Here is a 225,566-nt window from a genome sequence, read left to right as displayed (position 1 = left end):
CGCCAGGATGACGATGGCGACACCGGCCTCGGAGCCGAGGCCCACGTTGAGCTGGCCGATGGCCTCGTTGACGTCGGCGCCCAGGCCCTCCGTGCCGACCATGCCCGCGATGGCGGCCATGGACAGGCCCAGCATGATGACCTGGTTGACACCGGCCATGATCGTGGGGAGGGCGAGGGGGAGCTGGATGCGCAGCAGGATGTTGCGCGGGGTGGTGCCGAACGCGTCGGCGGCCTCGACCAGTTCCTTGTCGACCTGGCGGATGCCCAGCTCCGTCATGCGCACGCCGGGGGCGAGCGCGAAGATCAGGGTGGCGACGATGCCGGCGGGGGCGCCCATCCCGAAGAAGAGGATGGCGGGGATGAGGTAGATCATCGCCGGCAGCGTCTGCATGAAGTCGAGCACCGGGCGGACGATGCCGCTGACCGTGTTCGACCGTGCCGCCCAGATGCCCACGGGCACGGAGACGACCAGCGCGATGACCGTCGAGACGAGCACCAGGGCCAGCGTCATCATCGCGTGGTCCCACAGCTCCAGCGAGACGATGAACGCGAAGCCGGCGAAGGTCAGCACACCGGCGACCACACCGCGCAGCCAGAACGCGATGACGGCGAAGATGCCCGCCAGCAGCAGCGGCTCGGGCGCCTGGAGCACGTCGGCTATGCCGTCGTAGGCGCCCTGGAAGACGGTCTTGAAGAAGTCGAACAGCCACGACATGTGGCCGAGCAGCCAGTCGACGGTGTCGTTGACCCACTCACCGAACGGAATCCTAGGCACCGCTGACCACCTTCTCGCTGTCCTGCGGTTCGTCCTCGGGGCTCATCGGCTCGCCCAGTACGGCCAGCAGCCGCTCCCGCGGCACGACGCCGACGAGCTTGCCGTCCGCGTCGGTCACGGCGACCGGCACCGCGCTGGTGGAGCAGGGCGTGAACAGGTCGATGATCGGGGTGTCCGCGGTGACCGTGGCGGGCGCGTCGGCCCGTACGTAGGCGCTGTCCGGGTCCGCCATGATCGCGCCGGCGGTGAGCACCCGGGAGCGGTCGACGTCCTGCGTGAACGCGGCGACGTAGTCGTTGGCCGGGGTGACCAGGATGTCCTCGGCGGTGCCGATCTGGACGATGCGGCCGTCGCGCATGACGGCGATCTGGTCGCCCAGGCGCATGGCCTCGTTCAGGTCGTGGGTGATGAAGACGATCGTCTTCTTCAGCCGCTTCTGGAGTTCCAGGAGCTGGTCCTGCATGTCGCGCCGGATCAGCGGGTCGAGCGCGCTGAACGACTCGTCCATCAGGAGCAGGTCGGCGTCGGTGGCGAGCGCGCGGGCCAGGCCCACCCGCTGCTGCATGCCGCCGGACAGCTCGTCGGGCCAGGACTTCTCCCAGCCCTTGAGGCCGGCGAGTTCCAACGCCTCGGTGGCGCGCTTCTCGCGTTCGGCGCGCGGCACGCCCTGGACCTCCAGGCCGTAGCCCGCGTTCTCCAGCACGCTGCGGTGCGGGAAGAGCGCGAAGTGCTGGAAGACCATGCTGATCTTCTTGGAGCGCACCTGGCGCATCTGGCGCGCGCTCAGCTCGGTGAGGTCCTGGCCGTCGAAGCGGACGTGACCGGCCGTCGGCTCCGACAGCCCGTTGAGCATGCGCAGCAACGTGGACTTGCCGGATCCGGAGAGACCCATGACGACGAAGATCTGGCCCGGTTCGACCTCGAAGGAGGCGTCGATCACGGCGGCGGTGGTGCCGTCGGCGCGCAGCTCCTCCCGGTCGGCTCCGTGGCGGAGTCGCTCCACCGCGTCAACGGGTCGTCTGCCGAACACCTTGTACAAATGCTCGGCCTGCAGCCTGGACACATACACCTCTCGGGTCGAACCAAGACGGCCCGCCACCCCCGCCGGCGCGCCGTGGAACGCGGTGGCTTCCGACCACTTGCCCGATCGAAATGTTGAATCCTCGACTGGGTTGGTTCCGGCAGCGCGCCTGCCCTTGTTCGTAAAAACCAAACATAAGAGTGACCCGGCTCACGTCCGTTGCGCCTCGGGCGGCGGCGTCTCGCGATGCGCAACCCGCCTCCGGGGACACCGTCAGCGCCGCACCGGGCCGCTGTCGGTGCCGTGCGGCATGATGCGGACCGTGACTCAGCGAACACGACGGCTCATGCTCCTCGACACGGCCTCCCTCTACTTCCGGGCCTACTTCGGCGTCCCGGACTCCGTGCGGGCCCCGGACGGCACGCCGGTCAACGCCGTGCGCGGGCTGCTCGACTTCATCGCCCGCCTCGTCCAGGACCACCGGCCGGACGACCTGGTCGCGTGCATGGACGCGGACTGGCGCCCGCACTGGCGCGTCGAGCTCATCCCCTCCTACAAGGCGCACCGCGTCGCCGAGGAGAGCGCGCAGGGCCCGGACGCCGAGGAGGTCCCCGACACCCTCTCCCCGCAGGTGCCGGTGATCGAGGCGGTCCTGGACGCGCTGGGCATCGCCCGGGTGGGCGTGCCGGCGTACGAGGCCGACGACGTGATCGGCACCTTCGCGGCCCGCGCCACGGGACCGGTCGACATCGTCACCGGCGACCGCGACCTCTACCAGCTGGTGGACGACGCGCGCGGCATCCGCGTCCTGTACCCCCTCAAGGGAGTCGGCACCCTCCAGGTCACCGACGAGGCGTGGCTGCGCGAGAAGTACGGCGTGGACGGCCCGGGCTACGTCGATCTGGCGCTGCTGCGCGGCGATCCGAGCGACGGCCTGCCCGGGGTGCCCGGCATCGGCGAGAAGACGGCGGCCAAGCTCCTGGACGCCTACGGCGACCTGGCCGGGATCATGACCGCCGTGGACGACCCGCGCTCCAAGCTGACCCCCTCCCAGCGCAGGCGCCTGGACGAGTCCCGGCCGTACGTGGCGGTCGCGCCGAAGGTCGTCCGGGTCGCCGCCGACGTCCCGCTGCCCGAGGTCGACGTGGCACTCCCCCGCGCGCCCCGCGACGCGGCGGCCCTCGAAGAGCTGGCCGAGCGGTGGAACCTGGGCGGCTCGCTCCACCGCCTCCTCACCACGCTCCAGGCCTGAAGTGCTAGCTTAGGTAAGCCTAAGTAGCTGAGGACCAGGGGAGGCCGCCGCCATGGCAGAACGTCCGGCACGCAAAGCGCCGAGGACCCACACGGGGCGGGTCGTGCGCACCGAGCGCCTGACCCCGCACATGCAGCGCGTGGTGCTCGGCGGCGAGGGCCTCGCCGAGTTCGCGGCGGGCGAGTGCACCGATCACTACGTCAAACTGCTCTTCGCCGCCGAGGGCGTCACCTATCCGGAGCCCTTCGACATACAGCGGATCCGCGAGGAGTTCCCCCGGGAGCAGTGGCCGGTCACCCGGACCTACACCGTGCGCTCCTGGGACCCCGGGGCGCGGGAGCTCGCCCTCGACTTCGTGATCCACGGCGACGAGGGCCTCGCGGGCCCCTGGGCGCGGGACGTCCGGCCCGGCGCCACGATCCGCATGCTCGGCCCCGGCGGCGGCTACGCCCCGGACGCGGGCGCCGACTGGCACCTGCTGGTCGGCGACGAGAGCGCCCTGCCCGCGATCGCCGCCGCGGCGGAGGCCCTCCCCGAAGGCGCCGTCGCCCGGATCTTCGTGGAGGTCGAGGGCCCCGAGGAGGAGCAGAAGATCGCCACGGACGCGGAGGTCGTCTGGCTGCACCGCGCCGGCCGCCCGGTGGGCCGGGCCCTGATCGAGGCCGTACGTTCCCTGGAGTGGCCCGCGGGCGACGTGCAGGCCTTCGTGCACGGCGAGGCGGGCTTCGTGAAGGAGCTGCGCCGCCTGCTGCGCGTCGAGCACGAGGTGCCGCGCGAGCGCCTGTCCATCTCCGGCTACTGGCGCCTCGGCCACAACGAGGACGGCTGGCAGGCCTCCAAGCGGGAGTGGAACGCGCAGGTGGAGGCGGAGCAGGAAGCCGCCGCGTAGGCGCCGCGCTCGCAGGCAGGAAGGCGGCAGGTGCGGAAGGAGGCGGCCCCCCTTGGCGCGGGTGGCCGCCTTCTTCCGTACGCGTCCCCGAGGCGCCCCGCCCGCGTCAGGCCACTTCGGCGTCGCCCGCGATCCGCGCGTGCAGATGCATGTCGTGCCAGCCGTCCGCGTGCAGCAGCGCGCTGCGCTTGGTGCCCTCCGCGGGGAAGCCGGCCTTCAGGGCGACCCGGCACGACGCCTGGTTGGCCGTCGCGTGGGTCAGTTCGAGGCGGTGCAGGCCCACCTCGTCGAACGCCCACCTCGTGAGGCGATCGACCGCGCGCGGCGCGATGCCCCGGCCGCGCGCCGACGGCATCGTCCAGTAGGCGACCTCGGCCTGTCCGTCGCCCAGGCGGATCTGCCGCAGGGCGACCCGGCCCATGACCTCGTCCGTTGCGGCGTCGGCGATCGCCCAGTACGCGTCGTCCTCACCGGCCCACGCCGCGCGCCAGTCAGCGATCCAGCCGAGCGCCTCGCTCGCGGAGTCGGCCACGCGGGCGTGCCACCGCTGGAGCAGGGGGTCCTGGAACGCCTCGTACACGGCGGGGGCGTCGGCATCCGTCCAGGGCCGAAGAACCAGCCCGCCGGGGACGGGGAGCGCGGGCTGCTCCCGGCGGGCGAGCGTGCCGGGCGCGACCACGTCGGAGATCTTGAAGGGCATGGCCCCATCGTGGCAGCGCGGCCCGCGCGACGGCACCGGTTTTCCGCCCCCGCACCGACGCACGCCCTGACCTGCGCCGGGCCCCGTACGCTGGCCCCCTGATGAGACGCAAGACCCGCATTCCGCCCGCCCCGCTCCCCCAGCGCGAGGGCGTCGACCCCGTGCGGGTCAGGCTGCCGGCCGACGGGGCGTGGCCGACCGTGCGCGACCACCTCGTGGAGCGGCTCGCGGCGGGGCCCGGGGTCATCGACGCGATGCTCCGGGACGGCCGGATCGTCGGCGCGGACGGCGTTCCGGTGGCGCCGGACGCGCCCTATGCGCCGGGCGCCTTCGTCTGGTTCCACCGGGACCTGCCCCCGGAGGTCCCGGTGCCGTTCGCCCTCGACGTCGTCCACCAGGACGAGCACATCGTGGTCGTGGACAAGCCGCACTTCCTCGCCACGATGCCGCGCGGCGGCCACGTCACCCAGACGGCGCTCGCCCGGCTGCGCACGGACCTGGGCATCCCGACGCTGAGCGCCGCGCACCGCCTGGACCGGCTGACCGCCGGGCTGCTGCTGTTCACCGTGCGGCCGGATGAACGCGGTGCCTACCAGACGCTGTTCCGCGACCGCCGCGTCCACAAGGAGTACGAGGCGATCGCACCGTACGACCCCGAGGTGTCGCTCCCGCGCACCGTGCGCAGCCACATCGTGAAGGAACGCGGCGTCCTCGCGGCGTACGAGGTCGAGGGCGCCGAACCGAACAGCGAGAGCCGCGTCGAACTCGTCGAGGTCCACGGCGGCCTCGGCCGCTACCGGCTGACCCCGCACACCGGCCGCACCCACCAACTGCGCGTCCACATGAACGCGTTGGGGCTGCCGATCCTCGGCGACCCGCTCTACCCGGTGGTGACCGGACCCACGGCGCCGGACGACTTCCGGCGGCCCCTGCAACTCCTGGCGCGCGTCCTGGAGTTCACGGATCCGGTCACCGGCCGCTCGCACCGCTTCGTCAGCGGGCGGACACCGGCGGCCTGGTCGGCGTACGACGACTGGGACCGCTAGGACCCGTCAGTAGCCGCGCCACCAGCTGAGGAAGCGCCGCCAGGCGCCCTGGGCCGGCACGGGCACGGGCGCAGGCGCGGTCACGGTCGTGGTCGCGGAAGGCGTCGCCGCGGGCCGTGGGGCCTGCGCGGCGGGCTGCTGCGCGGGCGGTGGCGGGGTGGAGACCTGCCAGTCCGTGCGCGGCCTCGGCAGTTGCGCCGAGGGCCGGGCCATGACGTCCTGCGGCGGGCGCGGCGCGAACCGCACCGGCAGCTCCACCAGGTGCCGCGACAGGATGGACGAGGTCCACCGCAGGTCCCGTTCGTCGATGTCCAGTTCGACGTCCGGCAGGCGCATCAGGAGCGCGTCGACCCCGGTGTCGGCGATGGCGCGCCCGATGTCCTGCCCGGGGCATTCGTGGGGCCCGCCGCTGAACGCGAGGTGCGAGCGGTTGCCCCGCATGTTCGCGGCCAGGTCGGGGCGGACGACGGGATCGACGTTGCCCGGCGCGATGCCCATGATCAACCCGTCGCCGGCCCGAATGTGCCGGCCGCCCAGCTCGGTGTCCTGCTTGGCGAAGTAGCCGACCATCGCGCTGAAGGGCGGCTCGTCCCACAGGGACTGCTCGACCGCCTCGGGGACCGTCATCTGGCCGCCGCTGAGCTGGGCGCGGAAGCGGGGGTCGGTCAGGACCATCCGCAGGACGTTCGCGATGAGGTTGGCGGTGGCCTCGTAGGCCGCGATGAGCACCAGGCGCAGGTGGGCGCCGACCTCGTCGTCGGTGAGCTGCGCCGGATGCGCGATGAGGCTGCTGGTGAAGTCCTCGTCTGGCTGGGCACGGCGCCGCGCCACCAGGCCCATCAGGACCTCCATGATGTACGCGTTGCTGGCGATGGCGGTCTCGGTGCCCTTGATCATGTCGCGGGCCGACTGCACGATCCGCTCGTTGTACTCCTCGGGCATGCCGAGGACGTGGCACATCACCATCATCGGCAGATGCTCGGCGAACCGGCTGACCAGGTCGGCCTCGCCGGCCTCGCAGAAGTCGTTGATCAGGTGGTTCGTGTAGCGGTTGATGTGGCGCCGGATGCCTCGGTGGTCGATGCCGGACATGGCGCCGGTGACCGCTCCGCGCAGCCGCTGGTGCTCGTCGCCCTCGGCGAAGCTGCACATGGGCTGCCAGGTGAAGACGGGCGCGAGCGGGTGGTCGGGCCCGGCGCTGCCGTCCTGTACGGCGCGCCACAGGCGCGAGTCCCGGGAGTAGTGCGAGGGCGTGCGGACCATGTGGAGGTTCTCGCTGTGCCCGAGCACGGCCCAGATCGGCACGTCGTTGTGGATCAGTACGGGCGCCACCGCGCCGTACTCGGCGCGCAGCTTCTCGTACAGGCCCGCGAGGTCGGTGTCCGCCTCGGGCCCGTACAGGCGGCGCAGGCCGCCGGGGCCGAGGCCGTGGGCGGGGCAGCCGGGGGGCGCGGCGCGGTGGTCGGTGCCGGGCCAGGAGGGGGAAGGGGTCGTCACGGTCGTCGCTCCGGGTTCGCGGAAGGGGTTCCGGGGGTGCAGAGGTCGGTGGGTGTCAGACGCGGGTCACCGTCAGGGAGTGCAGGTAGCGCATCAGGGTCATCAGGACGTCCCGGCTGGACTCCCTGCGCCGGGCGTCGCAGGGCATGATCGGCACCGCGGGCTCCAGGTCCAGGGCCCTGCGCAGGGTCTCGATCGGGTGCTGCGGGGCGTCCGGGAAGTCGTTGACGGCGACGACGAACGGCACCCCGCGCTCCTCCAGCCGGCCGATCACGTCGAAGCTGACTTCCAGGCGGCGGGTGTCGATGAGCACGACCGCGCCGAGCGCGCCTTCGAACAGGCCGTTCCACAGGAACCAGAAGCGCTCCTGGCCGGGGGTGCCGAAGAGGTACAGGACCAGTTCGTCGGAGATGCTGATGCGGCCGAAGTCCATGGCCACGGTGGTGGCCGTCTTGGACTCGGAGCCGTAGTCGTCGTCAACGCCGATGCCCGCCTGGGTCATGGTCTCCTCGGTCGTAAGCGGGCGGATCTCGCTGACCGAACCGACCATCGTCGTCTTGCCGACCCCGAACCCGCCGACGACCACGACCTTCACGGCGGCCGTGGCCGTGTGCGGCAGGACGTCCTCGCTGCGGGGGCCGGTGATCGTGTCAGAGCTTTTGAAGTCCATGCATCACCGCTTCGAGAAGGGAACGGTCGGGGATCGCGGAGCGGACGATGGGAGCGCGCGCCTGTACCAGACCGGTGGCGAGTAACTCCGTAAGGACGACGGTCACCACGCTGAACGGCAGCGCCAGATAGGCGGACAGCTCGGCGACGGAGATCGGCGTGGTGCACAGCCGCAGCACCGCGGAGTGCTCCGGCTGCGCCAGTGGGGACGCCTCGCCCTGGGCCACGATGAGGGTGACGAGGTCGAGCGGCGCCCGCTCGGAGCCCTCGCCCGTCAGGATGTACAGCCGCTCGGGGTTCTCGGGGTTGCGGCGTTCACGCTGCGCAGGGGCGTCCGGGTCGGGGGCGTCCCGGGCGGGGGCGTCCCGCGCGGCGGGGACGTCCCCGTGCGAAGGGCCGTGCGAAGGGCCGTGCCGAGGAGTCATACGGCCTGCCCGTCACGCCGTGGCGGGCTCGTCAGATGCGCCCCGATGCGTACGACGAGGTCGCGCATCCGGGTGGCGACGAGGCCCGCGTCGACGGTCTCGTCGGCGAGCACCGCGAGATAGGCGCCGGTGCCGGCGGCCATCAGGTAGAAGTAGCCGCCGTCGATCTCGATGATGACCATCTTCATGCCGCCGTCGCTGTGCGGGATCTCCGTGGCCACGGCGGCGGCCAGGCTCTGCAGTCCGGCGCAGGCGGCGGCGATGCGGTCGGCGGCGTCCGGGTCGCCGCCGTAGCGGGCGATGCGCAGGCCGTCGGCGGAGAGCACCACGATCTGCCGGGTCTGCGGCACCCCGTCGGCGAGCTCTTTCAGCATCCAGTCGAAATTGGCGCGCTGCTGGATCACTGCCAGTTCCCCTCGTCGGCGTTGCCGTGGTTGTTCCGGGCGGTTCCTCGCGGAGGGGTGTTCCCCTGTGGGGCCGACGGGTCGGGGCCGCCCTGGCCCTCGCCCTTGACGCCCTTCATGAACGCCTCGACCCACAGGCCCGGTTCGCTCCCTTCCTTCCTGGGCGGAGGCGGTGCGGTCGCCGCGGCGTGGGCTTCGGCGGCCCGCTGGGCCTCGGCCTCCATGGCGTAGCGCTCCTTGAGCGACATCGTCACGCGGCTGCGGCGCTGCGGCAGGCCGTTCTCGGTCCACTCGGTGACCTCGGGCACGTCGTCGTCCCGCACGGTCGCGGTCGCGGTGAGCGGGGAGCGCAGCGGCGGGCCGGCGGTGACGACGCGCGGCTTCTTGCGGCGGATGCTGCGCGCGGGCTCCTCGATGAGGTTCCCGACGCTGTCCACGCGGGGCACGGCGGAGGCGCCGATGCCGTGGGCGAGGCCGGGGGCGGGCCCGGTGGTCATCATGTCGCGCGGCACGATGAGCACCGCGCGGACGCCGCCGTACGCGGACTGCCGCAGGGAGATCTGCATGCTGTACATCTGCGAGAGGCGGCCGACGACCGCCATGCCAAGGCGGGGCGTCTCGCCGAGGTCGTTGAGGTCGATGCCGGCCTGGGCCTGCGCCAGCATGCGCTCGGCGCGGGTGCGGGCCTCCTCGCTGAGGCTGACGCCGCCGTCCTCGATCTCGACGGCGATACCGGTCTGCACCTCGACGGCGGTGACGTGGACCTTCGTGTGCGGCGGCGAGTAGCGGGTGGCGTTGTCGAGGAGTTCGGCGCAGGCGTGGATGAGCGGTTCGACACAGGTGCCCTTGATCGCGACGTCGGCGATCGAGTGCAGTTCCACGCGCGGGTAGTCGAGGATCCGGGACATCGCGCCGCGCAGCACGCTGAACAGCGGTACGGGCTTGGGCCACTGGCGGCCGGGGCGGCCGCCGCCGAGCACGGCGATGGAGTCGGCGAGGCGGCCGATCAGCGCGGTGCCGTGGTCGATGCGCAGCAGGTCGTCGAAGACCTCGGGGTTGCGGCCGTGGAACTCCTCCATCTCGCGCAGTTCGGCGGCCTGCTGGTGGACGATCGACTGGACGCGCCGGGCGATGTTCACGAAGGCGCGCTGGGCGGACTCGCGCAGCGCTCCCTCGTGGTCCAGGATCTCCAGGACCGAGCGGAGCAACTGGCGCTGGGCGTCGGGCAGGTCACGGTAGACCTCGTCCTTGTCGACGACGTTGCGCACCACGTCGACGGGGGCCTCGCCCTGCCTGAGCCGCCAGAGCGCCTCGGGCAGGATCTCCTGTCCGAGGCGGACCGTCTCGTCGTCGTGGGAGGCGATGCGCCCTTCGAGGTGGGCGATCCGCTGTGCGTACTGTGCGCGCTGCCCCTTGATGGTGCGGCCGCGCCGCACGGCTTCGATGCCGACCACGACGACCATGAGGGTCGCGACGGCGCCGCACCAGCCGACGGCGGGCCGGGCCGGCTCGGTCACCGTGGCGACGGCGGCTCCGGTCGCCGCGGCCATCAGCATGGCGGGCAGCAACAGCACGCGCGCGTAGGGGACTTCTCGGCCACCGGGAGGCGATTGAACACTCACCATGTATGCCCTCTGAACAGTCGTCTTGGGGAAAGGGGGGTGGGGAGGTACGGGAGAGCTGGTCGGACGGGAGCGCGAAAGCGATCAATCGCGAGATTGGGGAACAAGCATGCGAACTCGTCGCAACTCGTTCCAACTCGCCGCGCTCCGGGCGAGCTTAGTCCGCCGAAATCATCGCCGAGTCATATTCGGCAACCCTCTGCACAGCCCCTGCCGCCGGGCATACACTCGCCCCATTTACACGCGTGGCGATCATCCGAACACATGGAGTGACGCCTCTCGAACACGGAAAAGGCGGCGCGCCCACGAGCAGGACGCGCCGCCTATCCGATGCCGTGTCAGCCCACGGAGCTGTACGCCACCACGCCGCGCAGCAGCTGGTCGACCGCCTTGCGGGCGTTCTTGGCGACCGTGCTGCCGCCCTCCCGGGCAGCCGCCGCCGAGATCTGGCCCAGGACGTCGATGACCTGCTTGCACCAGCGCACGAAGTCACCGGCCGGCATCTCGGCCTCCCGGAGCACCTCGTCCAGGCCCTTGCCGCTCGCCCACATGTACGCCGCCCATGCGAAGCCCAGGTCCGGTTCGCGCTGGCCGACGCCCTCGGCCTGGCTGATCCTGAAGTCCTCCTCCAGGGCGTCGAGCCGGCCCCAGATCCGCACCATCTCGCCGAGCGCCGCCTTCGCGGCCCCGGACGGCAGCTTCGGCGCGAGCGCGTCGTCGCCGACCCGCGACTCGTAGACCAGCGCCGAGACGCACGCGGCCAGTTCGCCGGGGCCGAGCCCCTCCCAGACGCCCGCGCGCAGGCACTCGCTGGCCAGCAGGTCCAGCTCGCCGTAGAGCCGGGCGAGCCGCTTGCCGTGTTCGGTGACCTCGTCGCCCCGCAGGTAGTCCAGCTCGGTCAGGAGCGCCACGATGCGGTCGAAGGTGCGGGCGATGGTGTTCGTCCGCCCCTCGATGCGGCGCTCCAGCTGCGAGGTGTCGCGCTTGAGCCGGTGGTAGCGCTCGGCCCAGCGCGCGTGGTCCTCGCGCTCGTCGCAGCCGTGACAGGGGTGGGCGCGCAGCTCGGTGCGCAGCCGGGCGATCTCCTGGTCGTCGGCGGCCGCCGCGCGCCCCTTGCGGTGCCGGTCGGGCACGATGTGCCCCGCCTTGGTGCGCAGCGCGGACGCCAGGTCGCGGCGGGACTGCGGCGAGCGGGCGTTGAAGGACTTCGGGACGCGCATCCGCTCCAAGGCCTCGACCGGCACCGGGAAGTCCATCGACGCGAGCCGCTTGACCTGGCGCTCGGCGGTGAGCACCAGCGGCCGCGGCCCGTCGACGTGGTCGAATCCGCGGTGGCCGTTGGCCCGTCCGGCGGGCAGCCCGGGGTCGAGGACGAGGGCGAGCCCCGCGTACTTCCCCGTGGGCACGTGGATGACGTCCCCCGGCTTGAGCTTCTCCAGGGAGGCCGCGGCGGCGGCCCTGCGCTGGGCCGCGCCCTGCTTGGCCAGCTCGGTCTCGCGGTCCGTCAGCTGACGCCGCAGGCGCGCGTACTCGTCGAAGTCACCGAGGTGGCAGGTCATGGAGGCCTTGTAGCCCGCCAGGCCCTCCTCGTTCTTCTGCACCTGCCGGGAGATCCCGACGACCGACTTGTCGGCCTGGAACTGCGCGAAGGACGTCTCCAGGAGCTCGCGCGAGCGGTGCCGCCCGAACTGCTCCACGAGGTTCACCGCCATGTTGTACGACGGCTTGAAGCTGGAGCGCAGCGGATAGGTGCGGGTGCCCGCGAGGCCCGCCAGGTGCTCGGGGCTCATGGCGCGCTGCCACAGGACCACCGCGTGGCCCTCGACGTCGATGCCGCGCCGCCCGGCCCTGCCGGTCAGCTGGGTGTACTCGCCGGGGGTGATGTCGGCGTGCTGCTCGCCGTTCCACTTGACGAGCTTTTCCAGGACCACGCTGCGCGCGGGCATGTTGATGCCGAGCGCGAGGGTCTCGGTGGCGAACACGGCCTTGACCAGGCCCCGGACGAACAGCTCCTCGACGACTTCCTTGAAGGTGGGCAGCATGCCCGCGTGGTGCGCCGCGATGCCGCGCTCCAGCCCTTCCAGCCACTCGTAGTAGCCAAGGACGTGGAGGTCCTCGTCCGGGATGGAGGACGTACGCTCCTCCACGATCTCGCGGACCTTCGCCCGCGCCTCGTCGTCGTTCAGCCGGAGGCCGGCGTACAGGCACTGCTGCACGGCCGACTCGCAGCCCGCGCGGCTGAAGATGAACGTGATCGCGGGCAGCAGGCCCTCGGCGTCGAGCCGCTCGATGACCTCGGGCCGCCCCGGGGTCCAGATCCGCGACCGCTGCCGCCGCTCGCGCTCGCGGTCGGCCTCGCGGACCATCTTGCCCTTGCGGCGCTCGCGCGGGTTGTACGAACGGCTGGCCTCCATGCGCGCCATGCGCGTGAGGTCGGGGTTGACCGCCTTCTTGTGGCCCTCACCCTCCTCGAAGAGGTCGTACATCCGGCGCCCGGCGAGCACGTGCTGGAAGAGCGGTACGGGCCGGTGCTCGGAGACGATCACCTCGGTGTCGCCGCGCACGGTGTCGAGCCAGTCGCCGAACTCCTCGGCGTTCGACACGGTGGCCGACAGGGAGACGAGCGTGACCGACTCCTGGAGGTGGATGATCACTTCCTCCCAGACGGCGCCGCGGAAGCGGTCGGAGAGGTAGTGCACCTCGTCCATGACCACATAGCCGAGGTTCACCAGTGCCTGCGAGCCCGCGTACAGCATGTTCCGCAGGACCTCGGTGGTCATGACGACCACCGGGGCGTCGGAGTTGACGCTGTTGTCGCCGGTGAGGAGGCCGACCTTGTCGGCGCCGTAGCGCCTGGCGAGGTCGGCGTACTTCTGGTTGGAGAGCGCCTTGATGGGCGTGGTGTAGAAGCACTTCTTGCCCTGGAGGAGCGCGAGGTGCACGGCGAACTCGCCGACGATCGTCTTGCCCGAGCCCGTGGGGGCGGCCACGAGCACGCCCTTGCCCGCCTCCAGCGCCTGGCAGGCCTCGATCTGGAAGGGGTCGAGGCCGAATTCGTACATCTCGCGGAAGGACGCGAGTGCGGTGGCCTGCTCGACAGCGCGCTTGCGCGCCGCCGCGTACCGCTCGGCCGGTGAGAGGTCCTCTGTCATCGTGCTTTCGAGACTACCGGGGACCACTGACAACGGACGATCATTAATCGGGAGGCGCCAGGACGCGCACGGCTCCCGGCACGCACTCGGCCCTCAGCGGCAGCGCCCCCAGCGGCTCCCCGTCCGCGTACCCGGTGACCCCGGGCGCCGCCAGCTCCACCGCGGCGGCCCGGTGCACGGTGACCCGGGGATGGCCGAGGTGCGTGCCCCGGTAGACGCGCGGGAACACCCTGAGGAGCGTCGTACGGCTGCACGCCCCCACCACGGTGACGTCGAAGAGGCCGTCGCCCATGTCGGCCCCGGCGCAGATCCGCATGCCACCGCCGTACGACGGTCCGTTGCCGACGGCGACCAGCGTGGCCTCGACCTCGTGGACGTCACCGCCGTCCAGGGTGATCCGGTACGGGAGGGGTCTGAAGGCCGCCAGTTCGGCGGCCATCGCGAGGTCGTACTTGAAGCGCCCCGCGGGCCACCGCATCCGGTTGCCCCGGTCGTTGACCCGCGAGTCGAAGCCGGAGGCGAGCACGGTCGCGAACCAGGTCCCGCCGACCCGCCCCAGGTCGATGTCGCGGGTGCGCGCCCCTTTGAGCGCCTCGGCCACACTCTCCCCGGCCGCCGCGGCATCCCGCACCGGCAGCCCGAGGGCCCGCGCGAAGTCGTTGCCGGTGCCCACCGCGATCACCCCGAGCGGGGTCCGCGTCCCGGCGACCGCCTGGAGCGCGAGGCTCGCCGTGCCGTCGCCGCCGACGGCTATCAGCGCCCCGGTGCCGCCCGCGACCGCCTCGCGCGCCCGCCGCAGGGCGTCGGGGGCGTCCGCGCCGATGACGGTGCCCACGGAGAAGCCGCGGGCCCGCAACGCCGAAGCGGCCGGCTGCGCCGCCCTGGCGCCCCGGCCGCGTCCCGCGGTGGGATTGACGAAGAGGGTGATCTCGCTGGTCACGGCCGGACCCTACAAGGTCAGGTCACGTCGTCGTAACCGTTCACCCGGTGATCGGCCCGTGCCGTGGCCGCCTGCTCGGGGAGCGCCCTGGGCGGGGCGACGGGCTCGATGCCGCCGATGGCCTCGGGGGTGAGGTCGATCGCGGACGCCTCGTCGTCGTCGAGTTCGGCGTCGGGGTCCTTGCGACGGCGACGCCTGTCGTTCAGGAGGGAGATGCCCACGGCCATGAAGTACAGGACGACGATCGGTCCGGCGAGCGCGATCATGCCGACGGGGTCGGTGGTCGGGGTCGCCACCGCGCCGAAGATGAAGACGCCCATGACCACGCCGCGCCACCAGGTCGCCATGCGGCGGCCGGTCACCATGCCGGTCATGTTGAGCATCACCAGCAGCAGGGGAAGCTCGAACGAGATGCCGAAGACGAGGACCATCCTGACGGTGAAGTCGAGGATCGTGTCCATCGGGAGGAGGTTCTCGGCGCCGTCGGGCGTGATGCCGAGCAGGACGCGCATGCTGACCGGGAGGATCGTGTACGCCAGCCAGGCGCCTCCGAAGAAGAGCGGCACGGCAGCGGCGACGAACCAGTAGGTGTACTTCCGCTCGTGCTTGTGCAGGCCCGGGGCGACGAACGCCCACAGCTGGTAGAGCCAGACCGGGCTGGACACGATGATGCCGACCATGAGGCTGACCTTCACCGTGGTGGTGAAGGGCGACAGCAGGTCGTTGAACGTCACCTTCGCGCAGTGGCCGCCGGTCTGCTTCATGCCGGGCTCACAGCGCGGCACGGGATCAGCCAGGAACTCCATCAGCTCCTGGCTGTAGAACGCGGCCACGATCGATACGACCGTGATCGCGAGAAGCCCTTTGGCGAGCCGGTTGCGGAGCTCGCGCAAATGCTCCGCGAGGGGCATCCGCCCCTCGGGGTCCTTCTCCTTCTTGCGGGCAGACTTGAGCAACCCACGTCCTCATCTCGTGCGGCAGGCCGGCCGTCGCCGGCCCTGGATCAGCGCTTCGTCGTGTCGGTCGGCTCGGTGACCGGGCGCGAGCTGGTCACATCGCCGGGGGCCGCCTGGATGGTGCGCTGCTGGACGGCGGGGTCGCTCGGCGGGTCGGCCGGGACGGCGTCGTCCGCCTTGCTCTCGGACTTCATGGCCTTGGCCTCACTCTTGAGGATGCGGGCCGACTTGCCGAGGGAGCGCGCCATGTCGGGCAGCTTCTTCGCTCCGAACAGCAGGATGACGATGACGAGAATGAGGACGATCTCGGTGGGGCCGAGCCTACCCATAGCTTTTTACCTTCTTCACCGAGGCGACAGGAGTCTGGTTGCCAGGCAGACCGGACATACATCCGATCTCCGCTGTCAGCGATCGTAACCCCCCGGGGTAAACGCTCGGCAATCCCCGCGCGTCCTCCGGGTGCGGCCCCCGCCTCGATCCGGGCCGCGTTCGCAGCGTACCCGTCCCCCTCGGGCACTCGACAGGCCGCGGAGCTAAGGAGCCTCTCGCCCCGCACGGGCCACCTGGGCCGCGGCCTTCTCCAGATCCTCGGCCGCCCGGTTGATCCGCCGAGTGGTCTCGGACACCTGCAGGCCGAGGCGCTGAGCCTCCACGAAGACCTTGACCGCCATGACGCCGAGGACGGCGAGGCCCAAGAAGCCCGCCGCGATCGCGAGCATCGCCCAGAACATGCGCCGAGCCTAGACGGTGGAGTGCAGACGCAGCGTCCGCACCCCGCCGCCGGTGAGGAGTTCGACGATCCGCTCGCCCGCGGGCTTGCGCACCGCCGCCCCGCACTCGGGGCAGGTGAAGGAGTAGAAGGTGGTCCGGGGGCTCGCGCCCATCACCAGGCGCAGCGCGCCCGCGGACAGTTCGAAGCGGGCGCGGCAGTCGGTGCAGGCGGCGGTGAACAGGACGGGGGCGCGCCTCGGCTGCGCCGGCACTCCCGGCAGCCCGGAGATGGTCGGTGTGCTCAACGCCCTTGCTCCTGCCGTTCGTGGGCCTGGCCGTACGGCCCCGGGGCCGATCCGTCACCCGGCTCGCCGAATGACTCGTACGGCTGGTCACTGTCCTGGTCGTAGGCGGCGAGCGCCTCGCGGGCCGCCTGTCGCGCGCTGTCCGCCAGCTGGACGGGGGTGACGATCCGGCCGTCCCCGCCGAGTCGCAGCGCGAGGCGGCGCAGCGAGGCGGGTTCGGGGGTGCGCAGCGTGATCCGCAGACCGCCGTCGGGCAGTTCCTCCGCGCTGTCGTGGGGGTAGTACTCGGCGACCCAGCGGCCGCCGGGGCCGACCTCGACGACGACCTCCGGGTCCTCGGCGGCGGGCTGCACCAGGCCTTCGGAGAGGTCGCGCAGCTCGACCTCGGGCGGCGCGGACGGCTCGTCGAGGATCTTGATCTCGGCGACGCGGTCCAGGCGGAAGGTGCGGCGCGCCTCGGAGCGGCGGCACCACGCCTCCACGTAGGTGTGTCCGACGCTGACCAGGCGGATCGGGTCGATCTCGCGCTCGGTGAGCTCGTCGCGCGCGGGCGAGTAGTAGCGGATCCAGAGTCTGCGGCGCTCGGAGATGGCGCGGTCGACGTCGGCGAAGACGCCGCCCTCGGACTCGAAGGTGACCGAGAGCCGGGCGCTGGCGCCCGCCGCCTCGCCGGCCGCCGTCTCCAGCTTGGCGGTGGCGCGCAGCAGGGCGAGCCGGTCGCTCTCCCGCAGGCCGGGCAGGGTGGCCACCGCGCGGGCGGCCACGAGCAGGGCGGTCGCCTCGTCGGCGGCGAGCCGCAGCGGGGCCGCCACGTCGTCGGGGTTGTGCCACCAGATGCGGTCGCCGTCGGTGTCGATGTCGAGCAGGTCGCCGCCGCGGAAGCTGGTCCCGCACATCGGCAGCACGTCGAGGTCGGAGATCAGCTCGTCCGGGGTGATGCCGAAGGCGCGGGCGACGTCGCCGACGTGGGCGCCGGGACGCTCGCGCAGGTAGGTCACCAGCGACAGCATGCGTCGCGTCTGGTCGATGGCGTTCGAGGCCATTGGTCTTCGCTCCCCCTCAGCCCTTGGCCACGGCGCGCAGCCGGTCCACGACATCGGCCCGCAGTTCGGCGGGCTCCAGGACCACCACGTCGGGCCCGAACTCCACCAGCCAGGCGTCCAGCCCGTGGCCGTAGGGAATCTCCAACTCGTCCCAGCCGTCGCCCAGTTCCCGCGCCGAGCCGGCCTTGGCGCGCAGCGGGTAGCCGGCGCCCGTGCGCAGCCGGATCCGGGCCGTTCGGTCTGCGCTCTCCCCCGCCCAGCCCGCGACCGTCTCGCGGACCGTGACGACGTCCGGTACGTCGGCGGTGTACTTCCCGGCGCGGGCGCGGACCTTGCCGGTGATGCGGGAGAGGCGGAAGACGCGCTCGGCCCTGCGGTCGCGGTCCCAGCCGGCGAGGTACCAGTGGCCGCGCCAGCATTCGAGCGCCCATGGCTCGACGTGCCGCTGCTCGGGACGCGCGGCGGTGGCCTTGCGGTAGTCGAAGACGACGGGGCGGCGGTCGCGGCAGGCCAGCATCAAGGGCTCGAAGGCCGCTTCGTGCGCGGGGATGCGGGGCTCCAGGGCGCTGTGCGTGCCGTAGGGGTCGGCGTCCTCGGGCAGGCCCGCGGCGCGCAGCTTCTGCAGGGCGCCGCTGGCGGCTCCGGCCAGGCGCGCCTGCTGCCAGACCTTGGCGGCGAGGCCGAGGGCGGCGGCCTCCTCGGCGTCGATGGTGATGGGCGGCAGGCGGTTGCTGTCGCGGCGGGCGAGGTAGCCGACCTCGCCGTCGACGTTCTCCACGGTCTCGATGACCAGGCCCAGCTCGCGCAGGTCGTCCTTGTCACGTTCGAACATCCGGTTGAAGGAGTCGTCCGACCCCGCTTCCAGATAGGCCTCGATGGACTCCCGCAGCTCCCGCTTGCTGAGCGGCCGCCGGGTCCCGAGCAGGCACAGCGCAAGGTTCATGAGCCGCTCGGCCTTGGCAATGGCCATCGACGCCCTTTCTCGGCTGTTCAGATTGTGCTTCCGACCGATGACCGTACCGCCCCGGGGTGTCCGGGCAAAAGCCGAGGGTCCATGCCCGGTCAGGCATGGACCCCCGACGAAAGGATCAGGTCAAGGACGTGATCAGACGGCGACCAGGTCGCACACGAAGATCAGCGTCTCGCCCGGGGCGATGCGGCCGCCGCCGGCGCCGCGGTCGCCGTACGCGAGGTTCGCGGGGATGATCAGCTCGCGCCGGCCACCCACCTTCATGCCCTGCACGCCCTGGTCCCAGCCGGAGATGACCTGGCCGGCGCCCAGCTGGAACTCCAGCGGGTTGCCGCGGTTCCAGCTGGCGTCGAACTCCTCGCCCGTGCTGAAGGCGACGCCCACGTAGTGGACCTTGACGAAGTCGCCCGCCTTGGCGACCGCCCCTTCGCCCTCCCAGATGTCCCTGATCTGCAGCTCGGTCGGCGGCTCGCCACCGGGGAAGTCGACCTCGGGCTTCTCAATGCTCACGAAAGTGCTCCTGCTTGGTACGGAAAGTCAGCGCGGACAGTCTTACATCTTCGCGGGCTCAGGCCTTCGCGAGGATGTCCACGCAGAAGACGAGCGTGGAGTCCTTCTTGATGGAGCTGCCCTGCGGCGGCTTGTCGCCGTAGCCCAGCTTCGGCGGGATGACGATCAGGACGCGGCTGCCGACCTTCTTGCCGGTCAGACCCTGCGCCCAGCCCTTGACGACCTGCGCCAGCTGGAACTGCGCGAGCTCCTTCCTCTTGTACGAGGAGTCGAACTCCTTGCCGTCGGCCCAGAGCACGCCCTTGTACTGGCACAGGAGGCTGTCGGTCTCCTTGATCACGTCGCCGTCGCCCTCCAGGACGTAGGACGCGACGAGCTTGTCGGGCGCGTCGGTCTTGGGGACGTCGATGGCAGGGGCCTTGCCGTCGGTGTTCGTGCCGACCTTGGGCAGGTCCTTGTTCGACTGGGCGACCTCCTTGCCCTTCGCCGAGCTCTTGGCGTTGAAGCTGTTCACGAGGTCGACGACGAACACGAGCGTGTCCGAGCCCTTGATGCCCGCCTGCTTGTTGCCCTCCTCGCCGTACCCCATCTTCGGGGGGATGGCGAGCTCCACGCGGCTGCCGAGCTTCTTGCCGACGAGCGCCTGGTCCCAGCCCGGGATGACCTGTCCGACGCCGATCGGGAAGACCGTGGGGCTGCCGCGGTCGTAGGAGTTGTCGAAGACCTTGGCCGTCGCCCAGATCTGGCCGAGGTAGTCGGCCTGGAGGTGGTCCCCCTTGGCCACCTTCTCGCCCTTGCCCTCGATCAGGGTCTTGACCGCGAGGTCGGGGGACGCCTTGCCGGGACCCTTGGCGACGGTCGGCTTCTGACGGAACTTGTCGCCCTTCGTGATCTCGGGCAGCGGTCCGTCCACGATCTTCGCCGTCGGCGCGGCCGACGGGGAGTTGGTCGGGCTGTCGCTGGGCTTGGACTTGGCCTTGTCGGCCTTGTCGTCACCACAGCCTGCCAGCGTGAGCAGGCCGGCCGGGACGGCAAGGAGGAGTGAGCGTCGGCGCACGGTGGGGGCCTCGTATCGGTCGATCTTGTGGGTTGGCGTGCGCGCAACTCTACGGCGTGAGAAGGGCGCCGTACGAGGAACGTACGGCGCCCGTGTTGCGTTCCCACAACGCCACCGGCTTCACCCGGACCACATTGTCATCCGGTCACATTCCGGCGATGAGCTTCTCCACCCGGTCGTCCACCGACCTGAACGGGTCCTTGCACAACACGGTGCGCTGCGCCTGGTCGTTGAGCTTCAGGTGCACCCAGTCGACCGTGAAGTCACGGCGCTGTTCCTGGGCGCGTCGGATGAAGTCGCCGCGCAACCGCGCCCGGGTGGTCTGGGGCGGCACCGACTTGCCCTCGAAGATCTTCAAGTCGTTGCAGATGCGGGCGGCTTGGCCCTTCCTCTCCAGGAGGTAGTAGAGGCCGCGACGGCGGTGGATGTCGTGGTAGGCGAGGTCTATCTGGGCGACCCGCGGATGCGACATGGTCATGTTGTTCTTGGCGCGGTACCGCTCGATGAGCTTGTACTTCATGACCCAGTCGATCTCGGTGCCGATGCGGTCGAGGTCCTCCGCCTCGATGGCGTCCAGCGTGCGGCCCCACAGTTCGAGCACCTGCTCGACCGTGCCGGTGCGGATGCCGCGGCGGTCGACGAAGTCCACCGCCTTCTCGTAGTACTCGCGCTGCACTTCGAGGGCCGAGGCCTCGCGGCCGCTGGCCAGGCGCACCTTGCGGCGGCCGGTGATGTCGTGGCTCACCTCGCGGATGGCCCGGATGGGGTTCTCCAGGGTGAGGTCGCGCATGACCGTGCCCGCCTCGATCATGCGCAGCACCAGGTCGGTGGCGCCGACCTTGAGGAGCATGGTCGTCTCGGACATGTTCGAGTCGCCGACGATGACGTGGAGCCTGCGGTAGCGCTCGGCGTCCGCGTGCGGTTCGTCGCGGGTGTTGATGATCGGCCGGGAACGGGTCGTCGCCGACGAGACCCCTTCCCAGATGTGCTCGGCGCGCTGGCTCACGCAGTACACGGCGCCGCGCGGGGTCTGCAGCACCTTGCCGGCGCCGCACAGCAGCTGCCGGGTGACGAGGAAGGGGATGAGGATGTCCGCGAGCCGGGAGAACTCCCCGTGCCGGGCCACCAGATAGTTCTCGTGGCAGCCGTAGGAGTTTCCCGCCGAGTCGGTGTTGTTCTTGAAGAGATAGACGTCGCCCGCGATTCCCTCCTCGTGCAGGCGGCGTTCGGCGTCGACGAGCAGGCCTTCGAGAATGCGCTCGCCCGCTTTGTCGTGGGTGACCAGCTCGGTCACATTGTCACATTCGGGTGTGGCGTATTCCGGATGTGATCCCACGTCAAGGTAGAGGCGGGCGCCGTTCCGCAGGAATACGTTGCTGCTGCGGCCCCATGACACAACACGGCGGAAGAGGTAGCGCGCCACCTCGTCAGGCGACAGGCGGCGCTGTCCCCTGAACGTGCACGTGACGCCGTACTCGTTCTCCAGCCCGAAAATGCGGCGGTCCATGACTGAACATTACGCCTGATGCCCGGCACTGAAACCGGGTTCGGCCGTACCGTTTCGATCATTTTCCGATGAACTCGCAACGACCTCTGTTTCACGGGCCGGCGGGACCGGCACCAGTACCCGTGAGGTGGCCAGCAAAACCAGCAGGGCGGCCGCTCCCGCGAGAGAGGGAACGGCGAACCCCCACCCGGTCCCGCCCCACTCGACCACCGGACCGGCGCCGGCCGTGCCCAGCGAGGTCCCGACCGTGAACGTGGTCACCAGCCAGGAGAACGCCTCGGTGACGGTGCCGCGCGGGGCGTGCCGGTCCACGATGATGAACGCGCAGGCCAGCGACGGCGCGAGGAAGACACCCGCGACGGCGCAGAGCGCGGTCATGGCGAGCGCGCCGGGCACCAGCGTCAACGGCACGTAGCACAGGGCCAGCAGGGCCACGAGAACGCTCAGCCGCCGCTCCGGCACGCCGCTCCACCGCCGCGCCCCGTAGAGGGAACCGCCGACCAGGGCGCCGAGTCCGATCGCCGCCATCATCCAGCCGTACACCGTGTCACCGCCGTGCGCGTCCGCGTACGACACGCCGGCGACGGTGATGGAGCCGAGCGCCACGCCGACGAAGAGGAACGCCCCGAGGAGCGCGAGCAGCCCCGGCGAGCGCAGGGCGCCGAGCCAGTGCGCCTCCCGGGGGGCCGACCGCCACGCCCGGGACGGCGCGGAGGCCACCACGGACAGGGCGCCCAGCACGCCGACGGCGTTCACGACGAGCAGGGCCGCCTGTTCCGACCACAGGGCCACGCAACCGGTGACGAACAGCGGGCCGACCGTGAACATCACTTCCTGGGCGACCGCGTCCATGGCGTACGCCGCGTGGACCTGCTCCTCCTTGCCGAGCACATGGGGCCACAGGGCCCGCAGCCCGCCTTCCAGCGGCGGTGTGCACAGGCCCGCGACGCCCACCGCGAGGTGGGCAAGGAGCAGCCGGTCGGGGCCGGTGAAGGCGAAGGCCGCCATGGCGAGCGCGGAGAGCAGGGCGGCGGGCAGCTGGACGCGCGGCTGGCCGTACAGGTCGACCAGGCGGCCGAGCAGCGGCTGGCCGACCGCGTTGGCCACGCCGTACACCGCGGCGAGGGCGCCGGCCAGGCTGTAGGTGCCGCCCTCGGCCCGGATGAACAGCACGATGGCGATCGCCGCCGTGGCGTTGGGCAGCCGGCCCACCAGCGTCCCCGCGAGCAGCCGCGTCGCGTACCGCGTCCGGAGGATCTCCGCGTATCCCGCAGCCATGCACTACCGCCCCTCCCCCGCGCCGCCACGGCCGGGTTTTACGTATAACGTCGAGCGTCATACGTACCATGAGCGCTGTACGCGGGTCCACCGTGCGCGCGGGACGCGGGCACGACCAGGAGGTGACAGTGGCCGGGCCACAGCAGGAAGCCGGCGCCCCCCGGCCCCCCACCAGCCGCGATGTCGGGCGCGCCGCTGGTGTCTCCCAGGCGACGGTGTCCCTGGTGCTCGGCGACAAGTGGCGCGGCCGGGTCGCCGAGCCCACCGCCGAGCGCGTGCGGACCGCCGCCCGGCAGCTCGGCTACCGCCCGAACCTCGCCGCCCGCAATCTGCGGCTGGGCAGGACCCGGACGGCACTGCTCGTCGTCCCCGCCCTGACCAACGAGTTCTTCGCGCACGTCCACACCGGTGCCGCCCGCGTCGCCGCGCGGCACGGCTTCGGCGTCCTGCTCTACCCCTCCCCCGAGGGCCCCGGCCCGACCCGCGACCCCTTCGACTCGGCGCGCGCCTCCCTGGACGGCGTACTCGCCTCCTCCATGGCCTCCGACGCGCTCGCCACCATCCGCGGCGACGACCTGCCGCTGGTCATGCTCGACAGCGACCCCGCCCGCAGCCTCGGCGCCGCCACCGTCAACCTCGACCTGGCCGACGGCATGCGGCAGGTGACGGAGCATCTGCTGGCCCTCGGCCACCGCGACTTCCTGCACCTCGCGGCGGCGGTGGACTCCTGGACCTTCGACGTGCGCGCGGACGCCCTCGCGGCGGCGCTGCACGGCACGGGCGCGGCCGTACGCCGGGTCACCGCCCCGCTGACCGTCCAGGCGGCCCGCACGGCCGCGGAGGCCGCCCTGGCCGCTCCTGGCCCACGGCCCACGGCGGTCGTCTGCGACGACGACTTCCTCGCCGCCGGTGTCTGCAAGGCCGCGCGACGGCTCGGACTGCGCGTCCCCGAGGACCTCTCGGTGACCGGCTTCGACGATCTGACCCTCGCCACCGCGGTCGAGCCCGAACTGACGACGGTGCGCCTGCCCGCCGAGCGCTTCGGCGAGCGCGGCATGGACGCGCTGGTCGCCGTCGTCGAGGGCCGCGCCCCGCAGGCCGGCCCGCTCCCCGTCGAACTCGTCGTCCGCGACTCGACGGGCCCCGCCCGCTGACGCGCACGCGAACGCCCCGCGTCCCGGCCGCAGGGCCGGAGCGCGGGGCGCACACCGCGGCGGACTACTCGATGTCTCCGCCGGACCGCTGAACGGGCCCGGGGCCCTCGTCCGTGTCACTGGCGGCGTCCGTCGCGCCGCCCTCGTCGAGCAGCCGCGCCAGCTGCCGCCCGACGATCCGCTTGAACTTGCGCTGCTGCGGCCGCGTGCGGTCGAGCACCGCGACCTCAAGGCGCTCGGCCGGGATCTCCCGCTCGGTGCCGTTGGTGTCGCGCGAGAGCGCCCGCACGGCCAGCTTCAGGGCCTCCGCCAGCGTCATGCTGTCGTTGTGGTGCTGGTCGAGGTACTGGCTGATCTGCTCGGCGTTGCCGCCCACGGCCAGCGAACCGTGCTCGTCGACGATGGAGCCGTCGTGCGGAAGGCGGTAGATCTGGTCGCCCTCACGCGTCTCGCCCACCTCGGCGACGACCAGCTCCACCTCGTAGGGCTTCTCGGCCGCGCTGGAGAAGATCGTGCCCAGCGTCTGCGCGTAGACATTCGCCAGGCCGCGCGCCGTCACGTCGTCGCGGTCGTAGGTGTAGCCCCGCAGATCGGCGTAACGGACGCCGCCGATCCGCAAGTTCTCGTACTCGTTGTACTTGCCGGCGGCGGCGAAACCGATCCGGTCATAGATCTCACTGAACTTGTGCAGCGCCCGGGAGGGGTTCTCGCCGACGAACACGATGCCGTCGGCATACTGCAGGACGACCAGACTGCGACCGCGCGCGATGCCCTTGCGGGCGTATTCCGCCCGGTCGGCCATCTGCTGCTGGGGTGATACATAGAACGGCGTCGACACCGGATCCGTCCCTTTCTGTCAAAAAACTTCAGTCGGTAACGAATTCGGTCCGCTCAGAGCAGCGCGGCGCGCGGGCCCTCGGGCTGTTCCAGCCGCTTGTCCAGGACCGAGCGCGCGATCGCGGAGGTCTCCTCGTCCGTGAGGCGCCGGAAGCCCTCGTCGGAGATGACGGTGACGATGGGGTAGATGCGCCGGGCCACGTCCGGACCGCCCGTCGCCGAGTCGTCGTCGGCGGCGTCGTACAGCGCCTGGACCACGAGGGTCGTCGCCTGGTCCTCCGTGAGACCGTCGTGGTAGAGCTTCTTCAGGGCGCCGCGCGCGAAGACCGAGCCGGAACCGGTCGCCGCGTACCCGCGCTCCTCGGAGCGGCCGCCCGTGACGTCGTACGAGAAGATGCGCCCCTTCTCGCGGTCCACGTCATAGCCGGCGAAGAGCGGCACCACGGCCAGGCCCTGCATGGCCATGCCGAGATTGCCGCGGATCATCGTGGAGAGACGGTTCGCCTTGCCCTCCAGGGAGAGCGTGGCGCCCTCCACCTTCTCGAAGTGCTCCAGCTCCAGCTGGAAGAGCTTCACCATCTCGATGGCGAGGCCCGCCGTGCCGGCGACGCCCACCGCCGAGTACTCGTCGGCCGGGAAGACCTTCTCCATGTCCCGCGAGGCGATGACATTGCCCATCGTGGCCCGGCGGTCGCCGGCGAGCACCACGCCGCCGGGGAACGTCACGGCCAGGATGGTGGTGCCGTGCGGAGCTTCGATGACGCCCTGCGTGGGCGGCATCTGGCGATTGCCGGGCAGGATCTCGGGCTGGTGCTCGGACAGGAAATCCATGAAGGACGACGAACCAGGCGTCAGGAAGGCAGCCGGTAGACGCCCGGTGCCACGAGTATTGACTTCCACGAGGATCCCTCCAGGTAGGCGGCAGCCCGACGAACAGCGTCGGGATCATCTCCCAACTTGCCGATGGCCGAATTGCAGTTGAAGCGTGTTACGCCACGGACCTTACCCGGCACGCGGCGGTGATCCACATGGATTGCGCGAGCGATGCGGGGGCTGCCCGCGGCGCGTCCGCACGGCGCCGCGGGCGCGGGCCGGACCGGCTTACTGCCCGCCCTTTTGGACGAAGGACCTCACGAAATCCTCGGCGTTCTCTTCGAGTACGTCGTCGATCTCGTCCAGCACGGAGTCCACGTCGTCGCTCAGCTTCTCCTGGCGCTCCTTGAGGTCCTCGGACGCCTGCGCGTCCTGCGCCTGCTCCTCGGTCTCCTCGGTGGAACGCGTCGCCTTCTGCTGTCCGCCGCCGGTGTCCTTGGTCGCCATCTGCCTCACCCCGCTCGCTCGGTTGGACGTATCTTGATCAGACCCTACAAGCCGGGCCCGACATCGGCCCCGCGTTCGCGCGATGTACGGGGCCCACCTCTGTGATTCCCCCGCCGGTGACCTTTCAGCCGCCGGACAGGACCCGAACCAGTTCCTCTGCCGAGCGGCAGCGGTCCAGGAGCTCCTTGACGTGGTTCCTGGTGCCGCGCAGGGGCTCCAGGGTGGGCACTCGTTGCAGAGAGTCACGGCCCGGCAGGTCGAAGATGACCGAGTCCCAGGACGCCGCGGCCACGTCGTCCGCGTACTGCTCCAGGCAGCGTCCGCGGAAGTACGCGCGGGTGTCCTCCGGCGGCTTGGTCCTGGCCCGCTCCACGTCCGCCTCGTCCAGGAGCCGCTTCATCTTGCCGCGCGCCACCAGGCGGTTGTACAGACCCTTCTCGGCCCGTACGTCGGCGTACTGGAGGTCGACCAGGTGCAGTCGCGCCGCGTCCCAGTCCAGGCCGTCGCGGCGGCGGTAGCCCTCCATCAGCTCGCGCTTGGCGACCCAGTCCAGCTCTCCGGACAGGCTCATCGGGTCGCTCTCCAGGCGGCCGAGCACGTCCTCCCAGCGGGCCAGGACGTCCTTGGTCTGCTCGTCGGCGTCGGAGCCGTAGCGCTCCTCGACGTACTTGCGGGCCAGCTCGAAGTACTCCATCTGCAACTGCACCGCGGTCAGTGAGCGGCCGCTGCGGAGTGTGACCAGGTGCTGGAGCGTGGGGTCGTGGGAGACCTCGTGCAGGGTGCGCACCGGCTGGTCCACGGCCAGGTCGACGGCGATGAAGCCGTCCTCGATCATGGCGAGGACGAGCGAGGTGGTGCCCAGTTTGAGGTAGGTGGAGATCTCCGAGAGGTTCGCGTCGCCGATGATGACGTGCAGCCTGCGGTACTTCTCCGCGTCCGAGTGCGGCTCGTCCCGGGTGTTGATGATGGGCCGCTTCAGCGTCGTCTCCAGGCCCACCTCGACCTCGAAGTAGTCGGCGCGCTGGCTGAGCTGGAAGCCGTGCTCGTGGCCGTCCTGGCCGATGCCGACGCGTCCGGCGCCGGTGACGACCTGCCGGGAGACGAAGAAGGGCGTGAGGTGGCGCACGATGTCCGAGAAGGCGGTCTCCCGCTTCATCAGGTAGTTCTCGTGCGTGCCGTACGAGGCGCCCTTGTTGTCGGTGTTGTTCTTGTACAGGTGGATCGGCTGGGCCCCGGGGAGCTGGGCCGCGCGGTCGGCGGCCTCGGCCATGATGCGCTCGCCGGCCTTGTCCCACAGGACGGCGTCCAGGGGGTTGGTGATCTCCGGCGAGCTGTACTCGGGGTGCGCGTGGTCGACGTACAGCCGCGCGCCGTTGGTGAGGATGACGTTGGCGAGGCCGATGTCCTCGTCGGTCAGCTGGCTGGAGTCGGCGGCCTCGCGGGCGAGGTCGAAACCCCGCGCGTCCCGCAGCGGGTTCTCCTCCTCGAAGTCCCAGCGGGCGCGTCGCGCCCGGTGCATCGCCGCGGCATAGGCGTTGACGATCTGGGACGAGGTGAGCATGGCATTGGCGTTGGGGTGGCCGGGGACGGAGATGCCGTACTCCGTCTCGATGCCCATTACTCGCCGTACGGTCATGCGGCCCTCCTTGCCCGGCGGCGCTCCCGTCCGGGAACGGCGCTCAAGTACCGCTGGTGCTCCGGTGCGTGTGCGGTGCCCGTCCCCGCACTGCGCGACTCGGCGGTACCGCAGAGCCTAGAACGCCTTTGCGCTGGTGGGCAGATCATTGCCTTCGTTGAAAAGCAGACGGCCGCGGGCACCCGTGAAGGACACCCGCAGCCGCCCTGGGTTCTACAGGTACTGACCGGTGTTGGCCACCGTGTCGATGGAGCGTCCGGTGTCCGCGCCCTGCTTTCCGGTGACAAGGGTGCGGATGTACACGATCCGCTCGCCCTTCTTGCCGGAGATGCGGGCCCAGTCGTCGGGGTTGGTGGTGTTGGGCAGGTCCTCGTTCTCCTTGAACTCGTCGATGCAAGCCTGGAGGAGGTGCGAGACCCTGATGCCCTTCTGGCTCGCCTCCAAGAAGGCCTTGATGGCCATCTTCTTGGCGCGGCCCACGATGTTCTCGATCATGGCGCCGGAGTTGAAGTCCTTGAAGTACAGGACTTCCTTGTCGCCGTTGGCGTACGTCACCTCGAGGAAGCGGTTCTCCTCGGACTCCGCGTACATCTGCTCGACGACGGACTGGATCATGCCGTGCACGGTGGCGTGCCGGTCGGCACTGTGCTCGGCCAGATCGTCGGCGTGCAGCGGGAGCCGCTCGGTGAGGTACTTGGCGAAGATGTCCTTCGCGGCCTCGGCGTCCGGGCGCTCGATCTTGATCTTGACGTCGAGTCGTCCGGGCCGCAGGATCGCGGGGTCGATCATGTCCTCGCGGTTGGAGGCGCCGATGACGATGACGTTCTCCAGCCCTTCCACGCCGTCGATCTCGGCGAGCAGCTGGGGGACGATGGTGTTCTCCACGTCCGAGCTGACACCGGATCCGCGGGTGCGGAAGAGGGATTCCATCTCGTCGAAGAAGACGATGACGGGGGTACCCTCGCTCGCCTTCTCCCGGGCACGCTGGAAGACCAGGCGGATGTGGCGCTCGGTCTCGCCGACGTACTTGTTGAGGAGCTCGGGGCCCTTGATGTTGAGGAAGTAGCTCTTCCCCGCGGGCTGGCCGGTGACCTCGGCGACCTTCTTGGCAAGGGAGTTGGCGACGGCTTTGGCGATCAGTGTCTTGCCGCAACCGGGGGGCCCGTACAGCAGCACACCCTTGGGCGGCCGCAGTTCGTGCTCCTTGAAGAGGTCGGGGTAGAGGTACGGAAGCTCGACGGCGTCCCGGATCATCTCGATCTGGCCGCCGAGACCACCGATCTTCTCGTAGCTGATGTCGGGCACTTCTTCGAGGACGAGTTCCTCGACCTCGCTCTTCGGCACGACCTCGTAGACGTACCCGGAGCGGGGTTCGAGCAGCAGGGCGTCGCCCGGGCGGATGGTGACGTCGAGGAGGGGTTCGGCGAGCCGCACCACTCTCTCTTCGTCGGTGTGTCCGACCACCAGGGCACGGTCGCCGTCCTCGAGGATCTCCTTGAGGGTGACGATGTCGCCGACGCTCTCGTACTCCATGGCCTCGACCACGTTGAGCGCTTCGTTGAGCATTACTTCCTGGCCGCGCTTGAGCTCTTCGAGCTCCACGCTGGGGCTGACGTTCACCCGGAGCTTGCGGCCCCCGGTGAAGATGTCCGCCGTGCCGTCCTCGTTGGCCACGAGGAAGACCCCGAAGCCGGCCGGCGGCTGCGCGAGCCGGTCGACTTCCTCCTTGAGGGCCACGATCTGGTCGCGGGCCTCGCGGAGCGTGTTGGCGAGCCGCTCGTTCTGCGCGGACACGCCGGCCAGGTTGGTCTGCAGCTCGACGATCCGCTCTTCGAGAATCCTCGTATGACGCGGAGAGTCGGCGAGCTTGCGTCGCAGGACGGCGATTTCCTGCTCGAGATAGGCAACCTGACCGGCGGGGTCCTCAGACCCTCGTCCCGGCCGGATGCCGCGGTTGTTGTCGTCGTCGTGGGCTGCCACGGTCCTCACCTCCTCCAAGGGGAGCTGGACGCTTCCAGACCCTACCTGGGTGGGTGTCGATTGAAACCCCTAGATCACAAAGACAAAGGGGTGTGTCCGATCTTCACCCTTGCGCTTCCCCTCACACCAGGTGAATACCCACCCAACAACATCGGAAAGCGGGCGGTTGTATCGTCGAAGTGTTCAACACCCGTCAGAGCTGGCCCGACTTACCGATCGGTCGGGCAGTTCGACGAAACGACCGGCAGGAGAGATGACCGTGCGGCACGACGCCGAGACCGGCAGTGAGGGCCACGATCTGCTGGAGGTCTGGATCGACCAGGACCTCTGCACCGGGGACGGCATCTGCGCGCAGTACGCGCCCGAGGTCTTCGAGCTGGACATCGACGGACTGGCCTATGTGAAGAGCGGCGAGGACGAGTTGCTGCAAGCCCCCGGGGCCACCACACCCGTCCCCCTGCCGCTGCTCCAGGACGTCGCCGACTCCGCGAAGGAGTGTCCGGGCGACTGCATCCATGTACGTCGCGTTTCGGACAGGGTCGAGGTGTACGGCCCCGACGCCGACTGAGCCGCCGCGCCCCGCGTCTCAGACGCTGCGGGCCCCCGCGGGCGCCGTCCGCTCGAACGCGCCGTCCTGCCATCGCCACTTGGCCGCTTCCTCGCGGTCGGGGCAGCAGCGGGGAACGTCGAGCGAGGAGTAGCCGAGGAGGGTCGCGGTCACCGCGCCGTCCCGAACGGCGAAGTCGCTCGCGGTCAGCTGGTCCTTCGGGTCGAGGAGGGTGGCCACCACGCGCGCCTTGCCGGAGCGCCGGCCGGTGAGCACGTAGATCCCGTCGGGCGGGGTGCCGGAACCGGCGCGGCAGTGCACGACGGCCACCGTCTCGGCCCTGCCGTCCCTGTCGAGGTCGCCGGTGGCCTTCTTCTTCACGACGGGCCGCACGGTGCCGCAGTCGAGGGGGAAGGTGACCGAGGCGGGGTCGGGCGCGGCGGCCGGCGCGGGCGCGCCCGCGAGGGCTCCGCCCCGCGTCTGCGGCTTGGACTGCGCGGCGGTCGCCGGGTCGGGCTGGAGGAAGGCCGCGCCCGTGACGACGGCGGCCAGCGCGGCGGCGATGGCCAGCCAGTGGGCGGGGCGGGCGGTGGTGTGCGCCTGTGCCGGGACGGCGGGGTGCTGCACGAGGAAGTGTCTCCTGTGAGAGCGGTGCCGGTGGGGTGGCCAGCATCGTGCCATACGTCACAGTGAGGTGGAACACCGGGGGTCCATGGGTACCCGGGGCTCTTTTGGTACGCGGCTGGTGTCCCGTCAACGAAACGACGCCGCCGCCGAGTTCCCCGGTCGGTCGGGGAACTCGGCGGCGGCGCCGGCTTCTTGGCCGTAAGGCGGCCGCGCGGGTCAGCGCGGGGTGCCGCCGTCGGCGTTCGGGCCGGAGTAGTCGTCGCCGTAGGCGCCCTTGGCGGGGCGACGGCGGCGCATGGGGGGCTCCACGCCGTCCGCGAGGCGGCGGGCGGTGAGCAGGAAGCCGGTGTGCCCGATCATGCGGTGGTCGGGGCGGACGGCGAGGCCCTCGATGTGCCAGTTGCGGATCATCGATTCCCAGGCGGTCGGCTCGTTGAAGCCGCCGATCTCACGGATGGACTCCACGGTCCTGGCGAGCTGGGTGGTGGTCGCCACGTAGCAGCACAGGATGCCGCCGGGGACGAGCGCCTTGGAGACGGCCTCCAGGCACTCCCAGGGGGCGAGCATGTCGAGGATGACGCGGTCGACCTCGGTGTCGCTGAGGTTGTCCTGGAGGTCGCCGACGGTGAGCTGCCAGGCGGGGTGGGGGCCGCCGAAGTAGCGCTCCACGTTCTGCCGGGCGATGTCGGCGAAGTCCTCGCGGCGCTCGTAGGAGTGCAGCATCCCCTGGTCGCCGATGGCGCGCAGCAGGAAGCTGCTGAGCGAGCCGGAGCCCACACCCGCCTCGACGACGCGGGCGCCGGGGAAGATGTCGGCGAAGGCCAGGATCTGCCCCGCGTCCTTGGGGTAGACCACGGCGGCGCCGCGGGGCATGGACAGGACGTAGTCGGGGAGCAGGGGGCGCAGCGCCAGGTAGGCGACGTTCCCCGTGGTACGGACAACACTGCCCTCGGGAGCGCCGATCAGCTCGTCGTGGGGGAAGGAACCCTTGTGGGTGTGGAAATTCTTCCCGGCCTCGAGCGTGAACGTGTAGTGGCGTCCCTTGGGGTCGGTGAGCTGGACCTGGTCCCCGACCTTGAAGGGCCCGCGACGGCGGGCGGCACCGGTCGGTTCGGACATGCGAACAGACTACCGGCCGCGCGGGGGGCTTCGGACCATCTCCGCGGCCAGGCGGGCCGGGGGACGGTGCGCGCCCCCGGCCTCCGCCGGCAACCGCTTGAGGGGGGCGGGGCTCAGGACGGTCGGGCCATCGCCTTGACGAAGGCGCGCTCGACGTCGGCGGCGGAGAGCACTCCGTAGATCTCCCCGGACTCCTCGATGACCAGGTACTCCGTGGCGGGGGTGGCCCGCAGGGTGTCGAGCAGTTCCTCGCCGGCCAGCTCGGCGGAGATCCGCATGCCCTCGGTGATGTCCTGGGCGAGGCCGCTGACCGCGACCCAGGGGCGGCGGTGCTGGGGCACGGAGACGATGGCCGCCTCGCGGACGACCGCCATCGGGTCGCCGTCGGGGTCGACGATCACGAGGGCGCGGGCCCCCGCGTCGTTGGCCCGGCGCAGCGCCTCGGAGAGGGGGGTGTGGGACTCCACGGGGACGGCGCGGCGGGTCAGGGTGCGGGCGCGCAGTTCGGGCAGGTGTTCGCGCAACCGGGCCATGCGCAGGCTGTTCCCGGCGCCGGTCCAGATGATCGCGGCGAGGATGGCGGCGAGCAGGGCGTCGGTGACGGTGTTCATGCCGCCGATGTCCTGGGGTTCGCCGCCGAGGGCGCCGGACTGGTTGAGCAGGGGCAGCCCGATGAGCACGGAGACAGCGAGGACGCGGCCCACCCAGGCGGCGGCGACGGTGCCGCTCATGGGCCGCCCGGTGATCTTCCAGACGACGGCGCGCAGCATGCGGCCGCCGTCGAGGGGCAGGCCCGGCAGGAGGTTGAAGGCGGCGACGATGAGGTTGGAGACCATCAGTCCGGCGAGGAGCACGCCGGGGACGGTGCCCGGCTCGACGACGCGCATGCCGGCGTAGAAGACGGCGGCGAGCACGAGTGAGAGCAGGGGGCCGACGAAGGCGAGGACGAACTCCCGGCCCGGGGTCTCGGACTCCTTCTCGATCTCGGAGACCCCGCCGAAGAACTGGAGCTGGATGCGGCGCACCGGCAGCTTGAAGCGCAGGGCCGCGACGGTGTGGGCCAGCTCGTGCACCAGGACGGAGGCGTAGAAGGCGACGGCGAAGAAGAGGGAGACGAGGTAGCGGGCGCCGCCCAGCTCGGGCAGGACGCGGTCGAGCTGGCCGCCGAAGACCCAGGTGATGAGGGCGGCGACGAGGAACCAGCTGGGTGCGACATAGACGGGGACGCCGAAGGGCCTGCCCATGAGCAGCCCGCCGCCGGGGTTCTTGCGCTCCTTGCCGGGGCCGGGCCTCGGCGGCCCCTTCCTGGCGGGGCGCGGCCGGTCCTCGGGCGGTCCGGGCCGGGGGATTTCACGCAGGGCCTTGGTCAGGGAGGCGGGGATCTCCTCTTCCTGCTCCTGCCGCTTCGTGGGGGGCGGGGTGTCCGCGGCCCCGGGGCGGGGCGTTCCTCCGGGCCCGGCCGCCTCGTCCGGGGCGTCGGCCTCGTCGGCCGCGTCCGGCGCATCGGTCTCCCGCGTCTTCGGGCGCGTCGGCTCGGAGGGGGCGGCCGTGTCGCCCTGCCGCGGGCCCTGTGCGCCGTCGGACTGCGGCCTGCCGCTCTCGCCGCTCTCGTCCACGATGTCCCCTCGTTCGATGCGTCCCCCGCCCGGAATGGCGCGATCACCCACACGATCATGCAGGGCGAGAGGGTCTGCCGTCGATGGTATGCGGCTCTTGTCAGTGGCGGGTCGTAGGGTCTGTCCTCATGGAAACCAGCACCGAAGGTGTCGCGGCGGCCGTGCGCCCGGCATCCCTGTCGCCCTCACGCGCGGGCGATTTCATGCAGTGCCCCCTGCTCTACCGCTTCCGGGTGATCGACAAGCTGCCCGAGAAGCCGAGCGAGGCCGCCACCAGGGGCACGCTGGTCCACGCCGTTCTGGAAAGACTCTTCGACGCGCCCGCGAGTGAGCGCACGGCGCCGCGCGCCAAGTCGCTCATCCCCGGCCAGTGGGACCGGTTGCGCGAGGCCAGGCCCGAGCTGACCGAGCTGTTCGCCGACGATCCGCAGGGCGAGCGGATGGCGCGCTGGCTGTCGGACGCCGAGAGGCTCGTCGAGCGCTGGTTCACCCTGGAGGACCCGACCCGGCTGGAGCCCGCCGAGCGCGAGCTGTTCGTGCAGGCCGAGCTGGAGTCGGGTCTGAGGCTGCGCGGCATCATCGACCGCGTCGACGTCGCTCCCTCGGGAGAGGTCCGCATCGTCGACTACAAGACGGGCAAGGCCCCGCGTCCGCAGTACGCGGAGGGCGCGCTGTTCCAGATGAAGTTCTACGCCCTGGTGGTCTGGCGGCTGAAGGGCGTCGTCCCGCGCCGCCTCCAGCTGGTGTATCTGGGCAGCGGTGACGTCATCACGTACGACCCGGTCGTCGCGGACCTGGAGCGGGTCGAGCGGAAGCTGCTCGCGCTCTGGGAGGCGATCGAGCTGGCGACGGCGACCGGTGAGTGGCGCCCCCGGCCGACGAAACTGTGCGGTTGGTGTGATCATCAGGCGGTGTGTCCGGAGTTCGGCGGGACTCCCCCGCCGTACCCGCTTCCGGTGAGGGTGCCCGAGTCCGCCGAGGGCGAGCAGGGCAGAATGGGGCCGGGCTAGCTAAGGAGAGTTACGTGGCGATCCGCGTCCTACTGGTCGACGACCAGCCGCTGTTGCGCACCGGGTTCCGGATGATTCTGGAGGCCGAGCAGGACATCGCGGTCGTGGGCGAGGCCGGAGACGGCCTCCAGGCTCTTGACCAGGTGCGGGCGCTGCAGCCCGATGTGGTGCTGATGGACATCCGGATGCCGCGGATGGACGGCGTCGAGGCGACCCGGCAGATCACCGGGCCGGGCCGGGACGGTCCGGCGAAGGTCCTGGTGCTGACCACCTTCGACCTGGACGAGTACGTGGTGGAGGCGCTGCGCGCCGGTGCCAGCGGTTTCCTCCTCAAGGACGCCCCGGCGAACGAGCTGGTGCAGGCGATCCGCGTGGTCGCCGCGGGCGAGGCGATGCTCGCGCCGAGCATCACGCGCCGGCTGCTCGACAAGTACTCGGCGCATCTCCCCTCGGGCGACGAGCCGGTGCCGGACACCCTGCACACGCTCACCGACCGCGAGGTGGAGGTCCTGAAGCTGGTGGCGCGGGGCCTTTCGAACGCGGAGATCGCCGCGGACCTCTTCGTCAGCGAGACGACGGTGAAGACCCATGTCGGCCATGTGCTCACGAAGTTGGGCCTGCGCGACCGGGTGCAGGCCGCGGTGTACGCGTACGAGAGCGGGCTGGTGCGCCCCGGCGCGCAGTAGGCCGGGGCCCAAGGTGCGCCTCGGCGCGCGGTGGCCGGGGCCGAGGGTGTGAACGACGACGGTGGCCGTCCCCCGAGGGGGGCGGCCACCGTCGTCATGCGGTCTCTCGCGCTCAACCCTTGCTGATCTCCCAGAACCGGAAGACCGTCGAGGCGTCCAGGCAGGACTCCACGCCGTAGACGTTGTCGCGGACGACGGCATACTGCTTGGCCTGCCAGACCGGCAGGATCGGCAGCTGCTCGGCCACGATGTCCTGGAGTTCGGCGTACTGCTTGTCGGTCCTGCCGCGGTCGCTCTCGGTCGCCGTGCGGGGGATGATCTTCGTGGTGATGTCGCTGTTCTCGAAGTGGTTCCCGAGGACGTTGTCCTTGCCGAAGAAGGGCTGCGTGAAGTTGTCCGGGTCCGGGTAGTCCGGCACCCAGCCCTTCACGTAGACGCCGTACTTGCCCGCCGCGATGTCTTTCTCGTACTGCTCGAACTCGACGGACTTCACGTCGGCGTCGAACAGGCCCGAGTCGTTGAGCTGCTCGGCGATCGCCTTCATCTCCTGGTCCGTGGCCGGACCGTAGCGCGAGGGCGTCGACCAGAGCGTGAGCTTGACCTTGCCCTCGACGCCGGCGCCGCGCAGCGCGGAGGCGGCCTTCGCGCGCTGCGGACGGGCGCCGTAGGTGTCGAAGAAGGCGGTGTTGTGGCTGCCGATACCCGCCGGGACGATCGAGTACAGCGGCGTGGCCGAGTTCTGGTAGACCTGCTGGACCAGGGCGTCGCGGTCCAGCAGGTAGGCGATGGCCTTGCGCACGCCGAGCTTGCCGGCCACCGGGTCCTTCATGTTGAAGACCAGGTGCTGCACCTCGGCGCTGGTGCCCTCGACGATGTCGACGTCCTTGCCGGCCGCGGAGGTGTCCTGCTCGATGTCCGCGATGTCGGCGGCGGCGAGGCCTCGGTAGGCCAGGTCGATGTCGTTGTCCAGGAGCGCCTTCTTCAGGCCCTTCTGGTCGCCGTGGAAGAACTTGAGGGCCACGCCCTCGTTCTTGGCCTTGGCGGTGCCCTTGTAGGAGGAGTTGACGGAGAAGGTCGCCTGCTCCTTGCCGAACGAGTCGAGCGTGTACGGGCCGGAGCCGACCGCCTTGCCGTCCTCGCGCAGCTTGTCCATGGCGTACTCGCGGTGGTCCACGATCGAGCCCGCGCCCGAGGCGATCTTGCTGGGGAAGGTCGCGTCGGCGTACTTGAGCCGGAAGACGACGGTCTTGGCGTCGGGGGTGCGGACGCTGTCCAGCATCGGGAACATGATCGCCGGGCCGGCGGCGTCGTTGATCTTGCGCATGCGGTCGAAGGAGAACTTGACGTCCTTCGAGGTCAGGGCGTTGCCATTGCTGAACTTCAGCCCGTCACGCAGCTCGCACTTGAAGACCTTGGTCTCCGTGTCCGCGAAGCCGCAGCTCTTGGCCGCCTCCGGCTCGGGCTCGGTGGCGCCCTTGGGGAAGCTCAGGAGGGACTGGAAGACGTTGTTGAACAGCAGCCACGACCCGGGGTCGTAGCCGGATGCCGGGTCGGTGGCGAGGACGTCGTCCGACATCCCCATCACGACGGCGTCGCCCGTGTCCCCCGCCCCACCCGACTCCGTTCCGCAGCCGGTCAGCAGGGCGGCGGCGAGCCCACCCGTGAGGGGAAGGGCCAGCCACTGGTTACGAGATTTCACGTACGTGCCTTTGGTGTTGTGGTCGTGCGGTGGGGGTGGGAGCGGGTGGGGCTCAACCGCTCACGCCGCGGCCCAGCTCCCAGAGCTGGAGGTTGGAGGAGGCGTTGAGGGCCCACTGCGCGCCCGTGATGTCGTCGCGCGCGGCGATGTACTGCTTGCCCTGCCACAGCGGGAGCACCGGGACGTCCTCGGCGACGATGTCCTGGATCTTGCGGATGCTCTTGGACGCGGCCAGCCGGTCGGCCTCACGGCGCGAGGTGGGGATGAGCTGGTCGTTGATGTCGCGGTTGACGTAGGGCGAGCCGAGGAAGTTGTCCTTGTCGAGGAACGGCGCGAGGAAGTTGTCGGCGTCGGGGAAGTCGGGGAACCAGCCCATGCCGTACACGTCGTACTTGCCGTCGCGCTCGGCCGCGCGGAACGTGCTCCACGGCGTGCCCTTGATGGAGACGTCGAACACCCCGGAGTCGTTCAGCTGCTTACGCAGCACCTCGAACTCCTTCTTGGTGCCCGGGCCGTAGTGGTCCGTGGTGTAGTGCAGGGTGAGCTTGACCGGCGTGGAGATGTTCGCCTTGTTCAGCAGCGAACGGGCCTTGGCCGGGCTCGGGTTGTTGTACTTGTTGAAGAACGAGTTGGCGTGGCCCGTGATGGTGGAGGGCACCAGCGAGAACAGCGGTTCGGCCGTCGAGCCGTACACCGCCGAGGCCAGCGCGCCGCGGTCGACGACCTGGGCCATGGCCTGGCGCACGGCCTTGGTCTTGACCGTGGGGGCGTCGGTGTTGAACGCGAGGTAGCGGATCTCCAGGCCCTGCATCTCGACCAGGTCGATCTTCTTGTGCGAGGAGCCGTCGAGTTCCTTGACCTGCTCGGGCGACATGGTGCGCGTCATCAGGTCGATGTCGCCGTCCTCGAGCGCCTTGCCCATGGCCTCGGCGTCCGCGAAGGTGCGCAGCTCCACCTTGTCGCTCTGCGGCTTGAACGAGCCCTTGTACTTGGGGTTCTTGGTAAACACCGTCTTGACCAGACGGTTGTCCTCGACCTCCTGCTCGGCCGTGTACGGCCCCGAGCCGGAGACCTCGAAGCCCTCGCGCAGCTTGTTCTTGCCGTACTGGTCCTTGCTGACGATGCCCGCGGTGGGCGTGGCCAGCTTGTACGGGAACGTCGCATCCGGGGTCTTGAGATGGAAGACGACCTCGCGGTCGCCCTGGGTCTCGATCTCTTCGACGTTGGCGACCAGACCGTCCGAACCGCTGGGGTACTTGAGCTTGATGTCCCGGACGCGCTCGATGGAGAACTTCACGTCGGCGGCCGTCAGCGGCTTGCCGTCGGAGAACGTCAGGCCCTTGCGCAGGGTGCAGGCGTAGCGCTCGTTGCCCGTGTCGGTGAAGCCGCAGCTCTCGGCCGCCTCGGGCTGGGGTTCGCCGTCGCCGCGCGGCTGGGCCATCAGGGTCTGGATGGTCTGGCGCAGCAGGTTCCAGGACCCGGCGTCATAGGCGTACGCGGGGTCGAACGGTGCCAGGACCTCCTTGGAGATGGCGAACGCGTCCGTGGTGCCGACGGCGATCGCGTCGTCACCGTCGCCGCTGCCCGAGCCACCGCACGCGGCGAGCGCGGGGGCGAGCAGACCTATGACGGCCGGCAGCACCAAAGTCTTGCGGTTCATGCTCGACGTTCTCCAGAGCTCTTGGATCCCGTGAATCCCGCAACGCGGGGTGTGGGTTGGTGGGGCACGGGGGTGGGGCGATGTTCTCGCGACGACATTAGTCCGCACCGGTTGAGCGCCGGATGGGGGTGGGAGGCGAGTCTCAATCACGCAGCGAAACCGGGCGTGGACGCACCGATAACCCGACACCGGAAGGTTTCGTGCACGCCCCCACCAAACCCGGACCAAACGCCACGCCTTCCGGCACCCCCAAGGGGGGTTCTGCACATGCCGATCCCGCTGTCGACCCCCCTCCAAGTGGGAAACGTCACAGCCCCGAGCAGGCGTGAAACGGAACTGTCAGAGGGTCATGAGCCCTTGCAGGAAAGGAAGGTTGACGTGTTCGAGGGAGGAGACGACCGTGCGTCCCGCCACCGCGGGGATGGGCGCGACCGAGGGAACGGCCACCACGCGGCAGCCGGCGGCCTCCGCGGCGGCGACCCCCGTCGCGGTGTCCTCGACGACGGCGCACCGGGCGGGGTCCGCGCCGAGCCCCGCGGCCGCCAGGAGGTAGGGGTCGGGGTGGGGCTTGGTGCGCGCCACCTCGTCGCCCGCGACGGTCAGTTCGAAGTGGTGGGCGCCGATCGACTCCAGGACGCGGTCGATGATGCGCCGGTGCGAGGCGGAGACGAGCGCCGTCGGCACCTCGTGGGCGGCCAGTTCGGCCAGCAGCCGCGCGGCGCCCGGCATCAGCGGCAGGGAGCGGCTGATGCGCTCCTCGAAGCCGTCGTTGAGCAGCACGGTCAGCTCCGCGAGGGAGATGTCGGCGCCCGTGGAGTCGATGAGGAAGCCGGCGCTGCGCGTCATGGGGCCGCCGACGACGACGTCGCGCCAGGCCTCGTCGAGCGTGTGGCCCAGCCGCTTGAACACCTCGACCTCAGCGTCCCACCAGAAGCCCTCGGTGTCCACGAGGGTGCCGTCCATGTCGAGGAGGACGGCCTGGAGTGCGGAGCCTTCGGCCGTTCGAGTGCCGAGCGCAGGAACCGTACTGGTCATGCGACCACACCTTCCGTGGGGGACGACAAGGCCGGTCGCCTGCTGGGAGCAAGCAAGCGACCGGCCTCTGCTGGACCGACCAGTGTACGACCGGGCCGGATCAGCGCGCGTTGAAATACTTCGCCTCGGGGTGGTGGATGACGATCGCGTCCGTGGACTGCTCCGGGTGGAGCTGGAACTCCTCGGAGAGCTGGACGCCGATCCGCTCCGGCCGCAGGAGTTCGGCGATCTTCGCGCGGTCCTCCAGGTCGGGGCAGGCGCCGTAGCCCAGCGAGAAGCGGGCGCCCCGGTACTTCAGGGCGAACATGTCCTCCACGTCGCCGGGGTCCTCGCCGCCGAAGCCCAGCTCGGCGCGGACCCGGGCGTGCCAGTACTCGGCGAGGGCCTCGGCCAGCTGCACGGACAGGCCGTGCAGTTCGAGGTAGTCACGGTAGGAGTCGGCGGCGAACAGCTCGGCCGTCGCCTCGCCGATCTTCGAGCCGACGGTGACCACCTGCAGGCCGACGACGTCCCGCTCGCCCGACTCCTCCGGGCGGAAGAAGTCCGCGAGGCACAGGCGGCGGCCGCGGCGCTGGCGCGGGAAGGTGAAGCGGGTGCGCTCCGAGCCGTCGTCGTTCAGGATGATCAGGTCGTCGCCCTTGGACACGCACGGGAAGTAGCCGTGCACGACGGCCGCCTCCAGCAGGTTGCGGGTCTGCAGCTCGTCCAGCCAGCCGCGCAGCCGCGGGCGGCCCTCGGTCTCGACCAGTTCCTCGTACGAGGGTCCGTCGCCGGTGCGCGCCTGCTTCAGGCCCCACTGGCCCTTGAAGAGGGCGCCCTCGTCGAGCCAGGAGGCGTACTCCTTGAGCTGGATGCCCTTGATGACGCGGGTGCCCCAGAACGGCGGGGTGGGCACGGGGTTGTCGGTGGCGACGTCCGAGCGGGCGGGCCCCTCGTCCTGCGCCTCCAGGACGGCCGCGGTGGCCTTGGTGGGCACGCGGCGCTGCTTCAGCTCGGGCAGGGACGCGCCGGGCACGCCGCGCTTGACGGCGATGAGGGCGTCCATCAGGCGCAGGCCCTCGAAGGCGTCGCGGGCGTAGCGGACTTCGCCCTCGTAGATCTCGTGGAGGTCCTGCTCGACGTAGGCGCGGGTGAGGGCGGCGCCGCCGAGGATCACCGGGAAGTCGGCGGACATGCCGCGCTGGTTCAGCTCCTCCAGGTTCTCCTTCATGATCACGGTGGACTTGACCAGCAGGCCGGACATGCCGATGACGTCGGCCTTGTGCTCCGCGGCGGCGTCCAGGATCGCGCCGACGGGCTGCTTGATGCCGAGATTGACGACGTTGTAGCCGTTGTTGGACAGGATGATGTCGACGAGGTTCTTGCCGATGTCGTGCACGTCGCCGCGGACGGTGGCGAGCACGATGGTGCCCTTGCCCGCCTCGTCGCCCTCGACCTTCTCCATGTGCGGTTCGAGGTAGGCGACGGCGGTCTTCATGACCTCGGCGGACTGGAGCACGAACGGCAGCTGCATCTGGCCGGAGCCGAACAGCTCGCCGACGACCTTCATGCCCTCCAGGAGGGTGTTGTTGACGATATCGAGGGCGGGCGTGTCGGTCAGGGCCTCGTCGAGGTCGGCCTCCAGGCCGTTCTTCTCGCCGTCGATGATGCGGCGCTTGAGGCGCTCCTCCAGCGGCAGGGCGAGCAGCTCCTCGGCCTTGCCCGCCTTCATCGACTTCATGTTGACGCCCTCGAAGAGCTGCATGAGCTTCTGCAGGGGGTCGTACCCCTCGGCGCGGCGGTCGTAGATGAGGTCGAGGGCGGTGGTGACCTGCTCGTCGTCGAAGCGGGCGATGGGCAGGATCTTGGAGGCGTGGACGATCGCGGAGTCCAGCCCGGCCTTGACGCACTCGTCCAGGAAGACGGAGTTGAGCAGGACGCGGGCGGCCGGGTTGAGGCCGAAGGAGATGTTGGACAGGCCGAGTGTGGTCTGCACGTCCGGGTGGCGGCGCTTGAGTTCGCGGATGGCCTCGATGGTGTGCAGGCCGTCCTTGCGGGACTCCTCCTGACCGGTGCAGATGGTGAAGGTCAGGGTGTCGACGAGGATGTCCGACTCGTGGATGCCCCAGTTGCCGGTCAGGTCCTCGATCAGGCGTTCGGCGACGGCGACCTTGTGCTCGACGGTGCGGGCCTGGCCCTCCTCGTCGATGGTCAGCGCGATCAGGGCGGCGCCGTGCTCCTTGGCGAGGGCGGTGACCTTCGCGAAGCGGGACTCGGGGCCGTCGCCGTCCTCGTAGTTCACGGAGTTGATGACCGCGCGGCCGCCGAGCTTCTCCAGACCGGCCCGCAGGACGGGGAGTTCGGTGGAGTCCAGGACGATGGGCAGGGTGGAGGCGGTGGCGAAGCGGCCGGCCAGCTCCGCCATGTCCTTGACGCCGTCCCGGCCCACGTAGTCGACGCAGAGGTCGAGCATGTGCGCGCCCTCGCGGATCTGGTCGCGGGCCATCTCCACGCAGTCGTCCCAGCGGCCCTCCAGCATGGCCTCGCGGAACTTCTTCGAGCCGTTGGCGTTCGTGCGCTCGCCGATCGCCATGTAGGCGGTGTCCTGGCGGAACGGCACCGTCTGGTAGAGGGACGCGGCGCCCGGCTCCGGGTGCGGGTCGCGGGCCGGTGCCTGCACGCCGCGCACCCGCTCGACGACCTGGCGCAGGTGCTCGGGGGTGGTGCCGCAGCAGCCGCCGACCAGGGAGAGGCCGTATTCGCGTACGAAGGACTCCTGGGCGTCGGCCAGCTCGGGCGCCGTCAGGGGGTAATGGGCGCCGTTCTTGCCGAGGACGGGCAGGCCCGCGTTGGGCATGCAGGAGATCGGGACGCGCGAGTGGCGGGCGAGGTAGCGCAGGTGCTCGCTCATCTCGGCGGGGCCGGTCGCGCAGTTCAGGCCGATCATGTCGATGCCGAGCGGCTCCAGGGCCGTCAGGGCGGCGCCGATCTCGGAGCCGAGCAGCATGGTGCCGGTGGTCTCGACGGTGACCGAGCAGATCACCGGGAGGTTCGCGCCGGTGGCCTCCAGGGCGCGGCGGGCGCCGAGGATCGCGGCCTTGGTCTGCAGGAGGTCCTGGGTCGTCTCCACCAGGAGCGCGTCGGCGCCGCCGGCGATCATGCCCTCGGCGTTGATCTGGTAGGCGTCGCGCAGGGTGGCGTAGGGGGCGTGGCCGAGGGTGGGCAGCTTGGTGCCGGGGCCCATGGAGCCGAGCACCCAGCGCTGCTGTCCCGTACTGGCGGTGTACTCGTCGGCGACCTCGCGGGCGATGCGGGCGCCGGCCTCGGAGAGTTCGAAGTTCCGCTCGGGGATGTCGTACTCGCTCAGGGCGGCGAAGTTGGCGCCGAAGGTGTTGGTCTCGACGCAGTCGACGCCGACCGCGAAGTACTCCTCGTGCACGGAACGCACGATGTCGGGGCGGGTGATGTTCAGGACCTCGTTGCAGCCCTCGAGGTTCTGGAAGTCCTCGAGGGTGGGGTCCTGGGCCTGGAGCATCGTGCCCATCGCGCCGTCGGCCACGACCACACGGGTGGCGAGGGCCTCGCGGAGGGCTTCGGCCCGGACCTTGCTCTCGGCCGAGACGGGCGTGGACTGCGCGGACGGGGTTGGCGACGAGGCCATGTGAGAGCTCCCTGGAGTGCGACGGCTGTCGGCTTTGCGCCCCCTGTCGGAGGGCGCACCCGGTCAGGGTAGCCGGGACCAAGGTCCCTTTGGGAAGACGTCCACGGGGCGGACGGGGGTGGACAGGGCGCCGGGGTCTGGCTCGAACAGGTGCTTGACACGGGAGAGCGGAGCAACGCGTGCCGTCCGGGCATTGGCGAGAGGTCGACAACGACCGATAGTGTTCCGCATTGTCGAACGTCGATATGTGGTGTGAGGGACGGAGGTCGGGGCTGCGATGGCACGCAACATCCAGTCGCTCGAAAGGGCCGCGGCGATGCTGCGACTGCTCGCGGGCGGCGAGCGACGGCTCGGTCTCTCGGAGATCGCCTCCGCCCTCGACCTGGCCAAGGGCACGGCCCACGGCATCCTGCGCACCCTCCAGGCGGAGGGCTTCGTCGAGCAGGACTCCGCGTCGGGCCGCTACCAGCTGGGCGCCGAGCTCCTGCGCCTCGGCAACAGCTACCTGGACGTGCACGAGCTGCGGGCCCGCGCCCTGGTGTGGACCGACGACCTGGCCCGCTCCAGCGGGGAGAGCGTCCATCTCGGCGTCCTGCACCAGCAGGGCGTGCTGATCGTCCACCACGTCTTCCGGCCCGACGACAGCCGCCAGGTCCTGGAGGTCGGCGCCATGCAGCCGCTGCACTCCACGGCGCTGGGCAAGGTCCTGTCCGCCTACGACCCGGTCGCGCACAACGAGGCCGTCGAGGTCGAGCACGAGGCCTTCACCGCGCACACCGTGACCGACCCCGAGGGCTTCGAGGGCGTCTTGGACCTCACCCGCGCGCGCGGGTACGCGGCCGATGTCGAGGAGACCTGGGAGGGCATCGCCGCCGTCGCCGCCCCGATCCACGACCGGCGCCGGATGCCGGTCGGCGCGGTCGGTGTGACCGGCGCCGTGGAGCGCGTCTGCAAGGACGGCGAGCTGCGTCCGGACCTGATCGCCGCCGTCCGGGACTGCGCGCGCGCCGTCTCCCGGGATCTGGGCGCGGGCCGCTTCTAGGGACCCCGTCCCACCCCTGTCGAGCTGCGGTATCACCGATAACGCGAAACGATCAATAACGATCGTGTTTTCAATAACAGAACTCTTGACGGGTGAGTAACCCCGGGGCGAGACTCGCGTCCATCGGTCGGCATTGTCGAACACCTACCGGCATTCCGCGTTAGAGTGTGACAAGGCCAAGGGCCGGCAACGACCTCACCTGAGGTCGCGGACCACCGGAGGGACCCGGGGTTCGCCTTCCCCTGGACGAAGGACAAAGGAGTCGCGGGTGTCCAGCTCCGACATCTTCATCGGCGAGACCATCGGTACCGCCGTGCTCATCCTGCTGGGCGGCGGCGTGTGCGCCGCCGTCACGCTCAAGCACTCAAAGGCCAAGGACGCCGGCTGGCTCGCGATCACCTTCGGGTGGGGCTTCGCCGTTCTGACGGCCGCCTATCTCGCGGGTGGCGTCTCCAATGCCCACCTGAACCCGGCGGTCACGCTCGGCCTCGCGATAGAGGGCGGCACCAAGTGGGGCGACGTCCCGCTCTACCTGGCCTCGCAGCTGCTCGGCGCCATGATCGGTGCCGTCCTGGTGTGGGTCACGTACCTGGGCCAGTTCAAGGCCCACCTGACCGACCCCGAGATCCTCGCGGCGCAGCCCGCCGTGGAGGGCATGGTGGACCAGAAGGCCGCCCCCGCGGCCGGCCCGGTGCTCGGGATCTTCTCGACCGGCCCCGAGATCCGCAACTACGTCCAGAACGTGGTCACGGAGATCATCGCCACCGTCGTGCTGGTGCTCGCCATCCTCACGCAGGGCCTGAACGACGGCGGCAACGGCCTCGGCGTCCTCGGCGCGCTGATCACCGCGCTCGTCGTGGTCGGCATCGGCCTCTCGCTCGGCGGCCCCACGGGCTACGCCATCAACCCGGTCCGTGACCTCGGTCCCCGTATCGTCCACGCCCTGCTCCCGCTGCCGAACAAGGGCAGCTCGGACTGGTCGTACGCCTGGGTTCCGATCGTCGGTCCGCTGATCGGCGGCGCCATCGCCGGCGGTCTCTACAACATCGCCTTCAAGTAGGCGTTCAAGTGGACCCGCGACAGCGACCGATGACCGCCTAAGACGCCCGAGCCGTCAGCAGAGAACTCAGGAGCACACACCGTGACCGACGCACACACCGCAGGCCCCTTCATCGCGGCCATCGACCAGGGCACCACGTCCAGCCGCTGCATCGTCTTCGACAAGGACGGCCGGATCGTCTCGGTCGACCAGAAGGAGCACGAGCAGATCTTCCCCAAGCCGGGCTGGGTCGAGCACGACGCCACCGAGATCTGGACCAACGTCCAGGAGGTCGTCGCCGGAGCCGTGTCCAAGGCCGGCATCACCCGGGACGACATCAAGGCCATCGGCATCACCAACCAGCGCGAGACCACGCTGCTGTGGGACAAGAACACCGGCGAGCCGGTGCACAACGCCATCGTCTGGCAGGACACCCGCACCGACGCGCTCTGCCGGGAGCTCGGGCGCAACGTCGGCAAGGACCGCTTCCGCCGCGAGACCGGCCTGCCGCTGGCCTCCTACTTCGCGGGGCCCAAGGCCCGCTGGCTGCTTGACCACGTCGAGGGCCTGCGCGAGCGCGCCGAGGCGGGCGACATCCTCTTCGGCACCATGGACTCCTGGGTCATCTGGAACCTCACCGGCGGGGTGAACGGCGGCAAGCACGTCACCGACGTCACCAACGCCTCCCGCACCATGCTGATGAACCTCCACAAGATGGAGTGGGACGAGCGCATCTGCGAGTCCATCGGCGTCCCGAAGCAGATGCTGCCCGAGATCCGCTCCTCCGCCGAGGTCTACGGCGAGGTCACCGGCGGACAGCTCGGCGACCTGCTCGGCGGCATCCCCGTCGCCTCCGCGCTCGGTGACCAGCAGGCGGCCCTGTTCGGCCAGACCTGTTTCGCCGAGGGCGAGGCGAAGTCCACGTACGGCACCGGCACCTTCATGCTGATGAACACCGGTGACAAGGCCATCAACTCCTACTCCGGGCTGCTGACCACCGTCGGCTACCAGATCGGCGAGCAGAAGCCGGTCTACGCCCTGGAGGGCTCCATCGCGGTCACCGGTTCGCTGGTGCAGTGGATGCGCGACCAGATGGGCCTGATCAACTCCGCCGCCGAGATCGAGACGCTCGCGTCATCGGTCGAGGACAACGGCGGCGCCTACTTCGTGCCGGCCTTCTCCGGTCTGTTCGCCCCGTACTGGCGCTCCGACGCCCGCGGTGTGATCGCCGGACTGACCCGGTACGTCACCAAGGCGCACATCGCGCGCGCCGTCCTGGAGGCCACGGCCTGGCAGACCCGTGAGATCACCGACGCCATGACGAAGGACTCCGGCGTCGAGCTCGCGGCCCTGAAGGTCGACGGCGGCATGACCTCCAACAACCTGCTGATGCAGACCCTCTCGGACTTCCTGGACGCGCCCGTGGTGCGCCCGATGGTCGCCGAGACGACCTGCCTCGGTGCCGCCTACGCCGCCGGTCTCGCCGTCGGCTTCTGGTCCTCGACCGACGAGCTGCGCGCCAACTGGCGGCGGGCCGCCGAATGGACCCCGAACATGGACGCGGGCACCCGCGACCGTGAGTACAAGAGCTGGCTCAAGGCCGTGGAACGGTCGATGGGCTGGCTCGATGAGAGTGGCGAGGAGTAAGACAATGACCACCCTGCAGAGCGTCCCTGCCCTCGGGACGCATCCGGCTGCCGGCCTCAACCCGAGCCGCGCCGAGACCCGGGAGCAGCTTTCCAAGGCGACGTACGACCTCCTGGTGATCGGCGGCGGGATCCTGGGCATCTCCACCGCCTGGCATGCCGCGCAGTCGGGACTGCGGGTGGCCCTGGTGGACGCCGGTGACTTCGCCGGCGCCACCTCCTCCGCCTCCTCCAAGCTGCTCCACGGCGGTCTGCGCTACCTGCAGACCGGCGCGGTGAAGCTGGTGGCGGAGAACCACTTCGAGCGTCGCGCGGTCTCCCGCCAGGTGGCCCCCCACCTGGCGAACCCGCTCACCTTCTACCTGCCGGTGTACAAGGGCGGCCCGCACGGCGCCGCCAAACTGGGCGCGGGCGTCTTCGCGTACAGCGCGCTGTCCGCCTTCGGCGACGGCGTCGGCCACCTGCTGTCGCCGTCGAAGGCCGCGCAGGACGTGCCGGAGCTGCGCACGGACAACCTGAAGGCCGTCGCGGTCTACGGCGACGACCAGATGAACGACTCCCGCATGGCCCTGATGACGGTCCGCGCGGCCGTCGAGGCCGGCGCCGCCGTCCTCAACCACGCCGAGGTCACCGGGCTGCGCTTCACCAAGGGCCGGGTCACGGGCGCGGAGCTGAAGGACCGCATGAGCGGCGACGAGTTCGGCGTCAACGCGCGGCTCGTACTGAACGCCACCGGGCCGTGGGTCGACCACCTGCGCAAGATGGAGAACCCGGACGCGGCGCCCTCCATCCGCCTCTCCAAGGGCGCGCACCTGGTCCTCAAGCGCACCTCCCCCTGGAAGGCCGCGCTGGCGACGCCGATCGACAAGTACCGCATCACCTTCGCCCTCCCCTGGGAGGACATGCTGCTGCTCGGCACCACGGACGAGGAGTTCGAGGGCGACCCGGCGGACGTCGGGGTCACCGAGAAGGACACCGCCCAGATCCTGGACGAGGCCGCCTTCTCCATCCGCGACCAGCAGCTGTCGCGCGACCTGATCACGTACTCCTTCGCGGGTCTGCGGGTGCTGCCGGGCGGCCCCGGCGACACCTCGAAGGCCAAGCGCGAGACGGTCGTCACCGAGGGCCGCGGCGGCATGCTGTCGGTCGCGGGCGGCAAGTGGACCACGTTCCGCCACATCGGCCGTACGGTGATGAAGAAGCTGGAGTCGCTTCCCGGCCACCCGCTGGGCGACGACTACGAGCCCATCTCCGAGCTGCCGAAGAAGCTGCCGCTGCCCGGCATCGCCAACCCGCGCGCCGTCGCCCACCGCCTGCTGGTGGACGGCCCGGCCCCCGGGCCGCGCATGGCCGCCGACACCGCCCGGCACCTGGCGACGCACTACGGTTCGCTCTCCTTCGACATCGCCCGCCTGGCGAACGAGAACCCTGAGCTGGCCGAGCGCGTCCACCCGGACGCCCCGGAGATCTGGGCGCAGGTCGTCTACGCCCGGGACAACGAGTGGGCCGAGACGGCGGACGACGTGCTGCGCCGCCGCACCACGCTGACGATCCGGGGCCTGGCCACGGACGAGGTGCGGGGCAAGGTCGAGGACCTGCTGGGCAAGAAGGCCTGACGGCACATCGGCAACAGGTAAGGGGCGGCCTCTTGGGAGGCCGCCCCTTACGTGTGTCCGGACCGGCGCGCCCCGGTCAACCGCCGGCGAATCGTCACGTCCACGCAATGGAACCCCCTGGGAGGCGTCGGGGCAGGAGGCTACGATCCCGGGAACAGCCGCCGACCTGCCCTGGAGCGACCATGACCCTCCTGACGACCTGGCCGGAGGCCGGGCCCGAGACCGTCGTACGCCGCACTTCGGACCCGGCGCGGATCGCCGCCGCGCTCGCTCCGATAGGCGTGCGCTACGAACAGTGGCCGGTGCGCGAGGACGTGCCGGCCGACGCGGACAGCGACACCGTGTTCGCCGCGTACCGCACGGAGATCGACAAGCTCAACGCCGAAGAGGGCTTCCGGACGGTCGACGTCGTGGCGCTGCGTCCCCCGGCCGAGGGGAGCGACCCCGAGTGGCCGGCGAAGGCGGCCGCCGCCCGGCAGAAGTTCCTGGCCGAGCACACGCACGACGACGATGACGAGGTGCGCTTCTTCGTCGCGGGCGCCGGGATCTTCTACCTCCACGCGGGCGGCGAGGTGCACGCCGTCTACTGCGAGAAGGGCGACCTGCTCGGCGTGCCGCGCGGCACCACGCACTGGTTCGACATGGGCACCTCGCCCGCCTTCACCGCGATCCGCTTCTTCCACGAGGAGGACGGCTGGGTCGGCAACTTCACGGGCGACCCGATCGCCGGCCGCTTCCCCGACTTCGACACGATCCACGCGGAGTACGTCGGGGCAGGCGGGGCCGCCGCGACTGCCGGGAGCGCCGCGTGAGCGTCCGTTTCGACGTGGACGCCGTGGTGCTCGACATCGAGGGCACCACGAGCGCCACCGGTTTCGTGGTGGACGTCCTGTATCCGTACGCGCGTGAGCGCTTCGGGGCGCTGCTCGCCACGCGGGGCGAGGAGCCCGAGGTGGCGCGGGCCGTAGCCCAGGTGCGCGCCGAGATCGGCGAGCCCGACGCCGACGCGGGGCGCGTGGAGAAGGTCCTCGGCGAGTGGATCGACGAGGACCGCAAGGTCACGCCCCTCAAGACGCTCCAGGGCATCTTGTGGGCGGAGGGCTTCGCACGCGGCGAGCTGGTCTCGCACTTCTACCCCGACGTCATCCCGGTACTGCGCCGCTGGCACGCGCAAGGGCTGCGGCTGTACGTCTACTCGTCGGGCTCGGCGGCCGCGCAGCGGGCGTGGTTCGCGCATACGCCGGAGGGCGACCTGCTCGGGCTCGTCAGCGGGCTGTACGACACCGAGAACGCGGGGCCCAAGCAGCAGCCGGACTCCTACCGGGCCATCGCCGCGAGTACCGGCGACTCCCCCGGCCGCCTGCTCTTCCTCTCCGACCGGCCCGGCGAGCTGGACGCGGCGCGGGCCGCGGGCTGGCGGACGGCCGGGGTGCGGCGGGCCGGTGAGCCGTACTTCGCCGCCGGGGTGGGGGACCACCCCGAGACCGCGGCGTTCTCCGAGATCTCCCTTGCCACCAGGAGCAGTTCATGACCGAGACCATCGCCGCCGCCGCTTGGGACCTGGAGGAGGCCGGTGCCGTGCTGGCCGCCGAGGCCGCGCGGTTCGCCTCGTTCGGCTGGATGCGGGGGACGTCGGGGAACCTGTCCCTCGTGCTGTGCCGGGAACCGCTGCGCCTCGCGGTGACCGCCAGCGGGCGGGACAAGGGCGAACTGACGCCGTCCGACGTGGTGTTGACGGACGGGGAAGGCGCGGCGGTCGGCCCGGGCCGGCCCTCCGCCGAGGCGGCTCTGCACGCGCGCGTGGCGCGGCTGACCGGAGCGGGGGCCGTCGTCCACGTCCACACGGTGGCGTCGGTGGTCATGGGGCAGCGCTCACCCGGGGGCATCCCCTTCGAGGGCCTGGAAATGCTGAAGGGGCTCGGGCATCCGACGCACGAGGTCTCGGTGACCCTGCCGGTGATCGCCAACAGCCAGGACATGACGGAGCTGGGCGACCGCCTCGAAGCGGCGCTCACGCCGGGGATGCCGGCCGTGGTCGTGGCCGGGCACGGGATCTACGTGTGGGGCGCGGATCCCCGGGAGGCGCGGCACCGCGCCGAGGTCGTGGAGTGGCTGCTGGAGTTGGCGGCGGCGCGGGGCTGAGCAGCGGCCGGGGGGGTCCCGGCGCCACCCCCTATGGGCGCCCCCTCAGGAGGGCGCCTCCCCAGGTGGGCTCACCCGGGTGGGGCTTACCCCAGGCGGGTGCCCGGGAGGTGGGCGTCCGGCAGGGAGGCGTCCGGCAGCTCCCCCGCCGCCACCTCCCGCACGCCTCGCTCGGTGACCAGTGCCGTCACCAGGGAGCCCGGGGTGACGTCGAAGGCGGGGTTGTGGCCGCGCGAGGCCGCCGGGGCCGTGCGGACACCGGCCCACTCCAACACCTCGTCGCCGTCGCGCAGTTCGATGTGGATGGCGTCGCCCGACGCGGTGGCGAGGTCCACCGTCGTGGTGGGCGCCGCCACCATGAACGGGACGCCCGCGTGCGCGCACGCCAGGGCGATGGCGACGGTGCCGACCTTGTTGGCGGTGTCGCCGTTGGCGGCGATGCGGTCCGCGCCCACGATCGCCGCGTCGACCTCGCCCCGCAGGATCGTGCCGGCCGCGGCCCCGTCCGCTTGGACGTAGTGGGCGATGCCCTCCTGGGCGAGTTCCCAGGCGGTCAGGCGGGCCCCTTGGAGCAGGGGGCGCGTCTCGTCGGCGTAGACCTTCTCCAGGCGTCCCCTGGCGTGCAGCTCCCGGATGACGCCGAGCGCCGTGCCCCAGCCCGCCGTGGCGAGGGCACCGGTGTTGCAGTGGGTGAGGACGCGCAGGGGGCGCTCCGAGGAGGGGGCGACGCGTTCGAGCAGCCAGTCCGCGCCGTGGGCGCCCATGGCGCGGTTGGCCGCCAGGTCCTCGCGGACGACCGCGTCCGCCTCCGTGAGCACGGCGGCGATGCCCTCGTCGACGCGCGCCGCCACCCGGTCCACGCACACCATCAGGTTGACCGCGGTGGGCCTGGCCGCGCGGATCCGGGCGATCTCCGCGTCCAGGCGTGCGCGGTCCCAGCCCTCGCGCCCGGCCTGCGCCATGGCGAGCGCCACTCCGTAGCCGCCCGCCGCGCCGATCGCGGGGGCGCCGCGGACGACCAGGCGCACGATCGCGTCGATCAGCGCGTCGACCGTCGTGACGTCGAGCCGCTCCAGCGCGTGCGGAAGGGCCGTCTGGTCGATCAGGGACAGGGCGGGGGTGCCGTCCTCCGCGGCGGTCCACGTCACGGCCCGCAGGTCCTGGTTGCTCATGGGCTCAACTCCGAGTGAAGAGGGGCGATTTTGGCCGCGTGAGTAGGGGCGCCGTCACCGTACCTGACGTGCGCGAACCACATTCCGAGACGTCCGTGCGACCGCTCGGAGGCCGGTGTTACTCTCACCGCCACCCAGGACGGGTCGGTCCGATCCACGGTGCGAGGAGGCAGCCCATGAACGCGACATTCGCCGCGCCGCGCTGCCCCGCCGTGTCCCGCGGCCGCCGAATGTGCCGCTGTCGCCGCTGTTCCCGCTGAGCGACGCCGCTCACGCCCGCACGACTCTCCCGCTTCTGTGCCCGGGCCGCCCCCGGGCACCTTCACGAAGGCGATCCCCCGTGTCCCTGATGTCCTTGCGTACGCGCAGGTCCCCGAGGCTCACCTCGGCCACCGTCGGTGCCGTCTGCGCCGCGCTCCTCGCCTCGGGCTGCAACGCCGCGGCCGAGGGCGGGGGTTCGCACGAGGGCGGCGGCAAGGCGTTCACGCTCGTGACGCCCGACCCGGTCGCCCAGAACGAGTTCCTGAAGCTGGCCGTCAGCGGTGTGGCGGCGGCGGCGAAGACGCGGGGCGGCTCGCAGAAGGTCTTCCAGAGCAGCGACATCGACTCGCGCCGGCAGAACGTCGCCTCGGCCGTCGACGCCGCGCCCGACGTCGTCGTGCTGGTGGGCTTCGAGTTCGCGGACATCGTCGCACAGCAGGCGAAGGAGCACCCCAAGCAGCAGTTCCTGCTGGTCGACGCGTGCACCGAGAAGGCGTACGAGAACGTCACATGTGCCGTCTTCCGCGAGCACGAGGCGGTGTACCTGGCGGGCGCCGAGGCCGGTCTGCTCACGAAGAGCAAGAAGGTGGGGGCCGTCGACGTGCTCGACACGCCGCAGTTCCGCCGCTACAGCGAGCCGTTCGCGGCGGGCGCGCGGAAGGTCGACCCGAAGGTGTCCGCGCGGACGCTGTTCGTCGGCGGCCAGTCGCCGTTCAACGACGCGGCGCGCGCCAAGGACCAGGGGACGACGCTCGCCTCGGGCGGGGCCGACCAGGTCATGGCCGCCGCGGCGGGCGGCAACACGGGCGTCTTCCAGGCAGCGAGGACCGCCGGCGGCAAGGGCTTCCAGGCGTACGGCGTGGATGCCAACCAGTGCCTGGGCAGCCCCGGTGTCGTCGTCGACAACGTACTGAAGAAGACCGATGTCGCCGTGGAGAAGGGCATCGCCCAGATCCTCGACGGCAAGGGCGGCACCACGGTGTCGTACGGCCTCAAGGAGGGCGGCATGTCGCTGACCGGTCTGGAGCCGGGGCTCGCCGGCTCCAAGTGCCTGATCGCAAAGCCCGCCAACAAGGATGTGCTGCGGCGCGTCGAGGAGCTGCGCGACGACATCGTCGCCGGGAAGCTGACCGTCGATGACCCCGCGGCCTGAGGGCATCACCGCGGGTGCCGGAGCCGCGCCCGCCGTCGAACTGCGGGGCATCACCGTCGAGTTCCCCGGCACGCTCGCCAACGACCGGGTCGACCTGACCGTCCGGCACGGTGAGATCCACGCGCTGATGGGCGAGAACGGCGCGGGCAAGTCCACGCTGATGTCCGTCCTGTACGGCCTGCGGCGGCCGGACGCGGGCCAGGTGCTGCTGGACGGGCGCGAGGTGTCCTTCGCGAGCCCGAGCGAGGCGATCGCGGCCGGGCTCGGGATGGTGCACCAGAGCTTCAAGCTCTTCCCGTCCTTCACGGTCGCCGAGAACGTGGTGTTCGCCGCCGAACCGCGCCGTTTCGGTCTCACCGACCGCGGGGAGGCGCTGCGGCGGGTGGCCGCGCTCGCCGAGGAGCACGGGCTCGCCGTCGACCCGGCGGCGAGGGTCGGGGACCTGCCGGTGGGCGTGCGCCAACGCGTGGAGATCCTCAAACTGCTGTACCGGGGCGCCCGTACGCTCATTCTCGACGAGCCGACCGCCGTGCTGACGCCCGCCGAGGCGGACGCGCTCCTCGGCGTGCTGCGCTCGCTCGCGGACGAGGGCCGCACCGTCCTGCTGGTCACGCACAAGCTGCGCGAGGTCATCGAGGGCAGCGACGCCGTGACCGTGCTGCGCGACGGACGGGTGGCGGCGCGCACGCGGACCGCCGACACCAACGCGGACGCCATCGCGGCGGCCATGACGGGGCGCGCGGTGGACCTCGACCGGACACATCCGCCCGGTGCGCCGGGCGAGGAGGTCCTCGCGGTCACCGACCTGACGGCGGACGGGGTGCGGGGCGTCACGCTCACGGTCCGTGCCGGGGAGATCGTCGGCGTCGCGGGGGTCGCGGGCAACGGCCAGTCGGAGCTGGTCGAGGCCGTCACCGGGCTGCGGCCGGTGACCGGGGGCCGGGTCACGCTCGGCGGGCGGGACCTCACGGACGCGACGGTCGGGGAGCGCCGCGCGGCCGGTCTCGCGTACGTCCCCGAGGACCGCTCGGCGGTGGGCACCGCGCCGGCCGCGACGATCGCGGAGAACCTCGCGATGGGCCATCACCGCGGGCACGGCCCGTTCCGTCCGGCGCGGCTGCGCGAGCACGCGCGGACGCTGGTGGAGCGCTTCGGCATCAAGACGGCGTCGACCGGGCACCCGGCCGGCTCCCTGTCGGGCGGCAATCTGCAAAAGCTCGTCATCGGCCGCGAACTCGCCCACGAGGCACCGTTGTTGATCGTCGAGCAGCCCACCCGGGGCGTGGACATCGGAGCCGTGCAGACGATCCACGACCAGCTGATCGCCCACCGCGACGCGGGCCACGCCCTCCTGCTCGTCTCCGCCGAGCTGAGCGAACTCCGGGGCCTCGCGGACCGGATCCTCGTGATGTACGAGGGCCGCGTCGTCGCACAGTACCCGCGCGCCACGGCGGACGAACGCACGCTCGGTCTCGCGATGGCGGGCGCTTCTGCCGGCGCCGCCGCCCCGCCTTCCAAGGAGGCCCCCTGACATGGCGGTCCGAAGTTCCGCCGGAGCGCGGATACCACGCTCCCCCGCCCTGCACTCCGTCGTGGCCGCCGTGCTCGTCGGGGCGCTCTTCCTCCTCGGGACCGGGGCCGATCCCCTCGGCGCGTACGGGGCCGTCGTCAACGGTGCGCTGGGGCCCGACGGGATCGGGTCGACGCTGACCACCGGGACCAGCGTCCTCGGGCTCGCGGTGGCACTCGCCATCCCCCTGCGGGCGGGGCTGCTGAACCTCGGCGGCGACGGGCAGCTGGTGCTGGGCGGGATCGCCGCCGCGGCCACCGGGCTCTACGTCCCGCTGCCCGCGCCGCTCGCCGTGGCCGCCGCGCTGCTCGCCGGGATGGCGGCGGGCGCCGCCTACGCCGCGCTCGCCGCGATCTGCCAGAACCGCTTCGGCGTACCGCTGTTGGTGAGCAGTCTGCTGCTCGGCTATCCGGCCCAGTCCTTCGCCTCCTACCTCGCGCGTTTCCCGCTCAAGGAGGAGGGCTCAAGCCTGCCGCAGACCAGGCCGTTGCCGGACGGTGTCGCGCTGCCCGCCTTCGGTTCGTCGACGGTCACCGCGGGGCTCGTCGTCGTCGCGCTCGCCGCCGCGGCGTTCGCCGTCGCGGACGCCCGCACCGCCATCGGCTACGAGATCCGCATGACGGGCCTGAACCCGCGCTTCGCCGCGTACGCGGGGATCGACCGGCCGCGCCTCACCCTGCGCCTGATGAGTCTGTCGGGGGCCGTGGCGGGCCTGGTCGGCGCGATCGGCGTGCTCAGTTTCCCCCACCGCTTCATCGACGGCTCGCTGACCGCCGCCGGGCACACCTGGACCGGGCTCACCGCCGCGCTGCTGGCCTCGGCCGCGCCGCTGGGCACGGCGCTCGCCGCGCTGTTCTTCGCCGCGCTCGACGTGGGCGGGCTCGCCATGGAGCGGGCCACCGAGGTGCCGCGCGAGCTGACGCAGGTGCTCCAGGCCGTCGTCATCGTCTTCCTGGCCGCGCGCCTGCGCCTCACGTGGCGGCGCACCGAGAAGTCCGCACGCCTGGAAGGGGACCTGTGATGTCCGTCGACTCCGCGCTGTTCCACTCCGCGCTGCTCGCCCTCACGCCGATCCTGCTCGCCGCGCTCGGTGGCGCGATCTGTGAGCGGGCCGGCGTGTTCAACATCGGCCTCGAAGGCCTGATGCTGATCGGCTGCTTCAGTGCCGTGGCGGGCAGCTGGTTCACCGGCAGCGCGTGGCTCGGTGTCCTGTTCGGTGCCCTCGCGTCCGCCGCGTACGCGATGATCCTCGCCGTGGGCACCATCACCTTGCGCGGCGACGCCGTCGTCCTCGGCGTCGCACTCAACCTCCTCGCCGTCGGCCTGACCGGGTTCCTGCTGCGTACGGTCTTCGGCGTGCAGGGCACCTTCTCCGATCCGGCGCTCGCGGGTCTGGGCGGTGTCAGCCTGCCGGGCCTCGGCGCCGTTCCGTTCGTCGGGCCCGTGCTGTCCGGCCACTCCCCCCTCGTCCACCTGTCCTGGGCGGCCGTGGTCGTCGCGGCCGTGTTCCTCGCCCGGCACCCGTGGGGGCTGCGGCTGCGCGGTGTCGGCGAGGCGCCGGACGCGGCGGCGACGCTCGGCGTGAGCCCGGCGAGGTACCGCTACGCGGCCGTGCTCACCAGCGGTCTCCTGTGCGGCCTCGCCGGCGCCCAACTCGCGCTCGGCAACGTCACGCTCTTCTCGGAGAACATGACGGCGGGGCGCGGCTGGATCGCCGTGGTCGCGGTCATGCTGGGCCGGGCGTTGCCGCTCGGGGTGCTGCTCGCCGCGCTGCTGTTCGGTGTCGCGGAGGCGGTCGGTTTCCGGCTCCAGGGCAACGGCCTGCCGCCGCAGGCGACCGACGCGGCTCCCTACGTGGTGACCCTGGCCGCCCTCTTCCTGTCCACGGCGCGGCGCGGACGGCGTAAGCGTCTTCCCGCCGGCCCCACGTCCCCGGACCCCGGTCCGCCGAACCCCGAGCCCCTGGTAGGAGCCTCTTCATGACGTCCCTCACCGACGCGCTGCCCGTCACCCGTGTCCCCCGGACCGGCCTGCCCGCCCAAGCGGTCGTGGTCGGCGACCCGGGCCGCGCGGCCGCCGTCGCCGATCTGCTGTCCGACGCGAAGGAGGTGTCGTACCACCGCGAGTACCGCGTCTTCACCGGCACCTGGCAGGGCACCGAGGTCGTCGTCGCCTCGCACGGCGTGGGCGCCCCTGGCGCGATCCTCCTCTTCCAGGAGCTGGCCGAGGCGGGGGTCCGCACCTTCCTGCGGCTCGGCACGGCGGGCGCGATCCGCCCCGGCATCCAGGACGGCGACCTGGTCATCGCGGACGCGGCGGTGCGCGACGACGGCGTGACCCAGCAGCTGATCCCCGCCGAGTACCCGGCGTTCTCCGCCCCGGAGGCGGTCATCGCCCTCCAGCGCGCGGCGCGGGCGGCGGGCGCTCCCTATCACCGGGGCGTGGTGTGGACGCGGGCGGCGTTCCAGCCGGGCTTCCTGCCGCTGCCCGGCGAGGCGTACGCGGCCGCGGGGATCGCCGCCATCGAGATGGAGCTCTCCGCCCTGTACGTCTTCGCCTCGACGCACGGCCTGACGGCGGGCGGCGCGCTGGTCGTGGACGGCGCCAACGCCGACGAACTGGTGGACGCGGACGACCCCTTGTCGACCGGCGCCTACGACCCGCACCGCGACGTGGTCGCCGAAGGGGTCGAGCGGGGCGCCCGGATAGCCTTGGACGCGCTGCGCCTGCTGGCCGCGGCCGAGCACTGACACGACCGAGGCGAACGGGAAGAGACACCAGTGACACACCCCACCGACCTGCCCGCCCAGGCCCGCGGCGGCTCCCTCGACCTGCTGGTGCACGGCGCGGACGTGCTGACCGTCGACGACGCGGGCACGGTCGTGCCGGACGGCGCGGTGGCCGTCCGCGCCGGGCGCGTGGTCGAGGTGGGCCCCGCCGCCCGGCTGCGCCGGGCCTACGAGGCCGCCGAGGAGATCGACGCCCGGGGCTGCCTCGTGCTGCCCGGGCTCATCAACACCCATACGCACCTGGCGATGAACCTGATGCGCGGCATCGCCGACGACGTGACCCTCCAGGGCTTCCTCGCCCGGGTGATCCCACGCGAGGCGGCGATCCTGGACCCGGCCACGGTGACGGCCGCGCTCGGCGCCGCGATCGCCGAGTCCGTGCGCGGCGGGGTCACCGCCGCGCTCGACATGTACTGGTTCCACGAGGCGGCCGAGGCCGTGGCGCACGACGCCGGATGGCGACTGCTGACCGGGCCGACGTTCATGGACGTGCCGGGTCCGCCCGACGGCCGCCCCTACGCGGAGCGGCTCGGCTGGGCGAGGGCCGACCTGAAGTCCCGCACCCCCGCGCCGGGCACCCGCCCCGTGGTCTTCGCGCACTCCGCGTACACCCTGGACCCCGGGCAGCTGACGGAGATCGCCGCGCTCGCCCGGGAGTACGGCGCCCTGCTGCACCTGCACGCCGCCGAGAACGCGGGCGAGGTGGCGATGGTCACCGAGCGGTACGGCATGCGCCCGGTGGAACTGCTCGACTCGCTCGGCGTGCTCGGCCCCGACACGCTGCTCGCGCACGCCGTCGACCTGACCGACGCGGAGATCGCGACGCTGGCCCGCACGGGCACGGCCGTCGCGCACTGCCCGGTGTCGAACCTGAAGCTGGGCTGCGGCATCGCGCGCGTCCCCGATCTGCTGGCCGCCGGCGTCACCGTGGGCCTCGGCACGGACGGCGCCGTGAGCTCCAACACACTGGACCTGCTGGGCGCGGTGAACATCGCCGCCCTGGTGCACAAGGCGGGCGGCGACCCCACGGCGGTCGGCGCCGAGCAGGCCGTGCGGATGGCGACGATCGAGTCGGCGCGCGCCCTCGGCCTCGGGGACCAACTGGGTTCGCTGGAGGCGGGCAAGCGGGCGGACCTGATCGTGCTCGACCTGGACCGGCCGCACCTCGCGCCCCGGCACGACCCCTGGTCGACGCTGGCGTACGCCGCCAAGGCCGGTGACGTGCGCGACACCGTCGTCGACGGGCGCGTCCTGATGCGCGGGCGCACCCTGCGTACGCTGGACGAACCGGCTGTCCTGCGCGCCCTGCGGGACGCGGCGACCGACCCCGGAGTGACGAGCACCGCATGACCTCCCCCCACCGCACCCCGCCCGCCCGGACCGAGGCCTTCGAGCCCACCCGCGGCTTCACCGGCCGCGCCCGGGCCGCCGACCGCGATCCGCGCCTGCCCCCGGGCCAGTACGACGCCCGGGACGGCTGGCCCGTGCTGTCCGCCGAGGTGACCCCGCGTCTCGCGGCCGGCGACTGGACCTTCCGCGTCGACGGTCTCGTGGCGGCGCCGCGCACCTGGACCTGGGACGAGGCGCACGCGCTGCCTCCCTCGGAGTACCGCGGCGACATCCACTGCGTGACCAGCTGGTCCAAGTTCGGGGTGCGCTTCGGCGGGGTGAGCCTCGACACGTTCCTCGCCGACGCCGGCCCGCTGCCCGCGGCCACGCACGTCGTCGCGTACTCCCACACCGGCTACACCACCAACCTCCCGCTCGACGACGTGACGGGCGGCAGGGCGTGGATCGTGTGGGAGTACGGGGACGATCCGCTGCCCGCCGAGCACGGCGGCCCGGCCCGGCTGATCGTCCCCCACCGCTACTTCTGGAAGAGCGCCAAGTGGGTCGCGGGGCTGCGCCTGCTCGACCATGACGAGCCGGGCTTCTGGGAACGGAACGGCTACCACCACCGGGGCGACCCGTGGGCCGAGGAGCGCTACGCAGGTGACTGACATCCCCTCCGAAACCTCCGAAACCTCCGAACCCCCCTCCCCCGAACGGCCCTTCGTGCCGCCGACGCGGTTCGCCGTGCCCGGCCGGATCGCCGTCAGCAACCGCGCCGCCGCCCTGTGGCAGCACGCGCTGATCACGGAGATCCGCCGGGAGACCCCGGCCGCCTCGACGTTCCGGCTCAAGGTCCCGGACTGGGCGGGCCATCTCCCCGGCCAGCACCTCATGCTGCGGCTCACGGCACCGGACGGCTATGTCGCCCAACGGCACTACTCGATCGCCTCCGCGCCCGACGGGAGCGGCGAGATCGAGCTGACCCTCGACCACGTGCCCGGCGGTGAGGTGTCCGGGCATCTGCACACCGTGGCCCGCGTCGGCGACACGGTGGAGGTGCGCGGCCCGCTGTCCGGCTTCTTCGCCTGGCCGGGCGACCGGCCCGCGCTGCTGCTCGGGGCGGGCTCGGGTGTGGTGCCGTTGATGTCGATGGTCCGCCACCACCGTCTGCGCGGCCTCGGCCTGCCGCTGCGGCTGATCGTCTCGGCGCGCACGTCCGAGGACCTGATCTACGCCGACGAGTACGCCGACGAGACCACCGTCGTCCTGACCCGTACCGAGGGCCGTCTGCACGCGGGGCACCTGGCGCCCTTCCTCGGTGACGAGGGGCGGCCCGAAGGCGGCTGGGAGGCGTACATCTGCGGCTCCAACGGCTTCGCGGAGCACGCCTCGCGGCTGCTGGTGGAGGCCGGCCAGCCGGTGGACCGGATCCGGATCGAACGCTTCGGCTGAGGCCTGCCGCGCAGGGAGACATAATCGGCACCCACATCGGATGTCCGTTCATTGCTGCCCCCTGAGGCGAGGTCCCCATGGCTGTCACCGACGAGGCCATCGAGAAGATCAAGGGAATGATCGTCTCGGGCGCGCTGCGTCCCGGCGACCGCCTGCCCAAGGAGAGCGAACTCGCCGCCGGCCTCGGCCTGTCCCGCAACTCGCTGCGCGAGGCGGTGCGCGCGCTCTCGCTGATCCGCATCCTCGACGTGCGCCAGGGCGACGGCACGTATGTGACGAGCCTCGACCCGCAACTGCTCCTGGAGGCGCTGAGCTTCGTCGTCGACTTCCACCGCGACGACACGGTCCTGGAGTTCCTCGCGGTGCGCCGCATCCTCGAACCGGCGGCCACCGCGATGGCCTGCGCCCGCATCACCGACGCCGAACTGGACGCGCTGGGCGGGCTGTTGGACGAGCTGGGGGACGCGCCCTCCGTGGCGGAACTGGTCGCCCGCGATCTGGAGTTCCACCGCGGCATCGTCCGCTCGTCCGGGAACTCCGTGCTGTGCTCCCTGCTCGACGGCCTGTCCGGGCCCACCACCCGGGCCCGCGTCTGGCGCGGCCTGACCCAGGAGGACGCGGTCGGCCGCACGCTCCACGAGCACCGCGCGATCCTCGCGGCGCTGCGCGAGCGCGACGCGGAGGCGGCGAGGTCCTGGGCGACGGTGCACGTGGCGAGCGTGGAGCAGTGGCTGCGGTCCGCGCTGTGAGCGCCGTTTCCCGGCGCCGGGGGTGGGCAGTGATCACGCATTCCCCCACGCATGGGGGCTGCGGAGGGCCCCCGCCGACGCCGTAAGGTTGGGGCGTACGCAAGGGAACGTCGGAAGGAGGCCTGGGTGATCGAGCTCGAGGGAGTTCCCGAGCTGGTCGACCCGGTCATGGTGGCCGCGTTCGAGGGCTGGAACGACGCCGGCGACGCCGCCTCCGCCGCGGTCGCGCATCTGGAGAAGGAGTGGAAGGGCGAGGTGTTCGCGGCGCTGGACGCCGAGGACTACTACGACTTCCAGGTCAATCGCCCCACCGTCTGGCTCGACGACGGGGTCCGCAAGATCACCTGGCCGACGACCCGGCTCTCGGTGGTCCGCGTCGGCGGCGACAAGCCGCGGGACCTCGTCCTGGTGCGGGGGATCGAGCCGTCGATGCGCTGGCGGTCGTTCTGCAACGAGATCCTCGGCTTCGCGCACGAGCTGGGCGTCGAACTGGTCGTGATCATGGGCGCGCTGCTCGGTGACACCCCGCACACCCGTCCGGTGCCGGTCAGCGGCGTGACGTCCGACCCGGATCTCGCGCGCACCATGGACCTGGAGGAGACCAAGTACGAGGGCCCGACGGGGATCGTCGGCATTCTCCAGGAGGCGTGCACCCACGCGGGTGTCCCGGCCGTCAGCCTCTGGGCCGCCGTCCCGCACTACGTCTCGCAGCCGCCGAACCCGAAGGCCACGCTCGCGCTCCTCAACCGCCTGGAGGACCTGATCGACCTGCGCATCCCGCTGGGCGAGCTGGCCGAGGACGCGCGCGCCTGGCAGCTGGGCGTGGACCAGCTGGCCGCCGAGGACAGCGAGGTCGCCGAGTACGTCCAGTCGCTGGAGGAGGCGCGGGACACCGCCGATCTGCCGGAGGCGTCGGGCGAGGCCATCGCGCGCGAGTTCGAGCGCTACCTGCGGCGGCGGGACGGGGCCACCGGTCCCGCCGGTTCGCCGCAGCCGGGCGGTCACGCCACGGACGGCGGTGAAGGCGGCGGGTCGTACCTGCGGGACACCTCGGGCGAGCGGACGCGCCCGCCGAAACCGTCCAAGCCGGGACGGCGGGCCGGTCAGGACGCCGAGGCGGCGGCCGACGGGCCGACCGCGCAGGGGCCGGCGCCCGAGGGGACGGCTCCGGACGAGCCAGCCTCGGACGGTTCCGTCAGCGAGGGCAGCGGCGAGGATTCCGGCGGCTCCGACTCCTCCGACACCTCGGACGACTGAGGTCGCTTCCACGCCAATGGGGCGGTTCCCGCACGGGAGCCGCCCCATTCCGGTACCCGCGGCCGACTGGCACGGGTTTCCCGTTTCCAGCAGCCGTTCCAGCAGTTCGGCCAGGCCCAGCAGCAGGTCCCGCAGGCACAGGCACCCGAGATCTCCACGCGGGCGCTCGGGTCGAACGTGGCGACGGCGTTCTGGGACGTCGTGGAGCCCCTGCCCGGCCAGCCGTCGACCCTCGTCGGCCCCGGGCCGCACAACCGTGACGAGGTCCAGGAGGCCTTCGCCTCCGGGCAGCAGGTGATCGGCTACTACGACACCGAGAACCCGTCGTACCTGCCGGCCATCGTGGTCGCCGAGTAACCCCCGAACGCGGCGCCGGGCGGTGTGCTTCCCGCCCGGCGCCGCTGTCGTGCGGCTACGCGCAGGCGAACGCGGCCCCGGCCCAGTCCGCGTGGTCCCCGCTCTTGGAGCCGTTGGTGTCCGTCACCTTCAGCTCCACATGGCGTGCCCCGCGCACGTCGACGTCCACCGGGACGGTCGGCGAGGCGCCCGTCAGCTTCGGTGAGGTCCACAGCACCTCGCCGTCGGCCTCGACCGAGAAGGCCACCTCCCCGTAGCCGTTGATCTCGTCGTCGATGCCCACGTCGGCGGTGAACTTCGAGCAGCGCCCGCCCGGGTAGACCTCGATTCCCGAGTCGGCGTGCGTGCCGATCCCCTTCTCGTACGTCTTGCCCGCGAGGGTCAGCGTGTGACCGTCGCGGGCGCCCGACTCGCCGTTGCTGCGGTCGCGTTCGGCGGGGCCGTAGCCGTTGGTGGATTTCAGCCACACCATGTCGCTCGCCCAGGTGCCCGCGCCGGGTGCCTCGGGCATCACGCCGAGCGCGAACCGCTGGACGGCGGTGCGGTCCTGGCCCGCCGAGCGGTGTCGGACGCTCGCCGTCAGCGGTTGTTCGCCCGGCTTCGCGTCCTTGGCCGGGGTGAGGCCCACCTCGAAGCGGCGCGTGGTGCCCGCCGGGACGCGGTCCGCCCGCGCGGCGGTGACGGTCCACCCCTCGGGCGCGTCGAGGGTGACGTCGACGCCGGTGGCGTCCTTCGTGCCGGCCGTGACGTCGACGGCGACCTTGCCGGGGGTGCCCGCGCCGAGTTCCTGGCCGGCGGGGACGCGCACGGTGGCGGGCGCTCCGGGCACGGCGCCGCCGACGGCGCTCGTGTCGTTAAGGGTCAGTTCGAAGGCGCGGTCGGTGCGCCGGGTCGGCGTCTTGACCCGCACCACACCGCCCCGGTCGTCCCGGTCGTAGAACCAGCCGTGCCCGGCCTTCTCGTACGCCTCCTTCGACGCGAGGCGCGGCAGGGCGCGGCCGTCCAGCCCGACGCGGCTCGGCGCGTCACCGGTGTGCAGCGTGAACGCGTAGGGCCGGGTGCTCTGTTTCCCGGCGAAGTGCCCCTCGCTCGCGCCAATCCGTACGCGCACGTCCCCCGGGCCGGAGCGCGGGGCCCGCACATCCGCGCGCTGGGTGGCGTACTCCCCGGCGCGGTGCCGCCGGGTCACGCCGTCGTCCTCGTACAGCTCGAAGGAGGACCTGCCCTGCGGGTAGATGTCCCAGGCGAGCGGCGAGCGCGCCGTGCGGTCCGCGTAGGAACGGATGCCGCCGGGCCACATCGGCACGCTGGCGCCACCCCTGACGAAGAGCGGCAGGGTGTCCAGGGGCGCGCTGTAGCCGTCGACGGTGGTGGGGCCCCGGTAGGTGCGTCCGCTCCAGTAGTCGGTCCAGGTGCCCTTCGGCAGGTAGATGCCGTCGCGCGTGGTGGTGTCCTTGTACACGGGGGCGACGAGGAGGTCCTCACCGGTCAGGAACTCGTACTTGGCGGCGTCGGTCGCCGCCTTCGGGTCGCCCGGGTACTCCAGGGCCAGCGGCCGCACGGCGCCCACACCGGTCCGTGTCGCCTCGTGGGCGTACGAGTACAGGTAGGGCAGCAGCGACTCGTGCAGCTTCAGGTACCTGCGGTTGATGGAGGTGTACGGCTCTCCGTACCGGAAGGGCTGCTTGTCGCTGGCGGCCCAGCCGTCCATCGTCATCGTGACGGGCAGGAACATCTTCCACTGGAGGTCGCGTACGTACGTCTTGGGGCTGCCGCCGAAGATGCCGTCGACGTCACCGGTGGTGTACGCGAGGCCGGACATGGTGGACCCCGCGTACGTCGGGATCTGCCAGCGGATGTACTCCCAGCTGCCGCTCTGGTCGCCGGACCACTGGACCCCGCAGCGCTGTGCGCCGGACCAGCTCTCGGGAGCCCAGGTGAAGCCGCGGGCGTCGCTGTTGTCCTCGATGCCCTGGTGCGCGTCCTTGCAGCCGTCGAGGGCCTTCTTGTAGCCGTCGCCGACCCAGGCGACGTCCAGCTTGGCGACGCGCTGGCCTGCTTTCACCTGTTCGGCGATCTTGTCGAGGCCGTCCTCGGTCCACAGGCCCATCTTCATCTTGCGCTCGGCGAGGCCCTTGGAGGTCTCGGGGAGGTTCTCGTGGCCGCAGCCGTAGCCGTCGTTGACGAGCATCCAGCCGTTCGGCATGTCGTGCTCGACGTAGCCGTCGGCGACCTTGAGGGCGTCCAGGGTGTGGCGCTCGCCGCGGTTGGCGTTGTGGAGGTAACAGTCCGCGTCGCCGATCTCCAGGCCGTAGACGGGCGGCAGGAAGGGCTTGCCGGTGAGGCTGGTGTACTGCCCGATGACGTCCTTGGCCGCGTCGCTCCCCTTCCCGGCGAAGTAGTACGCGTCGAAGCGCCGCTCCTTCGCCGTGGTGGTCACGGGTTCGGCGAAGTCGTACGTGTTGGGGGCGTAGGTGTTCCGGAAGACTCCGTACCCCGCCGACGAGAGGTAGAAGGGCACGGAGTTGGGGTGCCCGCCGTCGTTCCAGTCGTAGTCGACGCCGACCTCGACCTTCTTGCCGCGGTGCGAGGTGTTGCCGCGGCCGTTCTGCATCCCGGCGCCGTAGAACTGCTCGTCGGCGTCGCGCGCGAGGCTCTGCGTGGTGGTGTCCTTCGTCCAGGTCAGGCCCTTGGACTCGGACCACAGGCGAGTGCCGTCGGCGCGGTACAGGGCGAAGCGCAGCGGCGACTTGTAGGCGCGCAGCGTCACCTCGGAGGTGCTCAGCTCGTAGCGGTCGCCCTTCTCCCGCCACTGGGTGCGCGGCGCCTTCCCCTGGGGCAGGACGATGTCCTTGCCGGTGGGGTCGGTGAACTGTCCGTCGGGGGCGAGTTCGAGCCGGAACGTCCGCGGCGAGACGAAGGTGACGCGGGCCTCGGCGTCGCCCGCCCGCAGGCGGTAGACGCCACCGGCGTGGTCGAAGCCGGTGACGTCCCCGACGGTGGTGGCGGGATCCTCGGCGGCCTGCGCCGGTATGCCGCCGCCGGGCACCGCGAACGCGGCGAGGAGGCCCAGCAGGGCGGCGGCTACCGCCGCTTTGAAGCGCGTGGGAGATCTCATGGCGGAGGTCTAGCGCGCCGCCCCCCGCCAGGGCCATGGACTTTGCCACCCCGCTCCTGGACTTCCGGAACGGCTTCTCCCACAAGGACCCACGCTTCCCACCCGGCGCCGCGAGGAATCCAAGCCCGCCCGGGGGGTCTTCAAGCCCGCCCGGGGGATGGGAATTTCAAGCCCGTCCGGCGATTGAGGACGAGCCCGAAGGGCGACCGACCGAGCTGAAGCAAGACCTACAAGGCCACGCCAAGCAACGCGTCGACGGCCCGCGACACGACCCCCGGCGCCCCCTCGTCCGTACCGCCCTCGGCGCCCTGCCGCGCGGCCCAGCGGTCGACGGCGGCCAGCGCGGCCGGCGCGTCGAGGTCGTCGGCGAGAGCCTCCCGCATCTCCTCGACGACCGTCTCGGCGGGCGGCCCGTCGGGACGGGACACGGCGGCGCGCCAGCGGCCGAGCCGCTCGACGGCCTCCGTCAGGACGGAGTCGGTCCACTCCCAGTCCGCGCGGTAGTGGTGCGCGAGCAGGGCGAGGCGGATCGCCGCGGGGTCGACGCCGTCGCGCCGCAGCTTGGAGACGAAGACGAGATTGCCCTTGGACTTCGACATCTTCGCGCCGTCCAGGGCGACCATCCCGGCGTGCACGTAGGCCTTGGCGAAGGGGTACTCGCCGGTCAACGCCTGGGCGTGCGAGGCGCCCATCTCGTGGTGCGGGAAGGCGAGGTCGGAGCCGCCGCCCTGCACGTCGAAGCCCATGCCCAGGTGGTCCAGGGCGATGGCCACGCACTCGATGTGCCAGCCGGGCCGCCCGCGCCCGAGGGAGGCGCCGTCCCAGCTCGGCTCGCCCTCGCGGGCCGCCATCCACAGCATCGGGTCGAGGGGGTTCTTCTTGCCGGGGCGCTCGGGGTCGCCGCCGCGCTCGGCGGAGAGCAGCTTCATGGCGGCCGCATCCAGCCCGGACACCTCCCCGAAGTGGGGGTCCGACTCGACGGAGAAGTAGGTGTCGCCCTCCAGTTCATAGGCGGCGCCCATGTCCCGCAGGCGTTCGACGAGCGGCACGATGCCGGGTATCGCCTCGACGGCCCCGATGTAGTGGCGCGGCGGCAGGAGCCGCAGCGCGGTCATGTCCTCGCGGAACAGGGCGGTCTCGCCCTCGGCGAGAGCGACCCAGTCCTTGCCGTCGCGGATGGCGCGTTCCAGCAGCGGGTCGTCCACGTCGGTCACGTTCTGGACGTAGTGAACCTGCCGCTTGGTGTCGAGCCACACGCGTTGCACGAGGTCGAACGCGTTGTAGGTCGCCGCGTGACCCATGTGGGTCGCGTCGTACGGGGTGATGCCGCAGACGTAGATACGGGCGACGGGACCGGGGTCGAGGGTGACGAGCTCACCGGTCGCGGTGTCGTGGATCCGGAGGTCGCGGCCCTTGCCAGGAAGGGCGGGGACCTCAGAAGCGGGCCAGGCATGCATGACCTGAGCCTAACCGGACGGGGCGTCCGCATACGAGTGGGGATCATCGAATGCCGGCCGAAGAGGCCATCTCGCGGTCCGCCCGGACCTGTGCGGGGCCCGTCCGCGGCGGCGTACGGCCCTACACCGGCGGCCAGGGAATCGCCGGCCACTCCCCGGACGGCACCGGATGCCGCCCGGACTCCAGCAGGGACCGCACCCGCTCGCGCACCGCTTCGACCTCGACCTTCGTGAGGAGCGCGGCGAGCCGTTCGGCGAGGGCCCCGCCGTCCGCGAGCGCCTCCCGCAGGCCCCGCAGGACCTCGACGGCCTCCTCGGTCAGCGGCTCCCCCGCCCACCCCCACAGCAGCGTCCGCAGCCTGTCCTCGGCGTTGAAGGTGACGCCGTGGTCAATGCCGTAGAGGCGTCCGCCGGCGGCCAGCAGATGGCCGCCCTTGCGGTCGCCGTTGTTGATCACCGCGTCGAGCACCGCGAGCCGCCGCAGCCGGGCGTCGTCCGCGTGCACGAGCAGCGCGGTGCGCTCCTCGTCGACCTGGGCGCGTCCCACCGCCTTCCAGCCGTCCCCGGGCTCGTCGCCGTCGACCAGGGCCAGGAGCGCCTCCTCCCCGGAGGCGTCGATCCACAGCTGGCACATGCCCTCGCCGTACGGGCCGTCCCGCAGCACGGTCGGCGGTACGAGGTCCCAGCCCGTGGCCCGCGACACCTCGTACGCGGCGACCTCGCGCTGCGCGAGCGTGCCGTCGGGGAAGTCCCACAGCGGCTGCTCCCCGGCGACGGGTTTGTAGACGCAGGCGGCCTCCTCGCCCTCGTGCGCGACCGTGCAGTAGAGCACCGCGTTCGAGGCCTCGCGGATCTGCCCGCGCACGGTGAGCTGCCCGTGGGTGAGGAGTGTGCGGGGGTCGGTGGTCACGCTCCCCGCCGGTATCCGTTCTGACGCGGGCACACGTGTCCTTCCGGGTCGAGCGGGAGGCTGCACAGCGGGCACGGCGGGCGGCCCGCGTTCACGACGTCGAGGGCCCGCTTGGCGAAGGCGCGGGCCTGGGCCCCGGTGAGCCGCACGCGCAGCATCGGCGGGCCGTTCTCCTCGTCCTGGAGGAGCTTCTCCTCGGCCTCGGCGAGGTCGTCCTCGGAGTCGGCGTCCAGCTCGACGAGGGCCTGCGCCTCGACGATCATCCGCTCCTCCTCGCCGTCCCAGGCGAGGGCCATCGTGCCGACGCGGAACTCCTCCTCCACCGGGGAGTCGAGCGGCGCGCTGTCGGTGACCTCGGCGGGCGCGACAGCCGGCACGGCGGCGCTGCCCCCGCTGCGGCGCACGACCTCGTCGAGGAGTTCCTCCATGCGTTCGGCGAGCGCGGCGACCTGGGTCTTCTCCAGGGCGACGCTGGTCACCCGGACGCCGGCCGAGGCCTGGAGGAAGAACGTACGCCGTCCGGGCAGCCCGACCGTTCCCGCGACGAAACGCTCCGGGGGGTCGTAGAGGAACACCTGACGGGACACGTCCTGTCTCCATTGGATCGACTGCAAAGGGGCTGCTTCAACTGTTGGGGCCTGCTTCAGCCCGCTTCACCCTACTGCGCGCGACGATCACGGTGCGCCCGCACCGCCCCCGACCGCGGCCTGGTCGCCCGGCGGTTCCTCCCGGGGGACGAGCGAGGCGAAGTCGCCGGTGTCCCCCAGGCGTACGAGGAAGGGGCGCAGCCGGGTGTAGCGGATGACGGTGACGGAGCAGGGCTCCACGGAGATGCGCTGGAACAGGTCGAGGTGGAGCCCGAGGGCCTCCGCGACGAGGGACTTGATGATGTCCCCGTGCGAGCACATCAGGTACACGGCGTCCTCGCCGTGTTCGCGCTCCACGCGCACGTTCCACTCGCGCACCGCCTCGGCGGCCCGCGTCTGCATGGCCCGCATGGACTCCCCGCCGGGGAAGCGGGCGGCCGACGGGTGCCGCTGGACGACCTCCATCAGCGGCTCGTCGGCCAGCTCGGCGAGCTTGCGGCCCGACCAGTCGCCGTAGTCGCACTCCCCGATGCGGTCCTCGCTGTGCGCCTGGAGGCCGGGGCGGGCGGCGAGCAGCGGAGCGAGGGTCTCCCGGCAGCGCTGCAAGGGGCTCGTGACGACCTCGGCGAGGGGCACGGCGGCCAGCCGGGCGGGCAGCGCGGCGGCCTGTGCGGCACCGCGCTCGTCGAGGGCCACGCCGGGGGTCCACCCGGCGAGCAGTCCCGCTGTGTTGGCGGTGGAGCGTCCGTGCCGGACAAGGATCAGCGTGGGCATACGGTCCACCCTAAGCGCCCGGGGAGTGATACCTACGGGGTGGCTGGGAACACTGCGGAGTGTGATTGTCGACTGTGCCATTTATCGAGAGGGTCGTCGCAGCGAGGGCCCGCATGACTTCTCCGACGCCCTGGACGAGGCGCGGACCATTGACGAGGCCTTCGTCTGGATCGGCCTGCACGAACCGACGGAGGCGGAGTTCGACAAGGTCAGCGAGGAGTTCGGGCTGCATCCGCTGGCCGTGGAGGATGCCCTCAAGGCCCATCAGCGGCCCAAGCTGGAGGTGTACGACGACTCGCTGTTCATGGTCCTCAAGCCGGTCGTGTACGAGCCGAACACCGACACCGTCTCCTCCGGCGAGGTCATGATCTTCGTGGGCGACTCCTTCGTGGTGACCGTCCGCCACGGCGAGGGCGCCCCGCTCGGCACCGTGCGCGACCGCCTGGAAGCCGATCCCGACGTCCTCAAGCACGGGCCGACGTCGGTCCTGTACTCGATCGCCGACGCCTCGGTGGACCACTACCTGGAGGTCGCCGACGAGTTGCAGGAGGACCTGGAGGGCCTGGAGACGGAGGTCTTCTCGCCGGACGGCGGCGGCTCGCGCCACACCGCGTCGCGGATCTACAACTTCAAGCGGCAGATCCTCGAGTTCCGCCGGGCCACCAACCCCTTGTCCCTGCCCTTGGCGCGGCTCTCCGGAGCGGGCCCCTTCGGGCCGCCGGTGCCCTTCGTGGACGAGACGGCGCGGCCCTTCTTCCGGGACGTCAACGACCATCTGACGCGCGTCAACGAATCGGTGGAGGGCCTGGACCGGCTGGTGTCGGACATCCTGTCCGCGCATCTGGCGCAGATGAGCGTCCGGCAGAACGACGACATGCGCAAGATCTCGGCCTGGGCCGCCATGGCGGCGGTCCCGACGATGATCGCCGGGATCTACGGCATGAACTTCGACCACATGCCCGAGCTGCACTGGGAGTGGACCTATCCGGCCGTGATCGTGGTGATGGCCGTCATGGAAGTGGTCCTGTACCGCATGTTCAAGCGGCGGGGCTGGCTGTAGGCCGCCGCGTGCCCGGGTGCCCGCGTGGGGCCGCCTACGCGAACTCGGGCGCGGGCGCGGGGCCGCCCAGGGCGTCGCGCCGCTCGGGCAGCCGCAGGGACACCATCCGCCGCCAGCCGCCGAGCCGCTCGAACGCGTATACGGCGTGGATGCCCGCGGCGAGCACCTTCCGTTTCGTGGGAGGCCAGCGCAGGATGCGCCCCATGTGCTCCATCACGGCGAGGCTCACGTCGCGGTAGACACGGATCTCGGTGTGGGCGCACTCGCGCAGGGTGCGCTGGATGGCGTGGCCGTGGCCGGCGGACGCGAAACGCAGCAGCTCCTCGTGGCAGTACGCCAGGTGGTTGTCCTCGTCGTTCGAGATCATCCGGACGGCGCGGCCGATGTCCGGGTGGTCGGCGAAGTACTTCAGCAACAGCCGCATCTGCTCGGAGGCGCGCTGTTCGGTGACCCTGCTGTGCGCGAGATAGGTCAGGACGTCCTGGACGGTCAGCGGCTCGTCGCCCTTGAGCTTGTCGTGCGCGAGGCCGATGCCGTGCTTCTCCAGCAGCATCGTGTAGTCGGTCTCGTGCGGGACCTCGACGGGTGTCAGACCGCGCTTTTTCAGCAGCGCGCCGAAGAGCCTGCCGTGCTTGTCCTCGTCCGCCCCGTGCCGGGTGATCTTGGGGGCGAGCGCGCGCTCGCCCGCCGGTACGAGAGCGGCGATGCGGCCGTTCTCCCAGCCGCCCTGGGCCTCGCCGCTGGCGGCGATGGAGCAGAAGAGCCGGAACGACTCGTCGTTGTCGAGGATCTCCTCGAAGACACCCTTGGCCGAAAGCATCGCTGGCACCTCCATGCGCCCGTCCGCGGACCGCCGCTGTCCGCGAACCTCCGCAGACACCCACTCAAGTGCGAGGTTCACCCCCGGGCAACAGGGGCGCGGACCGACTGAGCCGAACGGGCGACGGCAAGGGCGGCCCCGAGGCCGTAACCCACCGGCTTCCGGGGCGTTGTTCCCCGTGACGGCCGTGGCGGGGAAGACCCCCCGAGCCCCCACCACGGCCGCGGAAATCCTCCCCCGCGGTTACGCCAGACCGGCGCGCTCCAGCGCCTCCGTACCGGCCCGCAGCGCGGCGATCCGCTCCTCCAGCGTGAAGCCCGCGGGCGACAGCGTGAGCGTGGTGACACCGGCCGCCGCGTACGCCTGCATCCGGTCGGCGATCCGCTCCACGGAGCCGAGCAGCGTCGTCGAGTCGATCAGCTGCCGCGGAATGGCGGCGGCAGCGCCCTCCTTGTCACCGGCCAGGTACTTGTCCTGGATCTCGGCGGCCTCCTTCTCGTATCCCATGCGCCGCGCGAGCTGGTTGTAGAAGTTCTGCTTGCGGCTGCCCATGCCGCCGACGTACAGCGCGGTGTAGGGCCGGAACATGTCCGCGAGGGTGTCGACCTGCTCGTCCCCGCCGACCGCGATCGGCAGCGTCGGGACGACGTCGAAGCCGTCCATGGTCCGGCCGGCCTTCTCGCGCCCGGCCCGCAGGTGCCGCAGGGCGGTCTCCTCCAAATGCTCGGCAGCCGGGAAGATCAGCAGGGCGCCGTCGGCGATCTCGCCGGTCTGCTCCAGGTTCTTCGGGCCGATCGCGGCGATGTACAGCGGGATGTGCTCGCGCTGCGGGTGGACGGTCAGCTTGATGGGTTTGCCGGGGCCGCCGGGCAGCGGCAGCGTCCAGTGCGCGCCCTCGTAGGAGAGCCGCTCGCGGGTCATGGCCTTGCGGACGATCTCGACGTACTCGCGGGTGCGGGCCAGCGGCTTGTCGAACTTCACGCCGTACCAGCCCTCGGAGACCTGCGGGCCGGAGACGCCGAGGCCCAGCCGGAAGCGGCCGCCGGAGAGCGAGTCGAGGGTCGCGGCCGTCATCGCGGTCATCGCGGGCTGCCGCGCCGGGATCTGGAAGATCGCCGACCCGATGTCGATGCGTTCGGTCTGCGCGGCCACCCAGGAGAGCACCGTCGCGGCATCCGAGCCGTAGGCCTCGGCGGCCCAGCAGACCGCGTAGCCGAGCCGGTCGGCCTCCTTGGCGACCGCGAGATTGTCCGCGTCCATCCCGGCGCCCCAGTAGCCGAGGTTGATACCGAGCTGCATGGCCGATCCCCTTACCGCTGTACTCATGAGTAACGTCCCTGTGCCGGGACTGTAGCGCGCGAACGCCTGATCCGTCAGGGGCCCGTGGGGGTGCCGGGTCACCTCCCGGGTGACCCGGTTCTCCACAGGGGCCGGTTTGTCCACAGGCTCGCCCGCCGCCCGGGCGCGGCCAGTAATCTCAGCGCCCATGGAGCAGAGGCATCTCGGCCGGACCGGCCTGCGTGTGTCCCGTATCGGGCTCGGCACCCTCACCTGGGGCCACACCGGGGAGAGCGACGCCGCCGACCTGTTGAAGGCGTTCTGGGAGGCGGGCGGCTCCCTCGTCGACACCGCCGATGTGTACGGCGACGGGGAGTCGGAGTATCTGCTCGGGCGCCTGATAGAGCGGCTCGTGCCCCGGCGCGACCTCGTCATCGCCACCAAGGCGGGCAGCGTGCCCGACCCCGAGCGGCGCTTCGACGGTTCGCGGGGCCATCTGCTCTCCGCGCTCGACGCCTCCCTCGCCCGCCTCGGCACGGACTACGTGGACCTGTGGCAGGTGCACGCGTTCGACCCGGCGACGCCCTTGGACGAGACCCTGCAAGCCCTCGACATCGCGGTCAGCAGCGGCCGGGCCCGCTATGCGGGGGTGTCCAACTTCTGCGGCTGGCAGCTCGCCAAGGCGGCCACCTGGCAGCTGGCGATGCCGGGCTCGCGCACCCGCATCGCCAGTACGCAGATGGAGTACTCCCTGCTGCAGCGCGGCGTGGAGCGCGAGGTGCTGCCCGCGGCCATCGACCTGGGGGTGGGCCTGCTGCCCTCGTCACCGCTGGGCCGGGGCGTGCTCACCGGGAAGTACCGCCACGCCACCCCGGCCGACTCGCGCGGCGGCTCCGACCACATGGCGCCGTTCGTCGCGCCCTACCTGGACGACGCGGCGGGCCACATCGTGGAGGCCCTCGCGACGGCCGCCGACGGGCTCGCGGCGACGCCCCTCCAGGTCGCCCTGGCCTGGGTGCGGGACCGCCCGGGCGTGACCGCGCCGATCGTCGGCGCGCGCAACGCGCAGCAGCTCACGGCCGCGTTGTCAGTGGAGACCCTTAGTCTTCCTGACGAGATCTGCCGGGCGCTCGACGACGTGTCGGCGCCGGTGCACCGCTATCCCGATCACGACTGGAGCACGCTGTGAGTACGGAACCCGCCGCCGCGGAGGAGCCCGAGGCCGAGGCCGCGCCCGAGGCCGAGGCCGCGCCCGAGGCCGAGGCCGCGCCCGAGGCCGAGCGGGACTCCGGGGCCGAGCCCCAGGACGAGACCACGTCCCCGGCTCCCGCAGCCGCCGAGGCCCCCACTGACGGCACGCCCGAAGGGGCCGCGGAGGGCACCGCCGAGGGCGCCCAGCTGTCCGAGACCGAGGCGGAGATCGCCGCGCAGCAGGAGTTGCGGGAGCGCATCGAGCAGCGCAAGGCCGCCAAGGAAGGGCCGATCCAGGCCGGCACCAAGCTGAGCGGGACGGCCGCCGACCTGCTGGCCGCCGTGCGCGCCGTGGAGAGCGGCGAGAAGCCCCTCGCCGGCGCCTTCCGGGAGCCGGAGCCCGCCCGGCGCAGGCCCGCGCCCGCACCCGCCCAAGAACCCGTGCGGCCCCGGCAGCCGGCGGCGGCACCCGCCGAGGAGATCGTCGCCGCGGTCGGCGCCGTGCTCGCCGAAGGAGGGGCCCCCACCGCTCTCGCCGCGCCCACGGCCGCCGCTCTCGGCGAGGGAGCCGCTGAACGACTGCGCTCGGACCCCTGGCAGCTGCTGCGGGTGACGGGGGTGCGGCCCGAGCAGGCCGACGGGTTCGCCAGGGCGCTGCTGGGCCCCGAGTGCGGGCCCGACGACGAGCGCAGGGGCCGGGCGATCACCGGCTGGCTCCTGGAGCAGGCCGCCGTCGCGGGGCACACGGCGCTGGACGTCCCGGCGCTGACCGCCGCGCTGGGGCAGCGGGCGGTGCCGGACCCGGACGCCGCGCTGCAGAGTGCCCTGGCCGAGGGGGACGCCCTGGTCTTCCAGGACGCCCTCGAAGGGGCCGAGGTGCCGGTCCAGCGCTCGGACGACGAGAGCGCGCGGGACGGGGAGGAGGGCGCGGACGGCGAGCAGGAGCGCCCGGTGCGCGTGCTGATCGGCCTCGAGCGGTACGCGATGGCGGAGGAGAGCCTCGCCGACGGACTCGCCCGGATCATCAACTCCCTGCCCAAGGAGGAGGGTCCGGGCCCCGGGGCGGCCGAGTGGGAGACCGCGGCGGCGCAGGCCTCCGGCTCCACGGCCGAGCTGATCCGCGCCACCGCGGGGCACGGCCTCGTGCTGCACTCCGGCGGCGAGGCGGCGCGCGCGGAGCCCGCCGCGCTGGTGACGGCGGCCGCGGCGCTCGGCCTGCGGGTGTGCGCCGCCGCGCACAGCGTCGACGGACGGCGCCGCCTCGTACAGGCGATCGGCGCCGACGAGACGGCCGTGACGGTGGCGGGCCTGCTCTCCGGGGCCGAGGGCCCGGGCCGGGACGCGGACGGCGCCCTCGCGCTGGACCTCCTGGTCGTGCTCGACGCCCCGCAGTTGGACGTGGAGAGCGCGGCGATGCTCGTGGAGTCGCTGGCCGACGGCGCCCGCCTGGTGCTCAGCGGCGACCCGGGCGTGCTGTGGTCGGCGGGCCCCGGGCGGGTCTTCGCCGACCTCGTGGCCGCGCGTTGCTGCCCGCAGATCGTCTCGCGCACCCCTGACCCCGGGCCGCTCGGGGAGCTGACGTCGGGCATCGGCATCGGTGAGCTGAACCAGGTCGAGGCGCCGGGCAAGGAAGTCGTCCTCGTCCCGGTGCGCGACGCCGCCGAGGCGATCCACCGCACGGTGCAGCTGGTCGCGGACTCGGTACCGAGGGCGATCGGCGTGCCGGCCGAGCAGACGCAGGTCGTCACGCCCGGGCACGGCGGCGCGGCCGGCACGCGCGCGCTCAACGCCGCGCTCAAGGAGCGGCTGAACCCCGGCCCCGGCCGCTTCGGCGGCTTCGACCCCGGGGACCGCGTCGCCCACGCGTCGGCGGCGGGCCGCACGACGCTCGGCCGAGTGGTGCGGGCCGACGCGCAGGGGCTGCACCTGGAGTGCGACGGCGCCCCCGTCGTCGTACCCAAGGAGCGGGTGGACAAGGAGGTGCGGCACGGCTGGGCGCTCACCGCGCACCAGGCGGCGGGCCTGCGCTGGCCGGCGGTGGTCGTGGTGCTGCCGGGTGACGCGGGACAGTCGCTGACCCGCCCGTGGGTCTACACGGCGTTCAGCCGTGGCGAGCGGCACCTGTCGGTCGTCCAGGGCGTCGAGCAGGAGCTGCCCCGGGCGGTGGCGGAGCGCCTCTGGAAGGACCGCACGACCCGCCTGCGGACGCTGCTGCGCCCGCAGGTCCCGACGTCGGCCTCCTGAGGACCCGTCATCCGCCCCGGCCGCGACCTCGCCGAGGGCCCGACCCCTCCTGCGTCACTTCTGACCCGCCTCGACGCCCTCACGGCACGGCGAATACGGGCGGCACTGGGCCCTGGCGGGCTCCTGAGGCCGGGGTCGACCTGGCGCCGCGGCAGAGCTCACCGCCCGCACGGGGGCGGGGCACCCGCTCGATCCGCGGGTGGCCCACGCGATCCGGGAGAGCACCCGCGCCGACGCCCACAGCGCCGTCCGCATCGGGGCCGTCGCCGCCGATGCCGGCCTCTCACCGCCTCGGTTGCGCACCCTCGTGCGTACGGCACGAGCCCTCCTCGGCCGCGCGCCCGCCTCCGTCAAAGGGGCGGGCGCGGGCCTCTGAGCTCGGTCCGGGCAGGCCTCAGCGGCCGCCCGCGCCCCGCACGCCGGGGCCCTTCCCGTCGGCCTCGGCACTCTCATCGGCCTCCGCGATCTCATCGACCTCAACGATCTCGATCTCGTCGATCTCATCGAGCGGTACGGCCAGGTCCGGGTCGATGTCGGGGTCCGCGTCGAGGCCGTCGAGTGCCTCGTCGTCCAGTTCGTCGTCGAAGACCGCGCTGACGTCGAAGCGGCACACCACCCGGTGCGGATCAGCCTGTTCGAAGGGGGCCTCCAGCCACTCCCCCGGCTCGGCGGGGGTGTCCGCCGCGGTGACCCACACCGTGGAGTCGCCCTCCTCCAGCCCGAACTCCTTGTGCCGGGAGGCGATCTCGTCCGGCTCGAACTCCCCGAAGAGGACCCCGAGCGCGCCGTGGACCGTGTCGGCCGGCCCCGCGCCCCGCTGCCCCGAGACGTCGGCGTCGGCGACCCGCTGGGCCTGCGCGAGCAGCCGCTGCGGCTCCGCCACCGCGTAGTCGCGGCGGATCAGCACGCTCAGCGCGTTCGCCTCGTCGGGGCCCCGGTAGGGCGGCAGCGCGTCCTCGGTGCCCGGGATCTCGAAGGGCGTGACCTCGTCGTAGCGGTCGTAGAGGAGTTCGTCGTACTCCTCGGCCGCGGCGGCGAGTTCGTTGAAGGCCTCGTACACGGCCGGATCGTCCTCGCCCGACCTGCGTTCGACCGCGGCCAGGTGGCGGTCGAGCGCGGTCTTGACCGCCTCGGCGGCGGCACGTACCTCGGCAGCGGTGGGCTGCGCAGCATCAGACATAGTGCAGACGCTATCCGTACCGGGCCGGTGCCCGCACAATAGATGCGATGCCGGAATACGAATTTGTCGACGTGTACGTCCCGCGCGGGGTCACCCGCAAGGAAGCCACACGTCTGCTCACGGACCACGCAGAGTACGGACACTGGGAGCTGGACCGCCTGAGCCTGCATCCCGACGGGAGCCGCAGAGTGCGGCTGAAACGGCGCATCATCCGCCAGGTGCGGGCCACCTGGTAGGCCGGTGCCGGTCACCTGGCGGGCCGGCTCGGGCCGAGTGAAGGGGATGACGCGGAAACGGAGCGGGCCCCGCGACGGCGGGGCCCGCTCCGTTTCCGGTGTTCTCGGGCTTGGGGTGGCTCAGGCGGACGCCCGCGCCCTGCGGTACAGGACGGTGCCCGCGAGCAGCACGCCCGCGCCCGCCGGCAGTGCGATGCCGATCGGCAGCGAGCTGCCCGTCTCGGCGAGCTGCGAGGCACCCTTGGGGGGCGTGACGACCTGCGTGCCGGGGTGGTTCGGCTTGTCGTGACCGCCCGGGACGTGAGGCTTGCCCGGCTTACCGGGCTCTCCCGGCTTACCCGGCTTGCCCGGCCCCTCCGGCTTGCCGGGGTGTTCCGGCTTGCCCGGCTCCTCCGGCTCGCCCGGCTCCTCGGGCTCCGTCGGCGGCTTCTCGCCGGGCGGCTTGGAGTGGCCGGCTTCGTTGTCGCAGCGGTTGCCGAAGGCCGGGTTGCCGAGGCCGACGACGGTGATGCTGTTGCCGCAGACATTGACCGGGACGTCCACCGGCAGCTGCACGTTGTTGCCGGAACCGACACCGGGCGAGTTGGCGGCGTGCCCCTCGGCCTTAGCCCCGCCGGAGGACTTGTGCGAACCGCCGCCGCCCTTGCCGGAGCCGTTGGTGCAAGAGTTGCCCATCGCGGGGTTCAGGACCCCGACGACGTTCACGGTGTTGCCGCAGACGTTGACCGGAATGTCGACGGGGGCCTGAACCGAGTTGCCCGCCAGCACGCCGGGCGAGTTCGAACTGCCGCCCTGGGCGGTGGAGTCCGCGTGTGCGTAGCCGCCGGTCGCGGCGAGTACGCCGGTCGCGGCCGCCACGGTGATCAGGCCTTTGCGCGTGACCTGTCGCATAGCTGTTCCCTGCCTTTTACCTTCCGAAGTACGCACGGACGTGCTCGCCCGGACGTGGAATATCCGTCGGCCCCGGAGCGCATGGCGTGCACTCCGGGGCCGACGGGCTCAGACCCTCAACGGGTGAGGCACAACGTCACTTGTTGATGCAGGTGTTGCCGAAGGTGGGGTTCAGCAGCCCGATCACGTTGACCGTGTTGCCGCAGATGTTCACCGGCACGTGCACAGGGGCCTGGACAACGTTGCCCGAGAGGACACCGGGAGAGTTCACGGCGGCTCCCTGGGCACCGGCGTCGGCGGCGGCGATGCCCGCGCCCGCGAGCACGAGACCACCAGTGGCAGCCGCAGCAGCGACGACCTTCTTGATCATTATTCCTCCTTGTTGGCAATGCAGTCCCAGCCGCGGACTGCACCACCTGTAACGAGGAGGGGGGTTACGGGGCTACGAGCCGAAGGCTCCTTTCACTCTTCTCAGGCACGTACGTACGTGCTGACGATTATTGGAGAGTCGTCTCAGCACGCAAAATGGTCGTATTGCAGTCAGTTCACGGCGTTGCCGACAGGACGGGCCCGCCCCCTCAGGACGCGTCGATGAACCGGTCGAGCACCCGGACGCCGAACTTGAGGCCGTCCACCGGCACCCGCTCGTCGACGCCGTGGAACATACCGGCGAAGTCCAGCTCCGGCGGCAGCTTCAGCGGCGCGAAGCCGAAGCCGCGGATGCCGAGGTCGTCGAAGGACTTGGCGTCCGTGCCGGCCGAGAGCATGTACGGCACCGCGCGGGCGATCGGGTCCTCGGCGCGCAGGGCGGTCTGCATGGCGTCGACGAGCGCCCCGTCGAAGGTGGTCTCCAGAGCCTTGTCGGCATGCACGTCCTCGCGCTTGACCCGGGGACCGAGAATCCGGTCGAGGTCGGCGAGGAACTCCTCCTCGTAGCCCGGCAGGTAGCGGCCGTCGACATGCGCGGTGGCCTGACCGGGGATCACGTTCACCTTGTAACCGGCGCCGAGCTGGGTGGGGTTCGCGGTGTTCTGGAGCGAGGCGCCGATGAGCTTGGCGATGCCGCCGAGCTTGGCGAGCGTCTCGTCCATGTTCTCCGGGTCGAGCTCGGTGCCGAGCGCGTCGCCCAGCTCGTCGAGGAAGTGCCGCAGCGTCTTGGTGACCCGCACAGGGAACTTGTGCCGACCGAGGCGCCCGACGGCCTCGGACAGCTCGGTGATCGCGTTGTCCCTGTGGATCATCGAGCCGTGCCCCGCGGTGCCGTCCACGGTCAGCTTCATCCAGTGCATGCCCTTCTGGGCCGTCTCGACGAGGTAGAGCCGCAGGTTCTCGTTGACGGTGAAGGAGAAGCCGCCGACCTCGCTGATCGCCTCCGTGCAGCCCTCGAAGAGGTCGGGGTGGTTGTCCACGAGGTACCGGGCGCCGTACGTGCCGCCCGCCTCCTCGTCCGCGAGGAAGGCGAGGACGATGTCGCGCGGGGGCTTGCGGCCGCTGCGCAACCGGTCCCGCACGACCGCGAGGGTCATCGCGTCCATGTCCTTCATGTCGACGGCGCCCCGGCCCCACACGCAGCCGTCCGCGATCTCGCCGGAGAACGGGTGGTGCGTCCAGTCCACGGCGTTGGCCGGCACGACGTCGGTGTGGCCGTGGATGAGCAGCGCGGGCCGCGACGGGTCCTCGCCCTCGATCCTCGCGACCGTCGAGGCCCTGCCGGGGTGGGATTCGAAGATCTTCGGTTCGAGACCGACCTCGGCGAGCTTCTCGGCGACGTACTCGGCGGCCTTGCGCTCCCCCGGGCCCGAGTGGTCGCCGTAGTTGCTCGTATCGATCTGGATGAGTTCCCGGCAGAGGTCGACGACCTCGTCCTCACCGGTGACGGCCTTGCCCGTGCTGGACCCGCTCACGCTGAGCTCCTCCCGCATTCGCTGCTGGTGGTCCCCCTCATCCTCTCTCTCCCGGCCTCCGCGCCCAAGGCCGGGCGGCGCCCGCCATCAGCAGTTCACGCCAGGTGGCGGGGTGATCGAGTACCCCCGGAAGCCTGGTAATGTTCTCTGTGTCGCCGCGGGGAACGCCCCGCGAGGACAGACACCTGGTCCGGGTGGCGGAATGGCAGACGCGCTAGCTTGAGGTGCTAGTGCCCTTTATCGGGCGTGGGGGTTCAAGTCCCCCCTCGGACACCAGCGAGAACCCCAGTTGATCTGGGGTTTTCTGCGTTTCTGGGGTGCGGCGTGACCACCATGTGACCAACAGTTCAGGGAGTTCCCAGGTCAGGCCAGGGACGGCAGGCCGAGCCTGTTGGCTCCGGAGACGGCGAGCTTCCCGGCTCCGTTCTTCCTGCCGTGCCCGTAGCGGGCCATGGTTCAGCCCAGCGAGTGGTGCTCCGCGGTGACACTCCTGTTCACGCGGCGCAGCCGGGCTCGCGTCCGCAGCTGGTGCCGGCGAATCCAGCGCGTGAGCAGAACCGCGCCACGGTCGTCCGCACGGACGCCTACCGTTCGACTGCCAGGCAGGCGCCGGAACTGGTCGTGTTGGGTCCGGCCGGTGTGGCTCATCTCCCGTGCCTCGGGACAGCCTCCCTCATGACGTGCTCCGGGATCTCCACCAGAGCCTCACCTGCGGGCGCGGTGAACGCGTTGGACACGTCCCCCTGGACAACGAATGAACCACTCCGGGTCCGGTAGACGTCGGGGCAATCGTCGTCGTCGCACTCGGGGCCTCCGGTCCGGCCAGTGAGACGGGTCAGTCCTCGCGTGCCATCGGGCCCTCCTTCGTCGCAGGGACGGTCCCTGGTGCCAAGAGGGCGGCAGGGCGGACAAGTCTGCCTGGTCCATGGCACATAGCGGATATGCGCGTTGTCGGGTAGACGATCACGGGCGAAGGAGGGGAGGTACCCGCTTCCGCCCTGGGTGGTCACGCGGCCAACGGATGATCAACAGCGGTCCGAAATGGGTCCTTCTCGCGTGTCAGGGGTTGGGGCTGTGTGACGTCAGTTCCTTGAGGGCCAGGTTCAGGCGCAGGACGTTGACGCGGGGTTCGCCCAGGAAGCCCAGGGTTCGGGGGGTGGTGTTCCGGGTGATCAGGTGCTGGATCCGGGCCACGCTCAGGTGGTTCCTCTCCGCCACGCGGTGGGCCTGGAGGTCGGCGTAGGCCGGGGAGATGTGCGGGTCCAGGCCGGAGCCCGAGGAGGTGACCGCGTCGGCGGGGACGTCGGCGGGGTCGATCTTGTGGGACGCGGTGGAGTTGTCCTTGATGACTGCCGCCTTCGCCTCCTTCACCTGGGCGATCAGCTCCTCGCTGTCGCCCGCGAGGTTGGTGGCGCCGGACAGGAGCAGCTTGTGGTGGGTGTTGACGCTGTTCTCGCCCAGGCCGTTCGACGGGCGCGGTTGGAACCATCGCAGGTCGGGGACCGGAGTCTGCTGGCCGTGCTCGAGCGGCAAATCGTAGCGCTGGCCGATGAGTTCGGAGCCGACGACCTTGCCGTGCGCCTCGATCTCGGAGCCGTTGGCCTTGTCGTGGAGGAGTGCTTGGGCGACGCCGGTGACCGCCAGCGGGTACAGGACGCCGCAGAGCACGGTCAGGACGAGCAGCGCGCGCAGTCCCGCGCCGAGCAGCCGGGCGGTGTTGGTCACGGAGTTGTTCATGGTCGCGTCACCCAATGCCGGGGATGAGGGAGATGAGTACGTCGATGATCTTGATGCCGATGAACGGGGCGACCAGGCCGCCGAGGCCGTAGACGCCGAGGTTGCGGCGGAGCATCCGGTCCGCGCTCATCGGGCGGTAGCGCACGCCCTTCAGGGCCAGCGGCACGAGCGCGACGATGATCAGGGCGTTGAAGACGACCGCCGAGAGGATCGCGGACTCGGGCGAGGACAGGTCCATGACGTTGAGCTTGTCGAGGCTCGGGTACGCCACCGCGAACATGGCCGGGATGATGGCGAAGTACTTCGCCACGTCGTTGGCGATGGAGAAGGTCGTCAGGGCGCCCCGGGTGATCAGGAGCTGCTTGCCGATCTCGACGATCTCGATGAGCTTGGTGGGGTCGGAGTCCAGGTCCACCATGTTCCCGGCCTCCTTGGCGGCCGAGGTGCCGGTGTTCATCGCCACGCCCACGTCGGCCTGGGCGAGCGCGGGGGCGTCGTTGGTGCCGTCGCCCGTCATCGCCACCAGCTTGCCGCCGGCCTGCTCGCGCTTGATCAGTGCCATCTTGTCCTCGGGCGTGGCCTCGGCGAGGAAGTCGTCCACGCCCGCCTCGTCCGCTATCGCCTTGGCGGTCAGCGGGTTGTCGCCGGTGATCATGACCGTTCTGATGCCCATGCGGCGCAGTTCGTCGAAGCGTTCGCGCATGCCCTCCTTGACGACGTCCTTGAGGTGGATCACCCCGAGGACCCGGGCGCCGTCGGCGTCTTCCACGGCCACCAGCAGTGGGGTGCCGCCGGCCTGTGAGATCCGGTCGTTGAGTTCCCGCGCGTCCTCGGCGACCTCTCCGCCGCGCTCCTCGACCCAGGCGATGACCGAGCCGGTCGCGCCCTTGCGGACCTTGCGGCCCGCCACGTCCACGCCCGACATGCGGGTCTGGGCGGTGAACGCCACCCACTGGGCGCCGGTCAGCTCCCCCTGGTGCCGTTCGCGCAGGCCGTACTTCTCCTTGGCGAGTACGACGATGGAGCGGCCCTCGGGTGTCTCGTCGGCCAGCGAGGAGAGCTGGGCGGCGTCGGCCACCTCGGCGGAGGTCGTGCCCTTGACCGGGACGAACTCGGCTGCCTGCCGGTTGCCGAGGGTGATCGTGCCCGTCTTGTCGAGCAGCAGGGTCGACACGTCGCCCGCGGCCTCGACGGCCCGGCCCGACATGGCGAGGACGTTGCGCTGCACCAGGCGGTCCATGCCCGCGATGCCGATCGCGGAGAGCAGGGCGCCGATGGTCGTCGGGATGAGGCAGACGAGCAGTGCCGTCAGGACGATCAGGGACGTCTGGTCGTCGGCCCCGGCGTAGATCGCGAAGGGCTTCAGCGTCACGACTGCCAGCAGGAAGACGATGGTCAGGGACGCCAGGAGGATGTTGAGGGCGATCTCGTTGGGTGTCTTCTGGCGGGCGGCGCCCTCGACCAGGTTGATCACGCGGTCGATGAACGTCTCGCCGGGCTTCGTCGTGATCTTGATGGTGACGCGGTCGGAGAGGACCTTCGTACCGCCCGTGACGGCCGAGCGGTCGCCGCCGGACTCGCGGATGACGGGGGCCGACTCGCCGGTGATCGCGGACTCGTCGACGGAGGCGACGCCCTCGACGACGTCACCGTCGCCGGGGATGATGTCGCCCGCCTCGCAGACCACGAGGTCGCCGACGCGCAGCTCCGTGCCGGGGACGCTCTCCTCGGCGCCGCCGGTCAGGCGGCGCGCGACGGTGCCAGTCTTGGCCTTGCGCAGCGTGTCGGCCTGCGCCTTGCCGCGGCCCTCGGCGACGGCCTCGGCGAGGTTGGCGAAGAGCGTGGTGAGCCAGAGCCAGGCGGTGATCGCCCAGCCGAACCAGTTCCCCGGGTCCAGGGCGGCGAGCACGGTGGTGACCACCGAGCCGATCAGGACGACGAACATGACCGGCGACTTGACCATGGTCCGCGGGTGCAGTTTGCGGACGGCGTCGGGCAGGGACCTCAGCAGCTGGGAGGGGTCGAAGAGGCCCGCGCCGACCTTGTTCTCCTCGGCGGTCCCGGGTCCGGTCGGCACGTCCGGATGGGGGGCGGGTTCGGCGGCCGTCGCACCCCTCTCGGCCGGCGCGGGTGTCCCGGTGGCCTCGTCGTGCTCGTCCGTCTCGTGCTTCTTCGTGTGTGTGTTCATGACGCCAGCCCCTCGGCAAGCGGTCCCAGCGCGAGCGCGGGGAAGTAGGTGAGACCGGTGATGATCAGGATCGTGCCGACCAGCAGCCCCGCGAAGAGCGGTTTCTCCGTGCGCAGGGTGCCGGCCGTCGTCGGGACCGGTTGCTGCCGGGCCAGCGAGCCGGCGAGCGCGAGGACGAACACCATCGGCAGGAAGCGGCCGAGCAGCATGGCGAGACCGAGCGTGGTGTTGAACCAGTTCGTGTCCGCGCTCAGGCCGCCGAAGGCCGAGCCGTTGTTGTTGGCGCCGGACGTGTAGGCGTACAGGATCTCGGAGAAGCCGTGCGGCCCGGAGTTGAGCATCGAGTCCTTGGGCGTGGGCAGCGCCATCGACACGGCCGTGAAGCCGAGCACGAGCGCCGGGGTGATCAGGAGGTAGCAGGCCGCCGACTTGATCTCGCGGGTGCCGATCTTCTTGCCCAGGTACTCGGGTGTGCGGCCGACCATCAGGCCCGCGACGAACACCGCGATGACCGCCATGACGAGCATGCCGTAGAGGCCGGAGCCCACCCCGCCGGGCGCGATCTCGCCGAGCTGCATGCCGAGCATCTCGATGCCGCCGCCGAGACCGGTGTAGGACGAGTGGAAGGAGTTCACCGCGCCCGTGGAGGTGAGCGTGGTGGCCGCCGCGAAGAGCGACGAGCCGCCGATCCCGAAGCGGGTCTCCTTGCCCTCCATGGCCCCGCCCGCCACGTCGAACGCGGGCCCGCCGTGGTGGAACTCCGTCCACATCATCAGCGTGGTGAGGCCGAGCCAGATCGTCGCCATCGTGGCGAGGAGGGCGTACCCCTGCCGGAGCGAGCCGACCATCCTGCCGAACGTGCGGGTCAGCGCGAAGGGGATGACGAGGATCAGGTAGATCTCGAAGAGGTTGGACAGAGGGGTCGGATTCTCGAAGGGGTGGGCGGAGTTGGCGTTGAAGTAGCCGCCGCCGTTCGTGCCCAGCTCCTTGATGACCTCCTGCGAGGCCACCGCGCCGCCGTTCCACTGCCGGCTGCCGCCCATGAACTGGCCGACCTCGTGGATGCCGGAGAAGTTCTGCAGGGCGCCGCAGGCGACCAGGACCAGCGCGCCGATCACCGAGATCGGCAGCAGGATCCGGACGACGCCGCGCACCAGGTCGGCCCAGAAGTTGCCCAGCTCACCGGTGCGGGAGCGTGTCGCGAAGCCGCGTACGAGGGCCACCGCCACGGCGATCCCCACCGCCGCCGAGACGAAGTTCTGCACGGCGAGACCGGCGCTCTGCACGACGTGGCCCATGGCTTGTTCACCGGCGTAGGACTGCCAGTTGGTGTTCGCCACGAAAGAGGCGGCCGTGTTGAAGGCCTGGTCCGGGTCGATGGACCGGAAGCCGAGCGAGCCGGGCAGCGAGCCCTGGAGCCGCTGGAGGAGGTAGAGGAAGAGGACCCCGGCCGCGGAGAAGGCGAGGACGCCGCGCAGGTACGCGGTCCAGCGCATCGGGGAGTCGGGGTCGGCGCCGATGGCTTTGTAGATCCACTTTTCGGCGCGCAGATGCTTCTTCGAGCCGTAGACGCGGGCCATGTGGTCGCCCAGGGGGCGATAGGTCAGGGCGAGCGCCGCTGTGAGAGCGAGCAGCTGGAGCACGCCGGCAAGGACGGGGCTCATATCCGTACTCAGAACCTCTCCGGAAAGACGAGGGCGAGGACGAGATAGCCCAGGAGGGTGACGGCCACGACCAGGCCGACGACGTTCTCGGCGGTCACAGCTTCGTCACCCCCTTGGCGACGAGGGCCACCAGCGCGAAGACCGCGATCGTGGTGGCGACGAAGGCCAGGTCGGCCATCGTGAGCTCCTGAGGAAGTGGACGGATGAGTTGCTGGTGTCGAGAAAAGCTCCCTTCCGGCCGTTTTCGGCCACCGTTGACGCCCTCCATACGGCGTCCGCCTACGTCTTGACGGCTCTCTTACGAGCAGGTCAGACCGGTTACCCGGCCAGCCGGTGACCTGTCGTGGCGTCCACGTGGTCGGGCACCTCGTCGTGGCGGTCCCCGACGGTCGAGGTGCCGCTGGGCTCGAAGAGCAGCAGCCTCGCCCCGTCGGGCGCGTACGGCTTGTGCTCGGTGCCGCGCGGGACGGTGAAGAGCGAGCCCTGCGGGAGGGTGACCCGGCGCTCCCCCGCCGGCTCGCGCAGGTCGATGTGCAGTTCGCCGCCGAGCACGAGGAAGAACTCGTCGGTGTCGTCGTGGACGTGCCAGAGGTGTTCGCCCTGGACCTTCGTCAGGCGGACGTCGTAGTCGTTGACGGTGGTGGCGATGCGGGGGCTCCACAGGGCGTCGAAGGAGGCGAAGGCCTGGTCGAGGGAGATGGCCCCGCTGGTCGCGACGGCGGCTTCGGTGGTCACGGCGGCGGCTTCGGTGGTCACGGCGGCGGCTTCGCTGGTCACGGCGGTTGCGGTGGGTCCGTCGGTCGCGGTGGAGGCGCTGGGTGCGGTGCGTTCATTGGTCATGAGGTGATCTTCCGGTGTGACGTGCCGGCCCCACGAGTGCTAGAAATCGCACATGGCGCAAGAATCCTCTCAAGCAGCAGGGGCAGCGGCGACGGGGACCGTGACCTCGCCGGCCGCCCCCGACCGGCTCCACCGCGTCGTCGTCATCGTCGACGAGAACTCCAACCCCTTCGAACTCGGCTGCGCGACGGAGGTGTTCGGCCTGCGCCGGCCCGAGCTCGGCAGGGAGCTGTACGACTTCGCGCTCTGCTCCCCCGAGCCCGGCACCCTGATGCGGGACGGGTTCTTCACGCTCACCGGGGTCGCCGGGCTCGACGCGACCGAGACGGCGGACACCGTGATCGTGCCGAACCGGCCGGACACCGACGTGCCCCGGCGGCCCGCCGTCCTGGACGCCGTCCGGCGCGCGCACGCGCGGGGCGCCCGGCTGGTGGGGTTCTGCAGCGGGGCCTTCACGCTCGCCGAGGCCGGGGTGCTCGACGGGCGCGGGGCCACCGCGCACTGGCAGTGGGCCGACTCCTTCAGGGAGCGGTTCCCGGCCGTGCGGCTCGAACCGGACGTGCTCTTCGTGGACGAGGGCGACATCCTGACCGCGGCCGGCAGCGCGGCCGCCCTCGACCTGTCCCTGCACATCGTGCGCAAGGACTTCGGCGCCGAGATCGCCAACGCGGTGAGCAGGCGTCTCGTCTTCGCGGCGCACCGCGACGGAGGCCAGCGGCAGTTCGTGGAGCGGCCCGTCCCAAAGGTGCGGGACGAGTCCCTGGCCCCGGTGCTGAGCTGGGCGCAGGAGCGTCTGGACGAGCCGCTCACCGTGGCCGGTCTCGCGGCCCGCGCCGGCCTCAGCCCCGCGACCTTGCACCGCCGCTTCCGGGCCCAGCTCGGCACCACCCCACTGGCCTGGCTCATCACGGAACGCGTCGCGCTGGCCTGCCGGATCATCGAGCGGGGCGAGGAGCGCCTGGACGTCGTCGCGCGGCGCAGCGGTCTTGGCACCGCCGCGAATCTGCGGGCCAGACTGCGCCGCGAGACGGGACTCAGCCCCTCCGACTACCGGCGCAGGTTCGGCCCCGTCGGGCCCTCGGCGGCCGACCGGATCCCGGCCGCCGCCACCGGCCGCACACCGTGAAGACCGGCCTCTCCCCCGCGCCGGGCGCCCCGCGCGCACGCCGGCGCGCCCTGGGCCCTGTCCGTCAGCGTTCGCCCCGCCCGTCGCCGTCGCCCGTCGGCTGGACCTGGCGCCACGGCGCGAACGCGCTCGCCCCGCGCGGCAGCAGGCCCGCCAGCTCGGGGCAGTGCCGCAGCAGGACCGACTTCATGCCGCCCTTGTGGACCCAGTCGATGCCGAGGGGGGTGTAGACCTCGGGGCGGAAGTCGACGGTCAGGAAGCGGTCGCTCTGCAGCCGGCGGGTCGCCATCAGGATGAAGATCCGAAACGCCGTGTCGCTGAAGCCGAAGCCGTGCGGCGGGTTCTCGGCGAACAGTCCGACGACCGTGTCGATCTCGTCGACCGAGCGGTAGACGTCCTTGAGGCGGGCGACCGTACCGGGGTCCTGCGAGAGGTCCTCGAAGCGGCGTACGCGCTGTTTGTGCAGGCCTTCACGGAAGTCGTTGTAGCGGGGCACGCCCCGCCTGCGGGTGCGGACCAGGTCAACGACGGACAGGTCGATGATCTCGCCGTCGCGTTCGAACCGCTGGAGCGCGCGGGGGAAGTTGTGGAGGGTGATGGCGCCGGGGTGGGCGATGCCGAAGGAGTAGAGCGTGTCGGTGAGGCCCGTCTTGCGGATGGCGGACTCGGCGGCGGCGCCCTGGAGGTCGCGGAAGCCGAGCGTCTCCAGGCGCCGGCCGAAGCGGTGCTCGCGCATCTCGAAGTCGTCGGGGATCAGGGGGTGCATGCGGTAGACGGTGACGAACTCCTCCGTCAGGGAGTACGGCGCCCCGTGGTGGTCCGGCGGCGTGGCGGGGATGCCCGTCAGGGAGTGCGCTTCGAGCAGCCACAGGCCGAGCTTGTGGAGCCAGCGGTCGGGCGGGCCGTCCCAGTTGGTGTGCAGGCCGAGGTCGATGGCCTCCGTGGCGAGGATCGCGGGGGTCCACTCCACGGTGTGGATCTTGGCGATGAGGGCGGAGACGACCAGGCGGGCCGTGTGGTAGACGCTCTCCCGGCTCATGGCGGGGTAGGCGCGCCGCAGCGCGTCGCAGACCGCGTTGTGCTCGCGGGCGAAGAGGGTGTGCATGGCACTGAGGCCCGCCCACCAGCTCTCCGCGAAGCCGGTCAGCGGGACGCCGTTCGGACCGAGGGGCAAGTGCCCCTCGTCCAGGCGCAGTTCGGCTCCCCCGTCGGGCTCGCGCAGGAAGGTGGCCGTCCGTTCGTCCTCGCCGTAGACCTCGGAGCCGTCCCACCAGTGGGAGGCGGTGTTGGCGAAGAGGAGCGGCGGGCCGCCGGGCAGGGCGATGCCCTCGTCGTCGGCGAAGCGCATGACGCGTTCGGCGGGCCCGCCGGGGGTGTTGTGCCAGGTGCCGCCGGGCGGCAGCGGCACCTCGACGGTCTGGCCGCCCGGCTTGTGGCGGCGGTGGTTGACCCAGTCGTGGACCTGGAACTGGATCCAGGCGGCGGCCAGCACGTTCAGCGAGGTCGCGGGCAGGAACGTGTCGCGGTACAGGAGTTGGCGGCTGACCGTGACCGGGTTCGGCACGTCGAAGAGGTCGGGGCGGTGGACCGGCCGGAGGTTGCGTCCGAAGGGTGCGCCGACGGCTCCCATGGCGGGGTGGGAGAGGTCGTTGTACGAGCCGTCGTAGGACCGGGCGGTGCGCAGTCGCTCGTCGGGCGGGGCGGGCACCGGCACGGCTCGGGGCGGTGCCTCGTGCGTGCCGGTGTCGAGGAGGTTGTGGCGGCGCAGCGCCTTGCGCAGCAGGACCAGGTTGAGCAGGCTCGCCGAGAGGGGCAGCTCGTGCCAGGGCACCCGGCGGTTCAGGAGTCGGAACGCGGCGCCGGCCGGGGCGCCGAGCAGCTTGTTGCGCAGCGGCTCCTCGGTGACGAAGCGCAGACCGTGGCGGTGTGCCGCGCTCGCTTCGTAGGCGGCCTTGCGGGCCCGGTTGAGGTTGCCGAGAGGGCGGAAGTCGTCGGTGGTGAACCACGGGTTGAAGCCGATCGCCTCGACGCGCTGGGCGGCGGCGCGGGCCCGCGCGGTGTCGAGGTCCTGGCACGGCACGGTGAGCGTGGCGACGGGCAGCGCGGGCGCGAGCGCCTGGGGCCACTCCACGGCACCGTCCTCGACCGGCGTGCGCCGCTCGTCGACGTACCGCTGGACGCACAGGTCGAAGACGATGTCCTGGCGGGCCAGGCGTGTCTCCAGGTCGCGCCGCAGGTGGTCCGGGTCGCGGCGCCCGGGGGCCGGCTTGGTGGCGGGGCCGTGGCCGTGGGGGCGCAGCAGATAGCGGACCGGGCCGGCCGCGCCCCAGAGGATGGCGCTGCGGCTCCAGTACGTCTCGGCCGCGAGGCTGGTGACGGGGCGGCGGACGGCGGAGCGGACGTTGCGGCGCATGCGGGCGGCGGTGGAGGGGCCGAGGGCGAGCGGGAGCTTCACGTACAGCGCCGCCGCCTTGCGGGGCGGGGTCGTCGCGCCGGCCATGGCCTTGGCGAACGCCACGAACTCGCGGGCGTCGCGGGCGTGCGACACGGGGTGGTTGGTGGCGAGCAGGTCGTGGCTCTCCTCGGCGGACACCGCCACGCGCAGGGCGATGCCCCGCAGGTCGGGCGCCCCGTCGGCCTGCCGGACGCCGGCGGCGTTGGAGAGCCGCACGGTCGTCGGGTACTGGGCGCCGGGCCGGGCGAAGCCGCCGCGCAGGTCTTCGGGGAGGTCGTCATGGAAGCGCAGGTGGGCGTTCTCCACGCCGAGGGCGGCCTTGGCGTGGAAGGCGCGTTCCAGGTCGTTGCCCCGGCTCGCGCGCCGGTTCTTCTCCTGGACCGCCATCAGTTCGTGGGCCAGGCGCTCGAAGATGCGGCGTTCCGCTTCGGGGCTGCCGCCCATGTAGCGCTCGTGGGTCGGCTGGGGCTGCGGTGACTGCTGGGGCTGCGGGTGCTGCTCGGGCTGCATGTGCTGCTCAGGCTGCTGGGGCTGCTGGGGCTGCTGGTCTCGCTCAGGCGGCTGGGGCTGCTGGTGCTGTCCGGTGTCGGCCATCGGAGCCTCTTCCATCGCACGGCGTACGGGACTGCGTGAGGGAGGGGGGCAGCCAGACGCTACTGGCGGTGCGGGCGGGCCGCAGCGAGGGTTCCCGCCTATGTGCGCGCCCTCTCCACGGGCACGGCCGGGGGCTCGAACAGGCGGTCGGAGCCGGGTGTCCGGGCCCGTCGCGGCGCTTCGGCGGGGCTCGGCGGACGGTCGCGGTGCGCCCGTACCCACCCCGTGTGAACCTCCGCTGCCCAGCAGTCCCACGCGCACGGGCGCGCCGGTGGCCGGGTCCCGACGGGCGTACGGGCACGGGGTGCGCGCCCGTCGGGCGTGCGCTGTCGCGCCGTCAGTCGATGAACGTGCCGTCGACGTACACCCACGCCCCGTCGAGCCGCTCGAACCGGCTCCGCTCGTGCAGGGCGTCCGGGCGGCCCCCGTCGGTGTAGCGGGCCCGGAAGGTCACGGTGCCGGTGGTGTGGAACGCGGTGCCCTCGGTGGTGTCCTCGATCTCCAGGCCCACCCAGCGCAGCGCCGGGTCGAACTCCACCAGGGGCGGGCGTGTCGCCGGGTGCCAGGTGCGCAGCAGGTAGGGCTCGTCGCGCACCGCGAAGGCGCAGTACCGGGAGCGCATCAGCTCCTCGGGCGTACGGGCCGCGGCCTCGCCCCGGTGCAGCCGGCCGCAGCACTCCTCGTACGGCTCGGGGCGCCCGCAGGGGCAGGACGTGGGGCGGGGCGTGGCGCGTCGGGACATGGCGTCCATTGTCGCCGACCCGGCGGCGCCCCGCGGCGTCAGGGCGCCAGGATGTCCAGCTCCTCCAGCGCGCCGAGGGCGATCTGCCGCGTCAGGGCCTCCGCGCGGGCCGCGTCGCCCTCCCTGACGGCCTCCGCGACCTGGACGTGCAGGGACACGGCGGGCGGGTCGGGGTCCTCGAACATCACCTGGTGGGCGGTGCGACCGGTGAGGACCTCGGCGACGACGTCACCGAGGCGGGCGAACATCTCGTTGCCGCAGGAGTCGAGGATGACCCGGTGGAAGGCGACGTCGTACTTGAGATAGCCCTCCAGCTGGTGGCCGCGCGAGTGGGCGACCATGCCGAGGGCGCACTCGGTCAGCTCCGCGCACTGGGCGGCCGTGGCGTGCCGGGCGGCGAGCCCCGCCGCGACCGGCTCGATCGCGGAGCGCAGCACGGTCAGGGAGCGCAGCTGCCGGGGCCGGTCGGCGCCGGCCAGACGCCAGCGGATGACCTGCGGGTCGTAGACGTTCCACTCCTGGGCGGGCAGGACGGTCACGCCCACGCGGCGCCGGGAGGCGACGAGGTGCATGGACTCCAGGACCCGGACCGCTTCGCGCATCACGGAGCGGGACACCTCGAAGCGCTGGGCCAGCTCGTCCGTGCGCAGGACGCTGCCCGGGGGGTACTCGCCCGCGGTGATGGCGGGCCCGAGGCTTTCCAGTACGCGGGAGTGCAGCCCTCGGGTCTGTGCGGTCATGACGGAAGCCTACGAGGGGACCGACGTGAACAATAAGTCAGACTTTTACGTCACAGGCTCTTGAATTCGTCATACCTAATGGGTTTCAGTGACGTGAACGAACCGACCGATGTCGATGAAGACAGCGAAGGCAGGCAGCGATGAGCACCCCCCACGTCGTCGTGATCATGGGTGTGGCAGGGACCGGCAAGACCACGATCGGCCCCCTGCTCGCGGACCGGCTCGGCGTCCCGTACGCCGAGGGCGACGACTTCCACCCGCCGCAGAACGTGCGGAAGATGTCGTCCGGCACCCCCCTCACCGATGACGACCGGTGGCCCTGGTTGGACGCCATCGGGGCCTGGGCGCACGGGCGGGCGGGGCGCGGCGGGGTGGTCAGCAGCTCGGCGCTCAAGCGGAGTTACCGCGACCGGCTGCGTTCGGTGGCCCCCGGAGTCGTCTTCGTCCACCTCACCGGTGACCGTGAGCTCATCGAGGAGCGGATGAGGCAGCGCAAGGGGCACTTCATGCCCACGGCACTCCTCGATTCGCAGTTCGCCACCTTGCAGCCCCTCGGGGCGGACGAGGCGGGCGTCGCCGTCGATGTCGCCGGGTCCCCGGAGGAGATCGCCGACAGGGCCGTCGACGCCCTGGGCCGGCTCGGCTGAGCGGTCGGCCACCAGTTCCCGCACCCTCGTACAAGGAAAGCACCGTGACCCGTCTCAGCGTCGAGATGTTGGCAGCGGACCCCGTCGAGCCGATCACCTCCGCGGGCCATGCCCAGCTGGGGATCGCCGTCATCGCCGGCATCGCCGTCATCGTCCTGCTCATCACCAAGTTCAAGCTGCACGCGTTCCTCGCGCTGACCATCGGGTCACTCGCGCTCGGGGCCTTCGCGCGCGCCCCACTCGACAAGGCCATCGCCAGTTTCACCGCCGGCCTCGGCTCGACCGTGGCGGGCGTGGGGGTGCTCATCGCGCTCGGCGCGATCCTCGGCAAGCTGCTCGCCGACTCCGGGGGCGCGGACCAGATCGTCGACACGATCCTCGCCAAGGCGGGCGGGCGCGCGATGCCCTGGGCGATGGTCCTGATCGCCTCGGTGATCGGTCTGCCGCTCTTCTTCGAGGTCGGCATCGTGCTGCTGATCCCGGTCGTCCTGATGGTCGCCAGGCGCGGCAACTACTCGCTGATGCGGATCGGCATCCCGGCGCTGGCCGGCCTGTCCGTGATGCACGGGCTCATCCCGCCGCACCCGGGCCCGCTCGTCGCCATCGACGCGGTCAAGGCCAACCTCGGTGTCACGCTGGCCCTCGGTGTGCTCGTCGCGATCCCCACGGTGATCATCGCGGGGCCGTTGTTCTCCAAGGTGGCGGCGCGCTGGGTGGACGTGTCCGCCCCCGAGAAGATGATCCCGCAGCGCCCCTCGGAGGACCTGGCGAAGCGTCCGGGCTTCGGCGTCACGGTCGCCACCGTGCTGCTGCCGGTCGTGCTGATGCTGGCCAAGGCGCTGGTGGACATCGTCGTCGACGACCCCGAGGCGACCGTGCAGCGGGTCTTCGACGTCATCGGCTCCCCGCTGGTCGCGCTGCTCGCGGCGGTGATCGTCGGGATGTTCACGCTGGGCCGTGCGGCCGGGTTCGGCAAGGACCGGCTGTCGAGCACCGTCGAGAAGTCGCTCGCCCCGATCGCGGGCGTGCTGATGATCGTGGGCGCGGGCGGCGGCTTCAAGCAGACGCTCATCGACATCGGCGTGGGTCAGATGATCCTCGACTTCTCCAAGGACTGGTCGATCCCCGCGCTGCTGCTCGCCTGGCTGATCGCGGTGGCCATCCGGCTCGCGACGGGTTCGGCGACGGTCGCCACGATCTCGGCGGCGGGCCTGGCGGCGCCGCTGGCGGCGGACATGTCGACCGCGCACACGGCGCTCCTGGTGCTGGCCATCGGGGCGGGCTCGCTGTTCTTCTCGCATGTCAACGACGCGGGGTTCTGGCTGGTCAAGGAGTACTTCGGACTGGACGTCGGCCAGACGGTCAAGACGTGGTCCGTGATGGAGACGATCATCTCCGTGGTGGCGGGGGCGTTGGTCCTGCTGCTGTCCCTCATCATCTAGCGCGCCGTCTCCCGGGGCTTTGCCCCGGACCCGCTCCTCACGCGCCGGAGGGGCTGCATCCCGCAGCCCCTCCCGTCTCCTTCACGCCCCCGGCGACGACGCCTTCTCCAGTTGGAACGCCTCGTTGCCGAGGCCGATCCGGGCGTGCGCCGCGGGGTTCCTGGCGCGCAGGACCGCGCCGTACGCCACGCCGATGACCGCCGCCACGACGATGATGCCGGGCAGTACCCGGCTCAGCGCCGAGTCCGGGCCCGCGCCGACGAGGACGTCGAAGTCCTTGACGGTGTAGCCCGCGATGACGAGCAGGCCCACCGCGGCGAGCGCGGAGGCGGCGATCCGCCAGGCCTGGGCGCGCGCGGCGCCGCGGCGGGCGAAGAAGACGATGACGGCGACGGACGCGGTGGCCATCAGGAGGATCACACCGAGGGCGCCGATGTTGCCGCCCCAGGTGAACAGGTGCAGGACGGGCGCGGTCGGGTCGCCCGCCGCGCCGTCGTCCGCGGCGGCGAAGCCCGCGACGACCACGACCGACACGACGCTCTGGAGCAGCGAGCCGGTGCCGGGCGCGCCGGTCGAGGTGTTGGTGCGGCCGAACGCGGCGGGCAGCAGCCCCTCGCGGCCCATCGCGAAGGCGTAGCGGGCGACCACGTTGTGGAAGCTGAGGACGGCCGCGAACATGCCGGTCACGAACAGCACGTGCAGGACGTCGGTGAAGGCGGCGCCGAGCCGGGACTCGGTGAGGCCGAAGAGCAGGCCCGCGCTCTGCTCCCGGGCCGCGGGGACGATCCCGGAGGGACCCGCCGCGACGGTCAGCGCCCAGGAGCTGAGCGCGAAGAAGACGGCGACGAAGCCGACGGCGAAGAACATCACGCGGGCGACGACGACCTGGGGGCGGCTGGTCTCCTCGGCGTACACGGGGGCCTGTTCGAAGCCGGTGAAGGCCGCGATGCAAAAGCACAGGGACGTGGCGACGCCCGCGCCGGTGAGCGTCTGCGGATCGAAGGCGTGCAGCGACAGGCCCTCCTTGCCCGGGTCCGCGATGGCCGCGACGTCGAAGATGACGACGAGCGCCACCTCGACGACGAGCAGCACGCCGAGCACGCGCGCGTTCAGGTCGATCTTCAGCCAGGCGAGGACGGCGACGAGGGCGACGGTCGCCAGGGCCGGGATCCACCAGGCGACCTCGACCTCGAAGTACGTCCGGAGCAGCCCGGACACCTCGAAGCCGAGCAGGCCGTACAGGCCCGCCTGGAGGGCGCTGTAGGCGACGAGCGCGACCATCGCGGCGCCCGCGCCCGCGGTGCCGCCGAGGCCGCGGGATATGTACGCGTAGAAGGCGCCGGCGTTGTGGACGTGCCGGCTCATCTCGGCGTACCCGAGGCTGAAGAGGGCGAGGACGACGCCGAGGACAAGGAAGAGGAGGGGCTGCCCGACGACGCCCATCACGCCGTACGTGGTGGGCATGACACCGGCGACGACCATCAGCGGGCCGGTCGCGGCGAGCACGGAGAGCAGCAGGCCCGCCGTACCGAGCCGGCCCGCGCGCAGCGCGCGTTCCTGTCCCTTGTACGTGCTGATGCCGCCGCCCGTTCGTTCCTCGACGGATCTGATGCCGCTCGTGCTCGAACTGCCCGTCGCCATGGCGCGGTCGTCCTTTCCGGAGGTGTGGGTTCTCAGGCCGATCCGAGCGCGGTGGCGCGCGCGGCGGTGAACGCTTGGTACGGATCCCGGTCCGGGTAGGCCCAGGGGGCCGGGGTGGCGTGCCGTCCGATGCGGTGGAAGAGCACCGCGGCCTCGGCCGCCCTGCCCTCGCAGGACTTCGCGTGGGCGAGGAAGTTGAGGTCGATGTGGCAGCGCGGGTGGGTGGGCCCGTCCGGGGTCTCCCACTCCAGCCACCAGTCGAAGGCGGCCTTCATGACGCCCCGGGCGCGGCGCCCGGTCCAGTGCCCGCTCGCCACGGGGTCGGCGGGCTCCATGCCAGCGGTGGCGAGGACGCGGTAGCGCTCGGCGTGCGCGACGACGGGCAGGACGGCCAACGGCGAGTCGGCGGGCGCCTGTTCGGCAGTCCAGGAGGCGAAGTCGTAGACCTCGTGCAGCGGGTCCTGGCCCGCGCCGGGCCGCCGCTCGGCGAGCCGGGCGACCATCAGGTGGTGGGCGTGGTGGTGCTCGGGGTGGCGGTGGCGGACCTCGTCGAAGAGACGTACGACGTCCTCCTCGCGGCCCAGCGAGCGTTCGAGCAGGAGCAGCGCGAGCCAGGGCGTCGGGTCGGCGGGGACCTGGGCGGCCACCTCGCGGCACAGGTCGCGCGCCTTGCCCGAACGCTCCTTGCCGCGCAGCGCCTTGTGGACGGCGGCGAAGGCGTGCAGCAGCCGCGCGTCACAGCTCTCGGGCTCCACGAGCCGCCAGTCGCGGGCCCAGGCGGCCGTGGTGGGTTCCTGCCCGAGGACGTCGAAGCGGTGCCCCCTGCGGTCCCAGTCGTCGCCGGTCGCGGCGAGCAGCGCGCGGACCTCGATCCAGCGTCCCTGGGCCAACGCCGCCCGGGCGGCGATGAGTTCGACGTCGTCGAGTGCGGCGTCGAAGGCGTGCGCCGCGGCCCTCTTGCGGGAACGGCCCAGTGGGGGTGGGGGTGGTGACACCGCGGGACTTCCTCCCCGGCGCGGTTCGCTTACGGATGATCACGCACAGCAAACCGGTAGGCACCAGTCCGCGTCAAGGGCAGCCTAACCTTCGTTCCCCGCCAACTCCGCCCACCCTGTGTGGACTTCGCTTCTCACCTGGGGCAACAGCCCTTGGCAAAGAGCTTCTCAACTCGCCGGGTCACTCGATGCATCGGTCTGCCCCGCTCACCGAGCCGCTCAACTCACCGCGCGCGCCGCCGCGCGGCCCGCCGTGCGGCCGGAGAAGAGGCAGCCACCGAGGAAGGTGCCTTCGAGCGAGCGGTAGCCGTGCACTCCCCCGCCGCCGAAGCCGGCGGCCTCCCCGGCCGCGTACACACCGGGCAGCGGTTCGCCGCCCTCGGTCAGGACCCGGGAGGAGAGGTCGGTCTCCAGGCCGCCGAGGGTCTTGCGGGTGAGGATGTTGAGGCGTACGGCGATCAGCGGGCCGGCCTTCGGGTCGAGGACGCGGTGCGGGGCAGCAGCCCGGATGAGGCGGTCGCCGAGGAATTTGCGGGCGCCCCGGATGGCCGTGACCTGGAGGTCCTTGGTGAAGGGGTTGGCGATCTCGCGGTCGCGCGCGGTGAGGGTGCGGCGCAGCGCGGCCTCGTCGATGAGCGGCTCTTTGGTGAGCGCGTTCATGCCGCGCACCAGCGCGCCGAGGTCCTTCTCCACCACGAAGTCGACGCCGTGGTCCATGAAAGCCTTGACGGGGCCCGGCACTTCGGAGCGCGCCCGGTCGATGACGCCGCGCACCGACTTGCCGGTCAGGTCGGGGTTCTGCTCGGAGCCGCTGAGCGTGAACTCCTTGCCGATGATGCGTTGGTTGAGCACGAACCACGTGTAGTCGTACCCGGTGCTCATGATGTGGTGCAGTGTGCCGAGGGTGTCGAAGCCGGGGAAGAGCGGGACGGGCAGGCGCTCGCCGCGCGCGTCCAGCCACAGGGACGAGGGGCCGGGCAGGATGCGGATGCCGTGGCGCTCCCAGATGGGGTTCCAGTTCTCGATGCCCTCGGTGTAGTGCCACATGCGGTCGCGGTTGATGAGGTGCCCCCCGGCGTCCTCGGCGATGCCGAGCATCTTGCCGTCCACGTGCGCGGGCACCCCGGAGATCATCTTCTCGGGCGGGGTGCCGAGCCTTTCGGGCCAGTTGGCGCGGACGAGGTCGTGGTTGCCGCCGATGCCGCCCGAGGTGACGATGACCGCCTGGGCCCGCAGCTCGAAGGTGCCCGTCACCTCGCGGCCGCTGGCCCTGCCGCGCTCGACGCCACAGGGTTCGAGGACCTCGCCGGTGACGGTGTCGACGGCGCCCGCGCTGCGCGTGAGCCCGGTGACGCGGTGGCGGAACCGCAGCTCGACCAGGCCGCGCGCGACCCCGGCGCGCACCCGCCGTACGAAGGGCGCGAGCAGCCCGGGTCCCGTTCCCCAGGTGATGTGGAAGCGCGGCACGGAGTTGCCGTGGCCCTGCGCGTCGTAGCCGCCGCGCTCGGCCCAGCCGACGACCGGGAAGAAGCGTACGCCCTGCCCGTGCAGCCAGGACCGCTTCTCGCCGGCCGCGAAGTCGACGTACGCCTCGGCCCACTTGCGCGGCCAGTGGTCCTCCGGGCGGTCGAAGGCGGCGGTGCCCATCCAGTCCTGGAGGGCCAGCGCGTGCGAGTCCTTGATCCGCAGCCGCCGCTGTTCGGGCGAGTCGACGAAGAAGAGGCCGCCGAAGGACCAGTGCGCCTGGCCGCCGATGGACTGCTCGGGCTCCTGGTCCACGAGGATGACCCGGCGGCCCGCGTCGACCAGTTCCGCGGTCGCCGCGAGACCGGCGAGTCCCGCCCCGATCACGATCACATCTGCGTCGTACGCCATAGGGGTCGTCCTCCTCGACAGGGCCCGCGAAGTTACCGGTGGGTCAGATCCTGGGCAGCCGCGGGGCCGCACGTCAACCGGCCGAGCGGGGCGAGTTGGGGACGTCGGGAGCCGGTGGGGTTGGATGGCCCGTATGACGGCACACAGCGAGCCCCCGCCCGACCCCCGCGACGAGATCCTGACCGTCGTCGACGCCGACGACGAGGTGATCGGTGAGGCCCCGCGCGGCGAGGTGTACGCCCGTGGGCTGCGCCACCGCTGCGTGTTCATCCGGGCGCGCGACGCGGAGGGCCGTGTCTTCGTGCACCGGCGCACCGCGACGAAGCTGGTCTTCCCCTCCCTCCACGACATGTTCGTGGGCGGGGTGGTCGGCGCCGGCGAGTCCTGCGACGACGCCGCGCTGCGCGAGGCGCGGGAGGAGCTGGGGGTCCGCGATCTGCCGCGTCCCACGCCGCTGTTCAAGTTCCTCTTCGACGACGGCGCGGGCAGGTCGTGGTGGGCGTACCTCTACGACGTGCGCTGTGACCTGCCGGTGAATCCGCAGGTCGAAGAGGTGGCCTGGCACGCCTTCCTCACCGAGGACGAGCTGGAGCGGCGGCTGGAGGAGTGGGAGTGGGTGCCGGACGGGCTCGCCGCCCATCACCGGCTGAGGGCCTTCCTCGCGAGCTGATCGCCAGCGCTTATGGTGCGGCCGTGAGCAATTTCCTGTGGAGTCTGAGGCTGTGGTTCGCGCCCGAGCGGGTCCGCGAGGAGGGCGACACCCCCGACTACCGCTTCTCGCTCGCCAACGAACGCACCTTCCTGGCGTGGCTGCGCACCGCGCTCGCGCTGATCGGCGGCGGTTTCGCCGTGGACCAGTTCCTGCCGGACCTGCGCCGGGGCTGGCGGATCGGCCTCGCGCTCGCGCTGCTCGCCGCGGGCGTGCTGTGCTCGCTGCGGGCCGTCGACCACTGGGTGCGGTGCGAGCGGGCCATGCGGCGCGGCGAGGACCTGCCCGCCGGGCGGTTCCCGACGGTACTGAGCCTCGCGGTGGCGCTGGTCGCCCTGGCGATGGTGGTGGTCGTGCTCTTCGGGTGGGAGGGGTGAGCGGCCGGGAGCCGGTGTCGGCGCGTGATCCCGGGCTCCAGCCGGAGCGCACCCGGCTCGCGTGGCGGCGTACGACGTTGTCCTGCACGGTCGCGGCGGTCCTGGCCGCCCGCGCGGTCCTCCAGCAGGGCCACAGCCCCACCGGCGTCCTGGCCGGCGCCCTGTGCCTGCTGCTCTGGCTCGGCTTCCTGGTGGTCGCGCACCGCAGGATGCTCGCGCTGAGCGCCCCCAGGCCCCGGCCGCTCGGCCTGCGCGGGGCCCGGGCGGCGGCCCTGTGCACGCTCGCGCTCGCCGTGTGCGCGGCGGCCCTGGTGCTCTGACCGGCGTCCGCTGGCCCGGCCGCCCTGAGCCCCGGTAGCCCGGAGCCCAGGCCGGAGAACCTCAGTCGCCCGGGCCCACCCGTACGACGATCTTGCCGCGGGTGCGGCCCTGTTCGCTCAGGCGGTGGGCGTCGGCCGCCTCTTCCAGGGGGAACGCCTTGTCGACGTGGACCGTCACCACGCCCTGCTCCGCCAGCTCCGTCAGGCGGCCCAGATCGGCCGCGTCGGGACGCACGAAGCAGTAGCGGCCGCCGAGGCCGATGACCGCGCCGTCCGCGATGGACGCCAGTCGCCCGCCGGGGGCGAGGAGTTCGGCGGACGCCTTGAGCGTGTCGCCGCCGATGGTGTCGAAGACCGCGTCGACGCCCTTCGGGGCGAGGCCGCGGACCCGGTCCGCGAGCCCGTCGCCGTAGGTCACCGGCTCCGCGCCCAGCTCGCGCAGATAGTCGTGGTTGCGTTCGCTGGCCGTGCCGATGACCCGGGCGCCGACGTGCGAGGCGAGCTGTACGGCAAGCGAGCCGACGCCGCCGGCCGCCGCGTGCACGAGGACGGTGTCGCCGTCCTTGACGTCCAGCGCGTCGGTGAGCACCTGATAGGCGGTGAGCCCGGCGAGCGGCAGGCCCGCCGCCTCCTCGAAGGTGAGATTGCGCGGCTTGCGGGCGAGGGTGCGCACGGGGGCGGCGACGTACTCGGCGAAAGTGCCGCGGGAGAGGAAGTCCTCGCGCACGTAGCCGATCACCTCGTCGCCGACGGCGAACTCCGGGACGGCGGCGCCCGGCCGGACCACCACCCCGGACACGTCCCAGCCGGGGATCACGGGGAAGACGGCGTCCAGCGCGCCGTCGAGGTGGCCCTGGCGGCACTTCCAGTCGACGGGGTTCACGGCCGCGGCCCGCACCTTCACCAGGACGGAGTCGGGGCCCAGCTTGGGGTCGGGCACCTCGATGTACTCCAGGACTTCGGGCCCGCCGTAGTTGCGGTAGCTGATCGCCTTCATGGGTTCGCCTTCGTGGGGTCGCTTTCAAGGGACACCCGCACGGGTCACCTGCGCGGAGGTCAGGGAAACATCGACCAGACTGACATACCCCGATAAACGGGGCATAGGCGGCTAGCCTGAGAGGGTCAGCCCTCCCGTGAGCCACAGAAGGTGCGCGTCATGACCACGCTCCACCACGAACACCCGGTGCACGACCACATCCACGGCCCGGCCTGCGGCCACCCCGAGGTGCCGCACGGCGACCACGTCGACTACGCGCACGACGGACACCTGCACCGGCGCCACACCGACCACTACGACGAGTGCGAGCCGGCCGGCCACGTCGCCCACCGGGACCACGAGCACCGGCACGGGGACGGCTGCGGCCACGCCTCCGTGCTGCACGGCGATCACGTCGACTACCTGCACGACGGGCACCGGCACGCGGCCCACGAGGGCCACTGGGACGATCACTGACCCACCGTCGGCGTCCGGTGACCGGCGCCCCGCCACGGGTCGGCACCGTGCGCCGGGGCGTCTGACGCTCTGGACGGCATACCGACTGGTCGGCATCATGGGGTGGCACGCCACCACCACGCCGATCAGGAGCGAAGATGAGCGCAGACCACCCGCCGGGCCTCGACCTCGACCAGTTGCGTGCCCACCTCGACCGGGAGCGGCCGGGCCTGGTCGGCGGCCCGCTCACCGCCCGGCTGATCGAGGGCGGCAGGTCCAATCTCACGTACGCCGTGACGGACGGCGCCGAGCGCTGGGTCGTACGGCGGCCGCCGCTCGGTCATGTGCTGGCCACCGCGCACGACATGAAGCGCGAGCACCGGGTGATCGAGGCCCTGCACCCGACGGAGGTGCCGGTGCCCGCGCCGGTCCTGCTCTGCGCGGACGAGAGCGTCCTCGGGGCGCCGTTCTACGTCATGGAGCACGTGGACGGGACGCCGTACCGCACCGCCGAGGAGCTGGCGCCGCTCGGCCCCGAGCGCACCCGCGCCGCCGTGCTCGGCCTCGTCGACACCCTCGTCGATCTGCACGCCGTGGACCCCGAGACGGTCGGCCTCGGCGACTTCGGGCGGCCCGAGGGGTTCCTGGACCGGCAGCTGCGCCGCTGGGGCAAGCAGCTCGACGCCTCCCGCAACCGCGACCTGCCCGGCGTCGACGAGCTGCACGCGGCGCTCGGACGCGCCCTGCCCGCCTCGCCCCCGGCGACGGTCGTGCACGGCGACTACCGCCTGGACAACGTCCTGATCGGCCCGGACGACCGGATCCGGGCCGTCCTCGACTGGGAGATGTCCACCCTCGGCGATCCGCTCACCGACCTCGGCCTGCTGGTGATGTACAGCGCGAGGCTGGAGGTGCCCGACTCCCCCGTCAGCACCACGGCGGGCGCGCCCGGCCACCCGGACCCCGCCGAGCTGATCGAGCGGTACGCCGCGCGCTCGGGGCGCGACGTCTCCGCGATCTCCTGGTACACGGCCTTCGCGTGGTTCAAGCTCGCCGTGATCCTGGAGGGCATCCACTACCGCTACACGCTCGGCCGGACGGTCGGCGCGGGCTTCGACCGGATCGGCGAACTGGTGCCCGTCTTCATCGACCACGGGCTCGCCACCCTCCAGGAAGGCTGACCGGACCATGGACTTCGCATTCGACGCCCGCACCGAAGAGCTGCGCGCGAAGCTGCTCGCCTTCATGGACGAGCACGTGTATCCGGCCGAGGCCGTCGCCGAGGAGCAGCGCGCGACGCTCGCCTCGCCGTGGGACACGCCCGCCGTCGTGGAGGAGTTGAAGGCCGAGGCCCGCAGGCAGGGCCTGTGGAACCTGTTCCTGCCCGACGCGGAACACGGCGCCGGGCTCACCAATCTCCAGTACGCGCCGCTCGCCGAGATCACCGGCCGGTCCCCGCAGTTGGCGCCCACCGCGCTGAACTGCGCGGCCCCCGACACCGGCAACATGGAGGTGCTCGCGCAGTTCGGCACCGAGGAGCACAAGAAGCGCTGGCTCGGGCCGCTGCTGGCCGGTGAGATCCGCTCGGCGTTCGCGATGACCGAGCCGGAGGTGGCCTCCTCCGACGCCACGAACATCACCACGCTCATCGAGCGGGACGGCGACGACTACGTCATCACGGGCCGCAAGTGGTACATCTCCGGGGCGATGAACCCCCACTGCCAGGTCTTCATCGTGATGGGCAAGACCGACCCGGACGGCGCCGACATCCGCCGCCAGCAGTCGATGGTCCTGGTCCCGCGCGACGCCCCGGGCCTCGAAGTGCGGCGCGCCATGCGGGTGTACGGGTACGAGGACCACTACCACGGCGGTCACGCGGAGGTCGTCTTCGACCGGGTGCGCGTCCCCGTCTCGCACCTGATCGGCGAGGAGGGCGGCGGCTTCGCCATCGCCCAGGCCCGGCTCGGCCCCGGCCGCATCCACCACTGCATGCGCCTGATCGGCATGGCCGAGCGGGCCATCGAGCTGATGTGCCGGCGCGCGGCGACGCGGACGGCCTTCGGCAAGCCGCTGGCCCAGCAGGGCGTCGTACAGGAGTGGATCGCGGACGCGCGGGTCGCGGTCGAGCAGTTGCGGCTGCTCGTCCTGAAGACGGCCTGGCTGATGGACACGGTCGGCAACAAGGGCGCGCACACGGAGATCCAGGCCATCAAGATCGCGACGCCCCGGGCCGTGGTGGACATCCTCGACCGGGCCGTGCAGGTGCACGGGGCGGGCGGGGTCGGTCAGGACTTCCCGCTGGCGGAGCTGTGGGCCGCCGCGCGGACGCTGCGCCTGGCCGACGGGCCCGACGAGGTGCACCAGCGCTCGCTCGCCCGGCGAGAGCTCAAGCGGCACCTCTGACGCCGGGTCCTCAGGGCCGCAGCGCCCGCAGCAGGAGGTCCGCCAGGTGGTCGGCCACCTGCCGCGGGCTCAGGGGGCCCTCGGGGCGGTACCAGGTGGACAGGTGGTGGACGGAGCCGAAGTGGTAGTCCACCACCAGGTCCGCCGGGGTCGCCGTGGAGAAGACGCCGCTGTCCTGGCCCTCCTCGATCAGGGCCCGGAAGCGCTCGTGGTAGCGGCGCCGCTCGGCGCGCACCTGCTTGTTCTTCTCGGGGCCGAGGTGGTGCATGGAGCGGAAGAAGATCGAGGCGTCGTCGAGGTTGTCGATCGTCGTGACGACGACGTCCGCGGCGGCGTCGCGGACCCGCCGCTCGACGGGGGCGTCCGCGTCCGCGATGGCGTCCAGGCGCTCCTGCTGGACGCGGAGCATGCGGGCGTAGACCTCGTGCAGCAGGTCGTCCTTGGAGCCGAAGTAGTGGTAGAGCGCGCCCTTGGTGACGCCGGCCGCCTCCACGATCTCCTGCACCGAGGTGCGGTCGTAGCCCTGGTCGGCGAAGAGCCGGGTGGCGGCGGCCAGCAGCCGCTGCGGGACGGGCGTGCCGTCACCGTCCGTTGTCCTGGCCACTGCCGCCACCTGCCTTTCGTGTCACTGACTGTCCTGTGCGCGGTCACGCAGTTCCCGCCGGAGGATCTTCCCACTTGTGGTCTTCGGCAGTTCCGTCAGGATCTCTACCTCGCGCGGGTATTTGTACGCGGCGAGCCGCTGGGCGCAGTACGCGCTCAGCTCCGCGGCGCCGATCCCGCTGCCGGGGCGCAGGCTGACGTACGCCTTGACGCTCTCCCCCCGGTAGCTGTCGGGCACCCCGACGACGGCCGCCTCGCGCACGGCCGGGTGCGTGTACAGGACGTCCTCGACCTCGCGGGGCCACACCTTGAAGCCGGAGGCGTTGATCATGTCCTTCTTGCGGTCGACGACGTAGAGCCAGCCGGCCGGGTCCATGAAGCCGATGTCGCCGGTGCGCAGTTCGCCGTCGGGGAAGGTGGCGGCGGTCGCCTCGGGCAGCTTCCAGTAGCCCGGCACCACCTGGGGTCCGCGTACGACGATCTCGCCGTGTTCCCCAAAAGGGACCTCCTGGCCCAGTTCGTCCAGGACGCGTACGACCGTCTCGGGTCCCGGGACGCCGACGGCGAGGGTGCCCGAGACCGGGTCGACGGGCGCCTCCTGTCCCGGCGGCACGGAGGCACAGGGCGCGGTGCACTCGGTGAGGCCGTAGCCGTTGTGGAGGTAGGGCCCAAAAGCCGTGCGGAACTTCTCCACGAGGGCCGGGGGCAGCGGCGCGCCGCCCGAGGAGATCAGCGTGAAGGAGTCGAAGTGGGCGCGGGTCGCCGCGGGGTGGGCGGCGAGCGCCATGAAGGCCGTGGACGGGCCGACCGTGTAGGCGGGGCGGTGCTCGGCGAAGGCGTCGAGCACCGCCCCGGCCTCGAAGCGGTAGGTGAGCGCGAGGGTGCCCGCGTTGGTGACGCAGCCCGCGAGCTGCACGACCATGCCGGTGATGTGGAAGAGCGGCGCGAGCGCGAAGTAGCAGGCGCCTTCCGGGATGCCGGAGCCCGCGCGCTGGCGTGCCGCGTTGTAGGTGATGTTGCCGTGGGTGTTCATGGCGCCCTTGGGGGTGCCGCTGGTGCCGGACGTGTAGCTGATGAGGGCCACGTCGTGGGGGCCGGGCTCGCGGTCGGCGGGGGCGGGGTGGCCCTGGCGGGCGACCGCCACCAGGTCGTCGGCGTCGGCGGCCACGGGCAGCCGCTCGAAGTCGAGGACGCGCGGGTCGTTCCTGCTCTGGAGGTCCAGTTCGCAGGCGGTGAGCACGATGCGCACCGGCGAGTTCGCCGCCGTGTCGCGCAGATACGTCTCCCAGGCCCGGTCCGCGCAGATCAGCGCGGTCACCTCCGCGTCGGCGAGGACGTGGGCGACCTCCGCCGACTTGTACATGGGGTTGACGGGCACCACCGTCGCGCCGGCCTTCCAGGCGCCGAGGAGCGCGAGGACGAAGTGCGGGGTGTTCTGGAGCAGGATCGCCACGCGGTCGCCGCGGGCGAGACCGCGCGCCGCCAGGTGTCCGGCGACGGAGTCGCTGAGGGCGTCGGTCTCGCGGTAGCTCAGGCGGCCGTCGAAGTAGGCGAGAGCGGTGTGTTCGGGGCTCCTCGCGACGGCGGCGCGGAAGGCGTGCACCATGGAGGCGGCCGGGGCGACCGGGCCGCGCTGGGCGTCGTTGAGACGGGCGAGCCAGGGCTTGGCGGCGTAGATCGAGCCGTTCGGGAAGGGCGGGGACGTGCTCACGCCTGGGTCGCCTCCCACTTCTGCTGGAGGTGGTTCATGCCGGTCAGCCACTTGTCGGGGGTGGCGGTGCGGGCCTCGTAGTACGCGGCGACCTCGGGGTGCGGGAGGATCAGGAAGCGGTCCTCGGCCATGCCCGCGAAGAGCGCGGCGGCGACGTCCTCCGGTTCGATGGCGGTGGGGGTGAGCACGAGGTCGCCCGCGGTGCCGGTGGCGGCGAGCATGTCGGTGCGCACGCCCTGCGGGCAGATCGCGTGGACCTTGAGGCCGCGGTGGCGGTAGGTGAGCGAGAGCCACTCCGCGAAGGCGTACGCCCCGTGCTTGGTGACGCTGTAGGGGGCGGCGCCGATCATGGTGAGCAGGCCGGCCGCGGAGACGGTGGAGACGAAGCGGCCGGTGCCGCGTGCCAGCCAGCCGGGCAGCAGGGCGTGCGCCGCCCGTACGTGCGCCATGACGTTGACGTCCCAGGCCGCCGCCCAGACCTCCTCGGGAGCGGCCTCGCTACCGCCGGAGCCGAGCCCGGCGTTGGCGCAGTACACGTCGACCGTGCCGCCGAGCGCCTCGACGGCCTGCTCCACGACGACCGAGGCGTCCCCGGGGACGGCGGTGCCGCCCACCTCGTCGGCGACGGCCCGCGCCTTGCCGCCGTCCAGGTCGTTGACGACGACGCGTGCTCCCTCGGCGGCGAAGCGCCGGGCGAGCGCGGCTCCGATGCCGCCCCCGGCGCCGGTGACGACAACTCCCTTGTCCCGCAGGGTCTCCACGACCGGTCTCCTTCGGCATCGGGCCGGCCACGCTCGCGCGGCCTGTCTGTGGCAGCAGACTAACCAGTCGGTATGTGGTGAGGGAAGAGGGCCGGGCCGAGGGTGGACCGGGGATGGGGTCCCTCGTCCGGGGCCATGGGTCTCACGCTCCGAGACGGAAGCGTCCCAGGTATTGACTGCCCCCTACATCCACCAAGAGAGTGCCGCTCGTGCACAGCGAAGCGACAGCGAACCAGCGGCAGCCGATCCCCCGGGCGCAGGGGGACGACGACCAAGACCGCGAACGCGTGGTGGGCGGGGAGGACGGGGAGGGCACCCCGGAGAGGCTGCGCCGGGTGGCCGTGGCCTCGTTCATCGGGACGGCCATCGAGTTCTACGACTTCTACATCTACGGCACGGCGGCCGCCCTCGTCCTCAACGAGGCGTTCTTCCCCACCCTGGACCCGGTCAACGCCACGCTCGCCTCGTTCTCCACCTACGCGGTGGCGTTCGCGGCGCGGCCCATCGGATCGGTGGTCTTCGGGCACTTCGGCGACCGGGTGGGCCGCAAGTCCGTGCTGGTGGCCTCGCTGCTCCTGATGGGCCTGTCCACCGCCCTGGTCGGCCTCCTGCCCGGCTACGGCACGTGGGGCGTCTGGGCCCCGCTGCTGCTCATCCTGCTCCGCTTCCTCCAGGGCATCGGCCTCGGCGGCGAGTGGGGCGGGGCGGCGCTGCTCGCGGTGGAGCACGCGCCGCGCGGGAAGCGGGGCCTGTACGCCGCCTTCCCGCAACTCGGGCCGTCCGTCGGCTTCTTCGCGGCGACCGGCGTCTTCTGGCTGCTGTCGGCCGCCCTGTCCGACGAGGCGTTTCGCGGCTGGGGCTGGCGTGTGCCGTTCCTGCTCTCCTTCCTGCTCGTCGGCGTCGGCCTGTTCGTGCGGCTGCGGATCAGCGAGACGCCCGTCTTCGCGAAGGCCATGCGGGCCCAGGAGGCCAGCAAGGCACCCGCGCTGGACGTGCTGCGCCGGCATCCGCGCGAACTGCTGCTCGGCGCCGGGGGCATGGTCGTCGCGTACGGCCTCTTCTACACGGCCACGACGTACTGCCTCTCCTACGCCACCGGCGCCCTGCGCGTCCCCCGCGACACCATGCTGGGCCTGTCCCTGGTGGCCTGCCTGTTCCTCGCGGCCGGCACCTGGCTCGCCGCGACGCGCTCGGACGGCGCCGGGCGGCGCAGGCTGGTCCTCGCGGGCACGGGGCTCGCGGGGGTGTGGGGGCTCGTGCTCTTCCCGCTCCTGGACACCGGGCGGCCGGTGCTCATCGCGCTCGCGCTGGGCGGCGCGCTGTTCTGCATGGGTGTGGTCTACGGGCCGATGGGCGCCTATCTGCCGGAGCTGTTCGCCGCGAACGTGCGCTACTCGGGCGCCTCGCTCGCCTACAACCTGGGCGGTGTGCTCGGCGGCGCGGTCTCGCCGCTGGTCGCGACGCGACTGCAAGCGGCGTTCGGCTCCTCCGCCGTGGGCTGGTACGTGAGCGCGATGGCGGTCGTGTCGCTGGCGTGCGTCCTCGCGCTCCCCGAGACGCGGGAGCGGGACCTGGCCTGAGCGTGCGTCCCAGGCTCGGGCGCGCGAAGTCTGGTCAGGCGGACCCGGCGGCAGGACCATACCGGCGTGGAACCCTACTGGGAACTGACCTTCGACGCCGACGGCGACGTCGACACCGAGCAGCGTGCGCGGCTGCTGGACGGCGCGGAACGCGAGCGCGTCACCGATCTGCTGGTCTTCGCGCACGGCTGGAACAACGACAAGAAGGACGCCCGCGGGCTCTGCCGGCGCTTCTTCGCCCCCTGCCGGGCGCTGGCGGGAGCGGGTGTGCGGCTCGGCCACGTCGGGGTGGGGTGGCCCGCCATCCGCTTCCCCGACGAGTCGATCCCCGACTTCGACCCCTCGGCCGCGCCCCACGCGCCGCTCGGCGCCCCGCTGCTCGACGCGGCCACCCGGCAGGCGCTGGACCGCGCCTTCCCCGGGCACGGCCCGACGCTCGACCGGATCGCGGAGCTGCTCGCGGAACGCTCCGACGTGTCCTCGCGCGTCTATGAGTTCGGGCGGCTCGTGCGGGAGCTGGTCTCGCTGCGCGGGACGAGCCCGGCCCGGCACCTCGGCGAGGACACCGGGGCGGGCGAACCCGCGATGCTCACGGACGACGCGGTCCAGGTCTGCGAGGTGTTCGCCGCGATCCGCGCGGACACCGGCCGGCCCCTGCTCCTGGGCACCCTGCGCGAGCGGGTGTGGGACGGCGCCCACGAGCTGCTGCGGCAGGGCAGCTACTACGCGATGAAGCGGCGGGCGGGCGCGGTCGGCCAGCTGGGCCTCGGCCCCGCGATCGGCCTGCTCGCCGCCGACGTGTCCGGCATCAGGGTGCATCTGATCGGGCACAGCTTCGGCGCCCGGCTAGTGGCGTACGCGCTGCGCGGCATGCCCGCCGACGTGCGCGCGGTGAAGTCGGTGACGCTGCTCCAAGGGGCGTTCTCGCACTACGCGTTCGCCGAGCGGCTGCCGCACGACCGCTCCCGCGGCGGCGCCCTGCGCGGCGTGCAGCACCGCGTCGACGGCCCCCTGCTCGCCTGCTACTCGCGCCACGACGACGCCCTGGGGCGCCTGTACCCCTTGGCGTCGAAGCTGGCCGGGGACTCCTCCAGTTTCCTGCACCTGTTCGAGCGGTGGGGCGCCGTCGGCCACGACGGCATCCGGGCCGTGCCCGGGGCCGAGCGGGTCAGGCTGGGCGAGCGGCTGCCCGCCCGGGGGTGTGTGAGCGTGGACGCGGCCTCGGTGGTGCGGCGCGGCGGCCCGCCCGCCGGCGCCCACAGCGATGTGTGCCACGAGGAGCTGGCACGTGCCGTGTTCGCCGCCGGGCGGATCGCTCTCGCCTGAGCCCGCCGTACCCCGGCCCGAGGCCGCCCCCGGCTACTCGCGGTGCCGGGGGAACTCGACGACCTGCTGGTACGTCGGGCGGTTCTGCCACTGGACGGGTCGGTGCGTGATGCCGCCGAGCGCGCGGTGGATGATCGCGTCGGCGCACCACTGGTCGCCGGCCCGGCACGCGTCGTCGCCGGGGTAGACCTCGGTGGCGGGCTTGGCGACGGCCTGCGCGAGGGTGGCCAGCAGGGTGTCGCGGCAGGCGTCGAGCACGCCGTCACCGCAGTAGGTGTGGGCCAGTGCGCCCTTGACCGGCTCGCCGAGGACCGTGCGCAGGTCCTTGTCGGCGTAGCCCCACCAGCCGTACTGGAAGGCCGAACCGGCGTGCGCCCCGGTGGGCCCGTGCCCCGCCGAGGGCGCCTCGTCGGTGCTCAGCTGCGCGGTCAGCGCGTCGTACAGGTCCTTGCCGAGGCCCGGCTTGAACTGGGCCTCGACCAGCAGCGGCCACCAGGCGTCCATGACGCGCACGGCGTCCGGATGGGCGTACGCCTTGGAGCCCGCCGACGTCTGGTTGCGCTGCGCGCCCGCCTTGCGCCAGGCCTCCAGCTGCTCGACGGCCTCGCTCAGCCGCGGGTCGGTGACCGGCTTGCTCCGTACGACCTTCAGCAGTTCGGGCAGCACCTGCTCGCCGCGCAGATCGGTGACGGCCGCCTCCGACATCGCCCGGGTGAGCGAGGCACGGGTGACACCGCCCTGCTCGGTGAGCCTCTTGACCCGTCCGTCGAGCAGGTCTCCCCGGTGCACCGCGCTCAGGCCGAAGCCCGCCGCGGCGAAGTCCTTGGCCTGCTTGTTGTTCCAGGAGATGTAGTAGTCCTGGTTCACGGACTGGGGGTGTTCGGCGGGCGGCGTCTGTGCGGAGGTGTTGTCCTCCGGGTCGAAATCCCGCCATTCGTAGGCCTGTTGGGCGCTGATCGGCAGCGCGGGGTCGACGCTCTCGGCCCGCTCGGGGTTGGCGCCGCTGTTGTAGTACGCGATGTCGCGCGAGTCGGCGTAGAACCAGTTGAAGGCGTAGCTGATGTGCTGGGCCGCCTTCTTGAAGGTCGTGGCGTCCTTGACGTACGAGGGGTCGTTGAGCATCTGGAAGCCGATGATCGAGTCGGCCTCGTGGCGGTAGGTGGAGCGCAGCGAGACGTAGGCGACCGGCTTGCCGGCGACGCTCGCGCGGTGCGTGACGACGCCGTACTTGGTGCGGAAGACCTGCAGGCGGTAGGAGCCGGCGGCCGTGGAGTCGGCCAGGGTCGGCTTCCAGGCGTTCTCGCGCTCCAGCTTCTCCATGGGCGTACAGGCGCCCCGGTACAGGTAGCCGGTGGACTGTTTGGTGGGCGTGCCGCCGCCCGGCTCGCACAGCTCCACGGCGTACGTGTCGGTGATGTCCTGCCCGGCGGAGGTCGCCGACCAGGCGTAGTCCTGGCCGCGCCCGAGCTGGACGTACATCCCGACGCCCGCGAAGGAGACGCCCCGGGCGCTGATGCCCGGCCCCTGGAGTTCCTGCTGCATGAGCAGTTGGGGCGCGAAGTACCCGGTCTGGGGGCCGAAGACGGCGACCGGGTGGCCGCTCGCGGTGTGCTCGCCGGAGACGAGCAGGGCGTTCGACATGCCCTTCTTGTGGCCGTCCCGCCGGAACAGGTCGGAGGGCAAAACGCCCTGGTCGTACATGCCCTGGAGGGGCTTGAGTCTCCCGGGCGCCTGCACCGGGTCCTTGGCGCCGCTCCGCGCGCCGCCCCGGCGGTCGTACACGAGTGGCTCGCGCTCGACCGATCCCGGGTCGGGCAGGGCCGTGCCGCGCGCCTTGTCCGGTTTGCCGGCGTAGGGGAAGCTCGTGCCGTCGTGGATGGTCTGGACGGCCTCGGGGTCGTTGCGGGCGCGGAAGGACTCCCAGACCTTCGTGCCCTTCTCGACGCCGTACTTCTCCTGGGACTTCAGCAGGGAGAGCGCGGATTCGACCTCGCCGCCCCCGCCGTTGCCGAAGAGCCCGCCGACCACGGAGGCCAGCGCGATCATGTCGGTGATCTTGAAGGGTTCGATCTCGCCGGCGTTGGTGATCGCGTCGATCTTGCCGGTCAGGACGTACTCGCCGGGGAAGTAGCGGCCGTCCTTGGCCTTCACGCGGTAGGCGTTGAGCCCGTCGACGTAGGCCTGCGCGTCCGCCATGGCCTGCCTGCCGCGCTCGCCCTGGGTCGTCCTGATGTACTCGACCTGTTTCTCCAGGTCCTGCTCGGTGTACGGGGCCTGCGGCCAGAACTGCTGCTCCAGGCCCTGGTTGGCGGGCGCGCCGCCCGCGAACGGGGTGAGCTGTCCGCGGCCTATGTGCCGGAAGAGGTCGATCAGCCAGAGCCGGTCCTGCCCGGCGGCGAAGCCCGCGCCGAACTCGGTGCCGTAGCGGGTGGCGCCCTTGATGTGCGGGATGCCGTACTTCTTGTCCCGGGTGATCGTCACGTCGTCGCGCGGTCTGGTCACCGAGGCCACCTGGCCCTCGCGCACCCCGAAGGAGGCGTCGTCGAAGAACTCGGTGAGCCGGTCGTCGGTGAGCGAGGGGTATCCGGTGGAGAGCGCGTCGTAGGGGCCCAACTGGTCGTCGGCGTGGGCGGGTCGGGTGCCGAGGAGGCGGTGGGCGAGGATCTCGGCGAGCGTCGCGCCGCCGTTGGCGCCGGGCGGCAGGATGTCCGCGCACTGGCCCGCGCAGTAGTCGGCGCCCTCCTCGACGGCGGCCTCCCGTGGTGCGGCGCCCGCGCCCGCCGGGGGCGTGAGCAGGCAGGCGCCGAGCGCGAGCGCCGCCCCCGCCGTGAGCGTTCTGAGTCTGACGGTGCGTCGTCGCATGGCTGCTCCTCCGGGTCCCGCGGAAGGCCGATGCGGCGGAGGTTACTGTCGGGCCCGCGAAGTCGAAAGATGAACAAGCGTCGCTTTTTCGGAATCACCACAACGCGCCCCCTTCATGGACGCATCAGCGCTGCTGGGGCGGGCAGGCGAAAGGCGGTCGCCTCGAAAGGGAGCCGAATCGCGTGTCGATACGTCTACTCGGCGACGGCGTCCCGGTTTCTGCTCGACCGCGACGCCACGGACACGGAACACGGGGTACAGGTACGAGAGCGCGTATACGGAGGTGCAGGGCGATGGCCGGATTCCGGAGTCTCGCGAGACAGGTACGTGACCCGCAGAGCGATCTGGCACTGCGGCGCTATTCGCTGCGCAAGTGCCTGGAGAGGTTCGCCCCCTACGGACACCGGGCGACCTGGGACCACTTGTGCGCCCGAGCGGGCTTCGGGCCCGAGGACAGGTCACCCGACCCGGCGCGCCTGGTGGCCGCGCTGAACGAGCTGGAGGCGGCGCGGGCCGTCTGGCTCGCCTACGAGGCGGACTTCGCCGAGCGCCGCCGCAAGGAGAAGCACGACGGGCTCAGGCGCCCGGGCACCGAGGACGACTGGCACCGCCGCACCTGGGGCGGCTGCGGCGTCGCCTGGTGCGACGACCCGTACGTCCATCCCCGCGCCCCCCTCGCCGAAGTGCTGCGGCGGCTGATCGCGGCGCTGGAGCGGGAGCCGGGCGCGTCCTGTCCCGTCTGCGGGGACACCTCCCTGGTGTGGAAGCGGGGTCTGGCGCACAAGCCGTCGTCGGGCGCGGTCTGCACGGGCTGCGGCATCGTCGTCCCGGCCCCCGTGCTCACGCCGGACGCGGTGGCCAGGGCCCGGGCCCGCAGTCTGCGGCCGCTGGTGTCGGTGTGAGCCGTGGGCGCCGTCGTGCGCGACTTCGGCGGGGCCCGGTGAGGAAAGGCGCGGTCAGGGCGTGATGACGTCCGTGTGGATGGCGAGTTTGAACTGGGCGTGTACCAGCGGTGTGGCGAGCCTCACGTCTCCCACGCCGCGCGCCGAGATCTTCAGACCGAGCGGTGTCCCGGGGTGCACGAACATCTGCCAGACGCAGGATCTGAACTGGCTGCCCCGGGTGGGCGCGGAGTCGGTCGTCGCCGTCGAGTCGTAGCCGGTCGCGATGTTCAGCGGGTCGCGGACGAAACGCGTGCGGTACTCGGTGCAGTCGTCGTCCGGCTGCCAGAAGACCATGGCGGAGAGCACGCCCCAGCCGTCGTGGCTCGGCCAGATCAGCCCGGAGCGGGCCTTGGGGAAGCGCGTGGGGCCGGTGCCGCCCTTGGCCGGGTCGTGCATGCGCCACGGGTCGTACGACTCCTCGTCCGCCCCGTACGGGAAGCGTACGAGGTGGTACCCGTCGCTGTCGTACGTGACGGACTGCGGCTCGTGCTGCGCGGCGTCCCACTTCAACGAGCAGACGGCGACGGACATCGGCCCTCCCCCTGAGTGATGCGGCGTGGTGCCCTTGCCTTCACTTGTACTCCTCCGCCTCCCGCGGCACTACGTCCCGGGACGGCCCTCCGCCATCAGGCGGGAGCCGGTGAGGCGCTCGCCGAAGACGTCGTCGGGGTTGGAGAGCACGCAGGTCTCCAGGGACAGGCAGCCGCAGCCGATGCAGTCGCTGAGATGGTCGCGCAGCCGGCCCAACTGCCTGATGCGCTCCTCCAGTTCCGTGCGCCAGTGCTCGGAAAGGCGCGCCCAGTCCTCGCGGTTGGGCGTGCGCTCCTCGGGCAGCGAGTCGAGGGCCTCGCGGATCGTGGCGAGCGGGATGCCGACGCGCTGGGAGGCGCGGATGAAGGCGACGCGGCGCAGGGTGTCACGGTGGTAGCGGCGCTGGTTGCCCGAGGTGCGGCGGCTGCTGATGAGGCCCTTGGACTCGTAGAAGTGCAGGGCGGAGACGGCGGCGCCGCTACGGGCCGACAGCTGGCCGACCGTGAGTTCATGGACCTTTTCCGGAATCTGGGGCACCCCTCGAACCCTAATGGCTGCTCCGTTGACACGCGTGGGCCCACCCCGCATGCTGAGCAAGCGCTTAGTCCGCGCATGACGCACACGTCTAGGAGGCCAGGGACATGGCGGAGCCGAGGATCTTCACGTCGGCCGAGGAACTGCGTGCCGGAGTCGGCGAACAGCTGGGGCACAGCGACTGGCTGGAGATCGACCAGAAGCGGATCGACCTCTTCGCCGACGCCACGGGCGATCACCAGTGGATCCACGTGGACCCCGAGAAGGCCGCCGCGGGCCCCTTCGGGACGACCATCGCCCACGGCTACTTGACCCTGTCGCTGCTGCCGAGCCTGGTCCCGCAGATCATGCGGGTCGAGGGCATGAGGATGGGCATCAACTACGGCACCGAGAAGGTCCGCTTCCCCTCCCCCGTGCCGGTCGGCTCGCGGCTTCGGGCGAGCGCCGTCCTCACGGACGTGACGCCCACGAAGGACGGCGGCGTGCAGGTGAGCGCCCGGGTGACCGTGGAGCGCGAGGGCGCCGACAAGCCCGCGTGCGTGGCGGAGTCGGTCTCGCGCTACTACTTCTGAGCGTTCTGGGGGCGGGCGCCCACCATCCGCAGCACGAGGTCGGCGTAGAGCGCGCCGACCTCGTCGGGCGTGCGGCGCCCGGCCACGTTGAACCAGCGGGCCACGTCGATGCAGAGCGAGAGCACGGCGAGCGTGGTGCCGGGCACGTCCGGCACGTCGAACTCGCCCGCGCACACCCCGTCGTCGATGATCTCCCGCACCGCCGCGTCCGTCTGCCGGCGCAGCGCGACGATCTCCGTGCGGTGCTCCTCGCCGAGCGCGTCCAGCTCGTACTGCACGACGCGCGCGGTCGTGTGGTGGGCGGCGTGCCAGCCGACGAAGGAGCGCACGGCCGCCGCGAGCCGGTCGGCCGCGCCACCCCCGCCGTCCGCCGCGGTGCGCAGGATGGCCAGGGCCTTGTCGTGGCCGATCCTGCTGATGCGGTGGAGCAGCTCTTCCTTCGTCTTGTAGTGGATGTAGAGCGCGGCGGGGCTCATGCCGGCGCGGCCCGCGATGTCGCGGGTCGTCGTGGCGTGGTAGCCGCGCTCGGCGAAGGCCTCGACGGCGGCGATCAGCAACCGCCTGGCCGCGTCGGGGCTGACCTCGCCCCACGGCTGCTCCTCGACGCCGGTCTCCTCCGCCGCACTCATGCCCACTCCTTAGCCGTTCGGGAGGGACACCATACCCCCGGTGGTGAGCAAGCGCTTAGCGGACCGGTCAGGAGACGGGCCGGAACGGGTCGTGCTCGGCCAGGATCTTCTCCAGGCGCGCCTGGTCGACCCGGCTGACGATCTGGTCGGCCTCCTGGCGGTCCCTGACCACCTTGGCCAGGGTGAACGCCGATGTCGTCAGGTACAGGACGGACACGGCGAGGAAGGCGCGGATCCAGCCGCTGACGTCGAGGCTGTAGATGCCGACCGAGGTAGCGCCGAGGGCCACGGCGAACGACGCGACGGCCTGGCCGTAGTAGGCGGTGGTGCTCTGCTGCTTGACGGGAGTCTCACTCATGGCCACAGCCTGGCCCGCGGGCGCCGGCGCCACATCCGCTCGCGTACTCACCTCCCGTACTCAGGCCCCGCACGCGACCCCGGCGCACGATCCCGTCCTCAGAACGCGGAGACGCCCGTCAGCGCGCGGCCGATGACGAGTTTCTGGATCTGACTGGTGCCTTCGTAGAGCGTCATGACGCGGGCGTCGCGCAGCAGTTTGCCCGCCGGGTACTCGTCTATGTAGCCGTAGCCGCCGAAGACCTGGAGGGCGTTGTTGGCGGCGCGGACGGCGGCCTCGGAGGCGAACAGCTTGGCCTTGGAGGACTCCGTGGCGAAGGGCAGGCCCCGGTCGATCAGGTCGGCGACCCGCCAGGTGAGCAGGCGCGCCGCGTCGACGTCCACCGCGATGTCGCTGAGCAGCTCCTGCACCAGCTGGTGGTGGGCGATGGCCTTGCCGAACTGCTCGCGCTCCCCCGCGTACTTGACCGCGGCGTCCAGGGCGGCCTGCGCGATGCCCACGCAGCCGGCGGCCACCGACATGCGCCCCTTGGCGAGGGCGGACATGGCGACGGAGAAGCCCTTGCCCTCGGGCGCCAGCATGGCCGAGGCCGGGACGCGCACGTCCTCCAGGACCAGCTCGGCGGTGGCCTGGCCGCGCAGCCCGAGCTTGCCGTGCACGGTGCGGCGGCCGAACCCGGGGGTGTCGGTGGGCACGAGGAAGGCGGAGACGCCCTTGTGCCCCGGGGTGTCGTTCGTGCGGGCGAACAGGAGCACGACGTCGGCCCAGGTGCCGTTCGTGATGAACATCTTGGTGCCGTTGACCACGTAGTCGTCGCCGTCGCGCACGGCCCTGGTGGTGAGGTTGCCCGCGTCGGAGCCGGTGCCGGGCTCGGTGAGCCCGAAGCAGCCGACGTACTCCCCCGAGGTGAGCCCGGGGAGCCACCGCCGCTTCTGCGCCTCGCTGCCCCAGGCCGCGATGGTCTTGGCGACGAGACCGAGCGAGACGGAGACGATGCCGCGCACGGAGGAGTCGCCGCGCCCCAGCTCCTCGGTCACCAGGCAGTACGCGAGATGGTCACCGCCCGAGCCGCCGTACTCCTCGTCGATCGTGAGCCCCAGGAAGCCGACCTCGCCGAGCTTTTTCACCAGGGCCCGGTCGACACTCTCCGCGCGGTCCCACTCGACGACGTGCGGGGTGACCTCCCGCGCGACGAAGTCCTCGGCCAGCCGCCGGACCGCGCTCTGCTCCTCGCTGAGCTCCAGGTTCATGGTGGGCACCTCTTCACATCGGGTTACGTCGGGCCACGGCGGGTTACGTCGGGTAACGACAAAATTAAATTAGCAGTGCTAGTTTCCCGTGGCAGCCCTACTATGTGCCGCATGGCCCGACCGCGCAAGCCCCTCCTCAGCCGAGAACGCATCGTCGAGACGGCGCGCGCCCTCGTGGACACCGAGGGGCTCGCCGCCGTCTCCACGCGCCGCCTCGCCGCGGAACTGGGCGTCAGCGGGCCGTCCCTCTACAACCACTTCCGCACCAAGGACCAGATCCTGGAGGCGGTCGCCGACTCGGTGAGCGCCCAGGTCGACCTGTCGATGTTCGACGCCGCGGACGGGCGTGACTGGCGTACGGCCCTGCACGACTGGGCGGTCTCCTACCGGGCCGCACTCACCGAGCACCCGAACATCGTCCCGGTGCTGGCCCGCGGCCCCGGCCGCCGCCCGGCCGGCCTGCGGCTCGCGGACGCGGTCTTCGGCGCCATGGTCGACGCGGGCTGGCCGGCCGCGCAGGCCACGTCGATCGGCGCGCTCATGCGGTACTTCATCATGGGCTCGGCGCTCGGCTCCTTCGCGGGCGGCTTCGTGGACGACGAGAGCGCGTACGACCCGGCGGACTACCCGCACCTCGGTCAGGCCCATCTGCTCGCCGAACGCCAGCAGGTCGTCGACGAGCGGGCGTTCGAGACGGGCCTCACGGCCCTGCTGGACGGACTCGCGCTCCAGTACGACCAGGTGGGCACCGGCCGGACGGCCGACGCCTGACCCGCGTCACTCCGTGACGACGCGCTCCACCGCCGCCGTGACGAGCGCCTCGCGCTCGGCCTCGGTGAGCACGCCCGGCAGGGTCAGCTGCTCCAGGATGAGCCAGTTGAACGCCAGGTAGAGCAGGCGCACGGCCGTCGCGTCGCCGGGCAGCCCGGAGGCTTCGTGGTAGGCGAGATTGGCGTCGAGGTCGGCCCGGACCCGCTCGGTGAGGACGGCGCGCAGACCCGGGCGCCGGACGGACTCCAGGCGCAGTTCGAGCAGGGCCAGATAGCCGGTGCGAAAGCCGCTGACCCGGCCCACGACCTCGCGCATCAGCTCCGCGTACGTCTCCTTGTCCCGCTTGGCCATGCGTTGGCGCTCGATCTCCTCGGCACCGGGCCGCAGCCGTTCGTAGACGCGGGCGCCCGCCTGGGTCAGCAGGTCGTCGCGGTTGGCGAAGTAGTTGGAGGCGGTGCCCGCGGGCACCGCGGCCGCCGTGTCGACCGCCCGGAAGGTCAGCCCCCGGGCGCCTTCCGCGGCCAGTACCTCGATGGCGGCGTCGACCAGGGCCGCACGCCGCTCGTCGTTCCTGCGGACCATTGACACCACTCCATTCGAAGTACTACGACACAACCACTACAGTGACAGTACTACAGGCGGGGACAGGGCGGGGCGGCCCGGGTGCCGCATCCATAGCTGTAACCTGCATCCGTTCTGGTGGGCAAAACAGGGACGTGACACGGGAGTTGACCGTGGGGCAAGTGACGGACACACCGGACGCCGAGGGCCCGGTGAAGGCCTCGGCGGCGCCTTCGGAGGCCCCGGGTCGGGCGCTCGGACCCTCGCGGGTGCGCGGTTATGCCGTAGGGCTGCTGCGGGGCCACGCGCAGGTCACCTTCCTGCCGAGCGCCGCCACCGGTGCGCTCTTCTGCCTCGCGCTCTCCGCCGCGAGCTGGGAGTACGGTCTCTACGGCCTGCTGGGCACCGCCGTCGGCACGAGCGCCGCGCGGCTCCTCGGTGTCGACCGCGAGCGGGTGGAAAGCGGTCTCGAAGGGTTCAACGCCTGCCTGACCGCACTCAGTTGCGCGGTCCTCCTCGGCCCGCGCCACCTGTCGACGGCGTTGCTCGCGATCGCGGGCTGCGTGGTGGTCACCGTCGTGACCGCCGCCGTGACACGGCTCCTCGGCGCCTGTGGGCTGCCCTCGCTCACCCTGCCGTTCTGCCTGGTCGCGAGCGCCACGACCATCGCCGCGCCCGCCTTCCGCCGCCTCTGGCACCACGGCGAGGGACTCGCGGCGCTGGCCGGTCCGGCGAGAGGCCCGACCGCGCCCCGACCGGACCAGCTGGCCCGCGGCTTCTTCGCCGGCTTCGCGCAGATCTTCCTCATGCCGCAGTGGTACGTCGGCGCCCTGCTGCTCGCCGGTCTCCTGATCGCCGGCCGGCGCGCGGCGGCCGTCGCGTGTCTCGGCAGCGCCACCGGGATCGCCACGGCGTGGGCGCTCGGCTCGCCCGCCGCGCGGATCGCCGACGGCACGGCGGGATACAACTCCGTGCTCGTCGCCCTGGCGCTGTGCGGCGTCTTCCTGCCCGTGCGGGCGGCGACACTCGCGTACGCGCTGGTGGGCGCCGCCGCCTCGACGGCGCTCGGCCCGGCGGTGTCGGCGCTCTTCGCACCGTCCGGCGGGCATGCCTTCACCTGGCCGTTCGTCCTGACCACGCTCGTTTTCCTGATGGCGGCCAGGTCCTTCCCCCGCCTGGGCGCGCCGGGCGGGTGACGCGCGGCGGCCGGCGCCCAGCCGTCAGAAGACGACCAGCGCCCGGCCGCCCTTGCCCGCGAGCATGTGCTCGAAGGCCGCCGGGATGCCGTCCAGGGTGATGCGGTCGGTCACCAGCGCGCTCAGGTCCAGGCGCCCCGCCCGGATGTGCCCGGCCAGGACCGGCAGGTCGACCGCCGGGTCGCAGTTGCCGTACACACAGCCCGACAGGGTCCTGCCCCAGTGGAAGAGTTCCAGGGCGTTGAAGGTGACCTGCTGGTCCTTGCCGCCGATGCCGACCACCGTGGTGCGTCCGCCGCGCCGCGTGGACTCCCAGGCCGTCCGGATCGTCACCGCGCGGCCCACGCACTCCACGGCCACGTCGACGCCGTGCCCGCCGGTGAGCTTACGGATGTCGCGCGCGGTGGTCGGCGAGGCGACGACGTAGTCGGTGGCGCCCGCCGAGCGCGCCAGCTGCTCCTTGTCCGGGGACACGTCGACGGCGATGATCTGTGCGGCACCGGCGATGCGGGCGGCCTGGAGCGTGGCGAGGCCGACCCCGCCGACCCCGTACACGGCGACGCTCTCGCCCGCGCGCACCTTCGCCGAGTGGTGCACCGCGCCGTACCCGGTCAGGACGGCGCAGCCGAGGAGGGCCGCGTCGGTGAGCGGGACGCCGTTCGGCACCGGCAGCAGGCAGTTGGCGGCCACCACCGTCTCCTCGGCGAACGCGGCGACGTTCAGGCCGGGGTGCAGGTCCGTGCCGTCCGGCCGCTTGGCGTAGACGTCGGCGGCGCCCGCGAGGGCGTTCGCGCAGAGCCACACCTCGCCGAGCGAGCAGGCGTGACAACCGCCGCAGGACGGCGCCCAGTTCAGGACGACGCCGTCGCCGGGGGCGACCCCGGTGACGCCCTCGCCGACGGAGACGACGGTGCCGGCGCCCTCGTGGCCGAGGACGGCGGGCACCGGGACCCGCATGGTGCCGTTGGACAGGGACAGGTCGGAGTGGCAGACCCCGGCGGCGGCCAGGCGCACCCGGACCTGGCCCGGGCCTGGCTGCGGCAGATCGATGTCGGCGATCTCCAGCGGGGAGCCGACGGCGGGGAGGATGGCGGCGCGGACCACGTTCACGTACTCCTTGGGGAGGCTGGCGGGCTCGGGCGGACGGGCGGCCCCAGGGGGCCGGGGGTCAGAACTGGAGGGACTTCGTCTGGAGGTACTCCGCGAGGCCGTGCACGCCCAGTTCCCTGCCGACGCCCGACTGCTTGTAACCGCCGAAGGGGGCCAGCGGGTTGAACCGCCCGCCGTTGATGTCGACCTGGCCGGTGTCCATGCGGCGGGCGAAGGCGACCGCCTCGGCGTCGTCGGCCGCCCACACGGCGCCCGCCAGGCCGTACACGGTGCCGTTGGCGATGCGCAGGGCGTCCTCCTCGTCCGCGTAGCGGATGAGGCAGAGCACCGGGCCGAAGATCTCCTCCTGGGCGACGGTCATCTCCGGGGTGACGTCGGCGAAGACGGTCGGCTGGACGAAGTAGCCCCGCTCGCGCGGCGCCTCGGGGCCGCCCGCCACGACCCGGGCGCCCTCCGCGATCCCCTTCTCGATGTAGCCGCGCACCCGCTCGTGCTGCTTGGCGTTGACGACGGGGCCGATGCGGGGGCCGTACTTGGCCGCCGCCTCCGCCGCCAGCTCCACCGCCTCGTCGTAGCGGTCGGTGTGCACCAGCATGCGGGTCCAGGCGCTGCACGTCTGGCCGGAGTTGGACATGACGTTGGCGACGCCGACGCCGACGGCCTTGGCGAGGTCGGCGCTCGGCAGGATGACGTTGGCGGACTTGCCGCCGAGTTCCAGGGCGACGCGCTTGACCGCCGCGCCCGCGGTGGCGCCGATGCGCCTGCCGACGGCCGTGGAACCGGTGAACGACACGAGGTCCACGCCCTCGTGCTCGGCGAGCGCCTGTCCGGCGACCGGGCCGAGGCCGGTGACGAGGTTGAACACGCCCGCGGGTACGCCCGCCTCGTGCACCGCCTCGGCGAAGAGCTGGGCGGTGAGCGGGGTGTCCTCGGCGGGCTTGAGCACCACCGTGCAGCCCGCGGCGAGCGCGGGGGCCACCTTGTTGACGATCTGGTGGAGGGGGTAGTTCCAGGGGGTGATCGCGCCGACCACGCCGACCGGCTCCAGGTAGACGGTGGAGTTGCCCACCTTCTCCTCGAAGGGGTGACTCGCGGCCAGTTCGGCGTACGAACCGCAGACGGCGACCGGCACACCGGCGTGCACCGCCTCCGCGAACGCCTGCGGGGCACCCAACTCGGCGGTGACGGTCCCGGCGATCTCGTCCTTGCGGGCCACCAGCCGGTCCCGGAGGGCGCCGATCAGCGCGGCGCGCTCGGCGGGCGGCGTGGCGGCCCAGCCGGGCAGCGCGGCGCGGGCGGCGCGGACCGCGGCGTCGACGTCCTGCGCCGTGCCGGCCGGCACCTCCGCGATGGGCCGCTCGTCGGCCGGGTCGACGACGGTGATCGTGTCGGTGCCCGCGGCCGGGCGCCAGGCACCGTCGATGTACATGCCGTCGTGGGCCTTGTACATGCCGTCGTTGGCCTTCATCGCATTCCTCCAGGTTGTCGTCCGCCCTACAAACTAGCGCTGATAGTTTTCAGGCACCAGGGGGTACCAGCGCCATCCGGGGCGCCCGGCGGATTCGGGACGGGCCGGGGGCGCGGCCGGTTACCGGGCCGTCAGCGGCGGGTGTTGAGACGGGCCGCCCGGCGGGTCAGGTGGTCGCGCTCCGCGAGGTTCGGGGCCTGCCCGGCCGCCTGCGCGTACAGCCGGGCCGCCGTGCCGAGGTCCCCGTCGCGCTCGTGGAGGTAGGCCGCCACCGCGGTGTACCGGGGCAGGGAGTCGTCCAGGGCCGCGAGCGCGGCGAGACCCGCGCGCGGTCCGTCGGCCTCACCGACGGCGACCGCGCGGTTCAGCCGGACGACGGGGCTGTCGGTCAGCCGGACCAGCTCGTCGTACCACTCGACGATCTGCACCCAGTCGGTCTCCTCGGCGGTCGGCGCGTCGGCGTGCAGGGCGGCGACGGCGGCCTGGGCCTGGAACTCGCCCAGCCGGTCCCGGGCGAGGGCCGCCTGGAGGATCCCGACGCCCTCGGCGATCGCCGCCGTGTCCCACCGCCCCCGGTCCTGCTCGGCGAGCGGCACCAGGGCGCCGTCGGGCGCGGTGCGGGCGGCGCGCCGGGCGTGGTGGAGCAGCATGAGGGCGAGCAGTCCCGCCACCTCGGGGTGGTCGATGGCGGCCGCGAGCTGCCGGGTGAGCCGGATGGCCTCGGCGGCGAGGTCGACGTCGCCGGAGTAGCCCTCGTTGAAGACGAGGTAGAGGACGCGCAGCACGGTGGCGACGTCGCCGGGCCGGTCGAACCGCACCGTGGAGACGGTCCGCTTGGCCCGGCTGATCCGCTGGGCCATCGTCGCCTCGGGCACCAGGTAGGCGCGGGCGATCTGCCGGGTGGTGAGCCCGCCGACGGCGCGCAGCGTGAGCGCGACGGCCGACGACGGGGTCAGCGACGGGTGGGCGCACAGGAAGTACAGCTGGAGCGTGTCGTCCGCGCAGGGGGCGGGCCCGGGGACCGGCTCCTCCTCGACGCGGCCCTCGCGGCGACGGCGGGCGGTGTCCGCCCTCGCCGCGTCGAGGAACTTGCGCCAGGCCGTGGTGATCAGCCACCCCTTCGGCTCGCCCGGGGGGTTCTCGGGCCAGACGCGGACCGCCTCCACCAGCGCGTCCTGCACCGCGTCCTCGGCCGCCGCGAAGTCGGCTCCGCGGCGGACGAGGACGGTCAGGACGCTCGGTGTGAGGCTCCTCAGCAGGGCCTCGTCCATCGGTGACGTCACTCCGTGATGGTGGGCGGGGCGGTCAGGAACGGGCGGACCTCCAGCCATTCGTGGATCGGCTTGCCGCCCGCGCCGGGGGCGGCCGACAGCTCGCCGGCCAGCTCGACGGCACGCTCGTAGGTGTCGACGTCGATGATCATCCAGCCCGCGATGAGGTCCTTGGTCTCGGCGAACGGGCCGTCGGTGACCGGCGGGCGCCCTTCGCCGTCGTAACGCACCCAGGCTCCCTCGGGGGCGAGCGCCTGACCGTCGACGAACTCGCCGGTCTTCTCCAGGCGGTCCGCGAAGTCGCCCATGTACTGCATGTGCGCCGAGACCTCCTCGGGCGTCCACCGGTCCATGGGGACGTCGTTGACGGCGGCCGGGGCGCCTCGGTAGTGCTTCAACAGCAGGTACTTGGCCATGGTGTGCTCCTCGGTGCTCGTGCGGCCCATTGTGGTCGCGTTCACCCCGGGGACGGAGCGGGACGCGGGTTCTCGACATCGCGGGCGAAGTTTTTTTCCGGGGCCACGAAGCGCCGCCCTTTCCGAGCCACGGGGGACCGCCCCTGCCGGGCCATGGGACACCACGCACGAAGCGCCGCCAAAGATGACATTCACCGCGACGTCTGCCGGAGTTTGATTTCCGTTGCGTGACATACGCATGACAAGGTGCCCGCGCTCTTGATCCACCCCGCGTGGAGCGGCCACGCTGCTGCTCGCGACGGGAGCGGCCCCGCACCGCTCCCTTCCGTGTGTGCGATCCCGCACGCGCCCCCCACCGTCGCGACGCCCCCACCCGGGCGCCACCCATGAGGAGGACCCCCTCGTAATGGCTACGCTCCGCAGCAAGAAGACGGTGATCGCCGCGGCGATCTCGACCGCCGCCGTCGCCGTCCTCGGCACGGTCACCGCCCTGCCCGCCCAGGCCGCCCCCACCGCGGGCACCGTGATCGCGGCGGGCTCCCCCGACGCGGTCGACGGCAGCTACATCGTCACCCTCAAGAAGAGTTCGGGGCTGAAGGCCGCGACGCACCAGGGCAAGGGCCTCATATCCGAGTACGGCGGCTCGGTGACGAAGACCTTCAGATCCGCCCTCAACGGCTACGCCGTGAAGCTGAGCGCGGGGCAGGCCAGGCGACTGGCCGCCGACCCGGCGGTCGCCTCCGTCGAGCAGAACCGGCGGCTCTCGGCCGACGCGACGCAGACCAGCGCCCCCTGGGGCCTGGACCGCATCGACCAGGCCAACCTGCCCCTGAACGGCGCCTACACCTACCCGGACACGGCCGGTTCCGGCGTCACCGCGTACGTGATCGACACCGGCGTACGCATCACGCACACGGAGATCAGCGGCCGCGCGGTCAACGGCTATGACGCCGTGGACGGCGACACCACCGCCCAGGACGGCAACGGTCACGGCACGCACGTCGCCACGACCATCGCGGGCAAGACGTACGGCGTCGCCAAGAAGGCGAAGATCGTCGCCGTGCGCGTGCTCGACGACGACGGCTCCGGCACCACCGCCGGCGTCATCGCGGGCATCGACTGGGTGACCGGCAACCACGCCGCGGGCGCCCCGGCCGTGGCCAACATGTCGCTCGGCGGCGGCGCCTCCACGTCGCTGGACAACGCGGTGAAGAACTCCATCGCCGACGGTGTCACCTACGCCGTCGCGGCGGGCAACGAAGGCGTCAACGCCTCAAGTTCCTCCCCGGCCCGGGTCCCCGCGGCCATCACGGTGGGCGCGACGGGCAGCAACGACGCCCGGGCGAGCTGGTCCAACTACGGCTCGGTCCTGGACGTCTTCGCGCCCGGCGTCTCCATCAAGGCGGGCTGGAACACCGGCGACACGGCGACCAACACCATCTCCGGTACGTCGATGGCCACGCCGCATGTCGCGGGCGCCGCGGCGGTCTACCTCGCGGGCCACACCTCGGCCACGCCGGCGCAGGTCTCCTCCGCCCTGGTGAACGGGGCCACGCCGAGTGTCGTGACCAGCCCCGGGTCCGGTTCCCCCAACCGGCTCCTCAAGATCGTCCAGTAATGCAGCGACCCGCGGGGACAGTTGACCGTCCGTCCCCGCGGGTCGTTCGTGGCCGGCCGCGCCGTTCCCCCGCCCTTCGGGGCGCTTCCCTCAGGGGCGTGGGGAGCGTGCGGTCAACGTCGCCGCCAGGAGGAGCAGGCCTCCCAGCAGCACGAAAGGCGCCGCCACCCCCGCGACCCCCGCGACCAGGCCCGCCCAGGCCGGCGCAACCACCTGGCCCAGGCGGTTGCCGGTGAGGCGTAGTGCCAGGGCCGTCGAGCGGGCGCCGTCCGGGGCCGCCTGGACGACGGTCGTCATGGAGAGCGGCTGGCCGACGCCGAGGCAGAAGCCGAGCGCGGCGAGCATCAGGGCGAGGCCCCACACCGGTACGGGCAGCGCCATGCCCGCGCAGAGCAGCCCGCCCAGCAGGCAGGTGCCGGTGAGCAGGACGGTCCTGCCGAGCAGGCGGATCATCGGGCTCATCACCAGGCGGCAGGCGATGGTCGACGCCGCCCGCAGACTCAGGAGCAGCCCGACGGTGGCGGGGGCGATGCCGCGGTGCTCGCCGACCACCGGCAGGTAGGCGGTCAGGATGTCCGTCGCCGAGAGCACGGCGAGGCTGACGAAGATGCCCGCGGGGACGCCACGGGCGCGCAGGATGGCCGGCACCGGCACCCGCTCGGCGCGCTTCACGGAACGCGCCGGCCGGACGTGCTCGATGCGCCACAGCGAGGCGAGGGAGACCGCGCCGATCGCCGCCGAGACGAGCAGGGCCAGCGCACTGGTGCGGCCCGTGTCCGCGCCGATCAGGGCGCCCGCGGCGATCGGCCCGATCAGCTGACCGAGCGAGGCGCCGATGGTGAAGTGCCCGAAGTTGCGGTCCTGTTCGTCGGGCGCGGACTGCCGGGCGACGATCGACTGGGCGCCGATCACGAAGCAGAGGTGGCCGAGTCCCAGCACGCCGCTCCACGCGGCCATCGCGGCGAGCGATCCCGCCGTGCCGCTGAGCGCGCAGCCGCCGGAGATCAGGACGACGCCGAGCGGCAGCAGTGGCGCGCACCGCCCGTGGTCGGTCCGGCGCCCGAGGGGTACGGCGGCGAAGAGCGGGAGCAGCGCGTAGACACCCGCGATGACGCCGACGGCGCGTTCGTCGGCGCCCAGCGAGAGCGCCCGGTAGGAGACGGCGGGCCGCGCCATCGACACCGCCCCCTGGGCGAAGCCGAAGGCGATGACGAGACGGAGCAGCCATCCCCTGCCGCCGGGTCCGGGTGACGCGTGGGGCATCAGATGATGCCGAAGAGGATTCCGGCGCCGAGCACCACGAGCGAGGTGAGCACGGCCCACTTGACGGTGAACCGCGTGTGGTCGCCGAACTCGACCTTGGCCATCCCGACGAGCACGTACACGGCGGGCACCAGCGGGCTCGACATGTGCAGCGCCTGGCCGACGATGGAGGCGCGGGCGATCTCCAGGGTGGAGACGCCGTGGGCCTGCCCGGCCTCCGCGAGGACCGGCAGGACGCCGAAGTAGAAGCCGTCGTTGGACATGAAGTAGGTCAGTGGGATCGACAGGAGGCCGGTCACCAGGCCCATGTGCGGGCCCATGCCCTCGGGGATGGCGTCGACGAGCCAGTCGGCCATGTGGTCGACCATGCCGGTGCCGGTGAGGACGCCGGTGAAGACGGCGGCGGCGAAGACCATGCCGGTGACGTTGAGGACGTTCTCCGCGTGGGCGGCGATCCGGGCCTTCTGGTCGGGCATGTGGGGGAAGTTGACCGTGAGGGCGAGCGCGGCGCCGAGCAGGAAGAGCACCGGGATCGGCAGCCACTCCATGATCATGGCGGTGAGCAGCAGGACGGTCAGGCCCGCGTTGAACCAGTAGAGCCGGGGGCGCAGGGTGGCACGGTTCGGGTCGAGCCCCTGCAGGCCGTCGTCCTCGGAGACCGCGGTGTCCTTGGAGGCCTGGGAGTCCCCCGAGGCCTTGGAGACCTCGGAGTGCCCGGGGTCGTCGGCAGACGCGGTCACCGTGTCGGCGCCGGCGCCGGGGCCGCCGGCGGACTTCTTGGTGAGCGACGTCCGCTCGTCACCGCCCCCCGCGCCCACCAGGACCGTCTCGCCGGCCGTCTCCTTCTCCAGCACCTCGTCCAGCGAGAGCACGCCGAGCCGCCCGCGCTCGCGCAGCCCCAGTGCGTACGACAGGACGAGGACGGCGACCAGGCCCACGGCGAGTGCCGGGATCATGGGGACGAAGATGTCGGCCGCGTCGACCTTCAGCGCGGTCGCGGCGCGGGCCGTCGGGCCGCCCCAGGGCAGGGTGTTCATGACGCCGTTGGCGGTGGCGGCGACACCGGTCATCACGACCAGGCTCATCTTGAGGCGCTTGTACAGCGGGTACATCGCCGAAACCGTGATCATGAAGGTGGTCGAGCCGTCGCCGTCCAGCGAGACGATCGCGGCGAGGACGGCGGTGCCGACCACGATGCGCAGCGGGTCCGCCTTGCAGAAGCGCAGGATGCCCCGGACGACCGGGTCGAACAGGCCGACGTCGATCATGACGCCGAAGTACACGATGGCGAACATGAGCATGGCCGCCGTGGGCGCCAGATTGCCGACGCCGTCGAGGACGTAGTCCCCGAGCTGGGCTCCCTTCCCCACGAACACGCAGAACAGCGCGGGGATCAGCACCAGCGCCGCGATCGGCGACATCTTCTTCATCATGATCAGCACCAGGAAGGTGGCGATCATGACGAATCCGAGGATTGTCAGCATGGGGGCTACCTCACGTTCACCATCGAACTCCCACCAGGTCTGGCGGTCCGGATGACGTTAGGACCCGCTCTCCCGCGTTAACAAGATGTTGACGCGCGAGCAATAAGCGCAAAACTCCAGGTCAACGACGTACGGCCGGACCGGGCCGCGCCGGGGTGCTCAGTCGAGCGAGCGCGCGAAGTACGCGTGCAGCAGCGTCCGCGCCTCTTCGACCAGGTCCGGATCGCCCGAGGCCTGCCCACGAAAGGCCAGCTGCAGCACCGCGTCGACCGCCTCCACGCCGACGAGCACGGTCCTGCGCAGCCGATCGTCCAGCGGGCGGGCGAGGTGGTCGGCGAGCAGGTCCGCCACCCGGTCGGCGACCCGGTCGTTCGCGTCCGGCATGGCGTCGGGGGCGCTCGGCACGCCGAAGTCGACGAGGCCGAACCCGGGGACGGTGCGCTTCATCGCCACGTACTCCTCGAAGGCGGCGTCGACCGCGCCGCGCCAGTCGCCCCGCTCCAGGCCGGTCACCCGAGCGGCCACGCGCTCCGCGTACGCGTCGAGATTGCGGTGGGCCAGGGCGTCCGTCAGGGCCCGTTTGTTGCCGAAGAAGCGGTAGACGGAGCCGATGGGCACGCCCGCGCGATGCGCGACGGCGCGGGTGGTCAGGGCCTCGTAGCCGACCTCGTCCAGGACGTCGGCGCAGGCGTCGAGGATCCGGGTCAGCCGCTCGGCGCTGCGCTCCTGCACGGGCACGCGGCGCAGGGAGGCCGGGGGCCGGGGTTCCTTGGGCGGGTTCCGGTGGGGCATTCGGGGAGCGTAGAGCAGCGGGCTCCCTCTTGCGGAAGGAAAACTCCAATCCTACGGTGTCCCATAGGAATCATGGACGAGGAGCGATGGCGATGACGAGCGGGGACCACGTGGGCGACACGAGCGGTGCGGGCGGGGCGAGCCGTGCGGGCGCGCGGGACGCGCAGGACGCGCGCACGACGGCCGAGGAGCTGAGCTACCTCCACGGCTTCGGCAACGAACACAGCTCCGAGGCGGTGCCCGGAGCGCTGCCGCACGGCCGCAACTCACCGCAGCGCGCCCCCCTCGGCCTCTACGCCGAGCAGCTCAGCGGCTCGGCCTTCACCGAACCGCGCGCGCACAACCGCCGCTCGTGGCTGTACCGCGTCCGCCCCTCGGCCGCGCACCCGCGCTTCACGCGCGTCGACAACGGCGCCCTGCGCTCCGCCCCCTTCACGGAGTCGGTGCCCGACCCGAACCGGCTGCGCTGGAACCCCCTCCCCGAGCCCGCCCCCGGCACGGACTTCCTGGCCGGCCTGTGGACCCTCGGCGGCAACGGCGACGCCGCGCAGCGCACCGGCATGGGCATCCACCTCTACCACGCCAACTCCTCGATGTCGGCCGGGGCCGGGGGAAGGGTGTTCAGCGACGCGGACGGCGAGCTGCTGATCGTCCCCGAGCGCGGCGGCCTGCTGCTGCGCACCGAGTTCGGCGTGCTGCGCGCCGAGCCGGGCGAGGTCGCGCTGATCCCGCGCGGCGTCCGGTTCCGCGTCGACCTGCTGGCGGAGAGCGCGCGCGGATACGTCTGCGAGAACTACGGCGCCCCCTTCCAGCTGCCCGACCTCGGCCCGATCGGCGCCAACGGCCTGGCGAACGCACGGGACTTCAGGGCGCCCGTCGCAGCCTACGAGGACGTCGAGGGCCCGGTGGAGGTGGTGAACAAGTTCTGCGGCAACCTCTGGCGCGCGACCTACGACCACTCCCCCCTCGACGTCGTCGCCTGGCACGGCAACCACGTCCCGTACGTCTACGACCTGCACCGCTTCAACGTCATCGGCTCCATCAGCTACGACCACCCGGACCCGTCGATCTTCACGGTGCTGACCTCGCCGTCCGACACCCCGGGTCTCGCGGGCGTCGACTTCGTGGTGTTCGCGCCACGCTGGCTGGTGGGCGAGGACACCTTCCGTCCGCCGTACTTCCACCGGAACGTGATGAGCGAGTACATGGGCCTGATCGAGGGCGCCTATGACGCGAAGGCCGAGGGCTTCGTGCCGGGCGGCGGGTCGCTGCACAACATGATGTCCGCGCACGGCCCCGACCGCGAGACGTTCGACAAGGCGTCGGCCGCCGAGCTGCGGCCGCAGAAGATCGACGACGGCCTGGCCTTCATGTTCGAGACGCGGTGGCCGGTGACGGCGACCGAGCAGGCGGCCACGGCGTCCCACCTGCAGCGCGGCTACGACGACGTGTGGCAGGGTCTGGAGCGCCACTTCCGCAGCTGAGCCCTCCGCACCTGGGCAGCGCGACTGATTCGGAGAGACCGTGACCGCATTCGCCCCGGACTCGATCGTCCTGAATCGGAAGCTGCCGCTCTGGTACCAGGTGTCGCAGTCCCTGCGCGCCTCGATACTGGGCCGCGCCCCCGACGCCCCGCTCCGGCTGCCCACCGAGGAGCAGCTGGCGGGGCACTACGGCGTGAGCGTGCTGACCATGCGGCAGGCGCTCAAGGAGCTGGAGGACGAGGGGCTGATCACCCGCCACCGGCGGCGCGGCACCTTCATCGAGCCGAGCGCCCGCCGCGGCGCCCCCGTGCGCCTGCTCGGCTCCGTCGACGCGATCGTGGCCCAGCAGTCCGGCATGACCACCGAACTGCTGGGGCACGGGCCGGCGCCCCTGCCCGCCGAACTCGCCCCGCACTTCCCGGACTCGGCCGAGGTCGCGACGTACCACCGGCTGCGCAGCGACGAGAAGACGGGCGAGCCGACCAACCACGCCCGCAACTACGTCCGCCCCGAACTGGCCGCCCGCATCGACCTGGCGGACCTGGCGCGCTGGCCGATGACGAAGGTCCTGCGCGACGTGGTGGGCGTGCGCATCAGCCGCATCACGGACACCGTCGAGGCCACCCTCGCCGACCCCGAGACCGCCCGCCTCCTCCAAGTGCCGCTGCTCAGCCCGATACTGCACTACACCGGCGTCACCTACGACGAGGGCGGCCGGGTCCTCGACGTGGCCCGCATCCACTACCGCGGGGACCGCTTCTCCTTCTCCGTCACGCTCGAAGCGACGTGAGGCGGGGCGCCGGCACGGTGCCGTCCGCCGCCCGGGCCGTCGTACGATGCCGGGCGTGACGCACGACGAAGCGCCGCTGCTCGCCGACCTCATGCCGTGGTCCGTCGCACCGCTCCGGCCGGGCCGGGGCTGGCCGATGGGGCCCGACGCCGCCTGCCTGAAGGCCCGTTGGGCCGCGCTCCTGCGCGCCGACGGCGCGGATCGCGAGGCGCTCTTCCGTCCGACCCGCTCCCGCACCCCGGACAGCGCGGTCGCCCAGCTCCCCGGCCACCCCGGCGGGACGGGCCGCCTGGCCAGGGAGCAGGGCCCCTGCCCCGAACCCGTCCGCGTCCGCCACGGCGCCTTCGACGAGCAGTGGCTGATCCCGGACCACCGGCTCATCGACGTCGCCCGCCCCGAGCTGTGGCGGGTCGCCGGCCGCGGGCAGCTGTTCGCCGTCGAGCAGGGGTACGCGCCGGGCAGCGGCTCGGGGCCCGCGGTCGTCGCGTCGGCCGCGCTGCCGGACGGGCACGCGCCCGCCGGGCGGCCCGGCCGCATCCGGCCGCTGTTCCGCCGCCCCGGGGGCCTGGAGCCCAATGTGGCGCCCGGGCTGCTCGGGCATCTGTCCGGGGTGCTCGGCCAGGAGGTGACGGCGCGGTCGCTGCTCGCCTGGGTGCTCGTCCTCGGGTCCGGCTCGGCGGCGGGCTGCCGGGTTCCGCTCACGGCCGACGCCGCCCTGTGGGCGAGCGGCGTACGGCTCGGGGAGCGGCTGCTCCGGCTCCAGCTGCGCGGCGAGGGCCCGCGCCCGAAACTTCCCGGCGGGCGCAGGCCCTACGTCCGCGCGCCGCTGCCCGCCCGGCCGCGTGGCCTGGCGTACGACGCCGAGGAGCAAGCCCTTCGGGTCGGCAGGACGGGCGTCATCTCACCGGTGCCGCGAGCGGCGTGGGAGTTCGAGGTGAGCGGGGTACGGGTGCTCGAGCGGTGGTTCGAGGAGCGTGCGGACGGTACGGAGGCGGAGCCGGGGACCCTGGAGTCGATCCGCCCCCGGGCGTGGCCGCAGGCCTGGACGTCCGAACTGCTGGAACTGATCACGGTCCTGGCGCTGACGGCTGAACTCTCGCCGGAGCGGGCCGAGTTGGCGGCGGCCGTGGATCGCGGGATCACGGCGGGCGAGCTGGGCCGCGCGGGCCTGCTGCCGGTGCCCGGCCGGGCGCGGCGGCCGGCGTCCGTCCTCGATCACCTCGAAGAGGGACCCGAGGGGCAGTTCGCGCTGCTCTAGACCCGCGGTCCGGGCCGTGCGGGGTGGGTGGTGTGACGGCTGAGAGGGGAGGGGCGGGCAAGGGGATGGGAAAGATCCGCCGCGGAGCGGCGGCTCAGTCCCGGGGGCCACCTGTGGTCAGCGGCCACCGAAAAGCGATCGCCGCAGCCTGCGCAGTGGCGCGAAGAGCGAGACACGCCTCACTCGGGCTCCCCTGCTGCTGCGGGCGTGCGCGGTGTCACGTGAGGTGAGCTCACGCATCAGCAGCGTCGCCTCGTGCGACTCCCGCTGCGGGACGGCTGGGCCGCCCAGCACCGAGAGATGGCGGTCGAGGCGCGAGCTGCTCGCGCTGCTCCCACAAGTGATCGCAGGGACACGCGCCCTGCTGCGCACCGTTATCTGTTCCATGTCACTCCCCACCCGTACGAGGGCACCCGGCCCAGGGCAGGTTAACCCTATCGCCCCGGCAGGACACACGTGTATCCCGGTCACAGGATTCACCTGCCCCGCAAGGGGGTTGACGACCACACTCCGAATACGACTGATTCCAGGGCGACTTGGACATTCGGCCCCGGTGGGCGGCACCGTACGGGCCCCGGTGGCCCTCGCGTGGGGTATCTCACGTGCCCGCATCCGCAATCCCGTTCGTGCGGGCGGCCGACTCCCCGTGCGCGCGGAGGGTTGCTACTTTTGTGGAGAATCGCACCGCTGCGAAGGGGGACGCCCGTGAGCCCGTCAGAGCGTGTGATCGCCGGGCGGTACCGCCTGCTCGCGCCACTGGGCGAGGGTGGGATGGGCACGGTGTGGCGGGCCAGGGACGACGTGCTCGGGCGCGAGGTGGCCGTCAAGGAGGTGCGCGCGCCCGCCGGCCTCCCGGCCGCCGAGATCGACCGGCTGTACGCGCGCCTGGAGCGGGAGGCCTGGGCCGCCGCCCGCATTCCGCACCGCAACGTCGTCACCGTCCACGACGTGGCCATGGAGGACGGGCGACCCTGGATCGTCATGGAGCTCGTGCGCGGGCTCTCGCTGTCCGACGTCCTGGAGGCGGAGGGCGCCCTGCCCCCGCGACGCGTCGCCCGCATCGGCGCCGAGGTGCTCGCGGCCCTGCGCGCCGCCCACGACGCCGGGGTCCTGCACCGCGACGTGAAGCCCGGCAACGTACTGATCGCCAATGACGGCCGGGTGGTCCTGACGGACTTCGGCATCGCCGTGGTCGAGGGCAGCTCCGCGCTGACGATGACAGGTGAGGTCGTCGGGTCGCCCGAATTCCTGGCGCCCGAGCGGGCGTTGGGCCGACGGCCCGGGCCGGCGTCCGATCTGTGGTCGCTCGGCGTGACGCTCTACGCGGCCGTGGAGGGAACCTCGCCGTTCCGTCAGGAGACGCCGCTGAGCACGCTGCGCGCGGTGGTGGACGAGGAGCTGCCGCCCGCGCGCCGTGCCGGACCGCTCACCTCGGTCGTCGAGGGGCTGCTGCGCAAGGACCCGGACGAGCGGATGTCCGCCGCCGACGCCGAGCGCGATCTGCGGCTCATCGTCTCGGGCGGCAGACCGCTCGCCGGGGCCCCGCTCCCCGCTCCGCCGCCCGCCACCGCCGGGGGCCCTCCGCCGGACCCCCCGGCGCGGCAGGCCCCGGCCGCCCGGGAAACGGCGCCGACGAGCGTGCCGGACCGGCGCCCCCGCGCGGTGCCGGCCCTGGTCGCGGTCCTGATCGCCCTGGCGCTGGCCCTCGGCGGGTTGACCTACGCCCTGGTCACCCGCGACGACGGGGACGGCGGCGACCACGGCGGCTCGGTGAGCGGGGACAGCGGGTCGACGGACGGCGACGGCGGGTCCGGTGCCGCGCGAGGGGACCCCGGTGGAGAGGCCGACGGGTCCGGCGGGTCCGGTTCGGGCGGGGGCGGTTCCTCGGCCGGCGACACGAACGGCGGCGGCGGAGGCGGAAACGCGGGCTCGACCGGCGGGGATGGAGGCGGGAGCGGGGACGGTGGCGGGAACGGCGGTACGACGCCCGCGCCCGCCCAGACGGTGCGGGTGCGCGTCTTCGGTTCCCACACGCGGTACGAGGGCCCCTGCCCCCCGGCGGCGGGTCAGGCACCGTCGTTCACCGCGACGTTCACGGTGGGGCGCGCCCCGGCCGACGTCGAGTACCGCTGGGTGACCAGGACGGGCGAGTCGGGCGAGCCGGGGTGGAAGACTCTGTCGTTCCCCTCCGGAGGCGGCAGGACGCGGCAGGTCGAGCATGTGGAGACGGCGTACGACCCGGGCGGCGGGACGTACGAGAACGCGGTCGGGGTACGGGTGCGCGGCCCTGTGGACGCCGCCTCCGACACCGTGGACTACTCGGTGACGTGCGTGGAGGAGACCCCGACGAGCGGGGCCTCCTCCACGCCGGACGCGTTCGTCCGGCCCGCGGTGATCAGGGTGCGGTGATCAGGCCGCCGAGGTGAACACGGGGAGGTAGCCACCGGACTGTCCGGCGGCCGTGGGGTGGTAGGACTCGCCGGTGTTGAGCCAGTTCACGCTGTGCAGCCATGCGCTGCCCGAGCAGATCTCGTGCCCGGTGAAGGCGCCGGTGACGTCGGCGAAGGTGAAGCCGTGGTCGGCGGCCCGCTTCTCGGTGGCGGCGTTGAGGTAGTCGGAGGCGTCGTTGATGGCGGCCCGCTCCCGCTCGGAGAGGCCGGTCACGCAGGTGCCGTTCAGCTTGTAGAAGCGGGGGTAGCCGAGCACCACCACGCGGGCGGCGGGGGCCTTGGCCTCGATCGCGGAGTAGACCTTGTCGAGGTTGCCGGGGAGCGTCGAGTCGACGTACGAGCGGGCCTGGGCGATGCGGTTCAGGCAGGTGGCCTCGGACTGCAGTACGCAGGTCGTCATCACGTCCGCGAAGCCCGCGTCGTTGCCGCCGACGGAGAGGGACACGAGGCCGGTGCCGGAGCCGAGCGGGCCGAGCTGGTTCGCCAGAACATCACCCGTTCGAGCGCCCGAACACGCCGTGAAATGGAAGCTGGAGGGTGAGTGGGCGGCCGCCCAGAGAGCGGGGTAGGCACGCGTGCTGCGCTTGCAGTCGCCGCTCGCGCCGTCGTAGCCGCCGGCCCCGACCCCCGAGGAGTAGGAGTCGCCGAGCGCCACATAGCCGGTGGCCGCCGCGTTCTGGTCCGCATGGGCCGTCGTGGCCCCCGCGAGGGCGAAGGCGGCGGAGAGGAGGAGCGAGGACATGTATGCCGTGAAGCGGGACAATCTCATGGAACCTCCTTTAGCAGGGTTTCTGCCTCGACCGTGGTAGCACGCGGTCGCGCCTGCCGATAGTGTTCATGTCAACGAATTCGTTCACAATTTCCCTTCCTGCCCCCGGAGTTCACGCCGGTCACACAGGTGTTGCAGGGAACATCTGCACGCATCCGCCGCATCTTGACGGGCCGACCGGGACTGCGCCACATTGAAGCGCCGGAATCCGGCGCGTCGGGGGGCAAAGCAGTCCATGCAGACCATCAGGCTCAAGGCACCGCCATCGGGGACGGACCGGGACACCGGTCGGGGCCGCGGGACGGATCTGCTGCCGCTGGCAGCGGGCGCGGCCGTCGCCGTGGGAGGCGTCGGCGCGGCGCTCGCGCTCTTCGACCTGGACGCGTCGCTGCGCGGCCCGTGCACCCTCTTCTTCCTGATCGCCGCACCCGCGGCGGCGTTCGCCACGGCCCTGCGGGCACTCGAACCGTGGGGCCGCGCGGTGGCCGCCGTGGCCGGCGCCCTCGCGGTCGACGTCCTGGTGGCCCAGGGCATGTTGGCGCTCCACGTGTGGTCGGTGCGCGGCGGTGTCGTCGCCGTCGCCGCCCTCAGCGCACTCGCTCCGCTCCTGGTGGCGGCGCGGCGCCTGCGCCGCCACTCGGCGAGAAGGCGGACCACCTGACGTGAACATCACCGTGCACCGCCCCGGCGAACTCACCGCCGCCGACCGGGCGGCGTGGACCGCGCTCCAGTCCAAGGCCCCTCTCGACGGCTCGCCCGAGCCGGGCAATCCCTTCCTCTCCCCCGAGTTCGCCCTGGCCGTGGGGCACGTGCGGCGCGGGGTGCGGATCGCCGTCGTTCGCGAGGACGGCCGCGCGGACGGCGAACCGGCGGCGTTCTTCCCCTTCCAGCGGACCGTCACCGGCGTGGGCCGGGCCGTCGGGCTCGGCGTCTCCGACTGCCAGGGCGTGGTGCACCGGCCCGGATTCAGCTGGGACGCCCGGGAGCTGCTGCGGGCCTGCGGGCTCGTGGTGTGGGAGTTCGACCATCTCGCGGCCGGGCAGGCGGCGTTCGAGACGGGCGTCCGCGGCAGCTTCCCCTCCCCCGTGATGGACGTCGACCAGGGCTACGAGGCCTACCTCGGCCGGCTCCGCGCGCGGTCACCCACATTCACCCGGACGACCCTCGCCAAGGAACGCAGGCTCGGCCGCGACCACGGAGCGGTGCGCTATGTCCACGACGAGCGCGACCCCGAGGCCCTGGCCGTCCTGATGGGCTGGAAGTCGGCGCAGTACCGCAGGACGGGGCGCAGCGACCGCTTCGCGCGCCCCTGGATCAGCGGGTTGGTCCGCCGGCTCTTCCACACCAGGACCGGTTCGTTCACCGGGCTCCTCTCGGTGCTCTACGCCGGTGACGTGCCGGTGGCGGCGCACTTCGGGCTGCGCGGCGAGCGGATCCTGTCCTGCTGGTTCCCGGCGTACGACCCGGCGTTCGCCAAGTACTCGCCCGGCCTGGTGCTGCATCTGCGCATGGCCGAGGCGGCAGCCGCCGACGGCATCGCCCATCTCGACCTCGGGCGCGGCCGGAAGGATTACAAGGACTCCCTGAAGACACGCGAACCGGCCGTGTCCGAGGGGTGGGTGGCGCTGCGCCACCCGGTGGCTCTCGGGCATCGGGCGCACCGCGCTCCGGTCAGGGCGCTGCGCAACACCGTGCTCTCCAGGCCGGAATTCTTCGGACCGGCCGATGAATTGCTCAAGCGGATGGGCAAAATCCGACCGCCGAGCAAGATATAGAGCAGTCCGAATGCAACCGCACAGATTGCTCATATCATGAAAGAGGTGAGGCCACGTCACAGGCCTTGCCCCACAGTCTCCATCGTCAATACCGTCGCACATTCACCCGCAACGGCCCATCACGTCATGCGATCAAGGGGAGGGCCCACGATCGCGATGGTTTCGCGCGGGGCGCGGTAGGGGGGTGCCCGTGCCCGGTGATCGCTGATCAGCCGGGTCACGTGCCGCGCTGTGCCAGTTCATTCGAGATGCCTGCAGATCTCCCTTCGGCATGCTCGGGTGAGAACCCCCCTTTCGACCCGGACCAATTACCGGACCGCCCGGGGGCGGGCGGTCCACCGGCGAGAGGGATCCCCGGATTCATGACTTCTTTTCTGCGCCCGGCAGACGCCGGGCAGGACCCGTTGGACGAGATCATCCATCACTACCGTCCGATCTCCACGCATCTGGCGATCACTCCGCCGGTCAGTGTGGTCATTCCCGCGATGAACGAGGCGGACAATCTTCCCTACGTCTTCAAGACACTTCCCGAATGGATCCATGAAGTCGTCCTGGTGGACGGGAATTCCACCGATGACACCGTGGCCGTGGCCCGGGAGCTGCGGCCGGAGGTGAAGGTGGTGCGCCAGCTCGGCAAGGGCAAGGGCGACGCCTTGATCACCGGATTCGCCGCGTGCACCGGCGACATCATCGTGATGGTCGACGCGGACGGCTCCGCGGACGGCCAGGAGATCGTCTCCTATGTCTGCGCCCTCGTCTCGGGCGCCGACTTCGCCAAGGGCTCGCGGTTCGCCAACGGCGGCGGCACGGACGACATGACGCCGATCCGCAGGCTCGGCAACCACGTCCTGTGCTCGGTCGTCAACGCCAAGTTCGGCGCCCGCTACACCGATCTGTGCTACGGCTACAACGCCTTCTGGCGGCACTGCCTGGACAAGATAGAGCTGGACTGCACCGGCTTCGAGGTGGAGACCCTGATGAACATCCGGGTCGTCAAGGCGGGGCTGAAGGTGCAGGAGATCCCGAGCCACGAGTATCTGCGGATCCACGGCACCAGCAACCTGCGCGCCGTCCGCGACGGCATCCGCGTACTGAAGGTGATCCTCGGCGAGCGCTCGGGCCGCCGCGGGCGCGGCGCGCGGCGCAGGGACGTCCGGGGCCTGCCCTTCCGCACGGGCCGGGGAGAGGTGTCTTGAGCCCGGACGTGTCCGTCGTCATCTGCGTGTACACCGAGGACCGCTGGGCGGACATCCTCGCGGCGGTCTCCTCGGTGCGCGCGCAGTCCGTGGCGGCCCTGGAGACCTTGCTGGTGGTCGACCACAACGCCGTGCTCCTGGACCGGCTGACCAAGGAGTACGAGGAGACCGAGGGGGTGCGGGTGCTCGCCAACGCGGGCCCCCGCGGCCTGTCGGCGGGGCGCAACACCGGTATCGCCGCCTCGCGCGGCGCGGTCGTCGCCTTCCTCGACGACGACGCCGTCGCCGAGCGCGACTGGCTGCGCCACTTCGCCGAGGGGTTCGAGGACCCGCGGGTGTTCGCCGTCGGCGGGCGCACGATGCCGCTGTGGGAGTCCGGGCGGCGGCCCGTCTGGTTCCCCGAGGAGTTCGACTGGGTCGTCGGGTGCACGTACCGGGGCCACCCGGCAGGGCGCGTACGGGTGCGCAACGTCCTCGGCGGCAACGCCTCCTTCCGGCGCTCCGCCTTCGACATCGCGGGTGGCTTCGCGACCGGTATCGGACGCGACGGCGGTGGCCGGCCGCTCGGCGGCGAGGAGACGGAGTTCTGCATCCGGCTCACCCGGGCGAGACCGGACGCGGTGCTGCTGGTCGACGACCGCTCGGTGATCCACCACCGGGTGCCCGCGGCGCGGGAGCGGTTCGCGTACTTCCGTACGCGGACGTACGCCGAGGGCCTCTCCAAGGCGCTGGTGGCCAGGAGTGTCGGCGCCGGCAAGGGACTTGAGTCCGAGTGGCGCCACACCACGCGCGTGCTGCCCGCCGGGGTCGGCCGCGGCCTGCGGGACGCCGTGCTCGGGCGGCCCGGCGGCGCGGGGCGCGCGGGCGCGATCGTGGCGGGCGTGGCGGCGGCGGCCGTGGGGTATCTGCTCGGCAGCGTCCGTGCGCGCCGGGCGGGCGCCGCGTTCGCCGTCGTGGAGACCGCCGACCCGACGGGGAACGTGCGGAGCACGGGCGGCGAGGGAACTGCCGGATGAGCGACAGACGCGTGCCGATACTGATGTACCACTCGGTCGCGCGTGAGCCGAGCGAGGCGACGCGCGGCCTCTCGGTGTCGCCCGCCGCGTTCGCACGCCAGATGGAGATGCTCGGCGAGCGGGGCTTCACGCCCCTCACCACCGCCCGGCTGGCCGCGGCCTGGCGCGTCCCGGGCGGCCCCCTGCCCGAACGCCCCGTCCTGATCACCTTCGACGACGGTTACGAGAGCGTGCACCGGTACGCGCTGCCGGTGCTCGCCGGGCACGGCTTCGCCTCCACCCTGTTCGTCTCCACGGGCTGGCTGCGCGGCGCGCACGACACCGGTGGCGGCCTCGACGTCATGCTCGACTGGGGCCAGGTGCGCGAACTGGCCGCCGCGGGCGCGGAGATCGGCGGCCACAGCCACACGCATCCCCAGCTCGACCAGCTCCCCGACGCGGAACTGCGCCGGGAGCTGCGCCGCTGCCGGGACATCATCACCGACGAGACGGGCACCCGGCCGGCCTCCTTCGCCTACCCTTACGGCTACTCCAGCCGCCGGGTGCGCGAGCGGGTGCGCGAGGCGGGCTTCGCCCAGTCACTCGCCGTCGGCAACACCCTGGCCCGCCGCGCCCAGGGCCCCTACGCCCTGCGCCGGGTCACGGTGCGCAGGTCCACCGGGCCCGAGGAGTTCCTGCGGCTCGTCGAGGGCCGCGCGCTCACCCGTACGTTCGTCAGGGACCACGCGCTCACCAAGGGGTACGCCGTGGTCCGCAGAGTCCGACAGGTCCGCCGGAAGGCCATCCGTTCCCGTGTCTGACACGTCCACCGCCCAGGCCGACGTCCCGGGTTCCCCGCACGGCGGGGAGCGGCCGCCGTCCGGCAGGCCCCGCCGCATGCGTCCGCCGGGGTCGGGCGGCGCCGGCCCGTTGTTCCGCAACGCCTACGCGCTGATGCTCAACACCGGGGTCTCCGGGGTGCTCGGCGTCGGCTTCTGGCTGGCCGCCGCCCGGTACTACTCGGAGTCGGCGGTCGGTCAGGGCTCGGCGGCGATCGCGGCGATGAAGCTGTTCGCCGGGCTCACCGCCGTGACGCTGACCGGCGCCCTCGCGCGGTTCATCCCCGTCGCGGGGCGCGCCGCGGGGCGGCTGATCTTCCGTACGTACGCGGGCAGTTCGCTCGCCGTGGCGCTCGCCGCGGGGCTCTTCCTGCTCACGCTGGACCTGTGGGGGCCCTCCTACCGCTTCCTGCACGGTCCCGTGGCGGGCGCCGGGTTCGTCCTCGCCGTCGTGGCGTGGTCGGTGCTGACCCTCCAGGACGGTGTCCTGACCGGGTTGCGCAACGCGCTGTGGGTGCCCGTCGGCAACACCGTCTTCTCGGTGGCGAAGCTGGTGCTGCTCATCGTGATGGCGGCGGCGCTCCCCACCGCGGGGGTCTTCGTCTCCTGGGTCGCCTCGATCCTCGTCTCGGTGATCCCGCTGGGCTGGCTCGTCTTCCGGCGTCTGGTGCCGCGCCATGTGCGGGCCACCGACGGCCGCACGCGACCGCCGACGCTGCGGGAGATCGGCCGTTTCCTCGCCGGCGACTGCACCGGCTCGCTCTTCTCGCTCGCGGTGGTCTATCTCGTCCCGGTCATCGTCGCCTCGCAGGTCGGTTCGGTCGACAACGCGTACTTCTACGTCACCACCGCCATCGGCGGCACCGTCAACCTCCTCGCCATCAACATGGGCGCCTCGCTGACCGTCGAGGGCGCGCACGATCCGGCGCTGCTCGCCGCCAACACCCGCTCGGCGCTGCGCCGGATGGCGGTCATCATGCTGCCGGTGTGCGGCGTCCTCTTCCTGGCCGCGCCGCTCGTGCTGGGCATGTTCGGCGGGGGCTACGCGGACGCCGCCACGCCGCTGCTGCGCTGGTTCGCGGTGGGGGCGCTGCTGCGGGTGGTCATGGAGACGTACTTCGCGGTGCGCCGGGCGCAGAGCCGGACCTCCGGGATCGCCTGGCTCCAGGGCCTGTTGTGCGTGCTGGTCCTCGGCCTCACGCTGGTCCTGCTGCCGCGGATGGGGCTGACCGGCGCGGGCGTCGCGGAGGTCTCCAGCCTGGCGGTGATCGTGGCGATCGCGACGCCGAGGCTGTACCGCGTGGTGCGGGCGGCCCCCTCGGGCGGGCCCGCCGGGAGCACGGCGCCGGACGGCGACCTGGCCGGCCCGGGGAAGCCGGACGCGCCCGTCCCGGGCCCTGACGGGGGCGCCGACCGCGAGGGGCGGCACGGGCCCGCGTGGGCGTGGCGGGACTCGCTCGACTCGGACACCTTGCAGCTCGCCGTACAGCTCGACTTCGACCACCAGGAGCGCAGGCCGCACGTGCGGCCCGGCCCCGGCACGCCTGTGCACACGGGGCCCGCACCGAGGAGCGGGAAGAGCGAGATGGGCGCGAAGGACGAGGGGGACGACGCGGGGGGCTCGGTTGCCGCCGAGGAGGAGGCGGCGGTACGCCCGGCCCGCCCGCGTGTCCTCGGCGTGGCGCTGCTGCTCGCCGTGGCGCTCGGTCTGTACTGGGTGCCCGTCGCCGGTCTCGACGACGCGGACCTGGACGGCATGGGCGGGCTCGGCCTGGTCTCCGTGCTGCCGGTGGCGACGCTGCTCGGCGCCGCGCTCCTGGTCCTCGTGTTCGCGCTCCTGCTCCGGACGGACCGGCCGGTCAAGAGCCTGCTGCTCGTGACGCTGCTGGCCACGGTCGTGTCCCTGCACGCGCTGCCGGCCGTCGTCGAGACCGAGCCCCGGTTCGCCACGGCCTGGCAGCACCTGGGCTTCCTGGAGTACATCGACCGGACCGGCACCGCCGTGCCCGACCTGGACGCGCGCTGGAGCTGGCCCGGCTTCTTCTCGGCGGCCACGTTCGTCGCGAAGGCGTGCGGCGTCTCGGACCTGACCGAGGTGATCCGCTGGTGGCCGACGGCCGTCCAACTGCTGTACCTGGCCCCGATGTTCCTGCTCGTGCGCTCGATGCGGGCGTCCTGGCGCGCCAAGTGGGCCGGGTTGTGGATCTTCGTGCTGAGCGGCTGGGTCGGTCAGGACTACTTCTCCCCGCAGGGCTTCACGTACCTGCTCCACCTCGCCTTCGTCGCCGTACTCCTGGTCTGGTTCCGCGCCCCGCGCGTGCTGTGGGCCAAGCGGCGCCCCGGTGAGAGCGAGGTCCTCCCGACGGGCCGCGGGGAGCGGGCGGTGCTGCTCCTGATCCTGATCGCCCTTTTCGCGGCGACCGTCCCCGCGCATCAACTGACGCCGTTCGTGATGCTCGGTGTCCTCACGGCGCTGGTCCTGGCCGGCCGCTCGGAGCTGCGCGGTCTGCCGATGCTCTGCGGCGTGCTGGTCGTCGGCTGGCTGGGCTTCCTCGCCGAGCCCTACTGGTCGGGGCACTTCCACGACCTGTTCGGCGGGGTCGGGGGCGTCGGCGGCAACGTCTCCTCGTCGGTCTCCGGGCGCATCGAGGGCGGCAGCCCCACCCACCGGCTCGTGCTGTACGTGCGGGTGGCGATGGCGGGCGGCGTCATGGCGCTCGCCTGCTGGGGCTGGTGGCGGCGGCGCTCGTACAAGTACGGGGAACGCTCGCTCCTCGTCCTGACCTTCGTGCCGTTCCTGGGCTTCGCCATGCAGTCGTACGGCGGTGAGATGGCCCTGCGCGTCTTCCTGTTCGCACTGCCGGGCGCGGCGCTGCTCGGCGGTCTCGCGCTGTTCCCGCGTGCGGGCATCACCCCGGCGGAACGGGACCGCGACCGGGTGAGCCGGGCGCCGGCGGCCGCGCTGCTGGCCGGGCTCGTGCTGATGGGCGGCTTCCTCGTGGCGCGCTGGGGCAACGAGCCCTTCGAGCGCGTCCGGCCCGGCGAGGTCGCGGCGATGGAGTACGTGTACGCGCACGACGAGCCGAGCGCGCGGCTGCTGTGGCTGAGCGACGACACGGTGAACAACGTGACGCCGGCGATGCCGTGGGGCGCCCGGGACATGGAGAAGGTGGAGTACGTCCCGACCCTCGCGCCCGCCGACCCGGTCCTGGTCTCCGGCCTGGTCAAGGCGCTCAAGGACGCGGGACCCCGGTCCTACCTCATGGTCAACCGCGGCCAGTCGACCTCTCTGGAACTGGACGCGGGCTATCCGGGGAACTGGCAGCCGCGGCTCATCCGGCACCTGGACGACCGCGAGGAACTCGAGAAGGTGTTCTCCCACCAGGACGCGGCCGTCTACAGCCTGCGGGAGCAGCCGGACGGCGAGGTGCCCGGGGCAGACCCGGGGGCGATCGGGCCGAAGGTGACCTGGACGCCGTGGTCGGTGGTGGGCGCGCTCGCCGCCGTGGTGCTCGCGCTGTTGCTCACCGCGCGTGAGGTGGTGCGGGTGGCGGCGGCGCCGGGCGTACGGCAGCAGCAGTGGCTGGAGGGCAGCTTCTGGTTCTCGCTGCCGCTGCTCGCCGTGCTGCTCGCGTCGCTGGTCCAGCGCTTCGTGACGATGGCGTGAGCCGGCGGGGCCCAGGAAGTCACCGCTTCAGCCACTTCACCTCGTACCCCTTCAGGGCGAGGGAGTGCCCGTCGACCTCGGCGCTGATCCGCCGGTCCTGGGTGTTCACGACGAGGACGGCCTTGTCGTCGGCGAGGACCCGGACCTCGGCGCCGTCGTCGCCGGCGACCCGCACCTTCTCGTACGAGGTGCCGGGGCCGAACTCCCCGCCGAACCGTTCGATGAGCCGCAGCATCGGCAACGGCCGCCCGCCGTGGGCCTGTTGGGTGGTCGTCCACAGGCAGCCGGCGCACTGGGCGCCGCGCTTTTGCGGGTTCCAGTAGAAACCGGTGGTGGCTCCGCCGCGGGCCATCGCCATCAGGCCCGCGGCGTGGACGGCGACGCGGTGCGCCTCGGACCAGTCGTCGCGGTTGTCCTGGCTGTCGCCGGGCTCCACGTAGTACTCGGCCCACCACAGGGGCAGGTCCCCGGTCCGCTCGCGCACCCAGTCGCCGACGGCCGTGAGCTTGTCGGTGGCCGTGAACTCGTCGGGCAGCAGCTCGTCGTCCTTGGTGTAGCTGGAACCGTCGACGACGACGAAGTCCGCGCCCCTCTTGTGCTGGTTCCAGTACTCGAAGGCGTCCAGGGGCCGTTGGTCGAGGCGGCCCCAGGGGCCCTCCACCTGCGAGGCGTTCTCGCTCCGGCGCGGATCGAGGCTGTCCATGACCAGGTAGGGGCCGCCGACCAGGATGTCCTCGTCGACCTTCTTCAGCTCCTCGTAGACGAGGTTGTACAGCTCGGTGTAGCCCTCCTGGTCCCAGCGGGCCTCCTCGTCGTTCCAGAAGCCCTTGAACTCGTTCCAGACGATGAAGTGGCGTACGTCGGGGTAGCGCTTGGCGACGGTCGCGGCGAGCCTCGCGAAGTCGCCGTAGTGCTCGGGCTCGGGGGCGGTCTCCAGGGCCTGTTGGCTCCAGTCGGTGTTGTCCGCGCCGGGCTCGCCGCCCTTCATCCAGTCCGGGGCGCAGCACAGGGTGACGACGGGCGTGCCCTTGCTGCCCCGGATGAAGTCCATCCGGCTGTCCATCGCGGTGAAGTCGTAGTGGCCCTTGACCGGCTCGGGGTTGCCCGCGCCCCAGCCCATGATGTGCTGGATCTGCGGGACGGGGCGGCCCTGGGCCGCCAGCTCGGCGCGGACGCGCGCGACGGCGTCCGGCTCCCCGTCGTCCGCGCTGTACTGGGTGTGGGTGAAGCCCCAGCCGGCCTCGGGCGCGGGCTTGCCGGAGGGGACGGCGGGGGTGCCGTGCACCTTGTCGCCGTCCGGGGTGGTGCCGGCGGTGCTGCCGCCGTCGCCGGAGTGTGTGTGGACCAATGTGATCACCAGGGCCAGTACGGCCAGACCAACGCCGAGCAGTGCGGCGAGACGCCACCGCCGTGCCTGTGAGAACCACCCATGACGTGCCATCACGGACAAGCGTATCGGCGGCGGCGGACGGGGGGACAGGTTCCGCGGGACGGCGCCCGCGGCTCCCGGGGGACGCGGGGCGCACGACGGCGCGTGCGGCTTCCGGGGAAACCGAGTGCGACGGCGCCCGCGGCTTCCGGGGGAAACCGGGTGCACGACGGCGCGCGCGTGCCGGATCATGGCGGCATGTCTGCGAACCCTCACGACGCCCTGCCGATCCGGCTCAACGTCGACGACAACGACTCCCCCTCCGATGTCGTCGACGCACTGTTCCTCGGCCGCTTCGCGACGGGCGAGCAACCCTTCTCGCACAGCGCCAACATCGAACGCGTCAAGAAGGGCTCCACCCTGCTGCCGCCCGGGGCGCGGGTACTGCGGGCCGCCCGCGACGAGGACCGCAGCGCCACGCTGGCCGAGGGCGAGGGGTGGACGCTGCTGGTCTCCCGCTGGAACCGCGGCGCGGACATCACCGTCACGGCGACCAGTGCCGAACTCGCCGAGCGGGTCCTCGGGCAGGCCACGGACGGCGCGCAGGACGAGCCCGCGCCCCAGCCCGACGACGTGACGATGGGGTTCTGGTACGTCTCGCCGCGCCGCGGCCCGCACCGCACGACCCGGCAGATCTCGGCCGGCACCTGGGAAGAGGTGCGGCCCAACTACACGGCGCCGGTCGCCGACGCCATGGACAAGCTGATGAAGACCACCCCCGAGGACATCTCGGGGCGGCTGCTCCTGCTGCACGGCCCGCCGGGCACGGGCAAGACGTCGGCGCTGCGGACCCTCGCGCGCTCCTGGCGCGACTGGTGCCAGGTGGACTGCGTCCTGGACCCGGAGCGGCTGTTCGGCGACGTCGGCTATCTGATGGACATCGCGATCGGCGAGGACGACGGCACCACCGAGGGGCGCTGGCGGCTGCTGCTCCTCGAGGACTGCGACGAGCTGATCCGCGGCGAGGCCAAGCACACGGCGGGGCAGGCCCTGTCCCGGCTGCTCAACCTCACGGACGGCCTCCTCGGGCAGGGCCGCAACGTCCTGGTGGGCGTCACCACCAACGAGGACCTGGAGCGCCTGCACCCGGCGGTCGTGCGTCCAGGCCGCTGCCTCGCCCGCATCGAGGTCGGCCCGCTGACCCGGCCCGAGGCGGTGGAGTGGCTCGGCACCCAGGAGGGTGTCCCGCGCGAGGGCGCGACCCTCGCCGAACTCTTCGCGCTGCGCCGGGGCACCTCGCCCACGTCGGTCCCGGACCAGCGCGAGGGGGCGGACTCCGGGCTGTATCTGTAGCCGGGGCACCCGCTCCCCTCAGGGCGGTTCGCCGCCCTCCCCTCGGCTCAGCCGCGCAGGCCCGCTTCGAGCCGGCGGTGGAGGGCGCCGAGCCGGGTGCGGCCGGGGGCGCCGGCCGGCATCCGCGCCACCACCGCCCGCACCTGTGGGGGCACCTGTCCGAGCGCCCAGCGGACCTCGTCGTCCCCGACGCCGGGTTCGTCGCCCTGCGCCAACTCCTGGGCCCGGGCGAGGTACAGCGCGGGGCCGAGGACGTGCTTCAGCTGGTGCGGGGTGGCCAGCGGATGCAGGTACGGGGCTCCGGCCGCGCTGCCCGCGGCGCGCGCGGCGGCCTCGGCCACCGGGTCCCCGGCCGCGCGGGCCGCCTGATACGCGCTCCAGGCCGCGGTACGCAGCCGTGCCGTCCGCCGCTCCCCCAGCGCGAAGGCGCGGGCGGCCTCGACCGCCTCGCGCGGGCGGGGGTCGCGGGGGGCCCTCGTCTCGAAGAGTGGCAGCGCGCGCTCGGCGCACGCGACGGCCCAGCGGGTGACGGAGCGACGGTCATCCTCGGTCAGTTCGAAGCTTCGGCTCTCTTGGCTCATGCCTCTCTACGGTATCCCTGAACAGGGCGTTTGAGACTTTTTGCCGTTCCTGCCGCTCCGCACCGCCATACTGGGGCCGCAACCCTCAACCCGGGGTCCGGGCGGTTTGCCGGCCGGACGCCCCGTAGGCCGCGCGGAGCGCGTCCCGCACCGCGGCCAGCGCGTCCTGTTCTGAGAGGCCGAGCCGCCGGACGCGCTCGGCGTACGCCTGCGCGGCGGTGGACGCCTCCTTCGCCGCCGCGTCCCCCGCGGCGGCGACGAACGTGCCGTTGCGGCCGCGGGTCTCGATGACCCCGTCGGCCTCAAGTGCCCGGTAGGCCTTGGCCACCGTGTTCGCCGCGAGGCCCAGCGACTGGGCGAGCCCGCGCACCGTGGGCAGTTTGTAGCCGACGGGCAGCGCGCCCGACCGTGCCTGCCCGGCGATCTGGGCCCGCACCTGCTCGTACGGCGCGTCGCTCGCGCCCTCGTCGATGTCGATCTTCACAGTCACCCGGCGATTGTCCCGCACGGCCGGGGCCGGGCGGCGGGAAAAGCAGAGGCGCGCCGGGACGCCGTCCGCGTACCGTGCGGGGCCATGACAGTGATCGTCCGATCCCTCAGCCCCGACGGCCCGACCGACGCCGCGGACGTCGCGGGTTTCGCCGCGGTGCGCCGGGCCTGCGTGCCGGCCATGCTCGCCACCCCCGAGTCCGTCGCCTTCGAGCGCGCGCACGCCCATCCGGCCGCGCGCTACCGCCAGTTGATCGCCGAGACCGGCGGCGAGGTCATCGGCACCGCCCAGGTGGGCATCGCCCACGACAGCCCCGAGCCGGGCCAGGGCTTCGCCAACGTGTACGTCCATCCGGAGCGGCTGGGCACCGGCGCCGGAACGCTCCTGCTGCGCGCGGCGGAGGAGTACCTGGCGGGCGAGGGTGCCACCACCGTCTACTCCTGGGTGCTGGACGAGCCGGCCAACCTCGCCTTCGCCGCCCGCCGCGGCTACCGCGCCAGCCGGCGCGCCCACTTCCTGCGGCTTGACCTCGCCCGGAGCGCACTGCCGCCGCGCCGGGAGCCGCCCGCCGGGGTGGAGCTGGTCAGCGGCTCGGTGTTCGCGGACGACGCGCGTCCCCTGTTCGCGCTCGACGCGGAGACGGCGGCGGACGAACCGGGCGATGTGGCGGCCCAGTTCACGGACTACGAGCACTGGCTCGCCGAGACCTGGCGGCATCCGCTGGTCAGCCGGGAGCTGACCACGGTGGCCCTGGTGGACGGCCGCCCCGCGGCGTTCACCCTGGCCCGCACGGACGGCGCGGGCCGCTACGCCTCCGGCATGACGGGCACCGCACGCGCCCACCGGGGCCGGGGCCTGGCCAAGCTCGCGAAGAACGACTCCCTGCACCGGGCCAGGGCCGCCGGCTGCACGGAGGCCTTCACGGGCAACGACACCGGCAACGAACCGATGTTGGCGATCAACAAGTGGTTCGGTTACGAGATCTGCGCGACGGAGGTGCGTCATGTCCGGCACCTCGGCTGACGGAGGTCGCCCCACCGCCGTGGAGATCGCCCTCGTCAAGGCGGGCCGCACCAAGATCCGCTACCCGGCGGAGCTGCTCCACGACGACGGGACGCGCGTCACGGTCCGGGCCCCCTGGGCGGCCCCGGGCACCCGTGACTTCGGCTTCGTCCGCTTCGAGCCGGGGGACGTCTTCACCGAGCACTACTGGCGCGACCGCTGGTACGCCGTCAAGGAGGTGTACGCCGGTGACGGCACCTTCAAGGGCTGGTACTGCGACGTGACCCGCCCCGCCGTCCGCGCGGAGGGCGTCCTCACGGTGGAGGACCTGGACCTCGACCTGTGGTGCTCGCCGGACGGGAGCGCCGTGCTGCGCCTGGACGAGGACGAGTTCGAGGCGAGCGGCCTGCGCGCCACGGACCCCGAGGCGGCCGCGGCGGCCCTGCGCGCCCTCACGGAACTGGAGTCCCTGGCCCGCGGCGGGCTCATCGGCACGATCTGAGCACCGCGCCCCCGGCTCCGCCCCGGGCCGGGGGCGTCACCCGGCGAGCGGGACCGAGGCGGCGGTGCGCTCGCCGTCGTACGCGACGCTCTCGTCGTCCGACTGCCAGTGCACGGTGAAGCGTTCGCCCCCGCGCCAGGCGGTCAGGGCCTCGCGGCAGTACGCCACCGTGTCGTGCGGCAGGTCGGCCAGGGGGTGCCAGGCCAGCTCGGCGCACTTGTGCGGCTCGGCGTTGACCGGCTCGCCGCCCGCGCCGTACGCGGCGGAGAAGAACCAGCCCATGCGGGGCGCCGCGCCGGGTCCCCGGTATTGGACGACCAGCTCAGCGCGCAGGTCCGCCGGCGCGAGGTCCAGGCCGATCTCCTCGCGGGCCTCGCGGATCACGGCCTCGCGGACGTCCTCGCCGTCCTCCAGGTGGCCCGAGGGGAGGTTCCACAGGCCGTCGCCGTACCCGGTGCCGGTGCGGCGGGCCAGCAGCACGTCGTCCCCGCGGCGCAGCATGAGGTGGACGTCCACGATTTCGGCGTGCCGCCGCGGGGCCGCGGGGGTCACGCCGATCACCGCGTACCGCTCGTCCTCGACCGGGCCGCCCCACAGGCGCGGGTCCCCGGAGAGGCGCTCGGTGTGCAGCCGGGTGACGAGCGGGGTCAGGGCCTCGGTCAGGCGGGACATGGGCAGGCCGGCGGGCCGGGCCAGGTCCCAGACGCCCTCGACGAGGATCAGGCGGCCGCCGGGGCGCAGCAGGGTGTGCCAGTGGCGCAAGGTGGCCTCGGGGTCCGGGAAGAGCCACAGGACGTGGCGGGCCAGGACGGTGTCGAACGTGCGGTCCCCCACCGGGGGATGGGCCGCGTCGCCGGTCAGGATCTCGGCGTCGTGGGCCGCCAGCTTCTCGCGGGCCCGCGCCGTCATGTCCGGCGAGAGGTCGACGCCGGTGACCCGGTGGCCGTGCTCCGCGGCGAGCAGGGAGAGGCTGCCGGTGCCGCAGCCGAGGTCCAGCACGTCCCCGGGGGTGGCGGGCAGCCACTGCGACAGGCGCTCCGACCAGGCCCGGCGTACCGCCGCGTCGCGCAGGCCGTGGTCCGGTTCGTCGTCGAAGGTGGCGGCGGCGGCGTTCCAGTCGACCCGTGCGGAGGCGTTGTTCGTCGTCATGGTCCGAGCCTGTCATCCACCACTGACAACGGGCCCTCGGCGAGGCGTTGACGGCCCTTCGGCAGGTACTCGGGCAGGTGCTCGATCAGAAAGGTGGCCCGGAGAGGTCTAGCGGAGCGCTCCGGTGGACATCGGTAAGGCAGGGAGGCAGCCATGCGCCGAGTCACCACGCACAAGCCCGTCATCAAGCCCGTCAGCCGCCGGGTGCGCGAACGCCAGGAGGCCGAGGTCCGGCCACGGGAGAGGCCGGAGGTCCGCAAGGACATCCAGCGGACGTGGTGGCCGGAGGGATGAGACGCCGTCCGTCGGGACGCCGCCCGTAGGGACGCCGCCCCGTCAGGGGGTGAGCAGCCGCTTGCGGTAGTGCAGGCGGTCGTAGGGGCCCTCGACGCGGCGTGCCACGAGGTCGTAGCCGTAACGGGGGTAGATCTTCTGGTTCTCCCACATCAACGCGTTGGTGTACAGGCGCACTTCGGGCAGGGACAGGGCACGCGCGTGTGCGTCGACATGGGCGAGCAGGGCGCGGCCCACCCCTTGGCCCGCGGCGTCGGGGTGGACCGCGATGGACTCCAGGAACAGGTGGGCGTCCTCGGGCGGTGCGGTGACCGGGACGAGGACCAGCAGGCCGATGACCGGGTCTCCGGTGACGTACACCCGCCCCGCCGCGACGTCGGCCGCGTGGTCGGCCTCCATCGGGGCGGGGACGACGCCGATGCGCCGGATGTAGTGGTGGTACGCCGCGTCGGTCACGGCCCGCACCGCGGGGACGTCGGAGGCGGTGGCGCGTCGGATGCCCGTGGGCACGGTGGTCGTGGTCATGCCTCTACGTCTACGTCACGGCGCCGCGCCCGCACCAGCGCCGTCTTCACCAAGGACCTGGCGGCGATCAGGACGACGAGGCCATGGACGGGACGGGACGTCACGGCCGCTGAGGCGCCCCGGTCAGGACAGGCACGTGCTCGGTGTGGCGTGCTGCGGATCCAGCGCGTTCGCCACCTCGTGGTGGGCGACGCGGTCCAGGGTCCCGATCGCCACGTGCTCCGCCACATCGGCCCGGCACAGGTCCTGGACGGTCACGTTGCGCACTCCGGGACCGTCCAGGAACTGGCTGCGGTAGGGGGTGACCACCTCGTCGTACTGGGTGGCGATGACGGTGTAGCGCACGCCCGGCACGGTGTCCCCGCCGGCGTTGAGCCTGGTCAGGAAGGGTGAGCCGACGATCTGGTCCGCGAGGGCCGGCGTGTTCGTGGTGAGCAGGTCCTCGATGCCCGGGAAGTACGGCAGCAGGCGGGTGAGGCCGAGCAGGGTGGTGCCGTGGTTGTCGGGCGCGAGGCCGATGAGGGCGTTCACCTTGGCGGCGCCGCCGAGGAACTTGAGGTAGTGGCGGGGCATCATGCCGCCCTGCGAGTGGCCGACGAGGTCCGCCTCCTTCGCGCCCGTGGCGGCGAGCACCTTGTCGACGAAGTCGTCGAGCTGCTCGGCGGACTTCTCGATGGGGCCGAGCCCGTGGAAGAACGGCACGTCCTTCAACTGGCCGTAGTCCAGGGAGTAGACGCAGTAGCCGCGCGCGACGAGGTAGGGCGCGAGGACGAGCCAGTTGTCGACGGAGTTCCCGAACGTGCCGTGCACGAGGACGACCGGGCGGGGGTGGGCGGCGGAGGGCCGGCAGGTGTAGTCGTTCCAGCCCCGCGATGTGGTGGCCGCCGCCTTGGGGGCGGCGTTCGCGGTGGCGGCGGGGGTGAGGGTGACCGCGCCCGTGAGAAGCAGGGCGGCGGCGAACGCGCGCAGCGCGCGTCTCCAGGGCAGCATCGGGCGATCTCCTCGCGGCAGGGGAAAGAGGGGGGGTACGCCCTGTGATCCGGATCGACAGGATGCCGTGCTCACGTCAAATTACGCGCCGGTAGGTGAAGAGTGAAGCGGTGCGGCACGACAACTTCCGGCGCCGGTCGGCAGAGCCCTCGGCCCGCGCCACCGCGCCCTGAAAGCAGGGGAACGAGCGGCTCCGGCCGCCCCCGTCCCCCGCGTCACGCCGCCAGCGTGCCCGGCACGATCGCGCCGGGGCCGAACTTCTCCCGGGCCCGGTCGGCCACCTCCTCGATGCGACGGGCCTTCTCGTCCGCCGGGTCGAACGTGAGCTGGTGAGAGGCCTGTTCGGCCGGGCCGAGCCCCTCGGCGCGCAGGGCCACGGCGCGCACCCGGGCCCGCTGGAGACCCAGCGCCTCGTACGCGCGGTAGGCGGCCGTGGTCAGCGCGGTGGAGTGCGCGGTCGGCTCCGGCAGGGCCCTGGTGCGCACGGTCGTACTGCGGTCCGCGTACCGCACGGTGAGGGTCAGCGCCCGGCACACCTGGCCCTCGGCGCGCATCCTGACGCCCAGCTCCTCGGCGCCGGACAGGAGGGCGCGGCGGTGCCGGAAGGGGTCGAGCTCGTCCCGGGGGAAGGGCCGTTCGACGGCGAGCGAGCGCGCGGCGGAGTTCGGCACGACCCGGGTGCGGTCGACGCCCCGCGCCTTCTCCCGCAGCTCACGGCCCGCGCGGGCGCCGACCAGCCGCTGGAGGGTGGACAGGGGCGCGGCGGCGACCTTCCCGAGGGAGTCGAGGCCGTACTCGCACAGGGTGCGGGCGGTGGCGCGGCCGATGCCGGGCAGATCGCCGACGGGCCGCTCGGCGAGGAACTCCCGTACGCCGTCCGGGCCTTCCGGCACGGCGCGGGTCACGCCGGGGGCGGCGCCACGGGCGGCCATCCGCGCCAGCATCGGGCCGGGCCCGGCGCCGATCGCGCACTCCACCCCGTACAGCGCGAGCGCCCGCACCCGGATCAGCGGGGCCAGCTCGACGGCGCTCCGCCCGAAGTACCGTCGCGCGCCGCGCAGGTCCAGCAGGGCCGCGTCGGGCGGGAGCGCCTCGACCTGAGGGGTGAACTCCGCGAGCATGCCGAGCAGTTGGGGGAGGGCGGCCTCGTACATGGGCGTCAGCAGAAAGCGCACGTAGAGGGTGCTCGCCGCGCCGCCCGCCGCACTGCCGACCTCGCCGCTCACTCCCCTGCCCACCTCACCGCTCGCCTCGCCGTTCATCCCGCGCTCCCCGGACTCCGGTGCCAGAACTTCCTGGTGCCGCCCGCGGCCCCCTCGCCCGCCGGGCGGAGATCCGCCCAGGGGTGCATCTCGTACCCGGTGGACATGCGGACGCGCCGCCCGCCCGGCCCCGGCTCGGGTGCGGGCTCGGGTGCGGACTCGGGCTCGGGCGTCGGCTCCGGTTCCGCCAGCCGCAGCGCCACCGCGTCGAGGCCGCCCTCCTCACGCACCTCCACCAGTTCCGCGAGGTTCCACGCCGCCGCGCCGACCACGCTGAGGCTGCGCGGTCCGCGGCGCTGCACCACACCGCGCACCAGCAGCAGCCAGGAGTGGAAGACGGTGTGCGCGCACCGCTCGTGCGCGTCGTCGAAGAAGGCCAGGTCGACCAGGCCCGTGCCGTCGTCCAGGGTGGTGAAGATGACCCGCCTGCCGGAGCGGATCGGCGGGGTCTGGGTGGCCGCCTTGGCGCCCGCGACCAGGACGGTCGCGCCGTGTTCGGCCTCCCGCAGCCGCCGGGCGCTGAGCACGCCCAGTTCCGCGAGGAAGGCGGCGTGGTCCCCCATGAGGTGGCGCGAGGAGTCCATGCCGAGGACGCCCAGTTCGGCGCTGAGCCGCTCCGCTTCGTCGAGGTCGGGCAGGCCCGCGGGCGCCGTCTCGCGCCCACCGGACAGGGGCAGTTGGGCGCCGGCCGCGCCCCGGGCGCCCCGCCGCAGCTCGGCGAGGTGCAGTTGCAGGTCCCGGCGGTTGGCGCCGAACGCGTCGAGCGCGCCGACCTGCGCGAGCCGCTGGGCGACCGGCTTGGCGGGCCGGGCCCGCTCCCAGAAGTCGACGAGGGAGGCGTAGGGCTGCCCGTCCGCGATGCGCGCCGCCTCGGCCTCGCTGATGCCGTGCACGTCGCAGAGGGCGAGGCGCAGGCCCCACATTCGCCGGGGCTCGGACACCAGTTCGATACGGTGGGCGACCGCGGACCGGTTCACGTCCACCGGCAGGATCGGCACCCCGCGCCGCCGCGCGTCCGCGAGCAGCAGCCGCTTCGGGTACATCCCGGGGTCGTGGGTGAGCAGCCCGGCGTAGAACGCGGCCGGGTGATGGGCCTTCAGCCACGCCGACTGGTACGTCGGCACGGCGAAGGCCACGGCGTGCGCCTTGCAGAAGCCGTACGAACCGAAGGCCTCGACGATCTCCCAGGCGCGGGCGATCGTCGGGGCGTCGTACCCCTTGGCCGCCGCGTGCTGCGCGAACCACAGGCGGATGCGCCCCTGCGACTCGGGGTCGGAGAGCCCGCGCCGCACCTGGTCCGCCTCGTCGCGCCCGCAGCCGGTCATGATGTCCACGATCTGGATGATCTGCTCGTGGAAGACGACGACGCCGTAGGTCTCCCGCAGCGGCTCGGTCAGGTCCGGATGCGGATAGCGCACGGGCGCGCGGCCGTGCCTGGCCTCGATGAAGGGGCGCACCATGTCGGCCGCGACCGGGCCCGGACGGAACAGGGAGATGTCCACCACCAGGTCGTGGAAGGTCGAGGGCTGCAACCGCCCGACCAGGTCGCGCTGGCCCGGCGACTCGATCTGGAAGCAGCCGAGCGTCTCGGTGGACTTGATGAGCCGATACGTCGCCGGGTCGCCCGGCGGCACCGCGTCCAGGTCGACCCGCTCCCCCGTGGCCCGCTCCACCTCCGTCACCGCGTGCGCCATCGCCGACTGCATCCGCACGCCGAGCACGTCCAGCTTGAGCAGGCCGAGGTCCTCCACGTCGTCCTTGTCGAACTGCGACATGGGCAGGCCCTCGCCGCTGGTGGGCACGACGGGCGTGCGGGCGAGCAGCGAGGCGTCGGAGAGCAGCACTCCGCACGGGTGCATGGCGACGCCGCGCGGCAGCGCGTCCAGCGCCTCGACCAGCTCCCACAGCCGGTCGCGGCCGCCCAGCTCCTTCGCCACCGCGCGCAGTTCCGGCAGCTCCGCCAGCGCGGAGCGGGCGTCGCGGGCGCGGATGTGCGGGAAGGCCTTGGCGAGCTTGTCGATCTCGGCCGGGTCCATGGACAGGGCCGCTCCCACGTCGCGTACGGCGTGCCGTACGCGGTAGGTCTCGGGCATGGCGACCGTGGCGACCCGCTCGGTGCCGAAGCGGCCGATGATCGCGCGGTAGACCTCCAGGCGGCGGGCCGACTCGACGTCGATGTCGATGTCGGGCAGCACGTAGCGCCGCTTGGACAGGAAGCGCTCCATGAGCAGCCCGTGTTCGACGGGATCGGCGTGCGCGATGCCGATGAGGTGGTTGACGAGGGAGCCGGCGCCGGAACCGCGCGCGGCGACCCGTATCCCCAGCCCGCGCACGTCGTCGACGACCTGGGCGACGGTGAGGAAGTAGGAGGCGAAGCCGTGGTGGGCGATGATGTCCAGCTCGCGGTGCATCCGCTCCCAGTAGGCGCGCCGGGAGTCGTAGCCGCGCAGCACCATGCCCGCCGCCGCCCGGGAGGCGAGGACGCGCTGCGCGGTGCGCCGCCCGGCGCCCACCAGACGCGGTTCGGGGAAGCGGACGGAGCCGATGCCGAGGTCGTCCTCGGGGTCGACCAGGCACGCGGCGGCGGCCGCCCGGGTCTGGTCGATCAGCCGGTGGGCGGTGTCGCGGCGGAACCCGGCGGCCTCCACGACCCGTTCGGCGACGCGCAGCATGGCGTCCGCGTCCTTCAGCCAGCGTTCGCCGCCGTCGAGTCCCTTGGCCGGGTCCACCGGGACGAGGCGGCGGGCGGCGTCCAGGACGTCGGCGACGGGGCCCTGACCGGGGTCGGCGTAGCGCACGGCGTTGCTCAGGACGGGTCGTACGCCCTGTTCGGCGGCGAGGCCGAGGGTGCGCGCGGCCAGCCGGAGGGAGCCGGGGCCCGTGCCCTCGCGGCCGTGCCAGACCGTCTCCAGGCGCAGGTCGTCGCCGTACCGCTCGCGCCAGGGCGCGAGGAGCCGGGCGGCGCGGTCGGGGCGGCCGGCGGCGAGCGCGCGCCCCACGTCGGAGGCGGGGCCGAGCAGCACGGTCAGGCCCTCGCCGTGGTTCTCCTCCCACGGCAGGACGGGCCGCCCCTCGGCGGCGTCCCGGTGCGCGGCGCTGACCAGGCGGCAGAGCGTGGCCCAGCCGGTGGCGCCGTCCCGGGCGAGGTAGGTCACGCGCGGGGTCGACTCGTCGATGAAGGCACCGCCGCGCACGGGGGTCCGGCGCCGCTCGCCCCTGGCCGGGGCGGGTTCCCCCACCGCCAGCTCGGTGCCGAACAGCGGCCGCACGCCCGCCTTCGCGCAGGCCTTGGCGAACCGGACGGTGCCCGCGAGGGTGTCCCGGTCGGTGAGCGCGAGGGCGTCCATGCCCCGGTCGGCGGCGCGCTCGGCCAGCCGCTCCGGGTGCGAGGCGCCGTACCGCAGGGAGAACCCGGAGGCGGTGTGCAGATGCGTGAACCCGGGCACACGCACCTCCTGTCACCCTCAACCGATCCGATCCCGTACCCCCCGCCTCCACCATAGACCAAGTTTCGAACGCTTGTACGACAGGCGTGCGGGGCCCACCCCCACGGGGCCGCCGCGTCACCCGTCCGGCCCCTCCCACCTGCGCGGACGACCGGTGCCCTGGAGCGTGGGGGCATGAGGTTCGCCGACGAAATGAAGAGCGCCGTCACCCCGCGAGCAGCCCTGCTCGTCCTCGGCGTACTCGCCCTGCAGCTGCTGTTCATCGCCTCCTACGTGGGCGCGCTGCACGACCCGAGACCCAAGGACGTGGCCTTCGGGGTGGTCGCCCCCAAGGAGGCGGCCCAGCAGACCGCCGACCGGCTGGAGAAGCTCCCCGGCGAACCGCTGGACCCCCGTGTCCTCACGGACGAGGCCGAGGCCCGCCACCAGATCGCGCACCGCGACATCGACGGCGCCCTGCTCGTGGACCCGCGCGGCACGACCGACACCCTCCTGGTCGCCTCCGGCGGCGGCACGGCGCTCTCCAGGACCCTGACCTCCCTCCTCACGGAGGTCGACGCGGCCGAGAAGCGCACGGTGAAGACCGTGGACGTGGCCGCCGCGTCGGACCAGGACTTCAACGGCCTCTCGTCCTTCTACCTGATCGTCGGCTGGTGCGTCGGCGGCTATCTGTGCGCGTCGATCCTCGCGATCAGCGCGGGCTCCCGCGCCGCCAACGTGCCGCGCGCGATCATCAGGCTCGCCACCATGGCGCTCTACTCGATCATCGGCGGCCTCGGCGGCGCGGTCATCATCGGGCCGATCCTCGGGGCCCTGCCCGGCAGCATCATGGGTCTGTGGGGTCTGGGCGCCCTGGTCGTCTTCGGGGTCGGCGCGATCACGCTCGCCCTCCAGGCGCTCACCGGCATCATGGGCATCGGCCTGGCCGTCCTCATCATCGTCATCGGGGGCAACCCGAGCGCGGGCGGCGCCTTCCCGCTGCCGATGCTGCCGCCCTTCTGGAAGGCGATCGGGCCCTGGCTGCCGCCGGGCGCGGGCACCTGGGTGGCACGCTCCATCGCCTACTTCGAGGGGAACGCGATCACCGGGCCGCTCCTGGTCCTGGCCGCCTGGGCACTCGTCGGCGTCGTCGTCACCCTCGCCCTGTCGGCCCGGCGCGGACGGCCGGTCAACGGCTCGATCGACCTCAGCGGCACGAACTACGGCAGGACGTGAGCCCCGCCCCCCGTTGCTCGCGGGCGGGGGGCTGGGCTCACGGCGTCGGGCGGACTCAGCCGATCTCCGCGCCGGAGGCCCTCAGCGCCGTTGAAGCCGAGCGAGCAGCGCGAGCCGCCACCCCAGATCGCGTCGCCGCCGGCGATGAACACGTGTCGGTGCTTCACCACTCACGACCTCCTGTGGGAGGAACGACCCGGTCGGCGTGGCGGCCTGACGGATCGTGAGGCGTACGCGGCACAGATGGGGGCACGCCCGGACAGCGGCGTTGTCACGCGATGACAGCCGCGTCCATGCCCATTGCCTCGTCCACTGTCCCGACGCCGCGCGGTCGCACACAAGGTCCGCTTCGGGACGCGCACGCGAAAACAGCAGTGCGCCCTTCCGCTCTCATACGACCCCATCGCGCACGCCGCCCGTGTTTGCAAACACCATGTGCGCGACGGGGACGAGCCCCCACCCGGTGGCCGGGTGGGGGCTCGTCGTACTGCCGGTGCGACCGGTGCCGCAGCCGGTGGTGCTCAGTACACGCTCACGTTGTACGCGCGCAGCGCCTCGGTGACCGGCTGGAAGAAGGTCGTGCCGCCGGACGAGCAGTTGCCGCTGCCGCCGGAGGTCAGACCGAGCGCCGTGGAGCCGGCGTACAGCGGGCCGCCGCTGTCGCCGGGCTCGGCGCAGACCGTGGTCTTGATCATGCCGTAGACGATGTCGCCGCCGCCGTAGTTCACGGACTGGTTCAGCGCGGTGACCCGGCCGCTGTGCGTACCGGTGGTGGAACCGCGGCGGGTGACGGTCTGGCCGACCGTGGGATCGGCGGCGGTCGTGATGTCCTGACTGCCCACGGTGCCGGACTTGGTGATCGAGGTGTTGGTGTAGCGCACGATCCCGTAGTCGTTCGTCGGGAAGCTGGAGCCGTACGTGGTGCCGAGCACGGTGGTCTTCGCCGAGTTGGCCCACCACGTGCCCGCGCCGTCGGTGCAGTGCCCCGCGGTCAGGAAGTAGTAGGTGGTGCCGTTGCGGACGTTGAAGCCGAGCGAACAGCGCCAGCTGTCGGCGTAGATGGCGTCGCCGCCGGAGATGTACTTCTGGAACTTGCCCGGGGTGCGCTCGATCTTCAAGGCGCCAGCGTTGGACCCGGCGGCCGCCTTGAGCTTGGCGATCTCCGCCTTGGACACCGTGCTGTCGGCGGTGACGACGACCTGCTTGGTCTTCGGGTCGATGCCCCAGGCGGTGCCCGCGACATCGGCGCCGAGCACCGCGTCGCTGGCCTGTTCGAGCTGCGAGGCGCTGAAGGTGGCCATGCCGTCCTGCGCGCTCGCCGCGGGCACGGAGAGCGCGCCGGCGGCGAGCAGAGCGGTGGCTGTCGCGAGCAGGCGGGTACGTCTCACCAGGCCGGTGTGGGGGATGGTGCGCTTGATCCTCACGTTGTTCCCTCCCGAGGGAAGTCAGTGGGTCCTTGTGGGTTGAGGACCCGTGAGGCGCAGCCATGGAGCAGGCCCGGGTTCCGCATACGCCGTGCTCCTGACAAGCGCTGCTCGGGAGTATTGAGGGGCGAGGACCAGCCGCACAAGGGCGCCTTTCAGCCGTCCGACCGGCCACCGGGCCCCCGCCCCCCAAGGGCCGGTCCAGGCTGATCCCCGAAGTCGGTCCGGGCTTTCCCGGAGACGGTCCGGGGTTTCCCGGAGCGGCCCGGCGCTCTCCCCGGAGCCGGGGTTCAGCGCTCCAGGACGTTCCGCTCCCCCGCCGCGATCTCCGTCGCCAGGGTGTTGCCCGGCGGCGGGAAGGGGCAGACGAAGTGGTCGGCGAAGGCGCACGGCGGCAGCAGCGCCCGGTTGAAGTCGACCGTGGTGCGCCCCTTCGCGTCGGGCGCGGCGGGCCGCAGGAAGCGGAAGCGGTAGCTGGACGTGCCGCTGGTGGCGTCCGCGAAGACGGCCCAGAGGGAGCCGTCCGCCTCGACACTCACCTGGAGCGTGTGCTCGGCTTCCCCGAGCCGGAAGGCCAGCTCTCCGTCGAGGCCGAGGCCCCGCTCCTTGCCGTCCGCGTTGCCGACCTTGACGGTGCGGTTCTCCCCGTACGGCGTGAAGCGCCCCGGCACGGCCCAGCGCGCGTCGTGGGCGGTGGCGTCGATGCCCTGGAAGGCGCGGCGCGTGGCGGCGTGCGGGTCGAAGACGCGCACCGCCCACAGGCCCTCGCGCCGGATGACGACGAGCCGGCGTTCGCCGTGGGCGACGCGGGCGGTGGCCGGGCCGCTGTCCGCGCCCAGCCGGACCTCGCCGGTCAGGGGGCGGCCGTCGACGCTCAGGCCGTCCCCGGCCCCGGCGCTCAGGACGACCGCGTCGGCTGTCCCGGTCCACCGCCCGGGGATGTCCAGAATTGAACCGTCCGGATGGTCCGCGAGCCAGTGCGTGCCGGTGAGCGAGAGCGGCCCGTAGGGGGCCGCGACCGTCTCGGTGCGCTGTTCGTGCCAGCGCCGCCAGTCCTCCGCGGCGTCGGGGTCCGGGGCGCTCGGGGCGTGCTCGGGGTGTTCGGTGGTCATGGTGGTCACTCCTTCCCTAGGGGCTCACGCAGCCCGAGGTGGGAGCGCAGGGTAGCGCCCCGGTATTCCGTGCGGTGCGCGCCGCGTTCCTGGAGCAGGGGCACCACCTGATCGACGAAGTCGTCGAGGCCGCCGGGCGTGAGGTGCGGGACGAGGATGAAGCCGTCGGCGGCGCCGACGCGCACGAACTCCTCCATCTCCCGCGCGACCGAGCGGGCGGTGCCGATGAACGACTGGCGGGCGGTCGTCTCGATGACGGTCTGCCGGATGGACAGCCCCTTGGCCTCGGACAGGGCCCGCCACTCACGGGCCACGGCGAGCGGGTCGGCGATCCGCACCCGGCCCTGGGCCAGCTCGGACGCAGGGGCCGGGTCGAAGGCCGGCAGCGGCCCGTCCGGGTCGTACGAGGAGAGGTCCACGCCCCAGACCTGTTCGAGGGCGAGGATCGCGTTCTGCGGGGAGACCTGCCGATGGCGGATCGCGGCGGCCTTCTCCTGGGCCTCGGCCGCGGTGTCCCCGAGGACGAAGGTCACGCCGGGCATGATCTTCAGGTCGTCGGGAGACCGTCCGTACGCCGCGAGGCGCCCCTTCACGTCGGCGTAGAAGGCGCGTCCGGCCTCCGGGGTGCCGTGCCGGGTGAAGACCACGTCGGCGGCCGAGGCGGCGAACTCCCTGCCTTCGGGCGAGTCCCCCGCCTGGATGACGACGGGGTGCCCCTGCGGGGAGCGCGGTGCGGTGAACTCGCCCTCGACGGTGAAGTGCTCCCCGTGGTGCGCGAAGGGCCGCGGCCGGCCCTCGGGCGTCCAGGAGTCCCACAGCTCCCTGGCCGTCGCGAGGAACTCCGCGGCCCGGGTGTAGCGGTCCGCCCGGTCCAGATAGCCGCCGCGCCGGAAGTTCGCGCCGGTGAAGGCGTCCGAGGTGGTGACGATGTTCCAGGCGGCGCGGCCCGCGCTGAGGTGGTCCAGGGCGGCGAACCGGCGGGCCAGCTCGAAGGGTTCGTTGAAGGTCGCGCTGACGGTGGCGGCGAGGCCGAGCCGCTCGGTGACGGCGGCGAGGGCGGCCAGGACGGTGAGCGACTCGGGTCTTCCGACGACGTCCAGGTCGTGGATGCGGCCCTTGTGCTCGCGCGGGCGCAGCCCTTCGGCGAGGAAGAAGAAGTCGAACAGGCCGCGCTCGGCGGTGCGGGCCAGCCGCTCGAAGGACGAGAAGTCGATGTGGGAGCCGGACGCCGGGTCGGACCAGACGGTGGTGTTGTTGACCCCGGGGAAGTGGGCGGCGAGATGGACCGGTCTGCTCATGACCGCTCCCCCGCGGTCACGGCGTGGCGGTTGGCGGGCCGGGCGAGCCCCAGGTGCTCCCGGAGGGTGCTGCCCGGGTAGAAGGTGCGGAACAGGCCGCGGTGCTGGAGCAGGGCGACGGTTCCGTTGACGAGCCGCTCCAGGTCGCGGCGCGGCTCCACCGGCGTCAGGTGGAAGCCGTCGACGGCGCCCGCGCGGTGCCAGTCGGAGATCAGCTCGGCCAGGTCGACGGGCCCGCCCCGGTACACCGGCCCCTCGGCGGTGGGCAGCGGCCCTCCCCCGTGGCCCGGCTCGGCGGCGCACTCGCCGCCGCCGAGGTCGACGACGAGGGCGGCGAGCACCCGCAGCGTGTCCGGATCGCGGCCGGACCGGGCGGCCAGCGCCCGCAGTTCGGCCCGCGCGACGTCGGCCCGGCGGGCGGAGGCGGCCCGCACCAGGGCGACGTCCGCGTGCCGGGCGGCGATCTCGCGGGCGGCGGGCACGGTGGCGTCGACGACCCGTACGGGGTGGCCCTGGGGCGGCCGCGGCACGATGGAGGGGCCCCGCACCGAGAAGGTGCTGCCCGTGAAGTCGACGTGGTGCAGTTTGTCCCGGTCGATGAAGCGGCCGCTCGCCGCGTCCCGTATCTCCGCGTCGTCCTCCCAGCTGTCCCAGAGCAGGGCGGCGGCCTCGGCGACCTCGCCGGCCTCGCGCCACAGCTCCTCGCGGGGCGCGGCGCGCCGCCGCCCGAAGAGCCGCGCCTCGGCCTCGGTCTCCGACACGCCGAGGAGCCAGCCGGCCCGCCCCCGGCTGACCCAGTCGAGGGTGGCCACGGCGGCCTGCACGTGGAACGGCTCGGTGTGCGTGGTCGTGACGGTCGGCACGAGTCCGACGCGGCCGGTGGCGGGCGCGATCCGGGCGGCCACGGCGAGCGCGTCCGGGCCGGGCCGCGCGAAGGAGTCGCCGAGCGTCACGAAGTCCAGGGCGCCGCGCTCGGCCAGCAGCGCCAACTCGGCGTAGGGGGCGGCCTCGTGGACGCCCGGCAGATCGATGGCGGCGGCGAGGTGGAGGGCGCCGCGGCAGGGCGCGCCGGGGGGTGGGGTCATCGGGTGAAGGGCCTTTCGCTGGGGCGGGTCAGAGGGGGAGCGCCGTAGGGGAAGTTCGGCGGGGGGGCAGGCCGCGTGGTCACCGCGCGGCTCCCAGGACGTCCAGGACGGCACGCGCGGTGGCGTCGTTCTGCCGGAAGGAGGGGCTGTTGGTGCGCGGCCGGGTGAAGGCGCCGGCGCCGCGCGCATCGGTGTGCGGGCCGAGTGCGAAGCGGCGGGGGTGTGCCGTGCCCGCGCGGTCCAGGACGCGTCCGTCGGCGGGGTCCACGGCGAGCAGCCCCGCCGCGGTCGAGGCGGCCCCTTCGGCGTGCAGGGCGCGCAGCAGCGGGTCCCGGGTGCGGGCGAGCGTGGGGCGGGGCAGGCGGGCCTCGACGAGGGCGCGGGCCTCGGTGACCTGGCCGGGCAGGGTGGGGCTGCGGGCGCGGAACACGCCGCTCTCGGCGCTCACTCGGACGTCGGCGCCGAGGAACCGTACGACCCCGGCGCGCGAGAGGGCGAGCAGGTGCCGCAGCCGCGGTCCGGGCGGCCCGGACGCGAGGAAGCTGAAGAAGCCGTGCCACCACGTCCCCACGTCACCGAGGCGCACCACCTGTCCGTAGGCGGACAGAAGTGCGAGGAAGACGGCGAGGTCGGGGCTGTGCCCCGGATCGTGCCGGCGCGCCAGGTCGGCGGCGATGTGAGCGCGCAGCCCCTCCTGGAGTTCCTCGTACGAGGTGTGGCGCACCCCGGCGAGCGGCCGGTCGAGGCCGGTGAGGTCGAGCCGGTCGGCGGGGTCGGGCACGGCGGAGGCGACGAGTGCGGCCAGCTCCGGGCTGCCGGGCGGGCAGGCCCCGTACTTCTCGTCGAAGTCCGGCCAGGCGACGGCGGTGCGCTCGGGGTGGGCGGTGAAGAGGCGGTGGTAGTGGGCGAAGCCGAGTTCTTTGCCGATGAGCGGCCACACGTCGCGGCGGAAGTCGGGTGGCCGCGGCCCGGCGAGGAGCGCGTCGATCTCGGTGGGGCCCAAGTAGCGGGGCAGCGGCGGGAGTTCCCCCGTCCAGTCGTAGCCGATCTTGGAGTGGTAGGGGACGCCGCGCCGGGAGCCGACGTACAGCACGGGCTCGCGTCCCGAGGGCAGGTACCGCTCCCCTTCGTGCCGGCCGCCCCGGCCCTCGGTGAGGAGCACCATCAGGTCCACGAAGGCGAGACCGAGGCCGCGCACGATGACGGGCTCGCCCGGGGCGAGCGGGGACAGATCGCTGTCGGCGGTGAACCGGGGCGGCAGGTACACGAGCCCGTTCCGCTTCGCGTACCGGACCAGCTCCCGCTGCTCGTCGTCCGGTTCGGCGTCGAGGTGGCCCTGGGCGAGGACGACCGCGTCGGCGGCGAGCGGCTCGGCGACGCCCTCCAGCCACACCTCCTGGCGCCCGTCGGGCGGCCCGGTGACCCGTAACGCTCTGCGCCGGTGGTGGTGGACGGCGGTGCCGGGCGGCAGGGCGGCGACGGCCTTCTCGTACACCCAGCGCAGATAGCCGCCCTGCTCGCGGCGGCCGACGAAGGTCCGCCCCTCGCGGCCGGTCCACTCGTCCAGCGCGGGTCCCGGCAGGACCGGTCCGGCGATCTCCACCGTGTCGTCGGTGAACATCGTGACGTCATCGGCCCGGGAGTTCATCCACAGGAGCGGCGACTGGTCCTGTCGCCAGACGCGGCCCCCGCCGGGCGGATGCGGGTCCACGAGGTGCAGGTCCAGGCCGGGACCGGCGTACAGCTCGGGCGCGTTGGCCGCGAGGCGCTCCAGGACGCCGGTGCCGCGCGGCCCGGCGCCGACGATCACCAGCGAGGCGCGGGCGGGGGCAGCCGAAGAGGTGACGGTGCCGCAGGACGGGAGGGCGCCGGAGGACGGCGGAGGGCCGGAAGGCGTGAGGGGGTCGCGAGGCATGCGGAAGGCTCCGTGGATGCGGAAGATCGAACACGGGTGGCGCCTTCACACGGACCGAGCCCCTCAGCACGGTCCGCCGTCGAGATTACGGGTCCTCTCGCGTGCGCTGTCAAGGCTGTCCAGGATGTGAGCGCCGCGTCTCACGGCAGTTGACGGGGAAACGGATGCCTGTTCCACTTGGCCCATGCATTCGCAGCAGTGGCTGGTCACGCGCTCCCACATCGACTTCGGTCGCGTGTGGTCCGCGTCTTGTTGATGCCCTCCTGAGCCGAGCCCTCGGCCCACTGCGCCCTCCCCCGACGCCGCGCCCCGCGCGCCGTCGGCCTTGCACCGCCGCCTTCACACGCGCGCCCCCGCACGTCCCGCCGCTCGCCCCGCCCGGCGCGAGCGGCGGTCCCCCTCCCCTCGTACGTCCGTTTCGGGCCGCTGCTCACAGGCCGCAGTCGCAGCACTGACAGCACTCGCAGCAGCCGCAGTCGCAGTCGCAGTTCTGGCAGCAGCCCTCCCGCTTCTTGCGGGACCAGGGGCCCTCGTACTTCTCGGCGCAGCACATCTTGCAGGTGCAGCACAGTCCGATGGCGACGGCGCACCCCGCCCAGAAGCCGCGCCTGCCCGGCTTCGGCGGCTGCGGCTCGAACGCGGGCCCGCCCCCGAAGCCGCCCGGCCCGCCCGGACCACCGCCCCCGTGCGGGCCGCCACCCCCATACGGACCGCTGCCACCACCCCCGTACGGATTGCCGCCGCCCCCCTGAGGGCCTCCATAGGGTCCGCCATACAGCCCCCCGTACGGGCCGCCCTGCTGCGGCGGAGGCTGGTGCGGGGACCCGCCGAACGCGCCGCCCGGCGCCCCGAACGCGCCACCCTGATGATTCGTCACGTGGGCGTGTCCGCAGGACGCACCGCCGAACGCACGGTCCACCGACCGGCGCAGCTCGTGCGCGAGCAGCACATGCGCGAGTCTGCCGTCGGTGAAGTCCACCTCCCGCAGCGCCAGGCGTATGCCGTGCAGCGCGTCGTCGGCGAGGCGGCGCGCCTCGGCGAGGGACGTGCCGGTCGCGGCGAGGGGGTTCCAGGCACCCGACGCGGCGTCAGTCTCCCTGTCCTCCACCGCGTCGAGCAGATGCGCGAGCCGGCCGAAGAGCCGGCCCGCCTCGGCGAGGGGCTCGACGTTGCCCGGCCGGCCCGCGAGCACCGCGGTGTGCGCGAAGGCCGCCGCGGTCGCGGTCTCGGTCGGTTCGGTGACCGCGAGCAGGGAGGTGCCGGGGCCCGCCAAGGCCTCGATGCCCGCCTGCCGTTCGACGGCGTCCACCAGGACGGCGGTGTCGAAGCCCACCGCGGAGCCGGTCCGCGCGCCCGCCTTGTCCCAGCTCCTGGCCACGCGTCGGGCGGCGAGCGCCACCGGCCGGCGCGCCAGCAGGCCGTCCCCGTCGACAACATGGTCGCGGACCTTGGCCGAGGCGAGCACCAGCGAGACGGCGGCCGCCAGCCGCGCGCCCTCGCCCCGCGCGACGGAGGCGGTCCGCATCCCGCGCAGTGGGCAGGGCCCCGCCGTGCGCCGGCCGGCCGCGGTGCGCTCGGCCTGAGCCTCCGTCAGCACCGAGATGATGAGCCCGTCGTAGTTGGTGACGACGCGGGCGAACTGTCCGTGGTCACCGCGCAGCGCGAGGCAGAGCCCGCACAGGTGCGCCGTCCACTGGGTGGCGAGCCCCTCGCCGAGACGATGACTGCAGGGCCTGACGATTCCGAACACGGCGACTCCCCCGAGCGGCCCGAAGCTGATGAACCCCGGCATCGTAGCGAGGACCGTTCACCCGTCCGTACCCGCCGTCACCCATACGCCGTGAATCATCACATTTCACTCTCCGTCAGCATCCGTACGCAAGGGGCCCCTTGAACTACCACGTGCGTCGGCGTGTTGACTCTGCACCAGTACCGTCACGAAAAGCCCGCGCGGCGACTATCCACTTGGCGCACTATCCGCATCATGGACGAGCATAGGGACGCGGATGCAGGGAAACCGCTGTGAGAGGAGGCGTCCATGGGATCGGTGCGCAAGGCGAGTGCTTGGCTTGGCCTCGTCGACGACAACAACGACGAGCGATACTACGACGACGGTTATGAGGACGACAGGGACGAGGGGCCGGCGCAGCCGGAGGCATGGATCACCGACCCGCGGGGGCGGGTGGCGCCCGAGACGGCCGAGGACGACGGGCGCCGGATCGGCACCGTGACCCCGGACAGCTTCCGGGACGCGCGCGCCATCGGCGAGCTCTTCCGGGACGGTGTCCCGGTCATCATGAACCTCACGTCCATGGAGCCCACCGACGCCAAGCGCGTGGTCGACTTCGCGGCCGGTCTCACCTTCGGCCTGCGCGGCTCGATCGAGCGCGTGGCGACGCGGGTCTTCCTGCTCACCCCCGCCGACACGCACATCGTCAGCGGCGAGGCCGCGGGTCGCCCTTCGGACGGTTTTTTCAATCAGAGCTAGGGCAAGGCCGCTCACCGGCCCCTGCCGGGGTCACCGGAAGGCGTCGAGACCGGTGAGCGCCTTGCCCAGCACCAGCTGATGCATCTCGACGGTGCCCTCGTAGGTGAGCACCGATTCGAGGTTCGTCGCGTGCCGCATGACCGGGTACTCCAGCGAGATCCCGTTGGCGCCCAGGATCGTCCTGGACGTGCGGCAGATCTCGATCGCCTCCCGTACGTTGTTGAGCTTTCCGAAACTGACCTGCTCGGGACGGAGCCTGCCCGCGTCCAGGCGCCGGCCGAGGTGGTGGGCGAGCAGGATGCCCTTGTGCAGTTCGACCGCCATGTCGGCGAGCTTGGCCTGGGTGAGCTGGAAGCCGCCGATGGGCCGGCCGAACTGCTCGCGGGTCCTCGCGTACTCCACCGCCGCCTCGAACGACGAGCGGGCGGCGCCCATCGCACCCCAGACGATGCCGTAGCGGGCGTGGGACAGACAGCTCAGCGGGCCCTTGAGGCCGACGACCTCCGGCAGGACCGCGTCGGCGGGCAGCCGCACCTCGTCCATCACCAGCTCACTGGTGACGCTCGCGCGCAGCGACCACTTGTGCTTGATCTCGGGTGCCGAGAAGCCGGCCGCGTCCGTCGGCACGACGAACCCCCTGATCCCCTCCTCGGTCTGCGCCCAGACGACGGCGACGCCCGCCACGGAACCGTTCGTGATCCACATCTTGCGCCCGCTGAGCAGCCAGTCGGTGCCGTCCCGCTTCGCGTACGTCCGCATGGAGGCCGGGTCGGAGCCGTGGTCGGGCTCGGTCAGGCCGAAGCAGCCGATGATCTCGCCCGCGGCCATGCCGGGCAGCCAGCGCTGCTTCTGCTCCTCGGAGCCGAAGCGGTGGACGGCGTACATGGCGAGGGAGCCCTGCACGGAGACCAGTGAGCGGATGCCGGAGTCCGCGGCCTCCAGCTCCAGGCAGGCGAGCCCGTACTGGACGGCGCTCGCGCCCGCGCAGCCGTAGCCCTCCAGCGACATGCCGAGCGCCCCGAGGGAGCCGAGTTCGCGCGCCAGCTCGCGGATGCCGGGCAGCTCGCCCTGCTCGTACCACTCGGCGATGTGCGGCAGGACCCGGTCGGCCGCCCAGGAGCGGACGGTGTCCCGGACCGCGAGGTCCTCCGGGTCGAGGAGGTCGTCGATGCCGAGGGGGTCGCTGGGGTCGAAGGGCGGCAGAGGGGTGCGGGCGCTTGCGGACATGCGGGCCTCCGGCGGCACAAAACTAGCAGTGGTAGTCAGCTACGGCTCGCGCCGACGTTACGACGCACTCTCCCGCACGTCCAGACCCGTCGGACCGCGGCCACCGGCCGAAGGCCGCACACCTCAGCCGAAGGGCCGCGTGTCTCAGCGCCGGGAGTCCGCCCCGACGCCCGCCGGATCCCGGGGCGCCGGAATTCCCCGCTCGGCCCGCGCCGCGGGCGCCCCGCACTCCATGTCCCGCGGCAGCCTCAGCGCCGCGAGCGCCCCGAGCAGCAGCAATCCCGCACTGACCAGCAGCGTCACATGCAGTCCGTGCACGAAGGAGGCGCGCGCCGCGGCCCGCAGGGCGTCCCCCGTGGGCCCGCCGAGCCGCGCGGCGACCTCGTACGCCTCGCCCAGCGAGTGGCTCGCCGCCGCGCTGTCCGCCGCCGGCACGCCCCGTACCGAGGACAGTCCCGGCGCGTACGCCGCGTTCATGACCGTGCCGAGCAGGGCGATCCCCATGCCCGCGCCCAGCTGGTAGGAGGTCTCGCCGATCGCCGCGGCCCCGCCGGCCTCGGACTGCGGGGCCTCGTTCAGCATCGATTCGTACGCGCCGAAGAGCGTGGTCTCCAGGCCGAAGCCGAGCAGGACGAAGCCGGAGAGCAACAGGCCGTCGTCGGCGTGACCGCCCATGCCGGTGAGCACCACCACGGCGGCCGCGGTCAGGCAGAAGCCGGCGCAGACCATGCGGCGCGGCCCGAAGCGGTGCAGCAGCTTCGATCCGCCGAGGCCGGCGGCCATCGCGGCGACGGTGAGCGGCAGCAGGCGCAGCCCGGTCTCCAGCGGGGACAGGCCGAGCACCAGTTGCAGATACTGCGCGGCGATCAGTTCGAGGCCCACGAGGGCGAGCATGGCGAGCACGATGCAGCCGACCGACGTGCTGAACGCGGGGCGCGCGAACATCGACAGATCGACCAGTGGCCGCGTACGCCGCCGCTGCCTGCGCACGAAGCCGACGAGCAGCGCGGCGCCCACGGCGAGGGCGATCAGGGTGGTGGCGCCGAGCGGCGACTGGCCGCCGCCGAGCCGCTTCACGCCGAGCACGAGCCCGAAGAGCCCGCCCGCGGCCATCAGCGCCCCGACCACGTCCCACGGTCCGTCGCGCTCGCCGGTCGACTCGGGCAGCAGCAGACGCCCGATCGGCAGGCTGACCAGCATCAGCGGGATGTTGATGAGGAAGACCGAACCCCACCAGAAGTGTTCCAGGAGAAACCCACCGAGCAGCGGCCCGACGGCCGCGCCGACGGCGGCCACCGCGCTCCAGACGCCGATGGCGAGCGCCCGCTCGCGCCGGTCGGGAAAGACCTGGCGCAGGATCGACAGCGTCGCCGGCATGATCATCGCGCCGCCGACGCCGAGCAGCGCCCGGGCGGCGATCAGGACCTGCGCACTGTCGGCGAGGGCCGCGATCGCGGAGGCGACGCCGAAGAGGGCGTACCCGAGCAGGAGGACGCGTCTGCGGCCGACGCGGTCCCCCAGTGTGCCGAAGAGGATGAGGAGCGAGGCGCAGACAAGTGGATAGATGTCGACGATCCACAGCAGTTCGATGGCGCCGGGTGTCAGGTCCTCGGTGACGGCGGGCACGGCGACGTGCAGGACGGTGGCGTCGACGGCGACCAGCAGCAGGCTGACGCAGAGGACGACGAGCACGAGCCAGCGATTGGCCCCGGCACCGGCCCCGGATCCCCGACGGCCCTGCGGTGCTGCGGCCGTGGTCGTCCCGGACATGTGCGTACCTCCCAGTGATCCCTCGCGTCGGCGGCCTGCGGGATGGGGACTGGCGGCTCCGGCGGCGCGGACAGGGCGAGTGAGCCGTCAGAGTACGCGAGTTCACGCCGGGGGCGCGTGGCGGACCTCTCATGGTTGTGCGGATGCCGTGTGGCGTGCGCCACCCTTGTCGTGCGGGACCACGCACCGGGTGGGCGCGCGGTTCCCGCGACGGCCGATAATCGAGCCCGTGACCGCTCTTGATCAACGTCTTCCGCCGTCTCCGGCGGGCCGCGCGCTGCGCCGCGCCGCGCCCGCGCTCCTGGTGTACGCGGGGGTGCGCGCGCTGGGTCTCGCGGTGCTCGCGGCGTGGGGGGCGGTCGCGGGCCGGAGCCCGCACACGCTGCTGTCGGCGCGCTGGGACTCGCTCTGGTACACCCGGGTCGCCGAGCACGGCTACGGCTGGGAGGTCACGCTCCCGGACGGCAGCGTCCACTCGAACCTGGCGTTCTTCCCGCTCCTGCCCTGGCTGGAGCGGCTCGTCTCGGCGGCCGGTCCCCTGTCGTACGCCGACGCCGGCCTGGCGGTGAGCTGGACCGCCTCGCTCTTCGCCGCGGCGGGGATCTTCGCGGTCGCCGACCACGTGTACGGGCGCCGGGCCGGGGTCTGCGCGGTCGCGCTGTGGGCGGTGCTCCCGGTCGGCGTCGTGCAGTCGATGGCGTACAGCGAGTCCCTGTTCACGGCGCTGGCCGCCTGGTCGCTGTACGCGGTGCTCACGGAGCGGTGGCTGTGGGCGGGCGTGCTCGCCTCCTTCGCCGGGCTGACCCGGCCGGTGGGCGCGGCCGTGGTCGCCGCGCTCTGGGTGGCGGCGGCCGTGCGCGTCCGCCGGGAGCGGCGCGTCGAGGCGCGCGTGATCCTCGGCATGCTCCTCGCCCCGCTGGGCGCCGCCGGCTATGTGCTGTGGGTGGGCCGGCGCACCGGCGGCGGCCTCTTCGGCTATCTCGACGTCCAGGCCGGCTGGGGCAACGGTTTCGACTTCGGTTATGCCTTCGCGCGTTTCATCGGGGAGAAGTTCACCTCCGTGCCCGGCGCCCTCGCGGGTGTCGGGCTCCTCGTCGGGGTGGCGCTGGTGGTTTGGCTGTTCGTCCTCGGCGTCCGCCGGGGGCAGCCGCTGCCGCTGCTCGTCTACTGCGGGATCGTCGTGGCGCTCGCGCTGTGCGCGGCGGGCTACTTCGGTTCGAAGCCGCGCCTTCTGCTGCCCGCCTTCCCGCTGCTGCTGCCGGTCGCGGTGGCGCTGGCCCGGCTGCGCACCTCCAGGTCGGCGCCGCTCCTCGCCGCGGTCGCGGTGCTGAGCGCGGTGTACGGGGCGTTCTGGCTGCACGGCTCGGGACCGCCGTGATCCCGTCATGATCGTTTTCGTGCCCCGTGGTGAGCGGACGGAAAATTCCGCACCAGCTCCCGGTGAACGAATTCATAAGCGCCATAAAACGCCATGGAAAACGATCAACGAATTACGCAAGACGGCGACAGCCGAATAGGGATTTCCCCGGAATAAACCTCGGCCTGAGATCAATCCCACATCACATCGTCATCACAAAGCCACTGAATCGGCCTAGTGCCAGACTCACTCGCTGTAACGTCGATTGGGTGCGTACCGAACGAAACCTCACCCGTCTTGACCGGGTCTTCGCCCGGCTGGACCGTGAGCCGGAACGACCGGCCCACCTCGATGTCCCGAGGATGAGCCGGCACCGGGTCGTGCTCTTCAGCGCGACCCTGGCGTTCTACCTGGCCATCGTCGTCGCCGTGCTGACCACCTCGTGGCTGGTGCGCTTCGACTGGCAGGTCATGTTCTTCCGGCCCTACCAGCAGTGGCCGGAGATCCACGCCTTCCTCGACTACTGGGTCGTCCTCGGCCAGCGCGGCCCGACCGCCGTCATGGTCGCGGCCTGGCTCGGCTGGCGCTCCTGGCGCCAGCACACGCTGCGGCCGCTGCTGATGTTCGGTGCCGCCCTGCTCCTGCTCAACGTGACCGTGGGCGCCGCCAAGCTGGGCATGGGCCGCCTCGGCCCGCACTACGCCACCGCGATCGGCTCCAACGAGATGTGGCTCGGCGGGGATATATTCCCCTCCGGTCACACCGCCAACGCCGTCGTGACCTGGGGAATCCTGGCCTATCTGGCCTCCACGCCCCGCACCCGGCGCTATCTGTCGGCCCTGTCGGCCGTGGTCTCCCTGAGCGTCGGACTCACCACCGTCTACCTCGGTACGCACTGGCTGAGCGATGTCTTCCTCGGCTGGGCGGCGGGCCTGCTCATCCTGCTCGCGCTGCCCTGGTTCGAGACGCTGATCGCCCGGGTGGAGGCCGTGATCTTCGGTGTCCGCGAGGCCTGGCGCACCCGCCGTGCCGGTGCCGCGGCCCTGCCGGAGCCCGCCGACGCCCCCGTCGGGGCCCCCGCGATGGTGCCGCAGCGCCTGGCCGCGGAGGACCCCGCGCCGGCGCGTGAGCCGGTCGGCGCCGCCCGCGCCGTGCGCCCGCCCGCCTACCTCGCGCCGGGCCCGCACACGGCCCGCTCCGAGCGCACGCCGGTCACCCCGGCCGGCAGCCGCCGCCCGCCGCACTCCGACCGGGTGCCGCGTGGCGCCACGTCCGCCCGGCCGGTGGCGGGCGGCTGACCTCCGAGGGCGGGGCCCGGTACGCACCGCCCGACCCCGCACCGCGAAGGCCCCGGTTCCGTCGAGGAACCGGGGCCTTCGTCGTCAGCGCCGCTGCGCCGCTGCCGTCGCCGGACGGTGACGGCATCTGTAGCGGCGGTGGCGGTGTTCAGCCCTTCCAGGACCGCTTGACGACGCCTTGCTCGACCTCGAAGTTGAGGCGCCCCGCGAGGTACTCCATGGTGATGAACGCCCCCGGCGGCAGCGTCCTGACGGTGGACCAGCCGCGCTCGCGCGCCTGCCGCTCGGCGGCCTCGGCCGCCAGGCCCAGGTAACTCTCCGGGCTGTCCTCGGGCTCTGCGGGTGGGGTGGGGATGGGTGCCATGGCCGCCACGTTAGGCGGCAGGGGGGCCGCCGGGGAAGGCCGGGGCCGCACACCATGCGTCACTGATCCCTCTCCGGTCACGCTTTTGTCACAGGATCACGACGCGCGTTTCAGCCGAACTCCGTCACACGTATGGGCGGTTCCGTCCCTCTGTCGGGTTAATTCGCGGACCTCTTCCCGACACCCTGAAGGACTCCGTGCCGCCGCCCTGAATAGCACATCCCGAATAGCGCCGGGCGCTCTTGACGAACTCTCCGCATTTCGGAGTACGGGCCCGCGCCAGGGTGGTGACGGCGCATGGGGAATTCATGATTCCGGCACAGTGCCCGATGTGCCGGCCCCAGTACACGGCGCTCCCGGCGTCGGACCCGGGCCGGCCTCCCGAGGGTCCGGGGACCGAGCGCCGCGGTCCAGGGCCCGGCTCAGGAGGCCCGTGAAGTTCCTGATCCGTTCGGTGAGTTCGACGGGTTCCACGACCTCGAACTCCAGCCCCATGAACATCACGTGGAAGACCATCACGTCCAGGCTCGCCGCCCCCGTGCGCAGCAGGCAGCTCCGCTCGGTCTCGACCTCCAGGGTGCCGTCGGCCGGTGAGATCCGCTGGGCGGCCTCCTCCAGCGGCACGAGGAGGCGGACCACGGCCCGCGCGGCGTACGCGCGCGTGGAGACGCCCTTGGCGACATACGCGGCCAGGTCGTCGGCCGGCGGGGTGCGCGGTGCGCAGCGCGGCCCGTGCGGCGGCCTCGGCGTGAGGCGGTCCACGCGGAACGTGCGCCAGTCCGCGCGCTCAAGGTCCCACGCCACGAGGTACCAGCGGCTCTCGGTGCACACCAGGCGGTGCGGTTCGACGGTGCGGCGGCTCGAGGCACCCGTGTGGTCGCGGTAGTCGAAGCGCAGCCGCTCCGCGTCCCGGCAGACCCCCGCCAGCTCGGTCAGGACGGCGGCGTCCACGCCCTGGGCCCGCGGGGTGCGCAGCAGCGGCACGGTGAAGGCGTTCAGGGCGCCCACCCGGCGGCGCAGCCTGCTCGGCAGCACCTGTTCCAGCTTGGTGAGCGCCCTTACCGAGGTCTCCCCGATGCCCTCGATGCCCTGCCCGGCGGCGGTGCGCAGGCCGACGGCGACCGCGACCGCCTCGTCGTCGTCCAGGAGCAGCGGCGGCAGTTCGGCGCCCGCGCCGAGCTGGTAGCCGCCCCCGGTGCCGGGGCTGGCGTGCACGGGGTAGCCCAGCTCGCGCAGCCGGTCGACGTCCCGGCGGACCGTGCGCGCGGTGACGCCGAGCCGGTCGGCGAGGTCGGCGCCGGACCATTCGCGGTGGGCCTGCAGCAGGGAGAGCAGGCGGAGCAGTCGTGCCGAGGTCTCCAACATGGACGCGATTGTGCCCCGGGTTCAGGACAGCCGCGGTCCGCGATGTCAGCTCTCCTCGGCGGGCCCCTCCCCGGACCGGACGGCGCGGACGCGGACGGCCAGGTCGTTGTCGTTGGTGTAGTACGGGCCCGTCTCGACCGGCCCGTGCGCGCTCTCGCGGCGCACCACGGGGTAGGTGAAGATCGTCTTCTTGTCGGCGACGTCGTCGAGGAGCCGGGCCAGGCGCACCCGCGGACCGCTCTCACCCGAGGGGTGAACCCACAGGTCCCAGGGCCCCGGCCCGCTGTCCGCGAACGGGTCGTGGCGCAGTGCGAAGGTGAACTCCGGGCCCGTCGCGGTCACTTCGACCCGCTGGACGAGGCCGGGGTCGTCGCGTTTGACGGCCTCGGCGTAGACGGCGTCGGTCGCCGGTGTGCCGTAGAGCCGTCCGCGCACGGTCAGGCCCGCGTCGTCGATCTCGATCTCGCCGGCCTCGGCGTGCGGGGCCCGGTGCCAGCTGCGCACGGAGAGGTTGCCCTGCTTCGTCGCGTACGGGATGCGCACCGCGACATGGCCGCGGCTGCCGCTGGGCGCGCGGTCCACGAGCGCGCGCAGGTCGTTCACGCCCGGCAGCAGGCGGCGCGGCTCGCCGCCCGCGATCTGCGCGTAGGCGTTCCAGCGCCCCTCGGCGAGGTCGACGGTGCTGGGCAGCGCGGCCCGCAGCCGGCCGTCGGCCGACGGGGAGAGCGGCAGCCGGACCTCGTCGTCGCGGTCGCGCAGACGCAGCAGCAGGTGGGCCGCGTCCGGGGTGCCGGTCCCCTCCGGTTCCGTCACGTCGAAGGTGAGGCCCCCGGCGGAGTCGGCGACGCAGTCGGCGCGCGGCGCGGTGGACGCCTCCTGCTCGTCCCCGGTGGGGGACGCGGGGCGCGAGGTGGCCAAGGACGTCATGCGGTCGATCCCTTCGTCTGTACGCGTTCGAGGTCCCGCAGCGCGTACGCGCCCCCGAGCAGCATGCCGCGCGTCCGGTGCATGGAGCCGCGTATCCGGCCCCCGAACGAGCTGCCCCGGGTGATCATCCCGGTGAACATCGCGTCGTAGCGCTCGGCGATGCGGACCGGGTCGAAGCGCTCGGAGTCCTGGAGCGCGGCGCCCGCCATGCGCTGCCGGAGCGCGTCGTCGTTGATCAGTTCGAGCAGGCCGCCCGCGATGGCGTCGGGGTTGCCGACCTCCACGAGGCGTCCGTCGACACCGTTGTCGATGATCTCGCCCGGGCCGTGCGGGCAGTCGGTGGCGACGACGGGCAGACCGCAGCGCATCGCCTCGACGATCGTCATGCCGAAGGACTCCAGGCTGGAGGTGACGGCGGCGATGGAGCCCTTGGCCCACTCGGGCTCGATGGGATGGGCGGGGCCCATGAGGAAGACGTGGTTGTAGAGGCCGAGTTCCTCGATCAGGGCGCGCAGCTTCTCCTTCTGCTTGCCGCCGCCGTAGATCCGCAGGCGCCAGTCGGGACGCTCGCGGCGCACCCGGTCGAAGGCCCTGATCAGCAGGTCGTACCGCTTGACGGGGGCGAGCCGGCCGGCGGCGACGACCCACTTGTGGGAGCCGTCGGCCGGCTCGATGCCGGGCGCGGGTACGGGGTTGGGCACGGCCTGCACATGGACGCCGGGCAGCCGCATCTTCTGGGTGTAGGCGCGGGCGTCGGCCTCGGTCGTCGTGGTCAGGACGTCGAGGCGGGGGTAGACGCTGCGCAGCTGCCGGCGCAGCTCCTTGGAGTGGCTGTCCAGCGTGAGGTGCTCCTGGCCGACGCGCAGGGGGCCGCGCGCGGTCTGCCGGGCGATGTGCACGTTCAGCCCGGGGCGGGTGCCGACGACGACGTCGGCGTCCAGCGCGGCGAGGTGCGCGGCGATGCGCCGGTCGGTGAGCGCGCTGTACTGGGCGTAGCGGCCCTCGGCGTCGGGGAACGTCCGGGCGGGGCGCAGATGGTCGGGGTCCTCGCCCGCATAGCCCGGACTGTCCTTGCGCATGTCCACGAGGTGGCTCAGGCGCACGCGCGGGTCAGGCGCGAAAACCGGCTCGTCGCGGTGGCGGAATACGGAGACGATCTCCACGTCGTGCTGCTGGGCCAGCGTGTTGGCCAGGTTGTACGTCGTCCGGATCGTCCCTCCTATCCCGTACGCGTTATGTATCAGGAAGGAAATATGCATGCGTCCCCGTATCCCGTGTTTCCGTGCGGACAGTCCCCCTCGTCCGCCTACCTCAGGGTTAGACGGTCAATCCTGGCCAAAGGTTGGGTGCCAATACCATCCTGTTTGGGAACAGTCGGGCGACCGCCCGGTGAGCCAAGGCGAACTGCGCGGTGGACGCGCACGTCAGGGCCGGTAGGCGAGCTGCGGGACGTCGAAGCAGTTGTCGTTCATGTCTTCGCCCTGGGTGACCCAGCCCTTCCCGTCCCGCCAGCGGGCGACCGACACGCACGCGGTGCGGTGCCGGGGTGGTCGCGTCCGCCGCTCGAAGGTCACGGGGACCAGCAGGCCGTGCGCCGAGTACGGCTTCCTCCGGTTCATGAAGGCGTCCACGCAGCCGCGTGTGACGGCGCCGCCCGCCCCACGCAGGCAGGACGTCGCGGCGTCCGTGAACCACCGGGCGGCGGCCCAGCCCTCCAGATGCCACTGGGAGAGCGCCTTGCCCCGCAGGGCGGCGCGGAACTCGCGGACGGCCGGGTGCGCGCCGTCCTCGTAGTTCCTGCTCGACCCGGTGACCCACAGGGCGTTGCGGCAGCGCGGCGCGTTCTTGTAGTCGTCGCCGACGGTCGAGGTCCAGTTCTGTACGTTGGTGACCTTCGCGGTGACCTCGGCCCCCACGTCGTCCATCGCCTCGCACAGCCGGGCGTTGCCGTGCGTGTCCATCGCGTCGAAGACCAGGTCGACACCCCGCTCCTTCAGATCGGCGGCCGCGGCGCGGAAGTTCGGCAGGGCGAAGTCGACCTGTTCGGTGACCACCTTGTAGCCCTCCGCCCGCAGGCCCCGGGTGACCAGCCGGGCGTACGCGGCGGAGGCGGCCTGGTTGTAGGAGACGACGGCGGCCGTGCGCGCCCCCTGCGCGCGCTTGAAGTAGCGGTAGACCTCGGTGCCGCCGTAGAGCCTGCCGTCCCAGCCCGGCTCGCCGTCGCGCGGGGCGAGGCTGCCGTAGATCCCGTACAGGTGCGGATACGTCTCGTACGCGGCGCCGATCGGCTGGCCGCCGATGTCGGACACGCCCGCCCGCGAGACCCGCGCGGCGCCCGCGTAGTCCAGCGAGGCGGTGGCCACGAGCGCGACGACCTCGCGCTCCTCCACCAGCTCGCGCACGCAGTCGTTGTTGCCGACACCGCTGCCGCCGTCGTCGCAGGTGCGCACCTCCACGGGGTGGCCCCCGATGCCGCCGCGGGCGTTCAGCCGGTCGAAGTAGGCCTTGGCGCCGTCGCGCGGCCCGGTGAACGCGCTGCCACCGACCGGGCTGGTCGCACTGGCGATGACGCCGACCTTGATCGGCGCCCGATGGGCGGGCGCGGTGGCCCTGCCCCGCCGCTCGAAGTCGCCCTCGGGCAGCCGGGACCCGCAGGCCGCGCCCGCCAGCATGAGCGCGACGACCAGCAGCGCCTCAGCAGCCCGGACCGGGTGACGCATTCCCGCTCAGCTTCACCAGCGCGCACAGGGTCTTGACGGACACCTTCCAGGTGTCGTCCTGGTGGACGGCCGTGCCGGCGGCGTCGGGCAGCGCGGTGGCGCCCTTCAGGGTCAGCGCGTAGGTGACGTCGGCCTCCTCGGCCGAGGTGAACGCGACCTTCCCCACCTGCGCCGCGACCTGCTCGCCGCGCTCGTCGCCGCTGAAGCCCTCGAGGACGCCGCGCATCTTGGAGCCGTTCTCCAGGACGGCTTCCTTGTCCTTCAGCGAGACCTCGGGGTCGAAGAACTTCTCCCAGTTCTCCCGGACCTCCGCCTCCGCGGCCGCCGGGTCGGCGGGCTCGGCGCCGCCCCCGGCGGGCTTCGAGGACTTCTCCACGGACGGCTCGGGCGGGGTGCCGCCGTCCCCGCCCCCGCTGTCGTCGCCGCAGGCCACAGCGGTCGGGACGATCAGGATGACCGCGGCGGCCGCCAGCGCCGCGCCGCGCACTCTTGCCCGCACCATCTGGCTCACCACCGGGTGTCGGTCCGGGCCGCCCGGGCCCGGAGCTTTCCGCGTCAGCTTCCAGAGGGCATAGTGCAAGCCATCGGCTGACATGGACAGACCATCGACACCACTGACGTGACCGACGACGTGTCCCAGGGGGGCCTCGATGCGGGCGGCTCGGACGGCTCGACCGGCAGACGCGCCCCACCCGGCCCGGCCGGGCGCCGCGCGAGCCGTCCTGTGGGCGGCCTGCGCGGCGCTCGCCGGTGGTGCGGTGCTGTGCGTACTGGGCTGGTACGGCGTCTCCGGGGAGCGCTTCGCCGAGCGGCAGCTGCCCTATCTCGCCTCGTGCACGGTGCCGGGCGCCGCCCTGATCATCGCGGGCGCCGTGCTGCTCACCCACGGCGAGAGCGCCCTCGCGGCGGCGCGGGTCGAGGAGTTGTACGGCCTGCTGGTGACGGCGGACCCCGTCGGCGCGCCCGGACGCGATCCGGCGCCCGTGGCGACGAGCGAGGAACTCCGCGCCGTGCCGGGCGGCACGCTGTGGCACCGCGCCGACTGCCCCCTCGTCGCGGACAGGCCCGGGGTGCTGCCCGTCGACCCCGCGGCCCCGGCGCCAGGCGCCTTCGCCCCCTGTCCGATCTGCGAGCCGCCGGACCCCGGCGCGGACACCGGGCCGCCCGACGATCCGACGGCCGCCACCGCGCCCGCCACGGAGCGCTGAGCCGGTGGCGTCCCTGAGCTACGACCTCACCCTGGCCGGGCTCTCGGTCGGCGGCGCCGCCGCCCTCACCGGCATCGGCCTGATCGTCACCCACCGCGCGACGGGAGTCCTCAACTTCGCGCACGGCGCGATCGCCATGGTCTGCGCCCACGTGCTGCGCCAGCTCACCGCCGACTGGCACTGGCCGCTGCCACTGGCCGCCGCCGTCACCCTGCTCCTGGTGGCGCCCGGCATCGGCCTGCTCCTGGACCGCGCCGTCTTCCGCCCCCTGGCGGTCCTCGGCGGTGATCCCGCGCAGACGCTGGTGGCCTCGATCGGCGTCTTCGTGCTCCTCGTCGGCGGGGCGGCCCTCGTGTGGGGCCCGGGCGCCCGCGACGACGCGCCCACCCTCCTGTCCGCCGACCCGTGGGTCCCGCTGGGGGCGGCCGTGGCCCTCGCCGCCGCCGTGGGGGCGGTCACCCGGTGGACCCGCCTCGGCGGCGAACTGCGGGCCGTCGTCGACAACCGCGGGCTCGCCGTGCTCTTCGGCGTCGACGCGGACCGGGTGGCGGCGGCCGGCTGGGCGTTCGGCTCCTTCACCGCGGGCCTGACCGGCGTACTCCTCGCGCCTTACGTACGTCTTGACCCGTACGGCATGCCGCTTCTGGTGATGGAGGTGGTCGCCGTCGCCGTGGCGGCCAGGATGCGCAGCCTGCCCGTCGCCGTCGCGGTGGCGCTCGGCCTCGGCGTGGCCCAGAGCCAGCTGACGCGGCTGCACCCGTCGGGGTGGCCGGAACAGCTCCTCCAGACCGCCGGCGCGAACCTCTTCGTCATCGCCCTGCTGGTCGCGGCGCTGATCATGCCGGGCATCGGCTCCCGGGACGCGCTGCCCCGCACCGCGACGGCTCGGGTGCCGACCCCGCCGGGCGCCTGGATCGTGGCGGCGGTGCTCTTCCTCCTCCCCCTCGGCTTCGCCGGCCCGGACCTGACGACCTCCGTCCAGGTCCCCGCGCTCGCGGTGATCCTGCTGTCCCTCGTGATCGTCACGGGCCGCGGCGGCCAGCTCTCCCTCGGGCAGGCCGCGTACGCGGGGCTCGGTGCCCTGTTCACCGCCCTCCTCGCGGCGGGCCGCTTCCCCGGTCTGCCCGCGCTGCCGCACCTGGTGGCGCTGTTCGGCGCCGTCCTCCTCGTCGCACCGCTCGGCCTGCTCACCGGATGGCCCGCGATCAGCCGCCACGGCCTGGCGCTCGCCCTCGCGACGTTCGCGGTCGGCGTGGGCGTCAGCCGCTTCGTCTTCACCCAGCCGTACGCCACCTCGGGGCCGGCGCCGGACCGCCCCGCGGGGTTCGGCGGCGACCGCGCGTACTACGTCCTGGAACTCGCCCTCCTCGCCGGGGCGCTGCTCCTGGTCACCGCGTTGCGCCGGGGCCGTACCGGCCGCGCGCTGGCGGCGATGCGGGATCACGAGGCGGGGGCGGCGGCCGCCGGGGTGCCCGTGCCCGCCCTGAAACTCACGGCGTTCGTGACCGGGGCGGCGCTGGCCGCGCTGGGCGGCGGCATGCTGGCGATGGGGCAGCGGGCCTTCGACTCCGGGGCGTACGACCCCGTGCGGGGGCTGCTGTGGTTCGCGGCGGTGGTGGTCCTCGGCTCCGACAGCGTGCTCGGCGCGCTGGTGGGCGCGGCGCTGCTGGTCGGTCTGGACGCGGGGGCGCGGGGCGGAGTGGCCGCGGCGGTGATCGGTGTCCTCGCGGTGCTGGTCGGTCGCTTTCCCGGTGGGCCCTACGAGGCCCTCCGTACGCTCCTGCCGCGCCGGCGTCCCCGGGCCCGCCTGACCCCCCTGGGCGCCTCGGTCCGCCAGGCCCTCGCTCCCTCTCGCGGCGTCGCCGTCCCCCAAGGACCCCCTCCACCCACTGAGCAAGACCCGAGACCCCACCCCGCGAAGCCGCCCCGGCGCGGGCGCACGCCGACCGTCGGTGTGTCCGGTGACGTGTCCCTCAGGGTTCGGCGTCTCAGCGTCGCCTATCAGGGCTTCGCCGCTCTCGACGACGTCGGTCTCCACGTCCCCCGAGGCCGGATCACCGCGGTCGTCGGGCCCAATGGCGCCGGCAAGAGCACCCTCTTCCACTGTCTCGCCGGCGCCCTTCGTCCCGACAGCGGGCGGATCACCCTCGGCGCCCGGGACATCACGCGGCTCCCGGCCCATGCCCGGGCCCGTGTCGGCGTGGCCCGCACCTGCCAGCAGCCGGCGGTCTTTCCGTCGCTGACGGTCGCCGAGAACGTCCTGGTCGGCGCCGAACAGGCCCGCGCCGGGACCGACCGGGCCGCCGAACACGCCCTGCGCCTGCTGGACCTGACGGACCTGCGCGACCACCCCGCCGCCTCCCTGTCCACCGGCGCCCTGCGCCGCACGGAACTGGCGCGGGCGCTCGCGGGCGCCCCGCACACCCTCCTCCTGGACGAACCGGCGGCGGGCCTGGACGCGGCCGAGGTCGCCGCGCTCGCCCTCCTGCTGCGCGCCCTCGTGGCCGACGGCATGGCACTCCTCGTGGTCGAGCACGACCTCGACCTGGTGGCGGACCTCGCCGACACCGTGCACGTGCTGACGGCGGGCCGCATCACCGCGTCGGGTCCCGCGGCCCACCTGACGGAGGGGCATACCGCGTGAAAGGCATCGAACTGCGCGATGCCCACGTGCGCCACGGCCCCCTGGAGGCCCTGCACGGCGTCTGTCTGGCCGCGCCCGCCGCCGCCCTCACCGTCCTCGTGGGCCGCAACGGCTCCGGCCGCACCACGGCCCTGCGCGCACTGGCCGGCACGCTCCCCCTCACCTCGGGAGCCGTACTCCTCGACGGCCGGGACATCACCCGCCGACCCGCCCATGAGCGGGCCGCGCGAGGCCTGTGCTTCGTACCGGACCGGCGGGCGGTGTTCCCCTCCCTCACCGTCGCGGAGAACCTGGAACGGGCCCGCCCCGGCGGCGACTTCGGTCGCGCCCTGAGCGCCTACCCGGAGCTGGGCCCGCTGCTCCCCCGCCGCGCGGGCACCCTGTCGGGCGGCGAACAGCGCATGCTGGCCCTGTCCCGGGCCCTGCTCCCACGGGCCCCGGTGGTCCTCGTGGACGAACCGACGCAGGGCATGGCGCCGTCCGTCACGGCGCGCACGTACGCGCTCCTGGCCGATCTGTGCACCCGGGGCGCCTGTGTGATCGTCGCCGAACAACGACTGCCGCCCGCCTTGCGCGAACGCGCGAGACGGGCGGCACCGATCGTGGTGGTTCATGAGATGCGCCGGGGCGCGGTGGTGTCCAGCGCGGAAGCGGCGGAACTCAGGACCGCCCCGGAATGACGAGCCTCGTGCCGACGCCGAGCCGGTCGGGGTTGGCTCCGACGACGCCTCGATTGGCCCGGTACAAGGCCTGCCAGCCGCCCACGACCGCGTACCGGCGGGCGATCGAACTGAGCGTCTCGCCGGACGTCACCACGTGCCCACGCCCGTGGAACCGCTCGATCCGCACCTTCTTGGAGCAGGTGGGCCAGGCCTTCCACCCCTGGGTGCGCAGCACCTTCTCGGCGACCACGATCTGCTCCTCCTTGGTCGCCAGGTCGGCACGCGGCGCGTACTTGAGTCCGCCGTGCTCCTCCCAGGTCGGCTGCCAGAACTGGAGCCCTCCGTAGAAGCCGTTGCCGGTGTTCGCGTCCCACCGCCCGTTGCTCTCGCACTCGGCGAGGCAGTTCCACCGGCCCTTGCTCACCGGGCAGTCGTACGCCTTGAACAGAACGTTTCGCGGCGGTGACGGGGCCGCGGACGCGGCGGCCGACGGCAGCGCCACCGCGGCCAGGGCCACGCCCACGACCACCGCCAGAGACCTCAGAGTGCGCGTCGACCTCGGACGCCCCGTATGACGGAAATGCGCCGGATGCCCAAAATGCGTCAGATGCATCGGGCCACGCTAGGCAGCCCCGCCGCGGCTCCGGCGCGTGCCGCGCCGCCGCGCCCCCGCGAGCCCACCCGGACGGCGGCCCCCTCCGAGGCGGGCGACGGGCGGGCCGGGTCGACCGATCACGCCGGGGCGACGCCTGCGCGCCACCAGGAGTATCGGCGCCTTTCGGCCATCCCCCGCCGTCACCAAGCCATCCCCACCGCTCCCTTCATTGCCTGATATCCGTATTTGTCGACCGGCGGGACCATCGACCCGCGCCCCGCTTCGTCGACCCAACTACCTTGCCGCGCACGGATATTGGCGCCCGACGACAGCTTCCCGCGCCCGAACCGCCTTTCCTCGCCGGTGGTTCGATTCCGTTCGCCTCCATCCGTGACCTGCGCCGCTGATCCACCGTTGTCTTCTCATGAGCCGGGACATCACCCGGCCCGCCGGACATCACCCGAAGCACCCCATGTGCCGATCCCGAGGAGCCACCCCGTGCCGCGCATGCTCGACGTCAGCGACGACGTACGCGCCGAGATCGGCGACGAAGAAGCCGACCGGCTGCTCGCCGGAGACAACGCCCCGGGCAGTTACGACTGCACGTCCTGCCGCACCCCGGGCGACTCCGAGCAGGAACGCACCAGCACGGTCCTGTTCGTCGGCGACGAGACCGCCGTGCTCGCCTTCGCCCACGCCACCTGCCTGCCCTCCCAGATCGTCACGGTCTCCGAGGAGCAACTCCAGGGCGCCGTGCGGTCCATCACCCGCGAGAACGCCGGAGGGCCCGTCGAGGAGCCCAGCCAGGCCGTGCTCGGCGTGACCAGCGGCCTGGTCCTGATCGAGGGCGAGCTGCGCCCCGCACTCGTCGTCGAACCCACCGGCCCCATCGCCCGCCCGGGCGCCGCCCCCGACGACGGCGACGAGTTCCTGCCGCTCCTGATCGAGCAGGGCTTCCTGCCGACGCCCTCCCTCGCCGGCGTGCCGCCCGTGCTGCACGGCTGGTCGGTGCTGCTCGCCATGGGCCAGTTGCACGCCGTCCTGCAGCCCGGCACCGGCGGCGGCGCCCCCGTCGCCTGGTGGCAGGCCCACCAGCCGCTGCACGTCACCGAGGCCTGGCGGGCCGCGGCGAACAAGACGCAGAGCGTGCTGCTCTTCGCCGCGCCCGCGGGCTCCATCGGCCGGCAGCCGCGCGAGGACCTGCTGCGGGACGCCCTGGACCGGACGGCGGCCCAGGGGCGGCTCGTCGCCTGCACGATGCCGCTCGCCGGAACCTGACAACATCGGGTGCCCGCGGGCCGCCCCGAGCCGCGAACGCGCCGGTCACACTACTCACCGGTCCCGGAAAGCGGCGCGGCCCCCGCATCCGTCGGGCCACGATTTCGTTGGCACAGACGTGCACACATACGACCCCTCCCGCCACCGGCCGACGTACCAGAACCCGATCCCGTCCATGCGCTCGGCGCAGGACTCGACGGGCGAGCGCTCGGCCACACCGATCTACGACACGCTGTACTCGGAGTACCGCAGGGCCTTCAGGACCCTGCCGGGCGACCGCAGCGGCGAGGAGAATCTGGGGTTCACCGCCTTCGGCACCGGGCCGTACGGCACGCAGCACCGCGGCGACGGACGGTTCGACGCCCGGCACGACCCGCGCCAGAACTCCTTCGGCCAGCTGCACATGGCGCGCTACGGCCAGCAGGACCACCAGTCCACCGGCCACCACTCGTTCCTCGCGGCCCTGCCACCGGCCCCGCGCCGCGAGTACTGAGCACCCCGGCGCCGCACGCCGAGCAAGCGAAATGCCCGGCCCCCGAGAAGGGGGGCCGGGCATTCACGTACCTACCGGAGCAGCGCCTACTTCTTGCGGCCGCGCTTCTCGCGCACTCGCACCGAGATGTGGATCGGCGTGCCCTCGAAGCCGAACTCCTCGCGCAGCCTGCGCTCCAGGAAGCGGCGGTAGCCCGCCTCGATGAAGCCCGACGCGAAGAAGACGAAGCGCGGGGGCTTCGTGCCCGCCTGGGTGCCGAAGAGGATGCGGGGCTGCTTGCCGCCCCGGACCGGGTGCGGGTGGGAGGCGACGATCTCGCCGAGGAACGCGTTCAGCCGGCCCGTCGGCACGCGCGTCTCCCAGCCCGCGAGAGCCGCCTCGATCGCCGGGACGAGCTTCTCCATGTGCCGGCCGGTGGCCGCCGAGACGTTGACCCGCGGCGCCCAGGCGACCTGGGCCAGCTCGGTCTCGATCTCCCGCTCCAGGTAGTAGCGGCGCTCCTCGTCCAGGGTGTCCCACTTGTTGTACGCGACGACGATCGCGCGGCCCGCCTCGACGGCCATCGTCACGATGCGCTGGTCCTGGACGGAGATGGTCTCGGAGGCGTCGATGAGGATCACCGCGACCTCCGCCTTCTCCACGGCGGCGGCGGTGCGCAGCGAGGCGTAGTAGTCGGCACCCTGCTGGAGGTGGACGCGCTTGCGGATGCCCGCCGTGTCGACGAACTTCCAGGTGATGCCGCCCAGCTCGATCAGCTCGTCCACCGGGTCGCGGGTGGTGCCCGCCATTTCGTTGACGACCACGCGGTCCTCGTTCGCCACCTTGTTGAGCAGCGAGGACTTGCCGACGTTCGGGCGGCCGATGAGCGCGATGCGGCGGGGGCCGCCGATGGCCGTGCCGAAGGTCTGCTCGGGCGCCTCGGGCAGCGCCTCCAGGACGGCGTCCAGCATGTCGCCGGTGCCGCGGCCGTGCAGCGCGGAGACGGGGTGCGGCTCACCGAGGCCGAGCGCCCACAGGGCGGTGGCGTCGGCCTCGCCGGAGGGGCCGTCGACCTTGTTGGCGCACAGGACGACGGGCTTGCCGGCCTTGCGGAGCAGGCGTACGACCGCCTCGTCGGTGTCGGTGGCGCCGACCGTGGCGTCGACCACGAAGACCACGGCGTCCGCGGCCTCGATGGCGTACTCCGCCTGGGCGGCGACCGACGCGTCGATGCCGAGCACGTCCTGCTCCCAGCCGCCGGTGTCGACCAGCTTGAAGCGGCGGCCCGCCCACTCGGCCTCGTAGGTGACGCGGTCGCGGGTGACGCCGGGGCGGTCCTCCACGACGGCCTCGCGGCGGCCGATGATGCGGTTCACCAAGGTCGACTTGCCGACATTGGGGCGGCCGATGACGGCGAGGACGGGGAGCGGGCCGTGGCCCGCCTCCTCCAGGGCACCCTCGACGTCCTCGACGTCGAAGCCCTCCTCGGCGGCCAGCTCCATGAACTGCGCGTACTCGGCGTCGCCGAGCGCCCCGTGGTCGTGGTCGGCGAAGCCGTCGCCCTCGGGCTGGGTCTGGTCGCTCATGAAGTCCGTACCTCGTCGTTCATCGTGGTGATCGGTGCGCCGGTCCTTTGAGGGCCGGGGCACTACTTGATAAGTCTCGTCCGGTTAAGGCCCGACCCCGTTAAGGCTCGACCTGTTAAGTCTCGCTCAGCGCCCGGTCAGGCGCCTGGCGTTTTCCAGGTGGGCGGAGAGCCGCTCCTGGATGCGCACGGTCGCCTCGTCCAGCGCCTTGCGCGTGCGCCGTCCGCCGCTCTCGCCCGCCTGGAACGGGTCGCCGAAGACGACGTCGACCCGGCTGCGCAGCGGCGGCAGCTGCTCTATCAGCCGGCCGGGCCGGTCGGTGCTGCCCAGGACCGCGACCGGGACGATCGGGGCGCCGGAGCGGACGGCGAAGTACGCGAGTCCGGCGCGCAGCGACGCGAAGTCGCCCTCGCCCCGGGTGCCCTCGGGGAAGATCCCGAGGACGCCGCCGTGCTCCAGGACGCCAAGGGCCCGGGTGATGGCGCTCCGGTCGGCCACCGCGCGGTCGACCTTGACCTGGCCGATGGCGTCCAGGAAGGGGCCGAGCGGGCCGACGAACGCCTCCTTCTTGATCAGGAAGTGCGTCGGCCGGGGCGCGACGCCCATGACCATCGGGCCGTCCACGTTGTGCGCGTGGTTGACGGCCAGGATCACCGGGCCGTGGACCGGGACCCGCCAGGAGCCCAGCACGCGCGGCTTGAACAGGCCGTACATGAGGCCGACGCCGATACGGCGGCCGACCTCCGCACCGCGCTCACCGGCGCCCCGCTCGGCAGCACCTCGGGTCACTTGGCGGCCCGCTTCTCCTCGACGAGGGTGACGACGCACTCGATGACCTGCTGGAGCGTGAGCTCGGTGGTGTCGACCTCGACGGCGTCGTCGGCCTTGGCCAGCGGGGACGTCTTGCGGCTGGAGTCGGCCGCGTCCCGCTTGATCAGGGCTTCCCGGGTCGCCTGGACGTCGGCACCCTTCAGCTCGCCGGAGCGGCGGGCGGCGCGCGCCTCGGGAGAGGCGGTGAGGAAGATCTTCAGGTCGGCGCCGGGCAGCACGGTGGTGCCGATGTCCCGGCCCTCGACGACGATGCCCTTCTCGGCCGACGCGGCGATGGAGCGCTGCAGCTCGGTGATCCGGGTGCGCACCTCGGGGACGGCGCTGACCGCGCTGACCTTGGAGGTGACGTCGGTGGTGCGGATGGGGCCCGCCACGTCCGTGCCGTCCACCGTGATGGTCGGGGCGAGCGGGTCGGTGCCGGAGAGGATCTCGGGCTTGCCCGCGACGGCGGCGATCGCACTCGGGTCGGTGAGGTCGATGCCGTGGTGCACCATCCACCAGGTGATCGCCCGGTACTGGGCACCGGTGTCCAGGTAGCTGAGACCGAGCTGGGCGGCGACGGCCTTCGAGGTGCTCGACTTGCCCGTGCCGGAGGGACCATCGATGGCGACGATCACGGCTGCCGGGGAGGCGGTTGCTGCGGTTTCCACAGGGGGCGGGCACCTTTCGCAGTACTCGGAGCGGGGTGGCGGGGCGTGCGCACGCCCCGCACAAGGTTACTGGCTCGCGCACCCTGCCCCGACAGCCCCTTGGGCGGCCCGCCCGGCCGGGCCCGCCTACCGCCGGATCGACCAGCCCCGCTCGCGCAGGGCCGCGCCGAGCACGGGCGCCGCCTTCGGCTCGACCATGAGCTGGATCAGGCCCGCCTGCCGGCCGGTCGCGTGTTCGATGCGGACGTCCTCGATGTTGACGCCGGCGCGGTCCGCGTCGGCGAAGATGCGGGCGAGCTGCCCGGGCTGGTCGTCGATGAGCACGGCGACGATCTCGTACGCCGCCGGGGCCGACCCGTGCTTGCCCGGCACCCGGGTCTGCCCGGCGTTGCCGCGCCGCAGCATGGCCTCGACGCCCGCCGCGCCCTCGGTCCGCTTGCCCTGGTCGGCGGACTGCAGGGCGCGCAGCGCCGTCACGGTCTCCTCCAGGTCACCGGCGACCTGGGCCAGCAGGTCGGCGACCGGGCCGGGATTGGCGGAGAGGATGTCGATCCACATCCGGGGGTCGGAGGCGGCGATCCGGGTGACGTCACGGATGCCCTGGCCGCACAGCCGCACCGCCGTCTCGTCGGCGTTCTCCAGGCGGGCCGCGACCATGCTGGAGACCAGGTGCGGCATGTGGGAGACGAGGGCGACCGCGCGGTCGTGGGCGTCGGCGTCCATGACGACGGGGACGGCCCGGCAGAGCGCGACCAGCTCCAGGGCGAGGTTGAGCACCTCGGTCTCGGTGTCGCGGGTCGGGGTGAGCACCCAGGGCCGCCCCTCGAAGAGGTCGGCGGTGGCGGCGAGCGGGCCGCTGCGCTCGCGTCCGGACATGGGGTGCGTGCCGATGTACGGGGTGAGGTCGAGGCCGAGCGCCTCCAGCTCGCGGCGTGGGCCGCCCTTGACGCTCGCGACGTCGAGGTAGGCCCGGGCGGCGCCGCGCCGCATCGCGTCGGCGAGGGTGGCGGCGACGTGCGCGGGCGGCACGGCGACGACGCACAGGTCGACAGGTCCCTCGGGGGATTCGTCGGTGCCGGCGCCGAGCGCAGCGGCGGTGCGGGCCTGCGCGGGGTCGTGGTCGGCGAGGTGGACGGCGACGCCGCGGGAGGCGAGGGCCAGGGCGGCGGAGGTGCCGATCAGGCCGGTGCCGATGACGAGGGCGGTTCTCACTGGGCGATGTCCTTGCGGAGGGCTGCGGCGGCGCCGAGGTAGACGTGCGCGATCTCGGCGCGGGGGCGGTCGGTCTCGATGTGCGCGAGGACGCGGACGACGCGCGGCATGGCGCCCTCGATGTCCAGCTCCTGGGCGCAGATCAGCGGTACGTCCACGATGCCGAGGCCGCGGGCGGCGGCCGCGGGGAAGTCGGAGTGCAGATCGGGCGTGGCCGTGAACCAGATGCTGATCAGGTCGTCCCCGGTCAGCCCGTTGCGCTCGAGGATGGCGGTGAGCAGCGCGCTGACCTGCTCGCCCATGTGCCCGGCCTCGTCCTTGTCCAGTTGGACGGCGCCCCGGACCGCTCGTACCGCCACAGTGCTGCTCCTCGCTCGCGTACGTATGACTGTTGTACGGCAAGCGTAGTCAGCGCCCCGGACGGGAGCGCGCGGCGCCCGTCTGCCGAGACGGGCGCCGCGCGCCGCGCCGGGTCGGGGCCCGCCGCCCGGGCGATGTCGTTCGCGGCCTGCCCGGGAGCGGCTCCGGCCTCCCCGGCGGTCCGGTCCGGCGCCGCTCGGTCCGGCGCCTCGGGAACAATGTCGCGCCGTCCGGAGCCGGTCGCCACTCGGGCCGGACGGGGCGTCACGGGAGCGGGCCCGGCCGCCGGGCGGTGGGGCCCCGCCGGAAATTCGCACGACCTCGCCCGCAGGGCGCCGTACGCTCCCCGCATGCAGCCCCAGGACCTCGCCCCGGCCCCCGGCCCGGGCCCCGACAGGGACGCGGATCTGGCCCTGGTCCGCGACCACACCGTCTACGCCTGCGTGCTGGGCTCGCGGGCCTTCGGCCTGGCCACGGAGGGCAGCGACACGGACCGCAGGGGCGTCTTCCAGGCCCCGACCGAGCTGTTCTGGCGCTTCGAGAAGCCGCCGACGCATGTGGCGGGGCCGGCCGAGGAGCAGTTCTCCTGGGAGCTCGAACGCTTCTGCGGCCTCGCGCTGCGCGCCGATCCGAACGCCCTGGAATGCCTGCACTCCCCGTACGTCGAGCACCTCACCGACATCGGCCGCGAGCTGCTGGCGCTGCGCGGGGCGTTCCTCTCCCGCCGCGTCCACGCCACCTTCACCGGCTACGCCGTCGGCCAGCGCAAGAAGCTGGAGGCGGACATCCGGCTCCACGGCACCCCGCGCTGGAAGCACGCCATGCATCTGCTGCGTCTGCTGATGTCCTGCCGCGACCTGCTGCGCACCGGCCGGCTCACGACGGACGTCGGCGACCAGCGGGAGCCGCTCCTCGCGGTCAAGCGCGGCGAGGTGCCCTGGAGCGAGGTCGAGGCATGGATGGGCCGCCTCACGGAGCAGGCGCGGGAGGCGGCCCGGCACAGCCCCCTGCCGGCCGAGCCGGACCGGGAGCGGGTCGCGGACTTCCTCGTACGCGCCCGGCGGGCCTCGGCCCTGGACGCCGCCTGAGGGCGCCCGCTCAGGCGTCCCAGAGCGCCCCGAACGCCAGCAGCTCGTCGCGGTGCTCGACGCGTTCGACCCAGTCGGCGGGCCAGGCGTCGGCGCCGAGGTGGGCGCCCGCGAAGGCCCCGGCCAGGCAGGCCACGGAGTCCGAGTCGCCCGAGGTGCAGGCGGCCCTGCGCAGCGCGGTGACCGGCTCGTCGACGAACATCAGGAAGCACAGCAGCCCGGTGGCCAGGGCCTCCTCGGCGATCCAGCCCGCGCCGGTGGCCAGGCAGGGGTCGGTCTCCGGGCTGACGGTCCGCAGCGCGCCCGCCAGCCGTTCGAGGACGGCCAGGCACTCGTCCCAGCCGTGGGCGATGAACCGCTCCGGTGAGGACGCTCGCGAGCGGCTCCACAGGTCGCCGAGCCATGTCTGCCGGTAGTGGGTGCGGTTCTCCAGCGCGTACGAGCGCAGCAGGCCGACCAGGCCCATCGGCTCCGTGCCCCGGGCCAGCAGGCGCACCGCGTACGCCGTCAGGTCGCTCGCGGCGAGCGCGGTGGGGTGGCCGTGGGTGAGCGCGGACTGGAGCTGCGCGGCGCCGGCCCGCACCTCGTCGTCGAGGCCGGGCAGGAGGCCGAGCGGCGCGACACGCATGGTGGCCCCGCATCCCTTGGAGTGCGTCTGACTGGCATCGCGCCAGGCCCGCTCCTCGTCGGCGAGCAGTTCACAGGCGCGGATGCAGGTGGTGCCCGGGGCACGGTTGTTGTCCGGGGACTCGTTCCAGGCGACGAACTCCCGGCGGGCGAGCAGCGCGAACCGCTCCGGTCCGCACAGGCCGCGCGCGGCGGCGGACCTGAGGGCGCGGGCGAGCGCGAGGGTCATCTGCGTGTCGTCGGTGATGAAGGCCGGCCTCGGCAGCTCCATGTCCCGCCAGGGGCCGCACTTGGCGAGGATCGACGGCACGTCGTCGAACTCGGTGGGGAAGCCGAGCGCGTCCCCGAGGGCGAGGCCGAGCAGGGTTCCGGTGGCGGCGCGCTTCATGAGGGCTGTCCTTCCGGGGCGGGGCGCAGCAGGGGCGGGTGGAGGGCGGTGGCGGTGCCCGCCCGGTAGAGCGCGGCGGGCTTGCCGCGTCCGCCGGTCAGCCGCGCGGCGCCGGGGACCGCCTCCACGAGGCCGGCGGTGCCGACGACCTTGCGCCGGAAGTTGGCGGGGTCCAGCTCGGCGCCCCACACCGCTTCGTAGACCTGCCGCAGCTCGCCGAGGGTGAATTCGGGCGGGCAGAAGGCGGTGGCGAGGCCCGTGTACTCCAGCTTGGCGCCGACGCGTTCGTGGGCGTCGGCGAGGATCCGGTCGTGGTCGAAGGCGAGCGGCCGGTAGGTCGCCGGGCGGTACGGCAGCCAGGCCGCGCGGGCCGCGTCGCCGCCCCCGCGCGCCTGGGGCGGGTCGGCGACGAGCGCCGCGAAGGCCACGGAGACGACGCGCATGCGCGGATCGCGGTCCGGGGCGCTGTAGGTGCGCACCTGCTCCAGATGCAGTCCCCCGACGTCCGCGAGGCCCGTCTCCTCGGCCAGTTCGCGCTGCGCCGCGCTCTCCGCGGACTCGTCGGGCAGCAGGAAGCCGCCGGGCAGCGCCCAGCGCCCCGCGTAGGGCTCCTCGCCGCGTTCGACGAGCAGGACGTGCAGCGCGCCCTCGCGGATGGTGAACACCGCGAGGTCCACGGTGACGGCGAACGGCTCGAAGGCGTACTTGTCGTAGGTCCCGGACACGGACATGCCCGCCCACCCCCTTTATAGTCACCAGGACTATAAAGGGGGTGGGCGGGCGGTCACAAGCCCCGGAAGGGGGTGGAGGCCTAGAGGTCGACTTCCTTCATCAGCATGCCGACCTCCGTGTTCGAAAGGCGCCGCAGCCAGCCCGACTTCTGGTCGCCCAGGGTGATCGGCCCGAAGGCGACCCGCACCAGCTTGTCCACGGGGAAGCCCGCCTCGGCGAGCATGCGCCGCACGATGTGCTTGCGGCCCTCGTGCAGGGTGACCTCGACCAGGTAGTTCTTGCCGGTCTGCTCGACGACGCGGAAGTGGTCCGCGCGGGCGTACCCGTCCTCCAGCTGGATGCCGTCCTTGAGCTGCTTGCCCAGGTCACGCGGGATCGGGCCCACGATGTGCGCGAGGTAGACCTTCTTCACGCCGTACTTGGGGTGGGTCAGGCGGTGCGCCAGCTCGCCGTGGTTGGTGAGCAGGATGACGCCCTCGGTCTCGGTGTCGAGCCGCCCCACGTGGAACAGCCGCGTCTCACGGTTGGTCACGTAGTCGCCGAGGCACTGCCGGCCCTCGGTGTCCTCCATGGTGGAGACGACACCGGCGGGCTTGTTCAGCGCGAAGAACTGGTACGACTGCGTGGCCACCGTCAGGCCGTCGACCTTGATCTCGTCCCGCTCGGGGTCGACGCGCAGCCCCTGCTCCAGGACGATCTCGCCGTTGACCTCGACGCGGGCCTCGTCGACCAGCTCCTCACAGGCGCGGCGCGAGCCGTAGCCCGCGCGGGCCAGGACCTTCTGCAGGCGCTCGCCCTCCTGCTCGGCGCCCGGGAAGGTCTTGGGGAGGTTCACCTTGGGCTTGTCCGCGTACCGCTCGCGGTTGCGCTCCTCCTGGCGGGTGTCGAACTCCCGCGAGGTCGCGGGGGCCGGGCGACGGCTGCCGCGGGCGCCGGTGCCCTGGGAGGTGCGGGGGCCGCCCTTGGCGCCACCGCGCGCGGCCGCGCCGCGGCCCTTCCTCGCCCCGGCGCCGAAGACCGCGTCGGAGCCGCCCACGTCGTAGCGGCGCTCCTCGGGGCGCGGCTTGCTCGGCCGGCTCGGCTTGTCGTCGCGCCTGTCGTCCCGCTTGTCGCCCGGCTTGCCGCCCTGCTTGGGGCCCTGCCGGTCGTCGCGGCCGTTACCGGCACCCCGGTAATTGCCGCGGCCACCGCTGCTGCCACGGCCGCCGCTGTTGCCACCACGGCTCCCGCCGTTGTTTCCGCTGCTGTTCCTGCCGTTGCTGCTTCGCATCAAAAGTTCCGTTTAGTCGGCTGTGTCCTGGGTGTACTCGTAACCCGGCGCATCGGGTGCGTCCGGGTCGAACGACGGAACGCCTTCCTGGGTCTCGGCCTCGATCGCGTCCGCCTCGGGGAGGAAGGGCGCGAGCTCCGGAAGCTCGTCCAGGCCACGCAGGCCCATCCGCTCCAGAAAGTAGTTCGTCGTCCTGTACAGGATCGCACCTGTTTCGGGTTCCGCGCCCGCCTCCTGGACCAGACCCCTCTGGAGAAGGGTGCGCATCACGCCGTCGCAGTTCACCCCGCGCACCGCGGAGACCCTGGAACGGCTGACCGGCTGGCGGTACGCGACGACCGCGAGGGTCTCCAGAGCCGCCTGGGTGAGCCGCGCCTGCTGCCCGTCGAGCACGAAGCCCTCCACGGCGGCGGCGTACTGCGGGCGCGTGTAGAACCGCCAGCCGCCGGCGACGAGCCGCAGCTCGAAGCCGCGCCTCTGCGCGGTGTACTCGTCGGCGAGCGCCCGCAGCGCGTCCGCCACCTCGCGCCGGGGCCGCTGGAGGATCTTCGCCAGATGCTCCTCGGTGGCCGGCTCGTCGACGACCATCAGGACGGCTTCCAGCGCGGGCCGCAGCTCCAGCTCCGCGACGGCGCCGGCCAGGTCGCCCGCGGGGTGCTCGCTCACGCCTTCTCCTCCATGGGCTCGGGGGCCCGGTCGAACTCGTCGGTCACGGTCGGCTCCTCGGCGCTGTCGCCGCCGGTCCAGCGCACCGTCAGCTCCCCCAGGGGGTCCTCTTGGTCCAGGGCGACGACCTTCTCGCGGTACAGCTCCAAAAGGGCCAGGAAACGCGCGACGACGGTCAGGGTGTCCCCCGCGTCCGCCACGAGGACCCGGAAGTCCGCCTCCCCCCGCTCCCGCAGCCGGGCGACGACCAGAGCGGCCTGCTCCCGCACGGAGACCAGCGGGGCGTGGATGTGGTCGACGTACACCTGCGGCTCGGCGCGCGGCTGCATCGCCTGCACGGCGAGCTTGGCGAACCCCTGTGCCCCGATGCTGATGACGACTTCCGGGAGCAGCTCGGCGTGGTGCGGCTCGAGGCCGACGGTGCGCGGATAGCGGCGGCCCTCGGAGGCGAGCCGCTCGTTGAAGATGTCCGCGATCTGCTTGTACGCGCGGTACTGGAGCAGCCGCGCGAAGAGCAGGTCCCGCGCTTCCAGCAGCGCCAGGTCGGCCTCGTCCTCGACCTCGGCGGCGGGCAGCAGCCGCGCGGCCTTCAGGTCCAGGAGCGTGGCGGCGACGACGAGGAACTCGGTCGTCTGATCGAGGTCCCAGTCGGGCCCCATGGCCCGGATGTGTGCCATGAACTCGTCGGTCACCTGGGACAGCGCGACCTCGGTGACGTCCAGCTTGTGTCTGGAGATCAGCTGGAGCAGCAGATCGAAGGGGCCCTCGAAGTTCGCCAGCCGGACCTTGAAGCGGCCGTCATCGGGCTCGGCGGCGGGCTCCGCACCGGACGGCTCAGGGTCGGCGGGCTCAGGCTCCGCGGGCTCAGGCTCGGCGGGCTCCGCCTCCGCGGGCTCCGGATCGGAAGACTCCGGCTCCGCGGCGGGACCCGGCCCCGGCTCCGCGGGCGCCTCCCCGGGCCCCCGCCCCAGGGGACGCCGACGGGCGGGCGGTGCGGGGTCGTCGTTCGTGGCCATCAGGCGGGAACGCTACCCCTACCGCCCGCGCAACCGTCGTACGAGAATGCTCGCGTCCCCCCGCGACTCCAGGTCGGCGAGGACGACGGCGACGGCCTCGCGCACGATCCGCCCGCGGTCGACCGCGAGCCCGTGCTCCCCGCGCAGCACCAGCCGCGCGTGTTCGAGGTCCATGAGCTCCTCGGCGGAGACGTATACCGTGATCTTCTCGTCGTGCCGCTCGCGGCCGCTCGGCCGCCGGTTGGCCGCCCGTGCCCGGCGCCGCGCCTGCGCGGTCGACGGGCCACCGGACTTGCCGCCCTGGGTGGCAGAACCTTCCTGCGCCCCCGCCGGGCGGCGCGCCGCGCCCTTGTCGGCGTCGTTCACGGAGCGGCTGCGGGACTCGGCCCCGGACTCCGCGTCCGTGGCCGCGTGTTCGGCCGCCTCGCCGCTCTCGGCGCGCGCCGTCCCGTCGGCCGTGGCGGCGCTCTCGTCGCTCTCGCCCGCCGGGGCGGGCACTCTCGCCTCGCCGTTCGCCGGGCGCCGCGGGGAGGACGCCTGAAGGGCCGTCCCCCCGGTCGTACGGAACAGTTCGTCGGCCCCGGGCAGACTCACTCGGCGTGACACCGGGCGAGCACCTCCCTGGCCAGCTGACGATAGGCGGCGGCGCCGACCGAGTTGGAGGCGTACGTGGTGATCGGCTCGCCGGCGACCGTGGTCTCCGGGAAGCGGACCGTGCGCCCGATGACCGTGTGGTAGACGTGGTCGTCGAAGGCCTCGACCACGCGCGCGAGCACCTCACGGCTGTGCACCGTGCGGGAGTCGTACATGGTCGCGAGGATGCCGTCGAGCTCCAGCTCGGGGTTGAGCCGCTCCTGGACCTTCTCGATGGTCTCCGTCAGCAGGGCCACACCGCGCAGCGCGAAGAACTCGCACTCCAGCGGCACGATCACCTTGTGAGCCGCCGTCAGGGCGTTCACGGTGAGCAGGCCGAGCGAGGGCTGACAGTCGATCACGATGTAGTCGTAGTCCTGCATCAGCGGCTTGAGCGCCCGCTGGAGCGTGGACTCGCGCGCGACCTCGCTGACCAACTGCACTTCGGCGGCCGACAGGTCGATGTTGCTGGGCAGCAGGTCCATGTTGGGGACCGCCGTCTTCAGGAGCACCTCGTCGGCGGACATGCCGCGCTCCATGAGGAGGTTGTAGACCGTCAGGTCCAGCTCCATCGGGTTCACCCCGAGACCCACCGAGAGGGCGCCCTGCGGGTCGAAGTCGACGAGCAGGACCCGGCGCCCGTACTCCGCGAGGGCGGCGCCCAGGTTGATGGTCGACGTCGTCTTGCCGACGCCGCCCTTCTGGTTGCACATCGCGATGATCTTGGCCGGACCGTGGTCGGTCAGCGGCCCGGGAATCGGGAAGTACGGCAGCGGGCGCCCCGTGGGGCCGATGCGCTCGCGGCGCTGGCGGGCCGCGTCGGGCGCGAGCGTGGCCGCGTACTCCGGATCGGGCTCGTACTCGGCGTCGGGGTCGTAGAAGTGCCCCTGGGGCAGTTCCTCGTAGTCGGCGAGGTGGGTGTGGGTGTTATCGCCACTCCGGTCGCCGGCCATGGCGTTCACGTGATGGCCATCCATGCTCTGGGGTGCTGACTGTGTCGGCTGGGGGCTCTGCCGGGCTTCGAAGGTTCGGACAGCGACGGAGCCGACGGCTTGGAGCCCGACGGGTCCTTGGCCCCGCACAGAGGTTCCTGGTTGACCACCCCCGGGAGCAAATGTCGACTCATTCACAAGTCGTCTTACCTCCTTGGTGACCAGGAAACTTCTCGATAGGTCAGCGTGGCACCATGCCGACGGTTGGCGACTCTATGGCGTGTCACCGCTCCGCAGCAACACAATCCGCCGGACCGGACCCGATGTGTCGGCAAAGAGACACCTTGATGTCAAGGGCATGCGGCTTGCCCGCGGCACGTTTCTCGGCCGGGCGAATCGGTTAAAGGGTTACGTTCAAGGCGAGTTGAACGTGTCCGCACCGATACGCGTACGGCCGGACCCCTCTCAAGGTCCGGCCGCTGGCGTGAGATTGACGACTTTCGTTGACGCGGGGCGCGCGCGTCAGCCGAGGAGGGACTCCAGCTCGATGTGGTCGAGCCCGTGGGCCTCGGCGACCTCCTTGTAAACGACCTTGCCGTCATGGGTGTTGAGGCCCAGGGCCAGCGCCGGGTCACGGCGCAGGGCCTCGGCCCAGCCGCGGTTGGCCAGTTCGACGATGTACGGCATCGTCGCGTTGGTCAGCGCGTAGGTGGAGGTGTTGGGGACCGCGCCGGGCATGTTGGCGACGCAGTAGAAGACCGAGTTGTGCACCGGGAAGGTCGGCTCGGCGTGCGTGGTCGGGTGCGAGTCCTCGAAGCAGCCGCCCTGGTCGATCGCGATGTCGACAAGGACACTTCCGGGCTTCATGCGCGAGACGAGCTCGTTGGTGACCAGCTTCGGGGCCTTGGCGCCCGGGATCAGCACGGCGCCGATGACGAGGTCGGCCTCCAGGCAGGCCTTCTCCAGCTCGAAGGCGTTGGAGATGACCGTCTGGATCTTCGTGCCGAAGATCTTGTCGGCTTCCTTGAGCTTGTTGATGTCCCGGTCCAGCAGGGTGACGTGGAAGCCCATGCCGATGGCGATCTGCGCGGCGTTCCAACCGGAGACGCCGCCGCCGATGACGACCGCCTTGCCCGCGGCCACACCCGGGACGCCGCCCGGCAGGACGCCGCGGCCGCCGTTGGCGGCCATCAGCTGGTAGGCGCCGACCTGCGGAGCAAGACGGCCCGCGACCTCGGACATCGGGGCGAGCAGCGGCAGGGCGCGGTTCGCGGTCTCGACGGTCTCGTACGCGATGGCGGTCGTGCCCGACTCCAGGAGCGCGTCCGTGCACTCCCTGGACGCGGCCAGGTGGAGGTAGGTGAAGAGGGTCTGGTCCTTGCGGAGGCGGTGGTACTCCTCCGCGATCGGCTCCTTGACCTTCAGCAGCAGGTCTGCGGCGGCCCAGACCTCGTCGGCGGTGTCCAGGATCTTGGCACCGGCCGAGACGTACTCCTCGTCCGTGATCGAGGAGCCGACGCCGGCGTTCCGCTCGATGACGACCTGGTGGCCGTGGCGCACCAGCTCGTGCACGCCGGCGGGGGTGATGGCCACCCGGAACTCGTTGTTCTTGACCTCGCGGGGGATGCCGACCTTCATCGTCGATCACGGTCCTTGGCTCAGGGGATTTCTCGGGCAATGCAACGCAGACCGGTGCACACGAGGGCGCAACGGGGGACACCACGAATGTACGCGGCGGAGCCAGTCTAATGAAGGATTTCTCGCTGTCTAGCCTTTCAATACTTCAATCCTCTGCGGATGCACTGCGGATTTCGTAGGCGGAAGACGCTGCTCCACCGTTCGATGCAAATCTGGCGGCCGCCAGGTACTCCTCTCCCAGCATGCGCTCGGCGGCACCTCGGTGCAGCCGGGCGGCGGTCGGGTCACCGAGCCGGTCCAGGGTGTCGGCCAGGCGCAGCTGGAGAGCCGCCTGGAGGCGTACGTCCTGCGCGTGCCGCGCCCATTCGACGGCTTCCTGGCAGGTGCGCAGCGACTCCTCGGGCCGGCCGGCGTACTCCTGCACCCGCGCCATCTCGCTCAACGCCCGCGCCTGGGCGGCCACATCGCCGTTCTTGCGGTGGCCCGTGACCGCCGAACTCCAGTTGCGCAGCGCCTCGCCGTAGCGTCCCGCGTAGGTGTGCACGGCGCCGATGCGGCCGTAGAGGCGGGCGGCGTCGGCGCGCTCGCCGCGGGCCAGGCGCTGGGCCAGCGCCCTGCCGAACCAGTCGGAGGCCCGGGACCAGTCCCCCAGCTCCTGATAGGCGCCGCCCACGGATTCCATCGCGCGGCCGGTGGCGTAGAAGTCGCCCGCCGCGCGTCCCGCGTCCAGGGCCGCCCGGTAGCGCGCGAGCGCCTCACGCGTGCGGCCGGTCTGGGCGTCGATGTCCGCGAGGTTCAGCAGCGCGGCGGCCTTCTCGCGGGGCAGGTCACGCCGCTCGGCCACATCCAGGACCAGCTGGTGGATGCCCCACAGCCGCGGGGCGGCCGCCTGGGTGCCCCGATGGGCGACGAGGGCCCGCGTGAGGGCCGCCATCAGGCGCCGGGCGAGGGTGTCGAGGTCCCCGTCGGCCACCGCGAGCCGGGCGGCGGCGAGCAGCGCGGGCTCGCGGACCGTCAGCCACTCCTCGGCGGCGCCGGGACCTTCGAAACGCAGGGCGCGGGGCATGCCCGCGAGCTTCTTGCGGGCGGCGGAGGCGTCCGGCTCGGTGACCGCCCGGCAGGACTGGAGCAGCCGTACGGTCCGCTCCAGCATCCGGGCGCGGGCCAGCTGCAGCTCGGCCGGGCGGTCCTGGGTCTCGGTGAGGGCCTTCAGCAGCGGCACCAGGCAGCCGGGCACCTCGTACTGCGGCACCGGGGACCCCACACGCCGCACGAGGCCGAGGGCGGCGAAGTCGTCCAGGGCGGCCTTGGCCCCGGAGACCGAGCAGCCGGCGAGCGCGGACGCGGTGTGCGGGTCGACGTGGCCGGAGGGGGCGAGGGAGAGCAGGCGCAGGACCCGTGCGGAGGGGCCGGACAGCGAGGCGTACGTGTGCCGGAAGACGCGGGCGAGCGGTGAGCCCTCGTCGGGCAGGTCGTGCACCCGCTTGGCGAGATCGGCGAGGGCCGCCTTGGGCCGCACGGACAGCCAACCGCCGGCCAGGACGAGGGCCGCGGGGTGGGCCGCGCAGGCCTCCACGAGGGATTCCGCCGAGCCCGGGTCGACGGTGATGCGCACGGGCCCCGCGGCGCGGGCCAGCAGGTGCACGGCGGCCGCCTTGTCCAGCCCGCCGAGGGTGCAGGGCCGTACGTCGGGGATGCCGGTGAGCGGGCCCTCGGAGACGGCGACGACCAGGCACTCGGGGGTGTCCGGGAGCAGCGGGTCGACCTGTTCGGCGTCCACCGCGTCGTCGAGGAGCAGCAGGGCCCTGCGGTCCTTGAGGGTGTCCCGCAGCAGTGCGCAGAGGTCGTCGGCGTGGGCGCCGGGCGGTGCGGGGACGGCGAGGGCGTCGAGGAAGTCGCGGGCGGTGCGTTCGGTGGGCACCCGCTCGCCGTCGGGCTCCATGAGGCGGGCCCGCAGCACGCCGTCGGGGTAGTCGCCGGTGAGCTGTCGTACGAGTTCCTCGGCGAGCGAGGTGCGGCCGGAGCCGGGGCGGCCGGCGATGAGCAGCACGCGGGCGCGGGGTGCCTTGCGGCCCGAGAGGGTGTCCAGGCCCGCCCGGTCGATGTCCGCGCGGAGTTCCTTCAACTCCCGGCCCCGGCCGACGAACTGATCACTTGTCGGCTCCGGGGCGGCGGCGGGCGAGGGCACCGCGCCACCCGCCGCCGTACCGTCGGTGTCGACCGCCTGATCCGTCACGGGCCACGCTCCCGTCCGCCTGCGCACGAACCCGCCGGGACTTCGGGCGGGACGCTTTCAGAGCCTAGTTCAGGGCTCGCGGCCCTCCTGGCCAGGCGGCGCGCACAAGTCCCCCGATCGGATCAGCAGATCGTCATACCGGTGAGGCCGATCGTGCCTGAGCCCCCGCGCTCAGGCCTCGAAGGGGCGCGCGGGCCAGGGCGCCTCGGCCGGGCGCAGGGCGTCGACTCCGTCGCCCCGCAGGGCCGCGTACAGCGAGAGGACGCCCACGACCAGGCAGTTGTTGTGCAGCTCACCGGCGTGCACCGCGCGGACCAGCTCGTCCAGCGGTACGCGGGTCAGCTCCATGTCGGCCTCCTCCTCGAAGACCTCGAAGCGCTCGCCCTCGGCCTCGGCGATGTCGCGGGCGAGGAAGATGCGCACGGCCTCGTCACAGCCGCCGGGAGAGGTGTAGACGTCGGTCAGGACACGCCAGTCCTCGGCCTTGACGTGCGCCTCTTCGTAGAGTTCGCGCTGCGCGGCGTGCAGGGGGTTCTCGCCGGGGACGTCGAGCAGGCCCGCGGGGATCTCCCAGAGCTTGTGGCGGACGGGGTGGCGGTACTGGCGGATCACCAGGACGCGGCCCTCCTCGTCGAGCGCGAGGACGGCCACCGAGCCCGGGTGGACCTGGTAGTCGCGGCGGACGACGGAGCCGTCGGGCATGAGCACGTCGTCGGTGCGCACGGAGGTCTTGTTCCCGACGAAGGGGGTGGCCGTCGCCGTGACCTGCCACTCCTCGGCGGTGTCCTTGATCGTCATGTCGCCCTGTCCTCCCACACGTGCAAACGAAAACCGGGGCACGCGCCGCAAAAGGCGCGCACCCCGGCAACCGTATCGCCCCGGTGTCGCTTACCGGACCCGGCGTCCGCCGCTACGCATCGGACCCGGCGCCCGGCTTGGCCGCGCGCTCCTGGCGTTCGACGGCCGCCTTGACCAGGCCGGCGAAGAGCGGGTGCGGACGCGTGGGGCGCGAGCGCAGCTCGGGGTGGGCCTGGGTGGCGACGAGGTAGGGGTGCACCTCGCGCGGGTACTCGACGTACTCGACGAGCTTGCCGTCCGGGGATGTGCCGGAGAACAGGATCCCGGCCTTCTTCTCCAGGTCCGCGCGGTAGGCGTTGTTCACCTCGTAGCGGTGGCGGTGGCGCTCCTCGATGTACTCCTTGCCGTCGTACACCTCGCGCGCGATGGAGCCCTCGGCCAGCTTGGCCGGGTACATGCCAAGACGCATGGTGCCGCCCATGTCGCCCTCACCGGCCACGATGTCGAGCTGCTCGGCCATGGTGGAGATCACCGGGTGGCTGGTGGCCGCGTCGAACTCGGTGGAGTTGGCGTCCGGGATGTCCGCGAGGTTGCGGGCGGCCTCGATGACGATGCACTGCAGGCCCAGGCAGATGCCGAGCAGCGGCACCTTGTTCTCGCGGGCGTACCGGATGGCGCCGACCTTGCCGTCGACACCGCGCTCGCCGAAGCCGCCCGGGATGAGGATCGCGTCGACGTCGCCGAGCTGCTTCTCGGCGCCCGCCGGGGTCTTGCAGTCGTCGGAGGTGACCCACTTGACCTTGACGCGGGCCTTGTTCGCGAAGCCGCCGGCGCGCATGGCCTCGGTCACCGACAGATAGGCGTCGGGCAGGTCGATGTACTTGCCGACCAGCGCGACGGTGACCTCGTGCCGCGGGTTGTGCACGCGGTCGAGCAGGTCGTCCCACTGGGTCCAGTCGACGTCCCGGAAGGGCAGGTCGAGCTTGCGCACGACGTAGGCGTCCAGGCCCTCGGTGTGCAGCACCTTCGGGATGTCGTAGATCGACTTGGCGTCGATGGCGGCGACCACGGCGGCCTCGTCGACGTCGCACATCAGCGAGATCTTGCGCTTGATGGCGGTCGGGACCTCGCGGTCGGCGCGCAGCACGATGGCGTCCGGCTGGATGCCGATGTTGCGCAGGGCGGCCACCGAGTGCTGGGTGGGCTTGGTCTTCAGCTCGCCGGAGGGGCCGATGTAGGGCAGCAGCGAGATGTGCACCACGAAGACGTTGTCGCGGCCGACCTCGTGGCGGACCTGGCGGACCGTCTCCAGGAACGGCAGCGACTCGATGTCGCCGACCGTGCCGCCGACCTCGGTGATGACGACGTCGACGTCGTCGGCCGCCATGCGGCGGATGCGGTGCTTGATCTCGTTGGTGATGTGCGGGATGACCTGCACGGTGTCGCCGAGGTACTCGCCGCGGCGCTCCTTGGCGATGACCTGGCTGTAGACCTGGCCGGTGGTCACGTTCGCCGAGCCGTCGAGGTCGACGTCGAGGAAGCGCTCGTAGTGGCCGATGTCCAGGTCGGTCTCGGCGCCGTCGTTGGTGACGAACACCTCACCGTGCTGGAAGGGGTTCATCGTGCCCGGGTCGACGTTCAGGTACGGGTCGAGCTTCTGCATCGTGACGCGCAGGCCACGCGCCTTGAGGAGCGCACCCAGGCTGGAGGCAGTCAGACCCTTGCCGAGGGAGGAGGCGACACCCCCGGTGACGAAGATGTGCTTGGTCGTCCTGGATTTGGGCTGCATGGCCAAGAGGGGGCTCCCGTGGTCGCGGTCTGGAGGTGCGTACCGGCGGCCTCACCGGGGATTCGGGGGGAGGCGCCGTCGCTGCGGTTCGGGGGTTCTATGACCACCGGCTCACGGGCTACCAGGGTATCAGCGACAGAACGGACCCGCTCCCGGGCGACGCCGCCACCGACTGGAGGCCACACTCCGCCATCGGGCACACACCCCACCGTCACACGATCCGCACACCCGCGCTCCCCCCGCGGGACCCTCGCATACCATCGGACACCACCTCCCACCTGCCGCTCACCCGTTCGGCGGCGCCTCGTTGCCGGGAGGGGCGCGCAGATCATCAACCTGCGTCGTATCCTGCTCGGACACTCGCTGCCGAGCCCCATCCGGCACACGGCACCACCCCGCCTTGCACCCGGAACAAGCGCTCGGCAACGATCACTTGACCGCTGATTAAGTAAGTAAGCGCCCCGCGGGGCGAACGTGGCCGTTCGACTGGAGATGCACGTGGCCGGGCGCATCGAGGACTACGCACTCATCGGAGACATGCAGACCGCTGCCCTGGTCTGCCGGGACGGCACAGTCGACTGGCTGTGCCTGCCCCGCTTCGACTCCCACGCCGTTTTCGCCGGCCTGTTGGGCACCGAGGAGCACGGCTTCTGGCGCCTCGGGCCCGCGTACGACCCCAAGGAGCAGCCCCCGACGGCTGCCCGCCGCACCTACCGCGGCGACTCCCTGGTGCTCGAATCGGAGTGGGATACCCCACGCGGCACCGTCCGCGTGATCGATTTCATGCCGCCGCGCGACAACGACGCCCCGCAGCTGGTGCGGATCGTCGAGGGCGTCAGCGGCCGGGTGCCGATGCGCTCGACGCTGCGGATGCGCTTCAGCTACGGGCGTGTGGTGCCCTGGGTGCACAAGGTGGACGGGCGCACGGTGGCCGTGGCGGGCCCCGATTCCGTGTGGCTGGACACCGAGGCCGAGACCTTCGGCAAGGACCTCACCACGTACTCGGACTTCACCGTCGCCCCGGGTGAGCGGATCGCGTTCACCATCTCGTGGCAGCCCTCGCACAAGCAGCAGCCGCCCCTGCCGGAGCCCGAGGTGGCGCTGACCGCCACCGAGGACTTCTGGCGCGACTGGGTCGAGCACTGCACGTACCACGGGCCCTACCGCGAGGCCGTGGTCCGCTCCCTGATCACCCTGAAGGCGCTCACCTACGCGCCGACGGGCGGCATCGTCGCCGCGCCCACCACCTCGCTGCCCGAGGACATCGGGGGCTCGCGCAACTGGGACTACCGCTTCACCTGGCTGCGGGACGCGGCGATCACCCTGTCGTCGCTGCTGCGCACCGGTTACCGCGAGGAGGCCCGCGCCTGGCGCGAGTGGCTGCTGCGGGCGGTGGCGGGCGACCCGGAGAACCTCCAGATCATGTACGGCATCGCGGGCGAGCGCGAGCTGGGCGAGACCGAGCTGGACTGGCTGCCGGGGTACGAGGGCTCCCAGCCGGTCCGGGCGGGCAACGGCGCGGCCCACCAGCTCCAGCTGGACGTGTACGGCGAGGTCACCGAGGCGCTGCACCTGGCGCACATGACGGGCCTGGCCCGCAACGACTACGCCTCGCTGCTCCAGCTCAAGCTGATCCGCTACCTGGAGGACCACTGGGACGAGCCGGACGAGGGCATCTGGGAGGTGCGCGGCCCGCGCCGCCACTTCGTGCACTCCAAGGTGATGGCCTGGGTCGCCGTCGACCGGACCATCAAGCTCCTGGAGTCCGGGGAGGCGGACGGTCCGCTGGAGAAGTGGCGCGAGCTGCGCGACGACATCCACCGGGACGTGTGTGAGAAGGGTTACGACCCGGAGCGCAACACCTTCACGCAGTCCTACGGCTCCAAGGAGCTGGACGCCTCGCTGCTGCTGATCCCGCAGATGGGCTTCCTGCCGCCCGACGACAAGCGCGTGATCGGCACGATCGAGGCGATCCAGCGGGAGCTGTCGACGCCGGACGGCTTCATCCTGCGCTACCCGACGTCCGGCGACGACGAGAACCTGGACGGCCTGGAGGGCGACGAGGGCGCGTTCCTCGCGTGCTCGTTCTGGCTGGCCGACGACCTGGCGATGATCGGCCGGGTGGACGAGGCGCGCAAGCTCTTCGAGAAACTGCTGGCCCTCCGCAACGACCTGGGGCTGCTCGCCGAGGAGTGGGACTCCGCGGCGCAGCGCCAGGTGGGCAACTTCCCGCAGGCGTTCAGCCACGTGCCGCTGATCGACACGGCCCTGCGGCTGACCGCCTCGGGGGCGTACGGGGGCTAGGACCTCTCTTTCGGATCAGGCCGGACGCCGCGAGCCCGGCGAGATCCGGAAGAGAGGCCCTGGCGGAGCGCTCAGGACGTGACGGCGACGGGTTGCCCGTCGCCGTCCGTGCGTTCGGCCGACCTGCGATCACGCAAGGCGGGCGCTCTTCCCCTGGCGTGACATACGCCACAAGCGGCCGCGAAGTACGCAATTTCCCGCGCGGGGGCGACGAGTTGCGCCCCGTCGGTGCCCGCCGCCCGCCGCCGTGGCCGGTCAAAGATGTTCCGGCGGCGCGCGCCCCGGTAGCGTCCGCGCCATGGACAGTCAGGGCACTCGGGGCGGCATCACCGTGCAGCGCGCGCTGGAACTTCCGGGACTGCGCGGCGGCCTCCCCGAGGTCGTCGCGGGCGCGGACCGGCTGCAGCGGACGGTGCGGTGGGTGCACGCGGGCGAGGTGCCCAACATCGCCTCGCTGCTCAAGGGCGGCGAGCTGCTGCTCACCACGGGGCTCGGGCTCGGGGCGCGCCCGGCCGAGCAGCGGGCCTTCGTGCGCAACCTCGCCGAGCGGGGCATCGCGGCGCTGGTGGTCGAGCTGGGGCCGCGCTTCGCCCGGCTGCCCGCGGCGATCGTGGAGACGGCGCGGGCCGCCGGTCTCCCGCTGGTGCAGCTGCACCGCGAGGTGCCGTTCGTGACGGTCACCGAAGAGGTGCACACGGAGATCGTCAACGGCCACTACGCGCTGCTCCAGCGGGCCGAGGAGGTGCACCGGCGGTGTACGGAGGCGCTGCTGGGCGGTGGCGGTGTGCCGCAGGTCCTCGGCATCCTCGCCGAGTTCAGCGGCAACCCGGTGTTCCTGGAGACGGCGGACGGGCAGCTCCTGTACGCCGCCGGGGCGGGCATCGAGTGCGCGGACCCGCTCCAGGTGTGGGAGGGCCTGCGCGGCCGGACCGTCGACCGGGACGGTCCGCCGGCCGGCGCGGTCCTCGTCGACGTGCCCGGAGGCGGGCCGGGCGCGGGCTCGGTGCGGGCCCGACTGGTGCTGCTCGCGGTGGAGGCGGCGCCGCTGCCGGTGCACCGCATCGCGGCGGAGCGGGCGGCGAGCAGCCTCGCGGTGGTGCTGATGCAGGCCCGTCAGGAGGAGGAGTTGGCGGCGCGCGGCCGCGGTGACTTCCTCACCGACCTCGCGGAGGGGCGCATCAAGGCCGACGACGCCCCGGCGCAGGCCCGCGTCCTCGGCTTCCGGCCGGGCCCGACGGGAAGCCCGCTGCTCCCGGTGGTGATGCGGCTCGCGGACGGGCTGCCGACCGGCGGCGGCTGGGCGGTGCTGGCGCGGGCGGTCGCGGAGGAGCTGGCGTCGGTGGGCGTGCCGGTGCTGCTCGGCGTACGTCCTGTCGAGGGCCGGGTGCCGCTGCTGCTCGGCCTGCGGTCGGAGTCGGAGCGCACGGCGGTGGCCGACCGGGTCGCGGCCGCGCTGCGGGCCGGTGTCGAACGGGCCGGGATGCAGCGGCCCGGGGCGCAGCCGCCGGTGGTGGTGGTCGGCGTCGCGGGCGGCTGGGCGGCGGCGTCGGCGGGGCTGCGGCACGCGGCGGAGACGGCGACGGCCGCGCAGGGCCTGACCGACCGGCCCTGGTACGACGCGCGGCGCCTGGACATCGACCTGCTGCTGTGGCGGCTTCGCGACCATCCCGACCTCGCGGCGTTCGTGGACCGGGCGATCGGCCCGCTGCGCACCCACGACCAGCGTTCGAAGCCGCCGCTGCTGCCCACCCTCCAGACGTATCTGGCGCACGCGGGCCGCAAGGCGGAGACGGCGCGCGAACTGCATCTGAACCGGCAGACCCTGTACAACCGCCTCGCCCGGATCAGCGAGTTGCTCGGCACGGATCTCGACGACCCGCAGACGGTCCTGGCGCTCAGTCTGGCGCTGCGGGCCCGCCGTCATGTGACGTAGGGCCGTGTGCGCCGGTCCTCAGCTGTAGGGCACGGGTTGGGTCAACTCGTCGTAGACGCTGAGGACTTGGGTGACGGTGTCGTCCTCGGTCGGCCAGCCGGCCGCCTGGGCCGTGCCCCTGTCCCGCAGTTCCGCCCTGCGCGCCGGGTCCGCGAGCAGGCGTACGACGGCGGTGGCGAGGGCCTCGGCGTCCTGGTGGGGGACGAGTTCGGCGCCGTCGCCGACCAGTTCGGGGATGCCGTCGACCGCTGCCGCGACCAGCGGCACGCGCGCGTGGAGGGCTTCCTGGGCGAGGACGGAGCGGGACTGCGGGCTGCTGGGCAGCACCGCGATGTCGGCGGCGGCGAGCAGGTCGGGCACGTCGTCGCGCCGCCCGACCAGCCGGGCGGGGAGCCGCTCGTCCTCGATGCGGTGCTGGAGGGCGCTCCGCTCGGGGCCTTCCCCGGCGACGACGAGGAGCGGCGGCGGGTCCAGGTGCCGCCAGGCGCGTGTGGCATCGAGGAGTATGCCGTAGCCGCGGTCCCGCTCCAGGGCGCCGACGGCCAGCACCAACGGGCGGTCCACCGCGCCCAGTTCGGCACGGGCCTTGTGGAGGTGCCGGTCCAGCTCCTCCTCGTGGGCGGCGGGCAGGCCGGCGGGGGCGGGTACGGGCAGCGCGACGGCGGCGAGGCGGGCGTCCCTCGCGCCTCTGGTGCGGGCCCGGTCGACGAGGTCGGACGAGGCGGCGAGGACCACGGCGGCGGCCCTGGCCACGCGCCGCTCCAGAACCCGCAGGAGGCGGGCGCGGGCGCCGGCCGCGGGCCCGTGGCCGTGCCAGGTGACGACGAGGGGTGTGCGGCGCCCGGTCAGCGCCAGGGCGGCGCGGAAGGCAGCGTGCAGCCCGTGCGCGTGCACGAGGTCGGCGTCGGCGCAGGCCACGCGGAGGGCCGCCACGGAGACGGGGTCTTTGCCGCGCGGCACGTGGACGTGGCGGGCGCCCGTGCCGGTGAAGTCGTAGGCGCGGGCGGCCTCCTCGGGGGCGCACACCGTGACCCGCACGCCCCGGGCGGCGAGGCCCGCGGCCAGCGATCTGACGTGCGCGCAGCTGCCCGCGCCGGCGCCGCCGAGTACTTGAACGGTGTGCAGCGGCGTCCGCCCGTGCGGTGTCTGTTCGTGCGGCAAATGGCTGCTCACGTGGCTCACGCGGCCGGGGCTCCTGACTCTGCGTCGGGCGGTGCGGTGCTTGGGCGTTGCGCCAAGGATGCCAGCCGGGGTGGCCGTTGCGGCACTGCCGAAAGGTCCCTGCCGTGTCCGGCGGGACAACTCCCGGAATCCAATCACCCACACGGGTGAGGGGAGGCCCCCCGCCAGGGGCGCGGGGAAGTGGGCGCCGGCCCGGGAAACGCCGCGGACGCGTCTGCCGTGTGACTGAGCAGACGCGTCCGCGGACATCCGGTGGTCGCTCGCGCAGTTCCCCGCGCCCCGGCGGGGTCCCACCAGAGGGGTTTTAGCTGTCCCCCCTGGCGGTGGCCAAGAGTTCCTCCGCGTGGGCCCGTGCCGTCTCCGAGTCCTCCTGGCCCGCCAGCATCCGTGAGAGTTCCCGCACCCGGGCCTCGCCCTCCAGGACCTGGACCCCGGAGCGCGTCACCATGCCGTCGTTGGTCTTCTCGACCAGCAGCTGCCGGTCGGCGAACGCGGCGACCTGCGGCAGATGCGTGACGACCACGACCTGAGCCGACTTGGCCAGCCGCGCGAGGCGCCGGCCGATCTCGACCGCGGCCTTGCCGCCGACACCCGCGTCGACCTCGTCGAAGAGGTAGGTGGGGACCGGGTCCGTGCCCGCGAAGACCACCTCGACGGCGAGCATCACGCGCGACAGCTCACCGCCCGAGGCGCCCTTGGCGATGGGCCGGGCCGGCGCTCCGGGGTGCGGCGCGAGGAGGAGTTCCACCTCGTCGACGCCCGCCGGGCCGTAGGCGACCGTGCGGCCGTCGACCACCACGCCGTCGGCCCCCTCGGGCACCTCTGTGCTGCTGACGGCGATCGACACGCGCGCGTGGGGCATCGCCAGCGAGGCGAGCTCCTCGGTGACGGCCGCCGCGAACCGCGAGGCGGCCTCCTGGCGCGCGTCGGTCAACGCCTGCGCGAGCCCCGCCAGTTCGATCCGCAGCGCGTCCCGCTCGGCGATCAGCTCGTCCAGCCGGTCGTCGTCGCCCTCCAGCTCGGTCAGGCGCGCGGCGCCCTCCTCGGCCCAGGCGAGCACGGCGTCGATGTCGGCTCCGTACTTCCGGGTGAGCTGGGTCAGCGCCGCCCGCCGCTCCTCCACCGCGGCCAGCCGCAGCGGATCGGCGTCGAGGTCGTCGGCGTATCCGGCCAGCTCGCCCGCCACATCGCTCAGCAGGATCCCGATCTCCCCGAGGCGCTCCGCGAGCGCGGACAGGGCGGGGTCGTGCGCGCGTACGGCCTCCAGAGCCCTGGAGGCACCCGCGACGAGCATGGCGGCGTCGACGACCTCCGGGTCCTCGGGGTTGCCCGCGAGGGCGGCGTGCGCGGACGTGGCGGCGGAGGCGAGGGCCTCGGCGTGCCCGAGCCGCTCGGCCTCGGCGGCGAGTTCGGTGTCCTCGCCGGCCCGCGGTTCGACGCCCTCGATCTCTTCGAGGCCGAAGCGCAGCAGATCCGCTTCCTGGGCACGCTCCCGCGCGCGCGTGGTGATCTCCTCGACCTCGGTGGTGACTGCCCGCAGCCTGCGGTAGGCAGCCGTGTACGTGGCGAGCGGCCCGGCGACCGCGTCGCCCGCGTACCGGTCGAGGGCGCCGCGCTGCCTGGCGGGCTTCAGCAGGCCCTGCTGGTCGGTCTGGCCGTGCACGGCGACCAGGTCGTCGGCGAGTTCGGAGAGCACACCCACCGGGACCGAGCGTCCGCCGAGGTGCGCCCGGGAGCGCCCTTCCGCCGAGACGGTACGGCTGATCAGCAGCGCCCCGTCGTCCAGCTCGGCACCGGCCTCCTCCGCGCGCACGGCCGCCGACGAGTCGGCGGGCACAGCGATGCGGCCCTCCACCACCGCCGACTTCGCGCCGATCCGCACCAGGGCGGGGTCCGCGCGCCCGCCGAGCAGCAGGCCAAGGCTCGTGACCACCATCGTCTTGCCCGCGCCGGTCTCACCCGTCACGGCGGTGAACCCTGGCGACAGCTCGACGACCGCGTCGTCGATGACTCCGAGCGACCGTATCCGCATCTCCTCCAACACGGACAAGACCTTACGAGGTCAGCGGCCCGGTCTGCGACGGGCCCTGGGCTCCGGCCACGAAGGCGCAGGTGGCGGCGGCGCCATTGTGCCCGCTGTCACTCGCGGGAGTGGGCCCGGAACCTCGCGGGAGTGGGCGCGAAGCCTCGCGGGGCGGGGTGGGGTTATCCCCCGCACGATCCACCGGCCAGCCGCATGGTGGCGGCCGGTCCCCCGGCGGGACCATGATCCACATGGCAACAGGACTGGCACTGGCGGCGCTGCGCGCGCACCGCCCGGCGTTCGTGGGCACCGCGGTGGCCGCCCTCTTCGCGGCGACGGTGGTGAGCGCGTCCACGATGATGCTCGGCACGACCAGCGCCGGCAGCACCAGCGGGCTCTCCGCCCCGGCGCGGCGCCAGATCAGGGAGAACGGCGTGGGCGACATGGCGATCGTCCTGCTGATCGGCTCCGTCTACATGTCGATCTTCGTGGTCGTCTCGACCATGGGCACCGCCGTCGCGCAGCAGCACCGCGAGCTGGCGATGGTGCGCTCGATCGGCGCCAGGCCCCGTCAGATCCGCCGCGCGGTGGCCGTCCAGGCCCTGGCCGCGTCCGTCCCCGCCGCGCTCCTCGGCTTCGCCCTCGGTGGTGTCGGCGCCCGCTGGTGGCACGCCGGCATGGTCGCCCACGGGCTGCTCCCCGCCGAGGCGGTGTTCCGTTTCGGCTGGGTCGCGCTGCCGGTGTGCGTCGGCGTGGCGGTGGTGACGACGACGCTCGCGGCCGTCCTGTCGGCGCTGCGCTTCTCCCTGCTCCGGCCGGCCCGCGCACTGTCGGAGGCGTCGACCGGCCGGCGCGGGCTCGGCATGGTGCGGGCGCTGCTGGGGGTGCTCGCGGTCGTGGGGGCGTGCTTCGTGTCGGTGCTCCTGTCGAAGCGGTCCGCGGCCGAGGCGGGCGAGGGCGCCTTCCTCGTGCTCATCCTGTTCTGCGTGGGCGCGGGGCTGCTGGGGCCGCGCCTCATCGGCCCCGCGGCGTGGGTGGTGTCGGCGCTGGTCGGCCGGTTCGGCCCGAGCGCCCGCCTGGCGATGCTCAACGTCCGCTCGCAGCCCCGCCGTTTCTCCGCCGCGGTGGTCCCCCTCACCCTGGTCGTCGGCTTCGGCCTCACCAAGATCGGCATGCGTACGACCGCCCAGCACCGCACGGGTTCGGCGGGCAGCGCGGGCGAGGTCTGGCTGGACTACGTGGGCACGGGGCTCTACGCGGGCTTCGCCGCCATCGCCGCGGCGAACACCCTCGCCATGATCTCCTTCGAGCGCCGCCGCGACGTGGCGCTGCTGCGGGTGGTCGGCAGCCGGCGCGCCCAGGTGCGGGCCATGGCGGCCTGGGAGGCCATGGTCGTCGCCGCCACCGCGCTGCTGCTCGGCGGCGCGATCGCGCTCGGCACGCTGGCCCCGATCCTCAGCACCGCGTTCGGCTCGGCCCTGCCGTATCTGCCGTGGGCCGTCCCCGCCGGCATCGCGGCGGGGACGCTGCTGCTGACCCTGCTCGCCACCGGCCTCCCGGTGCACGCCGTGATGCGCCGACGGGCGATATCGGTGGTCAGCGGGACGTGACGGCGCTTTCGCGCATGCCCTAGTGCGGCGCCCCCCGCCAACCCGACACCGGCAGGGCGAACTTGGCGACGAGCCGGTCGGTGAACGAGGCGTGGTGCAGCCGCGCGAGCCGCACCGGCACCGCGCCCCGGCGCACCTCCACCCGCGCCCCGGAGGGCAGTTCGACGGTCCGCCGCCCGTCGCACCACAGCACCCCGTGCGGCGTGTGCGGCTGGACCTCGACGGCCAGCACCGAGTCCGGGGAGGTCACCAGCGGCTTGGCGAACAGGGCGTGGGCGCTGATCGGCACCATGAGCAGCGCCTCCACCTCCGGCCACACCACGGGCCCGCCCGCGGAGAACGCGTACGCCGTCGAACCGGTCGGTGTCGCGCAGACGATGCCGTCGCAGCCGAAGCCGGTGACCGGCCGGCCGTCGATCTCCAGGACGACCTCCAGCATCCGCTCGGGCGACACCTTCTGGACGGCGGCTTCGTTCAGCGCCCAGTCGCGGTGCACGATGTCGCCGTTGCGGTGCACGATGACGTCGATCGTCATGCGCTCCTCGACCTCGTACGACTTGGACACCACCCGGTCGACGACCTTGTCCAGGTCGTCGCGCTCGGCCTCGGCGAGGAAGCCCACGCGCCCGAGGTTCACGCCGAGCATGGGCACCCCGGAGGCCCGCGCGAAGTCGGCGCCGCGCAGCAGCGTGCCGTCGCCTCCGAGGACGACGATCAGCTCGCAGTCGTCGATGCAGTCGGCGGTGGCCTCCCTGACCGTCTGGACGGCGGAGGGCAGCGGCAGGTCGGCGGCCTCGGCCTCCAGGACCCGTACGCCGATGCCGCTGCGCAGCAGCCCCTGGACGACGAGTTCGGCACTGCGGATGGCCGCGGGCCGTCCGGTGTGCGCGAGCAGGAAAACGGTACGCGCATCGGTCTGGGTCACTCGGGTCTGGGTCAACGGGGCCCCTCCGCCACGGCACGGTCAACGTCCGCCGGGTCCAGCTCGTCGGCCCCGGCGCGCAGCCACAGAAAGTACTCGACATTCCCCGAGGGCCCCGGCAGCGGGCTCGCGGTCACCCCGCGCACCCCGAGACCGAGCCCCCACGCCTGGCGTGCGACGCCGCGCACGGCGTCGGCCCGCAGTTCGGCGCTGCGCACCACACCGCCGCTGCCGAGCCGCTCCTTGCCCACCTCGAACTGCGGCTTGACCATGAGCACCAGGTCCGCGTCGGGGGCCGCGCACCGCACGAGGGCCGGCAGCACCAGGCCGAGCGGGATGAAGGAGAGGTCGCCGACGACGACGTCGACGGGCACGCCGTCGATCGCTTCCAGCGTCAACTCCCGCACGTTCGTCCGGTCCTTCACGGTGACCCGGTCATCGCTCTGCAGCGACCAGGCGAGCTGGCCGTAGCCGACGTCGACGGCGACGACGTGCGCGGCGCCGGCGCGCAGCAGGACGTCCGTGAAGCCACCGGTGGACGCGCCCGCGTCCAGCGCGCGCCGCCCCTCGACGACGAGCCCTTGCGGCCCGAAGGCGGCGAGAGCGCCCGCGAGTTTGTGGCCGCCGCGTGAGACGTAGTCGGGGTCGCTGTCGTCCTGCGAGACCACGATCGGGGCGGCCGTCTCCACCTGGGTCGCGGCCTTGGTCGCGACGGTCTTGCCGACCGAGACCCGGCCTGCGGCGATCAGCTGGCTCGCGTGCTCGCGCGAGCGCGCGAGCTTCCTGCGGACGAGCTCGGCGTCGAGGCGGCGTCGTGCCACTCCTGCCACGTTCGGTTCAGCTCCATTCCAAGGGGGGTGGCCCGTAGGGCCTCGTCAGGGGCGGTGGTCGGGTGCCGGGTGGGCGTACGAGGGTGACGGCTTGCCGGTGGGGGCCGGCGGGCCGAGGCGCGCGTCGAGCGCGGTCAGCGCGTCGCGCAGGCCCTGGTGTACATCCTCGTACACCTCGATGTGGCCGTCGGTGGCGAGGTGGTCCGCGTCCCCGAGCCGGGCGAGGAGCGGGTCCACGTCGGCGTTGCCGGTGGGGGTGCGCTCGACGCCGAGGGGCGCGGGGGCGGCGGGGTCGTACGACGGTTCGTCCGGAACCTGAGGGTCCGGCTCGACCGCCTCCCCTGCTCCGGGGCCCGCGTGAGAGTCGCTCATGACACGACGCTACCCCGAAGGGCTGCGGTACCGTCGATCACGATGGCGACCATGGCGGAGTGCCGCACGGCACTCGACAGACTCTCGGACACTCTCGCGTCCGCCGACGGCGACGTGCGCGGCGCCGCTGCCCTGAACCGCTCGCTGAGCTGCCGCGTCACCGATCTCGACGTCACCTTCGTGGGCCGGCTCGAGAACGGCCGGATCACGGTGCTCGACAGCCACCCCGGCCCGCCCCGCGACAAGGCGGAGATCCGCCTCGCGATGACCGGGGACGACCTGGTGGCGCTGGTGGCCGGCGAGCTGAACTTCGCGAAGGCCTGGGCCGGTGGCCGGGTCAGGCTGGAGGCGGGCTTCCGGGACCTGCTGAAGCTCAGATCGTTGCTTTGACCGGCGTCCGCCGTCCCGCGCGGGCGGCCGGGATCACCAGCGGCGTCCCGCTCTCCGGGTCCTCGATGATCCGGCACTTGATTCCGAACGTCTGCTCGACCAACTCGGCGGTGACGATGTCCGACGGCGCGCCCTCGGCGAGCACCGCGCCGTCGCGCAGGGCGATGAGGTGCGTGGCGTAGCGCGCCGCGTGATTGAGGTCGTGCAGGACGGCGACGAGGGTGCGGCCCTGCTTCTCGTGGAGTTCGGCGCACAGGTCGAGGACGTCGAGCTGGTGCTGGATGTCGAGGAACGTCGTCGGCTCGTCGAGGAGCAGCAGCGGGGTCTGCTGGGCGAGCGCCATCGCGATCCACACGCGCTGGCGCTGCCCGCCGGACAGCTCGTCCACGTAGCGGTCGGCGAGTTCGCGTACGCCCGTGGACTCCATCGACTCCGCCACGATCCGCTCGTCCTCCGGCGACCACTGGCGCAGGAGCCCCTGGTGGGGGTAGCGGCCGCGCGCGACGAGGTCGCCGACGGTGATGCCGTCGGGGGCGATGGACGACTGCGGCAGCAGGCCGAGGGTCTTGGCGACCTTCTTCGCGGGCATCGAGTGGATGGTGTTCCCGTCGAGCAGCACGCGTCCGGCGGAGGGCTTGAGCATCCGGGACAGGGCGCGCAGGAGCGTGGACTTGCCGCAGGCGTTGGGGCCCACGATCACGGTGAAGGAGTGGTCGGGGATCTCGACGGACAGTTTCTCCGCGATGACGCGCTGGTCGTAGCCGAGGGTGACGTCGTCGGCGATGAGCCGGTTCACAGCAGCACGCTCCTGGTCGTGGGGTGGTACGCGGTCGTGGGCGACAGGGGGTCCCGGCGGGGTCTCATATCCGGCCCGCCTTGCGCTGGGTGACGAGCAGCCACAGCAGGTAGACGCCGCCGAGCACGCCGGTGACGACGCCGACGGGCAGTTGGTCCGCGCCGAAGGCCCGCTGCGAGGCCAGGTCCGCGACGACCAGGAGGGCGGCGCCCATGAACATCGACGGCATGAGGTTCGGTCCCGGCGAGCGCGTCAGGCGCCGGGCCAGCTGCGGCGCGGTGAGGGCGACGAAGCTGACCGGCCCGGCGGCGGCGGTCGCGGCCGCGGTGAGCAGCACGGAGGCGGTGAGCAGCACGGCGCGGGTGCGTTCGACGGGTACGCCGAGCGCGCCGGCGACGTCGTCGCCCATCTCCAGCATCCGCAGCGGGCGCCCGTACACCAGGACGAGCGGCACGAGGGCGGCGCAGAGCACGAGCAGCGGCCAGACCTGTTGCCAGTCGCGGCCGTTGAGGGAGCCGGTCATCCAGACCACGGCGCGGGCGGCGTCGACGAAGTCCGCCTTGGTCAGCAGATAGCCGTTGATGGCCGTGATGAAGGCGGAGACGCCGATGCCGACGAGCACGAGCCGGTAGCCGTGCACCCCGCGCTTCCAGGCGAGCAGGTAGATGGCGACGCCGGTGACGAGACCGCCGACGAGCGCGCCGCCCGCCACTTCGACCGCGCTGCCCTTGAAGAGGACGATCATGGTGAGCGCCCCGGCGGTCGCCCCCTGACCGAGGCCGAGCACGTCCGGACTGCCCAGCGGGTTGCGGGCGATGGACTGGAAGAGCGCGCCGCCGAGCCCGAGGGCGGCGCCCACCAGGAGCCCGACGAGGACCCGCGGCAGCCGCAGGTCGTTGATGATGAACTCCTGCCCCGCGTCGCCGTTCCCGAGCAGTGTGCGGATGACGTCGGCGGCCGGGATCGCGAAGTCGCCGGTGCCGATCAGGACGACGCTCGCGGTGAGCGCGGCGACCAGGAGCAGGGCGCAGACCACGGCCGTGCGGACGTCGAGGCGCACGGAGAGGCCGCCCCTGGTGCGTAGCGCCTTCACAGCTGGGCCACCTTCCGCCGCCGTACGAGAAAGATGAAGACGGGCGCGCCGATGACCGCGGTCACGATGCCCACCTGGAGTTCCGAGGGCCGCGCCACGACGCGGCCGACGACGTCCGCGCCGAGCAGCAGGACCGGCGAGAGGACGGCGGCGTACGGCAGGATCCAGCGCATGTCGGGGCCGGTGAAGGAGCGCACGATGTGCGGCACCATCAGGCCGACGAACATGATGGGTCCGCAGGCGGCGGTGGCGGCCCCGCACAGCAGCGTCGCCGCCGCCATCGACAGGGCGCGGGTGCGCGTGAGGTGGGCGCCGAGCGCGCGGGCGGTGTCGTCGCCCATGGCCATGGCGTTGAGCGGCCGGGCGAGGCCGAGGGCGAGCACGGTGCCGACCGCGAGGAAGGGCAGCACCTGCTGGATGGTGTCCATGGTGGCGGAGGCCAGCGAACCGACCGTCCAGAACCGCATCTTGTTGAGCGCCGCCCCGTCCATGATCATGACGGCCTGGAGATAGCCGTAGAGCGCGGCGCTGATCGCGGTGCCGGCGAGCGCGAGCCGCACGGGTGTCGCGCCGCGCGCGCCGCCGAGGACGTAGAGCAGGACACCGACGAGCGACGCCCCGAGGAAGGCGAACCACACATAGCCGCTCAGCGAGGTGACGCCGAAGAAGCTGATCGCGCTGACGACCGCCGACGACGCGCCGAGGTTGATGCCGAGCAGGCCGGGGTCGGCCAGCGGGTTGCGGGTGAGCGCCTGCAGCACGGCGCCGGAGAGCCCGAGCGCGACACCGGCGAGCAGCCCGAGCAGGTTGCGCGACAACCGCTCGCCGACGACGACGTCGCCGTACGTCCCCGAGTCGTGGAACAGCCCGTGCCAGACCTGGTCCAGAGGCATGGATTTGGCGCCGACCGCGATGCTCGTGAGAAAGACGAGCAGGAGGACGGCCACCGAGACGAGCAGCCCGACGCTGCGCAGCGTGCGGTGTTTCGGCGGCGCGGGAGCGGTCTCCGCGCGGGGTTCTGGGGGACTGTCGACCAACACCAGGTTAGGTTAGCCTACCCTCGCACTGGACTTCGACGAGAGAAGCGCCACCATGCCCACCAGCCCCTCCCCCTCGCCGACCCGCCGCCGCGCCGGTGAAGTCGAAGCGGCTCAGGCCGTGACCGACTCCCCCTACCGGTACTTCGACGTCGAGGTCCTGCGCACCGAACACCTCACCCCCGCCATGATCCGGGTGGTTCTCGGCGGCCCGGATCTCGCGCGGATGGCCTCGGCCGGCCGGGACCAGCGCATCAAGATCTTCCTGCCGCATCCGGGCCAGGACGCCCCGGTCATGCCGGACACCTCAGGCGGCGACACGCTCCAGTGGTACGCGGCGTGGTGCGCCCTCGACCCGTCGGTGCGCGGCATCATGCGGACGTACACGACCCGCGACCTGCGCCGCGACACAGGCGAACTGGTCGTCGACTTCGCCGTGCACCGCGCCGAGCCCTCGCCCGCCGACGGCCCGGCCACCAGCTGGGCGCGGACGGCGCGGCCCGGGGCCCGCATCGGCGTGCTCGCCCCGACCGACGCGGAGAACGCCGCCTACGACTTCCGGCCGCCGCCGGACACCGACTGGCTGCTGCTCACCGCCGACGAATCGGCGCTCCCGGCCGTCGCGGGCATCCTCGAAACACTCCCCGTCGGGCTGCCGGCGCGCGTGTGGATCGAGGTCCACGACCTGGCCGAACAGCAGCCCCTGCCCACCAGGGCCGACGCCGAGATCCACTGGCTCACCCGGGAGGGCGCCACCACGGACGCGGTCCGCGGCGCGGACCTCCCCGAGGGCACGCCCTACGCCTGGGTCGCCGGCGAGTCCGCGACCGTCAAGGCCGTGCGCCGTCATCTCGTCGGCGAACGCGGCTTCGACCGCAGGCGGGTGGCGTTCTCCGGCTACTGGCGCAAGGACACGACCACGGACGAGCTGATCGACCGCGACGAGGCCCCGTAAGGCCCCGCAGCCCCTTGGCCCGCGTCGTCCCCTACAGCCCCAGCCGCGACAGGGCCTTGCCGCCGTCCGCCTCGCAGGCGCCGTCCCCCGCCTGCGTCCAAGCCGCCGCGCACAGGGCCCGCAGGCCGTCCATGGCATCGCCCTCGCCGTCCAGCGTCAGCTCGCCGCCGCGCACCGACGCCGTCCACCCGCCGCAGCCGAAACCGCCCTCGTCCGAGGAGACTTCGGGCTGCCCGGTGAGCATGCCGCGCAGATCGGCGTCCACATACGTCGGCCGGTGCTCCGGCCGGGCGGCGAGCAGCTGCGCGCCGTCCGTGACGCCCGTGAGCACCAGCAGGGAGTCCACCTCGCCGTGGAAGGCCCCCTCGATGTCCGTGTCCAGCCGGTCGCCCACGACCAGCGGCCGCTTCGCCCCCGTGCGCAGGATCGTCTCCCGGTGCATCGGCGGCAGCGGCTTGCCCGCCACCTGCGGCTCGGCGCCCGTGGCGATGCGGACGACCTCGACCGCCGCGCCGTTGCCGGGCGCGATGCCCCGCGCGCTCGGGATCGTCAGGTCGGTGTTCGACGCGAACCACGGCAGACCGGCCGCGATCGCGTAACTGGCCTCGGCGAAACGCCCCCATGCCAGGTCCGGTCCGCCGTACCCCTGCACGACCGCCACCGGATCGTCGTCCGCCGACTCGACCGGCCGCAGCCCCCGCTCCCGCAGCGCGACCCGCAGGCCCTCGCCGCCGATCACCAACACCCGGGCGCCCTCGGGCACTTGTTCGCTCACCAGCCGGGCGACGGCCTGCGCCGAGGTGATGACGTCCGACGACCCGGTCGCGATGCCCAGCTCCGTCAGGTGCTCCGCCACCGCGTCCGGCGTACGCAGCGCGTTGTTCGTGACGTACGCGAGGTGCATCCCGCCCTCGCGCGCGCTGCCGAGGGACTCGACGGCGTGGGCGATGGCATGACCGCCCGCGTACACCACCCCGTCCAGGTCGAGCAGTGCCGTGTCATAGGCCTCGCTCAGCGCCCGGCTGCTGCCGTCGGGCCGTGTCCTTGCGCCCCCGCCCGCGCTCGGGCCTGCACTCTGGCTCATTACACATCGCTCCTCGCTCGATACCACTCCCCCGATCATCGCTCATGCCACTGACACACATACGATGCCCCAATGAACACAGCGGGTCACACGGACGCAGCCGGCCTCGACCTGATCCCGTTCCGGGGCGTGCGCTACGTCCCCGAACAGGTCGGCAGTCTGGCCGCGGTGACCTCACCCCCGTACGACGTGGTCGTACGCCCCGACGGCCTGCTCCACCTGGAGTCCGCCGACCCGCACAACATCGTCCGGCTGATCCTCCCGCAGGCCACCACACCGGCGGCCCGCAACCGGCAGGCCGCGGACACCCTGCGCGGCTGGCTCGACGAGGGCATCCTCGCGCCCGACGACGAGCCGAGCCTGTACGTGTACGAACAGCGGGACGGCGAGATCCTCCAGCGCGGCCTCATCGGCGCGCTCCGCCTCTCCGAGGCCGCGGACGGCGTCGTCCTCCCCCACGAGGACGTCATGCCGCACGTCGTCGAGGACCGGGCCGCCCTCATGCGGGCGACCCGTGCCAACCTCGAACCGCTCCTGCTGACCTACCGCAGTGACAGCGGCGACGGGGCCACCGGCGCGATAGCGGCCATCGAACGCACGGCCGAGCGCGAGCCTCTTCTCGCGACGACCACCGAGGACGGATTCCGGCACCGGCTGTGGTCCGTCACGGATCCCGCGGAGATCGCCGAGATCCAGTCGGATCTCGCCTCCCACCAGGCGCTCATCGCCGACGGGCATCACCGCTGGGCGACCAATCTGCGGCTGCGGGCCGAGCACCCCTCGCCCAGCGCCTGGGACTACGGCCTGGTCCTCCTCGTGGACACCGCCCGCTATCCTCTGCGCGTCCGTGCCATCCACCGCTACCTGCACCGGCTGCCGGTGCCCGAGGCCCTGGCCGCGCTGGGGGACTCCTTCCGCGTGCGCACCGTCGAAGGCTCCCTCGACCAGGCGCTGGACGCCCTGTCGCAGGCCGCGGCCAAGGGGAACGCCTTCGTCCTCGCGGGCGACGGCGCCTTCCACCTCGTCGACAGCCCGTCCCCGGAGCTCCTGGACCGTACGATCCCCGGCGATTATCCGCAGGCGTGGCGCACGCTGGACGCGACGGTCCTGCATGCCGCGTTGCTGGACCACGTCTGGCGGATCCCGGACGCCCCCGAGCACATCGCCTACATCCATGACACCGCGGCGACCGTCGAGAAGGCCGAGCGCGACGGCGGGACGGCGGTCCTCATGCACCCGGTGCGCGAGGAGGTCGTCCGCGAGCTGGCCCGTCAGGGTGTCACGATGCCCCGCAAGTCGACGTCCTTCGGCCCGAAGCCGGCCACGGGCCTGGTCCTGCGCGCCCTCGCCTTCTGACTCCGGCCCCGGCCCCGGCCCCGGCCCCGGCCCCGGGCATACGAAAACGGGCGGGCCCCCCTTGGGGAGTCCCGCCCGTCTGCGTTTCAGCCACCCGTCCGGGCGGCGCGGACCTCAGTCCTCGTCGTCCGCGGGCTCTTCCCGGACCACGGGAGCGTCGTCGTTGGTCTCGTCGTCGCCGAGAGCGTCCACGAACTCGACGCCGTCCAGCTCGGCGAGGCGGTCCGACGCGTCGGTGCTGCCGTCCTTGTCGGACTCGATGACCTTCGCGAACCACTCCCGCGCCTCGTCCTCGCGGCCGGCGGCCAGCAGCGCGTCGGCATACGCGTAGCGCAGCCGCGGGGTCCAGGGCTGCACGGAGTTCGAGGCCAGCTCGGGGCTCTGCAGGGTGACGATGGCCGCGTCGATCTGGTCCATGTCACGGCGGGCCCCGGCGGCGACGAGCCGCATCTCGACCTGTCCCGCCTTGTCGAGCTTGTGCACCTCGGGCGCGCCGGCCATCTCCAGCGCCTTCTCGGGCCGGCCGAGCCCGCGCTCGCAGTCCGCCATGACGGGCCACAGCTCGACGCTGCCGGTCATCCGCCGCGCGGCCCGGAACTCCGCGAGCGCCTCGCTGTACTTCTGGTTCGCGTACGCGGCGAAGCCGGCGGCCTCGCGCACGGCCGCGACCCGGGAGGCCAGCCGCAGGGCGATCTTGGAGTAGGCGTACGCCTGCTCGGGCTCCTCGTCGATGAGCTTGGCGACCATCACCAGGTTCCTGGCGACATCCTCGGCAAGGCCCTTGGGGAGGCTCTGCAGCTCCTGCTGGACGTCCTTGTCGATCTCGTGCCCGGTGACGTCGTCGGGGATGGGCAGTCGCCTGATGGGCTCGCGATCACGGTCCCGGTCGCGGTCGTCGCGCCCGCCGAGGTACCCGCCACGGTCGCCGTCCCGGCGGTCGTCTCGGCGGTCATCCCGACGGTCGTCCCGCCCGTGGAAGCCGCCCGGGCGTCCGCCGCCCCGGTTGTCGTCGCGCCGCGGCGCACGGTCGTCGCGGCCGCGGAAACCGCCGCCGCCCCGGTTGTCGTCCCTGCGGAAGCCACCACCACGGGTGTCGTCGCGTCGCTCGTCCCGGCGGTCGTCGCGACGGAACCCACCGCGGTCGCCGCTACGGTCATCACGCCGGTCATCACGGCGGTCGTCGCGACGGAAGGCGGGACGGTCGCCGTCACGCCGCTCGTCACGGCGGAAGCCACCGCCACCACCACGGCTGTCGCCGCCACGGTTTTCGTCACGGCGGGGCCCGCTGGGCCGCTCGTCGCGCCGGAAGGCCGGACGGTCACCGTCGCGGCGGAAGCCACCGCCGCCACGGTTGTCGTCCCGGCGGTCGTCACGCCGGGGCCCACTCGTCGGCCGGTCGTCACGGCGGAACGGCGGACGCCCTCCGCTGTCCCGCTCGTCACGGCCGCGGTAGCCACCGCCACGGTTGTCATCGCGGCGGTCGTCGCGACGGAACCCACCGCGGTCGCCGCCACGGTCGTTGTCCCGACGGTCATCACGCCGGTCATCACGGCGGTCGTCGCGCCGGAAGGCGGGACGGTCACCGTCACGCCGCTCGTCACGGCGGAAGCCACCGCCACGGCTGTCGGCGCCACGGTTGTCGTCGCGGCGGGGGCCGCTGGGCCGCTCGTCGCGACCACGGAAGCCGCCACCACGGTTGTCGTCCCGGCGGAAGCCACCCCGGTCGGGGCGCTCCCCACCCCGGCTGTCGTCACGCCGGTCGTCGCGCCGGAAGGCGGGACGGTCACCGTCACGGCGGAAGCCACCGCCACCGCCACGGCTGTCGCCGCCACGGTTGTCGTCGCGGCGGGGCCCGCTGGGCCGCTCGTCGCGGCGGAACGGCGGACGCGCGCCACGATCCCGGTCGCCCTCACGGCGATCGTCACGCCGGTCGTCGCGGCCGCGGAAGCCACCGCCGCCACGGTTGTCGTCGCGACGGTCATCGCGGCGGAAGCCACCACGGTCGCCACCGCGGTCGTCCCGCCGTGGAGCCCCGCGGTATCCGCCCCGGTCGCCACCGTCCCGGCCGCGCTGGTCGCGCCCCGGTCGCTCGTCGGGAGAGTTGGTGGACATCGGTGACTCCTAGTCTTCGGTACCGCAGTCATTCTCGCGCAGCCGGGGTGCCGGCGCGCTTCGACAAAACAAAAGGACCCCTGGTCCCAGCGTTGGACGCTGGGACCAGGGGTCCTCCAAAGATTGTTCGGCGGCGTCCTACTCTCCCACAGGGTCCCCCCTGCAGTACCATCGGCGCTTTGAGGCTTAGCTTCCGGGTTCGAAATGTAACCGGGCGTTTCCCTCACGCTATGACCACCGAAACCCTATGAAATATCCTACGAAGACGCAGGATCTCAAACAGGGCAGCGAACAAGCACACTTTTCAATTTAGATAGTGACGCTGTTCAGCCGACACAACTGTTCGTTGTTTCAGAACCAACACAGTGGACGCGAGCAACTGAGGACAAGCCCTCGGCCTATTAGTACCAGTCACCTCCACCCGTTACCGGGCTTCCAGATCT

At 72.5% G+C, this 225,566-nt stretch carries 202 protein-coding genes, 1 tRNA gene, 1 rRNA gene and 1 pseudogene (1 of these 205 running past the window's edge); 78 read left to right on the top strand and 127 right to left on the bottom strand.

The window, feature by feature from the left end; all coding sequences use genetic code 11:
- Positions 1-777: the 5' portion of an ABC transporter permease/substrate binding protein gene (locus ACZ5GP_RS21295; RefSeq protein ID WP_468752327.1), read on the bottom strand. The gene continues 1,836 nt to the left of window position 1, outside the view; the window shows 777 of its 2,613 coding nt (coding positions 1-777); its start codon is at positions 775-777; its stop codon lies off the left edge, out of view.
- Positions 770-1,840, bottom strand: a complete 1,071-nt coding sequence (locus ACZ5GP_RS21290; protein ID WP_468752326.1) for a quaternary amine ABC transporter ATP-binding protein — start codon at positions 1,838-1,840, stop codon at positions 770-772. The genes ACZ5GP_RS21295 and ACZ5GP_RS21290 overlap by 8 nt, the downstream gene beginning before the upstream one ends.
- A gap of 304 nt (positions 1,841-2,144) precedes the next feature.
- Between ACZ5GP_RS21290 and ACZ5GP_RS21285 the strand changes: the two genes are divergently transcribed.
- Both ACZ5GP_RS21285 and ACZ5GP_RS21280 read left to right on the top strand, forming a co-directional pair.
- The gene (locus ACZ5GP_RS21285; protein ID WP_468752537.1) at positions 2,145-3,050 is read left to right on the top strand and encodes a 5'-3' exonuclease; all 906 of its coding nucleotides are present in this window, start codon (positions 2,145-2,147) and stop codon (positions 3,048-3,050) included.
- A 52-nt stretch (positions 3,051-3,102) separates the two neighbouring features.
- Entirely contained in the window at positions 3,103-3,939 is an 837-nt protein-coding gene (locus ACZ5GP_RS21280; RefSeq protein ID WP_468752325.1) for a siderophore-interacting protein, read from the top strand.
- A 106-nt stretch (positions 3,940-4,045) separates the two neighbouring features.
- On the opposite strand, the gene ACZ5GP_RS21275 is transcribed toward ACZ5GP_RS21280, so the two are convergent.
- Complete coding sequence (locus ACZ5GP_RS21275; RefSeq protein ID WP_468752324.1) at positions 4,046-4,639, bottom strand: GNAT family N-acetyltransferase; 594 nt, start codon at positions 4,637-4,639, stop codon at positions 4,046-4,048.
- A 101-nt stretch (positions 4,640-4,740) separates the two neighbouring features.
- On the opposite strand from ACZ5GP_RS21275, the gene ACZ5GP_RS21270 reads away from it, so the two are divergent.
- Positions 4,741-5,685, top strand: coding sequence for an RluA family pseudouridine synthase (locus ACZ5GP_RS21270; RefSeq protein ID WP_468752323.1), 945 nt, complete (start codon positions 4,741-4,743; stop codon positions 5,683-5,685).
- Positions 5,686-5,691: 6 nt separating this feature from the next.
- Here ACZ5GP_RS21270 and ACZ5GP_RS21265 read toward each other — a convergent pair whose 3' ends face one another.
- The 17 genes from ACZ5GP_RS21265 to ACZ5GP_RS21185 all read right to left on the bottom strand — a co-directional run bounded on the left by ACZ5GP_RS21265 (position 5,692) and on the right by ACZ5GP_RS21185 (position 22,731).
- Positions 5,692-7,182 carry a cytochrome P450 gene (locus ACZ5GP_RS21265; RefSeq protein WP_468752322.1) on the bottom strand — a complete coding sequence of 497 codons (1,491 nt, stop codon included), beginning with the start codon at positions 7,180-7,182 and terminating at the stop codon, positions 5,692-5,694.
- 55 nt (positions 7,183-7,237) lie between these two features.
- Entirely contained in the window at positions 7,238-7,852 is a 615-nt protein-coding gene (locus tag ACZ5GP_RS21260; protein WP_468752321.1) for a GTP-binding protein, read from the bottom strand.
- Positions 7,833-8,276: a DUF742 domain-containing protein gene (locus ACZ5GP_RS21255; RefSeq protein ID WP_468752320.1), complete on the bottom strand. Its 444-nt coding sequence runs from the start codon at positions 8,274-8,276 to the stop codon at positions 7,833-7,835. The genes ACZ5GP_RS21260 and ACZ5GP_RS21255 overlap by 20 nt, the downstream gene beginning before the upstream one ends.
- Positions 8,273-8,680 carry a roadblock/LC7 domain-containing protein gene (locus tag ACZ5GP_RS21250; RefSeq protein ID WP_468752319.1) on the bottom strand — a complete coding sequence of 136 codons (408 nt, stop codon included), beginning with the start codon at positions 8,678-8,680 and terminating at the stop codon, positions 8,273-8,275. Before ACZ5GP_RS21250 ends, ACZ5GP_RS21255 begins: the two co-directional genes overlap by 4 nt.
- Positions 8,677-10,305 carry an ATP-binding protein gene (locus ACZ5GP_RS21245; protein WP_468752318.1) on the bottom strand — a complete coding sequence of 543 codons (1,629 nt, stop codon included), beginning with the start codon at positions 10,303-10,305 and terminating at the stop codon, positions 8,677-8,679. The genes ACZ5GP_RS21250 and ACZ5GP_RS21245 overlap by 4 nt, the downstream gene beginning before the upstream one ends.
- Positions 10,306-10,640: 335 nt before the next feature.
- Complete coding sequence (locus tag ACZ5GP_RS21240; RefSeq protein ID WP_468752317.1) at positions 10,641-13,454, bottom strand: DEAD/DEAH box helicase; 2,814 nt, start codon at positions 13,452-13,454, stop codon at positions 10,641-10,643.
- 43 nt (positions 13,455-13,497) lie between these two features.
- On the bottom strand, positions 13,498-14,394 hold the full coding sequence (locus ACZ5GP_RS21235) for a diacylglycerol kinase (RefSeq protein ID WP_468752316.1): 897 nt from the start codon (positions 14,392-14,394) through the stop codon (positions 13,498-13,500).
- A gap of 17 nt (positions 14,395-14,411) precedes the next feature.
- Complete coding sequence (gene tatC / locus ACZ5GP_RS21230) at positions 14,412-15,305, bottom strand: twin-arginine translocase subunit TatC (protein ID WP_358579080.1); 894 nt, start codon at positions 15,303-15,305, stop codon at positions 14,412-14,414.
- Between the two features lie 92 nt (positions 15,306-15,397).
- Positions 15,398-15,679, bottom strand: a complete 282-nt coding sequence (gene tatA / locus ACZ5GP_RS21225) for a Sec-independent protein translocase subunit TatA (protein ID WP_358579039.1) — start codon at positions 15,677-15,679, stop codon at positions 15,398-15,400.
- A 204-nt stretch (positions 15,680-15,883) separates the two neighbouring features.
- The gene (locus ACZ5GP_RS21220) at positions 15,884-16,081 is read right to left on the bottom strand and encodes a hypothetical protein (RefSeq protein ID WP_468752315.1); all 198 of its coding nucleotides are present in this window, start codon (positions 16,079-16,081) and stop codon (positions 15,884-15,886) included.
- Positions 16,082-16,090: 9 nt separating this feature from the next.
- Positions 16,091-16,351 (bottom strand): hypothetical protein, encoded by a 261-nt coding sequence (locus ACZ5GP_RS21215; RefSeq protein ID WP_468752536.1) that lies wholly within the window; start codon positions 16,349-16,351, stop codon positions 16,091-16,093.
- An 11-nt stretch (positions 16,352-16,362) separates the two neighbouring features.
- Complete coding sequence (locus ACZ5GP_RS21210; protein ID WP_468752314.1) at positions 16,363-17,409, bottom strand: helix-turn-helix transcriptional regulator; 1,047 nt, start codon at positions 17,407-17,409, stop codon at positions 16,363-16,365.
- Positions 17,410-17,425: 16 nt separating this feature from the next.
- The gene (locus ACZ5GP_RS21205; RefSeq protein WP_468752313.1) at positions 17,426-18,379 is read right to left on the bottom strand and encodes a helix-turn-helix transcriptional regulator; all 954 of its coding nucleotides are present in this window, start codon (positions 18,377-18,379) and stop codon (positions 17,426-17,428) included.
- Between the two features lie 135 nt (positions 18,380-18,514).
- A complete protein-coding gene (locus ACZ5GP_RS21200) occupies positions 18,515-18,889 on the bottom strand; it encodes an FKBP-type peptidyl-prolyl cis-trans isomerase (RefSeq protein WP_358698338.1) in 375 nt (124 codons plus the stop codon).
- 58 nt (positions 18,890-18,947) lie between these two features.
- Positions 18,948-19,946: an FKBP-type peptidyl-prolyl cis-trans isomerase gene (locus tag ACZ5GP_RS21195; protein ID WP_468752312.1), complete on the bottom strand. Its 999-nt coding sequence runs from the start codon at positions 19,944-19,946 to the stop codon at positions 18,948-18,950.
- 145 nt (positions 19,947-20,091) lie between these two features.
- Positions 20,092-21,453 carry a Pup--protein ligase gene (gene pafA, locus ACZ5GP_RS21190; protein WP_055550703.1) on the bottom strand — a complete coding sequence of 454 codons (1,362 nt, stop codon included), beginning with the start codon at positions 21,451-21,453 and terminating at the stop codon, positions 20,092-20,094.
- 9 nt (positions 21,454-21,462) lie between these two features.
- Entirely contained in the window at positions 21,463-22,731 is a 1,269-nt protein-coding gene (locus ACZ5GP_RS21185) for an MFS transporter (protein ID WP_468752311.1), read from the bottom strand.
- 68 nt (positions 22,732-22,799) lie between these two features.
- Here ACZ5GP_RS21185 and ACZ5GP_RS21180 point away from each other — a divergent pair, with 68 nt between their 5' ends.
- Positions 22,800-23,885 carry a LacI family DNA-binding transcriptional regulator gene (locus ACZ5GP_RS21180; protein WP_468752310.1) on the top strand — a complete coding sequence of 362 codons (1,086 nt, stop codon included), beginning with the start codon at positions 22,800-22,802 and terminating at the stop codon, positions 23,883-23,885.
- A gap of 64 nt (positions 23,886-23,949) precedes the next feature.
- Here the strand turns inward: ACZ5GP_RS21180 and prcA are convergent, their stop codons facing one another.
- The 6 genes and pseudogenes from prcA to arc form a co-directional block, all read right to left on the bottom strand.
- Positions 23,950-24,723 carry a proteasome subunit alpha gene (gene prcA, locus ACZ5GP_RS21175; RefSeq protein ID WP_358579019.1) on the bottom strand — a complete coding sequence of 258 codons (774 nt, stop codon included), beginning with the start codon at positions 24,721-24,723 and terminating at the stop codon, positions 23,950-23,952.
- A gap of 53 nt (positions 24,724-24,776) precedes the next feature.
- Entirely contained in the window at positions 24,777-25,622 is an 846-nt protein-coding gene (gene prcB / locus ACZ5GP_RS21170) for a proteasome subunit beta (RefSeq protein WP_468752309.1), read from the bottom strand.
- A pseudogene (locus ACZ5GP_RS21165) lies at positions 25,574-25,765 on the bottom strand (endonuclease domain-containing protein); the annotation flags it as partial. The pseudogene ACZ5GP_RS21165 and the gene prcB, both read right to left, overlap by 49 nt.
- 58 nt (positions 25,766-25,823) lie before the next feature.
- On the bottom strand, positions 25,824-26,042 hold the full coding sequence (locus ACZ5GP_RS21160; RefSeq protein WP_030782898.1) for a ubiquitin-like protein Pup: 219 nt from the start codon (positions 26,040-26,042) through the stop codon (positions 25,824-25,826).
- Positions 26,043-26,166: 124 nt separating this feature from the next.
- Complete coding sequence (gene dop, locus ACZ5GP_RS21155; RefSeq protein WP_358579014.1) at positions 26,167-27,678, bottom strand: depupylase/deamidase Dop; 1,512 nt, start codon at positions 27,676-27,678, stop codon at positions 26,167-26,169.
- Between the two features lie 213 nt (positions 27,679-27,891).
- Entirely contained in the window at positions 27,892-29,658 is a 1,767-nt protein-coding gene (arc, locus tag ACZ5GP_RS21150) for a proteasome ATPase (RefSeq protein WP_468752308.1), read from the bottom strand.
- 253 nt (positions 29,659-29,911) lie between these two features.
- Here arc and ACZ5GP_RS21145 point away from each other — a divergent pair, with 253 nt between their 5' ends.
- Complete coding sequence (locus ACZ5GP_RS21145) at positions 29,912-30,226, top strand: ferredoxin (RefSeq protein ID WP_358579009.1); 315 nt, start codon at positions 29,912-29,914, stop codon at positions 30,224-30,226.
- 18 nt (positions 30,227-30,244) lie between these two features.
- Here ACZ5GP_RS21145 and ACZ5GP_RS21140 read toward each other — a convergent pair whose 3' ends face one another.
- From ACZ5GP_RS21140 to ACZ5GP_RS21130, 3 genes are all read right to left on the bottom strand, one after another.
- Positions 30,245-30,832: a hypothetical protein gene (locus tag ACZ5GP_RS21140; RefSeq protein ID WP_468752307.1), complete on the bottom strand. Its 588-nt coding sequence runs from the start codon at positions 30,830-30,832 to the stop codon at positions 30,245-30,247.
- A gap of 216 nt (positions 30,833-31,048) precedes the next feature.
- The gene (locus ACZ5GP_RS21135) at positions 31,049-31,951 is read right to left on the bottom strand and encodes a tRNA (adenine-N1)-methyltransferase (protein ID WP_358579005.1); all 903 of its coding nucleotides are present in this window, start codon (positions 31,949-31,951) and stop codon (positions 31,049-31,051) included.
- A gap of 113 nt (positions 31,952-32,064) precedes the next feature.
- Entirely contained in the window at positions 32,065-33,567 is a 1,503-nt protein-coding gene (locus ACZ5GP_RS21130; protein WP_468752306.1) for a site-2 protease family protein, read from the bottom strand.
- A gap of 128 nt (positions 33,568-33,695) precedes the next feature.
- On the opposite strand from ACZ5GP_RS21130, the gene ACZ5GP_RS21125 reads away from it, so the two are divergent.
- Positions 33,696-34,577: a RecB family exonuclease gene (locus tag ACZ5GP_RS21125; protein WP_468752305.1), complete on the top strand. Its 882-nt coding sequence runs from the start codon at positions 33,696-33,698 to the stop codon at positions 34,575-34,577.
- Between the two features lie 14 nt (positions 34,578-34,591).
- Complete coding sequence (locus ACZ5GP_RS21120; protein ID WP_030782872.1) at positions 34,592-35,263, top strand: response regulator; 672 nt, start codon at positions 34,592-34,594, stop codon at positions 35,261-35,263.
- A gap of 112 nt (positions 35,264-35,375) precedes the next feature.
- On the opposite strand, the gene ACZ5GP_RS21115 is transcribed toward ACZ5GP_RS21120, so the two are convergent.
- The 4 genes from ACZ5GP_RS21115 to metH all read right to left on the bottom strand — a co-directional run bounded on the left by ACZ5GP_RS21115 (position 35,376) and on the right by metH (position 43,297).
- Complete coding sequence (locus tag ACZ5GP_RS21115; protein ID WP_468752304.1) at positions 35,376-36,962, bottom strand: ABC transporter substrate-binding protein; 1,587 nt, start codon at positions 36,960-36,962, stop codon at positions 35,376-35,378.
- Positions 36,963-37,014: 52 nt separating this feature from the next.
- Positions 37,015-38,622 carry an ABC transporter substrate-binding protein gene (locus ACZ5GP_RS21110; RefSeq protein WP_468752303.1) on the bottom strand — a complete coding sequence of 536 codons (1,608 nt, stop codon included), beginning with the start codon at positions 38,620-38,622 and terminating at the stop codon, positions 37,015-37,017.
- A gap of 339 nt (positions 38,623-38,961) precedes the next feature.
- The gene (locus ACZ5GP_RS21105) at positions 38,962-39,657 is read right to left on the bottom strand and encodes an HAD family hydrolase (protein WP_468752302.1); all 696 of its coding nucleotides are present in this window, start codon (positions 39,655-39,657) and stop codon (positions 38,962-38,964) included.
- A gap of 100 nt (positions 39,658-39,757) precedes the next feature.
- Positions 39,758-43,297 (bottom strand): methionine synthase, encoded by a 3,540-nt coding sequence (metH, locus tag ACZ5GP_RS21100; protein WP_468752301.1) that lies wholly within the window; start codon positions 43,295-43,297, stop codon positions 39,758-39,760.
- Between the two features lie 277 nt (positions 43,298-43,574).
- On the opposite strand from metH, the gene ACZ5GP_RS21095 reads away from it, so the two are divergent.
- The 7 genes from ACZ5GP_RS21095 (at position 43,575) to mtnB (ending at position 50,782) form a co-directional block, all read left to right on the top strand.
- Complete coding sequence (locus ACZ5GP_RS21095; RefSeq protein WP_468752300.1) at positions 43,575-44,339, top strand: IclR family transcriptional regulator; 765 nt, start codon at positions 43,575-43,577, stop codon at positions 44,337-44,339.
- A 268-nt stretch (positions 44,340-44,607) separates the two neighbouring features.
- A complete protein-coding gene (locus ACZ5GP_RS21090) occupies positions 44,608-45,399 on the top strand; it encodes an MIP/aquaporin family protein (protein WP_468752299.1) in 792 nt (263 codons plus the stop codon).
- An 81-nt stretch (positions 45,400-45,480) separates the two neighbouring features.
- On the top strand, positions 45,481-47,025 hold the full coding sequence (gene glpK / locus ACZ5GP_RS21085) for a glycerol kinase GlpK (protein ID WP_358578983.1): 1,545 nt from the start codon (positions 45,481-45,483) through the stop codon (positions 47,023-47,025).
- Between the two features lie 4 nt (positions 47,026-47,029).
- Positions 47,030-48,640, top strand: coding sequence for a glycerol-3-phosphate dehydrogenase/oxidase (locus ACZ5GP_RS21080; RefSeq protein WP_468752298.1), 1,611 nt, complete (start codon positions 47,030-47,032; stop codon positions 48,638-48,640).
- Positions 48,641-48,822: 182 nt separating this feature from the next.
- Entirely contained in the window at positions 48,823-49,452 is a 630-nt protein-coding gene (locus ACZ5GP_RS21075) for a 1,2-dihydroxy-3-keto-5-methylthiopentene dioxygenase (RefSeq protein WP_468752297.1), read from the top strand.
- Positions 49,449-50,171 carry an acireductone synthase gene (gene mtnC, locus ACZ5GP_RS21070; RefSeq protein ID WP_468752296.1) on the top strand — a complete coding sequence of 241 codons (723 nt, stop codon included), beginning with the start codon at positions 49,449-49,451 and terminating at the stop codon, positions 50,169-50,171. The genes ACZ5GP_RS21075 and mtnC overlap by 4 nt, the downstream gene beginning before the upstream one ends.
- Positions 50,168-50,782, top strand: a complete 615-nt coding sequence (mtnB, locus tag ACZ5GP_RS21065) for a methylthioribulose 1-phosphate dehydratase (RefSeq protein WP_468752295.1) — start codon at positions 50,168-50,170, stop codon at positions 50,780-50,782. The genes mtnC and mtnB overlap by 4 nt, the downstream gene beginning before the upstream one ends.
- A gap of 86 nt (positions 50,783-50,868) precedes the next feature.
- On the opposite strand, the gene mtnA is transcribed toward mtnB, so the two are convergent.
- Positions 50,869-51,954 carry an S-methyl-5-thioribose-1-phosphate isomerase gene (gene mtnA / locus ACZ5GP_RS21060; protein WP_468752294.1) on the bottom strand — a complete coding sequence of 362 codons (1,086 nt, stop codon included), beginning with the start codon at positions 51,952-51,954 and terminating at the stop codon, positions 50,869-50,871.
- 349 nt (positions 51,955-52,303) lie between these two features.
- On the opposite strand from mtnA, the gene ACZ5GP_RS21055 reads away from it, so the two are divergent.
- The 11 genes from ACZ5GP_RS21055 to ACZ5GP_RS21005 all read left to right on the top strand — a co-directional run bounded on the left by ACZ5GP_RS21055 (position 52,304) and on the right by ACZ5GP_RS21005 (position 62,874).
- Positions 52,304-53,368 (top strand): BMP family ABC transporter substrate-binding protein, encoded by a 1,065-nt coding sequence (locus tag ACZ5GP_RS21055; protein ID WP_468752535.1) that lies wholly within the window; start codon positions 52,304-52,306, stop codon positions 53,366-53,368.
- Complete coding sequence (locus ACZ5GP_RS21050) at positions 53,352-54,899, top strand: ABC transporter ATP-binding protein (RefSeq protein WP_468752293.1); 1,548 nt, start codon at positions 53,352-53,354, stop codon at positions 54,897-54,899. Before ACZ5GP_RS21055 ends, ACZ5GP_RS21050 begins: the two co-directional genes overlap by 17 nt.
- A gap of 1 nt (position 54,900) precedes the next feature.
- The gene (locus ACZ5GP_RS21045) at positions 54,901-55,959 is read left to right on the top strand and encodes an ABC transporter permease (protein WP_468752292.1); all 1,059 of its coding nucleotides are present in this window, start codon (positions 54,901-54,903) and stop codon (positions 55,957-55,959) included.
- Positions 55,959-56,921, top strand: coding sequence for an ABC transporter permease (locus ACZ5GP_RS21040; RefSeq protein WP_468752291.1), 963 nt, complete (start codon positions 55,959-55,961; stop codon positions 56,919-56,921). Before ACZ5GP_RS21045 ends, ACZ5GP_RS21040 begins: the two co-directional genes overlap by 1 nt.
- Positions 56,918-57,688 (top strand): phosphorylase family protein, encoded by a 771-nt coding sequence (locus tag ACZ5GP_RS21035; RefSeq protein ID WP_468752290.1) that lies wholly within the window; start codon positions 56,918-56,920, stop codon positions 57,686-57,688. Before ACZ5GP_RS21040 ends, ACZ5GP_RS21035 begins: the two co-directional genes overlap by 4 nt.
- A gap of 30 nt (positions 57,689-57,718) precedes the next feature.
- Positions 57,719-59,077 (top strand): amidohydrolase, encoded by a 1,359-nt coding sequence (locus ACZ5GP_RS21030; RefSeq protein WP_468752289.1) that lies wholly within the window; start codon positions 57,719-57,721, stop codon positions 59,075-59,077.
- Positions 59,074-59,727 carry a sulfite oxidase-like oxidoreductase gene (locus ACZ5GP_RS21025; protein ID WP_468752288.1) on the top strand — a complete coding sequence of 218 codons (654 nt, stop codon included), beginning with the start codon at positions 59,074-59,076 and terminating at the stop codon, positions 59,725-59,727. The genes ACZ5GP_RS21030 and ACZ5GP_RS21025 overlap by 4 nt, the downstream gene beginning before the upstream one ends.
- Position 59,728: 1 nt before the next feature.
- Positions 59,729-60,511 (top strand): ferredoxin reductase, encoded by a 783-nt coding sequence (locus ACZ5GP_RS21020; RefSeq protein WP_468752534.1) that lies wholly within the window; start codon positions 59,729-59,731, stop codon positions 60,509-60,511.
- 77 nt (positions 60,512-60,588) lie between these two features.
- On the top strand, positions 60,589-61,260 hold the full coding sequence (locus ACZ5GP_RS21015; RefSeq protein ID WP_468752287.1) for a FadR/GntR family transcriptional regulator: 672 nt from the start codon (positions 60,589-60,591) through the stop codon (positions 61,258-61,260).
- Between the two features lie 126 nt (positions 61,261-61,386).
- The gene (locus tag ACZ5GP_RS21010; RefSeq protein WP_468752286.1) at positions 61,387-62,517 is read left to right on the top strand and encodes a PAC2 family protein; all 1,131 of its coding nucleotides are present in this window, start codon (positions 61,387-61,389) and stop codon (positions 62,515-62,517) included.
- 177 nt (positions 62,518-62,694) lie between these two features.
- Positions 62,695-62,874, top strand: coding sequence for a hypothetical protein (locus tag ACZ5GP_RS21005; protein WP_468752285.1), 180 nt, complete (start codon positions 62,695-62,697; stop codon positions 62,872-62,874).
- Positions 62,875-62,929: 55 nt separating this feature from the next.
- Here ACZ5GP_RS21005 and ACZ5GP_RS21000 read toward each other — a convergent pair whose 3' ends face one another.
- The 5 genes from ACZ5GP_RS21000 to ACZ5GP_RS20980 form a co-directional block, all read right to left on the bottom strand.
- A complete protein-coding gene (locus ACZ5GP_RS21000) occupies positions 62,930-65,992 on the bottom strand; it encodes an NPCBM/NEW2 domain-containing protein (RefSeq protein WP_468752284.1) in 3,063 nt (1,020 codons plus the stop codon).
- A gap of 227 nt (positions 65,993-66,219) precedes the next feature.
- Entirely contained in the window at positions 66,220-67,449 is a 1,230-nt protein-coding gene (mshC, locus tag ACZ5GP_RS20995) for a cysteine--1-D-myo-inosityl 2-amino-2-deoxy-alpha-D-glucopyranoside ligase (RefSeq protein WP_468752283.1), read from the bottom strand.
- A gap of 121 nt (positions 67,450-67,570) precedes the next feature.
- Entirely contained in the window at positions 67,571-68,392 is an 822-nt protein-coding gene (locus tag ACZ5GP_RS20990; RefSeq protein ID WP_468752282.1) for an SCO1664 family protein, read from the bottom strand.
- Entirely contained in the window at positions 68,356-68,946 is a 591-nt protein-coding gene (locus ACZ5GP_RS20985) for a DUF3090 domain-containing protein (RefSeq protein ID WP_468752281.1), read from the bottom strand. The genes ACZ5GP_RS20990 and ACZ5GP_RS20985 overlap by 37 nt, the downstream gene beginning before the upstream one ends.
- 87 nt (positions 68,947-69,033) lie before the next feature.
- A complete protein-coding gene (locus ACZ5GP_RS20980) occupies positions 69,034-69,720 on the bottom strand; it encodes a histidine phosphatase family protein (RefSeq protein ID WP_468752280.1) in 687 nt (228 codons plus the stop codon).
- Between the two features lie 61 nt (positions 69,721-69,781).
- Between ACZ5GP_RS20980 and corA the strand changes: the two genes are divergently transcribed.
- Positions 69,782-70,780 carry a magnesium/cobalt transporter CorA gene (gene corA, locus ACZ5GP_RS20975; protein ID WP_468752279.1) on the top strand — a complete coding sequence of 333 codons (999 nt, stop codon included), beginning with the start codon at positions 69,782-69,784 and terminating at the stop codon, positions 70,778-70,780.
- Between the two features lie 34 nt (positions 70,781-70,814).
- Here the strand turns inward: corA and ACZ5GP_RS20970 are convergent, their stop codons facing one another.
- Complete coding sequence (locus tag ACZ5GP_RS20970; protein ID WP_468752278.1) at positions 70,815-71,600, bottom strand: ferritin-like domain-containing protein; 786 nt, start codon at positions 71,598-71,600, stop codon at positions 70,815-70,817.
- Between the two features lie 243 nt (positions 71,601-71,843).
- Positions 71,844-72,899, bottom strand: a complete 1,056-nt coding sequence (locus ACZ5GP_RS20965) for an LLM class F420-dependent oxidoreductase (RefSeq protein ID WP_468752277.1) — start codon at positions 72,897-72,899, stop codon at positions 71,844-71,846.
- A 187-nt stretch (positions 72,900-73,086) separates the two neighbouring features.
- Here ACZ5GP_RS20965 and ACZ5GP_RS20960 point away from each other — a divergent pair, with 187 nt between their 5' ends.
- From ACZ5GP_RS20960 to ACZ5GP_RS20950, 3 genes are all read left to right on the top strand, one after another.
- A complete protein-coding gene (locus ACZ5GP_RS20960; RefSeq protein ID WP_358578927.1) occupies positions 73,087-74,067 on the top strand; it encodes an aldo/keto reductase in 981 nt (326 codons plus the stop codon).
- Positions 74,064-76,313: a helix-hairpin-helix domain-containing protein gene (locus tag ACZ5GP_RS20955; RefSeq protein ID WP_468752276.1), complete on the top strand. Its 2,250-nt coding sequence runs from the start codon at positions 74,064-74,066 to the stop codon at positions 76,311-76,313. The genes ACZ5GP_RS20960 and ACZ5GP_RS20955 overlap by 4 nt, the downstream gene beginning before the upstream one ends.
- A gap of 199 nt (positions 76,314-76,512) precedes the next feature.
- The gene (locus ACZ5GP_RS20950) at positions 76,513-76,689 is read left to right on the top strand and encodes a hypothetical protein (protein WP_468752275.1); all 177 of its coding nucleotides are present in this window, start codon (positions 76,513-76,515) and stop codon (positions 76,687-76,689) included.
- Positions 76,690-76,707: 18 nt separating this feature from the next.
- Here ACZ5GP_RS20950 and ACZ5GP_RS20945 read toward each other — a convergent pair whose 3' ends face one another.
- Positions 76,708-77,493 carry a hypothetical protein gene (locus tag ACZ5GP_RS20945; RefSeq protein WP_468752274.1) on the bottom strand — a complete coding sequence of 262 codons (786 nt, stop codon included), beginning with the start codon at positions 77,491-77,493 and terminating at the stop codon, positions 76,708-76,710.
- 47 nt (positions 77,494-77,540) lie between these two features.
- Here ACZ5GP_RS20945 and ACZ5GP_RS20940 point away from each other — a divergent pair, with 47 nt between their 5' ends.
- Positions 77,541-77,729 (top strand): DUF5703 family protein, encoded by a 189-nt coding sequence (locus ACZ5GP_RS20940; RefSeq protein WP_127911640.1) that lies wholly within the window; start codon positions 77,541-77,543, stop codon positions 77,727-77,729.
- Between the two features lie 120 nt (positions 77,730-77,849).
- Here ACZ5GP_RS20940 and ACZ5GP_RS20935 read toward each other — a convergent pair whose 3' ends face one another.
- The 3 genes from ACZ5GP_RS20935 to ACZ5GP_RS20925 form a co-directional block, all read right to left on the bottom strand.
- A complete protein-coding gene (locus ACZ5GP_RS20935; RefSeq protein WP_468752273.1) occupies positions 77,850-78,620 on the bottom strand; it encodes a chaplin in 771 nt (256 codons plus the stop codon).
- Positions 78,621-78,756: 136 nt separating this feature from the next.
- Complete coding sequence (gene chpH / locus ACZ5GP_RS20930; protein ID WP_468752272.1) at positions 78,757-78,990, bottom strand: chaplin ChpH; 234 nt, start codon at positions 78,988-78,990, stop codon at positions 78,757-78,759.
- 208 nt (positions 78,991-79,198) lie between these two features.
- Positions 79,199-80,542: a M20/M25/M40 family metallo-hydrolase gene (locus ACZ5GP_RS20925; protein ID WP_468752271.1), complete on the bottom strand. Its 1,344-nt coding sequence runs from the start codon at positions 80,540-80,542 to the stop codon at positions 79,199-79,201.
- 170 nt (positions 80,543-80,712) lie between these two features.
- On the opposite strand from ACZ5GP_RS20925, the gene ACZ5GP_RS20920 reads away from it, so the two are divergent.
- Positions 80,713-80,800: transfer RNA gene (locus tag ACZ5GP_RS20920), tRNA-Leu, on the top strand.
- A 783-nt stretch (positions 80,801-81,583) separates the two neighbouring features.
- On the opposite strand, the gene ACZ5GP_RS20915 is transcribed toward ACZ5GP_RS20920, so the two are convergent.
- From ACZ5GP_RS20915 to ACZ5GP_RS20890, 6 genes are read right to left on the bottom strand one after another with little or no spacing between them, the layout of a single operon-like run.
- A complete protein-coding gene (locus ACZ5GP_RS20915; protein ID WP_468752270.1) occupies positions 81,584-82,261 on the bottom strand; it encodes a potassium-transporting ATPase subunit C in 678 nt (225 codons plus the stop codon).
- A 7-nt stretch (positions 82,262-82,268) separates the two neighbouring features.
- Positions 82,269-84,449 carry a potassium-transporting ATPase subunit KdpB gene (gene kdpB / locus ACZ5GP_RS20910; protein ID WP_468752269.1) on the bottom strand — a complete coding sequence of 727 codons (2,181 nt, stop codon included), beginning with the start codon at positions 84,447-84,449 and terminating at the stop codon, positions 82,269-82,271.
- Entirely contained in the window at positions 84,446-86,113 is a 1,668-nt protein-coding gene (gene kdpA, locus ACZ5GP_RS20905) for a potassium-transporting ATPase subunit KdpA (RefSeq protein ID WP_468752268.1), read from the bottom strand. The genes kdpB and kdpA overlap by 4 nt, the downstream gene beginning before the upstream one ends.
- Before the next feature lie 8 nt (positions 86,114-86,121).
- A complete protein-coding gene (gene kdpF / locus ACZ5GP_RS20900) occupies positions 86,122-86,211 on the bottom strand; it encodes a K(+)-transporting ATPase subunit F (protein ID WP_468752267.1) in 90 nt (29 codons plus the stop codon).
- Positions 86,208-86,381 (bottom strand): hypothetical protein, encoded by a 174-nt coding sequence (locus tag ACZ5GP_RS20895; protein ID WP_358581207.1) that lies wholly within the window; start codon positions 86,379-86,381, stop codon positions 86,208-86,210. The genes kdpF and ACZ5GP_RS20895 overlap by 4 nt, the downstream gene beginning before the upstream one ends.
- Positions 86,382-86,431: 50 nt before the next feature.
- A complete protein-coding gene (locus tag ACZ5GP_RS20890; RefSeq protein WP_468752533.1) occupies positions 86,432-86,812 on the bottom strand; it encodes a cupin domain-containing protein in 381 nt (126 codons plus the stop codon).
- A 193-nt stretch (positions 86,813-87,005) separates the two neighbouring features.
- Between ACZ5GP_RS20890 and ACZ5GP_RS20885 the strand changes: the two genes are divergently transcribed.
- Entirely contained in the window at positions 87,006-88,079 is a 1,074-nt protein-coding gene (locus tag ACZ5GP_RS20885; RefSeq protein ID WP_468752266.1) for a helix-turn-helix domain-containing protein, read from the top strand.
- A gap of 64 nt (positions 88,080-88,143) precedes the next feature.
- Here ACZ5GP_RS20885 and ACZ5GP_RS20880 read toward each other — a convergent pair whose 3' ends face one another.
- From ACZ5GP_RS20880 to ACZ5GP_RS20870, 3 genes are all read right to left on the bottom strand, one after another.
- The gene (locus ACZ5GP_RS20880; RefSeq protein WP_468752532.1) at positions 88,144-91,044 is read right to left on the bottom strand and encodes a peroxidase family protein; all 2,901 of its coding nucleotides are present in this window, start codon (positions 91,042-91,044) and stop codon (positions 88,144-88,146) included.
- Positions 91,045-91,465: 421 nt separating this feature from the next.
- Entirely contained in the window at positions 91,466-91,870 is a 405-nt protein-coding gene (locus tag ACZ5GP_RS20875) for a YchJ family protein (protein WP_468752265.1), read from the bottom strand.
- Between the two features lie 38 nt (positions 91,871-91,908).
- Positions 91,909-92,610, bottom strand: coding sequence for a FadR/GntR family transcriptional regulator (locus ACZ5GP_RS20870; protein WP_468752264.1), 702 nt, complete (start codon positions 92,608-92,610; stop codon positions 91,909-91,911).
- A gap of 140 nt (positions 92,611-92,750) precedes the next feature.
- Here ACZ5GP_RS20870 and ACZ5GP_RS20865 point away from each other — a divergent pair, with 140 nt between their 5' ends.
- Both ACZ5GP_RS20865 and ACZ5GP_RS20860 read left to right on the top strand, forming a co-directional pair.
- Positions 92,751-93,257, top strand: a complete 507-nt coding sequence (locus tag ACZ5GP_RS20865; protein WP_468752263.1) for a gluconokinase — start codon at positions 92,751-92,753, stop codon at positions 93,255-93,257.
- Between the two features lie 44 nt (positions 93,258-93,301).
- Positions 93,302-94,699 (top strand): GntT/GntP/DsdX family permease, encoded by a 1,398-nt coding sequence (locus ACZ5GP_RS20860; RefSeq protein ID WP_468752262.1) that lies wholly within the window; start codon positions 93,302-93,304, stop codon positions 94,697-94,699.
- Positions 94,700-94,780: 81 nt separating this feature from the next.
- On the opposite strand, the gene ACZ5GP_RS20855 is transcribed toward ACZ5GP_RS20860, so the two are convergent.
- The 3 genes from ACZ5GP_RS20855 to ACZ5GP_RS20845 all read right to left on the bottom strand — a co-directional run bounded on the left by ACZ5GP_RS20855 (position 94,781) and on the right by ACZ5GP_RS20845 (position 99,210).
- A complete protein-coding gene (locus ACZ5GP_RS20855; protein ID WP_468752261.1) occupies positions 94,781-96,340 on the bottom strand; it encodes an APC family permease in 1,560 nt (519 codons plus the stop codon).
- A 32-nt stretch (positions 96,341-96,372) separates the two neighbouring features.
- The gene (locus ACZ5GP_RS20850) at positions 96,373-97,335 is read right to left on the bottom strand and encodes a hypothetical protein (protein ID WP_468752260.1); all 963 of its coding nucleotides are present in this window, start codon (positions 97,333-97,335) and stop codon (positions 96,373-96,375) included.
- A 219-nt stretch (positions 97,336-97,554) separates the two neighbouring features.
- Complete coding sequence (locus tag ACZ5GP_RS20845; RefSeq protein WP_468752259.1) at positions 97,555-99,210, bottom strand: FAD-binding dehydrogenase; 1,656 nt, start codon at positions 99,208-99,210, stop codon at positions 97,555-97,557.
- Between the two features lie 133 nt (positions 99,211-99,343).
- Here ACZ5GP_RS20845 and ACZ5GP_RS20840 point away from each other — a divergent pair, with 133 nt between their 5' ends.
- The 3 genes from ACZ5GP_RS20840 to ACZ5GP_RS20830 are packed head-to-tail and all read left to right on the top strand — an operon-like array spanning position 99,344 to position 100,616.
- On the top strand, positions 99,344-99,880 hold the full coding sequence (locus ACZ5GP_RS20840) for an NUDIX domain-containing protein (protein ID WP_468752258.1): 537 nt from the start codon (positions 99,344-99,346) through the stop codon (positions 99,878-99,880).
- A gap of 23 nt (positions 99,881-99,903) precedes the next feature.
- Positions 99,904-100,296, top strand: coding sequence for a YidH family protein (locus tag ACZ5GP_RS20835; RefSeq protein WP_358581182.1), 393 nt, complete (start codon positions 99,904-99,906; stop codon positions 100,294-100,296).
- Positions 100,293-100,616, top strand: coding sequence for a DUF202 domain-containing protein (locus ACZ5GP_RS20830; RefSeq protein ID WP_468752257.1), 324 nt, complete (start codon positions 100,293-100,295; stop codon positions 100,614-100,616). The genes ACZ5GP_RS20835 and ACZ5GP_RS20830 overlap by 4 nt, the downstream gene beginning before the upstream one ends.
- 61 nt (positions 100,617-100,677) lie before the next feature.
- Here ACZ5GP_RS20830 and ACZ5GP_RS20825 read toward each other — a convergent pair whose 3' ends face one another.
- Entirely contained in the window at positions 100,678-101,613 is a 936-nt protein-coding gene (locus tag ACZ5GP_RS20825; protein WP_468752256.1) for an NADP-dependent oxidoreductase, read from the bottom strand.
- A gap of 159 nt (positions 101,614-101,772) precedes the next feature.
- Between ACZ5GP_RS20825 and ACZ5GP_RS20820 the strand changes: the two genes are divergently transcribed.
- The 3 genes from ACZ5GP_RS20820 to ACZ5GP_RS20810 all read left to right on the top strand — a co-directional run bounded on the left by ACZ5GP_RS20820 (position 101,773) and on the right by ACZ5GP_RS20810 (position 104,451).
- Positions 101,773-102,069, top strand: coding sequence for a hypothetical protein (locus ACZ5GP_RS20820; protein ID WP_361079026.1), 297 nt, complete (start codon positions 101,773-101,775; stop codon positions 102,067-102,069).
- Between the two features lie 137 nt (positions 102,070-102,206).
- Positions 102,207-103,229 (top strand): phosphotransferase family protein, encoded by a 1,023-nt coding sequence (locus ACZ5GP_RS20815; RefSeq protein WP_468752255.1) that lies wholly within the window; start codon positions 102,207-102,209, stop codon positions 103,227-103,229.
- Between the two features lie 7 nt (positions 103,230-103,236).
- Entirely contained in the window at positions 103,237-104,451 is a 1,215-nt protein-coding gene (locus ACZ5GP_RS20810) for an acyl-CoA dehydrogenase family protein (protein ID WP_468752254.1), read from the top strand.
- A gap of 10 nt (positions 104,452-104,461) precedes the next feature.
- On the opposite strand, the gene ACZ5GP_RS20805 is transcribed toward ACZ5GP_RS20810, so the two are convergent.
- Genes ACZ5GP_RS20805 through ACZ5GP_RS20795 form a run of 3 tightly spaced genes read right to left on the bottom strand, consistent with a single transcriptional unit; the run spans position 104,462 to position 107,517 of the window.
- Positions 104,462-105,055, bottom strand: a complete 594-nt coding sequence (locus ACZ5GP_RS20805; protein WP_358913695.1) for a TetR/AcrR family transcriptional regulator — start codon at positions 105,053-105,055, stop codon at positions 104,462-104,464.
- 21 nt (positions 105,056-105,076) lie between these two features.
- The gene (locus tag ACZ5GP_RS20800) at positions 105,077-106,765 is read right to left on the bottom strand and encodes a class I adenylate-forming enzyme family protein (RefSeq protein WP_468752253.1); all 1,689 of its coding nucleotides are present in this window, start codon (positions 106,763-106,765) and stop codon (positions 105,077-105,079) included.
- The gene (locus ACZ5GP_RS20795; RefSeq protein WP_468752531.1) at positions 106,762-107,517 is read right to left on the bottom strand and encodes an SDR family oxidoreductase; all 756 of its coding nucleotides are present in this window, start codon (positions 107,515-107,517) and stop codon (positions 106,762-106,764) included. Before ACZ5GP_RS20795 ends, ACZ5GP_RS20800 begins: the two co-directional genes overlap by 4 nt.
- 296 nt (positions 107,518-107,813) lie before the next feature.
- Between ACZ5GP_RS20795 and ACZ5GP_RS20790 the strand changes: the two genes are divergently transcribed.
- Positions 107,814-109,106: an MFS transporter gene (locus tag ACZ5GP_RS20790; RefSeq protein WP_468752530.1), complete on the top strand. Its 1,293-nt coding sequence runs from the start codon at positions 107,814-107,816 to the stop codon at positions 109,104-109,106.
- A gap of 66 nt (positions 109,107-109,172) precedes the next feature.
- Positions 109,173-110,432, top strand: coding sequence for a serine-threonine protein kinase (locus tag ACZ5GP_RS20785; protein ID WP_468752252.1), 1,260 nt, complete (start codon positions 109,173-109,175; stop codon positions 110,430-110,432).
- 33 nt (positions 110,433-110,465) lie between these two features.
- Here the strand turns inward: ACZ5GP_RS20785 and ACZ5GP_RS20780 are convergent, their stop codons facing one another.
- Positions 110,466-113,294 carry a penicillin acylase family protein gene (locus tag ACZ5GP_RS20780; protein ID WP_468752251.1) on the bottom strand — a complete coding sequence of 943 codons (2,829 nt, stop codon included), beginning with the start codon at positions 113,292-113,294 and terminating at the stop codon, positions 110,466-110,468.
- A gap of 293 nt (positions 113,295-113,587) precedes the next feature.
- On the opposite strand from ACZ5GP_RS20780, the gene ACZ5GP_RS20775 reads away from it, so the two are divergent.
- Entirely contained in the window at positions 113,588-114,196 is a 609-nt protein-coding gene (locus tag ACZ5GP_RS20775; protein WP_468752250.1) for a hypothetical protein, read from the top strand.
- Positions 114,197-114,250: 54 nt separating this feature from the next.
- Here ACZ5GP_RS20775 and ACZ5GP_RS20770 read toward each other — a convergent pair whose 3' ends face one another.
- Entirely contained in the window at positions 114,251-114,769 is a 519-nt protein-coding gene (locus tag ACZ5GP_RS20770; RefSeq protein WP_468752249.1) for a hypothetical protein, read from the bottom strand.
- A gap of 69 nt (positions 114,770-114,838) precedes the next feature.
- Complete coding sequence (gene soxR / locus ACZ5GP_RS20765) at positions 114,839-115,306, bottom strand: redox-sensitive transcriptional activator SoxR (RefSeq protein ID WP_468752248.1); 468 nt, start codon at positions 115,304-115,306, stop codon at positions 114,839-114,841.
- A gap of 104 nt (positions 115,307-115,410) precedes the next feature.
- Between soxR and ACZ5GP_RS20760 the strand changes: the two genes are divergently transcribed.
- A complete protein-coding gene (locus tag ACZ5GP_RS20760; RefSeq protein WP_358581145.1) occupies positions 115,411-115,875 on the top strand; it encodes a MaoC family dehydratase in 465 nt (154 codons plus the stop codon).
- On the opposite strand, the gene ACZ5GP_RS20755 is transcribed toward ACZ5GP_RS20760, so the two are convergent.
- The 3 genes from ACZ5GP_RS20755 to ACZ5GP_RS20745 form a co-directional block, all read right to left on the bottom strand.
- Positions 115,866-116,504 carry a TetR/AcrR family transcriptional regulator gene (locus ACZ5GP_RS20755; RefSeq protein ID WP_468752247.1) on the bottom strand — a complete coding sequence of 213 codons (639 nt, stop codon included), beginning with the start codon at positions 116,502-116,504 and terminating at the stop codon, positions 115,866-115,868. The genes ACZ5GP_RS20760 and ACZ5GP_RS20755 overlap by 10 nt on opposite strands.
- A 67-nt stretch (positions 116,505-116,571) precedes the next feature.
- Positions 116,572-116,862, bottom strand: coding sequence for a YiaA/YiaB family inner membrane protein (locus ACZ5GP_RS20750; RefSeq protein WP_358581139.1), 291 nt, complete (start codon positions 116,860-116,862; stop codon positions 116,572-116,574).
- A gap of 98 nt (positions 116,863-116,960) precedes the next feature.
- Positions 116,961-118,112 (bottom strand): acyl-CoA dehydrogenase family protein, encoded by a 1,152-nt coding sequence (locus tag ACZ5GP_RS20745; RefSeq protein WP_468752246.1) that lies wholly within the window; start codon positions 118,110-118,112, stop codon positions 116,961-116,963.
- A 111-nt stretch (positions 118,113-118,223) separates the two neighbouring features.
- Between ACZ5GP_RS20745 and ACZ5GP_RS20740 the strand changes: the two genes are divergently transcribed.
- The gene (locus ACZ5GP_RS20740; protein ID WP_468752245.1) at positions 118,224-118,883 is read left to right on the top strand and encodes a TetR/AcrR family transcriptional regulator; all 660 of its coding nucleotides are present in this window, start codon (positions 118,224-118,226) and stop codon (positions 118,881-118,883) included.
- A gap of 6 nt (positions 118,884-118,889) precedes the next feature.
- Here the strand turns inward: ACZ5GP_RS20740 and ACZ5GP_RS20735 are convergent, their stop codons facing one another.
- Positions 118,890-119,465: a TetR/AcrR family transcriptional regulator gene (locus ACZ5GP_RS20735; protein WP_468752244.1), complete on the bottom strand. Its 576-nt coding sequence runs from the start codon at positions 119,463-119,465 to the stop codon at positions 118,890-118,892.
- 161 nt (positions 119,466-119,626) lie between these two features.
- On the opposite strand from ACZ5GP_RS20735, the gene ACZ5GP_RS20730 reads away from it, so the two are divergent.
- Positions 119,627-120,640, top strand: a complete 1,014-nt coding sequence (locus ACZ5GP_RS20730) for an urea transporter (protein ID WP_468752243.1) — start codon at positions 119,627-119,629, stop codon at positions 120,638-120,640.
- Positions 120,641-120,664: 24 nt separating this feature from the next.
- On the opposite strand, the gene ACZ5GP_RS20725 is transcribed toward ACZ5GP_RS20730, so the two are convergent.
- From ACZ5GP_RS20725 to ACZ5GP_RS20710, 4 genes are all read right to left on the bottom strand, one after another.
- Positions 120,665-121,744: a Zn-dependent alcohol dehydrogenase gene (locus tag ACZ5GP_RS20725; RefSeq protein ID WP_468752529.1), complete on the bottom strand. Its 1,080-nt coding sequence runs from the start codon at positions 121,742-121,744 to the stop codon at positions 120,665-120,667.
- A 64-nt stretch (positions 121,745-121,808) separates the two neighbouring features.
- Entirely contained in the window at positions 121,809-123,200 is a 1,392-nt protein-coding gene (locus tag ACZ5GP_RS20720) for an aldehyde dehydrogenase family protein (RefSeq protein WP_468752528.1), read from the bottom strand.
- 149 nt (positions 123,201-123,349) lie between these two features.
- The gene (locus ACZ5GP_RS20715; RefSeq protein WP_468752527.1) at positions 123,350-124,489 is read right to left on the bottom strand and encodes an RNA polymerase sigma factor; all 1,140 of its coding nucleotides are present in this window, start codon (positions 124,487-124,489) and stop codon (positions 123,350-123,352) included.
- 8 nt (positions 124,490-124,497) lie between these two features.
- Positions 124,498-124,905, bottom strand: coding sequence for a YciI family protein (locus tag ACZ5GP_RS20710; RefSeq protein ID WP_468752526.1), 408 nt, complete (start codon positions 124,903-124,905; stop codon positions 124,498-124,500).
- A gap of 406 nt (positions 124,906-125,311) precedes the next feature.
- On the opposite strand from ACZ5GP_RS20710, the gene ACZ5GP_RS20705 reads away from it, so the two are divergent.
- Complete coding sequence (locus tag ACZ5GP_RS20705; protein ID WP_468752242.1) at positions 125,312-126,523, top strand: S8 family peptidase; 1,212 nt, start codon at positions 125,312-125,314, stop codon at positions 126,521-126,523.
- Between the two features lie 90 nt (positions 126,524-126,613).
- Here ACZ5GP_RS20705 and ACZ5GP_RS20700 read toward each other — a convergent pair whose 3' ends face one another.
- The 3 genes from ACZ5GP_RS20700 to ACZ5GP_RS20690 all read right to left on the bottom strand — a co-directional run bounded on the left by ACZ5GP_RS20700 (position 126,614) and on the right by ACZ5GP_RS20690 (position 130,062).
- On the bottom strand, positions 126,614-127,786 hold the full coding sequence (locus tag ACZ5GP_RS20700; protein ID WP_468752241.1) for an MFS transporter: 1,173 nt from the start codon (positions 127,784-127,786) through the stop codon (positions 126,614-126,616).
- On the bottom strand, positions 127,786-129,270 hold the full coding sequence (locus tag ACZ5GP_RS20695) for a CitMHS family transporter (RefSeq protein WP_468752240.1): 1,485 nt from the start codon (positions 129,268-129,270) through the stop codon (positions 127,786-127,788). Before ACZ5GP_RS20695 ends, ACZ5GP_RS20700 begins: the two co-directional genes overlap by 1 nt.
- A 159-nt stretch (positions 129,271-129,429) precedes the next feature.
- The gene (locus tag ACZ5GP_RS20690; protein ID WP_468752239.1) at positions 129,430-130,062 is read right to left on the bottom strand and encodes a TetR/AcrR family transcriptional regulator; all 633 of its coding nucleotides are present in this window, start codon (positions 130,060-130,062) and stop codon (positions 129,430-129,432) included.
- A 92-nt stretch (positions 130,063-130,154) separates the two neighbouring features.
- On the opposite strand from ACZ5GP_RS20690, the gene hmgA reads away from it, so the two are divergent.
- The 3 genes from hmgA to ACZ5GP_RS20675 are packed head-to-tail and all read left to right on the top strand — an operon-like array spanning position 130,155 to position 133,594.
- Positions 130,155-131,546, top strand: a complete 1,392-nt coding sequence (gene hmgA, locus ACZ5GP_RS20685; protein WP_468752238.1) for a homogentisate 1,2-dioxygenase — start codon at positions 130,155-130,157, stop codon at positions 131,544-131,546.
- Positions 131,547-131,586: 40 nt separating this feature from the next.
- A complete protein-coding gene (locus ACZ5GP_RS20680; protein WP_468752237.1) occupies positions 131,587-132,336 on the top strand; it encodes a GntR family transcriptional regulator in 750 nt (249 codons plus the stop codon).
- A 46-nt stretch (positions 132,337-132,382) separates the two neighbouring features.
- On the top strand, positions 132,383-133,594 hold the full coding sequence (locus tag ACZ5GP_RS20675; RefSeq protein WP_468752236.1) for a type ISP restriction/modification enzyme: 1,212 nt from the start codon (positions 132,383-132,385) through the stop codon (positions 133,592-133,594).
- 117 nt (positions 133,595-133,711) lie between these two features.
- Here ACZ5GP_RS20675 and ACZ5GP_RS20670 read toward each other — a convergent pair whose 3' ends face one another.
- A complete protein-coding gene (locus ACZ5GP_RS20670) occupies positions 133,712-133,981 on the bottom strand; it encodes a hypothetical protein (RefSeq protein WP_358590355.1) in 270 nt (89 codons plus the stop codon).
- A 384-nt stretch (positions 133,982-134,365) separates the two neighbouring features.
- Between ACZ5GP_RS20670 and ACZ5GP_RS20665 the strand changes: the two genes are divergently transcribed.
- Positions 134,366-136,003: a serine/threonine-protein kinase gene (locus ACZ5GP_RS20665; RefSeq protein WP_468752525.1), complete on the top strand. Its 1,638-nt coding sequence runs from the start codon at positions 134,366-134,368 to the stop codon at positions 136,001-136,003.
- Here the strand turns inward: ACZ5GP_RS20665 and ACZ5GP_RS20660 are convergent, their stop codons facing one another.
- Complete coding sequence (locus ACZ5GP_RS20660; RefSeq protein WP_468752235.1) at positions 136,004-136,813, bottom strand: SGNH/GDSL hydrolase family protein; 810 nt, start codon at positions 136,811-136,813, stop codon at positions 136,004-136,006.
- A 235-nt stretch (positions 136,814-137,048) separates the two neighbouring features.
- On the opposite strand from ACZ5GP_RS20660, the gene ACZ5GP_RS20655 reads away from it, so the two are divergent.
- The 6 genes from ACZ5GP_RS20655 (at position 137,049) to ACZ5GP_RS20630 (ending at position 145,285) form a co-directional block, all read left to right on the top strand.
- Entirely contained in the window at positions 137,049-137,474 is a 426-nt protein-coding gene (locus tag ACZ5GP_RS20655; RefSeq protein WP_468752234.1) for a hypothetical protein, read from the top strand.
- Position 137,475: 1 nt separating this feature from the next.
- Positions 137,476-138,588: a GNAT family N-acetyltransferase gene (locus ACZ5GP_RS20650; protein WP_468752233.1), complete on the top strand. Its 1,113-nt coding sequence runs from the start codon at positions 137,476-137,478 to the stop codon at positions 138,586-138,588.
- Between the two features lie 362 nt (positions 138,589-138,950).
- Positions 138,951-139,784 (top strand): glycosyltransferase family 2 protein, encoded by an 834-nt coding sequence (locus ACZ5GP_RS20645; RefSeq protein WP_468752232.1) that lies wholly within the window; start codon positions 138,951-138,953, stop codon positions 139,782-139,784.
- Positions 139,781-140,800 carry a glycosyltransferase family 2 protein gene (locus tag ACZ5GP_RS20640; protein WP_468752231.1) on the top strand — a complete coding sequence of 340 codons (1,020 nt, stop codon included), beginning with the start codon at positions 139,781-139,783 and terminating at the stop codon, positions 140,798-140,800. The genes ACZ5GP_RS20645 and ACZ5GP_RS20640 overlap by 4 nt, the downstream gene beginning before the upstream one ends.
- Positions 140,797-141,600, top strand: coding sequence for a polysaccharide deacetylase family protein (locus ACZ5GP_RS20635; RefSeq protein WP_468752230.1), 804 nt, complete (start codon positions 140,797-140,799; stop codon positions 141,598-141,600). The genes ACZ5GP_RS20640 and ACZ5GP_RS20635 overlap by 4 nt, the downstream gene beginning before the upstream one ends.
- On the top strand, positions 141,593-145,285 hold the full coding sequence (locus ACZ5GP_RS20630; protein ID WP_468752229.1) for a lipopolysaccharide biosynthesis protein: 3,693 nt from the start codon (positions 141,593-141,595) through the stop codon (positions 145,283-145,285). The genes ACZ5GP_RS20635 and ACZ5GP_RS20630 overlap by 8 nt, the downstream gene beginning before the upstream one ends.
- Before the next feature lie 19 nt (positions 145,286-145,304).
- Here the strand turns inward: ACZ5GP_RS20630 and ACZ5GP_RS20625 are convergent, their stop codons facing one another.
- Positions 145,305-146,726, bottom strand: a complete 1,422-nt coding sequence (locus ACZ5GP_RS20625) for a GH39 family glycosyl hydrolase (RefSeq protein WP_468752228.1) — start codon at positions 146,724-146,726, stop codon at positions 145,305-145,307.
- A 186-nt stretch (positions 146,727-146,912) separates the two neighbouring features.
- Here ACZ5GP_RS20625 and ACZ5GP_RS20620 point away from each other — a divergent pair, with 186 nt between their 5' ends.
- Positions 146,913-148,007 carry a DUF5925 domain-containing protein gene (locus tag ACZ5GP_RS20620; RefSeq protein WP_468752227.1) on the top strand — a complete coding sequence of 365 codons (1,095 nt, stop codon included), beginning with the start codon at positions 146,913-146,915 and terminating at the stop codon, positions 148,005-148,007.
- Positions 148,008-148,054: 47 nt separating this feature from the next.
- Here ACZ5GP_RS20620 and ACZ5GP_RS20615 read toward each other — a convergent pair whose 3' ends face one another.
- Both ACZ5GP_RS20615 and ACZ5GP_RS20610 read right to left on the bottom strand, forming a co-directional pair.
- Positions 148,055-148,588 carry a putative immunity protein gene (locus ACZ5GP_RS20615; RefSeq protein WP_468752226.1) on the bottom strand — a complete coding sequence of 178 codons (534 nt, stop codon included), beginning with the start codon at positions 148,586-148,588 and terminating at the stop codon, positions 148,055-148,057.
- 85 nt (positions 148,589-148,673) lie between these two features.
- Complete coding sequence (locus tag ACZ5GP_RS20610; protein WP_468752225.1) at positions 148,674-149,078, bottom strand: GntR family transcriptional regulator; 405 nt, start codon at positions 149,076-149,078, stop codon at positions 148,674-148,676.
- Between the two features lie 84 nt (positions 149,079-149,162).
- Here ACZ5GP_RS20610 and ACZ5GP_RS20605 point away from each other — a divergent pair, with 84 nt between their 5' ends.
- Both ACZ5GP_RS20605 and ACZ5GP_RS20600 read left to right on the top strand, forming a co-directional pair.
- Entirely contained in the window at positions 149,163-150,101 is a 939-nt protein-coding gene (locus ACZ5GP_RS20605) for a GNAT family N-acetyltransferase (RefSeq protein ID WP_468752224.1), read from the top strand.
- Entirely contained in the window at positions 150,082-150,582 is a 501-nt protein-coding gene (locus ACZ5GP_RS20600) for a ribonuclease FAU-1 family protein (RefSeq protein WP_468752223.1), read from the top strand. The genes ACZ5GP_RS20605 and ACZ5GP_RS20600 overlap by 20 nt, the downstream gene beginning before the upstream one ends.
- A gap of 36 nt (positions 150,583-150,618) precedes the next feature.
- Here ACZ5GP_RS20600 and ACZ5GP_RS20595 read toward each other — a convergent pair whose 3' ends face one another.
- Positions 150,619-151,731, bottom strand: a complete 1,113-nt coding sequence (locus tag ACZ5GP_RS20595; RefSeq protein ID WP_468752222.1) for a methyltransferase domain-containing protein — start codon at positions 151,729-151,731, stop codon at positions 150,619-150,621.
- A gap of 153 nt (positions 151,732-151,884) precedes the next feature.
- On the opposite strand from ACZ5GP_RS20595, the gene ACZ5GP_RS20590 reads away from it, so the two are divergent.
- Complete coding sequence (locus ACZ5GP_RS20590; protein ID WP_361079122.1) at positions 151,885-152,025, top strand: hypothetical protein; 141 nt, start codon at positions 151,885-151,887, stop codon at positions 152,023-152,025.
- Positions 152,026-152,067: 42 nt separating this feature from the next.
- Here the strand turns inward: ACZ5GP_RS20590 and ACZ5GP_RS20585 are convergent, their stop codons facing one another.
- From ACZ5GP_RS20585 to ACZ5GP_RS20570, 4 genes are all read right to left on the bottom strand, one after another.
- Positions 152,068-152,550 (bottom strand): GNAT family N-acetyltransferase, encoded by a 483-nt coding sequence (locus ACZ5GP_RS20585; protein ID WP_468752221.1) that lies wholly within the window; start codon positions 152,548-152,550, stop codon positions 152,068-152,070.
- A 123-nt stretch (positions 152,551-152,673) separates the two neighbouring features.
- Positions 152,674-153,540: an esterase/lipase family protein gene (locus tag ACZ5GP_RS20580; protein WP_468752220.1), complete on the bottom strand. Its 867-nt coding sequence runs from the start codon at positions 153,538-153,540 to the stop codon at positions 152,674-152,676.
- 215 nt (positions 153,541-153,755) lie between these two features.
- On the bottom strand, positions 153,756-154,694 hold the full coding sequence (locus ACZ5GP_RS20575; protein ID WP_468752524.1) for a DNA polymerase Y family protein: 939 nt from the start codon (positions 154,692-154,694) through the stop codon (positions 153,756-153,758).
- Between the two features lie 104 nt (positions 154,695-154,798).
- Positions 154,799-158,248, bottom strand: a complete 3,450-nt coding sequence (locus tag ACZ5GP_RS20570; RefSeq protein ID WP_468752219.1) for a DNA polymerase III subunit alpha — start codon at positions 158,246-158,248, stop codon at positions 154,799-154,801.
- A gap of 174 nt (positions 158,249-158,422) precedes the next feature.
- Here ACZ5GP_RS20570 and ACZ5GP_RS20565 point away from each other — a divergent pair, with 174 nt between their 5' ends.
- Positions 158,423-159,463, top strand: a complete 1,041-nt coding sequence (locus tag ACZ5GP_RS20565; protein ID WP_468752218.1) for an ABC-2 transporter permease — start codon at positions 158,423-158,425, stop codon at positions 159,461-159,463.
- 521 nt (positions 159,464-159,984) lie between these two features.
- Here the strand turns inward: ACZ5GP_RS20565 and ACZ5GP_RS20560 are convergent.
- The 6 genes from ACZ5GP_RS20560 to ACZ5GP_RS20535 all read right to left on the bottom strand — a co-directional run bounded on the left by ACZ5GP_RS20560 (position 159,985) and on the right by ACZ5GP_RS20535 (position 168,047).
- Positions 159,985-160,887: a S1 family peptidase gene (locus tag ACZ5GP_RS20560; RefSeq protein ID WP_468752217.1), complete on the bottom strand. Its 903-nt coding sequence runs from the start codon at positions 160,885-160,887 to the stop codon at positions 159,985-159,987.
- Positions 160,888-161,177: 290 nt separating this feature from the next.
- Positions 161,178-161,999: a DUF1684 domain-containing protein gene (locus ACZ5GP_RS20555; protein ID WP_468752216.1), complete on the bottom strand. Its 822-nt coding sequence runs from the start codon at positions 161,997-161,999 to the stop codon at positions 161,178-161,180.
- 5 nt (positions 162,000-162,004) lie between these two features.
- Entirely contained in the window at positions 162,005-163,297 is a 1,293-nt protein-coding gene (locus tag ACZ5GP_RS20550) for an NtaA/DmoA family FMN-dependent monooxygenase (RefSeq protein WP_468752215.1), read from the bottom strand.
- Complete coding sequence (locus tag ACZ5GP_RS20545; RefSeq protein ID WP_468752214.1) at positions 163,294-164,382, bottom strand: LLM class flavin-dependent oxidoreductase; 1,089 nt, start codon at positions 164,380-164,382, stop codon at positions 163,294-163,296. Before ACZ5GP_RS20545 ends, ACZ5GP_RS20550 begins: the two co-directional genes overlap by 4 nt.
- Positions 164,383-164,461: 79 nt before the next feature.
- Positions 164,462-166,297: an FAD/NAD(P)-binding protein gene (locus ACZ5GP_RS20540; RefSeq protein ID WP_468752213.1), complete on the bottom strand. Its 1,836-nt coding sequence runs from the start codon at positions 166,295-166,297 to the stop codon at positions 164,462-164,464.
- 430 nt (positions 166,298-166,727) lie between these two features.
- Entirely contained in the window at positions 166,728-168,047 is a 1,320-nt protein-coding gene (locus ACZ5GP_RS20535) for a DUF5685 family protein (RefSeq protein ID WP_468752212.1), read from the bottom strand.
- A gap of 288 nt (positions 168,048-168,335) precedes the next feature.
- Between ACZ5GP_RS20535 and ACZ5GP_RS20530 the strand changes: the two genes are divergently transcribed.
- A complete protein-coding gene (locus ACZ5GP_RS20530) occupies positions 168,336-168,785 on the top strand; it encodes a cell division protein SepF (RefSeq protein ID WP_468752211.1) in 450 nt (149 codons plus the stop codon).
- A 30-nt stretch (positions 168,786-168,815) separates the two neighbouring features.
- Here ACZ5GP_RS20530 and ACZ5GP_RS20525 read toward each other — a convergent pair whose 3' ends face one another.
- Both ACZ5GP_RS20525 and ACZ5GP_RS20520 read right to left on the bottom strand, forming a co-directional pair.
- Positions 168,816-170,012: an acyl-CoA dehydrogenase family protein gene (locus tag ACZ5GP_RS20525; protein WP_468752210.1), complete on the bottom strand. Its 1,197-nt coding sequence runs from the start codon at positions 170,010-170,012 to the stop codon at positions 168,816-168,818.
- Between the two features lie 144 nt (positions 170,013-170,156).
- The gene (locus ACZ5GP_RS20520; RefSeq protein ID WP_468752209.1) at positions 170,157-171,782 is read right to left on the bottom strand and encodes an MFS transporter; all 1,626 of its coding nucleotides are present in this window, start codon (positions 171,780-171,782) and stop codon (positions 170,157-170,159) included.
- 229 nt (positions 171,783-172,011) lie between these two features.
- Between ACZ5GP_RS20520 and ACZ5GP_RS20515 the strand changes: the two genes are divergently transcribed.
- Positions 172,012-173,160, top strand: a complete 1,149-nt coding sequence (locus ACZ5GP_RS20515) for a hypothetical protein (protein WP_468752208.1) — start codon at positions 172,012-172,014, stop codon at positions 173,158-173,160.
- Positions 173,161-173,408: 248 nt separating this feature from the next.
- Positions 173,409-174,437 carry a phosphatase PAP2 family protein gene (locus ACZ5GP_RS20510; protein ID WP_468752207.1) on the top strand — a complete coding sequence of 343 codons (1,029 nt, stop codon included), beginning with the start codon at positions 173,409-173,411 and terminating at the stop codon, positions 174,435-174,437.
- A gap of 148 nt (positions 174,438-174,585) precedes the next feature.
- Here ACZ5GP_RS20510 and ACZ5GP_RS20505 read toward each other — a convergent pair whose 3' ends face one another.
- From ACZ5GP_RS20505 to ACZ5GP_RS20480, 6 genes are all read right to left on the bottom strand, one after another.
- Positions 174,586-174,801 (bottom strand): I78 family peptidase inhibitor, encoded by a 216-nt coding sequence (locus ACZ5GP_RS20505; RefSeq protein WP_468752206.1) that lies wholly within the window; start codon positions 174,799-174,801, stop codon positions 174,586-174,588.
- A 306-nt stretch (positions 174,802-175,107) separates the two neighbouring features.
- Positions 175,108-176,166: a helix-turn-helix transcriptional regulator gene (locus ACZ5GP_RS20500; RefSeq protein WP_468752205.1), complete on the bottom strand. Its 1,059-nt coding sequence runs from the start codon at positions 176,164-176,166 to the stop codon at positions 175,108-175,110.
- Between the two features lie 45 nt (positions 176,167-176,211).
- Complete coding sequence (locus tag ACZ5GP_RS20495) at positions 176,212-177,093, bottom strand: hypothetical protein (RefSeq protein WP_468752204.1); 882 nt, start codon at positions 177,091-177,093, stop codon at positions 176,212-176,214.
- Positions 177,090-178,352, bottom strand: a complete 1,263-nt coding sequence (locus tag ACZ5GP_RS20490; protein ID WP_468752203.1) for a glycosyltransferase family 4 protein — start codon at positions 178,350-178,352, stop codon at positions 177,090-177,092. The genes ACZ5GP_RS20495 and ACZ5GP_RS20490 overlap by 4 nt, the downstream gene beginning before the upstream one ends.
- Before the next feature lie 165 nt (positions 178,353-178,517).
- Positions 178,518-179,813 (bottom strand): ABC transporter substrate-binding protein, encoded by a 1,296-nt coding sequence (locus ACZ5GP_RS20485; RefSeq protein ID WP_468752202.1) that lies wholly within the window; start codon positions 179,811-179,813, stop codon positions 178,518-178,520.
- Complete coding sequence (locus ACZ5GP_RS20480; protein ID WP_468752201.1) at positions 179,788-180,315, bottom strand: MTB12 C-terminal domain-containing protein; 528 nt, start codon at positions 180,313-180,315, stop codon at positions 179,788-179,790. Before ACZ5GP_RS20480 ends, ACZ5GP_RS20485 begins: the two co-directional genes overlap by 26 nt.
- Positions 180,316-180,463: 148 nt before the next feature.
- On the opposite strand from ACZ5GP_RS20480, the gene ACZ5GP_RS20475 reads away from it, so the two are divergent.
- From ACZ5GP_RS20475 to ACZ5GP_RS20465, 3 genes are read left to right on the top strand one after another with little or no spacing between them, the layout of a single operon-like run.
- Positions 180,464-181,021 (top strand): hypothetical protein, encoded by a 558-nt coding sequence (locus ACZ5GP_RS20475; protein ID WP_468752200.1) that lies wholly within the window; start codon positions 180,464-180,466, stop codon positions 181,019-181,021.
- Between the two features lie 4 nt (positions 181,022-181,025).
- The gene (locus tag ACZ5GP_RS20470) at positions 181,026-183,665 is read left to right on the top strand and encodes an ABC transporter permease subunit (RefSeq protein WP_468752199.1); all 2,640 of its coding nucleotides are present in this window, start codon (positions 181,026-181,028) and stop codon (positions 183,663-183,665) included.
- The gene (locus ACZ5GP_RS20465) at positions 183,662-184,345 is read left to right on the top strand and encodes an ABC transporter ATP-binding protein (protein WP_468752198.1); all 684 of its coding nucleotides are present in this window, start codon (positions 183,662-183,664) and stop codon (positions 184,343-184,345) included. Before ACZ5GP_RS20470 ends, ACZ5GP_RS20465 begins: the two co-directional genes overlap by 4 nt.
- Here the strand turns inward: ACZ5GP_RS20465 and ACZ5GP_RS20460 are convergent.
- Positions 184,326-184,856, bottom strand: coding sequence for a LysM peptidoglycan-binding domain-containing protein (locus ACZ5GP_RS20460; protein WP_468752197.1), 531 nt, complete (start codon positions 184,854-184,856; stop codon positions 184,326-184,328). The genes ACZ5GP_RS20465 and ACZ5GP_RS20460 overlap by 20 nt on opposite strands.
- A 564-nt stretch (positions 184,857-185,420) precedes the next feature.
- Here ACZ5GP_RS20460 and ACZ5GP_RS20455 point away from each other — a divergent pair.
- Together ACZ5GP_RS20455 and ACZ5GP_RS20450 are read left to right on the top strand one after the other, a co-directional pair.
- A complete protein-coding gene (locus tag ACZ5GP_RS20455; RefSeq protein ID WP_468752196.1) occupies positions 185,421-186,200 on the top strand; it encodes a hypothetical protein in 780 nt (259 codons plus the stop codon).
- Positions 186,201-186,318: 118 nt separating this feature from the next.
- Positions 186,319-186,693: a hypothetical protein gene (locus ACZ5GP_RS20450; RefSeq protein WP_468752195.1), complete on the top strand. Its 375-nt coding sequence runs from the start codon at positions 186,319-186,321 to the stop codon at positions 186,691-186,693.
- 86 nt (positions 186,694-186,779) lie between these two features.
- Here the strand turns inward: ACZ5GP_RS20450 and der are convergent, their stop codons facing one another.
- From der to aroH, 5 genes are all read right to left on the bottom strand, one after another.
- Positions 186,780-188,258: a ribosome biogenesis GTPase Der gene (der, locus tag ACZ5GP_RS20445; RefSeq protein WP_358586904.1), complete on the bottom strand. Its 1,479-nt coding sequence runs from the start codon at positions 188,256-188,258 to the stop codon at positions 186,780-186,782.
- A 126-nt stretch (positions 188,259-188,384) separates the two neighbouring features.
- Positions 188,385-189,086, bottom strand: coding sequence for a lysophospholipid acyltransferase family protein (locus ACZ5GP_RS20440; protein WP_468752194.1), 702 nt, complete (start codon positions 189,084-189,086; stop codon positions 188,385-188,387).
- On the bottom strand, positions 189,044-189,739 hold the full coding sequence (cmk, locus tag ACZ5GP_RS20435) for a (d)CMP kinase (protein ID WP_468752193.1): 696 nt from the start codon (positions 189,737-189,739) through the stop codon (positions 189,044-189,046). Before cmk ends, ACZ5GP_RS20440 begins: the two co-directional genes overlap by 43 nt.
- A 126-nt stretch (positions 189,740-189,865) precedes the next feature.
- A complete protein-coding gene (locus ACZ5GP_RS20430; RefSeq protein ID WP_468752192.1) occupies positions 189,866-190,951 on the bottom strand; it encodes a prephenate dehydrogenase in 1,086 nt (361 codons plus the stop codon).
- Positions 190,948-191,310 (bottom strand): chorismate mutase, encoded by a 363-nt coding sequence (gene aroH / locus ACZ5GP_RS20425; RefSeq protein ID WP_361079193.1) that lies wholly within the window; start codon positions 191,308-191,310, stop codon positions 190,948-190,950. Before aroH ends, ACZ5GP_RS20430 begins: the two co-directional genes overlap by 4 nt.
- A 351-nt stretch (positions 191,311-191,661) precedes the next feature.
- On the opposite strand from aroH, the gene ACZ5GP_RS20420 reads away from it, so the two are divergent.
- Positions 191,662-192,399, top strand: a complete 738-nt coding sequence (locus ACZ5GP_RS20420) for a nucleotidyltransferase domain-containing protein (protein ID WP_468752191.1) — start codon at positions 191,662-191,664, stop codon at positions 192,397-192,399.
- 10 nt (positions 192,400-192,409) lie between these two features.
- Here ACZ5GP_RS20420 and ACZ5GP_RS20415 read toward each other — a convergent pair whose 3' ends face one another.
- The 11 genes from ACZ5GP_RS20415 to ACZ5GP_RS20365 all read right to left on the bottom strand — a co-directional run bounded on the left by ACZ5GP_RS20415 (position 192,410) and on the right by ACZ5GP_RS20365 (position 205,124).
- Positions 192,410-193,414 carry an ADP-ribosylglycohydrolase family protein gene (locus ACZ5GP_RS20415; RefSeq protein ID WP_468752190.1) on the bottom strand — a complete coding sequence of 335 codons (1,005 nt, stop codon included), beginning with the start codon at positions 193,412-193,414 and terminating at the stop codon, positions 192,410-192,412.
- Complete coding sequence (locus ACZ5GP_RS20410; protein WP_468752189.1) at positions 193,411-194,145, bottom strand: NUDIX hydrolase; 735 nt, start codon at positions 194,143-194,145, stop codon at positions 193,411-193,413. Before ACZ5GP_RS20410 ends, ACZ5GP_RS20415 begins: the two co-directional genes overlap by 4 nt.
- Positions 194,146-194,225: 80 nt before the next feature.
- The gene (locus ACZ5GP_RS20405; protein ID WP_358587749.1) at positions 194,226-195,416 is read right to left on the bottom strand and encodes a pseudouridine synthase; all 1,191 of its coding nucleotides are present in this window, start codon (positions 195,414-195,416) and stop codon (positions 194,226-194,228) included.
- A gap of 12 nt (positions 195,417-195,428) precedes the next feature.
- Positions 195,429-196,082 carry an SMC-Scp complex subunit ScpB gene (gene scpB, locus ACZ5GP_RS20400; protein WP_468752188.1) on the bottom strand — a complete coding sequence of 218 codons (654 nt, stop codon included), beginning with the start codon at positions 196,080-196,082 and terminating at the stop codon, positions 195,429-195,431.
- The gene (locus ACZ5GP_RS20395; protein WP_468752187.1) at positions 196,079-197,098 is read right to left on the bottom strand and encodes a segregation and condensation protein A; all 1,020 of its coding nucleotides are present in this window, start codon (positions 197,096-197,098) and stop codon (positions 196,079-196,081) included. The genes scpB and ACZ5GP_RS20395 overlap by 4 nt, the downstream gene beginning before the upstream one ends.
- Positions 197,099-197,116: 18 nt before the next feature.
- A complete protein-coding gene (locus ACZ5GP_RS20390) occupies positions 197,117-197,704 on the bottom strand; it encodes a hypothetical protein (RefSeq protein ID WP_468752186.1) in 588 nt (195 codons plus the stop codon).
- Positions 197,689-198,861 (bottom strand): ParA family protein, encoded by a 1,173-nt coding sequence (locus ACZ5GP_RS20385; protein WP_358587756.1) that lies wholly within the window; start codon positions 198,859-198,861, stop codon positions 197,689-197,691. Before ACZ5GP_RS20385 ends, ACZ5GP_RS20390 begins: the two co-directional genes overlap by 16 nt.
- A gap of 324 nt (positions 198,862-199,185) precedes the next feature.
- The gene (gene ald / locus ACZ5GP_RS20380) at positions 199,186-200,301 is read right to left on the bottom strand and encodes an alanine dehydrogenase (protein ID WP_468752185.1); all 1,116 of its coding nucleotides are present in this window, start codon (positions 200,299-200,301) and stop codon (positions 199,186-199,188) included.
- Between the two features lie 145 nt (positions 200,302-200,446).
- Positions 200,447-202,537, bottom strand: a complete 2,091-nt coding sequence (locus tag ACZ5GP_RS20375) for a tetratricopeptide repeat protein (RefSeq protein ID WP_468752184.1) — start codon at positions 202,535-202,537, stop codon at positions 200,447-200,449.
- Between the two features lie 171 nt (positions 202,538-202,708).
- Complete coding sequence (locus ACZ5GP_RS20370) at positions 202,709-203,335, bottom strand: NUDIX hydrolase (protein WP_361088168.1); 627 nt, start codon at positions 203,333-203,335, stop codon at positions 202,709-202,711.
- A gap of 112 nt (positions 203,336-203,447) precedes the next feature.
- Positions 203,448-205,124 (bottom strand): CTP synthase, encoded by a 1,677-nt coding sequence (locus ACZ5GP_RS20365; RefSeq protein WP_468752183.1) that lies wholly within the window; start codon positions 205,122-205,124, stop codon positions 203,448-203,450.
- A 474-nt stretch (positions 205,125-205,598) separates the two neighbouring features.
- Between ACZ5GP_RS20365 and ACZ5GP_RS20360 the strand changes: the two genes are divergently transcribed.
- Entirely contained in the window at positions 205,599-207,428 is a 1,830-nt protein-coding gene (locus ACZ5GP_RS20360) for a glycoside hydrolase family 15 protein (RefSeq protein WP_468752182.1), read from the top strand.
- A gap of 298 nt (positions 207,429-207,726) precedes the next feature.
- Complete coding sequence (locus ACZ5GP_RS20355; RefSeq protein WP_468752181.1) at positions 207,727-209,361, top strand: PucR family transcriptional regulator; 1,635 nt, start codon at positions 207,727-207,729, stop codon at positions 209,359-209,361.
- A gap of 18 nt (positions 209,362-209,379) precedes the next feature.
- Here ACZ5GP_RS20355 and ACZ5GP_RS20350 read toward each other — a convergent pair whose 3' ends face one another.
- Positions 209,380-210,543: a glycosyltransferase family 4 protein gene (locus ACZ5GP_RS20350; RefSeq protein ID WP_468752180.1), complete on the bottom strand. Its 1,164-nt coding sequence runs from the start codon at positions 210,541-210,543 to the stop codon at positions 209,380-209,382.
- Positions 210,544-210,847: 304 nt separating this feature from the next.
- Positions 210,848-212,575, bottom strand: a complete 1,728-nt coding sequence (gene recN / locus ACZ5GP_RS20345; RefSeq protein ID WP_468752523.1) for a DNA repair protein RecN — start codon at positions 212,573-212,575, stop codon at positions 210,848-210,850.
- A 242-nt stretch (positions 212,576-212,817) separates the two neighbouring features.
- On the opposite strand from recN, the gene ACZ5GP_RS20340 reads away from it, so the two are divergent.
- Entirely contained in the window at positions 212,818-214,176 is a 1,359-nt protein-coding gene (locus tag ACZ5GP_RS20340) for an FtsX-like permease family protein (protein WP_468752179.1), read from the top strand.
- Positions 214,177-214,195: 19 nt separating this feature from the next.
- Here ACZ5GP_RS20340 and ACZ5GP_RS20335 read toward each other — a convergent pair whose 3' ends face one another.
- The 3 genes from ACZ5GP_RS20335 to ACZ5GP_RS20325 are packed head-to-tail and all read right to left on the bottom strand — an operon-like array spanning position 214,196 to position 216,300.
- Positions 214,196-215,101 (bottom strand): NAD kinase, encoded by a 906-nt coding sequence (locus tag ACZ5GP_RS20335; protein ID WP_468752522.1) that lies wholly within the window; start codon positions 215,099-215,101, stop codon positions 214,196-214,198.
- Between the two features lie 11 nt (positions 215,102-215,112).
- Entirely contained in the window at positions 215,113-215,928 is an 816-nt protein-coding gene (locus ACZ5GP_RS20330) for a TlyA family RNA methyltransferase (RefSeq protein WP_468752178.1), read from the bottom strand.
- Positions 215,929-215,973: 45 nt separating this feature from the next.
- On the bottom strand, positions 215,974-216,300 hold the full coding sequence (locus tag ACZ5GP_RS20325) for a hypothetical protein (protein ID WP_468752177.1): 327 nt from the start codon (positions 216,298-216,300) through the stop codon (positions 215,974-215,976).
- Between the two features lie 42 nt (positions 216,301-216,342).
- On the opposite strand from ACZ5GP_RS20325, the gene ACZ5GP_RS20320 reads away from it, so the two are divergent.
- Positions 216,343-216,690, top strand: a complete 348-nt coding sequence (locus ACZ5GP_RS20320) for an alkyl sulfatase C-terminal domain-containing protein (protein ID WP_468752176.1) — start codon at positions 216,343-216,345, stop codon at positions 216,688-216,690.
- On the opposite strand, the gene ACZ5GP_RS20315 is transcribed toward ACZ5GP_RS20320, so the two are convergent.
- From ACZ5GP_RS20315 to ACZ5GP_RS20305, 3 genes are all read right to left on the bottom strand, one after another.
- On the bottom strand, positions 216,674-217,486 hold the full coding sequence (locus ACZ5GP_RS20315) for an ABC transporter ATP-binding protein (protein ID WP_468752175.1): 813 nt from the start codon (positions 217,484-217,486) through the stop codon (positions 216,674-216,676). The genes ACZ5GP_RS20320 and ACZ5GP_RS20315 overlap by 17 nt on opposite strands.
- A 64-nt stretch (positions 217,487-217,550) precedes the next feature.
- A complete protein-coding gene (locus ACZ5GP_RS20310) occupies positions 217,551-218,579 on the bottom strand; it encodes a FecCD family ABC transporter permease (RefSeq protein WP_468752174.1) in 1,029 nt (342 codons plus the stop codon).
- Positions 218,576-219,619, bottom strand: coding sequence for a FecCD family ABC transporter permease (locus ACZ5GP_RS20305; RefSeq protein ID WP_468752173.1), 1,044 nt, complete (start codon positions 219,617-219,619; stop codon positions 218,576-218,578). The genes ACZ5GP_RS20310 and ACZ5GP_RS20305 overlap by 4 nt, the downstream gene beginning before the upstream one ends.
- Positions 219,620-219,671: 52 nt before the next feature.
- On the opposite strand from ACZ5GP_RS20305, the gene ACZ5GP_RS20300 reads away from it, so the two are divergent.
- On the top strand, positions 219,672-220,571 hold the full coding sequence (locus ACZ5GP_RS20300) for a siderophore-interacting protein (protein WP_468752172.1): 900 nt from the start codon (positions 219,672-219,674) through the stop codon (positions 220,569-220,571).
- A gap of 31 nt (positions 220,572-220,602) precedes the next feature.
- Here ACZ5GP_RS20300 and ACZ5GP_RS20295 read toward each other — a convergent pair whose 3' ends face one another.
- The gene (locus tag ACZ5GP_RS20295; RefSeq protein ID WP_468752171.1) at positions 220,603-221,655 is read right to left on the bottom strand and encodes an HAD hydrolase-like protein; all 1,053 of its coding nucleotides are present in this window, start codon (positions 221,653-221,655) and stop codon (positions 220,603-220,605) included.
- A gap of 72 nt (positions 221,656-221,727) precedes the next feature.
- On the opposite strand from ACZ5GP_RS20295, the gene ACZ5GP_RS20290 reads away from it, so the two are divergent.
- On the top strand, positions 221,728-223,011 hold the full coding sequence (locus ACZ5GP_RS20290; RefSeq protein ID WP_468752170.1) for a DUF1015 domain-containing protein: 1,284 nt from the start codon (positions 221,728-221,730) through the stop codon (positions 223,009-223,011).
- 114 nt (positions 223,012-223,125) lie between these two features.
- Here the strand turns inward: ACZ5GP_RS20290 and ACZ5GP_RS20285 are convergent, their stop codons facing one another.
- Positions 223,126-223,866: a tetratricopeptide repeat protein gene (locus tag ACZ5GP_RS20285; protein ID WP_468752521.1), complete on the bottom strand. Its 741-nt coding sequence runs from the start codon at positions 223,864-223,866 to the stop codon at positions 223,126-223,128.
- On the opposite strand from ACZ5GP_RS20285, the gene ACZ5GP_RS20280 reads away from it, so the two are divergent.
- Positions 223,837-225,129 (top strand): hypothetical protein, encoded by a 1,293-nt coding sequence (locus tag ACZ5GP_RS20280; protein ID WP_468752551.1) that lies wholly within the window; start codon positions 223,837-223,839, stop codon positions 225,127-225,129. The two genes, ACZ5GP_RS20285 and ACZ5GP_RS20280, sit on opposite strands and share 30 nt — an antisense overlap.
- Before the next feature lie 119 nt (positions 225,130-225,248).
- Here the strand turns inward: ACZ5GP_RS20280 and rrf are convergent.
- Positions 225,249-225,365: ribosomal RNA gene (gene rrf, locus ACZ5GP_RS20275) — 5S ribosomal RNA — on the bottom strand.
- Between the last annotated feature and the right edge of the window lie 201 nt (positions 225,366-225,566).

The organism is Streptomyces sp. NPDC031466 (assembly GCF_055581265.1).
Note: the sequence above shows the minus strand (reverse complement) of the source record. Positions and strands in the feature narration are given on the sequence as shown.

Excerpts from the sequence above, each read along its gene's own strand:
- ACZ5GP_RS21285 (WP_468752537.1), top strand. The coding sequence starts at position 2,145 with ATGCTCCTCGACACGGCCTCCCTCTACTTCCGGGCCTACTTCGGCGTC.
- ACZ5GP_RS21280 (WP_468752325.1), top strand. The coding sequence starts at position 3,103 with ATGGCAGAACGTCCGGCACGCAAAGCGCCGAGGACCCACACGGGGCGG.
- ACZ5GP_RS21275 (WP_468752324.1), bottom strand. The coding sequence starts at position 4,639 with ATGCCCTTCAAGATCTCCGACGTGGTCGCGCCCGGCACGCTCGCCCGC.
- ACZ5GP_RS21270 (WP_468752323.1), top strand. The coding sequence starts at position 4,741 with ATGAGACGCAAGACCCGCATTCCGCCCGCCCCGCTCCCCCAGCGCGAG.
- ACZ5GP_RS21260 (WP_468752321.1), bottom strand. The coding sequence starts at position 7,852 with ATGGACTTCAAAAGCTCTGACACGATCACCGGCCCCCGCAGCGAGGAC.
- ACZ5GP_RS21255 (WP_468752320.1), bottom strand. The coding sequence starts at position 8,276 with ATGACTCCTCGGCACGGCCCTTCGCACGGCCCTTCGCACGGGGACGTC.
- ACZ5GP_RS21245 (WP_468752318.1), bottom strand. The coding sequence starts at position 10,305 with ATGGTGAGTGTTCAATCGCCTCCCGGTGGCCGAGAAGTCCCCTACGCG.
- ACZ5GP_RS21240 (WP_468752317.1), bottom strand. The coding sequence starts at position 13,454 with ATGACAGAGGACCTCTCACCGGCCGAGCGGTACGCGGCGGCGCGCAAG.
- tatC (WP_358579080.1), bottom strand. The coding sequence starts at position 15,305 with ATGCCCCTCGCGGAGCATTTGCGCGAGCTCCGCAACCGGCTCGCCAAA.
- tatA (WP_358579039.1), bottom strand. The coding sequence starts at position 15,679 with ATGGGTAGGCTCGGCCCCACCGAGATCGTCCTCATTCTCGTCATCGTC.
- ACZ5GP_RS21220 (WP_468752315.1), bottom strand. The coding sequence starts at position 16,081 with ATGTTCTGGGCGATGCTCGCGATCGCGGCGGGCTTCTTGGGCCTCGCC.
- ACZ5GP_RS21210 (WP_468752314.1), bottom strand. The coding sequence starts at position 17,409 with ATGGCCTCGAACGCCATCGACCAGACGCGACGCATGCTGTCGCTGGTG.
- ACZ5GP_RS21205 (WP_468752313.1), bottom strand. The coding sequence starts at position 18,379 with ATGGCCATTGCCAAGGCCGAGCGGCTCATGAACCTTGCGCTGTGCCTG.
- pafA (WP_055550703.1), bottom strand. The coding sequence starts at position 21,453 with ATGGACCGCCGCATTTTCGGGCTGGAGAACGAGTACGGCGTCACGTGC.
- ACZ5GP_RS21185 (WP_468752311.1), bottom strand. The coding sequence starts at position 22,731 with ATGGCTGCGGGATACGCGGAGATCCTCCGGACGCGGTACGCGACGCGG.
- ACZ5GP_RS21180 (WP_468752310.1), top strand. The coding sequence starts at position 22,800 with ATGAGCGCTGTACGCGGGTCCACCGTGCGCGCGGGACGCGGGCACGAC.
- ACZ5GP_RS21160 (WP_030782898.1), bottom strand. The coding sequence starts at position 26,042 with ATGGCGACCAAGGACACCGGCGGCGGACAGCAGAAGGCGACGCGTTCC.
- dop (WP_358579014.1), bottom strand. The coding sequence starts at position 27,678 with ATGACCGTACGGCGAGTAATGGGCATCGAGACGGAGTACGGCATCTCC.
- ACZ5GP_RS21145 (WP_358579009.1), top strand. The coding sequence starts at position 29,912 with ATGACCGTGCGGCACGACGCCGAGACCGGCAGTGAGGGCCACGATCTG.
- ACZ5GP_RS21135 (WP_358579005.1), bottom strand. The coding sequence starts at position 31,951 with ATGTCCGAACCGACCGGTGCCGCCCGCCGTCGCGGGCCCTTCAAGGTC.
- ACZ5GP_RS21125 (WP_468752305.1), top strand. The coding sequence starts at position 33,696 with ATGGAAACCAGCACCGAAGGTGTCGCGGCGGCCGTGCGCCCGGCATCC.
- ACZ5GP_RS21110 (WP_468752303.1), bottom strand. The coding sequence starts at position 38,622 with ATGAACCGCAAGACTTTGGTGCTGCCGGCCGTCATAGGTCTGCTCGCC.
- ACZ5GP_RS21105 (WP_468752302.1), bottom strand. The coding sequence starts at position 39,657 with ATGACCAGTACGGTTCCTGCGCTCGGCACTCGAACGGCCGAAGGCTCC.
- metH (WP_468752301.1), bottom strand. The coding sequence starts at position 43,297 with ATGGCCTCGTCGCCAACCCCGTCCGCGCAGTCCACGCCCGTCTCGGCC.
- ACZ5GP_RS21095 (WP_468752300.1), top strand. The coding sequence starts at position 43,575 with ATGGCACGCAACATCCAGTCGCTCGAAAGGGCCGCGGCGATGCTGCGA.
- ACZ5GP_RS21080 (WP_468752298.1), top strand. The coding sequence starts at position 47,030 with ATGACCACCCTGCAGAGCGTCCCTGCCCTCGGGACGCATCCGGCTGCC.
- ACZ5GP_RS21075 (WP_468752297.1), top strand. The coding sequence starts at position 48,823 with ATGACCCTCCTGACGACCTGGCCGGAGGCCGGGCCCGAGACCGTCGTA.
- mtnB (WP_468752295.1), top strand. The coding sequence starts at position 50,168 with ATGACCGAGACCATCGCCGCCGCCGCTTGGGACCTGGAGGAGGCCGGT.
- mtnA (WP_468752294.1), bottom strand. The coding sequence starts at position 51,954 with ATGAGCAACCAGGACCTGCGGGCCGTGACGTGGACCGCCGCGGAGGAC.
- ACZ5GP_RS21055 (WP_468752535.1), top strand. The coding sequence starts at position 52,304 with ATGTCCTTGCGTACGCGCAGGTCCCCGAGGCTCACCTCGGCCACCGTC.
- ACZ5GP_RS21050 (WP_468752293.1), top strand. The coding sequence starts at position 53,352 with ATGACCCCGCGGCCTGAGGGCATCACCGCGGGTGCCGGAGCCGCGCCC.
- ACZ5GP_RS21045 (WP_468752292.1), top strand. The coding sequence starts at position 54,901 with ATGGCGGTCCGAAGTTCCGCCGGAGCGCGGATACCACGCTCCCCCGCC.
- ACZ5GP_RS21040 (WP_468752291.1), top strand. The coding sequence starts at position 55,959 with ATGTCCGTCGACTCCGCGCTGTTCCACTCCGCGCTGCTCGCCCTCACG.
- ACZ5GP_RS21035 (WP_468752290.1), top strand. The coding sequence starts at position 56,918 with ATGACGTCCCTCACCGACGCGCTGCCCGTCACCCGTGTCCCCCGGACC.
- ACZ5GP_RS21025 (WP_468752288.1), top strand. The coding sequence starts at position 59,074 with ATGACCTCCCCCCACCGCACCCCGCCCGCCCGGACCGAGGCCTTCGAG.
- ACZ5GP_RS21015 (WP_468752287.1), top strand. The coding sequence starts at position 60,589 with ATGGCTGTCACCGACGAGGCCATCGAGAAGATCAAGGGAATGATCGTC.
- ACZ5GP_RS21000 (WP_468752284.1), bottom strand. The coding sequence starts at position 65,992 with ATGAGATCTCCCACGCGCTTCAAAGCGGCGGTAGCCGCCGCCCTGCTG.
- mshC (WP_468752283.1), bottom strand. The coding sequence starts at position 67,449 with ATGCATGCCTGGCCCGCTTCTGAGGTCCCCGCCCTTCCTGGCAAGGGC.
- ACZ5GP_RS20980 (WP_468752280.1), bottom strand. The coding sequence starts at position 69,720 with ATGCCCACGCTGATCCTTGTCCGGCACGGACGCTCCACCGCCAACACA.
- ACZ5GP_RS20970 (WP_468752278.1), bottom strand. The coding sequence starts at position 71,600 with ATGCTTTCGGCCAAGGGTGTCTTCGAGGAGATCCTCGACAACGACGAG.
- ACZ5GP_RS20965 (WP_468752277.1), bottom strand. The coding sequence starts at position 72,899 with ATGCAGCTCGGTATCAACCTCGGCTACTGGGGCGCCGGGATGGACGCG.
- ACZ5GP_RS20960 (WP_358578927.1), top strand. The coding sequence starts at position 73,087 with ATGGAGCAGAGGCATCTCGGCCGGACCGGCCTGCGTGTGTCCCGTATC.
- ACZ5GP_RS20945 (WP_468752274.1), bottom strand. The coding sequence starts at position 77,493 with ATGTCTGATGCTGCGCAGCCCACCGCTGCCGAGGTACGTGCCGCCGCC.
- ACZ5GP_RS20940 (WP_127911640.1), top strand. The coding sequence starts at position 77,541 with ATGCCGGAATACGAATTTGTCGACGTGTACGTCCCGCGCGGGGTCACC.
- ACZ5GP_RS20935 (WP_468752273.1), bottom strand. The coding sequence starts at position 78,620 with ATGCGACAGGTCACGCGCAAAGGCCTGATCACCGTGGCGGCCGCGACC.
- chpH (WP_468752272.1), bottom strand. The coding sequence starts at position 78,990 with ATGATCAAGAAGGTCGTCGCTGCTGCGGCTGCCACTGGTGGTCTCGTG.
- ACZ5GP_RS20925 (WP_468752271.1), bottom strand. The coding sequence starts at position 80,542 with ATGCGGGAGGAGCTCAGCGTGAGCGGGTCCAGCACGGGCAAGGCCGTC.
- ACZ5GP_RS20915 (WP_468752270.1), bottom strand. The coding sequence starts at position 82,261 with ATGAACAACTCCGTGACCAACACCGCCCGGCTGCTCGGCGCGGGACTG.
- kdpB (WP_468752269.1), bottom strand. The coding sequence starts at position 84,449 with ATGAACACACACACGAAGAAGCACGAGACGGACGAGCACGACGAGGCC.
- kdpA (WP_468752268.1), bottom strand. The coding sequence starts at position 86,113 with ATGAGCCCCGTCCTTGCCGGCGTGCTCCAGCTGCTCGCTCTCACAGCG.
- ACZ5GP_RS20895 (WP_358581207.1), bottom strand. The coding sequence starts at position 86,381 with ATGGAGGGCGTCAACGGTGGCCGAAAACGGCCGGAAGGGAGCTTTTCT.
- ACZ5GP_RS20885 (WP_468752266.1), top strand. The coding sequence starts at position 87,006 with ATGGCGCAAGAATCCTCTCAAGCAGCAGGGGCAGCGGCGACGGGGACC.
- ACZ5GP_RS20880 (WP_468752532.1), bottom strand. The coding sequence starts at position 91,044 with ATGCAGCCCGAGCAGCACCCGCAGCCCCAGCAGTCACCGCAGCCCCAG.
- ACZ5GP_RS20875 (WP_468752265.1), bottom strand. The coding sequence starts at position 91,870 with ATGTCCCGACGCGCCACGCCCCGCCCCACGTCCTGCCCCTGCGGGCGC.
- ACZ5GP_RS20870 (WP_468752264.1), bottom strand. The coding sequence starts at position 92,610 with ATGACCGCACAGACCCGAGGGCTGCACTCCCGCGTACTGGAAAGCCTC.
- ACZ5GP_RS20865 (WP_468752263.1), top strand. The coding sequence starts at position 92,751 with ATGAGCACCCCCCACGTCGTCGTGATCATGGGTGTGGCAGGGACCGGC.
- ACZ5GP_RS20855 (WP_468752261.1), bottom strand. The coding sequence starts at position 96,340 with ATGGCGACGGGCAGTTCGAGCACGAGCGGCATCAGATCCGTCGAGGAA.
- ACZ5GP_RS20845 (WP_468752259.1), bottom strand. The coding sequence starts at position 99,210 with ATGGCGTACGACGCAGATGTGATCGTGATCGGGGCGGGACTCGCCGGT.
- ACZ5GP_RS20840 (WP_468752258.1), top strand. The coding sequence starts at position 99,344 with ATGACGGCACACAGCGAGCCCCCGCCCGACCCCCGCGACGAGATCCTG.
- ACZ5GP_RS20825 (WP_468752256.1), bottom strand. The coding sequence starts at position 101,613 with ATGAAGGCGATCAGCTACCGCAACTACGGCGGGCCCGAAGTCCTGGAG.
- ACZ5GP_RS20820 (WP_361079026.1), top strand. The coding sequence starts at position 101,773 with ATGACCACGCTCCACCACGAACACCCGGTGCACGACCACATCCACGGC.
- ACZ5GP_RS20815 (WP_468752255.1), top strand. The coding sequence starts at position 102,207 with ATGAGCGCAGACCACCCGCCGGGCCTCGACCTCGACCAGTTGCGTGCC.
- ACZ5GP_RS20810 (WP_468752254.1), top strand. The coding sequence starts at position 103,237 with ATGGACTTCGCATTCGACGCCCGCACCGAAGAGCTGCGCGCGAAGCTG.
- ACZ5GP_RS20780 (WP_468752251.1), bottom strand. The coding sequence starts at position 113,294 with ATGCGACGACGCACCGTCAGACTCAGAACGCTCACGGCGGGGGCGGCG.
- ACZ5GP_RS20775 (WP_468752250.1), top strand. The coding sequence starts at position 113,588 with ATGGCCGGATTCCGGAGTCTCGCGAGACAGGTACGTGACCCGCAGAGC.
- ACZ5GP_RS20770 (WP_468752249.1), bottom strand. The coding sequence starts at position 114,769 with ATGTCCGTCGCCGTCTGCTCGTTGAAGTGGGACGCCGCGCAGCACGAG.
- ACZ5GP_RS20760 (WP_358581145.1), top strand. The coding sequence starts at position 115,411 with ATGGCGGAGCCGAGGATCTTCACGTCGGCCGAGGAACTGCGTGCCGGA.
- ACZ5GP_RS20755 (WP_468752247.1), bottom strand. The coding sequence starts at position 116,504 with ATGAGTGCGGCGGAGGAGACCGGCGTCGAGGAGCAGCCGTGGGGCGAG.
- ACZ5GP_RS20750 (WP_358581139.1), bottom strand. The coding sequence starts at position 116,862 with ATGAGTGAGACTCCCGTCAAGCAGCAGAGCACCACCGCCTACTACGGC.
- ACZ5GP_RS20745 (WP_468752246.1), bottom strand. The coding sequence starts at position 118,112 with ATGAACCTGGAGCTCAGCGAGGAGCAGAGCGCGGTCCGGCGGCTGGCC.
- ACZ5GP_RS20740 (WP_468752245.1), top strand. The coding sequence starts at position 118,224 with ATGGCCCGACCGCGCAAGCCCCTCCTCAGCCGAGAACGCATCGTCGAG.
- ACZ5GP_RS20735 (WP_468752244.1), bottom strand. The coding sequence starts at position 119,465 with ATGGTCCGCAGGAACGACGAGCGGCGTGCGGCCCTGGTCGACGCCGCC.
- ACZ5GP_RS20720 (WP_468752528.1), bottom strand. The coding sequence starts at position 123,200 with ATGTACAAGGCCCACGACGGCATGTACATCGACGGTGCCTGGCGCCCG.
- ACZ5GP_RS20715 (WP_468752527.1), bottom strand. The coding sequence starts at position 124,489 with ATGGACGAGGCCCTGCTGAGGAGCCTCACACCGAGCGTCCTGACCGTC.
- ACZ5GP_RS20710 (WP_468752526.1), bottom strand. The coding sequence starts at position 124,905 with ATGGCCAAGTACCTGCTGTTGAAGCACTACCGAGGCGCCCCGGCCGCC.
- ACZ5GP_RS20705 (WP_468752242.1), top strand. The coding sequence starts at position 125,312 with ATGGCTACGCTCCGCAGCAAGAAGACGGTGATCGCCGCGGCGATCTCG.
- ACZ5GP_RS20700 (WP_468752241.1), bottom strand. The coding sequence starts at position 127,786 with ATGCCCCACGCGTCACCCGGACCCGGCGGCAGGGGATGGCTGCTCCGT.
- ACZ5GP_RS20695 (WP_468752240.1), bottom strand. The coding sequence starts at position 129,270 with ATGCTGACAATCCTCGGATTCGTCATGATCGCCACCTTCCTGGTGCTG.
- ACZ5GP_RS20690 (WP_468752239.1), bottom strand. The coding sequence starts at position 130,062 with ATGCCCCACCGGAACCCGCCCAAGGAACCCCGGCCCCCGGCCTCCCTG.
- hmgA (WP_468752238.1), top strand. The coding sequence starts at position 130,155 with ATGACGAGCGGGGACCACGTGGGCGACACGAGCGGTGCGGGCGGGGCG.
- ACZ5GP_RS20675 (WP_468752236.1), top strand. The coding sequence starts at position 132,383 with ATGCCGGGCGTGACGCACGACGAAGCGCCGCTGCTCGCCGACCTCATG.
- ACZ5GP_RS20670 (WP_358590355.1), bottom strand. The coding sequence starts at position 133,981 with ATGGAACAGATAACGGTGCGCAGCAGGGCGCGTGTCCCTGCGATCACT.
- ACZ5GP_RS20665 (WP_468752525.1), top strand. The coding sequence starts at position 134,366 with ATGGGCACGGTGTGGCGGGCCAGGGACGACGTGCTCGGGCGCGAGGTG.
- ACZ5GP_RS20660 (WP_468752235.1), bottom strand. The coding sequence starts at position 136,813 with ATGAGATTGTCCCGCTTCACGGCATACATGTCCTCGCTCCTCCTCTCC.
- ACZ5GP_RS20655 (WP_468752234.1), top strand. The coding sequence starts at position 137,049 with ATGCAGACCATCAGGCTCAAGGCACCGCCATCGGGGACGGACCGGGAC.
- ACZ5GP_RS20645 (WP_468752232.1), top strand. The coding sequence starts at position 138,951 with ATGACTTCTTTTCTGCGCCCGGCAGACGCCGGGCAGGACCCGTTGGAC.
- ACZ5GP_RS20635 (WP_468752230.1), top strand. The coding sequence starts at position 140,797 with ATGAGCGACAGACGCGTGCCGATACTGATGTACCACTCGGTCGCGCGT.
- ACZ5GP_RS20625 (WP_468752228.1), bottom strand. The coding sequence starts at position 146,726 with ATGGCACGTCATGGGTGGTTCTCACAGGCACGGCGGTGGCGTCTCGCC.
- ACZ5GP_RS20620 (WP_468752227.1), top strand. The coding sequence starts at position 146,913 with ATGTCTGCGAACCCTCACGACGCCCTGCCGATCCGGCTCAACGTCGAC.
- ACZ5GP_RS20615 (WP_468752226.1), bottom strand. The coding sequence starts at position 148,588 with ATGAGCCAAGAGAGCCGAAGCTTCGAACTGACCGAGGATGACCGTCGC.
- ACZ5GP_RS20605 (WP_468752224.1), top strand. The coding sequence starts at position 149,163 with ATGACAGTGATCGTCCGATCCCTCAGCCCCGACGGCCCGACCGACGCC.
- ACZ5GP_RS20600 (WP_468752223.1), top strand. The coding sequence starts at position 150,082 with ATGTCCGGCACCTCGGCTGACGGAGGTCGCCCCACCGCCGTGGAGATC.
- ACZ5GP_RS20595 (WP_468752222.1), bottom strand. The coding sequence starts at position 151,731 with ATGACGACGAACAACGCCTCCGCACGGGTCGACTGGAACGCCGCCGCC.
- ACZ5GP_RS20590 (WP_361079122.1), top strand. The coding sequence starts at position 151,885 with ATGCGCCGAGTCACCACGCACAAGCCCGTCATCAAGCCCGTCAGCCGC.
- ACZ5GP_RS20585 (WP_468752221.1), bottom strand. The coding sequence starts at position 152,550 with ATGACCACGACCACCGTGCCCACGGGCATCCGACGCGCCACCGCCTCC.
- ACZ5GP_RS20580 (WP_468752220.1), bottom strand. The coding sequence starts at position 153,540 with ATGCTGCCCTGGAGACGCGCGCTGCGCGCGTTCGCCGCCGCCCTGCTT.
- ACZ5GP_RS20575 (WP_468752524.1), bottom strand. The coding sequence starts at position 154,694 with ATGTACGAGGCCGCCCTCCCCCAACTGCTCGGCATGCTCGCGGAGTTC.
- ACZ5GP_RS20565 (WP_468752218.1), top strand. The coding sequence starts at position 158,423 with ATGAGGTTCGCCGACGAAATGAAGAGCGCCGTCACCCCGCGAGCAGCC.
- ACZ5GP_RS20555 (WP_468752216.1), bottom strand. The coding sequence starts at position 161,999 with ATGACCACCGAACACCCCGAGCACGCCCCGAGCGCCCCGGACCCCGAC.
- ACZ5GP_RS20550 (WP_468752215.1), bottom strand. The coding sequence starts at position 163,297 with ATGAGCAGACCGGTCCATCTCGCCGCCCACTTCCCCGGGGTCAACAAC.
- ACZ5GP_RS20545 (WP_468752214.1), bottom strand. The coding sequence starts at position 164,382 with ATGACCCCACCCCCCGGCGCGCCCTGCCGCGGCGCCCTCCACCTCGCC.
- ACZ5GP_RS20540 (WP_468752213.1), bottom strand. The coding sequence starts at position 166,297 with ATGCCTCGCGACCCCCTCACGCCTTCCGGCCCTCCGCCGTCCTCCGGC.
- ACZ5GP_RS20530 (WP_468752211.1), top strand. The coding sequence starts at position 168,336 with ATGGGATCGGTGCGCAAGGCGAGTGCTTGGCTTGGCCTCGTCGACGAC.
- ACZ5GP_RS20525 (WP_468752210.1), bottom strand. The coding sequence starts at position 170,012 with ATGTCCGCAAGCGCCCGCACCCCTCTGCCGCCCTTCGACCCCAGCGAC.
- ACZ5GP_RS20520 (WP_468752209.1), bottom strand. The coding sequence starts at position 171,782 with ATGTCCGGGACGACCACGGCCGCAGCACCGCAGGGCCGTCGGGGATCC.
- ACZ5GP_RS20505 (WP_468752206.1), bottom strand. The coding sequence starts at position 174,801 with ATGGCACCCATCCCCACCCCACCCGCAGAGCCCGAGGACAGCCCGGAG.
- ACZ5GP_RS20500 (WP_468752205.1), bottom strand. The coding sequence starts at position 176,166 with ATGTTGGAGACCTCGGCACGACTGCTCCGCCTGCTCTCCCTGCTGCAG.
- ACZ5GP_RS20495 (WP_468752204.1), bottom strand. The coding sequence starts at position 177,093 with ATGACGTCCTTGGCCACCTCGCGCCCCGCGTCCCCCACCGGGGACGAG.
- ACZ5GP_RS20490 (WP_468752203.1), bottom strand. The coding sequence starts at position 178,352 with ATGCATATTTCCTTCCTGATACATAACGCGTACGGGATAGGAGGGACG.
- ACZ5GP_RS20485 (WP_468752202.1), bottom strand. The coding sequence starts at position 179,813 with ATGCGTCACCCGGTCCGGGCTGCTGAGGCGCTGCTGGTCGTCGCGCTC.
- ACZ5GP_RS20480 (WP_468752201.1), bottom strand. The coding sequence starts at position 180,315 with ATGGTGCGGGCAAGAGTGCGCGGCGCGGCGCTGGCGGCCGCCGCGGTC.
- ACZ5GP_RS20475 (WP_468752200.1), top strand. The coding sequence starts at position 180,464 with ATGCGGGCGGCTCGGACGGCTCGACCGGCAGACGCGCCCCACCCGGCC.
- der (WP_358586904.1), bottom strand. The coding sequence starts at position 188,258 with ATGAGCGACCAGACCCAGCCCGAGGGCGACGGCTTCGCCGACCACGAC.
- ACZ5GP_RS20420 (WP_468752191.1), top strand. The coding sequence starts at position 191,662 with ATGCAGCCCCAGGACCTCGCCCCGGCCCCCGGCCCGGGCCCCGACAGG.
- ACZ5GP_RS20415 (WP_468752190.1), bottom strand. The coding sequence starts at position 193,414 with ATGAAGCGCGCCGCCACCGGAACCCTGCTCGGCCTCGCCCTCGGGGAC.
- ACZ5GP_RS20410 (WP_468752189.1), bottom strand. The coding sequence starts at position 194,145 with ATGTCCGTGTCCGGGACCTACGACAAGTACGCCTTCGAGCCGTTCGCC.
- ACZ5GP_RS20405 (WP_358587749.1), bottom strand. The coding sequence starts at position 195,416 with ATGCGAAGCAGCAACGGCAGGAACAGCAGCGGAAACAACGGCGGGAGC.
- ACZ5GP_RS20395 (WP_468752187.1), bottom strand. The coding sequence starts at position 197,098 with ATGGCCACGAACGACGACCCCGCACCGCCCGCCCGTCGGCGTCCCCTG.
- ald (WP_468752185.1), bottom strand. The coding sequence starts at position 200,301 with ATGAAGGTCGGCATCCCCCGCGAGGTCAAGAACAACGAGTTCCGGGTG.
- ACZ5GP_RS20370 (WP_361088168.1), bottom strand. The coding sequence starts at position 203,335 with ATGACGATCAAGGACACCGCCGAGGAGTGGCAGGTCACGGCGACGGCC.
- ACZ5GP_RS20365 (WP_468752183.1), bottom strand. The coding sequence starts at position 205,124 with ATGCAGCCCAAATCCAGGACGACCAAGCACATCTTCGTCACCGGGGGT.
- ACZ5GP_RS20355 (WP_468752181.1), top strand. The coding sequence starts at position 207,727 with ATGGACAGTCAGGGCACTCGGGGCGGCATCACCGTGCAGCGCGCGCTG.
- recN (WP_468752523.1), bottom strand. The coding sequence starts at position 212,575 with ATGCGGATACGGTCGCTCGGAGTCATCGACGACGCGGTCGTCGAGCTG.
- ACZ5GP_RS20340 (WP_468752179.1), top strand. The coding sequence starts at position 212,818 with ATGGCAACAGGACTGGCACTGGCGGCGCTGCGCGCGCACCGCCCGGCG.
- ACZ5GP_RS20325 (WP_468752177.1), bottom strand. The coding sequence starts at position 216,300 with ATGAGCGACTCTCACGCGGGCCCCGGAGCAGGGGAGGCGGTCGAGCCG.
- ACZ5GP_RS20320 (WP_468752176.1), top strand. The coding sequence starts at position 216,343 with ATGGCGACCATGGCGGAGTGCCGCACGGCACTCGACAGACTCTCGGAC.
- ACZ5GP_RS20300 (WP_468752172.1), top strand. The coding sequence starts at position 219,672 with ATGCCCACCAGCCCCTCCCCCTCGCCGACCCGCCGCCGCGCCGGTGAA.
- ACZ5GP_RS20295 (WP_468752171.1), bottom strand. The coding sequence starts at position 221,655 with ATGAGCCAGAGTGCAGGCCCGAGCGCGGGCGGGGGCGCAAGGACACGG.
- ACZ5GP_RS20290 (WP_468752170.1), top strand. The coding sequence starts at position 221,728 with ATGAACACAGCGGGTCACACGGACGCAGCCGGCCTCGACCTGATCCCG.